Source organism: Bizionia myxarmorum (genome assembly GCF_008086205.1).
Classification (GTDB): domain Bacteria; phylum Bacteroidota; class Bacteroidia; order Flavobacteriales; family Flavobacteriaceae; genus Algorimicrobium; species Algorimicrobium myxarmorum.
Genome location: NZ_VSKK01000001.1, coordinates 230,687 through 461,372, shown reverse-complemented (window position 1 = coordinate 461,372; position 230,686 = coordinate 230,687). Strand labels below are relative to the sequence as shown.

The following is a 230,686-nucleotide window of genomic DNA, read 5'->3' as shown; positions in this document are numbered from 1 at the left end:
TAATTGCTGCTTTTTAGTATAAGAAGCACAACTAACAACCAACAGAAGACAACTAATTATTAAATAACGCATCAGAAATCTGATTATTTAAAACTTTATTACTGAAAACAATTTTAGTGTAATCGCCTGAAGGCTCTATCATTTTTACTATTTCAACTTCACCTTTTGCATTAAATGTTAAATGGAATGCTTCAATAAATGCTGCCGATTTTTTCTCTTTAGGTTTAAAATATACCAAGCTATTTCCACCCATTTTGAAATATTCTATGGTGAATTCTTCGGCGTCAAACATATCACCTTTCACACTATTAATAATTAGGCCATTTAATTGTTTAAAAAGCTTGCTTGAACTCATATCAATATTGCTTTTCTTGCCTTCATCATTAATATAAAGTTGGTCGTTTTTGAAGATAACTGAATATACGAAAGGTTCTAAATAGGCCCATTTTACAAGGTTTGGCGCTTTAAAATGTAAATTTCCTTTCGTTACAATATCATTAGATAAAAAATCCATGTGTTTGTATTGTACAAAATCACTTGTAATAGTTTTGGTGGTTTTAGCTTGTTGCTTCACCAAATTTTTTAAGGCATTTGCTTCATCAGTACTCATGGGTTTTTGAGCCTGTAAATTCAGGACGAAAAAGAAACAAAGTATTGTAACACTACGCATAAGCTTGAATTTTAAATAAGGTATCAATCGTTACAGATTTCATGTTATTATTACGTAAAATTAGCAATAACTGTTCCAAAACCCTAACCGATTTTTCGCTAGTATCATGTAACAGAATAACATCACCCGTTTTTATATTTTTTGTAACCCGTTTTAAAATGGTTTTTTCTGTTTTATTCGTGGTATCCAATGATCGCTTATTCCAACCAATAGTGGTTAAATTCAAATTTTGAACAGCCCGGCGAATTCTTGGGTTAGTAACGCCAAAAGCAGGACGATAGAGTTTAGAAGTTAATCCACTCACTTTTTTAATGATGTTTCGGGTTTGTTCTAATTCTGATTGCACTTTCTTGGTAGTTAAAAACCCGAAATTATTAGGGTGCGAATAGGTATGATTTCCAATGGTATGGCCATCTGCAATTATTTTATTGAATAATTCAGGATGATTTTCAATATGTTTTCCAATGCAGAAAAATGTAGCTTTGGCCTGATGTAGCTTCAGTAATTTTAAAACTTGCGGTGTAAAATCGGGATTTGGACCATCATCAAAAGTAAGAGCAATTTGATTTTTGGTGGCGTTTTCAGTCGAATTTAAAATAGGAATATGATAACGCCAACCAACAAATGCGGAACCTAAAGCCGTTAACGAAAACCAAATTGAAAAGAGTAAAACAAACCACCAAATACTTATGGCATGCATTATAAAGAGAATTAATAATGCCGTAAAAAGAATAAGTGCTATTAGGTTTACTGTTTTAAAATTTAGCATTGCCGAAGTAAGGTAAAACTATGATTTTCGCCACGATACTGATTGTATAAAAGTATGGTTTTAAAATGTGAAGAAACAATAGAATTTAGCTGAAACTCCCTAGGTGCTTTCTGGGTTTTTAAAATAATCGCCGCCAAAACTAATCCAAATGCTGAAGCGGTATGAAATTCGCCAACCCACGGTTTATAAACTAATTGTTGCGCATTTTTAAAATCGCCAGAAGCTAATTCATCATAATAGATATCAAATTCAACATCGCCATTATTACCTAAAATTAATGCATCTACGTCTGCTGTATTTAAATTATTAGCCTTTAAAAATTGTCGGGCTCGTTGGGCAACGGATTGGATAGGTAAGGTATTATATAATTCTAAAGCTTCAATACGTGCCAAAGATGCATGATTGCTTTCATTGGAAACAACAAAAAAATTAGCGCCTTCTCCAAAAACAGCACCTTTGGTTTGCGAATTTATTATTTCAGAACTTTTTACAGGCTCCTTTTTAATGTGATTAATGGTTTTGTTCAATAAAATGGTATAATCGCCAATTTCATCAACCCCACCAATTAAAATATTTTGAGCTTCACTTAATTCTAATTGTAATTTAGCGTCTAGTAAAGCAGATTCAAAAGAATTGCTACCATGAACATAGGTGAAATTATAACCTGTACATTGAATTTCCAATGCAATCTGTCCGCCCACAGTATTGTGCGTAGATTGAATAAAAGGTGTAGGCGTTAAATATGCTTCGTCATTATCAATAATGCTGCTTAAAAACTTTTCAGAATCACGCAGGCAACCCATCCCAGTTCCCGTTATAATGGCATCTACATTATTCAATCCTGCTTTTTCCAATGCCAATTTGGATGCTACAATACTCATTTTAATTCCTTTTGCCATGCGTCTGGCTGCAGCAGGCGGAATAAAATCTTTATAAACCGGATCTATGGCCGGAATAACGGTTTCATTATAAGAAATAATATCCGTTAAAAAATCGGTAGCATGCGTTGTTTTTTGAGCTGAAACGGAACCAACACTATTTATATAGACGTTTTTCATTAGGCTTCTTTTGAAAAAATAACGGTTGAACAATTGCCACCAAATCCAAAGGAATTAGACATGACCGTTTTTAGAGGTTTTTCTTGAAGCGTTAATTGAGGCGTGATAGAAAATTCGGCCATTTGAGTTTTAAAGTTCAAATTGGGGAAAATAACATTGTGTTGCAATGCTAAAATAGAATACACAGCTTCAATAGCGCCTGCAGCCGCTAAAGTATGTCCGGTATAGGCTTTTGTGGAGCTGAATTCTGGAACATTTTCTCCAAATACGCGCATAATGGCGCGACCTTCAGATAAATCATTGTTGCCAGTTGCGGTTCCATGCGCGTTGATATAATCAATATCTTCTGGTTTGTAATTAGCTATTTGTAGTGCTTTTTCCATAGCCAAAGTGGCACCATCACCATTTTCGGATGAGGCTGTTTGGTGGAAGGCATCATTCGCATTTCCATAGCCTTTTACATAAGCCAAAACCGTTTTATTTTCTGCTCTTACAATATCATCGGATTCCAAAACTAAATACGCAGCCGCTTCACCTAAATTTAAACCTTTACGGTCGTTGTCAAAAGGTGTGTTATAGGTATCCGATAAAATCATGAGCGTTTTAAAACCGTTGATGGTAAATTTGGACATACAATCTGCACCACCAACAATAACCCGATCTAATTTTCCTGCTTTAATCAATCGTGCGCCAAGCATAATAGCGTTAGCAGCCGATGAACAAGCCGTACTGATGGTAGTAACTAAACTTTCTTCTATACCTAATTGCTCGGCTATTTTCTGGGTAGAATCGCCAGCATGATGGCCTTCGATATATTTTTGAGTGCTTTTATCTTCTAAATACTGATAGAAATATTTTTCAGTCATATCCATTCCACCCACGCTAGTAGCCGAAATTAAACCTGTTTTGTAATCTTTTATATCTGTAACTCCCGCATTTCTAATAGCTTCTTTGGCAGCAATGGCGCCCAATAAAGCCGTTCGAGAATAGTTGTTTTCTGGAGGTAAATTTAAAATTGCTTCTATTTCCTGATTGGTGTATGCAATTTCACCAACCATAATATCATTTTTATGAATAGTAGCAGTTTTAGAAACGCGTGAAATACCTTTCTTTTCAGAAATAAGGGCGTTATAATTTTCAGCAACATTGTTTCCAATAGCCGAAATTATTCCCATTCCTGTAATTGCAATACCTTGACTCATAAAATATGTGTAATCTGCTTAAGTAGCAATTTTTTATTTAGAGCGATTCTCCGTTATGTAAGTTGCCATAGTGTTAACAGACTCGAAAATATGACGTCCTTCTTTAGGGTCCGTTAATTTAATCCCATAGTTTTTATCGAGCATGACAATCAACTCCAAAGCATCAATAGAATCCAATCCTAGTCCGTCACCAAAAAGCATATCGTCATCGCCAATATCAGCAATGGTCATATCTTCAAGGTTTAATTGCTCAATTATATTTTCTTTTAACTCAAGTTTTAGTGCCTCCATGTTATGTATTGTATAAGGTTGTTATATGTTCTTTAGTATGTGCTGCCGTTCCATTTTTTGATACCAAATATAAAAATGCTTCATACTGGTTGTTATCAAAATTCACCCAACCGCATAATACCTGATTTGCTTTGTCAGAATCCAACAAGCTTGTTGCGTAAGTGACTAAATGCTCGGCATTAAAGCGTTCAAATATAAAAAAACTATTTTCGGAAAACAGTTTATATCGGATACTTATCTCGCCAATGCAAATGTTTGGTAATGTGTAAACAAAAACGGCTGGACTGGGGAAATAATTGCTTTTATCTTGAATGGCTTCTTGATGCATGCGATCTGTATCTAAGCTGGCTGCATTATTAGAAAAAACAACTGCTATATTGTTTTGTATTTCAGTATCTAAATTTTCGTTTTTAAGAAGAATATCAGCCGCTAAAAAAGCTAACTTACTCAAATTATCCATTTTGAAAAACTTTGGATACTTGGTTTCTTCAGCCTTGTAAGCATTTTTTATAAAATCTGAAAAGACTTCCGATTCATCTTGAAACACCACATTTCCATTCAACGAAATCTGTTGATTTTTAATTTGGCAATAAGACGTTATGTAATAATTAGAGGTCATAATTATTTTTTCTTGCAGGCAAAAATGGTATGATATTCGCCAACAGCCCGATCTTCTATCAATTTTAATCCAGCTTTATCTATAATTTTCATTAAAACGGTAGAAGGATACATTTTACTATTTCCATTGGCCATAACCGTAAAGTAAAGTGATGTGGCTTCTAAAATAAATTTAGCATTGTCAAAACGCTGTCTATCTGTAAATGTTTCCATGATGAGAACTTCGCCATCATCTTCTAATGCTGCCGTACACGCTTTTAAAATAACTAGAATTTCATCTTCGGAAAAGCAATCTAAAAACTGACTCATCCAAATGGCATTAGCTCCAACTGGTAATTGCGGATTTTCTGAAAGCCAATCTATTTCATAATGTGAAACCCGTTCTTTAAATCCTGCTTCCGCCACATTATTTTTTGCAATTTGTAATTGCCCAGGTAAATCAACCATTTTAATGGAAACGGAATCGCTATATTTACTACCGCTAATTGCGAATTTTCCCGTATTGGCGCCCACATCATAGATGGTTTTAGGGTTGTTTCTAAAAACAAATTCTAATGCTTCTTGAAACACCTCATCTGAATAGTGATGATCAAACTCAAACCACGCTTTTTGAATATCCGGTGGTAAAACCGAAAGCCCTTCATAAATGGTTTTCCAATTTCCAAGTTCTTTTAATCCTGCGGGTTTTCCAGTTTCAATAGCTTCCGTTAAATGAAATAAACCTTTGTAGCAAACCTCTTGCGTGAAATTAATATTCACATCTACGGTTCTGTCAAAAGCTAAAAAGTATCCAGTTGTAGTAAGTTCAAAGTGATTGTTTTCATCTTTGTCCACAATATTATAACTTTCAGCAATTTCTAGTAGAACGCCAACGCCGTAAGCACTTAATTTTAATTCTTTCGAAATATTCTCTAATGAAATTCCACCTCTTTTTCGTTGCTGAAAAATAAGATCAAAAATGCCTAATTTTCGCATCGCTACGACGGCTTGAAAAACAAATGGCGCAAATGCGATTTTTTCCGCTTCTTGAACCGCATCAATGGCTCTGATAGACTTTTTCGACATAATTAATTGGATAATTTTTTAAAGATGACGGCGGTATTACAGCCGCCAAAACCAGATGCCGTTTTCAGGAACCTGTGTAATGATTTATTTTTTTTGGTACTTTTTATGATATTTAAAGGTAGTGATACACCAAGTGTTTCAAATCCTTTGGAAGCGTATAAGGTATTATTGTGCAAACTATGCATGCCAACTATGGTTTCTAATAATCCGGAAGCACCAAGTGTATGTCCTAAATATCCTTTTAAACTATTAAGAGGAACATGTTCTAATCCAGATCTGTTGAATGCTATAGCTTCCATTTCATCATTAAATGGTGTCGCTGTTCCATGGGCTGAAATATAATCAATTTCCGAAGGTTTTACTTTTGCTTGTTTTAAAGCGGATTCGATACTCCGGTATAAGCCTTCGCCTGTTCGGGAAGGTCCAGAAATATGATTGGCATCATTGCAAGAGCTTTCGCCTAAAATTTCAACGGATTCCGAAGCCAAATAATTCACGTCTTTGGTAACTAAAACGGCTGCTGCAACTTCACCAATATTAATACCTGTTCTGTTAGCATCATAAGGTTTGCAAGGTTCATCACTTAAAGCTTGAAACGAATTAAAGCCCGAAAGAATAAACTGACTAATAACATCACCGCCAACAACAAAGACATGGTCGTAGATGTTTTGTGAAATATAACGTTTGGCAATAGCAACGGCTAAAATCCCAGAAACGCAGGCATTGGATACAATGATAGCATCATTTTTAAAATTGAAGAAATCACGAATGGTATTTCCTAAAGCGTGTAAATAAGAACGTTCTGCTGGAAATGGATTTCCAGAATCTAATGCGTCAATATTCCCTTTTGTGGTTGAAATAATAAGACCAACACGTTCATTTATGTCGATTTTAGATTCAGAAATAACTAAATTCAGAGACGTCAACATCATTTTTTCCAACCGAGTAAATGCTAGTTTTGGTTGTAATTTTTGAAATTCTTTTTCTAAAATTTCAGAATCTATTAATGCCGAATAAAAAGGATCTGGTAAAACCGAGGTGTCGTGAATACGTTCTAATCCTGATTTTTCATTTTGAATATTTTGCACAACAGTTTGGCTGGTAAAACCCAAAGCAGACACAATATTGTTATATGAAACGAACACGTTACTCATCTAATAAACCTACGTTTTGTTTCCATGCTTTAAAGAAAGGTGGAATGTTGAGTGATAAGTCGCCTTCGCCAATTTTGTCTACAAAAACTTGTGTGGTTTCGCCTGTGCAAACTAGATCATTATTTTGGTTATAAATTTCATAGCGAAAAACCATTTTCGCAGCTGGACTATCCATATAAATAGTTTTTACGGTAGCTATATCGCCATATCGTAAAGGTAATTTATGATCTGTACTGGATTTTACAATAGGTGTGGCAAAACCGAATTCTTTTTGATCCAAATAAGAAATGCCATGTTCGCGGCCAAAGGCTTCGCGGCCATCTTCAAAATACTGAATATAATTGCCATGCCATACAATTCCCAACGGATCTGTTTCAACAAAACGCACCCGAACTTCGCTAGTATGAACTATTTCTTTATGTTTAGACGGCATTCTTTTTCTCATTATAAATAATGGCTATTAAAGTTGTTGTTATAAAAAAGGCAAACAACAAACTGATTTCTGGTAAAATATCGGTGAAAGACCCATTTCGTAAAAATACATCGTAGAAAGCATTTAAGCCCCAATTCATTGGTGAAATATGGGATAGGGCTTGCATGACTTTAGGCATAACAAAAACAGGAACCCATACGCCACCAAGGGCGGCCAAAATAACTACAAAAGTGGCACCAAAAGGAGCTGACTGTTCTTGGGTTTTGGCAATGGTTCCTAATAATAGTCCCAAGCCAATAGCTGCTAATCCAGCAAACGTAGCAACGACGAATAATAAAGGCATTCTTCCTGAAACATCTAAAGTTGGTAAACCAATAGCTGGAAATAGGAAAACACCAATGGATAACATCAGTACAAACTGAATGAGGCAAACCACTAAATAAACAAGTGTTTTTCCACCTAAAACCGTGGCATAAGAAACAGGATTGGTGCGTAAACGAACAAATGTACCTTGACTTTTTTCTTTAACAATATTAATAGATAAAGGCACTATGATAAAAAAGATGGCGAAAAGTGTCCAAGCTGGTACATTGTGTTGCACCGAATTCGGAATCATTTCTTTATCATTATCTGTTGGTAAAACTTCTTTGAATGTGATAAACGTATCCGTTTCAAAAATGATTTCGCTTGGATCGTCTGAAATTTGCGCTTGAAATGCCTTATAAATAGACTGGGTTTCAATTTTAGAAATCATTTTATCTATTCCATTCTTGACCGCACTTTTAAAAGTCAGTTGCGTGGCTGGATCAAAATATAAGGTAACTTCTTTACCTAATACTTCTGGTTTTACAAGTGGATCTTCAGTTTCCTCTAAACCAAATTTCGCAATGATGCCATCTACATTTTGATTTACTTTTTGCTCCAAGCTTGATGTTAAATTTTCAGGAATAATAATGGCTAGTTGGTATTTTCCTTTGAAAACTAAATCGCGAGCAGCAATTTCATCTGTTTTTGTAATTACTTCAAAAGTTCCAGATTCCTTCAAGCCTTCTAAAATTATTTTAGATACATCACCTTGGTCTTTATCCACTACTAAAATAGGGATTTGGCTATCCGTAATCGTTTTAAAAGTACTGTCTTGAATTAGCGTAATGGTAACAATTAATACCAAAGGCATCACAAAAAGTATAGCAATACCACCAACATCTCTAGTGAGTAATAAAAATTCCTTATATGTGGAAGCCCAAAGTTTATGCATGATCACGTAAGGCTTTTCCGGTTATATTTATAAATACATCTTCCAAATTATGGGCACCTAGATGTTGTTCAATTAATTCTTGAGGTTTTCCCTCTACCACCAATTTTCCATGATCAATAATGGCCACACGACTACAAAAGTTTTCCGCTTCATTTAAATGATGAGACGTGTAAATAATAGTCGTTCCATTTTGGTTCAGATCGTTTAAATACTCAATGATAACGTTTTTAGATTGTATATCCACACCAACAGTAGGTTCATCTAAAAACAGAACATTGGGATTGTGCAAAACACTAGCAATTAAATTAATTCGACGTTTCATACCTCCAGAAAAGGTGTCTATTTTTTTGTGGGAGAAAGCTAATAAACCCAAATGTTCTAAAGCCGTATTAATTTTTGTATCCAATGATTTGCCGTTCAAACCATACATACTACCAAAATACTTAAGGTTTTCAAAAGCAGTTAAAGTTGGATACAAAGCATATTCTTGTGGCACAATACCAATTAATTGTTTGAGCTCATTTTTGTTTTTTTGATAGGTTAATCCGGCAATGGAAAAACTACCCGAAGTTGGTTTAATTAATGAGCATAAAATAGAAATTATGGTGGTTTTTCCAGCGCCATTTGGACCTAGTAAACCGAAAATTTCTTGATCAGCAATAGTCAGGTTGAAGTTGGACACCGAAAAATTATCGGCACCTTTATACTTTTTTGATATTTGCTGAATATCTATCATTTATTTGATGGCATTTTTTAATTTTTTGAAGAAAGCTTCTTCTTCATCCGCAATAATTTCTAATTGACTAGCTACTTTATTATAAGCATCTTCTTGAGCACTTCTGTTTTTATAAATACGAGACGCTTCCAAAGCAAAATCACGCCATAAATCGCCAATAACGGTCATTTCTTTAGATAACTCGGCCAATTTTGGATTTTTAAGAATGCCACTTGATTCTTGCAAGAACGCTGCGAAAATGTAGCGGAATCCGCCGCCACCTGTTCCAATTTCTTCTTGCATTCTAACCACTTGTCCCAGATAATGATTGGCTTTTTTAACGCCATTTTTTTTAGGCCATTTTCTAATTAATTTGGCCACATAACGAATTCCTTTTACGCCTAAAACAGGCATTGGTGCTAGCATATCCCGACAGGTATGTTTAATGCCTTTAATTATAGCTTTTTCCAGGTCTAAGTTTTCAGGAAAAGAAACAGGATAATAAACATGACCTTTAGGTGCAAACGGACCTTTGGCGAAACGCACTTTTTCTAAATCTTTAGCTGTTAACGTCGTTACGGTTTCCATAACGGGATCACTAATTAAATAGGTGCCATTTTGTTTCCCGTAAACGATAAGATTATGTGCGTTAAAATGAAAGCGATATTCATCTGGAAAATACGTTAAATTATAAACGCCAACTTGCAAACCTACTGGATTATTGTTTTCCAAATTAGCATCTAAACGTGCTTTGGCATCTTCCGGATTTTTAAACTTTTCTCGTTTAATTTGAATTCCAACGCGTTTGGCGAATCGTTTAAATATAAAACCAGGCATGGCTCTGTAAGTTAAGGCGGGTGCGTGGTTTACTTTTAAAAACGGAATATAGCAGAATAGCAAACCAGAACCAATACCAAAAGCCATAGGTTCGCTAATTTCAAAGCCATGATGCTTCATTAAATTGGAAATTACACCGTTTTCACAATGTGCGGTTTGATGATGCGTAAAATTAATTTCCATGTTTGGTAATATCTTTTAATTGGTCTAAAGTCACGTCAAATATATCGGCGTAATTTTGAAGTTTTCTTTCTGAAAGTTTTTTGAATATTTGTGGCTTAAAATGGCGTTTAACAAGCCAAGTCCACATACCAACATAGGAAGCTAGAATAGAAAGATCCATTTTATGGAATTCCATATAATATTCAATAGGGCTTGTTTCATTATTTAAAACCCTACTTTTCGCTTCTGCCACACGTTCGTTAATTTCTTCAATAGCTTGGCTTAAAGCAATCGTTTTTGGATCCCAGCCAGAACTATTTACGGTTATGTAATTCCCGTCTTCATCAACCGCATAGCACAACTCTTTGAGTTTAGCAGTTTCTAAATTGCTTTTATCTTGTGGAACCTCCTCTTTTTTCATGCTGATTATTTCAGTTCTTGGATCACTAAATTTAGTTCACAAGATAGTAATTCTATATGTTGAAACGTGGTTGTGCAACTTAAGGTGCAAACGCTATAATCATCCGTATCAAAACGGGTTTTTAAAACAGCATTTGTAACTATTTTACTTCCAACTTTAGGACATTCTTTAATGATTACTTTTTTTATACCACTAATAAAACCAATGAGTTTGGTGCCTTGGCCTTCTAAATCATTTTCATTGAAAAAACTTTTGCCAACAATTGAAGAACAGGTTTGGGCGGCATTTTCAACAAGTCCAGCTTCATTAAAGAAACCATTTTCATTAAAAATACAATCCGGTTTTATGGTAAAGGCTGTTGATACATGCGAATTCCCAATATCTAGTACTTCATCTACCATTAAAAATGGTGGCCGATGTGGTAAAAATTTAGCGATATCGAGGTAACTAAAATCCATTAGCTAGCAATAACAGTTTTCATTTCACCTTTGGCAATTTCTTCTTGTGCTTCATTAAAAACTTGGATTTCTACCATAGTAATTCCCATGAATTCATGAAGGATTTGAACTTTGGTTGAAATGTTTTCATTTAATTTTGGCAATTTTTCAATGGTAATAGATTTTATAGCACCTATATATCCTGTAGGTGCAGGTTCGTTTTTTAAATGATAAACGTAACCGGTATGTAATGCTACAGATTGTGCCATATTTTCAATAAGTCCAGGCTCGGATAATTGGCCATTTTCAACAAAAATATTGGTAGCAGCAATTGTGAAATTAGATACCAAATGTTGTTCAGAAAATTCCAATAAAGAATCTACCATAACAAAGGGCGTTTTCTGCGGAATTAAATGTCTGATATCCCATATAGGTAGTACTGATGCGGTCATTTTTTAGCAAACAGTTAAAAGTGAATATGCGTATGAAAAACGCGCGCTTTCTGGAACTGATAATAATATTTTATCACCTTTTTTTAATTTTCCAGATTTGGCTAATTCTTCAACCATTAAGTAAATAGATGCTGAACCAACGTTTCCGACATGACTTAAATTCATAAACCATTTTTCCCAAGGAATTTCAAAATCGTTTTCTACCATTTCTTGATAGAGTCTGTCTTTAAAATAGTCCGAAGAAATATGAGGTAAATAATAATCTACATCACTTGGTTTTAAACCGTTCTTGTTCATGGCTTTCATTAAACTGTCTACTCCTTTTTTAAGAATGTTAGCACTTAATAATTTAACATCTTGTTTTAAAGCGAAGAGCGATTTCTCACTCCATTCGTTGGTTGTATATTCACTCCATGGTTTTAAAAAACCATCTTCTAACTTGTCAGCACCAGCATACATGCAGGTTTCTAATTCGTGAGCATAGGAGAAGCCTTCCATCCATTCAATACGTAGTGGTAAATCACCATTTGGTTTATCTTCTAAAAGAAAAGCACCAGCGCCATCTGAAAGCATCCAACGTAAAAAGTCCTTATTAAAAGCCAAGATTGGACTTTCTTCTAGAGCTTTAAGTGATTTCACTTCATCTTCAAAAATATGGCCTTTCATCCAAGATGATAAACGTTCAGATCCTGTAGTTACGGCATTTTTAGTTTGCCCTGATTTTATGGACATATAGCCATATTTTAAGGCATTCATTCCAGAGCAACAAGCACCAGAAGCGGTGTTTATTTCTAAATTATCACCCTCTAAAAGACCATGAACCATGGCCGCATGAGATGGTAATATTTGGTCTGGGCTGGTAGTTCCACAGGATAACAGCTCAATATCTGAAGCCGTAAAGTTGTCGTCCAATAAATTTACAACAGCCTCTTTAGTTAACTGGGCATTGTTGTGTGTTACATTTCCTTCTTCATCTAAAGCATAATAACGTGTTGTAATTTTATTATTACGCAAAACGATGCCGCGTCCTTTAGACGCTTTGCCGTTAATAACGCCTAATTTCGCTTCCATTTCGTCATTACTAATAGGACGATTTGGTAAAAACTTTGATATTTTTGTAATATAAACTTCCTTCATTTTAAATTTCCTTCTGTTTTAATAAAACGGACTTGTAATATACTTTTTCTTTTTTTATTCGACCATAAAATGGCAAATAAGTCACTAAAAATAAGATAAATACTATAGGTGACAGTACCCAAATGGCCGTAACTAAATAATAGTTGAACATTTTTATTAAGCTGCGTCTCTTGGCTGTGTTTTTCTCACTTTTATTGGTGATAAACGTAGACCATTTGGTAAATAGCAAGTTGGCCCGCTTATCAACGGTGACTAAAAATGATTTCACCATAACAGCGTTTGCAGCCACTAAATCGGCCTGTAAGGTTTTGAAATCATTTTGAATCAGATGTTTTGAAATGACGGTTCCAAATTTGGAAGCTTCATCTATATCTTCTTGTGATACACCTGGTTTTGGGAAAATTCCTAAAAAGCGTGCTTTCAAACCCGTGAACATCCAATGAACAATTGTTATAACACTAACATGATTGATGTTTCTGTCTACCAAAACAATGTTTCCCACTAAATTCGCATTCAGATTTTTAAGTTTGTGCTTTAGTTTTTCTTGGGCCATTATCCACATATTTCTGCAACCAATAATAGTAATAACTGGCGTATTTTCTAGAAGCTTTTTTGCTTCGGGTGTTGCCAAAAATGACGTGGTTGGTAAGGATGCTGTTAAATACCAAACCGAATATCCAAAAAGTATTAAATCGTATTTTTTATTTAAAATTTCATCAGAAATGGCTTTGATTTTTCGTGGCTCTTGACGAAACGTTTCAGGAAACACGCCAAAAAATTCTTCCTTATTTTTCCATGGAAAAGGAAAAGGCTCCTCCATTTCTATGTTTAAATATGTGATAGCGATTTGATCGTTTATCAGAGTAGAAACAACATTGTTTAAAATCTCTGTTAATTGGCCAGATTGCGAATAATATATAACTAATACCTGTTTCATTTTATCCGTTTTTTGAATCCCAAAAATTGAAATAGTTAAACCATTGTAGTGGATATAATTGAAGCATCCACGTAACACTTTCAGTAAACTCCTTTAAAATACCTTGTGCATCACGATGTTTAGATTGCGACCGTCTGGCATATAGATGATAATGTTTTTTAGTTTCTTTCATCACATAAACAAATAAAACCGGCACATCCAATCGGGAAGCCAGCATAAAAGGACCTGCTGGAAATTTAGCCGTTTCACCTAATAAGGTTTCTGTTAAGAATTTGGTGTCTTTGGTATACCTATCACCTGTTATACAAACAATTTCATTTCGTGCTAAAGCCGAATTTACTTCAAAAATATGCGAAAAATCTTCTCGAATAATAATCAGCTTAACATTGGATTTTTTCCGAACAGTCTCTAAATAATTCTTGATGGCTGTATGTTCAACATCCGTTGTTAATAAGCTAATGGAAGCTCTATCTGTAAGTTGATTAAAGAAATATTCTGAAATTTCAAAATTGCCAACATGACCACTAATTAAAATACCACCTTTCTTTTCATTAAGTGTTTCTGTAATGGTTTCGCCACCATCAAATTCATAGGTGAATTTATCACTTAAATTAGAAGAGATGGCAATTTTATCTAGAAGGGTTTGTCCAAAAACATAATAGCTTTTGTATATGCTTAGATAACTTTTGAACGAAGAGTAGTTTAAACGCTTATTGAAATAATAATAAATGGCTTTGGAACTGTCTTTGGCAAAGATACAGAAATAAGCAGCCACAAAGTATAAAACGAAATAGGCAGCGCTCATTCCTAAATGCTTCATGGAGAAGACAAATATTTTATATCCAAGAACGGTTCCTCTTGATTTCCCATGCCATTCTGTAGCCATAAAAATGCGGTCTGTTTAACTTAACTTTCGCTCAATAAGATTATAGAAATCTTGAAGTGTTAAGACGTTTACAAAGTCTTCACCTAATAATTTAACACCAAAATTAGATTCAACAGCAACTACTAGATCTACAAAATCTAGGCTGTCAAGCTCCAACGTGTTCTTAAGGTTTGCTTCTGGAGAAATATCATCACTTTCTACTTCAAACTCATCAATAAGAAAGTCGTTTATTTTTTCAATAATAACCTCTTTCGTCATTTCTACAACGTTATTTTTTTTATAATTAAAGCTGAATTTGTTCCGCCAAATCCAAACGAATTGGACAAAAATACATCAAATTTTTTAGTTAACGTTTTGTTAACTAAATTTAATTTACTTGCGGCTTCATCGGGTTCTTCTAGATTAATATTAGGTGCAATAAAATCATTTTGCATCATTAAAATAGAATACAAAACTTCACTAGCTCCAGCCATCCAACATTCGTGACCCGTCATGGATTTAGTAGAACTAACATAAGGTCCTTTTTCACCAAAAACTTCTAAAATAGCTAATGCTTCATTGGTGTCGCCAACAGGAGTTGATGTAGCATGGGCATTAACATATTCAATATCGGATGCTTTAATTTTAGCTTGTTTAATAGCCATTTTCATAGCACGTGCTGGACCATCCACATTAGGCGTTGAAATATGATCACCGTTAGAGGAAAATCCATAACCAATTACTTCACCATAAATTTTTGCGCCGCGTTTAATAGCCGATTCGTAGGTTTCTAAAAACAAGGTTGCTGCACCGCCACTTGGTACCAGACCATCCCGGTTTTTATCGAATGGTCGCGATGCTTGTTTTGGATTCTCATTCACAGAAAAAACGCCTAAACCATCAAAACTTCCCATGGCTATTGCATTTATTTCTTGAGCACCACCACAAATAATATAATCTTGAAGACCACTTTTAATAAGTTGGTAGGCCATTCCAATAGAATGAGAGCCACTTGCACAAGCGGCACTAACCGTGAAATTAATACCTCTTAATTTAAAAATAGTCGATAGATTCATGGTAACCGATGAATTCATAGCTTGGAAAATAGCGCCAGAACCCACTAAAGTGGTATCTTTTTTTTCACGAATTTTATCAACAGAATCTACAATAGACTTGGCTGTACTATCATTTCCGTATAAAATACCCACTTCATGATCATCAAAAAAATCGGGATTTATTTTAGCGCTTTCTAAAGCTTCAAGCGTTGCTACATAAGCATATTCGCCTTCTTCACCCAAACTTATACGTTGTCTGCGTGATAATAGATTTTTTAAATTAGGATGTTTTACCATTCCTGTTAATGGCGAACGGTAACCAAAAGCTTTACGTTCTTCATCTACTATAATGCCAGAATCGCCATTGTATAATGATTGTTTTACAGTCTCTAAATTTTCTCCTATGCACGAATAGATACCCATTCCCGTAATCACCACTCTCCTCATTTTATAAAACGTTTATGAGTAAATTCCCCCATTTATATTTATGACTTCGCCAGTAATATATGATGCTTTTTTTGAAGCTAAAAATGATACGGCATAAGCAACTTCTTCTGGCTCACCGAAACGGTTTACCGGAATCATATTTTTTAATTCTTTTTCATCCAAGTTGGCTGTCATATCCGATTTTATAAAACCAGGAGCAACAGCGTTGACTGTTATATTTCGTTTGGCAACTTCTTGAGCCAAAGCTTTTGTAGCAGCTACCAAAGCACCTTTTGCAGCAGAATAATTAGTCTGTCCGGCAGTACCTTTAACACCTGAAACCGATGCCACATTTATAATGCGGCCATAACGATTGCGCAGCATTTTTTGAATAAGATGGTTGGTCACGTTGTAAAAACCATGCAAAGATGTATTTATAACATCTTGCCAATCTTTGGCAGGCATCCACATAAATAATCCATCTTTGGTTATGCCAGCATTATTAACAATTACCTCAATAAGAGCCTCTTTATTTTGCTCTTGCCAAGCATCTAAAGTCGATTTTACTTGATGCGCATCCGCTACATCAAATTGAATTATTTCTGCTGTTTTTCCAAAAGCCTCTACGTCCTTTTTGGTTTCTAAAGCCGCAGCTTCATTACTATTGTAATTTATTAAAATATGGTAGTCAAAATCTTGAGCTAATTGTTTGCAAATTGCTTTGCCTATTCCTCTAGATCCACCGGTTACTAAAGCACATTTCATGTAAGTGTATGTTTTTGGATATTACAATTAGCGTGTTTTTACTAATTGAATAATTCTAAATTTTCAAACCACAAATTATTAAGTGGTTCACCTTTTGCGGTAATATAAGTCCAAGACTTTTTCTTTTTAACACGAGCAAGCCCGTCAATAAAGCCTTTTGGATTGTTTTTTTGAAATATTGAAAAACCACCTGCCGTAATTTCATATTGATCTTCAATAACTAATTCGCCTTTGGTATTTATAAAACCCCATTCTTTTGAAAGCTTTACAGGTGCTAATCCACCGTTACTAAAAGTTTCAGCATCTCTATATTGAAATGGAATAACAACCTCACCAGAGGTATTAATATAACCCCATTGTTTATCTTTATATACGGGTGCTAAACCATTATTAAAAGCACGCGCTTTATCATAAGTTGGTTCAATAATCCACTCACCTTTTGTGTTTATAAATCCTAGTTTACCATCTTTTTTAGCGTAGGTATTTTCAGAATTTTCCGAGAAATCCCAAATTTTTTCAGCACCTACAACTTCTTTAAACTCGCCATTAATTATAAGTCCATGACGATCTCCAATATTAGCTATAATATGACCATTATAATCATTACTAACACCATCATATTCTGTTTTTACTAAATAATTTCCTTTGGCATCAACAAGACCCCATTTTTCATTTTCCAATACTTTAGCCGAACCGTTTTCAAAAGCAAAAACTTTTGTGAATTTTGGTTCTACAACAACTTCACCTTTAGTATTTATAAAACCAACACCCGAATCTTTTCTGAAGATAGCATAGCCATTTTCAAAATCGTACATTTTATCTGTAATAAGATCTTTTAAAACCTGTTCGCCTTTCTTGTTGATATAAATCCAATTTTTATCTTTTAAAACCACGGCAATACCCGAGTTGAACGCTTTTGTTTTTTCAAATTGAGGCTCGATAACCCATTCTCCTTTTCGGTTTATAAATCCCCAATTTTTATTGTCGATGCTTGCTTCAGCCACATCATCTGAAAAACTTTTAGCCACTTTAAATTGAGGCTTAATTTGCCATTTACCGGTTTTTGTAATATATCCAAATTCGCCTTTTGCATTAGCTAAAGCCAATTCTTGCGCGGACATATTGATACTGAAAAAGACGAGGATAAAGAAGATTGCTGCTGTTTTCATGTGTTTATTTTTAATGATTTTTAAATGTCACATGCTGTTCGCTATTTATCTTTAATATTAGATAATAACGCGTCTAACATGCTCGATTCATAATAAAAGATTGTTTCTATGTTTTATTATTAATGATATAATCTTTAACAAGGTTAACATAAGGATACATAATAACGTCTTCTTTAAATATAGGAACTAATTTACGAATAGCCTCATACATCTTTTTAGTTTTTGAAGAAATTTGGTCCTGAACTTCCAAATACTCAATGGCTTGTATAATAGTAATCATTTCAATTGCCACCACCTCAAACGAATTTTCAATAACTTTTTTGGCTATTAAAGCGGAATTCGTTCCCATACTAACAATATCCTGATTGTCGTTATTATTTGGGATGCTATGAACGTACATAGGGTTAGACAGCATCTGATTTTCGGCAGTAGTTGAGGTTGCTGTAAATTGGACACCTTGCATCCCAAAATTTAATCCCAGCTTTCCTAAATTAACAAAAGGCGGAAGCATTTCGTTAAGTCGCGCGTTTAAAAGGTAATTTAATTGGCGCTCAGATAGCATGCTCATTTTTGCGACTACAATTTTTAACTTATCCATTTCTAAAGACACATAATCACCATGAAAATTTCCACCGTGGTAAACATGTTTGTTGGCAACGTCAACAATAGGATTGTCGTTTGCAGAATTTACTTCTTCAATTAAAATATTTTCTACCGAATTTAGCGTGTCTAAAACGGGACCTAAAATTTGCGGCACACAGCGTAAGGAATAATATTCTTGTACTTTTTCTTTAAAAACAGAAACATCTTCATTTTTACTATATAAATGATGCTCTCTTTTTCGCGTTAGTTTGCTGTCTTCTAAATGATCGCGCATGCTTTCCGCAATTTGGCGTTGACCAATGTGTTTTTTTGAATGATTTAATTCATAAGATAAATGATCATCATATGCTTTTACTATTTCGTTTATAGCGGCAGAGCAACTTGTCATCCAACCTAATAACTGGCGGGAATATAAGGTGTTTACAATGCCAATACCGGTCATTACAGAGGTGCCATTCATGAGGGCTAAACCTTCGCGCAATTCTACAGAAATAGGTTTTAATTTTTCAATTTTAAATACGTCTTCCGTCTTTTTACGTTCACCTTTATAAAATACTTCACCTTCACCAATTAATACCAAAGCTAAATGTGCTAATTGCACTAAATCGCCACTAGCACCAACCCCGCCGTGTTCATAAATTAAAGGTGTAATGTTTCGGTTAATAAGCTCTGTCATTAAATGAATTACGGAAACATGAACGCCAGAATGTCCTAATGACAAAGTATTCAAACGCGCCAGCATGGCTGCTTTTACGTACATTGGGGCAAGCGGTTGTCCGGTTCCAGAAGCATGACTTCTTATTAAATTATATTGTAATTGAATGCGTTCTGAATCTTCAATTTTGTATTGCGCCATAGGTCCAAAGCCTGTATTGACGCCATAGATGACTTTGTTTTCAGAAAACTCTTTTAAAAAATTAAAACTATTTTCTACGGTTTCCAAAACGGCGTTCTCTATTTGAATAGGTTCATTTTTAAAAATCACTTTATAAAAATCGTCTATTCCTAATTCTCCGTTAAATTTAAGCATCTATGATTTTATGTTTATTTTCAATAAATTTGTGTGAATAACTCATACTAAAGTAGTTATTTTGGATTGCAAATTTAAAATAATAAATGAATTTATACTACTATGGAAACAACTGATATAAAAGTAGATGTTTTAGTTATAGGGGCTGGGCCATCGGGTTGTGTCGCTTCCGCTTATTTACATCAGCAAGGTTTGCAAGTTAAAGTAGTTGAGAAAAATACGTTTCCAAGATTTGTAATAGGTGAAAGCCTCTTGCCAAGATGTATGCAACATTTTGAAGAAGTAGGTTTATTAGACGCTTTAAAGGCTGCTAATTTTGAAGTAAAAAATGGCGCCCGATTTTTGCGGGATGATGTGGTTTGTAATTTTGATTTTAGCGATAAACATACCAAAGGTTGGGATTGGACTTGGCAAGTGCCACGTGCCGACTTTGATACTATTTTAGCAAAGGAAATTCAAAAAATGGGTGTCGATCTTTCTTTTGAACACGAAGTTATTGATGTACAATTTGACGATGCTGGAATTTCTACCACAACTATTAATGATGCCCAAGGTAATCCCTATAAAGTGGAAGCTAAATTTATAATCGATTCTAGTGGTTATGGCCGTGTTTTACCACGTTTATTAAATTTAGATAAACCATCAACCATTCCTGAACATTCATCAATTTTTGGTCATGTTGAAGACATTCACAGACCTACAGGCGAAGAAGGCACGATGATTACTTTTGATGTTTTAGATAAAGATACCTGGTTTTGGGTAATTCCTTTTTCAAACGGTAATACCAGTTTAGGTTTTGTAGGAAAAAATGAATTTATAGATTCTTTTGAAGGTGAAACGTCCGAGCGTTTAAAAAACATGCTTAAACATTCGGATTATTATTACGAGCGTTTTAAAGATGCACCTTTGTTATTTGAACCAAAAAGTATTCGGAATTACTCTAAAGCCGTGACCAAATTTTATGGAAAAGGCTTTGCCTTAACCGGTAATAGTGCGGAATTTCTGGATCCTGTTTTTTCATCAGGTGTCACTTTTGCAACAGAATCTGCTTTGATATCGGCGAAGTTAATTACCAAAGAATTACAGGGCGAAACTGTAGATTGGGAAGAAGATTATTCCAATTATATAAAAGCAGGTGTTGATGTTTTTGCTACGTATGTAAAAGAATGGTACACCGGAAATTTACAAACTTTGTTTTTTCACAGACCCGAAAACCCTGAAGTAAAACGCCAAATTTGTGCTGTTTTAGCGGGTTATGTTTGGGATGAAACCAATCCGTTTGTTACTAAACACAAACGTATTGTGAAAACGTTGGCGCATTTGATTAATATGGAAAAAGAAAAAAGCGCTTCAGTTTAGAAGCGCTTTTTCTACCGATAATAATTTCTAATTATTCTATTTCTTTGTTAATGTCCTTTAAGTCACCACTTTTAATGTTGTAGCCTTTGTTCTCAACCAAATAAATGATTTCACCAGTAACGCTGTCAATTATGGATAGCAATTTGTATTCATTAAATTGACTATGCATCAAATAGTAGAACTTTTCACCACTTAATATTTTATCATTCAAAGCTTGGTGCGAAATCATTTCGTAAGGAAATTCATATTTTTCAAATAACTCTTCCGGTTCCTGAATCTTGCTTAAAGCGCCGGTAAAAGCATTTGTTGATTTTAACGTCCAGTCTGGAATAAATAAGGTTTGCTCCTTTAATGTTTTTAATTTCTTAGTGTTTACAATGCCATCACGAACGTTCAACATTTCTTTTTTATTTAATTTGTCGTTTAGAGTTTGAAAATAATTTTTGATATATCCGTAATCGAAATTATAATAGTCAGGTTCATCACTAATCTCTTTAGCTTTTTTCTCTCTATAATGCGGACTATTTTGAAACCTATTTAGAATACTTTGTGTGAAAAATACATCAGCAAACTCATAAATTTCTAGATTTTTTTCCCCTTTTTTATTGATTTTCACACTTGGATAAGATATTAATTCAAACTTTTTTACAAACCACATTCCTACGGTTTTGTCATTTTTGCCTAATTGCCTTTTAACTAAAGCATAATTTTCATCATGTATTCTTATAATTGTGTTATTTTCTAAAACATAGTCATCTTCAATATAATTTTCTTGCGCTACAAATTCAATATCGTTGAATGTCCAGATGTCTGAAATTAGATTTTTAGTTTTCTCAAAATCCAATTCATTTGGGACTATAAAATAAGTTTTCGTGGTTTTTAAATAATCAAATTCAGCTTCCTTAATTTTTGAAACATATAAGTTGGTTGGTGACACGCTGCTGCCAATACTTACTTGGGCAGAAGATAGGTTTGATAATAAAAGTCCGATAAATAATAGAAAGCTAGTTTTCAAAAGTAGGTTTTTTAAAGTTATTAATGCAAATATATATATTCAGCTTACTTTTTATAGAGTATCAGCAGATAAACTCCGAAACGTTCTTGTATTCGATTGGTAATTAGGTAAATAAAAAAAGAGTAGGTTCAAATGGAACTTACTCTTTTGTATTAAAATATATCTTAATAATGTAAAAAGCTAAAACTGACTATTTAGCAGCTTTCTCTTTCAAATTCGTTAGCATATCTTTTGTAATATCATCTAGAGAATAGGTATGTTTCCAGTTCCAATCTTTACGCGCATCGCTATCGTCAATACTGCTTGGCCAAGAATCGGCAATTTCCTGACGGAAATCTGGATTGTATTCTATAGTGAAATCTTTTAAATGCTTTTTAATAGACGTTACCACATCTTTAGGTGTAAAGCTTATGGCGGATAGATTATAAGAAGAGCGAATTTTTATAGATTCTGCTGGTGCTTCCATAATTTGAACGGTTGCATTAATAGCATCTTCCATATACATCATGGGTAGGGCGGTTTCTTCAGACAGGAAACAATCGTAATGATTATCAGCAAGTGCTTTATGGTAAATATCTACAGCATAATCTGTAGTTCCACCACCAGGCAAAGTTTTCCAGCTAATAATACCTGGATAACGGATACTTCTTACATCAACACCGTATTTATTAAAATAATATTCGCACCAACGTTCACCAACTTGTTTGGTAATTCCGTAAACCGTTGATGGTTCCATGATGGTGTATTGTGGTGTATCTTCTTTCGGCGTCGTAGGTCCAAAAACGGCAATACTAGAAGGCCAAAATATTTTTTTAATTTGTCCGTTTTTAGCTAAATCTAAAACATTGAAAAGCGTGCTCATGTTTAAATCCCAAGCTTTCATTGGGAATTTTTCACCTGTAGCACTTAACATGGCTGCCATAAGGTAAACCGTGTTTATTTTGTATTTTTCAATGCACACTTTAACGCTCGTAGAATCTTGAGCATCTAAAATCTCAAAAATACCTGAATTAACAATATCTAAATTTCCGTAGCTAATATCACTGGCAATAACTTGATCATCACCGTGAATTTCACGTAATTTATAGGTTAATTCGGAACCAATTTGTCCACAGGCGCCAATGATTAAAATTTTAGATTTCATGTTCGGGTATTTTAAAAATCATTCAAAAATAACAAGAATTTACAGATGAAATGGTAAATTTAACTTAAAATAATGTGCAGAAAATAAAGTATTATTATAATTGAAAGCTAAAACCCACGAATACAATATATTTGTAATTCCAGTTAGAAAAAATATGAAATACATTTGCTTACTATTCGTTTTATGTCTGTTTTCTTGCAAAGACACCGAAAGTGAAATTCAGACTTTACCCGCAGACAATGCCATCAGCGAGTTAATAACTAAAGAGGATTTGGCTTCTATTAAGTACGCCGATTTTATTGCCGACCCCAAAGTGGAAAACATGATTACAGGTTGGGCGAAATACAATGAATTGCAATCTGTGATTTTAGATATTAAAGCAGGAAATTTATCCTTTTTTAAGGACAATAAACAAATTGTATCTACTTTAAATTTCGAGTTGAAATCCACCATTCCAGAAACGCTAAAAACGCCTTTAATAATAGCCCGTGTTGTGGCCGTGGAAACGAAAGTTTTTAAATTAGAAAGTGCTGTAAATTTATCAAATCCAGAAAAGGAGGTTGTTTTAGAATCCGTTAAAGAGCTGTTAGTGGCTTTTTCAAATTTAAACCTTCAAATGAATAAACAAGTAGAAAAGGAATCTCAACAAATTATAAAGCCCTAATATTGTGGGTTTTTTCTTAATATTTTGTTAATATATCTTCGTTTCAATTAACAAAAATCAAATAGTGGTAAATTGTACCATTAAAATAAACACAAAACTTATGAATTCAAACTTTAAAAAAGCAACATTACTTAGTGCAGCCGCCTTTATGGGCTTAATGGCTTGTAAGAATGAGGCTAAAGAAGAAATTGCGCTTGTGGAAGATCCAGGCGTTCCAGGAATTAATTTGGAGTATATGGACACCGAAGTAAATCCGAATGATGATTTCTTTAATTATGTTAATGGTACTTGGTTAAAAACAACGGATATTCCTGATGACCAATCTGTTTGGGGAAGTTTCAATGAGCTTCGTAAAAAAACAGATGCGGATGCCTTGAGTATTTTAGAAGCAGCTATGTCTGATAACAAGGATATGGAGAAAATTCAAGTTTTACCAGGTTCAGACCAGGAGAAAGCAGTTTTTCTATACCAAACTATCATGGATACAGTTGGTAGAAACAAGCAAGGTTTAGAGCCATTGAAACCGTATTTAGCTAAAATTGAAGCGATTAAAAACATCAATGATTTACAAGCTTACATGATAGAAATGGAGCCACTTGGAGGTGGAGGTCTTTATGGTTTTGGTGTTAGTTCAGATCCTAAAGATAGCAACAAGAATGTAGGTTATTTAGGTGGTGGTAGCACAGGTTTACCAGATCGTGATTACTATGTTAAAAACGATGCAGATTCTAAAGAAAAACGTGAAAAGTATGTGGCTCATATTACTAAAATGCTACAATTTTTAGGTGAAACTGAAGCAGATGCAAGTGCAGAAGCAAAACAAATTTTAGCTTTTGAAACCCGTTTAGCTGAAGCTAAAATGGATAAAGTGGATAGGCGTGATGCTAGAAAACGTTACAATCCAAGATCAATAGAGCAGGTTCAAAAAATGGTTCCAGCTGTTAATTGGAAAAACTTCTTAAACGGAATTGGTGTTAAAGAAATCGATACGGTTATTATTGGCGATTTAAATTACTTTAATCGTTTACAAGAGGTTTTATCTAAAAATAATGTGGACGATTGGAAAGCGTATTTACGTTGGAATGCCTTTAACGGTTCTGCAAGCAAATTAAGCACAGAATTAGAAGACGCTAGCTGGGAGTTTTACGGTCGTGAATTAAACGGCGCTAAAAAGCAACGTCCTCGTAACGAAAATGCGTTAGGAACCTTAAATGGGACTGTTGGTGAAGCTTTAGGGAAATTATATGTAGATAAAATGTTCCCACCAGAAGCAAAAGCGAAAGCTGAAAAAATGATTAAGAATGTTATTTTAGCTTTTGAACAGCGTATTTCTAATTTAGAATGGATGAGTCCAGAAACGAAGCAGAAAGCGATTGAAAAATTGAAAGCAACTAATATCAAAATTGCTTATCCAGATACTTGGAAAGACTATGGAACATTAGAAATTGCAAGTGTTGAAAACGGCGGATCATATTTACAGAATTCATTCAATGCACGTGCATGGAATTTCCGAAAGGATATTGATAAATTAGGAAAACCAGTTGATAAGAGCGAATGGTATATGGCACCACAAATTGTGAATGCTTATTTTAATCCTTCTTTTAACGAAATCGTATTTCCAGCGGCTATTTTACAGCCACCATTTTATAACTACAAAGCGGATGACGCTGTAAATTACGGTGGAATTGGCGCTGTAATTGGTCATGAAATTTCTCATAGTTTTGATGATTCAGGATCACGTTATGATAAAGATGGTAACTTAAATAACTGGTGGACAGATGAAGATTTGTCGCAATTTGAAACATTAGGAACTCAATTAGCTGATCAGTATAGCGCTCTTGAAGTTTTACCTGAAGTTTTTATTAATGGTAAATTTACTCTAGGTGAAAATATTGGTGATTTAGGTGGTGTTTTAGCTGCTTATGATGCTTTGCAAATTAGCTTTAAAGAAGATGGAAGACCAGAAAATATTGATGGTTTTACAGCTGAACAACGTTTCTTTATGAGTTGGGCAACTGTTTGGAGAACTAAAATGCGTGATGATGCTTTAAAAACACGTATCAAAACAGATCCACATTCTCCAGGAATGAATCGTGCGGTTCAACCTTTATTAAATATTGATGCTTTTTATGAAGCATTCAACATCAAAGAAGGTGATAGCATGTACATTGCTCCAGAAAATCGTGTGAGAATCTGGTAAGATTATTAGTATCTTAATATGAATTATAGAAAAGCAGCTAAAATTTTTAGCTGCTTTTTCATTTTAAAGATTCACGATTTTTTGTAAAATTCGCGATCACTATATTTAATTTGAAATATTACTGTTCATGCTATAAGTAGAATTAAACATTATAGGAAGGTTAAATTACTTCTCGTAATTCTAGAGCGCTAAACGATATTTAGTTTATTAAAAGACACAAAAAAACACCAATTTCAATTACTGAAATTGGTGTTTTTTTTCAATCTAAATTATAATACAAGCAAACTACTCTTTTGCTTTCGGTTCTTTTTTCTGGTTCAATAAGGCATCTTTACTAATAATGGCCAAATTAAAGTTTGAAGATATCTTTATCGCTTCATCTAAAATCGCGACTGCTTTATCAATATTGGTGGCTTTATTTTCATTGTAAGTAGATAAAGCTTTCAAATATAAAAAGGCTGATTTTAAAGAAACTTGATATGGTTGTTGACTTTCATAATAGGCTTTTCCCATATTATCTTCTGCATTTTTTAAACCGTATTCAATATAAGTATTGCAATTTTCCAATTGATTGGTTTGTAAATATAATTCCGCCAATTCATAAGCTATGGAAGGATCTGGTGTACGTCTAAACAGTTCTTCAAATTGAATAAGTGCACGATCAGATTCGTTTAATGCTTTTAAAGAAACAGCTTTTACTTCAACAGCAACATCAGAATCTTTAGCATTTGCATCTATACCAATAGTATTCAAAGCTTGAACATGATTTCCTTCACTCATATAAACCATGGCCAATGTGTCTTTATGCGCTTGTGATTCTTTAGGTGATAAGATAATTAAATGGGTTAAACCATTGATAATTCCTTGTGTATCACCTTGAATTTTCATTTGCGTATAATAAGCACGAAAATGCTCCAATAATTGTGTGTCTGTTTGTGCTTGTGCCTGAAATCCTAAAAAGCATAAGGCTACAATAACTAATTTTTTCATAAAAAATATTGTTTAATAGGCGTCAAAGCTAAAAAAAATAGTGACTCATTATCTTAAAACATTGCTAATTATTTAATTTCAAAGCTGCTTTTAATAATAACAGCGTCGTTTAGTACAAACGGTTTTGGTATCATAGCTTTAGTTCTACCCGGAATTGAAAACTCTGGATTGGTTAAGATATCATAAGTTGCTTCATAAAATGTTAAGATTGTTTTTTGATTTTCAGGAATGGTTAAAACCATTTCCAGAGGTTCATTGTCTGAAACAAAATAGCTAAACAGGCGGTTGTTGAAGCGTTCTGTAAACACATTTTCCATTGCCGTATTTTTCTTTGCTGAAACACCATTAATTATGGCCTCTTTAAACACATTTGTACTATCGGCAAAAACTTCTATACGTTCAGCTTTGCGGTTAGATTTAAATTGAATGTGAACTTGACGGAAATTATTGATAATGGTGTCAGATACAATGGTGATTTCTGGTTTTACCAATGATTTCAATGGCGCGTTTTTAGTATATGTAAAACCTGATTTGTATTTACTACCAATGGTATTTTTGTTCAAAATGGATGCATCATCAGGCTTCTCTGTTAAAAAAGGTTTGGTATAACTATCTAAAATAGCATCATAAGTTGCCCAAACGGCGGTATTTTTATCACTATCTAAAACGTAATTTAAACTGTTTGGTTTGGGCCTTTCTTCTGAAAAATTAGATTGTATATGTGCTACTACCAAACTCGTAATTGTAATAATTAAAAACAGTCGCGCTAATAGTTTTTGATTTTTATAAAATCCAAATACAGAAACCAACATGCCAAAAATTAAAACCACTAAAATACAGGTCACAAATAAAATTTTCAAACCCAATCCTACGGGAAACATTTTAATAAACGGCGACATGATGGTTATAACTGGGAAACCTAAAAGCGCTAATAAAATAAGATTTGGTTTTTTCTGTCTTATTAGAATAAACAGACTTAATAATCCGAAAAACACAGGAATAATAAAAAAGCTAGCACCTGGAAGATTCATGGCAACAAGTGTACAGATAACTAACCAGAAAAATAAAGGCGCTACTAATAAGCTAGCTGTATTATTGGATTTATAGAGGCGATGATAAATGCCAAAACAGATCGTTAGAGCCAATGAGGCAAAAGCTACAATATAAACGTGGCCGTTATAAGTGAAACCGTGTAGTATGTCATTGTATTGTGGATACAGCTGTTTTATAAGCAGCAATAACCCCAAGCCAATTCCTCCAGCTGAAATAAGGGTTAATAAGAAAGCAGCAAATCCACGACCGATTTCAGAAAAGAAAAACGCTTCTTTTTTAATGCCATGAAAAATTAGACCTATAAACACCAAAATCGCTAAAATAAGCATCGGAAAAATCCAAGCAAATGGATAAATGACGGTTTTAAATAGTGGCACATTAAAATAAATGTAGTCTTCAGTGCTTTTTACTGAATTCAAATCGGCTTCCGAAAAATAATGGAGTAGTGGCATCAAATAATTGCCTTGATGCTCCAGCGTATTCCGGTCTAATCTTTCGTAGGTATCTAGAGCGGTGTGGTAATCAAAATGATCATCAATAAAGGCGAAATTAAAACCATCAATATTTCCATCTTCACGAAAACGGGTTAAATCCGTATCATTGGGCAGCATTTTATAAATGCTATAAGCAAGCGAATTGGCAACAGGAAATTCTGGATTTGCAGCAACAAAATGCTTCATCAATTCGGCGTTGCCTTGATTGGTTTCAATGAGCATGTAACTTGGGCCGCCAGAACCGCGTGCTTCAAAATTTAAAACCAGACCAACATTTTTTGCCCATGGATGTTTATTTACAAAGGTATCTGCACCGTTTAATCCTAATTCTTCGCCGTCTGTAATGACGATTATAATATCATTTTTAGGTGTTTTATTGTCGCTTATAAAAGCACGGATTCCTTCTAAAATTGTAACCACACCAGAACCTGCATCACTAGCACCAAATGACGAATGCGGGTGACTATCATAATGCGTTAATAAAAGTAAAGCCTTGCCATTTTCTTTGCCTTTTAGTTTGGCAACAATATTTTTAGGCTTGGAAACATTTCCCCATTGACTGATGGAAACCTGTTCTTGAACTTCAGTTTCCAAACCCAAAGTTTCCAATTGCTGAATAATATAATTCCGTACAACTTCATGCTCGGCATTACCTAGATAATGTGGTGCTTTAGAAATTTCCTTTAAATGAACCAAAGCGCGTTCTGTAGAAAATGTGTTTTCTGGCGCATCTAATTTTGAAATATCACTTGGTAGTAATACAAAAAAGCTCCAGTATACGGCCAAAACGATTAGTATAAAAGCAATTATTTTTTTAAGCATGAGAAGAGCAGTTAGTTTTGAAAATTAAAAGTACATAATTTAAGAGGAATCGTAAACTTGTCATAAGTCTTTTGGAAAACAGCACAAAATTATCTATATTCAAGGTTCTAAACATCTATATTTATGGGGATTAAAAGTTTTCAAGGCGCGCGAAAGCAGCAAAATAATATCAATGAAAATGTGCAATTAAAAGTTTGCGATTATATGACGCGGGATTTAATTACGTTTAAACCCGAGCAAACCGTAGATGAAGTTATCCATGCATTAATTGCTAATAGAATATCGGGTGGACCAGTTGTAAATGCAAATAATGAATTAATCGGGATTATTTCTGAAGGCGATTGCTTAAAACAAATTACGGAGAGTCATTATTACAACATGCCTGTAGAACAAGATATTGTTGAAAATCGCATGGTAAAAAATGTAGAAACTATTGATGGTAATATGGATGTTTTTGAAGCTGCCAGAAAATTTCTAGATTCTAAAATTAGACGTTTTCCTATAGTTATAGATGGTAAATTAATGGGACAAATTAGTCAGAAAGATATTTTAAAAGCCGCCATGCAACTCAAAGGACATAATTGGAAATAATTAATTTTCACGTTTAACCAATGCGTAGTAATCACCTTCTAGTGGTAAATAACCTTGGTCATAAACAAAATAATAAATGGTGCCAGCTTTGGTGGTGTAGATGCTGGTAATGTAATTAAAATCGAAACCTTTTTCTATGAGTTTGGCTCTTGATGATTTGGTTTTTTGCTCCGGATTTAATTCTTCTAAAATTCGGTAGTTTTTCCGTAAACGGTTATTGGTATTCCGAATCAGGTTTTTATGGTCCTTATTAATGTTATTATTAAAGGCATTCCGACAGGCGTCACTACAGAATTTTTTATCAATTCTTCCAACAATTTTATCACCACATTCTGGACATTGTTTTTGCATCGTATTGTTTTTTAATGTGACCCATTAATTCATAACGAACCATTCGTTAAAACACGTAATCTCGTCAAGATTATTTATGCTTTCAATTTTATTAGAAGCTGTGTTTGCCATCCAAACTTTATGAATGTTTTCAATGATTAAACTATCTGTTTTATCAACAATAGCAATTAGATTTTCGTTCATGTCCTGATTAATTTGGCAATAACCAATTGTTACAAGTTTAGATTTATTACTATTTGGAATGACTAAAGTGTCTAAAATTGTAAATAATCTTTTATCATTACTGGTGTCACTAGAAATACTATTAAATATGACTAAATTATTCAAGTCATTTTTTAAATGAAGTATACTATGTTTGGGTTCTTCGTTATTTCCGTAAATGACAGTATCACTAATTTTAGTGTAATTTGAGAGCTCGTCAATTTCATTATATCTATGGAATTTCATATCAACTAAAGAACTTGTGTTTTTGGCTTCATTACCTCCACAGTTAACTAGAAGTGATGAAATTAAAATAAAAAGTATATTTTTCATTTTTGAAATTTGATTCGAATTATAAAGAAGTTGTACTTAAATTATTGCAACTCGATATAAATATATTAATTATTCGTTAACTATTATCTATCTAAAGTGATTTCCCAATCACAAGCGTATTAGTTTGATTCACTTTTTTATAAACAACCACTTGATAAATATGCGATTTTAAATAACCGATAATGGTTTCTAGTTTGTGCGAAAGTTCTTTTTTCAAAGAACCATTAAAAAGAATAGCACCACTGGCTGATTTGCATTTAAGAATGTTTTCCCAAAAAGATAGCTCTAAAAATGATTCTGGTACACTTAAATCTATAAATAAATCAATGATGATGAGGTCGAAGGTTTCAGATGTGTTTTCTACAAATTTCAGCGCATCGTCACAAATAATATTTAGACTTTCAGAAGATTCTATTTGAAATTCCTCTTTGGCAATGGTAATAATCTGCGGATCAATTTCCACAGCGGTTATATGATTTTTAAAGTTAAAATCGGTGCGAAGGGTTTGTATAACGCTGCCACCACCCAGACCTAAAACAAGAATAGAGTTGACATTTTTAAGATTTAATTTTTCCAATCCAAATTTTAAAATCCGTTGTAAGGAACCATAGGAATAGTTGGCGTTTTTAGAGTTTAAATGCTTTTTTCCGTTGTACCAAGTAATTTCCAGCGTTCCGTTGATATCCGAATTCACTTTCTTGGTAATAGGGTATAAATAGCTTAAAAGCTTTGCCATATGAATAACGTTAGTTGTTTTAATTTTTTAAAAATTAGCAATTTCAGAAATTTAAAACCGAATAACTTCCATATATGCCATGATGCGTTAATGAAAATGAGACATCTAATTCTTTGTCTTTATAGAGCAATTTAGGTACGCCAACGTCTGTTTTTCTAATTACTAAATCACCGAAATTCAAATCATTATGGATTGAAAAGTCTGCAATAAATTGTTGTTTTAAAAAAGCACTTTGTTTTTTTATATCTCTTTCAGGTAAGTTATAAACGAAACTTTTAGAATCAGCATCATCCATTCTGGCAGTACTTAAAATATAATCATGGTTACAAATCGTTTCGGTTTGAAATTTCATGAACTCAATAGAAACCTGATCAAACCCATCTTCAAATTGACATGCAATTTTCTTCGGATTATAAAAGCGTTTCCCACCAGCTTGAATAAAAACTTTATAAGCACTTTCTTTCATGCTCCACAATTTCCAAACGGTTTTAAAAGGATCATTAGCGTCAGATATCATTTTTTGCTCGTTATCTGTGAAGATTTTATCTAAAAAACCACGTCTTTCCCAGTTTGTGGTAAGCTTGGTTTCTTTCAAATCCACGATATCGTTTCCAATCATTATTTTTCGGAAACTTTTTGGTTTATTATTTCTAAAGCGGCTTCTACATTCAGCATTTTATCCATAGAATCATTGTCAAAAATAATATCATATTTATCTTCAATGTCTAAAATAACATCCACCAAATTCGCTGAATTTATCTTTAAATCATTGATAAAATCTGTTCCTTCATGCATGTCTTCAAAACCTTTTTCGTCTTGAATATAAGGTTTTACTATTAATTTTAATTCGGCAATCATTTTATCTTTATCACTCATTGTTTTCTAAATTTTTTAAATATTATACAGCCATTGACATCTCCAAATCCGAAACTTGCCTTGGCCACGATATTAATTTCTTTTTCTATTAATTTTTGAGGTATTTTTTCTTTCGAAATTAATGCCGTAATCTCTTCATTTAAATCCTCGCAATTAATATTTGGGAAAATGAAGTTATGATGAATTTGCAAAACGCTTGCCACACTTTCAATAGCGCCAGAAGCGGATAAACAATGTCCAACCATAGATTTTAAAGAATTGATATATGGGAAATCTTCGTGTTTTAAGTTTAAGGCGATACTCCAGTTTTCAATTTCCGTAAAATCTTTTATTGTTGCAGTTAAATGGCCATTTATAGCATCGATTTCTGAAGCTTTTATGTTGGAGTTTTCTACCGCTTTTTTAATGCAACGTTGTACTGCTTTGGAGTTTGGAGCTGTCATAGAACCGCCATTTCTTTGCCCGCCAGAATTAACATCTCCACCTAAAATTTCAGCATAAATGGTGGCGTTGCGCTCCAAGGCGCTTTCCAAAGATTCAATGACCATGGCGCCAGCGCCACTTCCTGGAACTAAGCCAGAAGCTGATGCACTCATAGGGCGCGAGCCTGATTCTGGATTGTTATTATGTTTGTAATTTAGAACCCGCATGGCATCAAAGCCTCCCCAAATATAAGGTCCTTCATCGCTTGTTCCACCAACTATCATGCGTTTGGCAAGGCCAGCTTTTATACGATCAAATCCCATTAAAATGGCTTCTGTTCCTGTTGTGCAGGCCGAAGAATTGGTGGTGACTTGATTTCCCAATCCTAAAATACCGCCTAAATAGGCGCTGACGCCACTTGTCATGGTTTGCGCCACAACGGTGCTTCCTAAACGCCTGACTTGTTTATCGTCTAATTTATATATGGCTTCTCTAAATTTTTCAATTCCAGAAGTTCCTGCTCCAAAAATAATTCCACTGTCATAATCTGTAGTATCAGAAATGGAGAAACCCGCATCTTTCCAAGCATCTATTCCCGCCATGCAGCCATATAAAATGCCTGAACTATTAAAATCACGTAGCTGTAGTTCTGTTAAATACTCACGTTTTAAGGCTTCTGAAATTTTTGGTTTTCCTCCAATGCAACATGAAAACCCCAATTCTTTTAAATCTGGATAGAATTCAATTCCGGACCTGCCATTTTTTATGGCTTTGGTAAAATCAGCGAGGCCAACTCCATTAGGAGAAACCACACCGAGACCAGTTATAACGACTCTATTTTTCATAATTCTCTTTTGAAATGTGTACTTTATTTCAAGCTTTTTGTCGCTATCATTCCAGCTATTTTTCCGCGACAAACCAATTCCTCTTTTTCATTAAACATTTCTACGTTACATTTTAATTTGTTGAATCTAAAATAATCCTTTTCACTTTTTACAAGCACTTTCTCATTGGGAAAAACAGGTTTAAAAAAATCTATTTCTGTTGAGGTTAAAGCAATCTGAATGTCATCAATAGATTCTCCAGATTCATTCATAAGATAAATCCCAAATGAAACCAATCCAATTTGCGCCATAGTTTCGGTTAAAATCACACCTGGCGTAACCGGATTAGTTTTGAAATGTCCTTTGTAAAAATCATGATTCTCATGAAACGTATAGGTTCCTGAAATGCCATTTTCAGTGACTTCTATAAGATCATCAACAAAAAGAAATGGCTTTTTATAAGGCAATTTTGATATTATTTCTTTGAGATTCATAATTGACATTCTTTTAACTTAAATGTTCACCACCATTTACTTGAAGCGTGGTGCCATTAATCCATTTAGACTCTTCCTTGGTTAATAAATATACCACATTCGCCACATCTTCTGGTGTGGTGAGTCGTTTAAATGGATTGCGTTTTATGCTGTGTTCTGCTAGCTTTTCACTGCCAGGAATCATTCTGAAAGATGCCGTATTTGTCACGCCAGCTTCAATACAATTAGCCTTAATTCCATGTTCCGCAAATTCCAAAGCTATGTTTCTTGAAATGGCTTCTAAAGCCGCTTTAGCTGCAGAAACAGCTGCGTAATTTTTCCATGCTTTTTTATTGCCTTCACTGGTAAAACTGATGATTCTAGCATCGTCTGCAAATAGATTTTTACTAAAAACAAGCTTTGTCCAATCGTATAAACTAAAAGCCATATTCTCTAGTGTAATATGAAAATCATCATTTTGAAGCTCTCTATTTCCATCAGAAACCATGGGTTTTAAATTCCCTTTGGCAATGCTGTGAACCAAGCATTTTACCTTTCCGGAATCGCCTATTTTTTCTGCTAACTCGGTAAGAATTGCTTCTCTATTTTCTGGCTTTACCACATCTTTATTGAAGTGAATTAATTTCACCTTACTCGTTGAAACGATAGCTTCAAATTCGGCTTCAATAGCTTCTATTTCATTTCTTAACGCACGATAAACCAAACATAAATTCAGTCCTTCTTTAGCGAGCTTTTTTGCCGTTGCTAAGCCCATGCCACTAGAAGCGCCCAATATGATGGCCCATTCGTTTTTATTTTCAAATTCTCTTACCATTTTAATAATAATCTTTGTGCGGTGAATCCGGGACCGAAACTCAACATTAATCCAATATCACCTTTTTGAGGATTTTGTTCCATAAACCGCTCAAGAACGTAAAGTACGGTTGCGCTAGACATGTTTCCGTAGTCTTTTAACACTGCTTTTGTGTGATCAATATTCTTACCTAAAGCGCCGAATAGTTCTTCAATAGTTTGAACAATTTTCTTTCCGCCAGGATGAAAAATAAGATGATCAACATCTTTAATATTTAAACCATTTCTCTCTAAAAATGGATGAACAATCAGGGGAAAGTGTTCTGCAATTTTTTCAGGAACTTCTTTGTCTAAAACCATTTGAAGTCCGGTGTTTTTTAGTTCAAATCCCATCATATGTTCCGAATTATAAAAGTGATACATGGCATCATCTATTATTTCTGGCCCTTCTTCATTTTCGTATGAAGATAAAATAGTACAGGCACATCCATCACCAAAAATGGCGGCACTAACAATGTTGGTCATGGAATAATCTTCAATTTGAAAGGTGGAAGTAGGAGATTCTACAGCAATTACAACAGCACGCTTATTTGGATCAGCTTTCAGGAAATTATTGGCATAAATCATTCCAGAAATTCCAGCCACGCAACCCATTTCTGTAACAGGAAGGCGCACAATATCCTGTTTCATATTCAATTTATTAATCAGATATGCATCTACCGATGGAATCATAATTCCTGTACAACTTACCGTAATGATATAATCAATATCAATAGGTTCTAGTTGGGCTTTGTCTAGTGCTTTGGTTAGGGCACCTTCTGCTAATTTTATGGTTTCACGTTTGTAAATATCATTTTTTTCCTCAAAAGAGGTTTTTAAAAACACCGCTTCCGCATCCATGATTGAATAGCGCCTATCAACTCCAGCGTTTTCAAAGAGTTTAATTACTTTGCGCTGATAACGTTCGTCTTGACCGTTTAACCAAACGTTCAGGAATGGAATTATCTCTTCAGTTGTTCGTGTATAAGGTGGTAACTGGGTGGCTACAGATGTTATTTTTACGCTCATAATTTTTTTATTATCCATTGGTATCTAAATGCCCAATGCCACGTTATGGTGCTTTTGAATGCTATTTCCTTTGAATACCTTTCAAAATCTCTCCTTTTAAATGCTCTTAAAATTGATATTAAACCATCGTTTTTTGTCATGTCGTTTTTGATGCCTAATGTGACTATTTTGAAAAGATAATATGCCAATCTGTGCCGATGTAAATCATTAACTAAAACACCTATTTTGGCGTTTTTTAGTAAGGTTTGAATGACGTTCATAGCAACATTATCGTCAAAATGATGCAAAAACAAGGTACACATAGCAATTTCATAGGTATGTGTTTTGAAATCTTCAGATAAAACATCTTCTTTTTTATAGCTTAATTCGGGAAAATCTGCTGATAATTTATTGGCATAATCTACGGTTGCTTGATTGGCATCGATACCTAATAATTTGAATTTGTAACCGTTTTTAATGCCATATTTAGCAACCTTCCGCAGCATGTCTCCACTTCCACACCCTAAATCTATAATACGAATTGTTTTTTCTTTGGATTGGCCTTCTAAAAGCTTTTTTAATCCATCAAGCGTTACTTGGGTACCACCCAATAATTTATTTATGGTTGCTAATTGGTCTAGAGCATCAATTAATATGTCGCCAGTCATCTCTAGGTCATCCATAATTTCAATGGTGTGGCTTCTATGTTTTGTGTCTACAAGCATTATAATTCTGGTTTCATAGGTTTTCCGTGTGTACTTTTTATAACGTGTGGCAAAATAAACGGGAAGGCCTTTAAAAATACCATAATTAATTCAGAAAATAAGCCGAGTCGGAATAACCTTGCTATAATATGTCCAGATTTTAATCTACTACTAAATTCCTGATTCCAAATTTGGGTGTATTGTTTTTCTAATTCGGCTCGCGATTTTATTTCTTTAGATTTGAATTTCAGAACTTTCATAGAAGCCATTTGCGCAGCTCGAATGGCCATACTCATGCCATTTCCAGCTAATGGATGAATCATTCCAGCACTGTCACCGCACATTAAAACATGATTTTCTACGGGTTGTTTTGATGAGAATGATACTTGACTAATAGTTAAAGGATTCTCAAATGTCATCTCAAAACTCTCAAATATTTCTTTTAAATGGCTGTTTTTTGAAAGCACATTTTTTTGAAAATCTTCAATGTTTTTATGCTTTTTAAACGCTTTATAATCGGTAAGATAGCAAACGTTTACGAGATTAGTTTCTACTTTAGAAATCCCACAATAGCCACCGTCAAAATTATGGAGAGCAACAGCATCATCGGGAAAATTACCTTTATAATGCGCTTTTATGCCTAAAAAGGGTGTTGGTTTTTGAATGAATTCGCGATCCATTTGAATATCCAAATTAGATCGTTTACCAAAAGATCCAATGACTATTTCTGACGAGAATTGCTTATCTTCATTAGTAAAAACAGTAAACTGATTGTTTTCAAATTGAATATCAATAACCTTTTCTTGAAATATTTCAGCACCATTTTGTATGGCGAGTTTGGCTAGTTCCCAGTCCATGCAATAGCGACTAATTCCAAATCCGCCAAAGGGTAATTTGGTGCTTATGGATTTACTTTTAGCCGTACTTAATGTGAAGTAATCAATTTTTTTCGCGCCAAAATCAAAGGGGTTAAAACCGAGAGCGTCTAGATAGGGTAGAACTTCGTTAGAAATATATTCACCACAAACTTTATGTTTCGGATAGTCATTTTTCTCTATTAAAAGAACCGAAAGGCCTTTTTTAGAAAGGTGTATAGCACTTGTTAATCCGGCTAGTCCACCGCCAACTATAATTACATCGTAAGTCATTATGAGTTGTTTGTTTTTGTGCTTTTTAAAATATTATGTTATGACGGTTAATAGAATTTTTTGCAGTTAATCATTCCCATAAATAAGATTTAAAAAATCTGATTTTTCTAAAGTTCCAAAAAAGTCTTCAATAGCTGTATTTTGTAAACTTTTAATGATTTCGTCCTTATCATAAGGTACGCCTATTAACAAGTTTTCAAGTTCTGCAATGGGCTTTCTACCAAAGAAATCGCCAAATACTTTAAATTCTGAAATATGTCCTTTTTCAACAAAAATACGCAGATCAATTTCTCCTACTGGAAAACGTTTATTCCGCTGAATGTTGAATTTAGGCGACTTACCGAAATTCCAATCCCATAAATCGTATTTCTCTGCTTTTAATTTATGGACAGCTTGCCATTCAGCTTCCGTTAATTTATAGGTTTCAAAAGGTTCGCTGGCTTCGTATAAACCGACTAATAATTGATTTTTGAAAGCTTCCATGGTAATCGGTGTTTTCAGAAATTCACTAATATTTGCCACGCGACTTCTAACGGATTTATGTCCTTTAGATTGGATTTTGCTCATCTTTACTTGAAGCGCTTTAACCACTTCACCCATATCTGTATCTAATAAAAGCGTACCATGACTAATCATGCGTTTTCCAGTAGAAAACTGTGCAGTTCCAGAGATCTTCTTGTCGTTTACCTCAATATCATTTCGACCTTTTAATTCAGCAGAAATGCCCATGTCGTTCAATACACGAATTACTGGTGCTGTAAATTTTTTAAAGTTGCTAATACTTTTGCCATCGTGATTGGTAATAAAACTAAAGTTTAAGTTACCTAAATCATGATAAACGGCGCCACCACCAGAAATACGACGTACTACATGAATATTGTTTTCATCTATATATTCTTGGTTAATTTCTTCCAAGGTATTTTGGTTTCTTCCAATGATTATAGAGGGTTCGTTAATGTAAAACAGGAGGTAATCGGTAGAACCGTCAAAATTTCTTAAGGCATATTCTTCTAAAGCGAGGTTTAATTTCGGATTGTTGTGGCCTTCATTATCAATGAAAATCATAAATTGGGTGCTATTTGGTGTTTAACAAAGATAGAGAAATTGAAATGGCTCTTATTAGTTTGCTCTGAAAAGACTTGCTTATAACATACATTAATTGGTAGCTATTTTCTCTAAAAATCTTCCGTATTTTTTTGATTTACCGTAATCTGGCACAAAATTTTCATTTTCAAAAATTCTTTTTCCACCAACCATAACTAAAGAAACCACACCTTCATTTCTGTTTACTAATCTGTCGTAATTATCAAATTCTTGAATAGGTGCAATTTCAACGTTTTCAGTAATATTTTTAAATTTTTCAGGATCTATCAATACTAAATCGGCTAGTTTACCTTTGGCTAAATGTCCACAATCCAGATTAAACCAATCACCTTGCTCTTTTGTAAGTCGCCAGATACATTTTTCCATCGTCATTATCGGATTTCCGTTGTCTATAGATTCCTGAACAATTTTCATCATTTTTAAAGGGAAATTATAAAAAGCCATATTGTTTAAATGCGCTCCAGCATCGGAAAAACTAATTAAATTATATGGAAAATTGTATAGGCTTTTATACTTCTCTTTCCGGTCGTTTGCAATGGTCGTAGTCCATCGTATTTTCTTGTCGTATTTAATAATAGTATCTAAAAACACATCTACTGGATGACTATTTTTTTCTTCAGCTATTTCATAAAAATTTTTACCAATTAAGCTTTCATCAGGACAATCAATTATAACGGCTTTACTTAAATCTTTGTGCCACACTTTGGGTGCGAATTTTTTCTTGATTTCTTTTTTAAAATTATCTCTAAAATTGGTGTCTGTAATCAGTTCGTTGCGCTGATCTAGTTCTTTAGCTAAATGACGGAGCGCTTCACCGCTAGGAAATTCCTCAAACATAACCGAATCTACACCATCATAATAAACCGTGAATGGGCAAGGCGGTGATTGCATTCTGAAATTGGCATTTCCTAAATCATTTATACTGCGTGACGCTATGGCAATTAGTGGATAAATATACCGATCGCCAATTAAATCCATCATAGCAATCATGGTTGTTTTTAATGGTTTTCTGAAAATTCCAGAACTAGATAACATATAATTAAGCGTATTTACTCTAGTCACCAAATTCGGCGCACCTTGTAAAACAGCATCTCTTTTACGAAGGAGTTCTATTAAAGATTTCCGCTCTTTCCAAGACGAGTAAAAGGAGGGCGTTTTATGAGACCAATAGCGATCGCCATCCATTTTATCCCAAGGATTATCCATGGTAGATAAGCCAATAAATCCAGCGTCTAAAGCCTCATTTAACATGTTAAGCATAGCGTCCTCTTCCGCTTTTGTGGCAGATACGTTATCAGTTAAAGAACGCTTTATACCCAAGGCTTTCATACGAATATCAGAATGACCAATAAATGAGGCTACATTTATTCCTAAAGGCAATTTATTAATATAAGCTTTCCATTCTTTAGGGCTATTCCATGTTTTTTCATTCTCTAATAAAGGCAACATGATTTCTCTTGGAATGGCTTCCACTCTGGTGAACGAATCCGCTGTGTCTTCAGGCGAATTAAATATTGCAGAAACAGAACAACTCCCTAAAATTATAGAGGTAACGCCATGTCTTGCCGATTCTTTAAGTCCTGGAGAAGCTAAAATCTCCGCATCATAGTGTGTATGAGAATCTACAAATCCAGGAACAATCCATTTGCCTTCAACATCAATAATTTCTGCATCAACATCTGAAAATGAATTACTATCACCAATTTCTTGAATGCGCCCCGAATCATCAATTAATATATCTTGTTTAATTGCTTTTTCATCAGGCATTCCTGAAAAAAAGAGTCCGTTTTTGATAAGTGTACTCATGGTTTTATGACGTGCATTTGCGATAGAATGTAATTGATTGTGATATTCTGTACCTGAACTAAAAATACAAAACTTCAATGAAAGGTAAGCCAAGCAAAATGGCTAAATGTTAAAGCTTATATATCCATTTTTTATTGCCAGGAAAATAACCTGTAAACAATCATGTTTTTACCTTGAAATTCTATGAAAATTGACCTTCTAAACACGAGTTTATGGCTATATTTGCAAAAAGTAAAAACCAATTTTTCTGAATATTATGTTCCAAGTGCTTTTTAATCCTTTTAGAGATTTAATTTTTGACGAACATTTCTGTTTCCTTTCCGGAGATTTAACGAATGAAACCATGACCGTTTTTCCAGAGTGGCTAATGGATCACTTTAAATTCGGAAATGAGCGTATTGAAATGATGGATAAAGCCAAATCTTATAATTATGAAGATCTTAAATTACCGTGTTCTACGCGCGTAAAAGATGCTTTTGATGACTTGGATTTGAAAATCCAAGCTGCTTATAAAGATGGTTTTGAAGGCATGGCTGCATTGGATGACGAACTACTTTTTCAATGGACAGGTAGAATGGTTTATGGCCTACTTTATTATGAAATGCTTTATGAAAGAGATAGACTATTGAAACAAGGCGAAGAATTTGTGCTTTCTGCAAACCTCAAGGAACGCTTTAGTCACTTTCACCTGATGTTGCAATCGGTAATAGAGCCCATTTCTTTTATTGGAAAGAAACCGTGGAGCATTGTTGTGTTTCCACTTAAATATTCTGCTGATATTTTTAGCTATCGTGATGATGCTATTAATTTAATGTTCTCTTTTGGTGTTAATGGTTTTGGGTTTGTGGCGTGCTTACAGGATAATGGCGTAATTGAAGAAAAGCAACAGGTAATTCTTGAAAAAATGAAAGGTCATATTATGCATCCTGTTCAGTTTGAAGAGTTGTATGCTAGATTTCATTATTCCGACTATATATTACAATACAAACCAGAGTATAAAATTGAAAATCACGATAACGGTATTACCATAGAGGTGGAAGCAAATGGCAAACAGCCCGTTTTTGGTTTTTGGGATGAAGATATTTACGCGCAATTACTTTCCAATTACTGGTCGGTTTACGGAATTGAAAGAGAGGAAATTTTGAAACCACAAAAGCCCTTATTAAGTTTCTTGGAAAACCCCTATACCAAAGACTTTGTGGATCCTGAATCTATTAGTTTACCGTTTTAGGTTTATGTGAGTTATGTAGATTTTTTATCCACTTTAATTTCTCCATATAGGGATAGTATAATAGCTTGATTATATTGGTTATGGCGGGAGTTTTCACTTATATTTAGCCATTTACAAACGACTACAAACATTTACAAACGAATTTAAATAGGTAACTACCGACTAATATTTGGATGGCGTTGCATCTTTGCCCTGTTGATTTGACCTAATGATTTTCAACATAATTAAAACCTTATCTTATGAATACGTTAAGAAACAAAGTACAGTTAATTGGTAGACTTGGACAAGATCCTGAAATTATCAGTTTTGAAGATGGCAATAAAATGGCCAAATTCTCACTAGCTACAGACGATAGCTACAAAGACAAGAACGGCGAAAAAGTGGAGCGCGCTTACTGGCATAATATAGTGGTAAAAGGAGGCTTGGTTAAAGTGGTTGAAAACTATATAACCAAAGGTCAGGAAATTGCTATAGAAGGCAAACTAACTAACCGCTCTTGGGATGATAAGGATGGCGCCAAGCATTATATTACTGAAATTTTATGCAGCGAATTGCTGATGTTTGGAAAATAAAAAATTGATCCTAAATAAAAAGCCGCGAAATTTATTCGCGGCTTTTTTTATGCAACTTCTTGAAGCAAATCGAAACACGGGCATCTGCTGCAGCGCTTCTTCTCGCTTTTTTTATATTTTTCACAGCATTTACTTTTTAGCGGTTTTTCGGTTTGTTTCACACTCGATTCTGCTAAAATTTTTAATGCTTTTTTCTGTTTTTTCTTCTCTTTTTTCTTTCCCAAAGTATGGTAACTTAAAGGTAACTGTACAAAATTAATTATTTTGAATTATTCTAAATAAAATAAATTGTTAAATTTAGTCCTTTAAAAGCTGTTGTTGTAATTGGCTGGATTCAATATCAAGTAAATAAGAACTATAGGAAAATCCCATTTTAAAACATTTAATTGGCAACAAACTTTAATCCAATAATAGAAGCAATTAAAGTTGTAATGAAGAAAAGTCGCCAGAAATCGGCAGGTTCTTTAAAAATAAATATTCCTACTAAAACGGTTCCTACAGCACCAATACCGGTCCAAACAGCATAAGCTGTTCCTATAGGTAAACTTTGTGTGGCTTTCACTAAAAGCACCATGCTTATGGTTAAGCAAACTAAAAAACCAATAAACCAATAGGTTGCTACATTACCGGACGTTTCTTTAAATTTACCTAAACAGGCAGCAAAGGCCACTTCAAACAATCCAGCAATAATAAGTAGAATCCAATTCATAAATTTATTCGAGTCAAAAAATAAAGAGCTCTAAAGTACTTATTTTTTATCAAGTTTTAATGCTGTTACAGCTCCACGTTTCTTGAATAAACTTTTATGAAGTTGTTTTTCGTAAAAGGTAATCCGAATACCAAAAAGTAGAACCAATCCACCTAGTACCATTTGAAAACTTATGTTTTCATCCAGAAATAGCCATGCTAAAATAGAAGCTAAAATTCCTTGCGCTAGCAAACTGACTGAAATTCGCGTGGCACGCATTTCTTTAGTAGCAAAACTGATTAGTATCCAGGCTAAAAGCTGACAGATTACTGCTTGTAACACGAGCACGAACCATCCTGTATTTGAGAATCCTGAAAATGGTTCATCCAAGGCATAACTTAAACCCGCTAAATATATAGATGAAGCCCCCAAACTAATGGTCATAAACGTGATAACGTTTAATTGTTTTAAAGCTTCCTTACTAATGAGCATATAAAAGGCGTAAAAAACACCTGAAAGGATTCCGAAACTAAAACCTAAATCGAAATCTAAATTTCTAAAAATGGAAAAACCAACCAACATCATCATTCCAAAAACGGCTACTAAAGTACCAATCCAGAAATTGCCTCGCGGTTTATCCTTCATAAAAAACAAGGCTAAAATGCCAACCCAAACTGGAGATAGATTGGTAAGTAAAGAGGCTTGTGTTGCCGTAGATTCTTGTATGGCAATATTCCAAACAGCCACATCACTTCCAAAAATAACACCACAAAGAACCGCTAAAAGACCCATCTTTAAATTCGGAATTTTAATTTGTTTTGTAATCAATGCGTAGGGTAAAATGAGCACGAATGAAAACGCCATGCGATAAAACGCCGAAATGACTCCAGGCGTTAAATTTAACTTCACCAAAATAGGGAATACAGAAATACAGATAATGCCGATGGCAAGTGCTAATCTAGCTTTTTTCATAACCTTCAAAAATTACGATTTAACAAGCTGCAAAAGTAACACCTAATGCGGCATCTTATTGGTAGTAAATTGGTAATTTCTTCTTAAATATTATCCGTTCTATATAAATGGAGAATAATTAGGCATATTTTGTACTAGAAAAAGAATAATTATCAGCTAGAAGAAAATGTGTTGTGCCAATCTGAATGTATTGGCGTGCGCTTCAATAATAGTTTTAATGTCAGGCGAATAACCGCCGCCCATACTGCACATAACCGGAATTTCTAGGTCTTTACATGTTTGCAAAACAAAGCGATCTCGTTCTTTACAACCTTGAAGCGTTAAGGCTAATTTCCCCAATTTATCTGTAGCAATAACATCTACACCGCATAAATAATAGATGAAGTCTGGTTTTTCTGAAGCTATTAATTTTGGAAGTGTCTCTTTTAAAATAGTCAGATATTCCGCATCTGTTGTATTCGTTTCTAGAGCAATATCTAAATCGCTTACTTCTTTTTTAAAGGGATAATTGCTTTTTCCATGCATGGAAAAAGTAAAAACAGAAGGATCATTTTGGAAAATTTCTGCGGTTCCATTGCCTTGATGCACATCTAAATCTACAATCAGGATTTTATGGACTAATTTTTTATCCTGAAGATAGCGCGCGCCAACAGCCTGATCATTGAGTAAGCAAAACGCCTCTCCACGATTGCTGTATGCATGATGTGTACCACCAGCAATATTCATGGCAATACCATTTTTTATAGCATATTCGCTCGCTTTTATAGTTCCATCAATTATAATAACTTCACGTTCTACTAATAACTTACTCAAGGGAAAACCTATTTTCCTGGCAGCTTTGGCGTCTAGATTTAAATTTAATAAATCTTGGTAATAGGCTAGCGTATGTACTTTTAAAATATGCTTATCATCTAGAATTGTTGGTTCAAAAAAATTAGCTTCCGTGCAGGTTCCTTCATGTAGTAATTGTTTTGGAAGCAGTTCATATTTCAACATGGGAAACCGATGCTTTTCTGGTAGTGGGAGTTTATAAATAGGGTGAAATGCTATTTTTAACATACTATTTATGAAGTTTCAGTTGAATCCTTTTTCTAGGCACATCCACATCCAATACTTTAACAATGACTTGTTGGTGTAAACTAACGTGTGCATTGACATCACTTACAAAACTATCCGATAAATTTGACACATGGATTAGGCCACTTTCTTTGATACCAATATCTACAAAAGCCCCAAAATTAGTGACATTATTTACAATTCCTGGAAGTAATTGACCAGTTTCTAAATCGTTAATTGATTTAATATTTTGGTTAAATGTAAACACTTTAGCTTGCTCCCTAATATCTAAACCTGGTTTTTCGAGTTCTTTAATTATATCTTGAAGCGTTGGTAAACCGACAGAATTCGTACAGTATTTTTTTAAATCTATTTTTTGAAGTGCTGTTGCATTTCCTATTAAATCGGAAATAGGCTTACTTAAATCTTTTGCCATTTGCTCCACCAATGCATAACTTTCTGGGTGTACAGCCGAATCGTCTAACGGGTTTTTAGATTCTTTAATTCTTAAAAAGGCAGCGCCTTGTTCAAAAGCTTTATCACCCAATCGCGGTACTTTTTTAATGGCATTTCTAGATTTAAAAACTCCTTTTTCACTTCTATAATTTACAATGTTTTCGGCTAATTTAGGTCCAATTCCTGAAACGTAACTTAATAAAGACATACTGGCCGTATTGATATTCACACCAACGGCGTTTACGCAACTTTCCACAACGGTGTCTAATTCATTTTTTAGTTTGGACTGATCTACATCATGTTGATATTGGCCAACACCAATAGATTTGGCATCAATTTTAACCAATTCTGCCAAGGGATCTTGTAATCGTCTTCCAATAGAAACGGAACCCCGAACGGTAACATCGTAATTAGGGAATTCGTCGCGTGCAATTTTGGAAGCTGAATAAATACTTGCGCCAGCCTCACTTACCACAAAAACTTGAAGGTCGTTTTTAAAATGAATTTTTCTGATGACAGCTTCCGTTTCTCTAGAGGCTGTTCCGTTACCAATGGCAATAGCTTCAATTTTATACGCTTCCGCTAATGAACTTATCTTTTTCATGGCACCAATTGTATCATTTTTAGGTGCATGCGGATAAATGGTTTCGTTATGTTTTAAATTTCCTTGAGCGTCTAAACAGACTATTTTACAGCCACTTCTAAATCCTGGGTCTATGGCTAAAATGCGTTTCTCTCCCAAAGGGGAACCTAGTAAAAGTTGCTTTAAATTTTTGGCAAAAACGCTAATAGCTTCCGCATCTGCTTTCTCTTTTACTTTTTGAAGCGATTCATTGGATAAAGACGGAAATAATAAGCGCTTGTAAGCATCCTGAATAGCTAATTCTATTTGTTCTGAACATACATTATTAGATTTAATGATGCGATTTTCAATATCTGCCAAGGCTTTATCATCATCAATAGCAATTTTTAATTTTATAAAACCCTCTTTTTCGGCGCGTAAAATAGCGAGTAATCTATGTGAAGGAATGCGACTTAAAGATTCTTCCCATTCAAAATAATCTCTAAATTTTTGAGCGTTTTCGTCCTCTTTTTTTGATTTTACGACTTTGGTGGAAATTAAAGCAAAACGATCTAATTGCTTACGGATGGTATTTCTAACATCGCTGCGTTCATTTACCCATTCAGAAATTATATGGCGAGCACCCTCTAAAGCGTCTTCAACAGATAAAATTTCACCTTTAATATATTTATGAGAAATAGCTTCTAAATCTGAAGCATTTTGACTCATGATTATTTTAGCCAAGGGTTCCAAACCGTTTTTTCGAGCCGTTTCTGCTTTTGTTTTTCTACTTTTTTTGAAAGGAAGATAGAGATCTTCAAGTGTTGTTAAATCTCGCGTCGCTTCAATTTTTTGTTGTAATTCTGTAGTTAACACATCTTGATCGGCCAAAGCTTTTAAAATGGTTGCTTTGCGTTTCTCTAATGCTTCAAATTGATCTTTGTATTTAACAATATCCCCAATTTGAACTTCATCTAAATTACCCGTGCGTTCTTTACGGTATCGAGAAATAAACGGAATGGTGCAGGCTTCGTTTAATAGGGCAACCGTATTTTTAACAGATGTTTCTGGTAGTTGCGTATGAGAAATAATATAGGATAATAACTGCATTATAGTCTTTTAAAAAGTGTGTAAATATAAGGGCGTTCGCCACCGAAAGGATTTATAAAAGTATGATGGAAACTGGATACTAATTCAAATTCGGAACCTAATTTAGCTTCTAACATAGACGCATTATAGCGTTGAACATCGAGTCCGCAGCATTTTTCAGCGCCATCTGTGGCGAAAACGGCAATCAGTACAAAACCGTTTTTTGCGACTATTTTCTTAACCAGATTAAAATAGGCTTGTTGCTCTTCTTCCTTTAAAAAGAAGTGCAAAACCGCACGATCTATCCATAAATCAATAGGTTCTAAAGATTCCAATTCTTTTGGCTGTGTTAAATCATCAACTACAATAGGCAATTTATAATCATGTGAATATTTAATACGCGCTTGAAGTTTTTCCAGCGCCATATCACTTAAATCATTGGCAATAATATTTCTATAACCCGCATCTAAAAGTGCGTCTATAAGTTTAGTTGTACCAGCACCAACATTGAGAATTTTTGCTGTTTTAGGAAGTTGCGTTTTTAAAATTAAAGTCATGGTTTCCTGCGGATCTTCTTCAAACCAACCTAATTGATTATCATCTTTAATATAAGCGGTATTCCAATGTGATTTTATTGGGAGCGTCATAATTTTCTACTTAAATTTCTTTGAATTGAAAGTTAATTTTCAGTACCGAAAAGTACTAAAAAAACCTCGCAGTACATAGTCTGCGAGGTTTTTCATTTATAGTAATGTAATGGACTTATTCTACAGCTTCAAAAACTGCTAAAGGCGCCATCTTTGCCTTATTAAGTGTCATGTTTTTCCCATTTAAAGAGAAATTATCAGTCGTATTTAATACGTCCATAAGTTGATCTTCAACCGTCATATCTGGACAAGCCATCATAGTAACGGATACTTTATCTAAAGAAAGTTGACTTCCATTTTCTACTTTATAGGTTCCATTAAATGTATTACATCCTGCATGTCCAAAAACTTTATTTTCTTCGGTAGCGAAGGAAACAAATGCTTCAGAATCTTTAATGTCTTTACCCATTAAGGTTACAAGCTTCCATTTGGTATCTGTAAATTTCACATCACCATTAGCAGCCATATCTTTCTTTTTTAAGATATACATTTCTGCTAATTCTCCAGTAACCATATTTCCAGAGGAATCCAATTGGGTTAATTTATTTTCACCGACCATATAGGTAGTTTCGTTATCATCAGACAACAAAATATGCTGTCCATCATCTTTCCATTTATAATATCCCCGAGTTTGAAAGGTTCCTTCTTTTTTGCCTAAATACTCTGCTATGGCTTCATAAGACATATCGTCATTTAGTTTAATGGTCGTTTTAATACCTTCACAATCTGCACATGGTAACGTTCCTGAATAGGTTCCTTTCCATTCTAAAGACGTTTGACTTGTATTCATATCTGGTTTTGCTTCTGGATCAGTCATTTCATTAGACATGGATTCAGAATCTTCCTTTTTATTGGAATTACAGCTCACCGTAAAAATAAGTGCAAAAACGGCTAATACTAATATATATTTTTTCATAAAAAATTAAATTTTTATTAGTTTCCTGACTGCTGTTGTGCATCGTTTACCATTTCTTCATTAGGTACGATGGCAATATTAACACGTCTGTTTTTAGCACGACCCGCATCAGTTGAGTTATCAGCAACAGGCTTTTCTTCTCCAAACCAATGTGTGGTTAAACGTGATGAACTAATACCTTTATTATTTTTTAAATAATTTGTAACCGCGTTTGCTCTGTTTTTTGACAAGGTCATATTATAAGCATCATTACCATTACTATCCGTATGTCCAACAACTAATAAATTGGTGTTTGGATATTCTTTAAAAATACCAGCAAGTTTATCTAAATTCTCTTGAGATTTAGCGTTGATGTTATATTTTTCGGTATCAAAATGCACACCACTATTTTCATCAAACGTTACTACAATACCTTGATCTACACGTTCTACTGTAGCGCCAGGTACTTCTTCTTCAATTCTTTGAGCTTGTTTGTCCATTTGGTTACCAATAATTACACCGGCACCACCACCAACAACACCACCAATTACGGCGCCTAATTCAGAATTTCCGCCACCTCCAACGTTGTTACCTATAATAGCACCTAAAATGGCACCTCCGGCAACGCCAATGGCTGCTCCTTTTTGTCTATTATTTGCATTGTCAACTGCCTTACAGTTGGTAAAACTAACTACCATTACAATGGCAAGTGCTGCTATACTAATTCTATTAATTGATTTTCTCATCATATTATTGTTTTGTAAAATTCATAAAAATTGTAAATGGATTACCATCTAAAGTTACTGTTTGACGCCATTGCATAGTATTTGCTGTAATACCTGCAAGTTTTAAACGATACCCTTGGTTGATTTCAGATTTTCCTTTAGCAGATGTTGGTTTTAATAAGAAATCATACAAGCCGGTTGCTTGGTCAATTTCTTGAATGCTAAATTTGAAATTTCTTGGCCCTGAAGCACAATCACTTTTTGTAATGTCATAGGTTCCTGAATTGTTGTTTGGAACAAATGCCCAAGTACTACCTTCAAAACAGGCTGTGGATGCATCGTTAAATAAATCTACTTTAAAGGAGCCCGTTTTACTATAGTTAAAGGAGGTTAAAGTCCAATTACCTTTCAAGTCTTTTTCGGAGTCACGAACCACTTTGGAGCTACCACATGCTAGTAGACTCATGGTTAATACTAATACTATTAAATGTTTCATAAGTGTTAAATTTTAAGTATTCAAAACTACGTCTTAAATAGTTGATAAATTGATGCAATTGATTAAAAACCTAATGCTAAAAGCACAAATTTGTTATAATATTTACGTAAATAAACCGAGTTTGGACGTATTCAATTAGTTTTTGTCTGAAGGAAAGGTGTAAAGTCTGTAATAACCAGAATTCCTATTATAGGAGCCCCAAACATAGTCCTCTTTAAATTTAAAAACGGATTGATTTTGAAGGTGTTTTAGGTTGTTTGAGTTAATGAAGTCTTTTATAATATCAAAACCATTTTTAGGAACTTCGCCTTCTAAATGATTAAAGTTTAAATCGAATAAACTTTGTATTCTGGTAGATTTTGTCTCTGAATACGTTTCAAAAGCAGAAAATATAGCAGCGCCTACAATTCCACCCACTAAATAGCCCACTAAAATCATGTTACCAGATGCAACAGGTTCACTAGATCCTAAAGTTACAATGTATTTATTATCTGCTTCAAATAAAGAAATGGCAACATTAGAATACGCCACTTTGCGCACAAATTTACCTGATTTTTCAACCTCTCTAATTTTTCTTAAATCACCATTTTCAATATAAATAGGACCATTTTTAAAAGTTATAGGTTCATCTTTAGAAATGGTAAATGTTTTAACCAGCTCCAAGGGATTTTCTGTGAAAACATTTAAATAAACTTGGTTGCCATTAGCGTAAGCTGTTAAAATATGATTTTTAAATATAAACGAATTGGCAGATACTAATTTGTCATCTTTAGTAAACTGCGCATTTTCAATTTTCTGAAAGGTGTAATTTTCTTTTTGTATATCTAGCGTTATCTTGTAGGTGAATTTCGTGTATAAATTATTAGTCAAAATTATTTGTCCATCTTGATAGTATATTTTGGTAATAGCCGAAGTGGTTTCTAAAGCGTTTGGCACCGATTCATCCACAAATTCAATGGCTTTATTATTTGCATTATTATGATAAATAAGCGTGCTTAAATTATAGGTTAAGCCATTATCATTTTCAATTACTTCATGAGATAAATCGTATTTTATAGCCCTTACATGTCCATCCATATCAAAGGTGTACAGTTTTAAAGTGGACGAATTTTTTTCTAAAGTAAGCAGATATAATCTGTCTTCTAGACTGATATATTTTACAAATTTTTCATTCGAAATTTTAAATTTCAAATCTTCATTTATAGCGTAAGTTGCAATGTCAAAATTTAATTTAACCATGCTAAATTGAGAATCAGATTTATTGCTGTAGAATAATCGATAATCATTTCCAATATTGGCGCTACCTACTAAAACATCTGATTTTAATGGCAGTTTTTCAATACTAATATGATTAATCCGTTCTTTATTGGCGTTATATAAATAACTTTCTAATCCTTTTTTAGTTTTAAGAAGTAAAGCAATATTTTCATTTTTGTTATCCGTTATTGGGATGACTTCTTTTAATTTTTCATTTGGAAAATCTTTAGCTGTTTCAATTAATATGAAATGTTCTTGAGCTAAACCTATTTCCACAAAAAAGAATACGAAAACAAAAGTGCTTATAATTCTGAATGCAAAAAGCCGTGATAGCATCATATAATTTAAAAGTTTCAAATTAAAATGGCACCAAATTATAAGTAGCTTTCTTTAAATCAAAAGACCCAAAATAGAGTTGATCATTATGAAAAAACACATTTTCGGCTGTAATATATTTTAGTTTACTGCTGTATTTCTTTATTTTTTCGAATACGTTTTCTGAAATTTTACCTTTGATATGATTAAAATCTTTATCAAATTTAGAAACAAAATAGGTTGATTTGGACGATGTATAGGAGTTATAACTATAAAAAGTAGGATTCATAACAACCGCATGGCTAGGACCGACTGTTCCAACACCGCCTGGAGCACCCATCATCATGCCACCACCTGAAGCAACTTCTTTATAACCGCCAAGCGTCATATAAAATTGATTGTCCTGAAATAAAACGGCAATACCCAAATCACCAGATGTAATTTTACGTAAATATTTAGAGCTTTCTTCCATTTCACGACGGTTTACAAAAGGAAGAGCTGTAGCACCTTCTTGAATTATAGGTGTATTTTTAAATGAAATAGAAGCATCTTTTTTAATATAAAATTCTTTAATAAGTGCTCCAGAAAGATCATTAATTAAAAAGCGCATTTCATCTTTAGAACTCGCAATCTGATAAAAATACTCCGGACTGATATAGGAGTTGTAGCGTTTTAAATCGTCTAATTTGCCTTTCGGATAATCATAGGTTTTTATGCTGTGTGTTAAATCTTCGAAATTAATAGTGTAAACCAACGTTCCTGAATCTTCCACTTCAAACGTTAAGTAGACTAAATTATCATATTGATAGAGTTTATTGGTAGTAGACGTTTGTTCCAGTGCATTGGGAACACGCGGATCAATTTTCTGAATATTAGTTTTTAAACTTCCAAATAATGAAAAAGTGCTGAAGTTTTTGCGTTCACGCAAATTAACATCCTCTTGATTAATTTTCATGCGCGTCACCATTATAAAATCAAGTCCATCGGTTAATTCGCGAATTATAATTTCCTGATCTTTGGTGCTAGAAAGCACATAAAGTTTGTTTTTGTAATTTACTGCTTCAATAAAAAGCTCGTCTCCAAAATCGAAGTCCAGTTCTGTTGCCTGGCTGTTTTTTGCTGAAAAATCTAAAGTTAAAACGGCAAATTTCGTTTTCTTGGTATTTGAAAATAAAATATGTTGCTTTTCGCCTGATAATTTAAACCCTAAAGCTTCATCATATTTGCTTTTTACAACTTCTGTTTTAAATTGAGATTGTAATTCGAAAGCTGAATTAAACAAATAAGCGTAAACATCTTTGCGCTCAACCATTAAAAAGGTTAAATCGTTGGTTACGGTATTGGAAAGTGTAAAAGCTTCCTTGCTTGCTTTTCTGGATGCATCTTCATTTTTGAACAACATGTTGGCTTTTTGGCTGAACATGCTGATAGAAATCAATAAAATGAAAATGAACATGGTAATTTTCTGCATAGGTTTGGTTTAAGTTATTTGTAATCCATTTGTCGCTGAAGTGTCATCAGGATTTATAAAAATTAATTGACCCTCTGAAGTTTCTGTCATTAAAATCATGCCTTGGCTTTCTACACCACGTAATTTTCTTGGTGCTAAATTGACTAAAACCGTTACACGTTTACCAATAATATCTTCTGGTTTAAAACTTTCGGCAATACCAGAAACAATGGTTCTCACATCAATTCCAGTATCTACTTTCAGGATTAAAAGTTTATTAGCTTTAGGCATTTTTTCAGCTTCTAAAATAGTGCCGACACGTAAATCGAGTTTGGAGAAATCTTCAAACGTTATGGTTTCTTTTTCAGGCTCTACTTTCTTATTGGCTGCGGCATTCGCTTTTTTGCTGGCTTCCAATTTGTCCAATTGTACTTGAATCTCTTCATCTTCAATTTTCGAAAATAATAATTCGCCAGGCCCAATTTGATGTCCTGCAGGAAGTATCGTCTCTATTATGGCAATATCGTCCCAAGAGTTTACGATACTATTCTCATCGGTCGAATCGCTCGAACCTATATTTAAAATCTTCTTAAGTTTTGCAGAAGTAAATGGTAAAAAAGGCTCACTTAAAGTTGCTAAAGCTGATGCTATTTGCAAGGCAACAAACATGATTGTTTTCGTGCGAACTTCGTCTGTTTTTATAAGTTTCCAAGGTTCTTCATCTGCCAAATATTTATTTCCTAATCGCGCTAAATTCATCATTTCTTGTGAAGCTTCACGGAATCTATAACGTTCTATAGAACTTGAAATAACGGATGGATAGGCTTTAATGGCGGCTAAAGCTTCTTCGTCTATTTGTGAAAAATCAGAAGCTTCTGGCACAAAACCGTCATAATATTTATGCGTTAAAACTACCACACGATTAATGAAGTTTCCAAAAATGGCGACTAACTCATTATTGTTTCTGGCTTGAAAATCTTTCCAAGTAAAATCATTATCCTTGCTTTCTGGTGCGTTTGCTGTTAAAGCATACCGCAAAACATCTTGTTGATTCGGGAAATCTTCTAAATAATCCGGTAACCAAACAGCCCAGTTTTTAGAAGTTGATAATTTCTGACCTTCTAAATTTAAAAATTCGTTAGCAGGCACATTGTCTGGTAAAATATATGAACCTTCAGCCTTTAGCATACTCGGGAAAATAATACAGTGAAACACAATATTATCTTTCCCTATAAAATGAACGAGTTTGGTATCATTACTTTTCCAATACGGTTCCCAATCTTTTCCTACACGTTCCGCCCATTCTTTAGTGGCAGAAATGTAGCCAATAGGCGCATCAAACCAAACGTAAAGTACTTTTCCTTCGGCACCTTCAACAGGAACAGGAATTCCCCAATCCAAATCTCTAGTAACGGCGCGCGGACGCAAACCGTCGTCAATCCAAGATTTTACTTGACCGTAAACATTGGGTTTCCAATCTTTTTTATGACCTTCCAAAATCCATTCTTTCAAAAAAGCCTCATGCTTATCTAAAGGTAAAAACCAGTGTTTGGTTTCTTTTAAAGTTGGTACATTTCCCGTTATAGCCGATTTCGGATTAATTAGATCCGTTGCGTTTAAACTGCTACCACATTTTTCACACTGATCGCCATAAGCTTCTTCATTTCCACATTTTGGGCAGGTTCCCGTTACAAAACGATCTGCTAAAAACTGATTCGCTTCTTCGTCATATAATTGTTCAGTAACTTCTTCAAGAAATTCACCTTTATTATTTAAAGTTGTGAAAAATTCTTGAGCCGTATCATGATGAATTTTAGCAGACGTTCGCGAGTAATTGTCAAAAGTAATTCCGAAGTCCTCAAACGATTTTTTAATGATAGCGTGATATTTATCAACGATATCTTGAGGCGAAACACCTTCTTTTTTCGCTTTAATAGTAATAGGAACGCCATGTTCATCACTACCACAAATAAAGGCCACATCATTGTTAGTTAAGCGTAAATAACGGGCGTAAATATCAGCAGGAACATAAACACCAGCCAAATGGCCGATGTGAATAGGGCCGTTTGTATAGGGTAAAGCAGCGGTAATGGTATATCGTTTTGGTTTAATCATGGTGTTAAAAATCTTATATGAAATAGGTCAGGCATATGCGTGCCGTCCTAATTTTAATTATTGTTTTAAAGCCACAAAAGTACGCTTTTTAAGGTCGATTTAGAAAAAAAATGTACTTTTACAGTATGTCGAAAATCTCATTATTAGTTGTGCTGTGTTGTTCGTTTCTGTTCCTCGGAACTCAAAGCGGACCACAGGCAGAAATAGCCACTATAAAAACTGAAAAATTGATACAACCACCATATTTAAAAGCAGGGGACACGGTTGCTATTGTAGCACCTTCGGGAATTTTAAGAAACCGTCAGGCTGAAGTGCAACGCGCCGTTAAATTGCTAGAAAGTTGGGGTTTACATGCTATAGTTGGGAAACATGTTTTTAGTCAGGATAATCATTTTGCAGGAACTGATGCCCAACGTTGTGAGGATTTTCAGAAAGCTATGGATAATCCAAGTGTTAGTGCTATTTGGGCAGCACGAGGTGGTTATGGAACGGTTCGGATTTTAGATAAATTGGATTATACCAAGCTTAAAAAGAATCCGAAATGGTTAATTGGTTACAGTGATATTACGGCGCTGCATAACGATTTTCATAATGAAGGATTTGAAACCATTCATGCCCTGATGTGCACTAGCTTAACCGCAGATGGTAAAGGTATCGAGGAAGCTATTGCCACGTTTAAAAAATCCCTTTTTGGCGAGCCGCTTTCATATACTTTAAAAGGTTCGGATTACAATAAAACTGGTAATGTAAATGCACCAATTGTAGGTGGGAATTTAACCATGCTTCACACTATGTTGGGATCTAAAAGTAGTTTGGATACCAAAGGAAAAATTTTATTTATTGAGGAAATAGGTGAGTATAAATATCATGTGGACCGTATGTTACAAAGTTTGAAACGTGCTGGTTATTTTGAAAATTGTGCTGGTGTTTTAGTAGGTGATATGACTAAAATGAGAAAAAACACAACTAGTTGGGGAAGTTCTATAGAGCAATTAATTTTAGACGCCTTGTCTGAATATGATTTTCCGATTGCTTTTAACATGCCGGCTGGGCATGAAGATGATAATCGTGCTATGATTTTAGGTCAAAAAGTTGCATTGGTAGTTGGTAAGGAGCAAACCACTTTAAAATTTTCAAAATAAGCGTTTCTGTAAACTGAAAAACAAGAATCCGCCTACAAAATATAATGCTACATCTATAACATCTGCTGTGTAACGTGCGTTAACTTGTGGCATAAACCATTCAAAATAAATAGCAAAGTAAGTTGTTAATCCTAAAGCCACAGCCAAAGGCACATAAAGATTTTCTGTTTTTTTGATGCATCTTAAAATGGCCAAACTCAAGCTTAAAACTATGGGCATACATAAAAAATCATTGACGTAAAAGTAAATCCAATCAGGTAGGGGCAATTGCAGTCTTTGCGCACTATAAATCACAGATGCTATTAAAACACTCAAATAAAAGAAGGGGTGTTTTAAAATTTTCATGCTATAATTGCTGAAATGAGCCAAGCTATAAACATACCGATTGCCATAAACGCCATCCAAATAGAATGAATGGTTTTTGCAAAAATACGAACTATTAAAAACTTATGGTTTTTGTATGTTTCATAAAAGCCAGGTGATTTTTCTTTTTGAATGCGCTCGCGTTCCTTTCGGTCTATTTCGTTTTGAGCAAAGGCCAATTCGCGTCTTTTTTTATGAGATAAAAGCGTACCACAGCTGGTGCAATAATCTTCATTTGTGTTATAGATGCCACAGTTTGGGCATTTAATTTGACTAGCCATTGCGCAATTTTAAAGTAAGCACAAAGGTACGAATAATTGATAGAGTTGAAAAGATAGAAATCGGTGGAGGAAACTTGTGAAATATTGAATTGGCTAATCTCCTAAAATGTGTTTGGAATTCAATTATAATTGTATTTTGTTTCTTCTAATTACCTATATTGTAGATTGTTAGAGTGGGATAAAGATGTTTTTAAAGATTCCTGCTTTCGCAGGAATTATGGCAGATCACAACGAACTTGGTGAATTAGGTGAGCAATTGGCTGCCGAATACTTATTTGCAAAAGGCTATCTTATTTTAGAGCGTAATTATTACTTTCAAAAAGCAGAAGTAGATATTATTGCCGAATATAAAGGAGAACTCATTTGCGTAGAAGTTAAAACACGCAACTCTGACTTTTTCGGCGATCCACAAGAATTTGTAACCGCCGGAAAAGTGAAATTACTTGTAAAAGCCATGGATGCTTATATAACTGAAAATGATATTGAATTAGACTGTCGCTTTGATATTATTGCGGTTTTAAAAAATAAAAACACCGAAAACATTACGCATTATGAAAATGCGTTTTATCATTTTTAGGTGCTCAATTTTAATTACTTCTAAACAGAATTATTTACTAAAATAGGCTTCTAAATCAGCTATGTGTTCAGGTTTTGCCAAAATTGTTTTATCAGTGTCTAAAATAAAATAGGACGGCGTTGCTGAAATTCCATAGGTTTGAATAACGGGGCTATCCCATTTTTTTAAATCGTAGGTATGTATAAAATTTGGAAACTGGGTAATGGTTTGATTCCAATTTCTTACGCCATCTTCTAATCCATAAGCTAAAACCGTCATATCTGGATGCTTTTCCATAAGCGTTTTTACTTTAGGTAATTCATCTAAACAATGACTGCAACCGCTGCTCCAAAAAATAAGTAATGTTTTTTTATAGGTATTAAACTCGTAAAGATTCGTTTTTATAGGCTTATTGTTTTCTAAATAAGTAAAGTCGAAATTATTGGCTTTTTTGCCAATAGCCGATTTGTTATAATCTTCTAAAACCTTAATTAAATAGTTGATATTATATGTTTTTGCAAGTGGCAATAAATAGGTGTCACTAATATAATTGGCAACGTCAGGATGTTGATTTTTCAGCATACTTTGCCATAAGCTTTCAAGTTGTAAAATCTGTGCTTCCTCGTGATTTCCAATGGCGTTTACAACATCATCAACAGCTTGAATATAGTAACTTGTTTCTTCAGGCATGGCCATAACATAAGCAATTACCCGTTCGTTTAAAAAAGCTGAACTTTGTAGTAAGGGATTGCCAAATTCCATATAGTCAAAATAGTGTTTTTTGAGGTTTAAAGAGTAGGTATTTACATCTTCAAAACCATCTGGGATATAAGTTTTATTAGATTTTACGAAAGGCGCAATCATCTTATCAACTGTTACTTTTTCAAAATGATTTTGAGTGCTTTTTTGAGCTTCGAAAATCGCGATAATTTCAGAGGTATCGCTTTTTTCATTTCTATAATAATTGCTAATTAAGCCGTTAATTTTCGAAATACTATCTGTATATGTTTGCCAAAGCATATTTTCTTCTGAAGCGGTAAAAGTTAACCCGTCTTCTAAATCGAAAACCAAGGAAATATCTTCTTTACCGTTGTAAAATACATCAAAATTATTCTCTTCAACAGGAACGGCATACACTACCTTATAAATTCCTGTTTCGGCATTTTCATCTAATTTAAATGTCCAGTTTCCGTCAATACTTGTTTCAGCTTGATTAATGTAATTTGTGGCTGTTGGTGTTACGTGATATAATAACGCAAACGTGTAAGATTCTGCGGGTGTAAAAGCACCTTTAATAGTATGTTGCGCAGCGCCTAAAAAGGGTAATAAGAAGCTTAAAAAGACTAATTTTTTCATAATAAGTAATTTCATATATACCTACAAGGGCTATGCCAAAGCAGGGTTAATTCAATTTAATAATGGGCTCTAAGGCTTGCAGCGCTTTAGCCACACTTTTAATGTTTTCGAATGTTAATAATAAACGTAGTCCATTGCGGGTTTGTTTTTCTTTCATTTTACAAGCTTGAGGATGGGATTGTACAAATTGTAAAACGCGAGTAAAATTATTACTCTGATAAAACCCACTTTTCTGGTCGGTAATAAAATAACCAATAAGTTTACCTTGTTTCATCACCACTTTTTCCAGTCCCATTTTGGTAGCAATCCATTTTATGCGGACACTGTTGAATAAATCCACAACTTGAGTTGGTAATTCGCCAAATCGATCGCGAACATCACTTTCAAATTTTTCGAGTTCAACTTCTGTTTTAATATCGTTAAGCTTAGTGTATAAATTCAGTCGTTCGGCAATGTTATTGACGTAATCATCTGGGAAAAGTAATTCAAAATCACTATCTATAGTAATATCTTTTACATAATCTTTTTCCTTACCATCATCTTCATACAAATCTGCAAATTCAGTTTCTTTCAATTCATCAATGGCTTCATTCAAAATTTTTTGATAGGTTTCAAAACCAATATCGTTAATAAAACCGCTTTGTTCACCACCTAATAAATCGCCAGCACCACGGATTTCTAAATCTTTCATGGCAATATTAAAACCACTTCCTAGTTCGCTAAATTGTTCTAATGCAGTGATTCTTTTTCTGGCATCGTCTGTCATGGCTGAATATTCCGGTGTAATAAAATAACAGAAGGCTTTTTTGTTACTTCGTCCCACACGACCACGCATTTGGTGCAGATCACTTAATCCAAAATTATTCGCATTATTAATAAAAATGGTGTTTGCATTTGGTACATCCAAGCCACTTTCTACAATGGTTGTGCTGACTAAAACATCAAATTCCCCATTAATAAAAGCGAGCATGAGTTGTTCCAATTTCTTGCCTTCCATTTGTCCGTGACCAATACCAATTTTGGCATCAGGAACCAAACGCTGAATCATTCCAGCTACTTCTTTGATATTTTCAATACGGTTATGAATGAAAAATATTTGTCCACCTCGTTGAATTTCATAGGTTACCGCATCACGAATTGTTTCTTCGCTAAAACGAACTACATGACTTTCTATTGGATACCGGTTTGGCGGTGCTGTGGTAATAACTGATAAATCGCGCGCTGCCATAAGGCTAAACTGTAAAGTTCGCGGAATTGGTGTAGCTGTTAAGGTAAGTACATCCACGTTGTCTTTTAAAGTCTTTAATTTCTCTTTTACAGCAACTCCAAATTTCTGTTCTTCATCAACAATCAATAAACCTAAATCTTTAAATATGACATTTTTGTTTACCAATTGATGAGTTCCTATAATAATATCTACAGAACCAGATTCCAAATTGGCTAATGTTTCGCGCTTTTCTTTAGCGGTTCTAAAACGGTTTAAGTAATCTACGGTTACAGGAAATTCCTTTAATCGCTCTTTAAAAGTTCGTGAATGCTGGTATGCCAAAATAGTGGTTGGTACTAAAATGGCCACTTGTTTGCCATTATCCACTGCTTTAAATGCTGCACGAATAGCAACTTCCGTTTTACCAAAACCTACATCGCCACAAACTAAACGATCCATTGGACGTTCACTTTCCATATCCGCTTTAACATCGGCTGTTGCAGAACTTTGATCGGGCGTGTCTTCATAAATAAAAGACGCTTCCAACTCATGTTGCATATGGCTATCTGGGTGGTATTGATACCCTTTTTCTAATTTTCGTTTGGCATAAACCTGAATCAAATTAAAGGCTATTTCCTTAACGCGCGACTTCGTTTTTTGCTTAAGTATTTTCCAAGCTTTACTTCCTAATTTATAAACTTTAGGCGGTTTGCCATCTTTACCGTTAAACTTGGTGATTTTATGTAGCGAATGAATACTTAAATATAAAATATCGCGTTCGCCATAAATTAATTTAATCGCTTCCTGTTTTTTACCTTCAACATCTATTTTTTGAAGCCCACCAAAGCGGCCAATACCATGATCAATATGGGTAACATAATCGCCAACATCTAAATTGGTCAATTCTTTTAAAGTGATGGCTTGCTTTTTAGCGTAACCATTTTTTAAATGAAATTTATGATAGCGCTCAAATATTTGATGATCCGTATAACAGGTTATTTTATTTTCGTGATCTACAAAACCTTGATATAAGGTAAGTACAATGGTTTTATAATGAACAGTTTCCTGGGCATCATCAAAAATATCATGAAAACGTTTGGCTTGCTGCTCACTTACACAAGCAATATAATTGGTGTAACCGCGATCGTGATGCAGGTTTAAATCATCAATTAATAAATTGAATTGCTTGTTAAAAGAGGGTTGAGGTGTGGTGTTATAGTTTATAACTTGACCCGTTTTTGCGGCATCTGCAAACACCGCTTTACTTCCAAATTCCACTAAATTAAAGTCTAAAAACTGCTTTTTTAATAGCGAAGCATCACAGAATAATTCTTCGGGTTTGGCATGCTTTAATTCTGAAGATAAGTTTTTAAAAGCGTCTTCGGCTTTGTTATAAAAATCGTCAATTCTATCAAATATGAGCTGGGTATTTTTGGTGAAAATAACCGTCTTTTGAGCAATATATTTTAAGAAACTTTGGCGACTTTCATCTAAAAATTTATTCGCTACGTTAGGAATAATGCTTATTTTCTTTATTTGATCTGTGGAAAGTTGCGTTTCCACATCAAAGGTTCGGATGCTATCCACATCATCACCAAAAAATTCAATTCTGTAGGGTTCATCATTTGAAAATGAAAAAACATCCACGATTCCACCACGCACGGAAAACTCGCCTGGTTCTGTCACAAAATCGACGCGTTTAAATTTGTATTCAAATAGTACTTCGTTTACAAAATCGATAGATAAATTATCATTGAGCGCTATTTTAAGGGTGTTTTTTTCAAGCTCTCTTCTGGTAACCACTTTTTCAAAAAGCGCATCCGGATAGGTGATAATAATAGCCGGTTTTTTCTGCGAGTTAATTCTATTTAAAACTTCTGAACGCAATAAAACATTCGCATTATCAGTTTCTTCAATTTGATATGGCCTGCGGTAACTGCCTGGATAAAAGAGAACGTCTTTATCATTCAGCATGGCTTCCAAATCATTGAGGTAAAAAGCGGCTTCTTCTTTATCGTTAAAAACAAGTAGAAAAGGTTTGTCTGCTTGTTTAAAAGCTTCACTAATAACTAGCGAAAATGCAGAGCCAACAAGCCCTTTTAAATGCGTGCGACAGTCAGTTTGGGCAATAGCAGTTTGCAGATTTTGCGTTTGCAAAGCCTGTGCATATGTTTGCGAGAGGATAGATTTACTCAAAAGCAATTTTATTTTATGCAAATATACTACTTACAGTTTTATACTTGTTATTTTAAAATTGGGTTAAATTAATTTTAAAAAGACATTTAGACTTTTATTTTTCGAAATAATAAGCATTGAAAACTGCTTTCAAAAAAGAAATATTTATATTTTTAAAGGCGGTAACTTTATTTATATTTGCACTCTCGACACATCGAGAATAAAAAGAAAAAATTATGTCATTTTCAGATTTATTTGATAGCGGATTTAAAAAACGCAACGAAGATCATTTTGCATCCATTGTTAGAGTCGCTATGGATGATGGTATTATTTCCGATGAGGAAAAAGCATTTTTAGACCGTTTAGCCAGAAACTTGGATATTAGTGAAGGCGAGTACAAAATAATCTTAAAGGATTACCAGTCGCATCCTATTAATCCACCAACATCTTATGACAAACGTTTGGAGCGTTTATTTGATTTGGCGCGTATGGTTTCTGTGGATTATATAATAGGTAATCATGAAGAAGTGGTTATGTGTAAAATAGCCATCGGACTTGGATTTACATCTGAAAACGTTAAGTATATTGTTGATAAAGCGTTAACACTTGTAAGCAATGGTGTTGATATTGATACCTTTACTGAAGAAATGAAAAATATGAATCGTTAAGATTTCGATTTAAAATATATAGGAAAGCCACTTTTTAAAGTGGCTTTTTTATGCGTTTAAACGCATGAACTCTTCCGCTTTTTCTACCATGTTTTTGCTACCACAAATAAAAGGGACACGTTGGTGAAGTTCGGTTGGTTCCACATCTAGAATTCGCATAAAACCATCACTGGCTTTACCTTGTGCTTGTTCCGCTAAAAATGCCATAGGATTACATTCATATAATAAACGTAATTTTCCATTAGAGGTTTTTGAGCTTTTTGGATACATATAAATGCCACCTTTTATCATATTTCTGTGAAAGTCGGAAACTAAAGAACCTATATAACGCGATGTATAGGGTCTGTCACCTTCTTCCATTTGACAATATTTAATGTAGTCTTTAATGCCTTGTGGAAAGTGAATATAATTACCTTCATTTACCGAGTATATTTTACCATCTTCGGGAAAGGTCATATTTGGATGTGATAAGTAAAATGTTCCAATTGCTGGATTTAAAGTAAAACCGTTTACGCCATGTCCTGTGGTATAAACCAACATAGTTGATGTTCCATAAACAACGTATCCTGCCGCAACTTGTTGATTTCCTTTTTGAAGAAAATCTTCCAACTGAACTGGCGTTCCTACAGGTGTAACACGTCTATAAACCGAAAAAATAGTTCCAACCGAAACATTTACATCAATATTTGATGAACCATCTAGAGGATCCATTAAAACAACATATTTATTATTGTTGTTTTCGTCTTGACTGTTAATAGTGATAAAATCGTCCTCTTCTTCACTGGCAATCCCGCAAACAATATTTCTGTTGGTTAAGGTTTGGATGAATTTTTCATTAGCATACACATCTAATTTCTGCTGCTCTTCGCCTTGAACATTTGTTTCGCCAAAAGCACCTAAAATATCTACCAAACCTGCTTTGTTCACTTCGTGATTGACCACTTTTGCCGCCAATCGGATGGAATTTATCAAACGGGACAATTCGCCAGATGTATATTTGAAGGAAGATTGATTCTCAATTATAAATTCACCGAGCGTTTGGTTTTTTCTTGACATGGAAACGTATGTATAATGTTTTTGCAAATATCGTACTTTTTAGCACATTAACACCTTTTCACCAAACATATATATGGGTAAATACGCAAGTTTAAACTATATTTACGACAAATTTTTCCTATGAGTATAATAGTTCGAGACGCCCGAAAAGAAGATATGAAATCGGTTTTAGATTTAATAAACCAATTAGCAGTTTATGAAAAAGAACCCGATGCCGTTGAGGTTACGGTTGCCGATTTAGAACTGCACGGTTATGGTGAGAACCCCGTTTTTCATTGTTTTGTGGCCGAATCTAATCAGGAAGTTTTAGGAATTGCTTTAGTTTATATGCGCTTTTCTACTTGGAAAGGTCCAGTATTACATTTGGAAGATTTAGTGGTTAATCAATCACAACGCGGACTTGGAATTGGTACGATGCTTTTGGATGAAGTGGTAAAATATGGAAGCAAATTAAACGTGAAACGTATTTGTTGGGAGGTCTTAGATTGGAATGAACCGGCCATACAATTTTACGAACAAAAAGGTGCTGATGTTAAGCGCGATTGGGACGTTGTACATTTGGATGAAGCAGGCATAAAAAATTATATTTCAAATATATAATATGCAGGTATTTAAATTTGGTGGCGCATCCATTAAAGATGCAGAAGGCGTAAAAAATTTAGTAACCGTTTTGAAAGAAACAGGTTATGATGATACCTTGATTGTTATTTCTGCTATGGGAAAAATGACCAATGCAATAGAAATTGTCATTGGTAATTATTTTGATAATCAACCCGAATTACAAAGTTCCCTTCAAGATGTTCGCAAGTTTCACAATGAAATTTTAATGGATTTATTTCCAGATGAAAACCATCCTATTTTTAAGAAAGTATCTCATTTATTCGATGAGTTGATGGCTTTTTTTAATCGAAATAAATCGCCGGATTATAACTTTGTGTACGATCAAGCCATTGGATATGGTGAATTGGCTTCATCGGCCATTGTAAGTGCCTATTTAAATCAAGTTGGTTTTGAAAACAACTGGATGGATGTGCGTGAATTTATTAAAACCGATAGTTATTACAGACGTGCTAATGTGAATTGGTTAGACACGCAAACTCAAATTTCTACCAATTTCAACAAGAGCAAACTTCACGTTACTCAAGGATTTTTAGGTAGTGATGCTCATAATTTCACCACCACATTAGGACGAGAAGGAAGTGATTATACAGCCGCCATTTTAGCTTATTGTTTAAATGCGGAAAGTGTTACCATTTGGAAGGATGTTCCCGGCGTATTAAATGCCGATCCCCGTTATTTTGAAAACGCGCAATTACTTAATAATATATCCTATAGAGAAGCAATTGAGTTGGCTTTTTATGGTGCTTCGGTAATTCACCCAAAAACTTTGCAGCCTTTACAAAGAAAAGAGATTCCGTTGTTTGTAAAATCATTTTTAAACCCCAAAAATGCTGGAACACGTGTAGGAAAAGGGATTGGTATAGAACCAAAAGTACCTTGTTTTATTTTGAAGCGTAATCAGGTGTTAATTTCATTATCATCTTTAGATTTCTCTTATATTGTTGAAGAAAACATCAGTGATATTTTCAATTTATTGCATTTATATAAAATGAAAGTAGATGTGATTCAAAATTCAGCCATCAGTTTTTCAGTATGTGTGGAAGATATTTATAAAAATTTAGACAAATTACTCCAACATTTGAAGGCGAAATTTAAGGTAACTTGTCATGAAAATGTATCTTTATACACAATCAGACATTATAATGACGAGGCAGTTGCTAAATTAGAACTAGGTAAAACGGTTTTAATGAAGCAGTTAGCTCAAGAAACTATGCAAATGATTACCGCATAAACCAAATAATTACAGTTTTGTAAATGAGTAAAGAATCAGATAAAGGTTTAGTAACAGCCAAAGAAGTAGCACATGCCATTAAACTGGACAAATTTGGAGTTATGGGCACATTTGTGGGCTGGAGTATGATGAAGTTGTTGAAAATAACCAATGTAAACGACGTCTATAATCGACATAAACATTTATCTGAAGTAGCGTTTTTGAATGCCATTTTAGATGAATATGAAATAAAATTCGAAATTCCCGAAGAAGATTTAAAGCGCTTGCCAAAAGAAGGTCCATTTATTACCATTTCCAATCATCCGTTGGGCGGTATTGATGGTATTTTACTTTTAAAATTGATGTTAGAGCAACGGAAAGATTATAAAATTATTGCCAATTTCTTGCTCAATAGAGTTGAGCCTTTAAAGCCTTATATCATGCCCGTAAATCCTTTCGAGAATAGAAAGGATATCAAATCTAGTCTTGCAGGATTTAAAAATTCGATTTTACATTTACGTGACGGCCATCCTTTGGGTATTTTTCCAGCGGGTGAAGTATCTACACATCGCGATGGTAAATTAGTTATTGATAAACCATGGGAGCGTACTGCTATTAAGCTAATTCAAAAGGCACAAGTACCAGTAGTTCCTATTTATTTTCATGCTAAAAACAGTTCGCTTTTTTATAGATTGTCCAAATTAGGAGATACGTTTAGAACTGCTAAATTACCGAGTGAAGTGATTTCGCAAAAACGTCGGGTTATAAAAGTGCGTATTGGAAGAACCATTTCGGTAGTGGACCAAAATGAACATAGCACTTTGGAAGGTCTTTCAGAATTTTTAAGACGACGAACGTACATGTTATCTAATTCTTTTGATGAAAAGGGTAATTTATTAAGTAATATTTCTACCAATTTAAAATTACCAAAACCGTCAAAACCGCCTAAACGTATTGTGGGCGAAATTGATAAAAAATTGATGATTCAGGAAGTTGAAGTACTTCGCGAAGGCGATTCTAGATTACTTCAAAGTAAAAATTATGAGGTGTTTTTAGCATCTTCTTTGGAAATTCCTAATATCTTACAGGAAATTGGACGACTACGTGAAATAACGTTTCGTGAAGTTGGAGAAGGTACCAATGAAGCTATTGATTTAGATACTTTTGATACCTATTACCACCATATGTTTTTATGGGATTCCGATGAGAACATATTAGTGGGTTCTTACAGAATGGGATTGGGATCGGAAATTTTTAAACGCTATGGTATTGATGGCTTTTATTTACAAGATTTGTTCCGTTTTGAACCGGAACTTTATACCATGATGAGCCAATCCATTGAAATGGGTCGTGCATTTATTATAAAAAGCTATCAACAAAGACCAATGCCTTTGTTTTTATTATGGAAAGGTATTGTGCACACAACGTTGCGTTATCCAGAACATAAATATTTAATTGGTGGTGTAAGTATTAGTAACCAGTTTACCAACTTCTCTAAATCGTTGATGATTGAGTTTATGAAATCGCATTATTATGATCCTTATGTGGCGCAATATGTGCATCCTAAAAAGGAGTTTAAGGTGAAACTTAAAGACGCAGATAAGGATTTCGTTTTTGATGAAGCCGAAGCTGATTTAAATAAATTTGATAAAATTATTGATGAGGTAGAACCAGGAGCTCTAAGACTTCCGGTATTACTTAAAAAATACATAAAGCAAAATGCCAGACTTGTGGCTTTTAATGTGGATCCGTTATTTAATAACTCTGTAGATGGCTTAATGTATATTAAAATTGCCGACTTACCAGAAAGCACCGTGAAACCTGTTATGGAAGAATTTCAGGCAGAATTGGAGCGTAAATTAGCGGAGCAGAATGAAAGCTAAATATCTGCTATTTATTGCTTTATGTGGTGTTTTACAGACATATTCTCAAGAAATTTCTGGTGTTATATTTGATTCCAGCACAAATCAGCCTATTGAGGGTGCTTCCGTTTATTTTGATAACACCACAGTTGGAACTATTTCAAATGAACAAGGTTTATTTAGTGTTAAAAAACCGGCTGCTGTTAGCAGTCCGCTAGTAATTTCTTTTTTAGGTTATAAAGAACAAGTTTTTTCTGATTATTCTGCTGATAGAAAACTATCCGTTCGTTTAGTAGAAGATATTAATGCGTTAAATGAAGTGTTTTTAGTTAACAGCGATTCTTGGGCGCGAGAAAAGAAAATGAAGTATTTTAAAGCGCATTTCTTGGGAACGACTAGTAATGGCTTATCCTGCAAAATCTTAAATGAAGATGTTATCAGTTTGCGTTTTTTAGAAACTGAAAATAAATTGGTGGCATCGGCCTCCGCACCTTTGGTTATAATTAATGAGAATTTGAACTATCAGATTCGGTATGATCTGCAAGATTTTGAACTTGAATTTGATTATTATGAAGAAGTAGATCAATATTTTCCTTCTTCATTTTACTATGCAGGAACACTATTTTATCAGTCTTTATCAGAAAACAGGCGAATTATTAAACGCCGATTAAAAACCTATAATGGTTCAGTTTTACACTTTATGCGCTCTGTAATAGATGGAAAACTGGTTGATAATAATTTTGAATTGATATATAATGGTGCCGTAGTATCACCAGAAAATGTTGTTTTCGTTACTGATACCGAAGATGAATCCGTTTTTAAAGTACGATTACTCACACCTTTAGTTGTTACTTATGATAAGGATTGGGAGAAGAAATCTGCGATTAACAGCGATAAAACCTACTTCTTTTTAGATGAAAATGGCAACCATTCGCCTGAAAATTCACTCATGTTTTCGGGGTATTTTAGCAGTCGTCGTATTGGTGATGCGCTTCCCTTAGATTATCAACCAACCACTGACTAATTTCTCTAAATCGCTGATGATAGAGTTTATGAAATCTCATTATTATGATCCTTATGTGGCGCAATATGTGCATCCGAAAAAGAAATTTAAGGTGAAACTTAAAGACGCAGATAAAGATTACGTTTTTGATGAAGCCGAAGCCGATTTAAACAAATTTGATAAAATTATAGATGAGGTGGAACCAGGTGCTTTAGGACTCCCGGTGTTACTTAAAAAATACATTAAGCAAAACGCCCGACTTGTGGCTTTTAATGTGGATCCGCTATTTAATTACTCGGTAGATGGCTTGATGTATATTAAAATTGCCGACTTACCAGAAAGCACTGTGAAGCCTGTTATGGAAGAATTTCAAACGGAGTTAGAACGTAAATTATCAGAACAAAATGAGAGTTAAATACCTGCTTTTTATTGCCTTATTTAGTATTTTACAGACCTATTCTCAAGAGATTTCAGGTGTTATATTCGATTCTAACACAAATCAGCCTATTGAAGGTGCTTCCGTTTATTTTGATAATACCACAGTCGGAACAATTTCAAATGAAGAAGGTTTGTTTAATATCCAAAAACCGACTGCCGTTAGCAGCCCGCTGGTAATTTCTTTTTTAGGCTATAAAAAACAAGTAATTTCTGACTATTCTGGTAATGAAAAACTATCCATTCTTTTAGTTGAGGATATTAGTGCTTTAAATGAAGTTTATTTAGTTTCTAAAGATTCTTGGTCGCGAGAGCGAAAAATGAAGGATTTTAAAGCCTATTTTTTAGGCTCAACTCGGAATGCCTTATCGTGTAAAATTTTGAATGAAGACGCAATTCGATTACATTTTATAGAGTCTCAAAATAAATTAGTAGCAACTGCCTCGGTACCCTTAATTATAATGAATGAGAATTTAAAGTATCAGATTCAATATGATTTGCAAGATTTTGAAATTGATTATAATTATCAAATGGAACTAGATTATTATTATGCATCTTCAGTTTATTATGCTGGAACTATGTTCTATACGTCTCAGTCAAATTCTAGAAAGTATATTAGGCACCGAATAAAAGCGTACAAAGGATCGGTATTACATTTTATGCGGTCATTATTAAAAGAGGAACTAAAGGCGAATAAATTTATATTGTTGTTTAACGGTCAGGAAGTTCAAGCTGAAAATTTTATTAGTGTTTCCAATACTGATAATCCGTCCATGTTTCAGGTGCAATTACATGAACCATTAACGGTTGTTTCTGAAAATGATATAGAAAAGAATTCAGTTGTAACCAGTAATGAAACCTATTTTTATTTAGATAGAAATGGGAATCATATGCCTGCTGATGCGTTAATTTTTAAAGGGTATTTTGGTGATAATCGGGTTGGTGATGCGTTGCCTTTGGACTATTGGCCGGAGGAAAAGTAATTAGTGATTTAACATTATAGTATGACTTTGTAATTAGCTCTTTTTAAATTCGGACTCATAAACAGTTATCCATTCTGCAGCGGTTAGTTTTTTGCAGAGTTGAGCAATAAGCTCCAAGGGGATATGCTCTATTTTTTTAAAGCGTACACAACTTTTTCCCATATCCAGTTTGTATTTGCTATATTTTGGATATTCAGAAACAAACCAATCGTGAATTTCCGGCATGGCATACATACCCATATGGTATAAATTTATAGAATTTTTTTGTGAAGCGAAACTCATAAATGGCAGTGGTTCTTTCGGATTACAATGATAGCCATCTGGATATATACTATGCGGTACAAAATAACTAATCATACCATATTGCATGCCTTCTTCAAAAACTTTTGATAAACTGGTTCCAATAGTTTTACGCAATTGATTTAAAATTTCGTGACGTTCTTCTGGAGTTTTACTTATATATTCTTCTGGTGATTTACAGTTATTTGCCATGACTTTTAGAATTTATTATTAAGCGAGAAATACTGTTTTTAAAACTATCGGTTTTGAAAGTATACTAACAAAATTTGGCTTGTATTTTATCCACAATAGTTTGAGCTAATTTTTCTTTACTTTCAATGGTCCAACCTGCAATATGAGGCGTTAATAATACGTTTTCGGCTTTTATTAAATATTGAAAAGCGTCTGGCATTTCGTTAGAAAATAAGGTTTCAAAAGACGCTTTTTCATATTCTAAAACGTCCAATCCAGCACCTAAAATTTTCTCTGATTTTAAAGCAGTTACCAAGTCTTTAGTCACGACGCTTTTTCCGCGAGCTGTATTAATTAACCAAAATGATTTTTTGAAAGCATTTATAAAATTAGCATCCACCATGTTTAACGTTAACGGTGTTTGTGGCGTGTGCAAACTCAATACATCCGCTTGGGATTGAAGTGTTTTTAAATCCACTTGTGTGGCGTTTTCATCACCCATATTGGATTTAATATCATAACATAATACGGTGACATCAAAGCCACGTAATTTTTTAGCAAAGGCTTTTCCCATGTGGCCATATCCAATAAGTCCTACAGTTTTTCCATCCAGTTCTAAACCACGGTTTTCTTCACGTAACCAAATGCCATTTCTAACTTCCTGATCTGCTTTATTTAGTTTATTAAACAAAGACAGTAGCATGGCTAAAGCATGTTCGCCAACCGCATTCCTGTTTCCTTCAGGAGCTGAAATAAGGTGAACGCCTTTTTGCGCGGCATAATCACCATCAATATTTTCAAGGCCTGCGCCAACACGACCTATAAATTTGAGGTTGGTTGCGGCATCCAGAAATTGTTTATCTATGGTAAATCGACTACGGATAATAACACCGTCATAGTTCTGAATTTTGGATTCAATTTCTGTTTTAGATGCCGTATAGTCTTCATCATTTTGAAATCCTAAAGCCGCTAATTGCTCGAGTATTAATGGATGGTTGGTGTCTAGATGTAGTATTTTCATTTTTAGAAGATAAACGAATTGCTTTATAACAAATATACTAAAACTGGGATGTTTTTACCGGTTTTAAATACCTTCAATAATTTGCGCTAACGGTAGAAACGGCATCCTTTTCTTGTTTTTTAAAAACAAGAAAAGATATAGTGGATAACGCGACCTTTATGGTAGCGCCCAAAAACTCTAAAAGCCTAATATGAATTTAGCAATCAGAAAGTAAATTAAAATACCAAATAAATCGTTACTCGTAGTTATAAAAGGTCCGGTTGCAACGGCAGGATCAATGCCGCGTTTGTCCAAGAAAATAGGAATAAAGGTTCCAATTATAGCTGCCATAATTATCACGGCAATAAGTGCAATACTAATGGTTATAGACACGATATACGGTGTATTAAAAACAAAATGTGTGATGAGTAAACCAATACAAGCTATGGCAAAACCGTTTACCAAACCGAGTAACGCTTCTTTTAAAAGCCTTTTTACAATATTACCATCAATGCTGTCATTTGCGAGACCTTGCACCACAATTGCTGACGATTGTACACCAACATTTCCGGCAGTTGCTTGGATAAGCGGCACAAAACTTAACAGCACCACAAAAGCACCCATGTGATCGTTAAATTGCTCTATAATTCCAGCGGCACCTAAACCGCCAAACATACCAATTAATAACCATGGTAAGCGTGCTTTGGTAAGTTTCCAAATGCTATCATCTGCTTCAACATCTTGAGAAATACCAGCGGCTAACTGGTAATCTTTATCCGCTTCTTCACGAATAACATCAACGATATCATCTATAGTAATTCGGCCTAGAAGGGTGTAATTTTTATCGACTACAGGAATGGCTTCCAAATCGTATTTTTGCATGACTTTAGCCACATCTTCTACATCTTCGTCTACAAAAACGTAGTCCACACTTGTTATGTAAATGTCTGCAATTTTCTGATCGCTGCGTGCTACAATTAAATCTTTTAAGGACAGTCTTCCTATTAATTTGTTTTGACGATCTACCACATAAATGGAATGTACACGTCTAACATCTTGCGCTTGTGTTCGAATGCGGCGTAAACAACCTGCAACGGTCCAAGTTTCATACACTTTTACCAATTCTTTTGCCATGAGACCTCCAGCAGAATCCTCATCATAGGTTAAAAGTTCGGTAATTTCGTCTCGGTGATCTGTATCTTCAATATGCGAAATTACTTCGGCCTGTCGGGCTTCTGAAAGTTCAGCAATTATATCGGCAGCATCATCGGTGTCTAATTCTTCAATTTCTTCGGCAATTTCTTTAGCCGACATGTTTTTAAGAATTTTCTCCCGCGTGTCTTCGTCCAACTCTATCAGAATGTCGGATGTGGTTTCCGAATCTAATAATTTGATGATAAAAACGGCATCGTCTAAATTAAGTTCATCTAAAATTTCAGCAATATCGGCATGGTGAAAATCTAGAAATAATGTTTTTAATGCGTCATTATCTCCAATTTCTATCAGATTTTCTACCTGCTCAATTATTTCGTCGGTAAGCTGAAATTGTATGTTCTCTTTTTCGTCGGCCATGCGGTTTTTTTGTTTTTTATGATATTATGCTTTTTCGTCGGATACATCATTTTCGATGAGCTGTGTTAGTTCCAGAAAGGCCGAAACGGACAACTGTTCTGGTCGTTTGTCAAATATACTATTTGCTCTTAAATTATCAGACAGGTTAAAGGTTTTTAAACTGTTACGCAAAGTTTTTCGGCGTTGTTGAAATGCTTGTTTTACCACTTGAAAAAATAGTTTTTCATTACACGGTAATTCATAATTGGCTTTTCTTGTTAAATGCAGCACGCCAGATTCTACTTTAGGTGCCGGGATAAATACCGTTGGTGGTACGGTAAATAAGTATTCGGCATCATAAAATGCTTGGGTTAAAACCGATAGAATACCATACACTTTGCTGCCTTCTTTGGAGCAAATACGTTGGGCGACTTCTTTTTGAAACATCCCTGAAAATTCAGGAATCTGATCGCGCATTTCTAAAGCTTTAAAGAGAATCTGCGATGAAATATTATAGGGGAAATTTCCAATGATGGCGAAGGGTTCTTGATTGAAAATTTCGTTTAAATCGTATTTTAAAAAATCTTTTTGAATAATCCGATCGGCAAGATTCAGATAGTTGTTTTTTAAATAATCAACGGATTCTGGATCAATTTCAATAACATGTGTTATAATATCTTTTTGAAGAAGATACTTGGTTAACACACCCATTCCTGGACCTATTTCCAAAACATGTTTATAGCCTTTAAAAGACAGGGAATCGGCAATTTTTTCTGCGATGGTTTCATCGGTTAGAAAATGTTGGCCTAAATGTTTTTTTGCTTTTACAGACATGTTTGATTTTTATTTTTTTAAACTATTTCTAGTTTATTTGACCTTAGCCGTAAATTCTTCAATAACCTCTAATTCGGTACGAAATGCTAATATTTTATCAGCAAATTTTTTCAAAACCTCTAATCGCAACGTATCGGCGTGGTTTTGATAATAACTATCTAATCCTTCTCGAGAATGCGCACGATATTGTACAGAATACGTAACACCACCCATTTCTTCTTCAATGATAACGCGGGTTAGTTTGGCCTCTTTAAAATGTCCAGTTGCCAACATCTTTGGAATATGTTCCGTTTTCATCCATGATAACCATTCGTTATGAATCCCGTTATCAACATTTGTGGTAACATTATATATAATCATATAGCTGGATTATTATGCTTAACTGCTGTTATTTATCTGTTCTGTGCAAAATTACAGGAGTTCGCGGTCATCATCAAAAGGTTTGTGCCTTTTTTTTAATGCAATAGATGATTTTACGTGCTATTAATTAACGGCGTCACCCCGCAACTCCCGAAATCGTTTGCGAGCCTCTACAAAGAATATACTGTCTTGATGGTTAAAGATTATTTGTTCGTAAAATTCTTTAGCCTTTTGGGGGTTTTGGAGGTGCTTTTCATATAATTCAGCTAGCGCAAAATAAGCGTCGTCAGCTAGAATCCCATCTTTAAAATTAACAACTATCATTTGGTAGTTGGTTTCAGCTTTCTCGTATTGTTTGTTGGCTTCAAACAATTGACCTTGTTTATAAAGTGCTTGAGCTTCTATAGATTGACCTTTGTAATTTTCTAAAACGGTGTTTAAAATGCTAATCGCTTCATTGGGTTTATTTTGAAAAGCCATTAGATCCGCTTTCGCATAAAGCGTTAAACCGGCTTGGGTGGAATCTTCAAATTTATTATCTGTAATGAGCAGCATTAAATCCAAGGCATCATTGGCAATAAGTTGAGATGTGGACGATTTTAAAATTTTAAGTTGGGATTCTGCCCACTTAAAATCACCTTTATAATAACTAGTTTGGGCTACTTTAAAACGTGCTTCTTGAGCCAACGTACTGTTTTTTAGGTTGCGTTGAATCTGTGTGAAATAGATTAAAGCTTCATTAAATTTTTCTTGTAAAACCAGAATAGCGCCTAATTCTAATTTCACTTGCCCTTCTTCCAAATCCGAAATAGGAAGTTTTAAACTTTCTTTTAAAAATAAATCAGCAGCTAACGGATCATGTTTATAAAATGCTAAAAAATGCGCATAAGCAATTTGTAATTTAATGGTTTGCCTAGTGGTTCCAAAGGTTCTAAAAAGCTCTAAATAGGTGCTTTCTATTGCTTTTATATCCGTTTGCGTTTTTAAATCAATTTGAAGCAAATTATAATGCGCACCAATTTGAACATCCGGATTCTGTGCGGTTTCTGCCAAATAGTTGAAAATATTTTTCGCGACATCAAAAGCGTCATCATTCATAGCAATAAAAGCGAGTTCTTCAATGCGGCTTAAGCTTTCGGGCTGTCTATTAAAAATAGCCTTTTCTTGAGCAAAAGCTTTATTATAATCTTTTTGTTGAATGAATAACCAACTTAATAACTCATTCCATAGTAAATTAGGTTCTTCTTGAACTTTTTTAAGAAGAACTCGGCGTAGTAAAATGTTGTTTTCATTCTCTGGGTTTTCCGTTATAAAATCGCTCATGGCGCGTTTTATAGTGTTTAAATATGAGCTATTGGAACCTATGAATTCCAGATAACTAAAAAACATTTTTTCCACATTTCCTTGTTCACCATAAATTCGAGCCAGTTGGATATTAAAATTCAGCTCTGGTTTTATGGCCATTGCTTTTTCATAGGTCGTGACAGCTTGATCTAAAAGTGAGCGATTTTCAAAAAACTTTCCAACGGAAAAAGCATAGTTGGGGTTTTCATCTATATACGTGATGGCCTTGTTGTAATTAAGATTAGCAGTTTCTAAATTATCTTTTAATTGATAATTATAACCCAATTCTACATAAAGCGCTGGATAGATGATACGCTCCATTTGCTTTATTAATAAAGTTTCCGCTTGATCTAGTTGCTCGAGTTGTTGATGCGTTTTTATGAGTTCTAGAAAATACGCATTGTTATTTGAAGATTTTCTATATAAATCTTGATAAGCGCTTAAAGCTTTTTCAAATTCCCCATTTTTATAATATTCTTTAGCGAGCAAGTCTTCTTGTGAAAACATACTGACAGATGATAGCAAAAAGCATAGAATAAAAAATCGCATGGCATTACTTTATGTAAATATAACAAAGTGAACAGTAGATGTTGTGAATGTTTTTATAAAAAAAAATGCCTGAAAAGATTTCAGGCATTTTGCCAACCAAAATAAATGTGCTATTAACCACTGTATACTACAAAATGATTCAATTACCTGATTGGGTAATACTAAAATGCGTTACGAATCTGCAGCTATTGAAGCCATTACAGATACTTGTTTTTTTGGGTTTAAATCGAAATCTGAAAAGATGAGATTGCCGGCAATTACGGCTAGAATAATAAGAAGAAAAAGCCTAGCAAGATTTTTCATTGTTAACAGTATTAGATTTAGGGTAAACGAATCTCTATATTATTTTCCAATTGACAAAATAAAACAGCAAAAAATCGTTAAACAACAGGTGAAATTTGCGTTTTAACGATTTTTTGATAAATATCACTTAAATTCTAGCAGGTAAAAGCTACAAATTTAATCAATTATTGAAAATCCTGTGTACGGAATTAGTGCATCTGGAATAACAATGCCTTCCAGTGTTTGGTAGTTTTCCAAAATTCCTGCCAATACACGAGGTAAAGCTAATGAGCTTCCGTTAAGCGTGTGTGCCAATTCATTTTTGCCTTCACTATTTCTGAAACGTAATTTTAAGCGGTTAGCTTGAAAGGTTTCAAAATTAGATACAGATGAAATTTCTAACCAACGGTCTTGTGCTGTGGAAAATACTTCAAAATCATAAGTCATAGCAGACGTAAATCCTAAATCGCCACCACAAAGACGTAAAATACGATAAGGCAATTTCAGATCTCGTAAAATTTCTCTTACATGATCTACCATCGTATCCAAAGCTTTATAAGAATTATCTGGATGTTCTACGCGTAAAATTTCGACTTTATCAAACTGATGCAAACGGTTTAAACCACGAACATGAGCGCCATAACTTCCAGCTTCACGACGAAAACAAGGTGTGTAGCCAGTTATGCCAATAGGAAGTTCGCTTTCATTTAAAATAACGTCACGAAAAATATTAGTTCCAGGAACCTCGGCTGTAGGAATTAAGTATAAATTATCTTCGGTTACATGATACATTTGGCCTTCTTTGTCGGGTAATTGTCCCGTTCCAAAACCAGATGCTTCATTCACCAAAAGTGGTAATTGGTATTCCGTATAACCAGCAGCTGTGTTTTTATCCAAGAAATAGGCGATAAGTGCACGCTGTAATCGGGCGCCTTTACCTTTATAAACAGGAAAACCAGCACCGGTAATTTTGTTTCCTAATTCAAAATCAATGATATCATATTTTTTAGCTAACTCCCAATGTGGTAGCGCGCCTTCATGAAGTTTAGGAATGCTTCCTTCTTTAAAAATCTCTTCGTTTTCTTCTTCAGAATTTCCTGCAGGAACCAATTCATTCGGAACATTAGGGATTTTATATAATAACTGATTTAAGGCCTCTGCCGTTTCATTTAGTTTGTCGTTTAATTCTTTAGTTTCAATTTTTAAATCTGCAGTACGGGCTTTGAGCGTGTTGGCTTGTTCGGCCTGACCGGATTTATATAGAATACCAATTTCTTTAGAAAGCGCATTGGATTCCGCTAACATATTATCAAGATTTGTTTGTTCTTGACGTCTTTGCTCGTCTAATGCAATGACTTCATTGATCATTTGGGCAGCATCAATTTGGCGTTTTTTTAAACGTTCAATAACCAAATCTTTATGCTCTCTAATAAATGGTATTTGTAACATAGAATTAAAAATTTAAGCGGCAAATTTACGGAATTAGCGCGTGAAATAGTCTTGTTTTGGTGGTAAAATCCATTCGCTATGTTTAAAGGCAGACCATTTGGCCGCAGCCATATTTACTTCTGGATCTATAAAGGGAATAAAGGGGCGTCCGTTAATACTTACTTTACTATCTACAAACACCGAAACGTCTTGTCCTTTTTTAGCGAAATCTTCTTTTAAAACTTGAGAGAATTGCCAAATAACATCAGGCTTCGCACTAACTAAACGCTGTTGTTTTAGAGTTAAATAATGGCTTAAATTAACGGTAGTTTTTAAATTGGTTTTTTTATCTACCACATAATAAATAGTATGTCCACTTCTAGAACGTAACATCATACGCCAAGACATTCTATGACCTTCTTCTGTCCATAAAACCGATTGTGGAAATAAATAATGACGAAGTGGTAATAGAATTTGTATCGAAAAATAGATGGCAAAAACAACCAGCATGGGTTTTTTATAAGATGGAACAATAACCTCTTCACCAGTATAAAAAGGTTTTCTTTTTAAAAATAAATTATGAATGGTTTTCGGTTCAAAGAAGAATAAGGCAAAAGCCAAAGATAAATAAGGGAAAATACCCACTTGAAACACGAAGGAATTAAATAGATGAAAAAATATCGATATTAAAAACGCAAATTTCCGTGTTGGTTTGTATAACAATAAAGGTATAATTAAACCGTCGAAAAGAATGCCGCCATAGGCTAAAAAATAATGCATCCATTCATATTGTAAAAATGAACCTATTACATAATAATGCTCTTTGCTTTTCATTAAAATGGCCATAATGGATCCGTCCAACCAATCTGGGTACAATTTAGCAATCGCTCCGTAGGTATAAACGATAAACATTTGTAAAACAAAAACATAGCGACACCAATTAGGCATGGCAATTTCTTTAATACTAGGATTGCGTTTTGCGTCTATAGAGATGTTATTATGGGCAGGTAAAATAATCATGATGGCGCTTAATAGCACCAATAAATAGTAGTGGTTATTATAAGACGCTTTTTGCATGAGGTAAGTTCCTGTCCACATTATGGTAAACATAAAGGCGCTTAAACGGTACTTATAACCAAGCATAATAAATAGTCCGAAAACACCCATAATGACGTAATAAACGTACATGCTATTACCAGGTAAAGGTTGGAGCCATTCAAAACCAATAAAAGAAAAAGTGAATTGAGGTTGTACTAAAGTGCGTTCCAGCCAGCCTGTGAAAATAGCGCCAATAGATTCTAAAAAGCATAGCAATCCAAAAATAATTCGGAAAATTATTAAAGATGAATTATCAACTTGCTTAAATAGAAAATTAGTGAGTTTCATGATTTTTTATATACTGCAAAGCAGCTAGTTTATCTTGATTTAATTGGGCTTTTAAAGCGTCTACCGAATCAAACTTTTGTTCATTTCTGATACGGTCTAACATGTCAATTTGTAATTCTGAACCGTATAAGGATTCATTCAAATTAAAGAAATTAATTTCAATAGATTGTTTATTATCAGCACTAACAGTTGGGTTTATGCCAATATTCATCATACCATAATAAATATGTTTTGATATTTCAGCTTTTACCACATAAACACCTTCGCTTGGAATAAGTTTATAGGTTTCTTCTATATGTAAATTTGCCGTGGGGAAACCTATGTTTTTTCCGAGGCCTTTTCCGCGAACAACCGTTCCATTTAACATGTAATTATAGCCTAAATAGCTGTTTGCGGTTTTAATGTCGCCTTCTAAAAGTGCTGTTCTAATTTTAGTAGAACTTACGGAAACATCATTAATATCTTGTGCTGAAATTTCTTCGACTTTAAACCCCTGTTTTTCACCAAATTTGCGCAAATCATCAATATTAGCGGTTCTATTTCTGCCGAAGTGATGATCATATCCAATAATTACTTTTTTGGCGTGTAAATGTTTTACCAAAACATCGGAAACAAAATCCTTGGCGGTGATACGTGAAAACTCCGTAGTAAACTTTTTAATCACTAAATAATCCAATCCCAAAGCCTCCATAATTTTCGCTTTCTCATCAATGGTATTAAGCATTTTTATTTTGGTATCTTTTTGTAATACCATACGTGGATGAGGAAAGAAGGTTAAAATAGCAGATTTTAATCCGTTATTTTTTGCCGAAGTAACGAGTCTTTCAATTATTTTTTGATGTCCAATATGAACACCATCAAAAGTGCCAATGGTTACAACGGTATCATTTTCAAAGTCGCTATGGAGCGTTTGTATTATTTTCAATTTAACAAGGTATTTGCACAAAAATAGAAAAGCGGATTGATATAAATACCAATCCGCTTTTAAGTTTTAAAATAAACGTTTTTATTTCTTAATAAATGGTAAAGAAATTTGACCAGACTGCTGATTTAGTCTAATGAAATACATACCATTACTTAAATCAGATGTGTTTATTAATAAATCTGATTCGTTATTAACCTCTTTGCTAAAAACAACTTGACCAAGCATATTGTAAACAACATAGCTGTCAGGCAATACGTTGTTTGCAGCTTTAATAGTTAATTGGTTTGTAACAGGGTTTGGATACATACTAAAGTTGTTTAGCATGTTGTCATTTACGCTTAACGAAGCGCTTAAAGGTCCGAAATAAAACGTACCGTTAAGTCCATTAAGATTAGCTTCCACTGTAACATTGCTACCAAAACTACCAACAGTTGCAGCTACAATTTCTTGAAGCGTACCATTTACTTCTCTTAAAATGTAAAGGTCTGCTCTTGAATTACCACTTGCAGCTTCCCATCCAGCGATCTCAGCTTCTGTAAAATAGAAAGTGCCCGTAACATTTCCAGATGCGTTTGGAGTATCTGTAGTAATATTAAAAGATTTAGCCATTACAAAGTCTTCAGGAGTTGGACTTTCATATAGTTGAGATCCTTGACCTGCACGTACTACAGAAATATTTGAACAACCATAGTTGAAACTATCGTTGTTTTGTAATCTAGCCATAATGTTACCTGAAGCACTATCATAAGCATAAGCATCACCAGTCCCTGTAACTTGCATATTAGCAGCTGTTGCTGAATTTACAGCAGTTTGAACCGCGTTTTCAACTAATGTCACCGCGCTAAAGTCATCTACCATAAATAAGTAAACATCTGAAGATATGTTGTGGATACCAATTCTGATATCTTGATTGCTGTAAGCTGAAAGATTGTAACTTACTTCGGTCCAAGTTCCATAAGGAGCTGTTTCTACCGCAGAAGATATTAATGTAAAGTTGCTACTTGCAGTTGGAACACCTGAACCCACATAAACACCAACATTATAATTTTCCAATCCATAGGAGTTTGATAAAGATTTTACATAAAACTTAACTGAACTTCCTGAAGCTCCTAAAGATAAAACTGGAGAAATTAACCAATCATCGTTGGCAGTAATACCGCCTTCTGGACTTCCAGCCCATGATCCAGCATATTTAGAACCTGTACGTGGGTTAAAGTTACGCGTTTCAGTATCGGCACCAGTTCCATCAGAATTTGAAGACGGTGCAGGTGTAGTTGTAGATGGATTGTAAATCTGAAATGCCATTTCAGCAAAAGCATTTGGATATGTTGGAGAATCAACAGAAGCGTATGTACCTAATCCGTCTAAATCTAACGTAAGCCAATCGCCAATATTATCGATAGCGAAATCGGTATAAGTTTCAAAACTATCATCTATCAAAGTCGTTATTGTACCAGAAGTAGGCGCAAAATCATCATCAAGAATTGTAAAGGTTAATGTTTGAGAACCGTTGGTTGCTAATTCAGCATCACCTGTTGTTGCTAATGTCATATTCACAATAATAGTTTCATCTGTTTCAACAAAACCATCTTCAAAAATGCGTAATGTTAAGTTTTGTGGTGCATTAGAACCCGCTGCAAACGTAACGCTTGGCGTAAGTAGTTCATAATCCATCATGTTTGTTGCCGTACCGCTTAAAGAAAAAGTTACTGTAGCCGTTGCTGATGCACCAATACCTATTGAAACAGGAATATTGATGTCTCTAGAAATACAATCTGTATCTTCCATTTCACTTAAAGTAGGATTGCTAAAAGCAATAACAGGATCAGCATTACCAGTTGTAGAGTTCGGTAAATTTGAAATTCCCGTGGCGTTTTCAAGAACAGTTATTATTCTATTAACTTGATCGAATGTAAAAATATTCATACAACCATCATCTGAATAATCCATGTAGTTTTCAACCATGTCTCTAATACCATCACAAGTCGTTTGGTTATTTGTAACACAACCAAAGTTTGCTCCTGTACTTTGTGGCGTATCTGCACAAAAGTCGTTTCCACAAGTAGAATCTCCCCAAATGTGTCTTAAACCAATCCAGTGACCCATTTCATGCGTTAATGTACGTCCCTTATTATATGGAGCTGCAGTTCCTGGGTTAGCTACAGAGCCAACACTTCCAGAAAGAATTACAACACCATCTGTAAGAGCAGAACCACCGTTTGCATCCATTCCTGGAAGCGTAGAGTTTGATGGAAATTGAGCGTAACCTAATAAACCGCCTCCTAAATTGGCAGTCCAAACATTAGCATATAAAGAACGATCCCAGATTGTAGCTGGTTTAATTGTACCGTTTAATTGTCCTGTAGTCAGGGCGCCAGTATAACCATAATTTCTGTCAATTCCAGGTTCGGCCAATACATTACCATCTGGATCTACAACAGCTGGAATAAAGTTTATTTCTGCGCTTTCTGCTGCAGTATTTGTGCTACCAGAAAGGTTATTGAAATCTAAATTTAATTGATCTATTTGCGCTTGAATACGAGCTGCAGATAAATCATGAACATCACCTGCAGATCCTGCAAGTACGTGAAAAATAATAGGAATATTAACTACCGCATTTCTGTAAGTTCCATTTGCTTTTTCGGCAGCCACACGCTGTAAACGTGCTTCAACTAAAGGCGCTAACCAATTTTCGAATTCTTCCGTTGTTTGAATATTCGGATTGTTTTGTTTGCGTAATGCTTCCACTTCTACAGTGGCACATCTTACAAAACCAGTTTCATCAAAATGTCTCTGATTTTCCATAGTTAACTGCAGTGGCTGCTCCGAAACCGACGAGAATGTCGATTTTTTTTGCTGTGCATACAGGCTGGATACACCCATAAGGACTAGAAGTAACCAGACTAGTTTAAAGTTGTTTTGTTTCATAGTAAACATTTTAAAAGGAATTAAATTGAATAATTGTTTGCAGTAAAAATAACTAAAATATTAGCAAATAATAACTGCTTGGAACTATTTGTTGCGAAATAGCATTTTGTTTTATGATTTTTGTTAGGAAATTAAAAAATAATATAGCAAATACGGGCTGCTCCAGATACTTGAGGACACTCGAATTTTACCGAAAAACAGCCTAAATATAGTATTAAAAATAAATAAATCTGCGTGATTTTACGGAAATTCAGAATAATGAAATATAAACACTAAAAAGCTATTAAAACTGTCGTTTTTAGAATGAAATTCAAAATAATTAATAAATATTAAATCAAAAATCATGTCAATGCCGTAATAATGGTTAAATTAACCATTATTAAAAAAAACTTAATTATATGAAAAAGACTACATCTAACTATTTCAAAAATAGCAAACTACTGCTTCTAACAGTAGCTTTAATGTTTGGTCCGATGGCATTTGCACAAAAAAACGCCAAATATTGGAGTAAAGCATCAGAAGAAACTTTAAGAACTGCGCCTAAAGTAAATCGTGCTTCAAATCCTTCGGAATTTAAAGTTTTTAATTTAGACGTTGAAGCCTTTAAATCGGCAATGCAAAATGCACCCTTACGAAGTGAAACGTCAAGAGTTTCAAATGTTGTTATCGAATTTCCAACACCAGAAGGCGATTTTGAGAAATTTATGGTTTCCGAATCACCAATGATGGAACAAGCTTTGGCGGATAAATATCCTATGATTAAAACCTATAAAGCAGTGGGTATTGATGATCCAACGGCTACTATGCGTTTTAGTATTACGCAATTTGGATTCCATGGTATGATATTATCTGGAAAAAGAAGCTCCATTTATATAGACCCATACACCGAAAATAGAAATTCCTATATGGTTTATAGTAGAAGTTCTTTAGGTCAAGACTTACAAGGTTTTGAATGTTTGGTAGATGAAAATATCGATTTAGGATCTTTATCAAACGAGCGTTCTACTAGTCGCGCGGACATAGACGATAGAAAATTAAGAACCTACAGATTAGCGCAATCTTGTAATGGGGAATATGGACAAATTTTTGCTGGAACGGGAAGTATTGCACAGCAGAAGGCAAATGTTCAAGCGCAAATGACTTTAACAATTAACCGTGTTAACGAAATTTATGAGCGCGATTTAGCTATAACACTTATTTTTGTAGCTAATAATGATGAAGTTATATATTTAAATCCAGCAACAGATCCTTGGACTGGTGAATTTAATACGAAAACAGCGCAAACACTAGATGCTGTTATTGGCGTTAATAATTATGATATTGGCCATAATTTTAATACATCAGGTGGTGGAAGCGCTGGCTGTTTAGGTTGTGTTTGTTCTAGTCAAAGTCAAAATAATTTTCATAAAGGAAGAGGGTACACGGGAAGAGCAAATCCAACAGGTGATGCATTTGATATTGATTATGTGGCACATGAAATGGGACACCAATTTAATGGATACCACACTATGAATACGTGCAGCAGATCTGGGAACGGTATTTCTGAGGTGGAACCAGCTTCAGGAAGTTCAATCATGGGATATGCTGGTATTTGCGCCACCAATGTTCAAAATAATAGTGATGCGCATTTTAATTATGTGAATATTCGTGATATTTCAGGAAATATTCAAACAGGTGTTAGTAGCACATGTGATGTTGAAACAGCTTTAGCAAATCAGCCACCTGTTGCAAATGCAGGAGCAGATTACATCATTCCAAAAAGCACGGCTTACGTATTAAAAGGTGTAGCTACGGACCCGGATGGCTTAACGTCATTAACATATAACTGGAGTCAAAACGATCCAGAAATGGCACCTGGAAGTGGGTCGCCACAATCTACTTGGACTCAAGGTCCGTTATACCGTTCTATTTTGCCAACGATTTCTCCAAATCGTTATATGCCAAAATTGAGTGATGTTGTAGCGGGTAATTTAACGCCAACTTGGGAAGTGACACCTTCTGTAGCGCGTAATATGGAATTCGCATTTATGGTTAGAGATAACGGTAGTGGTTTTCCTGCAGGAATTGGCCAAACAGACGCTGATTTAATGTCTGTTACCGTTAATGGTACAGCAGGTCCTTTTGTGGTTACATCACAAAGCGCAACAGGTATTATTTGGGTAGATGGTGAAACAGAAACCGTAACTTGGAATGTTGCTGGTACAGATGCTAATGGTATTAACACGAGTAATGTAAATATCTTATTATCTACTAACAACGGCGTGAGCTTTGATACTGTTTTGGCGGCCAACGTTCCAAATAATGGTTCTTATGATGTTGTTGTTCCCAGTTTTATTTCTTCAACAGCTAGAATTATGGTAGAAGCTGTAGGCAATATTTACTACGCTGTTTCTAGCACAAACTTTTCATTAATAAGTGATTCACCTACCTTTATATACAGCAATACAAATGGAAATCAAGGTACATGTGGAAGCACGACGGTAACTTATGAATTTAATTATACAGCAATAGGTGGTTTTTCTGAAACTACTAACTTTTCAGCTAGTGGAAATCCAGCAGGAAGTGTTGTAGTATTTTCGCCATCAAGTATGACTACAAGTGGAACTTTTAATATGGTAGTTTCAAATTTAGGTGGTGTTGCGGAAGGACAATATGTAATTACTGTTACAGGAGCTGCTCAATCATCCTTTAAAGAAGTAATGGTTAATTTAACGGTTAATAATGGTGTTTGTGCATCTGTTGCTGATACAACTTATGGAACTAGCACACAAGGCGTTATTTTCAATACCATTAGTAATTTAAATACTGGAAAGCCTTCTGGTTATAGCGATTATACGGCGATTTCTACAGATGTGAATAGAGATAGTAATTACAATCTATCTGTTTATTATAATCCAGATGGTAATTACCAAACTATAACGTACGTATGGATTGACTGGAATCAAAACTGTAGTTTTGATGATCCAGGAGAGCAATATAATTTAGGTACCAATCCTGGAAGCCCATCCAATTCGAATATGCTTTCAGCCAATTCACCGCTAGCAGTGGTTGTGCCTACAAACGCAACTTTAGGAAATACCATAATGCGTGTTACTACCAAGTATACGAATCCAGGTGCAAATCAATTTCCATTAGCTTGCGAAAATGGACATGATGCGGAAGTAGAAGATTATACAGTAAATGTAATGGCTTCATTATCTGTTGGTGAGTTTACGGCTTCAGAATTTAGCGTGTATCCAAACCCAAACAACGGAACATTTAATATTAAAATACCTGGTGCAACTCAAAATGTTTCTGTAGCTGTTTTTGATATTAGAGGACGAAGCGTTTACGCCAATGATTATACAAACGTTTCAGGCTTTAATGAAGTTATCAATTTAGGTAACGTAGAAGCTGGAATGTATTTATTACAAGTTTCAGATGGTTTTAAAACCACAACCAAGAAAATACTTGTTAAGTAAGATTCTTATTTTATAGAATTATAATAAAAAGGAAGTCGTTTAGACTTCCTTTTTTATTTCCCATTAAAACTATTCATGGTATTATTCATGCCAGCTGTTCCAAATGATTTTATGAGTTCCATAGCTTTTTCCAAGCGTTCAGGTAAGAGTTTGTTTTCGTCTTCTGTCCAGTCACCAAGTACGTAGTCTACTTGTCGGCCTTGGCTAAATTCGTCGCTTATACCAAACCGAAATCTGTTGTAAGTGGATGTGTTCAGCTTATCTTGAATATCTTTGAGTCCGTTGTGGCCGCCATCGCTACCTTTTGTTTTAACGCGAATGCTTCCAAAGGGTAAATTTAAATCGTCTGTAATAACCAATAGGTTTTCCAAAGGAATTTTCTCTTTGGTTAGCCAATATAAAACGGATTTCCCGCTTAAATTCATAAAAGTACTTGGCTTCAGGAATATAAAGGTGCGTCCTTTAAATTTATAGGTAGTCACATCGCCTAATTTATCGGTTGTGAAGGTTAGGCTTTCTTTGTCGGCAAAAAAATCTAATACTTTAAAACCTATATTATGTCGGGTGTGGTGATATTGTGCGCCAATATTTCCTAAACCTACAATCAGAAATTTTTTCATACTATCAGTTTCGTCTATTTTAAACGTTTCCCGTTTCTTAAAGATATTGAAGAATCTAATCATACTTCAAATGTAAATAAAAATAAAAAAAGCATCCTGAATAATCAGAATGCTTTTATATAAGTTCTCTAAAAGAAAAGGTTTATTCTTGACCTTCTGCTTCTGGAGCGTCTGTTCCTTCAGTTGCTTCAGCACCTTCTTCAAGATCTTCTTCGTCTTCATCAATAGCAACGGCCATAGCAGCTCTTGCACGTTTAATTTGACAAACAACTGTGTTATCAGTATGCATAATTTTGTAAGCTTCGTTTTCTAAAGCTGTAACATATAATTTAGCACCAATTTTTAAATCTGTAATATCGATTTCAATAAAATCAGGTAAATCACTTGGTAAAGCTTTCACACGTAATTTACGTGCGTTTTTACGTAAAACACCACCAGCTTTAACACCTTTAGAATTTCCTACAAAACGTACAGGAATTTCCATTGAAATTGCCTTGTCTTCAAATAATTGGTAGAAATCGATATGTAAGATTCTATCCGTAACTGGGTGAAGTTGAATATCTTGTAATATGGCATTAAATTCTACACCATTGTCTAAAGAAATCATTACTGTATGCGCATTAGGCGTATAAACCAGTTTTGAAAATGCGATTTCTTCTGCATTAAAATGTACTGGTTTGTCACCTCCGTATAATACGCAAGGTACCTGGCCAGCATTACGTAAGGCTTTTGTTGCTTTTTTGCCCACGCTTTCTCTTTGAGATCCGTTGATTGTAATTGACTTCATTGTTTAAATATATAGTTATTATTAATATTCTAATTTTGGTAGTATTAAACTTAAAATACTACATGACAAATTTTGAACTAATAGATTTGTTGTAGTGAACATTCTGCATCACTTCAGCAAATAAATTAGCACAGGTTAATACGCGAATTTTAGAACTTTCTTGTTTTAAAGGAATTGAATCGGTTACAATTAATTCTTCTAATTTAGAATTTTCTAAACGCTCATAAGCATTCCCAGATAAAATAGGATGCGTACAAATGGCACGAACACTTAAGGCACCACGCTCCATCATTAAATCGGCAGCTTTAGTTAATGTTCCGGCGGTATCCACCATATCATCAACTAATACAACGTTTTTACCTTTTACATCACCAATTAATTCCATATAGGAAATAACATTCGCTTTGGCACGCTGCTTATAACAGATAACTACATCACTTTCTAATGCTTTAGAATAGGCATAGGCTCTTTTTGAACCACCCATATCTGGTGAAGCAATGGTTAGATTATCAAGTTTTAAACTTTTTAAATACGGAAGAAAAATAGTCGATGCAAATAAGTGATCTACTGGTTTTTCAAAAAAACCTTGAATTTGATCCGCGTGCAAATCCATGGTTATAATACGTGTTGCGCCTGCAGCTTCTAGCATTTTTGCAACTAGTTTTGCAGCAATTGGCACACGAGGTTTGTCTTTTCTATCTTGTCTTGCCCAACCAAAATATGGTAAAACAGCTGTAATATGTCTGGCTGATGCACGTTTAGCAGCATCAATCATTAGTAACATTTCCATTAAATTTTCAGCACCAGGATTTGTAGATCCGATAATGAAAACACGCGTACCGCGAATAGACTCTTCATATGATGGTTGAAATTCCCCATCGCTATAGGTTGAGGTTATAACGTTACCCATAGGAATACCAAAAGCATCAGCAATTTTCTGCGATAATACTTTACTTTGCGTACAGGTAAAAATCTTGGCTTCTGTGTGAACGTTTGGCATATCTAATTGGTTGTATGGTAACGATTTATAATATCGCTACTTTAACGAGGTGCAAATTTAGGAATTTATTTCAACTCCAAAAGCATAAAAGGTAGTATTTTTAATTGTTAGAAGCATTTTATTTTCTAATTTTGCGGTCTACTTAAAATAAGTATGCTCAAGTGGTGGAATTGGTAGACACGTTGGATTCAAAATCCAATGTCGCAAGACGTGCGGGTTCGATTCCCGCCTTGAGTACAAAAAGCCTTAACAAATTTGTTAAGGCTTTTTTATTGCTTTATATTTAAGTTCAGGAAGGATGGCTTTTATTTTTATTAAAAACTTATCTCCTAACACGTACATGTTCGGTTTTGTTTTTATTCTGAAGTATCTTATAGGCTAAATATCCAAATTGTAAACCTACTAAAACAATTTTCGCTTTTCTGCCGGGCATTAAAATGGACGCGGCACCTAATAACAATGTCTTTACCATAATTATATTTTTAAGAATTAAACTGAATCATTAATACGTTTTCATTTTTTCCTTAACCTTCTGTAATTGACGTTCTAAATCTTTTACTGATTCTGAAATTGAATCTCTAAAGTTACCGTGACTCGCTTCTGCGAACAATCTTGGTCCTGGAAGACTTAATCTAATATTACATATTTTTCCAGTCTCATCGGATGTTGTGTTCTCTGTTTTAAAGAAAACGTCCGCCCGAATAACCATATCATATTTTGTGCCCAATTGTTCTAACTTTTCTTGAGCTATATTTTCTAAATCTTGACTAGATGCCACATCGTGGTATTCAAAAATTATTTGCATAGTTTTATTTTTATTTATTAGTACTATTGATTAATTATCGCAATTAACCATCCAATTAATACCGAATTGATCCGTACATCTGCCAAAATATCCCCATTTGCGCGCTTTAAAGTTATGATGTATTTTCCCACTTTTAGAAAGTTGATTGAATATATTTTCAGCTTCGCCTTTATCTGCAATATCGACACTCATGTGAATTTGGTTGCCATGATTTATGGGCGTGTCTGGAGAGGCATCATAAGCCATAAAGTGTATGCCTTTTCCTTTTAGTTCGGCATGCTGTAGTTTTTCCCTGTACGAGGATGGAATATCTATTTCTCTATCTTGATAGGTTTGACGATTTTTAATTTCGGCATTAAATAATTTGCCATAAAAATTAAGTGCTTCTTGACAATTGCCATTAAAGGCTAAATATGCTTGTACATTCATAATTATTGGTTTTCTCTAAAGATAAGTCGCATTTGTCGCGTCTTTTAATTCAAATACTATAATTATTGATTCTAATGAAATTCAACTACTCAAAAATTATGGAGAAATTACTATTTCATAAAATTAAGTACGTTCATCCTTAATTTAATTCGTTTTTTTATAATTAGAATGAAACAGTTCTGTTTTATTAAGTTCTCGAAATATTTCTTTGTTCTTTCGTCTTATAAAAGGAGTGCAGGTCAAGGAGGTTTCACAATTAGTTTAGAATGCACAACTTTGTCTATATACTAGTACTGATATGTTACGAAGACAAATTTTTAATAATAAATTATCTGTAAATGATAACAAAGTTGCTGTTTCAGTAAATGACGCTTTAAAGTCTAATTTGTATTTAGTAACTCTAAAACATTCGGGCAAACAACATTCGTTCCGCTTAATTAAAAACTGATTTTAGTGAGAAATTAAATAGAAAACATTGATTTTTCTTTGGAAACATCTAAACCGTCTCAATTTGAGGCGGTTTTTTATGCTAAACCTAATTTTAATTTGGTAGCTTCAAAAAGTTATGTTAATTTCAAATTCGCAATTTGGGATACAAAATAATGTATCACTTTTAGAATCACTTGAAGGAGTTGATGGATAAAGCCAAATTCGGTTTGAAAATTACCAAGCTTTTAATTTAATCAATTTAAAATTAATGTATTATGAAGAAAATTACTATGTTATTTATTGCAACCCTAGGTGCCACGCTATTTTGGACCTCAAGTATTGCGCAAACGCAGTCATGCTCCCAAGAGACTTTGGCAACCGCAGTGGCCGAGAATGGTTATGGTAACCTTAAAACCCTAATATTTGCAAATGATTTGGCCTTGAGTGGCGTTGACTCCTTCACATTGAACAGTGTTCAATTAAATGTGATGGTAAATACAGGTGTTACTTTAGACGGGGTTACACTGCGTTTTTATGAGGATTCCGCTTCTGGTAACGGACCTGGAGCAGAAATAGGATCAACTCCTTTGCTTGCACCAACTACAATTAATAATTTAGGTTTAGTTTTTGGCTCTTTCGATCGTCTTGAAGTAGACGTTGATTTAATAACGCCATTTACTTTTACCGGTAATGGTAGTGCAAGCGTATTTTGGGTTGGTGTAACAGTTAATCATGTAGGAGCCGATGCTTTTATGGAAATTACCACAGACACTAATACGCCAAATGAAATTTATTACTTAAATGGGACAACTTGGGTTGGTAGTTCAGACCCCATTGATGGATATGACGAAGTATCTGATGGAATTATTTCTTTTTTCGGAGATTGTATAGCCTCTAGTGATTGTAGTGGTATGCCTAATGCGGGAGTTACAATAGTTAATCCAGCAACTGGAAATGCGGGTTCTAACTATACTGTAACGGCTCAAGGAATTTCTGGAGCACCAGGGATTTCTTTTCAATGGCAATCCAATACTAACGGCGCAGGCTGGATAGATGAAGGAACTGCTTCAAATTCATATATGGCGTACACTGCAACAGCTCCTGCCCAGATTGGGGATGAAGTTTCATGGAGATTGATTTCTACCTGTGTATCTACAGGAGATGTAGCTACTTCTGATATAGCCACATTTACTGTAGCAATTACATATTGTGATGTTCAATTCCCTTCTGCGGTAGAGCCAATTACGTATGTAAATTTTGCCGATATAGACAATACTACTAGTGCTGCGGTTGGTGGAAGTCCAGCTTTAGAGAATTTCACCTCTCAAATAGCTTCTGTAGATCAAGGATCAAGCTATCCTATAGAAATTAAAGGAAATACAGATGGCAGTTTCACATCAAAAATTATGGTTTATGTGGACTGGAATCAAGATGGCGTTTTTGATAATGCCGTTGGTTCTAATGAAATGTATGCGCTTCCTGATATTTATGGATCTACTGGTGAAGATGCAATTTCATCTACAGGTTCTATTGCGGTTCCAACATCTGCAATGTTAGGAAATACCACTATGCGTGTTATGAAGAGGTTTAGTACTGCGGCTGCTCCATGTAATGTGTCAGGTTATGGTCAAGCTGAAGATTATACCGTGGAAGTTGTAGATCCAGCTATGAGTGTTGATGACAACTTTAAACTATCAGGAACACGTTTATATCCTAATCCAATAAATGATGGCGCATTCTACATTCACGCACCAACATTAAATGGGGAGCAAGTAGAAGTAAATATTACTGATATGGCAGGAAGACAAGTTTTTAACAATAAACTATCCGTAAACAATAGCAAAGTAACAGTTTCTGTCAATAATGCTTTAACGTCAGGTCTTTATTTGGTAACGCTTAAACATGCTGGCCAACAACATACATTTAGAGTTGTTAAGAATTAATTTTAGTAAATAGAAGAAATTATTGTTCTTCTTAAATATCATAACCGTCTCAATTTGAGACGGTTTTTTTATGCTAACTCTAAATATGTTTTTGGTAGCTTCAAAAAGATTCACTAATTTCATGTGCTAGTTTCAAATGCGCAATTTTATATCCACTCCAAATGGATAGCTTTATAGGCACCTTCGAAAGGCTTGATTATTAACATAATTTCGAATTTGAAAAATAGTAAGCTATTAATTTAATCAATTTAAAATGAATGTATTATGAAAAAAATTACAATGCTATTTTTAGCTACCGTGGTTTCCACACTCATGTGGGTTCCAAGTAATGCTCAAATCGATTTACAACTTTCGTCTAAACAAACAACGATTCGTGGTACTCAAAACTTAAGTCACAATTCAGGAAACTTTTACCGTGGAGCTGGTGACAATAACACTGTTATTTTCGAACAAGTAGAAGGTGGTGGAAACGGAATTGTCTCGGATTATTATATACCCATAGATTCTGGAGCTTATTCTGCTGATGATTTCGCTTTAACTGCAGAAACCGATGTGCATCTGATGCAATTCCAGGGTTTTGGAAATGATACAGCGGGACTAGAATCAGTTTTAGGCGGTTTTCAACTTTATGTATATGCAGATACTGGCGGAGCGCCAGCGGGTTATCCAAGTGGTCCCAATCCTGCTATACTTGAATTAGATCTTAACTGGGATGCTGTTAATGGTCCTGATGCTGGCCTATCCTATGAGAAAATTGAAGAAGACGGGTTCTTTCCAGTTTACATTGTTACTTTTGATATTGAAGAAGCTCTAGGAAACGTTCTTACCTTGGCGGCAGGAAACTACTGGGTAGTTATAGCGGCTAAAATTAATGGACCTACTAGTTCAGCACGATTTAATTGGATCACATCTAATGATATAAACGGTGCTTTACCTAAATTGTCTGATCCGCAAGCTCTATTTGGCTCGGACGCAAGCTGGTTGGATTTAAATGTTCTGACTGCTGGTACCGATTTTAATGCCTTAGCGTTTACTGTTTATGGCCCACTTCTACCAGATTGTAATGGGATTCCTGACGCTGGAATTACCATAGTCAATCCAGCAAGTGGTAATGAAGGTTCTACATATACTGTATCAGCGCAAGGAACTTCAGGAGCACCTGGGATTTCTTTTCAATGGCAATCCAATACTAACAGTGCAGGCTGGATAGATGAAGGAGCTGCTACAACTGGATACGCGGCTTACACTGCAACAGCTCCTACCCAACTTGGGGATGTTGTGGAGTGGAGATTGGCTTCGACTTGCGTAGCTACAACAGATACAGCTTATTCGGATGTAGCCACTTTTACTGTTGCAATTTCGTATTGTGAAGCGGCAGGTGGTAGTACAACTTTTGAAAATATAGCTAATGTTACATATGCAGGTATTAACAATACCACAACTGCCCATGCTGGATATAATAATTTTACGGCACAAATTGGAAGCGTGATGCAAGGTTCTCCTAATCAAATTTCGGTAACAATTACAGCTGATAGCGATGATTTCGTTTATGCGTTTATCGACTGGAACCAAAATGGTACTTTAGATGATGCAGGAGAGGTTTATACAATTGCTCCTGGTACCTCTAGTGTTGGACCACACACCATGGATATTACGGTTCCAACGGACGCAGTTCTTGGAAATACGCGTATGCGAGTTAAGGTTGGTTGGAATGAATCTACGCCTAACCCTTGTGGAACTTTTAGTTATGGAGAAATTGAAGATTATACCGTTTTAGTAGGAGCCTCACAAGATTGTTCAGGAACTCCTGATGCAGGTATAGCGTCTGTAAGTCCTTCCGTTGGGAATATTAATAGTACATATACCGTTTCTGCCTCGGGATTAACTTTAGGAAATGGATTGACGTATCAGTGGCAATCAAATACCGATGGAGCCGGTTGGGTTGATGAAGGCGTTCTTTTAACACAATATGCTGCATTTACTGCAACTGCACCTGCTATGATTGAAATAGATGTAGAGTGGAGGTTGATTACTACCTGTACAATTTCATCTGAGTCTGCAACTTCTAGTGTGGCAACTTTTACTACCGCAGTTACCTATTGTAATGTTAATTTTCCTTCTGCCGTTGAGCCCATTACTTATGTGAATTTTGGTGGCATAGATAATACGACTAGCGCGGTAGTTGGTGGAAGTCCAGCTTTAGAGGATTTTACCTCGCTAATGGCTTCTGTCTTTCAAGGGGAAATGTATCCAATTGAAATCAAAGGAAATACAGATGGTGGATTTACATCAAAAATTGTAGTTTATATTGACTGGAATCAGGATGGCGTTTTTGATAATGCTGTAGGTTCTGAAGAAATGTACACGCTTCCAGATATTGTTGGATCTACTGGTGAAGATGCAATTTCATCTGTTGGTTCCATTGCTGTTCCAGCATCCGCAATGTTAGGAAATACCACAATGCGTGTTATGAAGAAATTTAATTCTGTAGCTGCTCCATGTAATGCAGCAGGTTTTGGTCAGGCAGAGGATTATACTATTTTAGTAGAAGTAGCTTCAGATTGTTCAGGTACGCCAGATGGAGGTATAGCAATTGTGAACCCTGTAACAGGTAATGCTGGGTCTAGCTATACCGTTACCGCTACAGGCTATACTACTGGAAATGGATTAACCTATCAGTGGCAATCCAATACAAATAGCGCAGGATGGGTAAATGAAGGAGGTCTTGAGACTAGTTATGCTGCTTTTACCGCAACAGCTTCTTCTGTACGTGGAATTGATATTGAGTGGAGATTAGAAGTAACTTGCACTATTTCAGTTGAGACTAGCTATTCGGCGATTGCGACCTTTACAACTTCGGCTGTGACGCTTTATTGTACGCCAACGTTAGATTGTAGTGATGGAGATAATATATTAAATGTTACCTTCCAAGAGATTGACAATACCACAACTTGTAGTCCTAATGGATATGGAGACTTTACAGGTATGGTTGCCGGAGTTCTTTCTGGTGATACATATCCTATATCAGTAACCGTAGGAGACGGATTCGCGAATGAATCAGTTTCTGTTTGGATTGATTTTAACGATAATGGATCTTTTGATCAAGATGAATTCTTTTATATTGGAACAGGAAGTGCTCAAGTTTTAACCGAAGATATTGCTATTCCTGTAGGTTTAGCTATTGGAGAATACAGAATGAGAGTTCGTGTAGCAGCAGTATCGGTCGCTACCGCTACTTGGGATATGGCTTGTGATGAAAGTCAAGTCTACGGTGAAACTGAAGATTATACGATTGAAGTTACAGGTGCCATGAGTGTTGATGATAACTTTAAGTTAGCTGAAGCACGTTTGTATCCAAACCCAATAAACGATGGAACATTCTATATTCACGCACCTTCATTAAATGGAGAGCAAGTTGAGGTGAATATTTCGGATATGGCAGGAAGACAAGTTTTTAATAATACATTGTCTGTAAATAACAGTAAAGTATCGGTTTCAGTAAATCATGCTTTAACGTCTGGTCTGTATTTGGTAACACTTAAACACGCTGGCGAATCACATACATTTAGAGTCGTTAAGAACTAATTGTAGTAAATAGAAGAAATTATTGTTCTTCATAAATACCAAAACCGCCTCAATTCGAGGCGGTTTTTTTTTACGTAAAATCAATTTAGTTTTTGAATGGTTTTTTATCTGTATAACTTCAATAATAACTGTCAAATAATTTGGAATTCAACGACTATCTAAAAAATAACAAAAATTTACCACCGTTTAGTTCGTAATGTTGTGAACTAAACATACTTTTGTTTGGTATGACATTTAATACAGAAAAAAATAAGCTTATTGAAGAAATTGGAATCCGCATGGAAGCGCGACTTCATATATCACCTTTAGCTTCGAGAATTTACGCCTTACTTACCTTATCGTCTTATGAAGGATTAACCTTTGAAGCCATACGGGAAGCTATAGTTGCTAGTAAAAGTTCGACTTCTGTAAATTTGAATTTGCTTACGCAATTAGGTTATTTAGCCTATTACACAAAACCAGGCGATAGAAAGCGCTATTTTAAAGTGTCCAAATATTATCAAATGGAATCTTTAGAAATTTATCATCAATCGCTTCAACGCGAAATTGAGATGGTAGAAAAAATTAATGATTTTAATAAAACATATCTTCCGGAGAAATTTTCACTTGAAAAATCTGTCGGAAATATTACACAAGATTATTTAAGAAGAACCCAAACTTTGGTTAATGAAGCTATTCAGGCTCTGGCCAATTTTCGTAAAACGGAAAAGTAAATTCTTTTAAGCGCCTAATTTCCCGACATTTAAACTTTAACAATACTTTAGCCTTATATAGTTCGTAATGTTACGAACTAAAACTATATTTGTTTTGCTAGAACAAAAAACATGAAAACAAAAAACATGAAAACAAAAATAGCAACATTAGCCTTAATTGCTGTAACTATTATGAGTTGCAATAATGGCAAGAAAACTGAAAGCACGGATAAGATGGAAACATCAGAACCAACTATAGAAATGTAAGCCAACACTACCATGGAAGAAGAGGTATTCATTGAAAACACCAAATGGGTAATTTCTAGATTAGAAGTTCAAGACATGACGAATGCCGGTGAAAGCGATCAAGATATTCACTTTATGTTAAATTCTAAAACCATGCGTGTAAGTGGTTTTTCAGGATGTAATACCTTTATGGGTACCTATAAATTAGAGGATGGAAATAGAATTTCATTTTCAGAATTAGGTTCTACAAGAATGGCTTGCCCAGATTCAAAAATTGACGAAGCAGCTATTTTAAGCGTTTTTGAAACGGCAGATAATTTTAGAATTACCAATAATACTTTAGAATTAAACAAAGCGAAAATGACACCATTAGCAATCTTTAAAAAGTCAGAAATGCATGATAATCCAATAACTGAAAAGTATTGGAAGCTTAAAATATTAGGAGGTAAAGAGGTTAAAATGGCGGACAATCAAGAACGTGAAATTTATTTCATGTTGAAAACAAATGAAAGTCAAGTAACTGGTTTTGCAGGTTGTAATCAAATTACAGGTGCTTATACTTTAGAAGATGGAAATAGGATTCGTTTTTCAAATATGGGAATAACACTTAAGGCTTGTCCTGATGTAGTTGTTGACGAATCTCAATTTTTAAAAGTCTTTGAATTAGCAGATAATTACACGATAACTGATGATGTATTGTCATTAAATGTGGCCAAACGCGCACCTTTAGCCGTTTTTGAGGCTATTTATTTCGACTAATCCATATTAGTAAAAATTTTTAAGGCCTTAATGAATTGCTTCACATTTTATAAAGGTCTTCTTTAAATATAATAAACATTAATCGCTTAAACTTAAACACATGAACACAACACTAAAAAAACTAAAAAACATTCATTCTGAAAATTGCATTACCATCATAATGAATTCACACAGAACAAATCCGGATGCTTTAAAAGATGCCATCACTTTAAAAAATCATATTAAAGAAGTGGAAACGAGATTGCTTGCTGATACTACAAAGCGCAATGCCACTGGATTATTAGAAAAATTGAACGCTTTGGTAGAGCAAATAGATCATAGTCATAATTTAGATAGCTTGTTGCTTTTTGTAAATGATGATGTGGCAGAATATACGCGCTTACCTATAAAAGTAACGGACCGTGTGGTAATAGATGACTCCTTTGCAACCCGCGATTTGGTTAGAGCTATGCATGCGGAAGCACATTATTATGTACTCGTTTTAAGTCAGGAAAATTCACGCTTAATTGAAGCTTTAAATGATAAAGTGGTTCAAGAATTTAAAGCGCCGTTTCCAATGGAAAACAAGCAGTTTTTCACCAGAAACAAAGCGGAATCTGCGGTTGCTTCACGTGAATCTAGCTTGATTGCTGAATATTTTAACCAAGTGGATAAGGCCGTAAATACCATTAGAAAAGAGAATCCACTTCCCGTTTTAATCTGTTCTTTAGAAGAAAATTATGCGGAGTATTTAAAAATTGCAGATGAAAAACACAGCATTTTAAACACCTATTTGAATAAAAATAGAATTTCAGAAAAAGATCACGCTATTGTAACAGAAGCTTGGAAATTAGTGAAATCACATAATTCAGAATTAAATTCCAACAGAAAAACTGAATTATTAAAAGCAGTTTCTGATAACAAGTTTTTAAGTGATACCAACGAGATTTGGAAAGCAATTAAAGATGGTAAAATTCAAACGCTTTTCATTGAACAAGGCCTTTTTCAACCTGCTATTATGGACGATGATGAGATTAGCTACGTAACTGAAGATCACAGAACAGATAAAAATGTGATAGATGATATTTTTGACGAAATGATTGAATTAAATATGAATTTTGGAGGTGATGTTGTTTTTCTTCCAAAAGGAGAATTAAGTAAATTCAATGGTTTCGGTGCTATTACGCGTTACTAAAGAGTCCTATTGAAATTTTAAAAACTCTAGTTGTAACATTATGTTTGGCTAGAGTTTTTTTTTGAATATAGCAAATCAAAAATGCTAGTGTTAACCTTTAAACCCTATAAAAATGAAAACCCAAAATAAATTAATTGTTATAACTGGTGGCGCCGGTGGAATTGGTCAAGCTTGTGCTAGAACCTTTAAAAATCAGCCTATAATTATTACGGATTATTCGCAAGAAATGGTGGATGAATCGATAAAAACACTTCAAAATGAAGGTTTAGACGCTTCTGGAATTGCCTGCGATATTACGAATAAAAACGATATTGAAAATCTGGTAAAATTTGTTTCAAATCGTGGCTCCTTAAAAGCCTTTATCCATACAGCTGGCGTGAGTGGTACAGTAAAGGATTTAAAAAAAGTTTTTACTATAGATTTGTTGGCAACCGATTATTTATTGGATGCTTTTTATACCATTGCTGAACAGGATTCTGTAGCCATTCTTTTGGCTTCCATGATGGCGCATACGGTTCCTGAAAATGCTGTATATGATGAGGCTTTAAAAAATCCACAAGATCCAAAAGCATTTGAAACCATAAGTCCATATTTAAACAATGATTCCGATTTAATGTACAATTTTGCCAAGCGCGGAGTACATTTACTAACGCATAAAAATGTTGGAAAATGGGGTGAAAAAGGCGCTAGAATTGTCAGTGTTTCTCCAGGTGTTATAGAAACGCCAATGGCTTTAAAAGCGGCTCAAGAACACCCAGAACGCATGGAACTTATTAAAAAAGCGACACCGTTAAAACGTCATGGACAACCGGAAGACATTGCTGATGTGGTCTTTTTTTTAGCAAGTGATGCGGCTCGTTTTATTACAGGAACAGATATTCTAGTGGATGGTGGCGTTATTCGAAATATTATGAAAATGTCTTAAACCTAAATAAGTCTATAAACGTTTTTTTAATAAAGTTTTGCCAAAAAAAAGGAATCACAAAGTTTTGGAATAGCGTTTGCTTTATTCATTACGAACCACGTAACCAATTTATGAAAAAAATAAACGTTTTACTTACTGGAGCTTCAGGGACTGTCGGTTTTGAAGCTTTAAAACAGTTACTTGAAAAAGGCTGTTATAATGTGACCGTTTTTGATAAAAAATCGAAGTTATCGGTTAAAAAATTGGCGCCTTTTGAAAATCAAATTGACCTTATTTATGGTGACATTAGTAATGCTTCCCATTTAGAGAAAATCACCAATATGGATGCTGTAATCCATTTAGCGGCCATTATTCCGCCTTTAGCTGATGATTTGCCGGAATTAGCTCATAACGTAAATACCATAGGTACACAGAATTTAATTAAGCAGTTGGAACGCCATTCGCCAAATGCCTTTTTTATGTATAGCTCGAGTATTTCGGTGTATGGCGACCGTATTAAAAATCCGTATATAAAAGTAGGTGATCCACTAATTCCAAGTGAAGGCGATGCTTATGCGGAAACCAAAATTGCAGCAGAAAAAGCCTTGCAAAATAGCAATTTAGACTGGACTATTTTTAGATTAGCTGCTATTATGGGCAATCATAAAATGTCTAAATTAATGTTCCATCAACCTTTAAATACAGCTTTAGAAATTGCTACACCGCGAGATACAGCGCGTGCTTTTGTCAATGCTATTCCCAAGCAAACGGAATTATTTAAACAAATTTTCAATTTGGGTGGAGGAGAAAGCTGCAGAATTATCTACGAACATTTTTTAGAGCGCTCTTTTGCCATTTTCGGACTGGGCAAACTGGATTTTCCTAAAAATGCCTTTGCCGATAAAAATTTTCATTGTGGTTATTATGATGATGGTGATGTTTTAGAAAAAATACTTAACTTTAGAGATGATTCACTTGAAGATTATTTTAAAATGGAAGCTGATAAAGTTTCATCTTTAACTAAAATAGCGGCAAGCGTATTTAAGAAACTAGTAAAATGGTATCTTTTAAAACAATCTGAACCGTTGGAGGCTTTAAAAACGAACGATAAAGAACGCATACAGCATTATTTTAATTAGTCTTATAAAACAACCTGAATGAAGGGATATATTACCATATTATTTATAGTTATAATTCAATTGAATATGAATGCTCAAAGCTGGAAAACACCAACTATTGAAGGTTATGGTAGAATTGTAGAGTATGACAATGTTGCCATTAAACCAGATTCTACAGCCCACTATAAATTGTTTTTTAATATTACTACAGACAAAGAGCGGGAAGGCGTTAATGTTTCCCTTTGGAAAATGGCACGTATTATTAACTTATTGGAAAATGGCGGCGTTCCAAAAAATAACATTCATATTGGAGGTGTAGTTAGTGGTCCCGCCGCGCTTATTGTTTTATCAAAAGATGCGTATTTTAAAAAAACCGGCGAAGCCAATCCCAATCTAGATTTGATTGAGAAACTAGCAACTTACGGCACAACGCTTCATTTCTGCGGACAAGCAGCTGCCGAAAAAAATATAGATCCTGAAAAGGATTTAAATTCACATTTCACACTTACATTATCAGCATTAGTGGATATTCCCACCTATGAAATGCAAGGCTATAGTATTATTTATTAATTTTTAAAATCACTACCATGAACTCACTATTTATATACCTGTCCGTTTTACTGGGATTATTATCAAATGAAAATCCGACATTGACTATTAATATTCATAATATAGATGCGCTTCAAGGCAATATTATTATTGGTATATATAGTTCAGAACATGGTTGGCTTGAAAAAGATTCGGAAATTAAACATTATCGCATACCCGTAAATAGCACTATTGAAAGTCTCGTAATTACTGATTTGCCAAAAGGGGATTATGCTGTGTCTATGTATCATGATGCGAATTCTGATGGTATTTGTAATCTTAATTTTGTGGGAATTCCGAAAGAAGCTTATGGTTTCTCAAATAACTTTAAACCGAAATTTTCAGCTCCTAAATTTAAAGACTGTAAATTTTCATTCGCAAATGACCATATTATGGATATTAAATTGGTGGATTAATGAAGATCACCTTTATTATTAGAATGTGATAAGAAATAGAACAAAAACGCTCACATTATGAAACACATATTTTCACAATAATGTATTATGGATACATCCAAATTATTTGACTTAAAAGGAAAAACCGCCATAGTCACAGGTGGCGCTGCAGGAATAGGTAAAGCATGTTGCGAAATATTAGCAGCTTATGGCGCCAAAGTAGTTGTTTCAGATTATAATTTAGAAGCTGCAGAAAAAACGGCCAAAGAAATAAATGCGGATGGCGGCAAAGCGATAGCAATAGATTGTGATGTTACTAAAGATGATGCTTTAGTAAACCTAGTTGATAAAACGGTTAAGGAATTTGGGAGTATCGAAATCCTAGTTAACAATGTTGGCGGCGGTGGCGCTGGTAAAGAAAGTCCTTACGATATTAGCGTAGAACAATTTAAAAAAGTCTTTGATATGAACGTGTTTAGCATGTGGCGTTTATGCCAATTAGTGGCGCCACACATGAAAAAAGCGGGTTATGGAAGCATCATTAATATGTCGTCTATGGCGTCTATAAATAAAAGTCCAGCCATTAGTGCTTATGCTTCTTCCAAAGCAGCTATTAACCATATGACGCGCAATTTAGCATTCGACTATGGACCAGATAATATTAGAATGAACGCTATTGGACCTGGAGCCACACGAACACATGCTTTGAGTACGGTTTTAACGCCAGAGTTAGAAAAAGCCATGCTGAAACATACACCCATAAAAAGATTAGGTGAAGCAGAAGATATTGCTGGAGCCGTACTTTATTTTGCAGCTCCAATTTCAAGTTGGACAAGCGGACAAGTTATCTTTATTAATGGAGGTGGTGAGCAAACTTTAGATATGTAGGAAAATCTGATTTTTTAAATAGAATCATACAATTGTGAAAAAAGGCGATTATTTAAGAGATAATCGTCTTTTTTACATAAATCACGATATATCCAGTGAATTCCGAAGTAAAAACATTGCTTTTTAGCTGTTTTTCGAGTATTATCATTTTGAATTTTAGGCTTAAAGCCGTATCTTATCGACTTCGTTAAAAGACCTACAATCTTCTAACAGATTTACGGCTCTCTCACTGCATCGCGCAGTCCATTACTAAAAACATTATTAATATTAATCTGCCTAGTTAAACTATGTGGATGGAAAAATTTATATATCTACAATATGAAAAAAACACGCATAGGAATTATTGGCGCAGGACCCAGCGGATTAGCACAATTACGAGCATTTGAAGCTGCAAAAAAGGAAGGGCATGATGTTCCTGAAATAGTTTGTATTGAAAAACAAAGCAATTGGGGTGGCATGTGGAATTACTCGTGGCGAACTGGCGTTGGTAAATACGGTGAGCCCATACATGGTAGTATGTACAAATATCTTTGGTCCAACGGCCCGAAAGAGTGTTTAGAGTTTTCTGATTATTCCTTTGATGAGCATTTTAAGAAACCAATTTCTTCCTATCCACCAAGGCCGGTGTTGTTTGATTATATTCAAGGTCGTATTAAAAAGAATAATGTGCGCGATTACATTCGTTTTGATACCACCGCCCGTTGGGTGAGTTTTGATGATGAAAGCCAAAAATTCACGGTAGTATTAGACGATTTGAAAATTGATAAAACCTATTCTGAAGAATTTGATTATTTAATTGTGGCTTCTGGGCATTTTTCAACGCCCAATATGCCCTATTTTAAAGGAATTGAAGAGTTCCCAGGTTCGGTAATGCATGCGCACGATTTCCGTGGCGCCGACCCCTTTAAAGATCTGAATTTGTTAATTATTGGAAGTAGTTATTCTGCTGAAGATATAGGCGTACAATGTTATAAGCACGGTGCCAAATCCGTAACATTAAGTTATAGAAGTAATCCTATTGGTGTGAATTGGCCAGAAGGTATTAAAGAAGTGCCTTTATTAACCCATTTTGATAATGATATGGCGCATTTCAAAGATGGCACATCAGAGAAGTTTGATGCCGTAATTATGTGTACAGGTTATCAACATAAATTCCCATTTCTTCCCGATGAAATGCGTCTAAAAACAAAAAATAATCTCTATCCAGATAATTTGTATAAAGGCATTATTTTTAATGATTTGCCAAGATTAATTTATTTAGGAATGCAAGATCAATACTACACATTTAATATGTTTGATACGCAGGCTTGGGTTGCAAGAGATTATATGATGGGGAATTTTAAAATTCCATCTAAAGCAGAACGCAGGTTAGATATGGATAAATGGTTAAAAGAAAATGATACATTAGAAAATGGTAATGACCATATAGATTTTCAAACCGCCTACATTAAAGATTTATTAGCATTATCTGATTACCCAGATTTTAATGTAGATAAAGTAGCTGTTATGTTTAAAGAATGGCTAGAAGATAAAGAAGAAGATATTTTAACCTATCGTGATAAAACCTACCAAAGCGTGGTAACTGGAACTATGGCGGAAGTCCACCATACAGACTGGATGGATGAATTGGATGATAGTAAAGAACGCTATTTGTATCAAAATGAAAGTGAAGATGATCTGTCTGAAAAGTTAGAAATTAATGCTATGTAGAACTTATACGCCATAAAGTACCAAGTTTATTGTACATTAATACTTTATTAAATCTTTTAAAAAAGCAATTGTATTCAGCAATTGCTTTTTAACTTTGTGCCCATGATAAAATTGTTTAAAAATAGGTGGTTTTTGGTTACAATTCTGGCCTTAACTTGGGGCAGTAGTTTTATACTAATAAAGAAAACATTAGTTGCATTTTCACCTTATGAAATTGGAGCCATTCGCGTTGCTGTTTCTGGACTTATTTTAGCTTATTTAGGAATTCCAGCACTCAAAAAAATGCCATTAAAAACACTATTTTGGGTGGCCATTGCTGGGTTTTTTGGTAATTTTCTACCCATGTTTCTATTTCCCATTGCCCAACAAAAAGTAAGTAGTTCTTTAGCGGGAATTCTAGATTCTCTAGTGCCCATATTTGTGTTGATTTTCGGATTTTTTTTCTTTGGAATACGTAGCAGACTGTCTCAAGTTTTGGGCGCTATTATCGGTTTTGTTGGTGCCGCCAGTCTTATTTATTTTTCGGAGGCCAATACGGAAGGTTCACAATTTTGGTATGCTATGCTTATTGTTCTGGCAGGCGGCTCTTATGCTATGAATGCCTTGGTTATTAAAGAGAAAATACCGGGTTTAACGTCTATTGATTTAACGGCCGCCGTATTTACATTCTGGGCAGTTCCTTCATTGGTTATTTTGTATTTTACAGGCATTTTTGAAAATTTTGAAATGACACCAGAACGATCTGAAGCTCTTGGTTATTTAAGTTTTTTAACTATTTTCGGGACAGCTATTGCTATGCTTTTATATTATAAATTGATTCAAAATACCACGCCAGTTTTTGCGAGTTCTGTTAGTTACTTATTACCAGTTGTAGCCGTTATTTGGGGTGTTTTGGATGGTGAGAAATTTACAGTTTGGTATATTTTTGGCGCGGTGTTAATTTTAATAGGTATTTATTTAATTCGAGAGAAGAAAATAAACCCCAAGTTAGTGCAAAGATAAAACGCGATATATGACTTGGTTTATAGCAGTTCAAATTGTTTACGCAATATTCATAATCTTTGTTATTATGCGCGTGCTCTATGATACACGAAGTAGTACAAAAGCTTTAGCGTATATTCTTTTCATCATTTTTGTGCCTATTATTGGCGTGCTTTTTTATTTTTCCTTCGGAATAAACTATAGAAAGCGAAAGCTATATTCTAAAAAATTAATATTAGACGAACCACTCCGAAAGCGTATTCAGCAAAAAATGAATACCTATTCGGAATCCATCAGCAACTCCGGATTAATAGCCGAAAAACATCATACTTTATCAGAATTTGTTCGTCGTGCTGGAAGTAGTCCACTAACGGCAAACAACCAAGTGAAATTACTACTTAATGGAGAAGAGAAATTTCCAGAATTACTAAAAGCGCTTTCTCAAGCAAAATTTCATATTCATCTAGAATATTATATTTACGAAAATGATGTAACGGGCAATGCCGTGGCAGAAATACTTATTCAAAAAGCTCAAGAAGGTGTTGAGGTCCGTTTTATGTATGATGATTTTGGAAGCCATGGATTGGGGAAAGATTTTATAAAAAAACTTCAAGATGCTGGCGTTCAAACAGCGCCTTTTTTTAAGATAAAATGGTACGCTTTAGCTAACAGATTGAATTATAGAAATCATCGGAAAATTATTATTATTGATGGCATCGTAAGTTTTGTTGGTGGTATTAATATGAGTGATAGGTACCGAAATGATTTTGAAAGTAGCAATCATTTATTTTGGAGGGACACCCATATTATGATTACAGGTCAAGCTTCCGCTTATTTACAGAATCTATTTATTTGCGACTGGAATTTTTGTAGCGCCAATAAACTAGATTATGATAGCTCCTATTTTCTAGATGATACTCAAAATTCCGTTTTAGAAAATGATGTGGTTCAATTTGCCGCGTCTGGTCCAGACAGTATTCAACCAGTAATTTTTTATTCACTTTTAGAGGCTATCGGTTCTGCTAAAAAAAGCATTTATATTACCAGTCCGTATTTTATTCCAGGCGAAAGTTTGATGGACTCCCTAATAATTGCTATTCAAGCTGGCTTGGATGTGAAACTTCTAATACCGGGAGAATCGGATTCTGTAATGGTTAATGCTGCGGCAAGTGCTTATTATACGGAATTATTGAATTATGGTGCAAAAATTTATAAATATAATAAAGGCTTTGTTCACGCAAAAACTATGGTAGTGGATGATGATTTAGCTGTGGTTGGTTCCGCAAATATGGATTATCGTAGTTTCGATTTAAATTTTGAAGTCAATGCGCTCATTTACAGCAAAAAAATTGCCAATCAATTAAAAGATGCCTTTGAAGAAGATTTAAAAGAATCTTCTGAAATCCATGCTGCTAATTGGTTAAACCGACCAAAATATATACACATCTGGGAGAAATTTGTGCGATTACTTTCGCCTTTCCTGTAATTCCATGTAGAACTAAATTTTCACTTAAAATTTTATTTACCATTTACTTCAAGCTTGCATTCATAAATTATTCAATTGGTCTCAAATTTCGCTTGTAAAACCGTAATTTTAAGTGAAATTTTATATTCAAAAGAAATATGGTGGAATCATTACAACTTATTGAAGAATCAGTAAAAGCCTATTGGGTAACTTTTTTGGGGCGCGTTCCCAAAATTATTTTAGCTATTTTAATGATAGTCATTGGGTTTTTGTTGGCTAATGTTATTTCCCGTTTCTTCAAAAAAACCATTCTTTTAAGAGCGCAAGATCCGTTAATGATTAATTTTTTGTCTAAAACGGTTAAATTAGGTGTTATAATCCTAGTTATTATGATGGCCTTAAAAGTCGCTGGTTTAGGTGGAATTGCCACAGGATTGCTAACCGCAGCGGGAGCATCAGCCGTAATAATTGGTTTTGCTTTCAAAGATGTTGGTGAAAACTTTATTTCTGGAATCATTCTGTCTTTTAATCGTCCGTTTGATGTGGATGATACCGTGATGGTTGATAATATCTTCGGAAAAATTAAATCTCTAGAATTTCGTTACACAAAATTAAAAACCTTTGATGGTCGGGATGTGTATATTCCTAATAGTGATATTATCAAAAAAGCGGTTTATAATTATACCGAAGATGGTTTTTTTAGATTGGATTTTATGGTTGGTATTGATTATGATGATGATATTGAAACCGCTAAAACCGTTATCATGAATACGGTTAGAAATACCGAAGGCGTATTTGAAGATGAAGAACATGAATGCTTTGTGGTTGTGGAATCCTTGGGTGTGAGTTCTGTAAATTTAAAAATTCTATTTTGGACTAAAACTAAAGAATACCGAAAACGCGCGTTAGAAGTAAAAAGTAGCGTTATCAAAAATGTGAAGCAAGTAATCATTGAAAATGGATTGAACATGCCAGCGGATATTACAGAAATCAAACTATACGGATCACAAACTAGTATTCCGGTGAGTGTTGAATATAAAAATCCCGAAAAGAAATAAAAAGACCTTCCTAATTTTCGGCTTGTTTTCTGTCAATTCATTTTAAATTGTATCTTTGAAAACACCCAAAAAACCGCATAAAAAATGCTTGAAAATTTCTGGTTTAACGTTGAATATGGTATCAATCACGTTTTAGATATCAATGCCTACGACCACGTGTTATTTCTAATTGTTTTAACCGTTGCTTATTTATTCAAAGATTGGAAACGCGTACTTCTTTTAGTCTCTGTTTTTACATTAGGCCATACCATTTCTTTATTATTAGCTGTTTATGGCGTAGTTAGCGTAAACGCAGCCTTGGTGGAATTTTTAATTCCCATTTCAATATTAGTAGTGGCACTTTTCAATGTATTTACGGCAGGAAAGGGTGCTCAGAAAGAGAAAGTGGGTGTGCTCTTTTTTTCAACTTTATTTTTCGGACTCATTCATGGATTAGGTTTTGCGCGGGAGTTTCAAATGATGGTTGGAAAATCTAGCAATAAATTTTTAACTTTATTGGAGTTTGCTTTGGGTATTGAATTAGCTCAAATTATCATTGTTTTTGTGGTGCTTTTCCTAGGCTATATTATGCAAACTATTTTCCGTTTTTCAAAACGCGATTGGGTTATGGTAATTTCAGCCGTGGTAATTGGTTTGGTAATTCCAATGATTATAGAAAGCGACTTTTTATCGTAAAAACGCCTGTTGCCTAAAGTTTTCATAAATCTTTAATCGTCAGGTTGTAATTAAAATAGGAAGCCGTTATCTTCGCTATAAGTAAGCATGTTTATGAAAGAAAAAAAACAACTTAAGTACGATAAAGCGTATTTAAGAATGGCTTCAGAATGGGGCAAACTATCTTATTGCAAACGCAAACAAGTTGGCGCTATTATTGTAAAAGATAGAATGATTATTTCCGACGGTTACAACGGAACACCAACCGGATTTGAGAATTTTTGCGAAGATGAGGCTGGCTATACCAAATGGTACGTATTACATGCCGAAGCCAATGCTATTTTAAAAGTCGCCGCATCCACACAATCCTGCATGGGCGCAACCCTATATATTACATTATCACCTTGCAAAGAATGTAGTAAATTAATTCACCAAGCCGGAATAACGCGCGTGGTTTACAAGGATGCTTATAAAGATGACTCCGGTTTACAATTCTTAGAAAAAGCAGGGATTCACCTAAAATTAATCAACGACTTAACAGCTGAATGACCTTTAAAAAGAAATATGCACCATTATTATTAGGCATCGGACTCGCAGCCGGTATTTTTATTGGTGGAAAGTTGAATTTTTCTGATACTTCTGATCGGTTATTTACCTCCAATAGTAAAAAGGAAAAATTAAATCGCCTTATAGATTATATCGACTACGAATATGTAGACGATGTTAATACCGATAGCATTGTAGATGTTACGGTTAATGGTATTTTAGAAAATTTAGATCCACATTCTGTTTATATTCCAAAAGCTGATATGCAGCGCGTTACCGAAAACATGAAAGGTGACTTTGTAGGGATTGGAATTAGTTTCTACACTTATAATGATACAATTACCGTTATACGTACCATTGAAGGCAGCCCAAGTGATAAAGTAGGTATTCAAGGTGGCGATCGTATTATAACCGCTAATGGCGATTCTATTTTTGGACGGGATTTAAGTAATTCGGATATTATTAATAAACTTAAAGGTCCGATTGATACGAAGGTTAAACTGGAAGTTTACCGAAAAGGCGAACCGAAACTCCTGAAATTTACTGTAAAACGTGACCATATTCCAATTCGAAGTGTGGATGCCGCTTATATGCTGACAGAAACTTTGGGTTACGTAAAAATTAACCGTTTTGCAGAATCCACGTTTAAAGAATTTAAAGCCGAACTAAATAACTTGAAAAAGTTAGGCGTTCAAGATTTGGTATTGGATTTACGAGGTAATCCCGGTGGTTTTTTAGGAATTGCTGAACAAATTGTAGATGAGTTTTTAGAAAATGACAAACTTATTTTATTCACTAAAAACAAACGTGGTACTATTCAAGAAAGTTATGCAACTAAAAAAGGCGATTTTGAAAATAGTGATGTATATGTTTTAATTGATGAAAACTCGGCTTCCGCCAGTGAAATAGTTGCTGGTGCTTTACAGGATAACGATAGAGGAACTATTATAGGTCGCCGATCTTACGGAAAAGGATTAGTACAACGCGAAATGAATTTAGGTGATGGTAGCGCCGTGCGTTTAACCGTATCACGCTATTATACGCCAACAGGACGTTCTATTCAACGTAATTATAGTAATGGCAACAAAGATTATTATGATGATTATTTTGAGCGCTTAAGCAGTGGCGAATTTCTAGATCCTGAGATGATTATAGTGGCAGATTCTCTGAAATTTACGACACCAAAAGGTAAAGTCGTATATGGCGGTGGCGGGATTATTCCAGATGTTTTTGTAGCATTGGATTTAAGTATGCAGAATGAAACCTTAACTTTTTTACAGCGTCGTGGCTTTGTAAGTAATTTTGTTTTTGAAGAATTAGAGAAAAACCGTCATGCTTATGATGATATTGCTCGGCAAGACTTTATAGATAATTTTGAAGTGCCTGACGAATTTGTAATTGCATTCCAAGATTACTTAAATTCAAAAACCAACGCTAATATTACTTTCGTTGCTTATAAAGAAGAAGTGAAACAATATATTAAAGCCACCTTAGCCTCTCAACTTTATAGCAAAGGTGCCTTTGAAGAAGTGATAAATAAAAGTGATATGATGATTGAACAAGTATTAAAACTAGACGCGAAAGATTAGTGTTTAGGCTTTAAATTTTGTCATGAACTTTAACGTGTTGTCCATTATTCCACAAAGTTAAAATATCAGTAGCAACGTGGGCGCCACTTCCTGCAGCAATAGCATATTGACTGCGCCATCCGGCAAGTGTTCCGGCAACATACATACCTTCTTCTATAAGATGATCATCATTTTTGAGCCAAATACGAGCTTTTTCAATTTTAGCGCGCGGATGCAATTCAATATAAGTGTCTAAACCAGAAATGGTAATTAAATCAGAATAACCAACGGCGATAACTACAATTTTTGCACTGTATTCTTTTTTGTTAGTTGCAACTAAAAAACCATTATCTGTTTTTGAAAGGGATTTCACTTTCTCATTTTCAATGCAAGTCACATGTGGATATACACTTTTTAATTGCGCTCTTCCTGAATCCATAATAGATTGTCCAGTAGTTCCAGGATGAAATCCTAATACATTATTGAATAAGGCGGTTTGTAAATGAGACGTTTTTTGATGAAGAATAATACCCATATTTTTGTCTGCAGCAAACGCTTGTTTTTTGGCAGAACCTAAAACCAAGGCGCAAGACATTCCAGCTGCACCACCACCAATTACGAGAACATCAAACATTAAGAACGGCTTTTAGATTTTTTTTCTATTTTTTTTGAAACAGCTAAAATTTGCAATAAAACAATAGCACATAAAGAAGCCATAATAGTTATAATGGCAACTGTACTCGAATCTTCAAAAGGATCGTTAAAGTTAATTTTCGTTACATTAAACCCAATTAAAACAACGGCTATAAGCGATAGGATAAGGGTGAGTATTTTCATAAGAACCTGAAATTTTAAAGGATTTTAAACGCCATTCTCAATTAGAAAAAGTCTGAAAATTCAAACAAATAAGGACGTTAATTTTTAATATTACAAAATTAGACCATTATTACTAAAGTTACATCATTAAACTATTCGAAAGTTTGTCTATTTTTGCAACATGTTTCAATTAGGAAAAACCATAGTTTCAGAAGACATTATTGAAAAAGATTTTGTCTGTAACCTATCCGCTTGCAAAGGCGCATGTTGTATAGATGGTGATGCCGGTGCACCACTTGAAAAAGCTGAATCCCAGATTTTAGAAGATATTTACCCAAAAGTAAAGCCGTTTTTACGCCAAATTGGTATTGATGCCATTGAAGCGCAAGGAAAGTTTATTACCACCGAAAATGGCGAACTAGAAACGCCACTTATTGATGGTGCAGACTGTGCTTACGTAACTTTTGATAAAAAAGGGACGGCCTTATGTGGTATAGAGCAAGCTTATAACGCTGGCGCAATTGATTGGAAAAAACCAGTTTCTTGCCATTTATATCCTATTCGTGTTCAAGAATATACCGAGTTTTCTGCGGTAAATTATAACCGTTGGTACATATGTGATGATGCCTGCATTTTAGGTAAGGAATTGCAAGTGCCTATTTATAAATTTGTAAAAGAAGGCTTGATTCGGAAATTCGGTGAAGATTGGTACAAGGAACTTGAAAAGGTTGCTGAAAAACAGACTTAAACTCTTGTAGACGAGAAGCAGTCTAAAATAATTCTTGATTTTTCATTTTAGGTTTTCTGTATTCTGATCTTGGATAATCAGACATCCTAATATGGTCTTTTTGCAGTTCTGCTAATGCGTTTTTTGCAATCCATTTTGCTGATTTATGCTCCTGTTCTAAAATTTCGTAGGCAACATCTATTGCTTTTCTATTCAAATCAACATTGCGTTTTCCTATATTTCTTAAAGCCCAATTAACCACTTTTTTCACATAAATGCGGTCATCATGTGCTTCGCATTTAATAATGGTAAAAAACTGTTCGAATAGTTCATTTTTTGAAGTTTTATCAGCCATGCAATAAGAAGCCAAGGTTGCAAAAGCTGCTCGTTTTTCAAATTCGTATTCACGTGTGCTCCATGCCAATATTTTAGGAATTGCAAATTGGCTTTTTGAGAAAAGTCCCATGCAGAAACTATCACATATTTCCCAGTTTTCAAAGGTGCTAACCCATGTTTCCATCAAAGGGTCAGTAATATCTTTGGGTTTGAATATTTTGCTGCACAATAATCGCGCTTCATATATTCCGCTGTCAAAAAGTTGTAAAGCAAGGTCAGTATCAGAACCGATTTTTTTGGCAATTATTTTTAAATCTTGATGATAAATACCTAAAGAATTGTTTGAGATTATTCCGAATTTCTTCGCTTTAAAAATTACTTTTTCAGGATCTTTTAAGTCATAAAGACAATCTATGATTTCGTTATAAGTCATTTATTTTACTTTAATTAATCTCAATTCGGAGATATCTATACTTGAAAACCTGTTTTTAGGAGCCGAATATTATTCATTTAATGCCTCAACCTTTTCCTTATTGATATGATTATGATATTTCAAATATAATAAACAAAAAAAAGGATCACATGTTAACCTATTTATAATTCTAGCATTAATGGTTATGTACTGCTTTCACAGGTTATCATATTTGAAATTTCAAATTGGAGTTAACATAAAGTTTCAGACATACAATTTAATTATTAACCAAAACTTAATTTATTATGAAAAAATTTATCATTATTACATGCTGTTTAATCCTTGCAGTGGGATTTACGCAAGCACAAACCTATCAAAACAACACGGTTACAGCTCCTGCGGTAGCAGAAAATAGGCTAGGAGGTTGTGGGTTTAAAACACAACCTGGAGTTCAAATGTCTGAAATTACGGTTCCTATTTCAGGTACCATTCTCGACCCATCAAAAATTACAATTAACATGGGTTTAACAGCTGACTGGTTGGGTGATGTGGTTGTGGATCTTGTTAGTCCTTCAGGAGAAGCTATTACACTTATTCGTAGAATAGGAGCGGGTACGGCCGCATCTTGCGGTGATTCTTCAAAATTTGCACCTACTAATATACTGGGGTTTAATTCTGAAAACATTGATTTAATTGATGCGGCGTCTATCCCAGCTACCGCTGATATACCGTCAGGAAATTATTTACCAACTTTAAGTTCAGCGAATTATCCTAGTCATAGCCCGATAGATATGACTACGTATTTTAATGGGAAAGAACTGAATGGTAAATGGACACTTGTTTTGTATGATTATGGAGTAGGAGAACTTGCTATTCTTAATTTTTGGCAAATTATAGTGGCAGCTGGTGCTACTTTAACTACAGATGATGGTGGTGTTTATGGAAATGAAGCTTCTTTAAAACAAAATCCGGTTCAAGATTATATACTACTTGATGTTCCAGGGAGTTTTAATACATTAAATTTTGACATCTACGATGTTACTGGGAAACTGGTTCAAAAAGCATCTTTTTCTAGTTATACTAATGATATTAGAATACATGCCAGCAATTTAAGCTCTGGAATGTACATTCTTCGTCCGACAAAAGATGGTGAACCAAGACAACCTATAAAATTTATTAAGAAATAATAAAAAAACCCAAAATTATTGAGTTTTTTACTATTTAATAAAAAACCACCAAGAGTTTTTCTTTTGCAGATATAGAGGATAAAGCTTCTGGTGGTTTTAAATAAATAGAATGCCTAACAAAAGCTAACATTTTATTTTATAGGAATATTCAAAATAACTTGAGTTCCAGCGGCTACATTATCGGAGTCGTATAAATCGCGGATGCTAATGTGGTAATCTTCCTTGAAGTTTTTAGAGAAATTTTCAAGTCGCGCTTTCGTAATATGGATACCAATAGAATGTTGTTTTATTTTCTTCTGATTCTTTATAATATCTGCAGCGGCACGACCAATGCCATTATCTGAAATAGTAATAGTTAAATGGGTTGGAGAATTTTTCTGGGCAACCAATTCAATTTTCTTGTTTTGCGTTTTCGCTGATAATCCATGCCAGATGGCGTTTTCTAAAAAAGGTTGCAAAATTAAGGATGGCACTTTTATAGAAGACATGTTCAAGTCTTTATCAATTTCAACATGATAATCTATCTCATTTGAAAACCGAATGTTTTCAATATTCATATAGAGAGACATAGTTTCAATTTCATCTTCTAATGAAATTTCTTTTTCCGTGGAAGCAATCAGAATTTTCCGTATTAATTTCGAAAATTTATTGAGATAATAAACCGCATTTTCCTTCTCATTATTAATAATATACAGTTTTATAGAATTCAGAGAATTGAAAATAAAATGCGGATTCATCTGATTGCGAAGCATTTCTTGTTCTAAGGTTAGAATTTTCTTTTCGTTTTTCAGCTGGCGTTGTCTGTAAAGTACATACAAGGTTATAAATACTAAACCAGCACCTAATAAGCTTAATAAAAGTGTGCGTTTATTTTTCTCTAGTCGAAGTTTTACAATCTCATTTTCACTAGCAAGTTCCTTGATTTGATTGTTCTTCTTTTCGGTTTCATATTTAATAATCAAATCATTTACGTACTGAATATTACGTTCACCAGTTAAAATTTCATCTAGTGAAACATGCTTTCTATAATTGTTTAAAGCAATATCAAATTCACCCTTTTTTTCATGAACTTCCGCTAAATATTTATAGGCTTCAATTTCCGAAGATTTCAAATTGAATTTTTTTGCTATCTCCAATCCTTGAATCAAATTAGTTTCGGCCTGCTCCAAGTTGTTTAAACGCAATTGGGTTAAACCATAATTTATATATGAAATAGCAATATAAAATTGATCATTGGCTTTAATGGAACGGCTTAAACCATCTTGAATAACATGGTTGGCTTCGTAATATTTCTCTTGGAAAATATACACTTTACCAATGCTGTTAAAGCAAATTACTATGCCAATTTCAGAATCTATTTCATAATTAAAGAGCAATGATTTATTGTAATATTCCATGGCTTCATCATAAAACCCCAGCTTTTCTTTAGCATAACCAATGTTGTGATTATTAATGGCAAGGCCCAATTTGTTATTTAATTCTTCTTCTACAGCTAAAGATTTATAAAACTGAATGAGCGCTAAATCATATTGTTTTAATGCCGTATAAATATTACCCATGCTATTTTGAGAAACGGCGATGCTTCGGCGAAGTTCTAAGGTTTTTACAGGCGCATTTTCGGCTAAATCTAGCGCTTGCTTATGGTAATCCAAAGCCGAACGAATGGCGTCCATACGCCGGTAAACAACACCTAACATGTTTAGGCTAATCACTTCCATCTCTAAATTTTTACTCTCAATGGCAACGGATAAAGCTCGAGAATATAAATTAATGGCTTGATCATAATTAGAGATGTTTCTAAAGTAGGTACCTAAAGAATTTAAAGCAAAACATTCGCCTTCCAGATATGAACTGTGGTGACTTTTATGAACTAAATAGGAAAGTTTAATGGTGTCTTGCTTAATGCCTATAAAAACGGAATCCAGAATGGATTGGCTCCGCGGTTTTAGTTTGATAACACTATCCACAGTTTTATAAAAGCCTTGAATATTCTGCTGCTGCGAAAAACTGAAGTTGCTTAACAGACATAAAGTGACTAACACTAAAGCGTTTTTTGAAATTTTAAAGTTTAAAACCGTTTTCATAAAAGTTAAACTTTATCTAGAAAATCAGATTTTCGTTGTCTGGCAACAGGTATTTTCTCATTGGTTTGCATCACCACATAACCATCGTTTTTTATATATTCCTTAATTTTATTCAAATTTATAATATAGGAATTGTGGATTCTGAAAAAATAATTTTCAGGTAAAATGGCATTCACTTCTTTCAATTTCTTTGTTACCAAAATACGCTGATTGTCTGCCATGATAAAGGTGCTATAATTACCGTCGGATTCTATATAAATAATGTTATCAGTTTCTAGAAAAATTAATTTTCCATCCGTATTTATGGTGATTTTTTTCTGGTTGAAGTTTTTATTAAAATTAATTAAAACCTCTTCAATTTTGGCAATAGGAAATGCTGCAGCTTGATGTTTTTTTATTTTCCGAAAAGTTTCCTTTAAATCATCCGAATCTATAGGCTTCAACAAATAATCTATGGCCTCATGCTTGAGGGCTTTTAGAGCATATTCATTATAAGCCGTAGTAATTACAACCGAAAAATCTTGATTAGATAGTTTATCTAGAAACTGAAAACCATCCATGGTTGGCATGTTAATATCAAGAAATAAGCAGTCTGGCGTGTGCGAGTTCAGATACTCCAAAGCAGCTTCTGGTTTGGTAAAAGTAGCAATGATTTCAACCTCCTCGCTAAAATTAGTAAGTTCCCAAGATAAACTCTCAATGGCTTTTTGCTCATCGTCTACTATTACTGCTCGTATCATGGTTTCAAATATAATAATATATTACGTTTCCTTCGTTTTTTCTTGTTGAAAACGTCATGAATAAAATTTCAGATATGAGATAAAAGCAAGTTTTTGTTTAATAGGACTCGCATATTTACCAAATACACATAATTTATTACCAATCATACAATAATTAGAGGTTGATGTCTATTTAATTCAGACATTAGCATTGCTATTAAATTATTATACGATTTAGCATTTATTAAAGGGTATGTGCTATTAATCAACAGAAGGCTAGATTTATCTAGCCTTTTTTGTTTTCCATTAGTATCAGAAACTGGAAACACTTTGAAACCAAAAAAGCATCTCAATTGAGATGCTTTTTGTTTATAAATATAATTCCAATTATTCTTCAGGATCTGGAACCGTTGCGGGTTCTACAGAACTATCATGTGCATTATGATATTCTTCTAAAAGATTCATTGTGGCATTTAACAAATCTTTCGTTTCTAAAAGAATACTGAAATATAGCGTTGTGTTTTTCGGACTAGATTCTTCTGTTCTAGTGCGTTCCACTTGCTTATGGATTTTTTGTGTTACCATATCTGTAATCTCTTTCTTTCTACTTAAAATCTCGCCGATTTCTTCAAAAGAACGCGAGTCGAAAGCCGCTTTCGTGTTTTGGAATAAACGTTCAAAACGGGCATCAACCTCTTTCAGCTCTTTAATTTGACTGAACTTTAATTTCTTATGGTTGTTATTAACGTGTTTATGGCTGACCTTCGAGATGTATTCTAACGATTGTATTATATCTTGAAGATAACCTAATACATTAATGTAGAAGTTACTTGCAGCTACACTAGATTCATCTAAATTCTTGATAAAATAGAATATGTTATCTCGCAATTCATCAATTTCATTTCCAAGTTTTACAACTTGTTTTTTATTCTTCTTAAGTAATGATAAATCTTGTTTGGCTAAACCATTAATAGCATTGGTGTAAATACGATTTCCACGTTTAATAACATTAGCAATGTTATTGGTGCTTTCATGAATAACACCTTGAATAGAGCTGCTTTCAGCACGTGTTAAACTATCTTCTGCTTTTAATTCTTTAGATTTCTTATTGTGAGAAATATAGTTTCTTACTAATAAAACCCCTGCGAATAATAATAAAACAGGAACCATTACATTCACATTCCAATTTAATAGATAGGCAATTATAGCAGCTGCAACAAAGGCTATGAAAGCGGTTACAAACCAACCACCAATAACATTTAATACACCAGCTACGCGATAAACGGCGCTTTCTGCTCCCCAAGCACGATCTGCTAATGATGAACCCATGGCCACCATAAAGGTTACGTAAGTTGTAGATAATGGTAACTTCATGGATGTTGCAACGGAAATTAATACAGCTGCAACCATTAAGTTTACGGCAGCACGAACTAAATCGAAAGCTGGTAATTCATAAGTTTTATCCTTATTTAAATTATAAACAGGTATTTCAAACTGTTTGTCAATTTTAGCTTGCCAAGAAGTTGGTAAAACATAAGCAGACATTTGAGAACCTAAAACGGCAAAACGGACAAAACTACGTGACAAAAAGTTAGGTTGAAAACGCTCTTTGGTTTCACCTTGACTGGATAAATCTAAGGATGTTTTTACAACTGCTTTGGCTTTACTTGAAAACCATAAGGTTGCTACCATAATTAATCCAGCGCCTACTAAAAGATAGGTTGGAGTTGCTACTTTGTCTGCAAGGAAACCCATGCTGAAGGTTTCTGCAGGAAGACCCGAAGCCGCCCAAGTTGTATAGGATAACCAACCAGCAATAGGAACACCTATGAAGTTTACTAAATCGTTTCCTGCAAATGCTAATGCTAAAGCGAAGGTTCCTACTAAAATAACTAATTTATAAATATTTGCTTTTACAACGGTAATTAATAAATAGGAAAACAGGGTCCATAAAACTAAACTGCTTAAAAGAATTAGGATGACTTGATTATCAAGAAATTCGTTGGTGGTAGCACCATTCAGCATAGCGATAGGATCATCGGCAAATGCCATGCCTTTTAAGCCTTTAATAAAAATGAAGTACGTAATGGATGTTAAAGCCATCCCGCCAAAAAGTGCACCTACCCAATTCGCTTTTTTTTCAAAATTATAGGATAACATTAATCGAGCAACCCATTGTACTGCAGCACCAATGGAAAATGCGACGACGACCGAGAGCAGAATTCCGAAAATGATTTCGGCTGCTTTGGAGGTGTTAATGTAATTGACAAGATCCGTAAAACTACCGCCATCATGTCCTATTTTTATTAATGACATAGCCACGGAAGCTCCTAACAATTCAAACACAATAGAAACGGTGGTTGATGTTGGCATACCTACCGAGTTGAAAAAATCCAGTAATAAAATGTCTGTTATCATCACGGCCATAAAAATGATCATGATTTCACTAAACATAAATTCGTGAGGATTAAAAATACCTTTGCGGGCTACTTCCATCATACCGCTGGAAAATACGGCTCCAACTGCTACACCAACACTGGCAACAATCATAATCGTTTTAAAGGAAACGGCTTTAGATCCGATGGCTGAATTCAAGAAGTTTACAGCATCATTACTAACACCTACAACCAAATCAGCTACTGCTAAAACGGCCAAGGCAATAATCATTAATAAGTATATATTATCCATATGTTACTTTAAAATAGTTTGCAAATATCCGTAGTGTTTGGAATAGTAATGTTACCTAATTGTTAATTTTTCAGTTATTATAAATTTGTTTTCACCGTTAATAACAAAAAAAAAGATATTCCCGAAAGAATGCCTTTTTAACTTTAGACTAATTCTATACTTTACTCAATAGTCCATCCTGCACCCCAAGTTGTATAATCTGTTCCCGTTCCATTTCCAACTCCTGAAATAAAATCGGCTTCTGTAAAAATTACTTCCGTATCATTTTTCATAGTAAGCGTTACATCTACAAATGTGATATTAGAAACCTTTAAATCGCCATTTACCACACCGTTTCCAGTAGGGTTATCTCCTAAATCACCATCTAAATCGAAACCTTCACCATAACCTTGAATCAACACATTATTGAAAATGCCTTGCGTTCCAGCTCTTAAACGAATAGCTTCACTTCCAGGATCGGTTGCGGTTCCTAAACCAATAATAGTTAAATTATTTACAGTTGGTTTTGAATAATAACCGCCAGCATTACTGAAATCGGTGTTAAAACCATCGGCTTCAATGCCTTTATCATGTTCGTTACCATGTAAAACATAAGCGTTTGTAATGGTTCCTGTGTAACCTTCTGTCCAGTCAATTGAATCATCTTGTGCATTAATTACTGACACATAATTAACGTTAACGGTTCCGCCAAAAAATTCGACGCCATCATCTTTGCCTTCAAAGGCTTGGATATATTCTACTACGGTTCCACTTCCTACACCGTAAAAAGAAAAACCATTGTTTTCCGATTGCCCATCGGCAGCACCACCAGAATATTCTACACGCATATACCGAATAGTTCCAGATGAATCATTGCTGATATTTCCACCGTAAGGTAAGCTCGCAATTTCAGAAGTAGAGGTTGCAGTTCCCGTTACGGAGTTAATAGGCGCTTTTCCTAAAATAATTAAGCCTCCCCAATCGCCAGCCGAAGGTGAAGCCGCATTAGACGTTAAAACAATTGGATTATTTAATGTTCCATTTGCACGTATTTTTGCGCCTTGAGAAATAGCAATATAAACATCGGCGCCAGTAGCTTCTGCATAAATAGTTACACCTTCATGGATGATTAAGTTTGTGCCAGCCGCCATAATTACTGGGCCATTAATAACATAACATGTGTTGGCCTCTAGTTCTAAATCTGTGGTGTATTGAGCAGCAGTAATAGTTGTGCAAGAATTGTCTGGGTTGTTATTGCCGTTGTTGTTATCTAAAATAATGTCCGAAGTATCATCAGACGAGCATGAGAAAAGCATCGATACGATTGCTAATCCTAGAATTACATTGTTTTTCATAATTTTTAGTTTAATTGTTTATTATTTAAATTTTTATTAAAATGAATATTTAAGTTGTAAGCCCACGTCCATACCGCGTTTGTAATCTGTTACGCCTTTCCCGTTTGATGAATTCACAACGATATCGCCCAACGTTGTTTCTCGAATATATTTTACGGTTGGATTTAGTAAGTTCATGACACTTAAGTTGACTTCAAAATTATTTTTGAAACTGTTTTTCCAAATGAAATCTAAAGTGGGTAGACCTTTTTCAATGACGTTTCCTAATTGACCAGAACCTAAAGCATCTATTCTATCCGAGAAGTAGGAGAATACTAAATTGGCTACTGGTTTGTAATTTTTAAATGTTGGGGAATAACTGATATCGGCATTCAATAAAAAGGGTGAAGCACCTTGCAAATTTTCTTTGGTTTTATTGAAACTGACGTCGTAAAATTCTCCATCAATTCTTGAATATAAATCTTGCGACGTGTGCATATATGTGGCATTTAATCCGACGGATAAATTGGTGTTATCATTTTCATCCGTTATAATATTTTTTCTAACTTCCACTTCAAAACCATAAACGGTGGCTTTGTCTCCAGTTCTAAAATAACGTTGCGTTCCGGTGGCATCGGCTCCAACGACGAGATTAATGGGGTTTTTAATGATCTTTGCGAAAGTTCCTAGCGATAAAATTTCACTATTACTAAAAAACCAGTCGTATTTAAAATCGACGTTGTAAATTTTAGAAAAGCCTTTTTCTAGTAAATCGGGATTTCCACCGACCCGAGTTGAAATATCTTCATAAACAAAAGGAGCTACTTCTTTAAATTCAGGTAAGGAAGCTGTTTGACTGGCGGAAAAACGTAAATTTTGGTCTTCATTAATACTGTACTTAACATTTAAACTTGGTAGAAATAAGTTGTCTTTAGTTATAATGTTATCAATGCCTTTTAAACCTAAATTGATAACATCAAATGCTATGTATTGCTCAAAAGACTCGAAGCGCACGCCGGGCACAAACAACCAATTATCGCCAACTTTTAGCTCTGCATTTATATAGCCAGCGTAAACGTCCAACCGACCTTGGTAAGTGTTTTCCGAAAGTCCAGAACTATTCGTGTTGGAATATCCAGGAGTAGGTTTGATAACCTTAATCTCATAAATACCATCCGTGTTTTGATTTGTTTGAAGGTTGCTTAATGAGAAAATAGAGTTGAAATTATGAACATCGGTAACTGGTGTATTACCTTGAAGAATATCATAACCATAGCGAATATTATTAAAATCGCGCGTTTTGCTTTTTCCGTTATAGCCTATGTTTAGCTTTGCTTTTTCGGAAACGTCATAAGCAAAGTTGATATTTCCATTATATTCGTCATCTGTAATTTTCTGAAAGTAGCGTTGATTATCATAATCCACGTTAGAGTAAAAAATAGGATTGGTAGCTGGATTATTGTCCAAAGCGAAATGGTAATTTTCCAAACTAATCCGTTTACGGTCTGGTTGGTCGGCATTCACATAATTATAACCAAATCCCCAATCCACTTCAATTTTTCCGGATTTATGAGTTCCCAATAATTGGTTGACAAACATTTTAGTTTGATCAAATTGGACGTTCATCTGGTAAAAACCTTCGTCTGTATTTTGGATAGCGTCTCTGTTTCTTCCATTGCCATTGGTTCCAAAATAGCCCACCACATCGGAACTATTATTTATGAAAACCGAATTGTATTTTATAGTATTACTGTTGTCTATTTTATAATTTATGCTTGCCATGGCGGTTGTTGTGGTGCCGTATTCATATTCTTCCGCACTATCAACAAAGGCTTTTTTTTCTGTAAGTGTGAAATCTCTAGTAGTACCTTGGCGGTATTCAAAACCGTTTTCAAAAGCCGCTGTTGCAAAAAAGCTTATGCGTGAACCATCTTTAAAGTGAATCGATTTCCCAGCAGAGGCACCATAGCTAACATTTATTGGGGTTCCAGCAGAAACGGGATCGATACCATGTGATAATACTACCGCAAACGGATTATGATCATTCCGCCCATAATAGCCAAAATAGCCAGTGCCTTCACTTCTTACAAAGTCTTGGCTAATGGCGTTGGTGTTAAATCCGGTTCCCGTAAATACATCCAAAAATCCGTTGCCGGTGTAGTCTTTAGAATTGATATTGACATTTCCCGCAGAAAAATCGCCGTAAAACTTCGTGGAATAGGCTTTACTAATAGAAATGTTTTCTATAATATCTGAAGAGAATAAATCTAAATTTATATTCTTTTTATTCACGTCATTAGAGGGTAAAGACAAACCATTTAGGGTGGTATTTAAATACCTATCGCCTAAACCGCGCACATATACATTGCTAGAGCCTTCTTGCTTGGAAACGCCTGATATTTTAGCAACCGCACCGGCTGCATTACTTACACCTTTTCGGGAAAGTTCTTCGGCACCAATACTTTGTTTAATTTCAACGGCCTTTTTTTGATCTAGTAATAAAGCAATTTCACTTTCGCGTTTTATTGTCGTGGTAATAATCACTTCATCTAATGACGCCGCACTAATAGCCATAGGTAAATTGATTTCTGTAACCTTTCCGGCAATAATATTTGCTTCAATTTCTTGTGTTTGGTAACCTACAAAACTAAAAACGATGGTATATGTGCCAGGTTCTAGATTGTCTATGCTATATAAACCATCCATATCGGTAGTGGTTCCTTTGGTGGATCCTTTTATAATGACATTCGCATACGGAAGTGGTTCATTGTTATATTCCTTATCGGTAAGTTTTCCTACTAGTGAACCTGGATTATTAGCATGAGCTAAAAAAGAGGTGAATATTATTAAATTAAGCAGTAAATATTTCATGTGTTTTTTACAAAATTTCTTGGTACAAAGAAACTCTAGAGATGTAAAGTCAGCGTTAACTAGCCATTAAACCTATATCACAAAATCATTACCTAAAGGTTATGAGATTTTCTAAATAATCTAATTTGGAAAAGATTTCTTAACATTGAAAAAATAGTATCTTGCCATTCTATAAAGAAGTAGCATGAACTGGGAACAACTATTATCATTAAAGCGTTTTGGCGATAACCATAAACGTTTACGAAAAGAGCAAGATGAAACACGTTTAGGTTTTGAAGTGGATTATGATCGCATCATTTTTTCTGCAGAATTTAGAAGCTTACAAGATAAAACCCAGGTTATTCCTTTATCTCAAACCGATTTTGTTCACACCCGATTAACCCACAGTTTGGAAGTTAGCGTGGTAGGAAGAACACTCGGACGTTTAGCAGGAAAACAGTTAATTGAGAAATATCCACATTTACAAAATATTCATGGCTACCAAGCAAATGATTTTGGCGCCATAGTAGCCGCAGCCGCTTTAGCACATGATATTGGAAATCCACCTTTTGGCCATTCGGGTGAAAAAGCTATCGGAGAGTACTTTAAAACCGGAGCTGGAAAACAGTATAAATCGGAATTAACCGACAAAGAATATCAGGATTTATGTGATTTTGAAGGAAATGCCAATGGCTTTAAAATTTTAACTGAAAGTCGCGTTGGTCGAGAAGGCGGCATCCGATTAAGTTATGCTACGCTTGGTGCTTTTACTAAATACCCGAAAGAATCTTTACCTAAAAAACCTACAAAACATATTACTGATAAAAAATACGGTTTTTTTCAAGGAGATAAAGAAGCTTTTCAAGATGTAGCCGATGAGTTGGGCTTAATTAATCGGAGTAAGGATGGTAATATTAGCTACGCCAGACATCCATTGACGTTTTTAGTGGAAGCCGCTGATGATATTTGTTACACTATTATCGATTTTGAAGATGGCATTAATTTAGGCCTCATTCAAGAGGAATTTGCGCTAGAATATTTAATAAAGTTGGTGCGTAATAGTATTCAAACTAAAAAATACCATCAATTATCCAATACGCAAGACCGAATTAGTTATTTACGCGCATTGGCTATTAATACCTTAATTAACGAAGCCGTTTCTGTGTTTATTGAAAACGAAGAAGCTATTTTAAATGATACGTTTCAAACGGGATTGTTAGATAAAAGTAAATACGAAGCTCAGATTAAAGACATTATCAATATTAGCGTGAATAATGTGTACCAATCTAAAGAGGTGGTTGAAAAGGAAATTATGGGCTATAGGGTGTTAAATACCTTGTTAGGAACCTATATAGCCGCTATAAATAATGATTATAATGGAACGGCTTCCAACTACGATAAGTTGATTTTAAATACGCTTTCAGGGACCATTAATACTAATGAAGATCTCATTTATAAACGTCTTTTAAGTGTCTGTAATTATGTGGCTTCCTTGTCCGATAGTCGCGCTATTTTAATTTATAAGAAAATTAAAGGAATTGCCTTTTAGTAGGATAATTCTTCTGTAACGTGTTTTTAGTCGAAAATATTTGTATATAATCGACGTTATTTCTATATTTAGCTTTCAAAATCTATTGAATATTTTCAAAAATGAAAAACAACATTTTAGGCGCTATCGTTATTTTCTTTGTAACCTTTGCTAGTTTATTGGCTATTAGTGAATTATCAACTTCAAGTGAGACCGTTATAGATTCACATGCTTTTTACGCCAAAGATTTTTAAATATTAATTCAAATACGATTGGACAACCTCTTTAATTTGAGTTACGCCGATTCCGGTTAGCTCTTCCAATTCTTCAATTGTTCCCTGTTCCACAAACGTATCCGGAATACCTATTATTTTTAAGATGTTATTGTAATTATGCTGCACTTTAAATTCAGCAATAGCACTTCCAAAACCGCCAATTATAGTGCCGTTTTCTGCCGTTATTATTGTTTCATAGGTTTGGAAAATTGAATGCAATAGCGTTTCATCTAAAGGTTTTATAAAATGCATATCAAAGTGTGACACTTCTAAACCTGCAATTGCCTCTGAAACATTTTTTGCCATGGTACCAATACTTAAAATAGCAATTTTTTCACCCTGCTTAAGTTGCTCACCTTTCCCGATGCTTACCTCTTTAAAAGGAATTTGCCAGTTTATTATTTCTCCACGACCTCGTGGGTATCTTATAGCTAAAGGGTTTTTAAGTTTTCCAAGTTGAGCCGTATATAACATATTCCGCAATTCGATTTCATTTCGAGGTGCTGAAATAATCATATTAGGAATGCAACGTAAATAGGCTATATCAAAAACGCCGTGATGGGTGGCGCCGTCTTGGCCCACTAAACCAGCGCGATCTAAACAAAAAATTACAGGTAAATTTTGTAGCGCCACGTCGTGAATAATCTGGTCATAAGCGCGCTGTAAAAACGTAGAATAAATGTTACAAAACGGAATCATGCCTTGTGTTGCCATTCCAGCAGCCAAGGTTACCGCATGTTGTTCGGCAATACCTACATCAAAAGCGCGTTCGGGGAATTCGTCCATCATAAATTTTAGAGAACTTCCCGTTGGCATGGCCGGTGTAATACCAACAATTTTTTCATTCTTTCTAGCTAATTCTACTAATGTGCATCCAAACACATCTTGATATTTTGGAGCTTGTAATTTGGTTGATTTTGGCAGAAGATCGCCTGTTACGGCATCAAATTTACCCGGAGCGTGATACACAACTTGGTTTTCTTCGGCTTGTTTTAAGCCTTTACCTTTAGTTGTTATAATATGTAAAAATTTAGGGCCTTTTACGGTTTTTAAACGTTCTAATTCGGCTATAACTTTAAATATATCATGGCCATCAATAGGTCCAGAATAATTGAAATTTAGAGCTTCAAAAATATTGTCCTGCTTTTCAGTTCCCTTTTTCACATTAGTCAAATATTGCTTTAAAGCGCCAACACTAGGATCAATTCCAATAGCGTTGTCATTTAAAATAACCAGTAAATTGGCGGTGGTTACGCCTGCATGGTTTAAACCTTCAAATGCCATTCCACTTGCTATAGAGGCATCTCCAATTACAGCAATATGATGTTTATTGAAATCACCTTTTATTTGTGAAGCAAGCGCCATTCCTAAAGCAGCGGAAATAGAGGTAGAGGAATGTCCGGTTCCAAACGTGTCATACTCACTTTCTGCACGTTTCGGAAAACCACTAATACCATTTAACTGGCGATTTGAATGAAAATTAGACTTCCTGTTTGTAAGCAATTTATGCACATAAGCTTGATGGCCAACATCCCAAATTAACAAATCGTTTGGTGTATTAAATACATAGTGAAGTGCTATAGTTAATTCTACAACACCTAAACTAGCTCCTAAATGCCCTTCTTTTGTAGCAACTATGTCTATAATAAACTGTCGTAATTGTTTAGCGAGATCTGGTAATTGCTTTAAATTCAGTTTACGTAAATCTGATGGTGAATTTATAGTATCAAGAATATTGGAAGTCATGTAAGTATAATATGCTATAAAATTATTAAAATAAGATGTAAATCCTCAAATATTGCGGTTAAACTGAATAAATAAAACAATAAATGAATCTAACTTGTTTATATTTGTGAAATAGTAAAAAAAAATTCTAATTTTTAATTTTGAAAAATGAAAAATAACTACTTAAAGCAGTTACTTGTTTTAGCTATTTTGGTATTCACCAACATGGGCTATTCGCAAAGTAACTTACCGGATTCAAAAAATGTATCCATTATTCAAAATTACCTAAATCAAAACAAAGAAACTTACAATTTAACAGTAAGTGATATTTCAGACTTGGTAATTGACAGAGAAGTGTTTTCAAAAAACACGAAAATAACGCATGTTTATATCAATCAGCGTTACCAAGGTATTCCCGTTTTTAATGCTATTTCAAGTGTCGCAATTAAAGATAATGCGGTATTTTATTTTGCCAATAGTTTTACTGGTGCAATAAATGAGCGTATTAATACACTATCTCCACAGTTAACAGCACAACAAGCTATTGAAAGCGCTGTTTATAAATTGAAATTAGGTGCCATTCAGAATTTAGATCTTCTAGAAACAAATTATAAAGCCTATGTTTTTTCATCCGGAAATGTTTCACAAACAACTATTCCTGTAAAATTAGTATACTTTAAAACTAATGAAGGCAATTTGGTTTTGTCATGGGATTTAAGCATTCATACTTTAAACGGTGCCAATTGGTACAGTGTTCGTGTTGATGCAATTTCAGGTGAATTAATAAATCAGAATGATTGGATTCTAGCTTGTAACTTTGATGATGCTAATCATGAGAGTCATGGTCATGGACCTGCAGTTTCTGTGAAAAATGAAGCTAATTTTACACTTTTTAAAGATGTTTCTTATTTAGCTGATGGATCACAATACAATGTTTTTGCATTACCAACAGAAAGCCCTAATCATGGTCCAAGAACATTATTAAGCCAACCCGCAAACTTAAATGCATCTCCTTACGGATGGCATGATAATAATGGTGTTGCAGGTGCTGAATTTTTAAGCACACGTGGTAATAACGTTTGGGCAATGGAAGATAGAAATGGAAATGATGGCTTCGGGTACTCACCAAGTGGTACAGCAAGTCTAAATTTCAATTTTCCTTTAGATTTAAATCAACAACCAGCATTATATCAAGATGCATCAATAACCAACTTATTCTACATAAATAATATCATGCATGATATTTGGTACCAATACGGTTTTGATGAGGTAAGTGGAAATTTTCAAACCAACAACTACGGAAATGGTGGTCTTGGTAGCGATCACGTTCGTGCAGATGGTCAAGATGGAAACGGTTCAGCAGGTTCTATAAATAACGCATTATTTGGTACACCTCCAGATGGGTCAAATCCAACTATGACTATGTTTTTATGGTCAGCTCCAGCTAATGGTGTGCAAGATTTAATAACTGTTAATAATGGTTCTCTAGCAGGTAGTTATACCGCCGTGAATCCAGCTACTGCTGCACCAAATAATTTGCCAGGAATAGGACCAACTCCTGTAACAGCCGATTTAGCTATAGTAAACGACGGTACAACAACACCAACATTGGGTTGTAATGCTCTTACAAGTCTTACAGGTAAAATTGCTGTTGTGAGAAGAGGAACTTGCGCTTTTAGCGATAAAATTCAGAATGCACAAAATGCTGGAGCGGTTGCAGTTATTGTTGTTAATCATAATAATCCGGATAACGATCCTGCTTATGCACAATATGTAACAATGGCGGGAGAAGTTAATCCACCAATAAACATTCCTTCTGTTTTTATGAATTATGCAGACGGTGAAACTTTAATTGCAGCTATGCAAACACAAACGATAAATGTAACGCTGCAAGGTCCAAGTCCATTTATGTTAGATGGAAGTTTAGATAATATGATTGTGGCTCATGAATACGGTCACGGTATTTCTAACCGTTTAACTGGTGGTCCAAGTCAAGCAGGTTGTTTAACCAATGAAACCCAAATGGGTGAAGGTTGGTCTGATTGGTTTGCCTTGATGATTACTTTACGTGCTACTGAAAACTATGCAGTAGGACGAGGTATGGTTACCTATGCTCCAGGTCAAAGTGTTGATGGGAATGGTATTAGAAATTTCAAATATTCAACTGATTTTTCAGTAAACCCTTTTACCTATGGAATTACTAATAATTTACAACTCTCGCAGCCACACGGAATTGGATCTGTTTGGGCAACTATGTTATATGATTTAACAGAAGCTTATGTAAACAAATATGGTTTTGATGCTGATATTTATAACGGTATTGGTGGGAATAATAAAATTATGCAATTAGTGCTAGACGGTATTAAATTACAGCCATGTGGACCTGATTTCGTTGAGGCACGTGATGCCATTTTAGCTGCTGATAGAGCTAGTACAGGTGGTGCAGATCAATGCATGATTTGGCAAGTTTTTGCTAATAGAGGTTTAGGTTTTGCAGCATCTGCTGGTAGCAAAAATAGTAGAACGGATCAAGTTGAAGATTTTACGACTCCTCCAGATACAGATCCAACTTTAGCAAACTGTACGAGCTTAAGTGTTGACGAGTTTAAACAAAGCGACATTAAAGTATATCCAAACCCAACTAACAACAATTTATTTATTAAAACAAATAAGAGTTTTGGTCAGGTAATGATGACGGTTACAGATATGAATGGACGTCAGGTTTATGCTAAACAAGCAGTTTTATTTGGTACAGTTGAAGTACCAATGAATAACCTACAAACGGGTATTTATATTTTAAATATTAAAGGTCAGAATATGGATTCAAACCATAAGATTATTAAGAACTAATAATTTTTGAATGATATTTTTAAAAGGCAACTATTTATTTAGTTGCCTTTTTTATTTTTGCACCATGGAAAACATTTTTGATGATAACTATTTTATGAAAAAAGCCTTAATGGAAGCTGAAATAGCTTTTGATAAAGGCGAAATTCCCGTTGGCGCTGTCATAGTTATAGATAACAAAGTTATTGCCCGTGGTCACAATTTAACTGAAATGCTAACCGATGTTACGGCTCACGCAGAAATGCAAGCTATTACCGCTGCATCTAACTTTATTGGCGGAAAATATTTACACAATTGTACCTTATACGTCACGCTAGAGCCTTGCCAAATGTGTGCTGGCGCTTTGTATTGGAGCCAAATAAATACTATTGTTTATGGTGCAAGAGATGAGGAACGCGGCTGTATAAACTTACAAACCAAGTTACACCCCAAAACTATTTTAAAAGGTGGGATAATGGCAGACGAATCTGCTTTACTTTTAAAACGTTTTTTTATTGAAAGACGAAATTTAAATTAATCCTTTTTGCGTTTTTGACTCTCACGCATTTTATCTAAATTCTCTTTATTTAGAAGATAATCACTCATTTTTTTATCCTTCCATCTGTACCATGAAAATAACGGAAATACGATAAAGAATAAAATTACAACACCACCTCCAACTAGTTTGGGTGCATATTCCAATTCAAGTGTTAAACCGCAAACTAAAGATGTCGCAGATATAATAAGAAATATTAAAATAAGATACTTCATAGTTAATTTGTGATATTAATAAGTTTTCTGCGGTAGGCTGTTAAAAGCTTTGATTTCGAAATAAAACCAATATACTCATCATTTTTTACTACCGGTAAATTCCACGCATTACTGTCTTGGAATTTTCGCATTATGGTGGTCATTTTGTCTTTTTCCATATCAATAATAGCCGGTGGATCTTGCATGATTTCTTTGGCTAAAACTTCGCTATAAAGAGATTGATCAAACATGATAGGTCTAATATCATCTAATAAAACGATACCGACAAGCATTTTTGATTCGTCATCAATTACGGGGAAAATATTCCGGTTGGATTTTACTACCGCATTATGCACAATATCGCCCAAAGTCATTTCGGGAGATATGCTGATGAAATTTGTTTCAATAACCGTATTAATATCCATTAAGGTTAAAACAGCGTGATCTTTATCATGGGTAATTAAATCGCCTTTGCGTCCTAATTCCATCGTATAAACCGAATGCGGATAAAAATATTTTGTAAGTAAAAATGAAATGGTAGCGGTAAGCATTAGCGGAATAAACAAATCATAACCACCGGTTACTTCGGCAATCAAGAAAATAGCCGTTAAAGGGGCATGTAAAACGCCAGACAGGACACCAGCCATGCCAACAAGTGTGAAATTACTTTCAGAAACTGAAAATCCTAAACCACAGTTATTTATCACTTTTGCAAGGCAATTTCCCATAATACTTCCCATAAATAGTGTAGGAGCAAAAATTCCACCCACACCACCAGCGCCAAAGGTTATAGCACTTGCAATAATTTTAAAAAATACCAATCCTGCTAGTAAAGCAATTACAACCCAAATATTGTTGAGGTCTAAATCCAGAAAATTATTTACAAGAGCTTTCTCTGGATTTCCAGCAATTAAATTGTTCATCACATCAAAACCTTCACCATATAAGGGCGGAATGAAATAAATAAGAATTCCTATTGAAATCCCACCGACTAAAATGCGCTTCCAAGCCGATTTTATTTTATCAAAAAATTCCTGAATCCGATCATAAATTTCGGTAAAATACATTGATGTTAAGCCGGCAAATAGCCCTAAAATAATATAGAACGGAACGTCAGAAATAGAAAATTCATCTTGAATATTAAAGGGTAGTAATACATCATTTCCAAAGAAAAAATGAGACGTTAAAATAGCAGATAAAGATGCTAATAATAACGGAAGCATGGACGCAATGGTTAAATCCAAACTAAATACTTCAATAGCAAATACAATGGCTGCTACTGGGGCTTTAAAAATAGACGACATAGCTCCAGCTGCTGCACAACCAATTAACAAGGTTTTGGTTTGCTGATTTACATGAAATAATTTAGAAATATTGGAACTAATAGCGGCACCCGTTGCTACAGTTGGACCTTCCAAACCTACAGAACCTCCAAAACCAACGGTTAAAGGTGCGGTTAAAAATGACCCAAACATTTGATACCTTTTAATGATACCTTTTCGTTTGGCTATGGCATAAAGCGTGGAAGGAATGCCATGACTTACCTTATTACGAATAACGTATTTCATAATTAAATAAACCAATGCGAAACCAATAATAGGAAACACAAAATAAAAGGCATTGTGGTAATAGCGCACCAAATTCCCTTCTAATAAATGTTGAATAAAATGTGTTAAGTTTTTAAGAATAACGGCAGCAACACCAGATGTAAAACCCACTAATATACTTAAAATGTATACGAATTGCTTGTTAGAAATATGCTTGGCACGCCAAATTAGAAATCGTTTGAAATAGGTCCTGTTAGGCATTTTCCGGATTTAATTCTAGTTTTAGCTTTTGCAGGTCTTCTATATAAATTTGGCGCAACGTTTCTACGTATGGTCGGTTGTTGAAATAGCCTTGTTTGAAGTCTTCAGTAGCGCCATCTACTAATGCTTCAGCTAATTCTAAATCGCCTGCTTTTTGTGCTATGAGGGCTTTGTAATATTTGGCATCAGCACTAACATCTCGGCCGTGTTCTAAACGCTTATCAAAATTATAAAGTGCTTTGTCCATATCACCAGATTCGTAATAAGCAATCCCACGATATAGAAAAGCGGTTAATTCAACCCAGTCTTCACCTGATTCTTCAATTTCTTGATTGATATATTTATCAAAATAAGCAATAGAATAATCGTAATTTTTCAAACCTAAATAAGCAATGCCACGCCAATAATCAACACTATGACCTTGTGGCTGATTTACAAAATTAGGTGTTAAGTCATCAGATGCATCAAAATCGGCAATCGCTTTATTATAATCTCTGTAAAACCATAAGTATAAATAACCACGCCATGGAATACGCGTTACAGAATCTAATGGGATGGCTTTGTCGTACTGTTCTTTCCATTTATGAGGCAAACCACGTTTTAAATAAGCTACAGATAATTCATAAACGGCTTGCTCATAAGTAGAATCTAATTCTATGGCACGTGCAATACCATTAATGCTACCTGCAGAACCTTGAGCGAAATTGTTAACGCCAAAACTGTAAGATGCTTCTGCTTTTTCCCGATCTGATTTACATGAGAAAAGACAAAAAACTACACAGATATTAAGGGATAATTTCAGTAATCTTGCCATTTTCTATTCTATAAGATATATACATATAGGAATCCCGATAATCATCATACAGATAATTTGGGTTCCAAGTTTTAAGCTCTGTTGTTAGTTGAAATAACTGATCCACTAAATCTTTATTGAAAGCTTTAGGTTTTAAATCCAAATCGTTTTCATGAATCACATATCGACCCGCTTCCCCTTTGCAATTAATTACAAAACGTATATTTAAATACCCGGAGTCTTTGTAGTTATTGTTCTTATAATTTGAAAGAATAAAGTCTCGCAAACCATTTTTACCTTTACTATAAGTGGCGCGTTCAGGATTGTAGTATTGAAGAATATAATTTTCATCGCATACTTTAAAACCCTCGTTTAATAAGGCTGTTTCCGGATCTATATATTCAACGGAACGCGTGTATTTTTCTTCTGGCACAAACTTGTAGTAAAATACATAATAGGCATAACCATATAGTGCGAACAGAACAACTGTTAACCCTAAAATGATATATAGAAAAATTTTAAAAAACCGTTTCCACTTCATTATCTAAAGCTACTAAAAATTTTGTCCCAATAACAATTGGGACAAATTTTAAATTTTTATGATTTTAAATTAAGCTTTAAACTTAATTCTTGGAGTTGTTTATCGTCTAATGGTGCTGGTGCATCTATCATTACATCGCGACCTGAATTGTTTTTAGGGAAGGCAATAAAATCGCGAATTGTTTCCTTACCATGCAAAATAGCAACTAATCTGTCTAACCCAAAAGCTAAACCGCCGTGTGGTGGTGCACCATATTGGAAGGCATCCATTAAGAAACCGAATTGTGCTTTTGCTTCTTCTTCCGTAAAACCTAAATAATCAAACATTAAAGCTTGGGTATTTTTATCGTGAATACGAATAGATCCACCGCCAATTTCGTTTCCGTTTAAAACTAAATCGTAAGCATTGGCTTTTACTTCTGCTGGATTGGTTTTTAATAATTCCAACTGGCCTGGTTTAGGTGATGTAAATGGATGGTGCATGGCGTGGAAACGTTCTGTCTCTTCGTCCCATTCTAAAAGCGGGAAATCCATAACCCAAAGCGGTGCAAACTCGTCTGGTTTTCGTAAACCTAAACGTTCTGCTAATTCCATACGCAAAGCACTTAATTGTGCACGCACTTTATTTGTAGGCCCCGAAAGTACACAAACTAAATCGCCGGCTTTGGCGCCCGTTTTTTCCGCCCATTTGGCTAAATCGTCTTGGTCGTAGAATTTATCTACAGAAGATTTGTAGGTTCCGTCGTCATTACAACGCGAATAAATCATGCCTAAAGCACCAACTTGTGGACGTTTAACCCAATCAATTAATTGGTCAATTTCTTTTCTAGTATAAGCGTTTCCGCCAGGAACTGCGAAACCAATAACTAGTTCAGCATCATTAAATACGCCGAAATCTTTATGTTGTGCTACATCATTCAACTCGCCAAATTTCATCCCAAAACGAATATCTGGTTTGTCGTTTCCGTATAAACGCATGGCGTCATCATAGAGCATTCTTGGGAATTCTGAAATTTCAACACCATTTACTTCTTTTAAAAGATGTCTGGTTAAACCTTCAAAAGCGTTTAAAATATCTTCTTGTTCAACAAATGCCATTTCGCAGTCAATTTGCGTGAATTCTGGCTGTCTGTCTGCGCGTAAATCTTCATCTCTAAAGCATTTTGCAATTTGAAAATACTTGTCCATGCCACCAACCATCAGCAATTGCTTAAAAGTTTGAGGAGACTGTGGAAGCGCGTAAAATTGACCTTCATTCATTCTAGAAGGCACCACAAAATCCCTTGCGCCTTCAGGAGTCGATTTGATTAAATAAGGCGTTTCAACTTCTATAAAACCTTCTTTTGATAAGTAGTTTCTAACTTCCTGTGTAACTTTATGACGGAAAATTAAATTATTTTTTACCGGATTACGTCTAATATCCAAATAGCGATATTTCATACGGATATCTTCGCCACCATCCGTTTTATCTTCAATAGTAAAGGGTGGTAATAAAGATTCATTTAAAATATCCAGTTTGGAAACTAATATTTCAATATCACCTGTTTGAAGATTCATGTTTTTAGAAGCGCGTTCAATAACGGTTCCAGTCACCTGAATTACAAATTCACGACCCAATTTTTGAGCTTTTTCCATCATGTCCTTCGGTGTGCGCTCTTCATCAAAAACAAGTTGCGTAATACCATAACGGTCGCGTAAATCTACCCAAACAATAAAACCTTTATCGCGTGATTTTTGTACCCAACCAGAAAGGGTAATTTCAGTATTGATGTGTGATGCTCGTAATTCACCACAGGTGTGACTTCTGTACATAATTTTGTGTTTTTATAACTAAACGTTATATGCGGGTGCAAATTTAAGGAAGTTAACCGATTATTAAATAAAAAAGCCTCAACATTTGTTGAGGCTTCTCGCTATTAGCCAATCTTTTATCTTGAGGGTATAAGAATTGGCTTTAAATACTTTCTGTTTTTGATGTTTTTCTTCTAAACCACATTTTTAATTGCATGGATAAAAAGAATAGTACGGGCACAACAATAAGCGTTAAAAAGGTTGCTACTAAAAGTCCGTAAATAACGGTCCATGCTAAAGGTCCCCAGAAAACAACGTTGTCTCCACCCATGTAAATATTTGGATTCAATTCACTAAATAACGTGAAAAAATTAATATTTAAACCAATAGCCAACGGAATCAATCCTAAAATAGTGGTAATGGCGGTCAATAAAACAGGGCGTAAACGTGCTTTTCCAGCTCTTACAATACTTTCAAATAAATCCTCTTGTGTTAAATAATCGCGTTCCTCTAAATCTAAATCATTCTTTTTCCTATCTATAAGTAATTGGGCATAATCCAGTAAAACCACACCATTATTTACCACAATTCCAGCCAGCGAAATAATACCGACCATAGTCATCATAATAACGAATGAACTTCCCGTTATAACAATACCGCCAAATACACCAATGAAACTTAAAAGAATAGCCAACATGATAATGGTAGGCTTGGAAACCGAATTAAATTGAAATATTAAGATGAAAAATATTAAACCTAAACCAGTTAATAAAGCACCATTTAAAAAATCTTGTTGCTTTTTTTGTTCTTCAATTTGACCAGTATAATCCACTGTAATCATATCTGGGATACCTTTATAGCTTTTCATTTCATTTTGAATTTGAGCTATAATAGCACCAGCATCAATAAATCCAGGTGATAAAGCTGAATATACCGTAACAACACGACGTGTGTTTTTGTGCTTAATAGCGCTAAAACCAGAGTTGTTTTCGTGTTTGGCAACTGCGGAAACAGGGACACTTTTCATCTGTCCTGTGTTATCTCTGAATGTAATATTTTGATTAAATAAAGCGCTGGTATTATAGCGATTTTCTTCATTGAAACGAACGTAAATATCAAAATCGTCACCATCTTCCTTATAAATTCCAGCTTTGGCACCAAAAATAGAATTTCGTAATTGCTGACCAATTTGAGAAGTAGTAATTCCTAATTCACCTGCTTTCTCGCGGTCAATAATGACGCGCATAGATGGCTTATCTTTGTTTACATCAATTTTCAATTCATCAATCCCGGCAATGTTTTTAGTGTTGATATATTCCCGCATATTTTCGGCAGTGTTAATCAACTCATCATAATTGTCTCCTTCAATTTCAATGTTGATTGGCGACCCTGTTGGTGGTCCATTTGCATCTTTTTCAACGGAAATAAGAACACCTGGATAAATGCCCACTAATGCTTCTTGAACTTTTTGACGTAATAATTCACTATCGGCACCACGACGGAATTTATATTCCCGCATGGAAGCTGTAATTTTAGCTTTATGGGGCATTTCAGCTGATGAGCCACTATCTGCTCTTGGATTTCCAGCACCTTCACCAACTTGAGAAACGGCACTTTCTACCAAGAAATTATAATCGCCATCTTTATATTGTTCATCATTAACAACCGAGTAAACACGTTTTTCAATTTCTTGGGTAATGGCATTTGTTTTCTCAATAGCGGTTCCTTGCGGATATTCGATATACACAATAATTTGGTTCGGGTCGTTATCTGGGAAAAATTCAATTTCCGTTCGTTGCGTAGATAATGATATCCCAAACGCTACAAACGCTAGAACTAAAAGTAGAAATGTTCCTATTGTAATTATATAAGGTTTCCATCCAGCTAAAGCCCAACGCAACTGATTTTCATACCAACGCTCCAACCTTACTAACGTTTTAGTTTGAAAACTGTTTGCCCACTTACGCAAGAATAAGCGATAAACCCATTGCATTATAGCTGTAAAAATCATTAAGGTTCCTAAAGCACGATAGTCTCCACCAAAAATAACAATCAGAATACCAATGCCAGCTATAATGGCTGTGTTGCGAATAATATTTTTAAGGGGCATGTCCTTGTCTTCTGTGCTCATAAACTGCGATACTAAAACCGAGTTAAAAAGAACAGCAACAAATAAAGACGAACCTAAAACAATGGAGAGCGTAATGGGTAAAATCATCATGAATTCTCCCATTATTCCTGGCCATAAACCTAAAGGAATAAATGCGGCAACTGTGGTTGCAGTTGAAATGATAATAGGAAAAGCAATTTCACCAATACCTTTTTTAGCGGCTTCAATGCGACTCATGCCTTCTTCATCCATAAGACGATACACGTTCTCTACCACCACAATACCATTGTCTACCAGCATTCCCAGACCCATAATAAGTCCGAAAAGAACCATGGTATTTAAACTATGTCCTAATAAGTTTAATATCATCAAGGACATAAACATGGACATTGGAATGGCAAAACCTACGAAAATGGCGTTTTTGAATCCTAAAAAGAACATGAGAACTACAACTACTAAAATAACACCAAAAATAATGTTGTTTACCAAATCGTCCACTTGACCAATGGTTACCGAAGACTGATCATTAGCGATAGTTACTTTTAAATCTTGTGGAAATTCAGTATCAATGGCCTTTTGAACAATGACTCGAATTTGTTCCGCAGCGTCCACCATGTTTTTTCCTGCACGTTTTTTAACGTCTAACATGACAACGGGTTCACCAAATTCTCTAGCAAAAGTGGTTTTGTCTTCCTCGTGAAATGTTACGGTTGCCACATCTTTAAGATATATGGCGTTGCCTTTTTCTGCTTTAACCACAAAATTCTCGAGTTCTTTAGGCGATTCAATTTCTCCTAAAATTCGAATTGTTCTACGCTGACCACTTGCTTTTAAGTTCCCAGCAGACATGGTAATGTTGCCATTATTTATGGCGCTAATAATGTCATTAAAGGTTACATCAGCCGCCATCATTTTATAGATGTCTACAGCAACTTCGACCTCTTTATCTTGAGCGCCACGAATATCAACTTTTTTAATTTCAATTAAATCTTCAATTTCATCTTGAAGGTATTCGGCGTATTCTTTCAGTTTTTCTACAGTGTAATCACCAGAAATATTAATGTTTAAAATGGGCATTTCTTCAGAAAGGCTCAATTCAAAAACATCCGGTTTTACCTTTGCACCATTGGACATTGGCCAATCTTCGCCTGCCGTTTTAGTGTCTATTTCGTCTTTTACTTTTTGTTTGGCTTGTTCGACGGTGATATGTTCGTCAAATTCCACAATAATCATGGAAAAATCCTCTTGTGATGTGGAGGTAATTTCAACCACATTACTTACCGTTTTTAGCTCATCTTCCAAAGGATCGGTGATGAGTTTTTCAACATCTTCAGCCGTGTTTCCTGGGTAAATAGAACTTATATATATCTTGGTTTCGTTTACTTCAGGGAAGCTTTCTCGGGGCATTTCAAAAAATGCCGCAACACCCAAATAAAATATCACCAAGATTAAGACATACATCGTGGTTTTATTATTAATAGCCCAAGATGATAAACCAAATTCTTTATCGACTTGCTTTTTCTTTTTAGTCATGATGTATTTGTTTATTCGTTGGTGCTGGTGGTTTCAGTTTGCATGCTAATGACTTTAACGGTTTGACCGTCTTTAACGCTTCTGGCGCCTTCTTCTATAATTTCAGCACCATCTTCAAGACCTTCTAAAACTTCAATCACGTCACCTTGCGTTTTTCCAGTTTTTATAATAACACGTTTCGCTTCGCCTTCATTATTGGATTTTTTGTTGGTGATAACATAAATATATTGTTCACCTTCCGCATTTTCTGAAATAATACTTTGTGGAATTAACAGTGCTTTTTCATTGGTATAATCGTTGATTTTAAGTCGCGCTGTTAAGTTTGGTTTAATGCTTTTCTCTTTATTCGGAATACTTACTTCCACTTTAAAAGTTCGGTTTGCTGGATTAATCACATCGCCGGCTTGACGCACTTCTGTTTCTATGGTTTTACCTAGCACAGGAAAATCTACCGTTACTTTTTTACCACGAATTACATTGGCTATGTAGCGTTCTGGAACATCGGTTTCAATATACATATTGTCTAAATTTACAATACGCATTAACTGACTTTGTCCTGCCATAACCACCGTTCCTTGCTCCGTCATAACATCATCAATAGTTCCTGAAAATGGCGCCGTAACACTTGTTTTTGAAATTTGCTGTCTGATTTGATTTACAGACTCTGCTTGACTTTCATAAGCGGATTTAGCTTGCAAAAATTGAATTTCACTACCAATATTTTCATCCCACAAACGCTTTTGACGTTCAAAAGTTGTTTTAGCTAAATTGGCTTGAATTTCGGCTTGTGCAAATTGTTGACTTAAGCCACCATCATCAATTTTAGCTAAAAGCTGTCCTTTTTTAACTTTTTGGCCTTCCGTAACGTAAACCTTTGTTAAAATACCATTGTATTCCGGCGTGATAACTAATAAATCTTTAGTAGTTACGTTTCCTTGAATTTCCAATTGGTGGTTAAAAACTTCTTGTTTAGCCGTAAAAGTTGTAATTAATGGTACTTTTCTTACCGTATCTAATTTCGAAATTTTTTCGTTAAGCAACTTAATCTTTTCATTCAATGCTTGTTGCTTGCTGTCTATTTCGTTGCGCTTTTCTTTTAAATCGCTTAAATTTCCAGATGCCAAAACAGCATCAAACGATTTTTCATCTTTGTTGCCACAAGACGAAATAATAAGGGCAAGAATAAAAAGGATTTTTAAATTTTTCATGAGATTATAATGATGGATTGGCTTAATACTTTACGGTATTTAATATGGTTTCTAATTCTGATTTTTTCGTGATAACATTAAACATGGATTGTAAATATTCCTGTTGTGCCGAGTAAAGTTGCGTTTGTGCTTGTCTTAAATCGAAACTAGTTGCGATACCTTCAAAAAATTTAGTTTGATTTTTTTGCTCAATGCGTTCTGATAAATTTAAATTCTCACGCTTGTTTTCATATTCTTCAATAGCGAATAAATAATCACTTTTTGCAGCTGAAATTTGAAACTTTAATTGTTGTTCTGTTTCGGTTAATTCTACTTGGGCGATTTCTAAATTTATTTGTGCACGCTGTGTAGCAGCACTTCGCATTCCTGAACTAAAAATAGGAATGGTTAAATTGGCACCAAATAATGAGGATCCGTACCATTTTTGATTTTCATTAGCAAATGAAAAAGTTTCACTGTAACCACTATAACCTGCATTTATAAAAGCGCTTAAAGTGGGTAAAAATTTACTTTTCTCTAGTTTTAAAAGTAATTCTTGCGCTTCTTCTTGGTTTTTTGCTATTTGATAATCAATACTATTTTCAACATTATCATCAGTCCCTAAAATTTCTAAAGACATGTTTTTTAGCGTTAGAGCTTCTAGGTTTTCTGTTAAACTAACCGTTTGGTTTAAATCAATTCCTAACGTAATATTGAACATTTTATGAGCAATATCATTTAGGCGTTCTACATTACTCAAATAGTTTTTTAAACCCGTTAATGTAATTTGTAATTGGTCAACACTCTCTTCTTCACCTAAACCATTTTCATAAATTTTGGTTGTTTCGTTGAGGTTTTTTTCTAGAACATCAATGTTTTTAACTACAATTTCATAATTTTCTTCTGAAAGCAAAACGTTTCCATAAGCGTTAATAACAGCATTTCTAATTTCTAAATCAGTTTTTACCTTGGCATTTTGAGAGATTTCTAAATATACTTTAGCCGATTGAAGTCCTACTAAATAAGACCCATCAAATATTAGCTGACTTAAAGTTGCAGTGGCATTCATATTTTGTTTTGGACTAAATTTAACCGGAACAAAAGTTCCTGGTGTGCCACCTGCCAATTCAGCTGGTAAAAGGGACACTTGTTGCTTAATCCAATTGGTATAATCTGCATCAGCATTTAATTGAGGTAATCCCGTAGCGGTAGTTTCCCATTTTTGCTTTTTAGCAGCTTCTATATCCATAAGCGCAATTTTTGCCGATCGATTATTGGCCAAAGCATAATCTATAGCTTCTTGTAAGGTGAAAGAACTTGGTGTTTCTTGGGCAAATAGCCAAGAAGAGAATAATAAGCTCAATATTAAAAGTGATGTATTTTTCATGGTTTGTATGCGTCTCATTTTTATTTTTCAGCGGTCAATAAAATGGTGTTTAATTTGGCAATGCCTTTATCGGTACTAATGCCACGTATATGGTATTCTAAATAACTGTCCATTAAGGTTTGCATGGAGAAATCATCAGCAGGGAACAATTCGGCGTCTTTTAAACTCATCATGGTGTTAAAATATAAGCGCGAAACAAATTCAATGTCTATAGAATTTCGATATAAACCTTCTGAAACACCACGCTTCAAGTTATTAGTAACACAATCCTGCATAATATGGAATTGGTTATTTTTTAAAGATTCAAAAATCTTCGGATAATATTTTTTAAGTTGGTATTGAGGTGATGATTTTTCGTCCTTTAAATGGGTCATGGTGAATTTTTTAATTTCAAAAATTTCATCAATCGGATTTTTGTTTAAGGCACAAATACCGTCAATACCTTCCGAAATAAACGTAAACATATACATGGTAGCCGCTTGAACCAATTTGGTTTTGGTGGCAAAATGTTGGTATATGGTTTTTTTTGAAACGCCTATTTCATTGGCAATATCGTCCATGGTTACGCTTTTAAAGCCGTAACTTAAAAACAGATCTGCTGCGTTATTAAGTATTTTGTCTTTCATAATCGGGTGCAAATGTACATTAGGAAACTTTAAAAACCTAAAAAGTTTCCATAGTTTTAATCTTTTTTTATTATTGCCCACAGGTTGTTGTAAATATTAATCCAATTCCCTTATTTTTGCCAGATGCAAAACATACCATTTTATCAACAAGCCTTTGTGGATTACTTAGATGGTTACATCCAAGACAAAGAGCCGCAATCTTTATATCAACCTATTAATTATATTCTACAATTAGGCGGAAAACGCTTACGTCCCGTTTTAACCTTGATGGCGGCCGATATTTTTGATTGTGATCACAAAAAGGCTTTAAATGCGGCCTTAAGTATTGAGGTGTTTCATAACTTTTCCTTGGTTCATGATGATATTATGGATGATGCACCTTTGCGTCGTGGACAAGAAACAGTTCATGAAAAATGGGATATAAACACCGGAATTCTTTCTGGTGACGCTATGCTCATTATGGCATACCAATTATTTGAAAACTATGATGCTACCACCTTTCAAGCTTTAGCTCAATTATTTAGCAAAACAGCTTTGCAGGTTTGTGAAGGCCAACAATACGATGTGGATTTTGAAAGTAGAGATGATGTTTCTATTTCAGAATATTTAAAAATGATTGAGTATAAAACAGCAGTTCTAGTTGGTGCAGCTATGGAAATGGGAGCTATTGTGGCCAAAGCGTCTCAAGATGATATTTTAAATATTTATGAATTTGGTAAAAATTTAGGTATTGCATTTCAGTTACAAGATGATTATTTAGATGCTTTTGGCGATCCTGAAACCTTTGGAAAACAAGTGGGAGGCGATATTATAGAAAATAAAAAAACCTATTTGTATTTAAAAGCATTGGAGTTTTCAAATGCTGAAGAAAAGCAACAACTTTTACATTTATATAGTTTAAAACCTTCAGACCAGACGGGAAAAATTGAGACCATAAAAGAGGTTTTTGATGCTTCCGGAGCTAGTTTAGCTACAAGAAAAGTTATAGAAGAATACACGCTTAAAGCCTTTGATATTTTGGAAGGCTTACACGTTTCCGAAGAAAAAAAGTTACTTCTTAAAACTTTTGGGCAACAATTAATGAATAGAAATGTATAATGGAATTACCTGCTACTTTTAATGATTTAATTGAAGAAGCCAATAATTTGGATCTGTATCAAAAACTTATTCAACAATTAAATAAAGACTTGGCTTTGGCTAATGTGGACTTTGAATTTGAGCTGGAAGTTTTGCCTTCCAGTTTAAAACTCATGTTGCATGAAACGGTTTATAAATTAGTTCAAGAAAAATTTATGGACTATTTAAATCTGCTGTACATTATTGATGTTTCCGAAGATAAAGTCAAACAATTGGATGGTTCAGATACGGTAGTCATGTCAGAACACGTGGCGTTTTTCATATTACAGCGCGAATGGCAAAAGGTTTGGTTTAAAAATGTCTATCAATAAAGTAAGAGTTTTAAAAATAAATTCTAAAAAACGGCATCCACGAACTTCCGTAAATACTTTTATTTCTATCATATAAAACATCATACCGAACACCGATAGCCGTGGAAACACGTCCTGTACTTATGGTATATCCAGCGCCTACAAATAAAGCGGGATACCAATAATCGTCGTTTTGCAAAAGCAATCTGTTATCAAATTTTCTGCTTACGTGAAGTTCTTCAAATTCTACCGACAGTTGTAATTCCGGTATTGGATTAAACAAACCAAGCACGCTTCCGCCTAAAATGGTAGCTTTATAATAGTTTTTTCGGGTGGAATAGGTTCCGTTTAAGGAAACACCTGCAGCAAACTGCGGATTAAATCTGTAAATGGCACTTGGTGCTAATGTTCCACTGAAGTAATCACCTGAAAAACCCAATCCGATGCCGCCACCAAAACGCACATAACTCCAAAAATCATTTGTGGTAGTTTGAGCCGAAATTGTGGTAAAAAAAAGACAAATGAAGCCAAATAAAATGCTATTTATTTTTGGGAATTTGGAATCCTGTTTCATTTTCTAAATTTTAGTTAATTACATGTTATAAATGTAAGAAAAGCATATCTAATTTTACTAAAAGTTGTACTTTTGTATAAATTAAGTCAGAACGATTCAGTTTTAATTCATTTATGGATAAATATTCTTTTTTAAACGCAGCACATTCGGCATACTTTGCTGATTTATACGACCAATACTTAAAAAATCCGGATTCTGTCGAGCCAAGTTGGAGAGCTTTCTTTCAAGGTTTCGATTTTGGTAGCGAAAGCTATGGCATAAAGGATGAATCTGTTCAAGCAGCCCAAGTGGAAACAGAACAGGTTATAGGAACAGATGATTCCTGTGAACATGTATCCATTAGTGTCACGAAAGAATTTCAGGTTTTACAATTAATAGATGGCTATCGTACCAGAGGGCATTTGTTTACTAAAACAAACCCTGTACGAGACAGAAGAACGTATGAGCCAACTCTAGCGTTGGAAAATTTCGGTTTGTCACAATCAGATTTAGACACATCTTTTAGTGCTGGAAACACTTTAGGTTTAGGTTCTGATACGTTGCGAAACATCATCAAACATTTAGAAAACATCTATTGCCTTTCCATAGGTGTGGAATACATGTACATTAGAAAACCTGAAGAAATTAAATGGATTCAGGAAAAATTGAATGTGAATGATAATTTACCTGATTTTTCAAAGGATGAAAAAAAGCACATTCTTAAAAAGTTAAACGAAGCCGTTTCTTTTGAAACATTTTTACATACCAAATATGTAGGTCAAAAACGTTTCTCTTTAGAAGGTGGCGAATCCTTAATTCCTGCTTTAGATGCTTTAATTGAAAAAGCATCAGAATACGACGTAAAAGAATTTGTAATGGGAATGGCTCACCGTGGTCGTTTAAGTACCTTAACAAATATTTTCGGTAAATCAGCGAAAGACATCTTTAGTGAATTTGATGGAAAAGATTACGAACAAGAAGTTTTTGATGGCGACGTGAAATACCATTTAGGTTGGACGAGTGATCGTGTTACTGAAAACGGTAAAAAAATAAACCTAAATATTGCACCTAACCCTTCGCATTTAGAAACTGTTGGTGCTGTAGTAGAAGGTATAACTAGAGCCAAACAAGACGATAAATATTCTGATAACCCATCACAAGTACTTCCAATTATTGTACATGGAGATGCAGCCATTGCAGCTCAAGGTTTGGTTTATGAAATTGTGCAAATGGCGCAATTAGATGGTTATAAAACAAGTGGAACCATTCATATTGTAGTAAATAACCAAATCGGTTTTACTACCAACTATTTGGATGCGCGTTCTAGCACCTATTGTACGGATATTGCAAAAGTAACCTTGTCGCCAGTATTACATGTTAATGCGGATGACGCGGAAGCAGTTGTGCACGCTATGTTATTTGCGCTTCATTTTAGGATGAAATTTAAGCGCGACGTCTTTATTGATTTATTGGGTTATAGAAAATATGGACATAACGAAGGTGATGAGCCACGTTTTACACAGCCAAAATTATATAAAGCTATTGCAAAACATCAAAACCCTAGAGATATTTATGCTGCCAAGCTTATTTCTGAAGGTATCATTGATGAAAAACATGTTCAAAAATTAGAAGAAGATTACAAAAATAAGCTAGAAGAAAATTTAGAGGATTCTAGAAAAGAAGATAAAACAGAAATTACACCATTTATGCAAAATGAATGGGTAGATTTTATTTCTGTTGAAGAAGATAAAATGCTGAAACCGATTGATACTACATGTAGCAAGTCGGATTTAGAAAAAGTAACGAAAGTTATTTCTACGCTTCCAAAAGATAAAAAGTTCATTCGTAAAATTGAGCGTTTAATAGAATCTAGACAAACTATGTTTGATGAAGATAAATTAGACTGGTCAATGGCAGAACATTTAGCCTACGGAACTTTACTTTTAGATGGTAATGATGTTAGAATTTCAGGTCAGGATGTGGAGCGTGGAACGTTTTCGCATAGACATGCGGTTGTAAAAGTTGAAGATAGTGAGGAAGAAATTATCTTACACAACCAATTGAGCGATACCCAAGGAAATTTCTTTATTTATAACTCCTTATTATCTGAATATGGTGTAGTTGGTTTTGATTATGGTTACGCCATGGCAAGTCCGAAAACATTAACTATTTGGGAAGCACAGTTTGGAGATTTTGGTAATGGTGCCCAAATTATGGTGGATCAATACATTTCTGCAGCAGAAGATAAATGGAAACTACAAAACGGATTGGTTATGTTATTACCTCACGGCTATGAAGGTCAAGGTGCTGAACATTCATCAGGGCGTATGGAGCGTTTTTTACAATTATGTGCGAAAGATAATATGTTTGTGGCAGACTGTACAACGCCAGCCAACATGTTCCATATATTACGTCGTCAAGTAAAAGCGAAATACCGTAAACCGTTAATTATATTTACACCAAAGAGTTTGTTGCGTAATCCTAAAGTGGTTTCAACCGTTGAGGAGTTTGCAAATGGTGGATTCCAAGAGTTAATAGACGATGTGGAAATTAAAACAGCTGATGTGAAATCATTAGTGTTTGTAACCGGTAAGTTTTATTATGATTTACATGAAGAACGCGATAAACTAGAACGTAAAGATGTTGCTTTAGTAAGAATAGAGCAATTATTTCCATTACCAATCGAACAAATTGAAGCGGTTATGGAGAAATATAAGCATGCTGAAGAAATTGTTTGGGCTCAAGAAGAACCTAGAAACATGGGTGCTTACAGTCACATGCTAATGCATTTAGACCAAGCCAAAACATTCAGAGCCGTTTCTCGTAGACCTTATGGAGCACCAGCAGCTGGAAGCTCGGTAAGATCTAAAAAACGTCATAAAGAAGTTATAGACTATGTTTTTGACAAAACGAAAAACAACCAACACAAAAAATAAAATAAAAACTAAAACAGTATCACGATGATTTTAGAAATGAAAGTTCCTTCGCCAGGAGAATCTATTACAGAAGTAGAAATTGCAACATGGTTAGTTGCCGATGGTGATTACGTAGAAAAAGACCAAGCTATTGCGGAAGTAGATAGCGATAAAGCCACTTTAGAACTGCCTGCAGAAGCAAGTGGAACTATAACGCTTAAAGCTGAAGAAGGTGATGCCGTTGCGGTTGGAGCTGTTGTTTGCTTAATTGATACATCTGCTGAAAAACCAGGAGGTGGCTCTGAAAGTTCTGAAAAGAAAGAAGCAGTTAAATCTGAATCTAAAGAAGAAGCTAAAGAAACCAAAGAAGCGCCGGCTGAAGCTAAAAAGCAAGCACCAAAACCAGAAGCTAAAGCGGAAACTAAAACATATGCTACTGGAACAGCAAGTCCTGCTGCTAAAAAGATTTTAGCTGAAAAAAATATGGATGCTTCAGGAATCTTTGGAAGTGGAAAGGATGGTCGTATCACTAAAGATGATGCTGTAAATGCAGTACCTTCTATGGGAACACCAACAGGTGGAAACCGTTCATCATCTAGAAGTAGAATGTCTATGTTAAGACGTAAGGTAGCAGAACGTTTAGTGGAAGCTAAAAATACAACTGCCATGCTTACTACGTTTAATGAAGTAGATATGTCGCCAATTTTTGCATTGAGAAATGAATACAAAGAAACCTTTAAAAGCAAGCATGGTGTAGGATTAGGATTTATGTCCTTCTTTACTTTAGCTGTAGTTAGAGCTTTGAAAATGTACCCAGATGTGAACTCCATGATAGATGGAAACGAAATGATAACTTATGATTTTGTTGATATTTCTATTGCGGTTTCTGGACCTAAAGGTTTAATGGTTCCTGTTATTAGAAATGCTGAAAACTTAAGCTTTAGAGGTGTTGAAGATGAGGTGAAACGTTTAGCATTGCGTGCACGTGATGGTAAAATTACAGTGGATGAAATGACAGGCGGAACATTTACTATTTCTAATGGTGGTGTTTTTGGAAGTATGCTTTCAACCCCTATTATTAACCCGCCTCAAAGTGGTATTTTAGGAATGCATAATATTGTTGAACGACCAGTTGCTATTGATGGGCACGTGGAAATTCGTCCAATTATGTATGTAGCATTATCTTATGACCATAGAATTATTGATGGAAAAGAATCTGTTGGTTTCTTGGTGGCTATTAAAGAAGCATTAGAAAATCCTACGGAATTGTTAATGGATAATGATGTGAAAAGAGCTTTGGAGTTATAATTTCAAAAAATATTTTTAAAAATAAAAAGGGCTATTTCATGAGAAATAGCCCTTTTGCTTTTTAAAAATTAATTGTTGCATTAAAAAAAGCACACAACAATATTCATTGAGATTACAATGACGACTAATAAAATTATTCCGAAAACGAAAAATTTGTTTGTGTTAGAATCCTGCATGATTTCTAAATTCTTTAACAGATGAGATTGTTCTGACATGTTGATTTGGTTTGTACGTAGAAATGATCTTGAAAGACAACTCCAACCGTGATTAATAGCATTGTAAAGATAATGCTAACCTTTTGATTTTGAAATACGTAGTTATACGTATTTTTCGAATTTATCAACTTTTTTAAAATTATAGTGCTAATAATCAGTGTAATACAGTAAAATCTTACAGATTAATTCATAATGGTTAATGAATTCCAGGTGACTTTTAAATATGATTTGAAAAAGATGTTTAGGGTTAAATTCGGAATTGACCTTATTATTTTATTAAAATAAAAAAGCTTTTTATCCTTACAAATAAAAAGCTTCTATAATATTCCCTCAATAACTAACTAATAGCAAAGCAAAGATATAAGCAATCTTCATCATTTGAAATACGTATAACTACGTATTTTTCAATTAAAACCTATATTGACACCAAAAAAAAGCTTTTCATCTTTGCAGATAAAAAGCCCTTTCAGAATTTCCCTCAAATAACTAACTAATAGCAATGTAAATATAAGGTAGATTGTCTAGCTGTGAAATACGTATTTCTACGTATATTTTCTGCATTTTATTATAGGGCATAAAAAAAGGCTTTGCACGATAAACGTCCAAAGCCTTTTGATTTTCAACCTGTTAAAAACAAGGTCTCCGATTAATAGCACTGTAAAGATACAACATATTAACTTGGCTTGAAATACGTAGAAATACGTAATTTATATTCAGTTTAGAAATTGTTCATTTTCTTTCGCATACAAGGAAAGGCTGTTATGCTTGGATTCTAAATTCAATTTTTTAATAATATTACTTTTATGTTTTTCAATAGTTCTGCTAGAAACGCATAGTGCATTTCCAATTTCAATTGCGGTTTGGTTTTGCGCTATTAATGCCAATACTTTTAATTCTGTTTTCGTTAAATTATTTAAAGTTTGCGGCTTATGAGTATTTGAAGTAGAATTAAGATATAAGGCTATTTCTTCACTAAAATGGGGTTTGTTATTGATAACATTGGCTATACATAGTTCAATTTCTTCAATGGCAAACTCTTTAAGAATGTATCCAAAAATGTTTAATTCTTTCGCTTTGTCATAAAGTTCTTCACCCTTATCAAATGTAATGAGGATAATTTTGGTGGGAATTTCATTTTTTAAACATTCTTCAGCAACTTCTAATCCAGTTAAATACGGCATCCGAATATCTAGAATAGCTATTTCTGGTTTGTGCTTAACAATTAAATTGTAAGCTTCCTTGCCATCTTTGGCGCTTCCTAAAATATTGTAACCTTTAGACTTTAAAAAGTCGTGAAGACCGCGTAACATTAATGGATGATCATCCGCTATAATAATAGAAGGTTGCATGGCTGTGGTTGGTTAGTATAACGTGATAAAGATAAGTATTTTTAAGAAAGGTATAGTTTTTCTTACATTTTTAAGTATAAATATTTTGTTTCGTAATCAATAATACCTTTTCCTTTTTTTAAAATATCAGCGCCAATAATACCATCAACAGGTTGTGAATTATGACTTATTAAAGCTGTGTTCACATGGGTTAAATCGAATAAAATTAAGGGAACTTTATCTTGTTTCCATTTGCCGATTTTAACCTGATTTATTTTTGAAATCTGCGTTAGCATATCAATGGCGCCAGCACCGGCAGCTTTCATTTCAGAATCTATGACTTTCAGCTTAAAGGTTTCAATAGCTTCAAAACCTACACAAGAACTGGATGCACCAGTATCTAGAATAAACAACCCTTTAATGCCGTTTATAGTAGCTTTTATTTCAAAATGATTGGTTCTTGTTAACTTTAATTTGGTCCTAGTATACCCTTTTTCCAAAAGAAAATCTTTCAGACTTTTAGCTGCTTTTTCGCTCATTAATTATGCGTTTTCTTAATATCAAAAATACAATAAATATCAGCGTTAAAAATCCTAATACGTAATAAAGCGTGAGGTTTGTATCTTTTGGAGCATCTAATTTTCCATAGTAAACAAAGGCGCTCCAATAGTAAGGAGATTTTTTTACAGCACTAATTTCAGGGTCTTGTAAATAATTTAATTTTGATTGTCTATTAGCCGTAAAAGCTGATTCCGTTTTTTGAAATGATTTATAAAATAGGGTCATTAACTGCGCGGTGGAAGCATCATTTATTTGCCATAAGGAATATAAAACGTTTTTAGCGCCCGCATATTGAAAACCACGGGCAATACTCAAAGCACCTTCGCCTTTCTGAAGTTTGCCAATACCGGTTTCGCAAGCGCTTAAAACCACCAAATCTGGATTAATAGACATGCTATACAATTCGTTTAGCATCATGGGTTCATCTGAAAAAGCAAGACTTGCCGGATTGGTGAAATCGCCGCCAGTAGCATGAGTGGAAAGATGTAAAATAGTATAATTTGAAGCGGTTTCTATAAAGCTTTGTTTGGTTGCGCTATTGTGCATTAATATAGTGCCTCCCGTTGCACTTTTGATGGATTCAGCTTCTTTAATAGAATAGGTGAGTGGCTGATTACTGGATTCAAAAACAGGGAAAATACCCAATAATTTTTTCGTTTTGGACGTTTTCTGCGGATCTAAATACAGCTCTATATTAGAATTGTATACAACTGCTTGCTGTATCACCACAAAAGGCATATTTGAAAAGTTATTAGATTCCGTAGCTTTGGTCAGCAGCGCTTCAAAGGGTAAAAAGTTGAGCAACCCATCTGGAATAATGAGAACATTCTTGGCAGAAGAAATTTCACCCACATGAAGTTGCTGATATAAAGAAAAAGCTTGGCTGGTAAATGCCTTAATATTATTGTTAATGGCTGCTGGATTATCAAATAAGTGAATGAAATCCGTAACACTATTTTTAAATTTTTCGTTTATTGCGATTTTATTGAAAATCGTGTTTTCTTGTGAAATAATAAATTGATACAAGCTTCTTTGCCCATAATAATAAACCACCATTTCTGCTTGATCGGTTAATAATTGCGATCTGATTTTTGAAATTGAAATATGGGTTTCTGCTTGCGGATACTTCAGCGCAATTTTATTCTGAAGCGTTTTAAGCTGAATGCTAATATCCAAAAGCTGTTTGTTCAGGCTGTCATTTTTTGAAATTTCATAACCCAATTGTGTTTTAATTAATACATCGGTCAACCGTTCTTGTTGCATTAAAAGCTGCTGTTCTTTTATTAAAAATGAATCTTTTGGATGTTGGTCTAACAACGTTTTTTTTTCAAAAACGGCTTTTAAAACAGAAGCTTTCTGATTTTCAGAATAATTTAAAGCACGTTCAAAAATGTCTAAACCTCCCGTTTTTTGATACATCTCAAATAGTAAGTCTAGGCAATATTCGCTTCGTTTTCTATTCGCGCTTTGGTTCGCTATTTTAGATTCTTGCGAGGTAACCGAAATTGTCAATAAATTCGATACATAAAAGCTTAAACTATAATACTGCAGTGCTTTTTCCGGATTACTTTGAAGCCTCGCCAGCAAATCAAAGATATCTATAAACGTATTTTCGGCATACAAGCTGGTTCTTTCAGGAATGGCGTATGGTTCCAAATTAGGAAGTAAAGTTTGCAACGAAATCTCCAAATTCTGATTCGCTTTTTTATAATCAGTCAATAAATAGTGTAATTGTGCTTTTTCTAAATGTGTTTTGGCTATTTCTCTTGCAGTAAAGGAGTCCTTTTTTTGAAATGAAATTGCTAAATTATGATATTTTAAAGCTGCTTCATAATCACCCTGATTTAGTGCCAACTCATACTGTAATTGATGTTCATTATAAGTGGTGCCTGACTTTGAGTAATCTACATTACTGTTTGTAGAATTAGATCTATTTAAAGCAATTAAACTAGAAGTTTTCAGTGTGTGAAGTTTTTCTTTTTGCCGCTTCGGAATACTTGATATTTTCTCTGTTTGTTTAATTAAATCTAAAACCGATTCATGCATCCCGCGCGTTTGGTACAAAACGGCTAGGTTAATAATTCCAGAAATATAATGTGAAGTATTATTGCTTTTATCAGCTAGATTAATATAATACTTGATGGTATTTTCGGCGTTGGTATAATTATTTGTTTTCGTGTATAAATTACCAAGTGGTTTTAAGCAGTATTCCGTAATATCAAAATCAGACATATTGGAAAGTTTATGGGCGTTATAACGCTTTTGAGCATTTTCATAATTGGAAATGGCCTCTGGAAGTTGGTTGTTTTCCATCAAATAGTAAGCTTTATTACAAAGTAGAAACACATAAGCTAATTGCTCGTCTTTTGATGAGATGTCATCTTTAAAAGCTGACTCTTGTTTAATTAAAACATCATAGGATTTAGGATTTTTATTGGCAATAAAAGTTTCTGTTTTAGAATAAATAGTTTCCTCTAAATTTTGAGAAAATAGTGAATTTTGAACAAAAACAAGGATGGCTAATAGGCAAAACTTAAGATGTATATCCTTGGTCATGTTCCAGAATACTTTCAAATGCTTGAAAGGTTTTTTAAGAGTTGTAATGGTCAGGTGAAAGTTAGAATTTCCAAATAGCATACAACTGCCAATAATTAAAATTGTCTTTAAAATTTAAAACATATCGTGCGCCTAAACTTGGGCCAATTCTAGAGAAACCAGCGGTAACATCTAATAATAATCCAGCCTTAAAATTGGTAAATCTATCAGAATATTCAGTAGAAGATGTGCTACTGTTTAGGAAAAAATCGTCATTGAATCCTTCAAATTGTTCTACTAAAACAGATCTATTCTCTTTTTCGCTAATGGTTAGCATGCCTTGTAATCCGGCGCCAACTCCAATAAAATTATTAATATTATAACGCATTAATACTGGAATTTCCCAATCTACGTTATGATAACTTGATCTCTTGGTTGTGCGTTCTAGATACTGGATACCTTGAGCTCTGTCTATAAGTTCTTCGGAAATGCTAAACGCACCCTCATACTTATGAAAACTGTTTAGCAACTCCACTTGCCAATACCAACGATAAGATTTATAAGGTGAAATAGTAGCGCCTAGAAAATAGCTCTCGGAGTTTTTTAAATTTGAAAAGGCATTATAACCTACTTTTGCACCAATTGAAATGCCTGGAACGAATCGGGTAGTTGAGTAATTGGTGATAATGGGATCGTTTTTATCAAAAATAATGGCTGTTCTACTTTTTGTTTTTTGCTTATGAAAATCTTTTGAAAATTTAATATTATACTTTACAAAGCCTTTGGTAGAATCGTATTCCTTCACATTTTTTTGCTCGCTTCCCGGTAAATAGATGTTCTTAAAGGTGAAGATAGCTTGTGTGTCTGTAAAGGTTGTATCCAAGCAACTGTAGCGAACCTCCTGATCTTTCGGACAAATAACACATTGTGGATACATATCTGTAACGACTATTGTTGATTTATCTAACATTTCTGGAATATCGGTTTCCAAGCGGATGGTGTTGGCTGGACCTTCGCCATTATTCTGAAATTTGATTTTATATTTTAATGTTTTAAATCGGACTAAGCGGTAATTCATAAACGTACCATTACTCGCCATTTTGTTAGGGTCGTGAGACGTTACAATCTCCATTTCCATATCTTTCACTTTATGATTATCATAATTAGAATCTGGAACATAAACGCCACGAATGGAAATAATAGCGCTGGTATCTTTCAACATTTCAGGTGGCGTTCGTAGCGTGAAAAATAAATTACGTTCTTCATTCGGTGCCATATTATTAAATTCAAATTGTTCTGAATTTCTATAATAAGCTTTAGATTCTTCCAGTGTTAATGGTAAATTGGTTTTAACTGTAGAGTCTTGTGGTTTTGCTTTAAGTGCAAGTAAACCGTTTTCTGCTGATGCTAAAAAAGTGCGATCCAATTCATCAATAGATTTAGTTACTGCAAAATCTGGAGACGTGATTTGTTTTTCATCATGATAAGAACGGATATCTTCAATATTGAAATTATCAGCTTTGTACTTTTGTTCATTGTAAAACAAGTACAATTTTCCGTTGGTGGTATGATTCAAATAATTTTTATAACGCAAAATCAGCACGATGTTTTCTTCAGGCATAGGTTCTCTATTGCGTTCTAAAATGAAATCTTCACTCATGGAAGCTTGATCCTGAAATGATTTTTCCGAATTGGTAATGCTCATTTTCATTGGCCGCGTACTTGGTGGCTTTCCGGTGTCATAATGATTAGTTGCCCAAAGTTTCACCTCATAATCACCTGGTTTTTTATACGTATGTTTCGGGTTTTCAATTTTACTATATGTTCCGTCGTCAAATTCCCAATAATAGGAATAGAACGCTTTTGGCGCTCCAGCAATTTGCTCTAAAGGGGGCGCTTCAGGTGAAAACTGAATGGCAGTTCCTTCCACATTATGCTTAATGTTAGCCATGCGAACAATACTGTCTGGAGATTGAGTATCCTGTGCAGAAAGCCATTGTAAACAACAACTAAAGACTAAAAATGTAAAACAAATTCTCATAGTGATTCGGTTAGATACGTGCTAAAATACAAAAAGCGACGGTTATTACAACCATCGCCTCTTGTCAGGTTAAATCAAGGCAAACTATTAACTGTAAATTTTAATTGTGTTTCGTTTTTTATTTCTAATAGAAAAACGTGTTTCTTCATCCTTACATCAAGAACAGCACTATTTTGTTACCCTATTTTTTGATTTTTTTTAACTGAATTAACGGGAAAAGTGTATTCTTATTAAAAAAGCCTTTCAAATTAATGAAAGGCTTTTTTGTCACCGAGTGGAGAGCTCGGTTCCTTCAAAATAGCATCTTAAATGTCTTTAGCGGAATGCTTTGTTTTTTTATGGTAATGCGTTAACTATAGAAACTAATTCGGCAGTTGTTGCGATAGCTGTTTCTTCCATTGAAAACGTTAACATTTGATTTTCGGCTAATGTGGCCGATTTTACACTATATCTCCAATTTCCATCTACTACGGTTGTAAAAATAAAATGGTAATCTAATCCAATAGGCAATTCGCCATAATACTCTGAAAACACACCGTTTTCAAATTCAGTTAAAATTGACAATCCAAAATCTTCGTTAGCATAGGCTAAATAAATGGCACTATTATTATAATTATAACCTGCGGGAGCTTGTACATGGATGGTTGTTTTAGGTCTAGGATCTAAATAAAATTTATCAATATTGGTCCAACCAAAATTTTGGAAAAAAGCAGAGTAATTACTGCCGCTAACAAAAACGCCATGTCCGTTAAGATCTTGGGGATCCCAAGTTAAATCGCCATTGCTATCAATGTTGCCTGTTCATAAAATCATATCTGGATCTGGACCGCCGGTTAATGCTGTCGGTACCTCTATTTGTATAGCGCAACTCGTATCTAAAACGTCTCCGTTTTGTGTGGCTTCCAAGAAAAATTCACCACCGGTTATAATCATTACTTTATTTCCATTAGAATTTATTCCCATGGTAGTTTTGTTGGTGGTTAGCATTATCCCCTTTGGCAAAAACTTCCACATATTCTAAATCCACTAATCCAGTTACGGGATTTCCGTTTTTGGTTAGAAAATTAGCATCTAAAGAAATATCTACACCATTAGTTGATGTTAAAAATATCATGCCATCGTCTGCATTAAATTGATAGTGTTGTGTTATGTTATTCAACGCCTAGCTTCTAATATTGGCGAAATCCTGGGCTGAAGGTACATCAGCTTGAGGTGAAACTGCTGCAATACTATTATCATTGGAGCTGCAACCCGTTAAGGAAATAACTGCTACAGTTAGTAGACTAAAAAATATTTTGAAGTTACTACGTATTTCAGCTGAAACATGTTTTTGCTTGTGAAATTTTATACTAGTTTTCATAATTATTTAGAATTTTAAAAGGTTATTCATTCTTATATCAAAAGCACCGGTGTTCTGTTACCCTGTTTTTAAAGAAAAATCAAAAAGTTTTAGAATGGTTTAGATATTTTAAAAATTAAAAGCGCCTTTCAAATTAATGAAAGGCGCTTTTTTCACCGAGTTTAGTGCTCGGTTCCCTCAAAATAGCGTCTTATATATGTTTAAGTTGGATTTACGGTAAATTATTCACCATGTCAATCAAGTCAGCTTCACTAGCAATAGCGGTTTCCATCATTGTAAACGTAATAATTTGGTTGGCCACGATTGTATAGGGTTTAATAGCATATCTCCAAACGCCTTCTACTTCTGATGTGAAAATCAGGTGACATTCTAATCCAACAGGAATTTCGCCATAATGTTCGCTAAATAATCCGTTTGCATAGGTGTCTAAAGTTGCAAGGCCTGATGCTTCGCCATCAAATGATACGTAAATAGCACTATTAGTGTAGTTATAGCCTACTGGCGCTTGTGCATAAATAGTAGTTTTTGGTCTAGGGTCGTTGTAAAAACGATCAATGTTTGTCCAGCCAAAATTTTGTATAAAGGCTAAATAATCATTATTGTTATCTGGGAAAACGCCACCTTGTCCTGTAGGATTAGCTTGTTCTTCCCAAGTTAAATCGCCATCAGCATCAATAACACCCGTCCATAAAATCATATCTGGATCAAATCCGCCAGTTAAAGCGCTAGGTGCTACAATTTGCAAAGCACAATTGGTTTCTAAAATAACATCACCTTGTGTGGCTTCAAAAAAGAATTCGCCTCCAGTAATAATTAGTTTTTTACCGCCATTAGCCATTAATCCCATAGTTGGTTTATTGGTAGTTAGCATATTTCCTCTTTCAAATATTTCTACATATTCTAAATCTACCATTCCAGTAACAGGATTGCCGTTTTTAGTTAAACATCCGGCGTTAATAGTAATTGCAACACCATTATCTGATGTTAATGAAATCATACCGTCGTCTGCATTAAATTGAAAATTTTGGGTGATGTTGTTTAAAGCTTGGCTTCTAACATTAGCAAAATCTTGAGCGGACGGGATATCAAATCCTGGACCGTGGTTTAAATCATTAGAGTCATCGTTGGCGCTACAGCTTGTTAAAGCTATTAAGCCTAAAGCGGCTATTCCAAATCCTATTTTCGCATAATTGCTCACGGTATTTAAAGGCCTTAAATAAGCGTGAAATTGATTTATTGTTTTCATAATAGTATATGTTTTATAATTGTTATTCATCCTTATATAAAAAACAGGTGTCTTTTTGTTACCCAGTTTTGGATTATTTTTCATTATTAGCTATAATTTTACATCAAGAACTCCATTCGCAGTAATTTGTTACTTTAGTTTAATCTGAAACCTACTGGAATATAAGGCTGGCCAATATTTGGAACTGGACCACCAGCACCATAGAAATTAGAACTTAAAAATTCTACATTTCCTTGAACTATTGGATAGGGAACATCTGTATAATCTGATTTTCTTAATATTCTGCCCACTGTTTCAGAAATTGATGTATAACCGAATATGGTTCTTTCCACACTAACGATGTCGCCCGAATTTACAACCAAAGGTGTTATGCTTTTGTATTCCAATTGTGCTTGTGAAAAAGAACGTATCGCAGAAGTTTGCAGACTTGTAGTTTCATTTTTTATAACTATTAGATAACTACCAGTCCAAGTACTTGGATTTTGATAACCAACACTGCATATTTCACCATTTGCATTTATTTTCATGCGGTATTGATGTGTTTCTAAATCCATATATTCCGGTAAATCATCATAGCCATTTGCTGTAGAAAATAAATCGGTGATGGGCGTACTTACATAACTAACATCACAAATGTTATTTACAAGGATAATTTCATCATCATTAGAACTACAGCTTGTTAAGGCCAATAATCCTATAGCGGCTATTCCAAAACCTATTCTTGCATAATTGCTCACGTTATTAAAACTTTGTAAATAAGCGTGAAATTGATTTGCTGTTTTCATAATACTTGTTTTTAAATTGTTATTCATCCTTATATAAAGACAGGGTTCTTTTTGTTACCCTATTTTTTGAAATTTTTTAAAACAATGTGCATTTTATAAGATTTCTTAAAAATAAAAGAGTCTTTCAAATTAATGAAAGACTCTTCGTGTCACTGAGTTGAAGTTCTCAGTTCCCTCTAAATAGCATCTTACTGTTTTTTTATTTTATAATTCCACTAATAATAATTTTAGAGGATATGATATCGCCAGATGCAACTAACTTTATCATATGGTTTGCATCATATTCTGTGGATGAGAATCCTTTAGCATAACCTTTGCTGCTAGTAACTTCCCAAAAATAAAGTCTGTTATTATTATCTGTAGCTTCATTTTGCATCATATAATAGCTTTCTACTTTTTTGTCTAAAATAATCTCACCTGAACTAACCAAGGCAATCATCCTATTAGCGTGCTCTATATCTAGAGATGTTCCAGAATAGGAATTTTTAGTGGTTGTTACGTTCCAATCATAAACTTGAACGATTTTTTGGGCTGATACATTTTCAGCAGAAATTGTTGAGTCTAACATAGTTTTGTTTTCAGTAGCTTGTACTTGTAAAAAAGATAATGCTACAACGGCGATACTTAATATTGAATTTTTCATGACTTAAAATTTTATGGATTAATATGTGTAATTTTTTGTTTGCGAGAATTTTACGCTTACAACCTTATATCAAAAGCATTTTAAAATTGTTACCGGTATTAGGTGAAGTTTTTTTAAATTCGTTAAAATTTAAGGGTTCATGAGCCAAAAAAACATTCACGAAGATCAGAAGTATATTGAAGGGTTGATTCAAAATAACGCCTTCGTGATTCAATCTATATATGATAAGTTTGCGCCAAAAGTTATTAACTACATTAAAATGAATAGCGGCGATGAAACACAGGCTAAAGATGTGATTCAGGAAACCATTATCACCATATATAATCAAGCCACCGAAAAAAAATTACAACTGACTTGCCCATTCGATGCGTATTTTTTCTTGCTCTGCAAACGCAAATGGCTTAACCAATTAAAAAAAACAGGAAATAAAGAGGTAACAATTAACGAAGAGGTGTTATCTAAAGATGACGACGTACAAGAGCTCGCTTTTGAAACCACGTTATTTGAAGAGCAACATGAATTATTTACAGAAATGTTTGAAAAATTAGGACAAGCCTGTAAAGATTTATTAAAAGCTACTTTTAAAATAAACACTATGGAAGAGGTCGCCGAAAGTTTAGGGATTAGTTATGCTTATGCAAGAAAAAAGAAATCCTTATGTATCGGTAGTCTTACCAAAATGGTTCAGAAGTCGCCACGTTATAACAATCTAAAATCGTAACCATGCAAGATCAAGATTATAATGCATTCGAAGATTATCTTTCTGGAAACTTGGATCAGGAAGCTGTTAAAATCTTTGAAACCCGACTCGGAACTGACCCAGATTATTTGGAGGCTTTTCAAACCTATCAAAACGTTTCTCAATTTGTTGAAAATCATTTTAACAATGCTGAAAAAAGCGAGGCCTTTAAAAGTCAATTAGAAAAAGTGTCTTCTAATTATTTTCAAGATGCTTCTTCTACGAAAACCAAGAAGAAACGAATCAACCCTTGGTTTTATTCCATTGCAGCCGCGGCTATTTTAGTCATTGGCTTATTTATTGAGCAACAATTTTCAAACCCTGTTTATAATGATTTCGCTAATTATGGAACCATAAGTTTAACCGTTAGAGGTTCTCAAGACGAAACATTGCAAAAAGCTGAAACGGCTTTTAATAATCATAATTATAAGGATGCAGAAACCTATTTTTCGGAATTATTAATTACAGATGCAAACAATATGGAATACCAACTGTATAAAGCAGTCTCTTTAGTTGAGCTTAATAAATACGAGAAAGCAGATGCGCTTTTTAATGACATTATGAAAACACCATCGGTTTATAAAAATAAAGCCACCTGGTACTTGGCCTTAAGTAAGCTGAAACAAAAAGATGAAGCTGCTTGTGTAGATATCTTGAAAACCATTCCTGAAGATGCGGAAGATTATCCAAAATCACAGAAACTCTTGAATAAATTAGATTAAATGGCGTTGAGGTTTTAAGAACATATCACTTGAAATAAAAATTATAAAGTAGAAAGTAATCACATTGGTGGTTACTTTTTTATTTTTGCAAAATGATAGTTACCGATACACATACCCATTTATATAGTGACGCTTTTGATGAAGACAGAAAAGACATGATGCAGCGCGCTATAGATGCTGGCGTTTCAAGATTTTTTATTCCCGCAATAGATTCTACATACACCAAAGCCATGATGCAATTGGAATCTGATTTTCCAGATCAGGTTTTTTTAATGACGGGTTTGCATCCCACATCGGTAAAAGAAAATTATAAAGCCGAATTAGCTCATGTTGAAGAGTTGTTATCCAAAAGAAGCTTCTATGCTATTGGCGAAATTGGTATCGATTTGTATTGGGATACGTCTACATTAGAAATTCAGAAAAATGCTTTTATACATCAAATTCAATTAGCTAAAAAATATAAATTGCCTATCGTGATTCATTGTCGCGATGCTTTTAATGAAATTTTTGAAGTTTTAGAAGAAGAGAAGTCCGATGATTTATTCGGAATTTTCCATTGCTTCACTGGTACTTTGGAGCAAGCCAAACAAGCTATATCCTATAATATGAAACTTGGAATAGGCGGCGTTGTGACTTTCAAAAACGGAAAAATAGATCAGTTTTTGAATCAAATCGATTTAAAACACATTGTTTTGGAAACCGATTCGCCTTATCTTGCTCCCAAACCATTCCGTGGTAAACGCAATGAAAGTGCTCATATAATTAAGGTATTGGAGAAATTATCAGAATTATATGAAAAGCCAGAAGCAGAAATAGCTGACATCACTACGGAAAATTCAAAAGCCATTTTTAAAATATAAATATGGAGAACACAAGTCCAAAAATCCTTTTAATCTATACTGGTGGAACAATTGGGATGATTAAAAACCCCAATACGGGAGCTTTAAAGGCATTCGACTTTAATAATTTATTAAAACGAATTCCTGAATTGAAGCTTTTAGCCTGTGATATTGAAACGATTTCCTTTGACGAGCCTATAGATTCTTCCAATATGAGCCCGGAATACTGGGTGCAAATGGCGGAAATAATTGAGACTAATTATGATGATTTTGATGGGTTTGTGCTGTTGCACGGCAGCGATACCATGAGTTATACGGCATCGGCCTTGAGTTTCATGTTAGAAAATTTAGCAAAACCCGTAATTCTAACAGGATCGCAATTACCAATTGGTGATTTACGAACCGACGCCAAAGAAAATTTAATTACGTCTATACAAATGGCGTCCTTGCAAGTGCGAAACAGACCAGTTATAAGAGAAGTTGGTTTATATTTTGAATACAAATTATATAGAGGGAACAGAACAACTAAAATTAACGCAGAACATTTTGAAGCCTTTGAAAGTTTAAATTATCCTTATTTAGCGGAGTCTGGAGTGCATCTTACGGTAAATACCGAAGCTTTGTTTGTGCCAAATGCAAGAAAAAAACTGTTAGTACATAAATTGTTTGACACCAATATTGCGCTTATAAAGCTGTTTCCAGGAATTTCTAAAACTATTTTAGAGAGTGTTTTACAAAATCCCAATGTAAAAGGTGTGGTATTGGAAACTTACGGTGCTGGAAATGCTTCTACTGAAGATTGGTTTATAAGTTTAATAAAGGACAGTATTAAAAGAGGCGTTCAAATTATTAATATTACGCAATGTTCAGGCGGAAGCGTTAATATGGGCCAGTATGAAACGAGTTCACAATTAAAGACTATTGGCGTAATTTCTGGAAAAGACATTACAACGGAGGCGGCAATTACCAAACTCATGTACCTTTTAGGAGAGAAAATATCCAATAAAACCTTTAAAACGGTATTCGAAACTGCTTTAAGAGGAGAAATGGCATAAAATTAACTCGCAAAATTTTCGCCTTATAAAGATTTTTCGTTATTTGGCTGACTGTAAGAAAAAACAAATTTAGAGAGGTGGCCGAGCGGTCGAAGGCGCACGCCTGGAAAGCGTGTATACCTCAAAAGGGTATCGAGGGTTCGAATCCCTTCCTCTCTGCAAAAGTGTTTTTTAGTATGAGTTTGTTAATCACGATGTTATTAAATTATTAATGTAATAATTTCTAAATTAACGGATCAATACCATTAGATGCTTTTGTTATAGTAGCCGGTTTTGAATGAAGTACACAAGTAATTCTCAAATAAGTCTGCTGTAATTTTTATTTTTTAATTACATTTTTTTTATATCTTTAACACTTTAACTAATAAAATTAAGAACAAGAACAAATGAAAAGATTATTTTCTATCCTAGCCATCATGTGTTTTGTGGCATTCGGAACAGCTAACGCAACGACAAGTGCAATTTCAAGTGCTAACGCAGTTGTTACTTCAATTCAAGACGAGGTCGCAGATGATACTGCCGCTGAAGAGTCATTAGGATTTCACCAAGAACTGAAAAAACGGTTTATTGAAGGTGGTCCAGGTTTTATGGGGATTGTATTATTATGTTTAATTCTTGGTTTAGCAATTGCTATTGAAAGAATTATCTTTTTAAACCTGTCTTCAACAAACACTAAAAAGTTAACACAAGACGTAGAAGATGCATTACAATCAGGTGGTGTTGAAGCTGCAAAAGAAGTTTGTAGAAATACAAAAGGGCCTGTTGCCTCTATTTTCTATCAAGGATTAGATAGAACGGATGAAGGTATTGATGCTGCTGAAAAAGCTGTTATTGCTTACGGTGGTGTTCAAATGGGACAATTAGAAAAAAATGTATCTTGGATTTCATTATTTATCGCATTGGCTCCTATGTTAGGATTCATGGGTACAGTAATTGGTATGATTCAAGCGTTTGATAAAATTCAAGCTGCAGGTGATATGCAACCGTCTTTAGTTGCGGGTGGTATTAAAGTAGCACTTTTAACAACCGTATTCGGTTTAATTGTTGCAATTATTCTTCAAATTTTTTACAATTACATTATCGCTAAAATTGACAGTATTGTTAATGATATGGAAGAGGCGTCCATTACACTAATGGATTTATTGATAAGATACAAGAAGTAATAATTAACAGCAATAATTTTTTAAATTATGAATTTACACAAAATATTAAAAATCTTTGCAGGAATACTCGGCCTTCTGGGTATTGTGTTTCTAGCAAGAATAATTGCGGCAGGTGATGAAGCAGTTAAATCTTCAGCATTAGATGGTGATACAGCCATTGTTGATCCTTTAGCTTACGTAGCCTACGTTATTATGTTTATAGCAGTATTGTTTGTTGTTATTTTTGTTTTAAAGAACCTATTTACAAACACAGCAACCATTAAAAACACGCTTATTAGTGTAGGGGTCTTTGCAGCCGTTTTAGTGGTAGCGTATGTAGTTTCTGGTGGTGACACAACAAATTATTTCTATAATGGTATGGAGGTTACATCAGGCGAATCGCAATTGGTTGGTGCAGGAATATTTGCATTCTATATATTAATAGCTGCTGCAGCGATAATTATGTTATTATCGGGCGTCAAAAAACTAACGGATAAATAATTATGGCAAAAAGAGCAGCACCAGAAGTCAATGCAGGCTCAATGGCCGACATTGCTTTCCTACTATTAATTTTCTTCTTGGTAACAACTACCATCGAAATAGATTCAGGTCTTAACCGAAAGTTGCCACCAATTGAGGAAACGGAACCGCCAATTATTAAAGAAAAAAATATTTTTCAATTAACCGTTAACGGAAATAACGAGTTGTTTCTAAAAGCAGCTGGAAGTGACGGAGATTTGATTAAGCTTAAAGATTTACGTAAAGCTGCTGTTGCCTTTTTGGACAATGGTGGTGGAACGGGAGATGATGCTTGTAAATCCTGTAAAGGTAAGCGTAATCCTAAATCGTCTGATAATTTTCAGAAAGCAATTATTTCTTTACAAAATGATAGAGGCACAAGTTATGAAACCTATATAGCCGTTCAAAACGAAATTATTGCAGCCTATAATGTGTTGCGTAATCGCGAGTTTGAACAGAAATATCCAAATATGGGTGTTAACTTTGTAGAAGGAGATATTGAGTATAACGATGCGAGAACATCTCCAGAAAGAAAAGCACAATTAAAGGATAAGCTTGAAGATATTAAACTTTTAATTCCACAGAAGTTTTCTGAAGCAGAACCAAAAAAGTCTAATTAGATAAACCGTAACATTTATGTCTAAATTTAAAAAGAAAAAAGGAGGCGAAATGCCAGCAGTTAATACAGCATCATTACCTGATATTGTATTTATGTTGTTATTCTTCTTTATGGTTGCTACGGTTATGCGTAAGGATACATTAAAGATTAAAAATAGCTTACCAGCAGCTGATCAAGTTGAAAAGTTAGCGAAGCGTAATTTATTAATGTACATCTATGCAGGAAAGCCTAGTGAATCTTATAAGCAATTTGGTTCTGAAGCGCGTATTCAGTTAAACGATAAGTTTGCTGATGTTTCAGAAATTCCAGCATTTATTGCTGCAGAACGTGCTGATAAACGTGAAGAAGAAGTACCTTTCTTAACAACTGTATTAAGTGTTGATAAAGATACCAATATGGGACTTGTATCTGATGTTAAGCAAAAATTACGTGAAGTAAATGCGCTTAAAATCAACTATAAAACGCGTAAAGGAAATCTTATTGACAGTCCAAAATAATAAGTATTCTTAATTTTATAATTATAGGCGTTTTGAGAAATCATAACGCCTTTTTTTTGTAATTTACTCTGTAGTTTATTTACATCCTAAATTTTAATTGAGTGAAATTTACAATTGTACTTTCGAATATTTGGCTTTCCTCTCCAAAATATTTTTCGGGAGTGTTTCAACTAAAAAGTTATAAAAATGAATATTATAACTACACATGATTTAATTTGAAGTGTTTTAAATTCTTTATTTGATTTCTTATCAACTCATTATATTCTGTTATATACAACATGAAAAACATATTTCTATTTTTATTTCTATTTGTAACCTTACATACTGTTTTAGCTCAAGTTGAGGAAGTGAAGGATTCTATTGTAAAAGAAGTTGATACCAAGTACCGAGAAGATCAGTTTTACTTCGCTATTACTTATAATTTATTAGGAAATAAACCTGATGGAATTTCTCAAAGTGGCTTTTCTAGTGGTTTTCATTTAGGCTTTATTCGCGACTTCCCAGTTAACAAACGTCGTAATGTCGCACTTGGTGTTGGTTTGGGATTGTCATCCAATTCCTTTAATCATAATTTCCTGATTGCTAAAGATGCTATGGGAGAATTAGAATATTCCATATTGGATAAAAACGATATTAGCTACACAAAAAATAAGTTTACAACCTATATGGTGGAAATTCCATTGCAATTGCGTTGGAGAACTTCAACCGCAGATGAGCATAAGTTTTGGCGTATTTATACTGGTGTAAATATTGGATACGTTCTTTATAATTCCTCTAAATTTAGAGGCGATTTAGGTACCATTAAAAACAGTAAAATTGATTCTTTTAATGATTTTCAATATGGCTTAACCATGAGTGCTGGTTATAATACCTGGAATATCTATGTGTATTATGGCCTGAACCCTATTTTTAGCGGCGCTAGTTTAAATAACGAATCGGTGGATATGAATGCACTTAAAATTGGTTTAATATTCTATATCCTTTAAGCACTTCTTTATTTAAAAGATTTCTCGAATCTAATGCTTTTCCCTATGTTGATGTAATGAAGGATTTTTCATTTTTAACATTGGGCTTTACGATTTATAGTTTAGTCTATATTCTTAATTCTAATCTCCAATATCTGGGTATCTATAGCCAGTAGTTCACCAAAAATAACTGCGGAATTAACCCTGTAAAAAATCCAATTATAAGTTCTGGATAGGTATGCGCTTTTAAGTGTAAGCGTGAGGTGGCTATGGCACCCATTAAAACAGCCATTATAGCTAAACTACCATTAATGTTAATGCTGAAGTGAATACTTAAAGCCAGGAAAAACATGAAAACGCCTGAAACAGCCATCATGTGAATACTTGCCTTAAACTTTAATATAGCCAACACCAAACAACTTAAAGTGGAAATTAAAATACCAATAAAAAAATAGTACAATTCTATTATCTCATCATTTGGCAGCACTCTGTAAACTACTAAAAGAATTATAATGGCGTTTAATATAAGCGGTAAAATACGCTCATTAGTAGATTTTAAATAGATAGTAGATGTTCTACCTAAAGATTTCAATAGAAAGTAGAGTAGTATAGGCAATAAAATAGTGAGGATAAATAGGGATACTACCTTTGCCTGAATAATTTCCATGGGCAGATAACGCGGTGATTTCGAAAAATAAAAAATCACACCCAAAAGCGGCATTATAACCGGATGAAAAATAAACGAAATACTCTTTAAAATAAACTTCATTAGATTTTCTTGCGTAAACGTGCCACAGGAATATCCAATTGCTCACGATATTTAGCCACAGTTCGTCTAGCAATCGGATAGCCTTTTTCTTTAAGAATTTTTGCTAAAGCATCATCCGTCATCGGTTTGCGTTTGTTCTCATCCTCAATAACCGTTTCTAATATTTTTTTAATTTCACGTGTCGAAACTTCTTCACCTTGATCATTAGTCATGGATTCTGAAAAGAACTCTTTAATTAATTTAGTACCGTAAGGTGTATCTACATATTTACTATTGGCCACACGTGAAACGGTTGAAACGTCCATTTCAATTTCATCGGCAATATCTTTTAATATCATAGGGCGTAATTTACGCTCATCGCCTGTTAAGAAGAATTCTTTCTGGTAATGCATAATAGAACTCATAGTTACAAATAAAGTCTGCTGACGCTGTCTAATAGCTTCAATAAACCATTTGGCAGCATCCAGTTTTTGTTTGATAAACTGAACCGCATCTTTTTGTGATTTAGATTTCTCCTTACTTTCCTTATAACCTTGCATCATGTTGCTGTATTCACGCGATACATGTAGCTCTGGAGCATTTCGGCCGTTAAGCGTTAACTCTAATTCCCCATCAACAATGCGAATAGCAAAATCGGGTACCACATGTTCTACAATTCGGTTATTCCCGGCGTATGATCCGCCTGGCTTCGGATTTAAATGTTCAATAACATGAATGGCGTCTTTTAGTTGCATTTCAGTTATATCAAATTTCTGAATTAATTTTTTATAATGCTTTTTGGTAAACTGTTCAAAGGCATTATCAATGATTTCGATTGCCAATTCCACATCTGGATTTTTTGACTTTCTATGTAATTGAATGCTTAAACATTCCTGTAAATTGCGCGCCCCAACACCTGCAGGGTCTAGCTCGTGAATGGTTCTTAATACTTTTTCAATTTTTTCTACAGTGGTATAGACGTTTTGAGTAAAGGCTAAATCGTCTGTAATATCTATTAATTCGCGTCTTATATATCCGCTTTCGTCAACGCTTCCTACCAAGAATTCGGCAATTTCACGTTCTTCTTCATCCAGACGAAAGGTATTCAACTGACTTTTTAAATGTTGTGTAAAAGAGGTTCCAGCTGCGTATGGCATAGTTTTTTCCTCGTCGTCGGCACTGTAATTATTGGCTTGTGTGCGATAATCTGGAACTTCATCATCACTTAAATACTCATCTACATTAATATCTTCCGAGTTGATGGTTTCGCTATCGTCATAATCATCTTGACTATTGTCAAAATCATCATCATAATCATCCTCTGAAGATTCTTTGCCACTTTCAAGCGCTGGATTTTCTTCCAATTCTTGTTTTAAACGTTGTTCAAAAGCTTGCGTAGGCAATTGTATCAATTTCATTAATTGAATTTGCTGCGGTGATAGCTTTTGTGAGAGCTTAAATTGTAAAAACTGCTTGAGCATGATTATAGTTTCGGTTTTTATAAAAATAAAAAAAACAATCTACATTTAATGATTAACGCAGATTGTTTTGTGAATTTAGTGTCTTTTTCTAGAGCTTTCCCATTTTAAAATGAAAATCAGTAGAAATTACTTGAATTGTTTCTTTAAGAATTAAAAAATAAAGTTAGAATTCAGCATTTTGAGGTGTTCTTGGAAACGGAATTACATCGCGAATGTTACCCATTCCCGTTGCAAACATAACCAAACGCTCAAAACCTAAACCAAATCCTGAATGTACAGCTGTTCCATATTTACGTAAATCTAAATACCACCATAATTCTTCCTCATCAATATTTAAGGCTTTCATTTTTTCTTTTAAAACTTCTAAACGTTCTTCACGCTGCGATCCACCAACCATTTCGCCAATGCCTGGAAACAAAATATCCATAGCGCGAACTGTTTTGCCATCTTCATTTAAACGCATGTAAAAAGCTTTAATGTTTGCTGGATAATCAAATAAAATGACCGGACATTTAAAGTGTTTTTCAACCAAAAAGCGTTCGTGCTCACTTTGTAAATCGGCACCCCATTCTTCAATAATATAGTTGAATTTCTTTTTCTTATTAGGTTTGGAATCTCTTAAAATATCAATAGCTTCGGTATAACTTACCCGTTTGAAATTATTTTCTACCACAAAGCTAATTTTCTCAATAAGAGACATATCAGAACGGTCTGCTTGTGGCTTTGTTTTTTCCTCGTCTAGTAAACGCTGGTTTAAAAACTGTAAATCTTCTTGATTATGCTTTAAAATATAACTTAAAACCGATTTCATAAAGTCTTCAGCTAAATCCATATTTCCCGCTAAATCCATAAAAGCAACTTCAGGTTCTATCATCCAAAACTCTGCTAAATGACGTGATGTATTGGAGTTTTCAGCTCTAAATGTTGGTCCAAACGTATAAACTTTACCAAGAGACATAGCATAAGCTTCTGCCTCTAATTGTCCAGAAACGGTAAGATTGGTTTCTTTTCCGAAGAAATCTTCAGAATAATCAACTTTCCCATCTTCCGTTAACGGTGGATTTTTTGGGTCTAATCCTGTTACACGAAACATTTCCCCTGCACCTTCGGCATCACTTCCCGTAATAATAGGCGTGTGCATATAGTAAAAGCCATTTTCATTGAAATATTTATGAATAGCAAAAGATAAGGATGAACGCAAACGCATAACCGCACTGAATGTGTTGGTTCTAGTACGTAAATGGGCGTTTTCTCTTAAAAATTCAAAAGAATGCTTTTTAGGTTGAATTGGATATGTTTCCGGATCGGAATCGCCTAAAATTTCAATGCTTTTCACTTGAATTTCTAAACTTTGACCTTGTCCTTGACTTTCGGTTAATTCACCTGTAACAGAAACCGCGGCACCCGTAGTAATACGTTTTAAAAGGGCTTCATCCGTTTGTTCGAAATTAACAACACATTGGATATTATTTAGAGTTGAGCCATCATTTAAAGCTATAAAACGGTTAGAGCGAAAGCTTCGCACCCAGCCTTTAATAGTTACCTCGTGGAGTGTGTTTTCTTTTTTTAATAATTCAGCAACAGTATGCATTTTCATTGTTATAAAAAATTAGAGAGTACAAAGATAATGGTTTCAGGAATCAAAAGTCAAGTACAATTTTTGAAAAGATTCGTCTATTTATTTTGAGTCAATGACATCTATTTCAATATCATCATCGTCATCATCTTCTGGAATAATATTGATACTTGGTTCTTTTAAATCTTCTTTATTGGCAATACTGCGTTCCAGTGATAATAAAAGGGACGGCAATAAAAGTAAATTGGATAGCATGGCGAATAATAAGGTTGCGGAAACTAAAGCACCTAAAGCTACGGTGCCACCAAAACTGGACACGGTAAATACGGAAAACCCGAAAAACAGTACTATGGATGTATAAAACATACTTACGCCAGCTTCCCGCAATGCGGCATAAACAGATTTTTTAATTTTCCAGTTATTAGCTTGAAGTTCTTGCCTGTATTTTGCCAAAAAGTGAATGGTATCATCCACTGAAATACCAAAAGCAATACTAAACACCAAAATCGTAGATGGTTTTATTGGAACGCCTAAATAACCCATTAATCCCGCCGTAATCACTAATGGTAATAGGTTTGGAATTAAGGAAACAACAATCATCTTAAAAGAACGAAACATATAAGCCATTAAAAGGGCAATCAATAAAATGGCTAATGATAAGGAGATGGCTAAATTTTTAACCAAATATTTGGTTCCTTTCAGGAATACTAGTGCTTTTCCGGTGATAGTTACATCATATTGTTCTTTAGGAAATGTTTTGGCTATTTCGTTTTCAAGATTTTCTTCAATACGTTCCATTTTATCCGTACCAATATCTTTCATAAAGGTAGTAATTCGCGCATATTGTCCCGTACTGTCCACAAAACTCTTTAATAAGTCTACGTTGGATGACGAGTTTTTTATATAAGAAGAAATAAACAGATTTTCCTGACTGGTTGGTAACTGATAATATTTCGGGTTTCCGTTTGTGTACGCTTGTTTAGCATATTTTGCTAATCCAACAATGGAAATTGGTTTTGATAATTCTGGCGTTTCAACAATCAGCTCTTCCAATTGATCCATGCGCTTTAGCGTGGCTAATTTGGTTGCGCCTTTTTTGCGTTTGGTGTCAATTAAAATTTCCAAAGGCATAATTCCGTTAAATTCTTTTTCAAAAAAACGAATGTCTTCAAAGAATTCGGCCTCTTTAGACATATCTTCAATTAGACTTCCGGAAATTTTAATTTGAAAAATCCCAATAATACTTGTTACTAATACCGTAATAGCTACAATATAAATGGTGATGCGTCTTTCTCTCACCATCTTCTCCATCCAGTTTACAAAACCACCAATCCACTTTTTATTTAGATGTTCTAAATGACGATCTTTTGGATGTGGTAAATACGTGTAAATAATGGGAATGATGAGTACACATAAAATAAAAATGGATAAAATACTTAATGAGGCAACAACACCAAATTCTACTAATAAGGAGCTTTGAGTTAAAATAAACGTTCCAAAACCAGCAGCAGTGGTTAAATTAGTTAATAAAGTAGCATTACCAACCTTGGTAATAACACGTTGTAAAGACCTTACTTTATTACCATGCAGTTTAACTTCCAGCTGGTATTTATTAATTAAGAAAATACAGTTTGGAATACCGATTACAATAATTAATGGTGGAATTAAAGCAGTTAATACTGTGATTTCGTAGTTTAGAAGACCAATAATTCCAAAAGTCCACATAACGCCTAAACATACAACCAGCATGGATATAAGTGTGGCTCTTATGGATCTGAAAAAGAGGAAGAATATAAACGAGGTTACTAAAAGTGCGCCGGCGATAAAAATACCGATTTCATCAACAATATTTTGGGCGTTTAAGGTTCGCACATAAGGCATTCCAGAAACACGAACGTCCATTTTGGTGGCTTGCTCAAATTCTTCAATGATGGGAATTAATTCATCAAAAACAAAATCCTTACGTGCAGCCGTATTTACAATGGATTTCTTCATGTAAATAGCCGTACGAATTGTTTTCGATTCCTTATTGAACAAAACATTATCGTAAAAAGGATATTGATTAAAGAGCTCGTCTTGAAGTTTGTCCAATTCCGCAATGGAATGAATAGAATCCTTAATAAAAGGCTCTAAAACGAAACGCTCATTGTCTGTGTCTTTTACTAGCTTTTGTAAATCTTTTAAGGAGATAACGGCTTCAACAGCATCAAAATCTTTGAATCGATCAGATAGCGTATTCCAAGCATTCATATTTTCTACCGTAAATAATGTAGAATCTTTAATACCTAAAACAATTAAGTTGCCTTCTTCACCAAAAATATCTAGGAAATTTTGGTAAACAACATTCACCTCATGATCATCTGGAAGTAAGTTGGCTTCGGTATATGTAAAACGCATATTTTTCCATTGCAAGCTGAAAAATATGGTAATAGCCAGAATACCTAGGAGTATGACAATTTTGTTCCGCAATATGAGTCGCGCAACAATATCCCAAAAACTTTTTGAAAATAATTTAGACATAGAATAATTAAAACAGGGGCAAAGGTAAGGAAAAGCAAAGTATTACTCGAGATTATGGTCTATAATGTCACGTTAAAACTGAACTTTAAAACAATATGGTCCTCAAAATTAAGGTAATGGTAACTACCGTCACTATAATACTCACTCCATCCAAAAACAGTAAGTAGCGTTCTGATTTCAACACGAGATTCCGTGAAACCTTTATCTAGTATTCCGAAAGTGATTTCTTGATGTTTTTCAATACGGTTGATATTTCTGATAGAAAAAACGAGAAATACCTATGAATTGCAATAAAAAGGGTTAGCAATTCGAAAACACCTGAAGTATGGTGGGAATTGAAGCCGTGTAAATTCTAAAAAAGTTTCTTTAATAACATCATCTCAAAACAAACTGAACATGCTATTGATAAGAACTACAATACGTTTCCAAATGAATAAATAGCAGTCAAGTAAAAATGAAAAAAGCGACATTTTAGTGTCGCTTTTATATATTAAATTGTCATTATTTCTTTTTCTTTCACATCAAAGATGCCATCAATTTTGGTGACGAACGTATCCGTCATTTTTTGAATGACTATTTCCGCATTTTTTTGTTCATCTTCGGATGCGTCCTCTAATTTTTTGATGTCATTATTGGCATCTTTTCTGGCACTTCTAATACTTACTTTAGCATCTTCAGTTTCAGATTTCGCTTGCTTGGCAAGGTTAATACGACGTTCTTCCGTTAAAGGCGGAACGTTTATTATAATAAGATCCCCATTATTCATTGGGTTAAAACCTAAATTGGCGTGCATAATACCACGTTCAATTTCTTGAAGCATATTTTTTTCCCAAGGCTGAACTGTAATCGTTCTACCATCTGGCGTGTTTACATTGGCAATTTGGCTTAACGGCGTTTGAGATCCGTAATAATCTACCATAACGCTACCAAGCATAGCTGGACTTGCTTTTCCAGCTCTAATGTTTACCAACTGTTTTTCTAAATGCCTAATTCCGGCGTTCATAGATTCCTTAGCCGAATCTAATATAAATTGAATGTCTTCGTTCATTTTGAAAGAATTTTATGTGTTTTACGCGTGTTTCAAAAAACAAGCCAAAACGGTGAATGTACTATTATAAATTAACTTTAGTTCCAATGTTTTCGCCTGAAACCACCTTTAAAAGATTGCCTTTTTTGTTCATATCAAAAACAATAATAGGCAATTCGTTTTCTTGACTTAACGTAAAAGCGGTTGTATCCATAACTTTTAAGCCTTTTCGCAAGACATCATCAAAAGAAATATGATCGAATTTAATAGCGGTTGCATCTTTTTCAGGGTCGGCGGTATAAATACCATCCACGCGCGTACCTTTTAAAATAACATCAGCTTCAATTTCAATAGCTCTTAAAACGGCTGCTGAATCTGTGGTAAAATACGGGTTTCCAGTACCACCGCCAAAAATGACGACACGTCCTTTTTCTAAATGACGCATGGCTTTACGGCGAATAAAAGGCTCTGCAACTTCTTCAATATGAATAGCTGTTTGCAAACGCGTTTGAACACCAGCGTTTTCTAAAGCACTTTGTAGTGCTAAACCATTAATAACGGTTGCTAACATACCCATGTTATCGCCTTGAACGCGATCCATCCCGTTGCTGGCGCCTGCAACACCTCTAAAAATGTTACCACCACCAATAACTACGGCAACTTCAATACCTTTTTCCGTAATTTCTTTTATTTCTGAAGCGTATTCAGCTAAACGAACAGGATCAATTCCATATTGTCTGCTACCCATTAATGCTTCGCCTGATAGTTTTAAAAGAATTCGTTTATACTTCATGATTGCTTTAGATGTTTGAGCTTCCAATTAATTTGGGAATTAAGGTTTTGCAAAGCTACATAATTTTTTTATTTTTTGAATTGTGAAATTTTAAGGGAAATTATAAAAAAGCCTCTCCGAATTCGGAGAGGTTTTGTGGATTTGATATTGTTTATGTATTTATTGAATTGTGGTTTTATTGTTTTACCAAAACGTAATCTCCATATGGCACTCTTGGTTCAGTTGGTGATCCTTCTAGTGTTGCTGTTGTACCAATACTAACCAACTTTGCTTCTATTTTTTCCAAACCGTTAACGTCAACATATCTAATTGCTAAATAACTACTTAAATGTTTTCTTTGAGGGTCTGAATCATCAAAAAACATTAAAATTCGCCTTTCTGTTGGAGTACATTCTGAACAACTTGGCCTATCGTTTTTAAATATTATTTCATTTCCTGCTATACTATGGTAATTTGGGTCTGCAATATTTAAATCTAGAAAAGTGTTTACAATTTCTCTCCCATTCACTGTGTAACGATATTCGCCTATTAGTAAATCTTCATACCATTCATCGTTATAAACTTGTAATTTTTTTTCAAAAATAACAGTTAATGAAGTATTACCATTAGTATTTATCCATGTGCCTACAAATTTATCTAACTCATTTTCAGTATCTTTATAATAAGCGCCATTTATAATTTCATTCTGATTATATAAAGGAAGAACTGGACTTTGAGCATTACAAGATACTATTGAGAAAATAAATAAGAGTATAATATATATTGGTGTTTTCATGGATAGAATATGTAGACTTGGGTTTCAGTGTAAGATAATAGTAATTTTTGAAATTAAATAAACCTCTCAAATTAATGAGAGGCTTAATTATATCTTTATAATTTAAAAATTAGATTACGCGTTGGAGTTTTTTGTTTTTTATTGCTTATATAAGATTAATTCTCTCATTAATGGCAGTCTATCATCTGTTGGTTCACCTTCTGGATACAAGCCCATATCAGACATTTTAATAAATACCTTTATATGTTCTGCTTGCCCAAATTGCTGTTCTGGAACATGCCTAATTATCATATTATAATCAAAATAATCCCGCTCTGGATCTTCAATGGATACTTCTACACGACGCTCGTCTGGCAAGCAATCACTACAAACAGGTACATGTGTAGCTTCCATAATATAATTACCGTAAATTAAATGCTCTGAAACATCCGTGTAGGCAAATATATTATTTAAAGTATTTACCACTTGAATATTGTTTGTATTAACATATTGGTATTCGCCGTAGAGTACATCTTGATGATAAGAGATATTTCGCCAAGAAGAAGTAACGAGCCTATGATTTTTTTTTTCAAGTATTAATTTAAATATTTCGTCTCCATTATTAAATTGCCAAATACCTTGTAATTTACCTAAATCATTGTTTGTATCTTGATAATAAGTTCCATTTGTAATATTTCCATATTTTTCGATTAAAGGTACTTGTGCCTTACAGGATAATATACTTACAGTTGTTAATAATATAAATAGTATATGTTTCATAGCTATAACGCCACGGCTAATAATTAGCCTTGGCGTAATTTGTTTTTATTGCTTATATAAGATTAATTCTCGGTACGTGGGTAATCTAGCACCTTCAGGTTGCCCTTGTGGTACAATTGCCATGTCTGTTCGTTTTATAGTTAGGATAATATGCTCTGGTGTTCCAGATTGTTGTGCGGGAACATGCCTGATTATCATGTTATAATCAAAGTAAGAACGTTCTGGATCTTCAATATATACTTCCACACGGCGTTCGTCTGGCAAACAATCACTACAAACGGGTATATGTGTGGCTTCCATTATATAATTGCCATACATGGAATGTTCATAAGGGTTTTCAGAATTTAAATCTATTTGTGCTAAAGTGTTAATAATTTGAAAACCATTTTCATTAATGTATTGATATTCACCAAAAAGAATATCTTCATAATAATATGTATCATAAACTGATGATGTCATTAAAAAGTGTTCTTTCAAATTAAATTTTATGATAAAAATTTCATCTCCTTCATTAAATGACCATGTTCCAGTAAGAGTACCTAAATCATTATTTAAATCTTTATAATATTCACCATTAATAGTGTTACTATACATTTCTGTAAGAGCCAATTGAGCATGACAAGAAAGTATGCTCATTGATAATAATAAAATAATAGTTATATGTTTCATCGTTTTTTTTTTAGTTACAATCTTCCGTTATATAATCTGTTCCTGAATTATCTAAAACCAGTTTTTGCCATTGGGCATCGCGTTCATTTGGTGGTGTGTTTGGATCAAAATTTAGATTGTTATGTGATGTTTTGTACAAAGAAACACCTAAATCCTTATCTTTTAAAAAATTTAGGAATGTCGTGGTTAGCTCATCTTGATTAGGTGTTGTATTATTACTCGCACCATTAAATGCACTTTGAAGTTCCTTTTCGAACTTCACTTTATCAATATCATTCCCAAAAATAGCACCAATAGTTTGCAATTTAACAGGATCATTAATTTTAATGGCATAATGATTATTTGCTACGGTCATGTATATTGCAAATAGAGACTCATCATGTGGATAATCAAAATCTGGATTGAAGTTTTGCGAATAATTAAATAGTGAATTTAAATCTCCTGGACCGAACATGGGGTGCGTACCATTATCACAACCTGTAGGATGAGTATGCATAAAAGCATAGACAACAGAACTAAAAGGCATATTAATTTCTTTACAATTACCATTAGAGTTTACTGGTTGTGGCCCAAAATAAGGAAAAAAAGGAACTGCAGTAATAGCATAGCCTTTTTCTATTTCTGCATCTATCTCCATTTCTAAATTATTAAACTCATCTTGGGCGTAGGAATTTGTGCTAAACTTATTAAGTTCCTCACAATTTTTTTCGTCGGGATTATTATTATCTCCACCATCATTATCAATCGGAGGCTCTAATTCAGGACATTTTTTACAAGTAACAGGCGTTGTTGAACCAAATGGATTACCACCTCCATGATTGGGATTACCATTTGGGTTTGTTGGGTTATAATCTGGAGGATTTCCGCCATTACTTGGATCACTCGGATTACCACCTCCACCATCACACGGAACTAAAGTCGTGGAAAGGACGTAGCCGCCATTTGTGGCCATATCACTTGTTCCCCAACCGCGACAGCCATTGGGGTTAGATGAGCTGTAAGCGCCATCAGAATAAGTATGATTTCCATTTGCCGTACAAATACTTCCAGGCTGATATACCCAATTGTCTTCATAACAACTGCCATTATAATAGTATTTACCAAATATATCACCCATTAATTCGTCGGCATTTAGTTCAATATACGTTATCTTATTTTCAACGTTTATTTGCTGTCTGAAATTAAGGGCTGTAATATCTTCAGTGGTGAATTCGTATTGTACTAAATAGGCCGTATAGGTACTATCTGCTTCCTCAATTAACCAAAGGTTTTCTAAAAGGTCATTATCTTCATCTCTGTAAATAGGAAATGTATAGGTGTAAGTTGTGCCATCAAAAACTTCTTTACAGTAGTCCGTATTGATGGTAAATCCATTTTCCTCGCTATAAACCTCACGGCCATTAATAGATGTTGTTTTGGTTGAGACTTTTAGTTTTGTTTTAATTTTATCTAGTTTGGTAAGTAAACTCCTCTTTTTTAAAATTTTATCCGTTCGTAAAGTGGTTATTTTAAAATTAGACTCTGTTAAAGCGTCTTTGTTTTCTTGATTGCTAAAATCATCTTTCTGACAATTAACTAGAAATAATGAAATGCCAAATAATAATATAAAGCATTTTAAATGAACTTTTAGTTTGTATTTTTTCATTCGTACAAAATTATTTTAAATTAGTAAAATTGATTTTGTCTTGGCACAAAATGATCTTGGTATTGTATAAATACAAATCATTTTTTACCAAAACCTAGAAGTTTTACCTTTAGAAGTTTTGTAGAAGTTTTATTTTAGAAGTTTTGCTATGGTATTTCGCATCCGAAATTTATAAAAAACTGACGCCAGTTTTAGTGATATATCTTGTTTAAAATAACCGATTCAGACTTCTAAAACTTTATCAAATTATTTTTAACAAGTGGAATTTATAAAAAAAAAAAACGTTCCGAACAAACTTTTTTTATGAAATTTGTGCCGTTCATCGAAAATTCAAAAAACCGTTACGGTTTTCCCGTAAAATGGTCCAGTTTCAGCACTTTGGGTTTTTGGTACTATTAGTTTTTACCAAAAAAGAGCATAAAAAAAGCCTCTCAAATTAATGAGAGGCTTTGTTATATTCTGGTAACTGAAGATTAACCTAAAGCTACACGTTTAAAATCTGTAATACTAACATTGTCAAAAGACTCAACATATTGTGCTACTGATTGTTTTTCATCTTTAATAAAACGTTGATCCAATAAACACTGTTCTTGGTCTAAAGTTGTATTATCTGAAATAAAACGCTCCATTTTACCTGGAAGAATTTTATCCCAAATTTGTTCTGGCTTACCTTCCGCTTTTAATTCAGCTTTCGCATCTTCTTCAGCTTGTGCTAAAACTTCTGGCGTTAATTGCGCCATAGAAATATATTGAGGTACATTTTTTTGTGTTTTACCTAAACGACCTAATTCAATATTATCTTTTTCAATAACAGCAATACGTGCTTCTGTTTCATTTGCAACATAAGCCGAATCGAAATTCTTATAAGATAATGAAGTTGCTCCCATAGACGCTACTTGCATAGAAAGATCTTTAGCTAAAGTATCTGAATTTTTAACGTTTTCAGATAAACCTACTAAAGCAGCAATTTTGTTGATGTGAACATATTGTCCAACAAAAGGTGCTTCTAATTTTTCAAAAGCAGTGATTTCTAATTTTTCACCAACAACACCTGTTTGCTCAATTAGTTTTTCCGCAACGGTCATACCTTTAAAATCGGCAGCTAAAAATTCTTCTTTTGTATTGCAGTTAAGCGCTACATCAGCTAACTCATTAGCCAAAGCTAAAAAAGTTTCATTTTTACCTACGAAATCAGTTTCGCAACCTAAAACGATAGCAACACCAACTGTGTTATCGTCGTTAATTTTGGCTACAGCAGCACCTTCAGAAGAATCTCTATCGGCTCTTTTTTCTGCTACTTTCTGACCTTTTTTACGTAATACGTCAATTGCTTTATCAAAATCGCCTTCAGCTTCTACTAAAGCTTTTTTGCAGTCCATCATACCTGCACCTGTGGCTTGTCTTAATTTATTTACTTCTGCGGCTGTTACTTTTACCATAGCTTGAAAATGTATTTTAAATTTAAAAAAGTCGTTTAACGTGTTTTCAAAAAGGAAACGGTATTAAACGACTTATTAAGTATTGTTATAATTAAGTTTTATTCCTCTTCGTCTTTTACAACTTCCTTTTTAGCCTCTTTTGTCGCTTTTGGCGCATCTTTGTCTACTTTTGGAGTGTCTTTTTCTGTCTTTGGAGCATCTTCGTCAGTTTTTGGAACATCTTTTTCTGCTTTGCGTTCAGCTAAACCACCAGAGATAGCGGCTGTAACGTGAGATAATACTTTGTCAATTGATTTAGAAGCATCGTCATTTGCTGGGATAACATAATCAACTTGACGTGGGTCAGAGTTGGTATCTACCATAGCGAAAATAGGAATGTTTAATTTTTGAGCTTCTGCAATTGCAATGTGTTCACGTTTGATATCTACTATAAATAAGGCTGCTGGTAAGCGTGTCATATCTGTAATAGAACCTAAGTTCTTTTCTAATTTAGCACGTTGACGATCTACTTGTAAACGTTCTTTTTTAGATAATGAATTGAAGGTACCATCTTTCTTCATTCTATCAATAGTAGCCATTTTTTTAACGGCTTTTCTAATAGTAATAAAGTTAGTTAGCATTCCACCAGGCCATCTTTCTGTAATATAAGGCATGTTGATGGAAGCTGCTTTTTCAGCAACAATATCTTTAGCTTGTTTTTTAGTAGCTACAAATAAGATCTTACGACCAGATGCTGCGATTTTGCTTAACGCTTCGCCTGCTTCTTCTATTTTAGCTGCTGTTTTGTAAAGGTTGATAATATGGATGCCATTACGCTCCATATATACATAAGGGGCCATGTTTGGATCCCACTTACGTGTTAGGTGACCAAAGTGTACACCTGCTTCAAGTAATTCTTTTACTTCTACTGCCATTTTGTAATAGTTTACGTTCTGTTGAATTAGCAATGATTTAGTGGTCTTTTTATTGAAAAAATCGCCTGAACCATTTAGATGCTAAACTAAATCCTGACTTATAAGTCATGGACAACACTAACTGAGTTAATTTTTTATTTTTGAATTAACATGCCATTTTCAGGATGCAATTCGGGATACTATTAACGTTTCGAGAATTGGAATTTCTTACGCGCTTTCTTCTGTCCGAATTTCTTACGCTCCACCATTCTAGGATCTCTAGTTAATAAACCTTCTGGTTTTAATGTTAATCTGTTTTCAGGATCAATTTCGCACATAATACGAGAAATTCCTAAACGGATTGCTTCAGCTTGACCTGTTACGCCACCTCCATATACATTTACTGTAATATCAAAGTTGCCATCATTGTTAGTCATAACTAAAGGTTGGTTTACCTTGTACTGCAAAGTGGCAGTAGGGAAATAAACCGCTATGTCTTTTTTATTAATTGTAATCTTGCCAGTTCCCTGACCAAGATATACACGAGCAACAGCCGTCTTTCTACGGCCGATTTTGTGAATTACTTCCATTAATTGAATTCGTTTAAATTAATTGTTTTTGGCTTTTGAGCAGCATGAGTGTGCTCTGAACCAACAACAGCGTTAAGGTTACGGAATAAATTGGCACCTAATTTGTTTTTAGGTAACATTCCTTTTACTGATTTTTCTATCAATCTTGCTGGATCTTTTCCAAACAATTCAATAGCAGTTAAACTTCTTTGTCCACCTGGATAACCTGTGTGACGGATGTATGTTTTATCCGACCATTTGTTACCTGACAAGTTGATTTTTTCTGAATTGATAACAATTACGTTATCACCACAATCAACATGAGGTGTGAAGTTAGGCTTATGTTTTCCTCTTAAAAGTTTTGCAACTTTAGAAGCTAAACGGCCCAATGTTTGACCTTCAGCGTCAACTAAAACCCACTCTTTATTAACAGTAGCTTTGTTGGCTGAAATCGTTTTGTAGCTTATTGTGTCCACACTTATTAAATTTTCTAATTAAACATTCCTCTCTTTAAAAGAGTTTGCAAATTTACGATTATATATTTGATTACCAAACAGTGTGCTGAGTTATTTTTGATAACTTTGTTTATATCTTTTTACTTTTTTCTAGATTGAGTGAAATGAGTGATTTATATAATTGTAATACTCCTTCCATTTCAGCTCTTTCATATATAGGTGTGAAATAGCGATTTTTAAGCAATTTCATAGTTTACTATTATAAAGCACAAAAAAACGCAAGCTATAACAACCTGCGTTTTGTTTGATAATTCTATATACTGTAGAAGTGATACAGATGTATTTTATGTAAACTGAAAACATACCTGTTTCACACTTTAATCCTCATGATTTAAATAATTTACAACAAAGTAAATTAGCAGCAACCACTTGTTGGTGAACAACTATCAGAATTTGATAGTTCTGAAAGTTCCACATGTTGCTTTGCTGGTTTTTCTCCTTGTTTTTCCGCGTAAACAGTAATACTAAAAATCCCGGTTGCACTGGTATTAAAGTTCTCTATTTCTACTGCTGAAAGATATTTTGAAAGTATATCATTAGGAATAACAATAGGTTTTTCTTTTTGAATAACTATTTTTTGAAATCCGGAATCTTTTATTAATTGTAAATATTCCGATTTTTGAATAGCTCCTGCTACGCAGCCGGCGTACATTTCGGCATCTTCCTTTAAGGCATCTGGTAAATTACCTACCAAAACAATATCTGAAATACTAAAGTGACCACCAGGTTTTAAGACTCTATAAATTTCCTGAACCACTTTTTGTTTATTAGGCACCAAATTTAAAACGCAGTTACTAACAACTACATCCGCAACGGCATCGTTTATAGGCATAGCATCAATATCACCTTCACGAAATTCCACATTATTGTAACCTAATTTTTCGGCATTAATCCGTGCTTTTTCAATCATAATTGGGGTAAAATCTATTCCAATTATTTTGCCTTCAGCACCCGTTTCGTGTCTAGCTACAAAGCAATCATTTCCAGCGCCAGAGCCTAAATCTATTACGGTATCTCCTTTTTTTATGTTGGCGAATGCCGTTGGAAGTCCACAACCCAAACCTAAATCGGCATCTTCCATATAACCTTTGGTTTCTGAATAATCGTCCATCATAATATGATACACTTTATTTGAAGTTGTGGTTGCGCCACAGCAAGAGGCCGCATTATCAACTTTATCTTGTTCCGCTATACGTGTGTAACGCTCTTTTACTATATCTTTTAATTCTTGTTCTTTTTTCATTGTTGTGTGTTTTTATCAGATTATAAAATTCTGGATTTAAAGTTCTATTAGCAACAACGGTCTTCCACTGAAATATCTAAATTCAAAAATGGCTTCATAACGGTTTTCATTTTAGACCAATTTTCAACATCAATACAATAGCAAACGCTCGTGCCTTCAATATTACCTTTTATAAGTCCTAATTGCTTTAACTCTTTTAAATGTTGAGAAATGGTGGATTGAGCCAAGCCAATTTCTTCCACTAAATCGCCACAAACGCAAGTATTAATTTCAAATAAATGCTGCAAAATGGCTACCCGAGCAGGGTGCCCGAAAGCTTTAGCAAATAATGAAATTTCGTTTTGAAGGTCGGTAAACATTTCTGTTTTAGTCAAGCCCATGTCAAATGTATTTGTTTATTGCAATATTACGATTAATGAATTAAAAGACAATTATTTTTTTAAATTAATTTGAAAAAATTATGAAAAACCTACTTCCTAAAATACGTTTGTATCAAGTTAATTAACCGGTCTTTATTAATCGGTTTTAAAATATAATCGTTGCAACCTGCATCCATAGTTTTTCCTTTTTCATGAGATAATGCAGAAGCTGTTTGCGCTATAATCACCACCTCTTTATTGAATTCTCGAATTTTAATGGTTGCTTCATATCCATTCATTTCAGGCATTTGAATATCCATTAAAATTAAATCTATGTCAACGTTCTCTTTTAAAATTTCAACAGCTTCTAAACCCGTTTTTGCATGAAATAGTACAGAGCTATAATCTTTTACTAATGAGGAAATGAGCAGTTTGGATATTTCATCATCTTCTGCAATGAGTATTTTTAGTGCTAAAGGTTTAGAATGAGTTTTTTTATCATCTTTCCCAACAATGTTGTCATTTTTATAAACCGATTTTTCTGGTTGTTTTGTTTGGCAGGGTAAGGTGAAATAAAATATAGAACCCTTACCTTCTTCACTTTCTAGCCGTATTTTGCCACCAAGCATTTCAACATACGCTTTAGAAATAGAAAGTCCCAAACCAGATCCTTGAAATGATCTTTCATCTGAAATATCAGCTTGAATAAAGCGTTCAAAAATGGCTTTCTGTCTGTGTTTTGGAATGCCATTTCCCGTATCCTTTACATAAAATTCTAAAACCGAATGCTCATTTTTGATTTGCATAGAACATCCCAATTCTATGCTGCCTATTTCCGTATGTTTAATGGCATTTTTAATGAGATTGGTTAAAATAGAAAATATCTTTTCACTGTCCGATTTTATGATGGAATCGTTTTCTGAAACTGTATTTTCAATTAAGAATTTTAGCCCTTTTTTATCAATTTCTGGCTTGAAGAAATGATGCATAAAATCTATTTTTTCATTAATATCAATTTCTTGAATATTAGCTTCCATCTTTCCAGATTCTATCTTTGAAATATTGACAATATTATTAATGATTTTAAGCATTCTCACGCCACTTTTTTTAATAATATCAATATAATCCTGTTGCATTTTACCCGTCAATTTGGGCTCTTTTAGTAAATCAGCAAAACCTAAAATACCGTTCATCGGTGTGCGAATTTCATGACTCATATTGGCTAGAAATGCTGATTTTAAGCGGTCTGTTTCTTCTGCCTTTTCCTTTGCTAAAGTTAATTGAATTTCTATTTTTTCTTTTTCTTCTATTTGAAAAAGCAGCTCTTTATTTATAATGATTAATTCGGCTGCATGTTTAGCTTTTTCTTCATTTTGATAGATTAGTTCAATATTTGCTATAACCAACTCTGCTGCACGCTCTGCTTTTTCTTGATTTAAAAATGTAATCTCTAAATCGGCAATTATTAATTGAGCAGCAAGTTTGCCACTTTCTTCGTTTTCAGCAGCAATAATACGATGCGCTATTGCTAATTCTTTGTTGAGTTGAATACGTTTTACGTGATCTATCTGTTTTACTGAATTTAAAAATTTGTACTGTAATTTCTTTAGCTCTGGATGAATTTCTATATTTTGGTTGTCTATATTCCTCATGATAAATTCTAATAAGTAAGATTATTACGGCTGGATTTTCAATTTAATTATTACCTCTACAATAAAATTTCACAAGTCAGAGGTAGTGCCGTAATTCATTTAATATGTCCATTCATTTTTAAGAAAAACATATATTAAAAAAGGCAAACATGATTAATGTGTGCCATTCCAAAAGAAGTTTTTTAAAAAGCTTCTTCTAATTTAAAGAAGCGTATTTCCCTAAATTAATTAATGAAATAAAAATATAGAAAGTGGTTTGAATTAATTAATCACATTGATATTTTAGTTAACTCAATTAATAAAAGTTCAAGCATTATGCCCTATTCGATGTTATTTAGGAAACACTAGAATAGATAGGAGTGAAGTAAGTTGTGCGATTTTTTGAATTATAATATGAGTACGTTTAACACATACAAATGATTTAAGTGAAAATTGCCGAATTAGAAAATCAAAAATTTTAGAAAAAATACAATTTGAAGGTTTATTGAGCTAAATCTTCTTCAGCATAAAAAACTTTATGGTTTTTTACCTTTGCTGGTGCGGTATATTTATGGTCTTGGGCTTTTCCTACTCCCATAATGTGAAGAACCTCCCAACCTTTTGCTTTTAAATAATCGGACACCATAGACCGATGACATCGCCACCAAACGGCCTCGGAGCACATATAAACCGTGGTACCCTGCAAAGCAATTTCCTCCAATTCCTGAACCGCATTTTCAAAGTCTTCAGTTTCCATATAATCCGCATAACCTCTAAAAGAAACATGTTTCCAAATGGTATTTTTTGAATCTTTTTTGGCTTTTCTGCGACCTCCTAAATCAACGAGATGTTTATAAGTAATTCCCGCTTCATGCAAGGCCAATTTTAAGCTTTCTTGATTGTATTGTGGGAATTTTTTTGAACTTGGAAATCCTCTTACATCGGCAACCGTTGTAATATGGAAAGAATGTAACATGCTCAAAAATTCATCCAAACTCCGTGTTGAATGTCCTATGGTATAAATAGTGGCCGTTTTCATAATAAATTCATGAAATTATGTGTTTTGGGGAACACATGTACTAAAATTAATCACACTCATTAAAATACTAATTTAATAAATTTGAAGGAAAATGGCTTATTCGAATTCGAAAAATAATTAACTTTTGCGGCAATGGTATAGGTATGCAAAAAATAATATTGTAAACAGGCCTTTGCAATTGGAAAACTAGGATTTATATATAAAGATTTTAACAGAAGTACTTTGGTGAAATTTAATGTATTTTGACGTGTTCGTTCCACGAGCTTATTCACTATTCAAACCTTATTAAGCCAGGCGGCATTTACTAAAACGTTTTCTATAAATTCAGTTTCAACTCGTTGTTTTAATTCCTTAAGCTTTTCGTAAAGTTGCTCGCCATCAATATAGTCAATAGGCAATACTACATTGAGTGTAGCTTCTCTTTTAAAATATCTTATATGATACGAACCAACTAAACATTTATATATTTTTAATTGAAAAAAGACGTAAAAACTTAAAAATCCGTTCAGGCAAAATTTCTAATATAAAATTAGACTGAATAATTTTGGTTTCGTTTTAAAAGGCGAACGGATCTAGTAAGGACCTGGCAAATAGCGGTTAGAAATATTTTTTTTAGATATATAAGCTTTTTGTCTAGGCTCTATTGGTTTAAATGGCTACTTGTTTATTAATACAATTCTTTAATTTGTTATCTTATTTATGGAATGGTATTAATATCTTTACATTTAAGGGTTGTTGATGCAATTAAAATGGTTTTTGTTTCGGTTTGGAAGTCTTTCTAGAAGCTTAATAAAATTTCCGGTTTAATAGTTATTGTTTGTTTGCATAAATTTATTTTCAGGCAAAAGAGACAACTAATTCTATAACTATAAAAAGCATGTAAATAAATTAATTTTTAAGTCCTTTTTAATTGGGTTTTATTCTAAAATTTGTCTCTTTGAAAAAAATTATGGATCAATCAAAATTGTTACAAGCTATAAGCCAGCAAAAGCAGGAAATTAAGGTTTCTATTACGTTGAAGCAGGAATCTCAACGTTTTACCCTATTGCTTTTTAATGCCTTGTTTGATCATGGCACAGATGCAAAAAAAACACTTGTTGAGCTTGAAACCTTATTTTTAAAAATTAGAAATATAGTTTGTCCAGAAATTGAAGGTAAACCATGTAAAACTTGGGAAGACTTCACGCAAACAATTCCAGATTTATTTTGCAGTTTAAAAAGAGATGCAACGGCTATTTATACAAACGATCCGGCTGCTGAATCTATTGAAGAGGTTTATTTAGCCTATCCTGGTTTTTTTGCCATTTCCATTTATAGAATGGCCAGAGAGTTTTTTAAGTTGGGATTACCTCTCATACCAAGATTAATGACGGAATATGCCCATCAGCTTACAGGAATTGATATTCATCCAGGTGCACAAATTGGGAATTCGTTTTTTATAGATCACGGAACAGGCGTGGTAATTGGAGAAACTGCTGAAATACATGATAATGTTAAAATTTATCAAGGTGTTACTTTGGGTGCTCTAAAGGTTGAAAAACAACTCAAGAATATAAAAAGGCATCCTACCATTGAAAAAAATGTGGTTATTTATGCCAATGCCTCTATTCTAGGGGGAAATACCATTATAGGTGAAAACAGTATCATTGGTGGTAATACTTGGTTAACGAAATCTGTTCCAAAAAACTCTACAGTTTTACATACTCCCGAAGTACAAATAGTAACAAAATCTCTTTAATAGAATGAATAAAACGCTGATTGAACAAATTGGAAACACGCCATTAGTAAAATCGATGGTTTTAAATACAAATCCTAATGTGAGTTTGTATTTTAAACTGGAGGGCAACAATCCGGGAGGAAGTGTAAAAGATAGGGCCGCATATAGTATGATTAAAAATGCGTTGGATTCGGGTAAAATAAACCATAAATCAAAACTCATAGAAGCAACAAGTGGAAATACCGGGATTGCGTTGGCTATGATTGCTGGAATATTTAAGTTAGATATAGAACTTGTTATGCCAGATTCGGCTACTAAAGAACGTGTGCAAACAATGAAAGCTTACGGTGCTAAAGTTACTTTGCATTCCGAAGGTATTGAAGGTTCGCGTGACTACGCTATTGCAAAGGTTAAGAATGAAGGGTTCTATTCGTTTGATCAATTTGCAAATGAGGATAACTGGAAAGCACATTATAATACCACAGGACCTGAAATATGGAGAGATACCCGTGGCGAAGTGACACACTTTGTTTCTTCTATGGGAACTACAGGAACGATTATGGGAACTTCTAGCTTTTTAAAAGAACAAAATAAGAACATTCAAATTGTAGGAGTACAGCCTACGGATGGCTCTAGTATACCCGGCATACGCAAATGGCCAAAAGAATATTTGCCTAAAATATTTAACGCTTCAAAAGTTGATAGAATTTTAGAAGTAAGCCAGGACGAAGCCATATCCATGACTAGAAGATTAGCAAAGGAAGAAGGTATATTTGCAGGTATGAGTAGTGGAGGTGCCACCACAGCAGCATTAAAACTCGCAAGCGAATTAAAAAGTGGTGTAATTGTGAGTATTATTTGCGATCGTGGCGACCGCTATTTATCCTCAAATCTTTTTGAATAGACTTATTTTTCAATCTCCGACTGCTTAAAGCAACAAATTAAGTGTTTGTATTGTCGTCTTTTAAGCTCCTACTAAAACAGGAAGCCTACAAAGTTATTTTTGCAATAATTCATACTAAAAGCAGGCGTTCCAATTAATTCTGTTTCACGTGCTTTTTTAACAGGTCCTGAAAACAATTTTTTGGTTTGAAAGAGGCGCCTATTTCCGGATTTTCAAGATCATTTTTATAATTTAAAAGTGTTAATATTTTGTATTAAATTATATACTAATAACTTTATTAATTATGTTGATTGGCATGGTTGTTATTAGAATCTCTGGAAGTATAAGTAATAGAGGCTCTTTCTGAAATATACCAAATCAATAGGAACGTTAAGCGCTATATATTGTAAAAATGAAATATTAAGCGTGGAAAAATTGGTTATAAAAAAGGAATGGAATAAGCTCCACATAATCTATGGTGGACTATGGAAGAAGTATCACTTGGCTACATGTCATTGTGAAACAATCGAGGAGCCTGAAGATATTTGTTGTTTTTGAAATGGTTTTAACAGGCTTTAATTCGGTGCTAGAAGAATTTTTAATGATTTATTTTACTCTGAATTGCTCTGGTTAGTATATGTTTTACATTTTATTTTGTGAAGAATATTGGAGATTTATAGTCCAATTTTGGGCATAATAAATGGAACAACAACTGGTATTTATAGATTAGAAAACCCTTAAAACGAAACAGGTTGAATCTAGAATATTCAGATGTACAATTTTAAGGGTATAGTGCAATTATAAAAAAAAAAGCGTATTATTTTGTGAAACGTTATTATTAAAAATTAATGGGCTTCTAACCAATTATCACCAATATCCATTTCCACATCTAAAGGAACCGACAAAATAAAGGCACCTTCCATTTCAGTTTTCACCAAGGTTTTTATAGCTTCTAATTCAGGTTTATAAACATCAAAAACCAATTCATCATGTACTTGTAAAAGCATTTTGGTTTTATATTGATTTTCATTGAGCTTGTTAAAAATTCGAATCATGGCAATTTTTATAATATCGGCAGCGCTTCCTTGAATAGGGGCATTTACAGCATTTCGTTCTGCGGCTCCACGCACAACGCCGTTACGGGAATTGATGTCCTGTAAATAACGACGACGTCCTAAAACGGTTTGCACATAACCATGATCGCGAGCAAAATCAACCTGTTTGCCAATATAGCTTTTCAGTTTTGGGTAGGTTTCGTAATAGGTATCAATTAATTCTTTGGCTTCGCTTCGGCTTAAATCTGTTTGGTTACTTAATCCGAAAGCTGAAACACCATATATAATTCCGAAGTTCACCGTTTTGGCATTGCTTCTTTGTTCTCGAGTAACGTCCTCTAAAGAGACATTGAAAACTTTAGAAGCGGTAGAAGCATGAATATCTTCGCCATTTTTAAAGGCTTGAATCATAGTTTCTTCTTCACTTAAAGCCGCAATAATGCGCAATTCTATTTGACTATAATCCGCTGCTAGTAGCGTGTAATCATCATTTCTTGGAACAAACGCTTTACGTACTTGGCGTCCGCGTTCTGTACGAATAGGTATGTTTTGTAAATTTGGGTTGTTACTACTCAAACGGCCCGTTGCAGCAACCGTTTGCATATAATCTGTATGAACTCTTCCTGTTAGCGGTTCCACTTGCAATGGCAAAGCATCTACATAAGTGCTTTTTAGTTTGGCTAAACCACGATATTCTAAAATATCCCTGATAATTTCATTGTCTTTGGCCAAATAACTTAAAATATCTTCACCAGTTGCATATTGGCCCGTTTTGGTTTTTTTAGGCTTGTCAACAAGCTTCAGTTTTTCAAAAAGAATAATACCTAATTGTTTGGGTGAGGCGATATTGAATTCTTCGCCGGCGCCTTCGTAAATGCTTTTTTCAAGGGTTGAAATATCATTATTTAAAGCTTCCGAAAGGGAATTCAAGAATTTTTCATCTAAATTAATACCTTCCAATTCCATAGCGGCTAAAACGCGAAGCAATGGCACTTCAATGTCATCAAATAATTTCTGCGTATTGGCAGCGCCAAGTTCCTTTTCAAAATGGGCTTTTAATTGCCAAGTAATATCAGCATCTTCAACAGCGTATTCCGTTTGAGTTTCCAAAGAAACATCGCGCATGCTTTTCTGATTCTTTCCTTTTTTACCAATTAAAGTTTCTATGGAAATAGGCGAATAATTTAAATACGTTTCGGCTAAAACATCCATATTATGGCGCATATCTGGATTAATAAGATAATGCGCTAACATGGTGTCAAACAATTTACCTTGTACCGTAATGTTGTATTTGGCAAGGACTTTTAAATCATATTTTAAATTCTGACCGACTTTTTCAATGGTTTCACTTTCAAAAAATGGTCGTAAGGTTTCAATTAATTCTTGAGCTTCCTCTTTATTTTCGGGGAATGGTAAATAAAACCCTTTCCCAGTTTCCCAAGAAAAAGCAATACCAACCAATTCCGCAGTTAGCGGATTCAAGCCTGTAGTTTCGGTATCAAAACAAACCGAAGTCTGCTTCATTAAATTGGAAATAAACAGTTTAGTAGCCATTCCAGGCGCCACACTTTGATAAAAATGGGAGGTGGATTGCAGTGTTTGTCTTGAAAATTCACTTGGGTTTGGCAGCGTTGCACTAACCTCTTCTGAACTACCAAATAACGAAAATTGTCCTGCTCCAGCTGAAGAAGTTGATTCCGTTTGATTTACTGATTTTGCTACTTCTGCATTTGTAGCGGCAGTTTCAGGTGCAAATGTTTTTATGAAATTATCAATAAGGCGTCTGAATTCTAACTCTTGAAAAATTTCTGTAACCTTTGGAATATCGGGTTGGTCTAGTTCAAAATCTTTCGCATTAAAAACCACAGGAACATCTAACATGATAGTGGCCAATTTTTTAGAAAGTATGCCTAATTCTTTAGCTTCTTCCACTTTTTCCTTCATCTTGCCTTTTAATTCATGGGTATTGGCAAGCAAACCTTCCATGCTACCATAAGCTTTAATGAATTTCTTGGCGGTTTTTTCACCCACACCTGGTAAACCAGGAATATTATCAGAGGCATCACCCATCATCCCTAAAAAGTCAATCACTTGTTCTGGACGCTCCACTTCAAATTTCTTTTGAACTTCAGGAATACCCCAAACTTCATAGCCGCCACCAAAAGATTTAGGGCGGTACATAAATATATTTTCAGATACCAATTGGGCAAAATCCTTATCGGGCGTTACCATAAAAGTTTGATAACCTTCTTTTTCAGCTTGCTTGGAAAGTGTTCCAATAACATCATCGGCTTCATAACCTTCTTTAACCATAATGGGAATATGCATGGCTTTTAAAATCTCTTGAATATAAGGCACGGCAATTTTTATAGCTTCTGGCGTCGCATCGCGATTAGCTTTGTAGGCCTCATACATTTCCACACGATCTGCGCTGCCACCTTTATCAAAACAAACGGCTAAATGATCGGGTCTTTCGCGCTTAATAACATCTAATAAAGAATTCATAAAACCCATTATGGCCGATGTGTCGGTGCCTTTGGAATTAATACGCGGGTTTTTTATAAAAGCATAATAGCCACGGAAAATTAATGCGTAGGCATCAACTAAAAATAGACGTTTCTGATCGGACATGTGTAAAATATATTTTTGAAATTAGGATGTTGCCTTGAGCGCAGTCGAGAGGGTTTAATAGTATGCAATTTTCAAAAAAAAGTTCTCGACTGCGCACGAAAATACAAGCGCATCAAATCTACAAAAACTTATGCTTTTTTGTATGGCATTTGATTTTCTATTTGTAATTTTCCAACCTATTTGTAGTGCAAATTATAAGCTTAAAATAATAAAGATGAATACATTTTCAATTGCTATACATGGTGGTGCTGGAACCTTGGTAAAAGGTATGATGACGCCTGAATTAGAATCGGAATATAGGTTGGCATTAAAAGCCGCTTTAAATGCTGGTTATGGTATTCTAGAATCTGGTGGAACAGCTGTTAATGCAGTGGAAAAAGCTGTTATGACTTTGGAAAATTCACATTTATTTAATGCCGGAAAAGGCAGCGTTTTCACAGCTGAAGAAACGCATGAAATGGATGCCTGTATCATGGATGGAAAGACCTTGAATGCTGGAGCAGTTAGTTTAATTACTGGCATTAAAAACCCCATTCGTTTGGCAAAAGATGTCATGGAAAAAAGTGATCATGTGTTTTTGGCGGGTGAAGGTGCCATGCGTTTCGCTAAAGAATTGGATTATAAGTTAGAAAATCCGACTTATTTTTATGATGAATTTCGTCATAAACAATGGTTAGAAATAAAAGACACGGACAGTTTTCAATTGGATCATGCCAAAAAGAAAGATTCTAAATTCGGAACGGTTGGAGCAGTAGCCTGTGATCAAGACGGAAATATTGCCGCCGCAACCTCAACGGGTGGAATGACCAATAAAAAATGGGGACGCGTTGGCGATTCCCCTATGGTTGGCGCTGGGAATTATGCCAATAATAAAACCTGTGCTATTTCCTGTACCGGAAGTGGCGAATTTTTTATTCGTGGCGTGGTGGCTTATGATGTGGCCTGTTTAATGGAACATAAAAGTATGAGTTTACAGGATGCTTCCAGTGAAGTAATCCATAAACGAATTCTAGAATTGGGTGGTGATGGTGGACTAATAGCTGTTGATGCGAAAGGAAATATCGCCATGCCATTTAACACGGAAGGCATGTATAGGGGACAAAAGTCATCTGCGGGTATTGAAGAAATTTCTATTTATAAGTGATAATAGATCCCTTTGAAAAAAGGGTTTTGTAAATATGAATATTATTATAATTATTTCGGCGTTAACTAAAGGTCGCGCTTTCCGCTGTATCTTTTTTTAAGCTTCGTTTAGGTATCTTCAATCTAAATATATTTAGATTTCAATAATCTCTAAAAAGAATGTCGCTGCAATCGCTAACGCAAAGGGTTAGAAAAAACCTATAAATTCTATTTATTGAAAATTGAGATTCCTGCCTGCCTACACAGGAATTTAATTAAATAAACGGTGCCTCAATAGGTAATACCAATACATGATGTGCATCAATATCATATTGGTCGCCGTTGGCTAAAATATGTAGCGTCAAATTGGCCATTGTCATGGGCGTGCCTTCATCCAAAACTTTTTGGTTGTTATGGGTTAAGTTTTTACTATCAAAAACAATTACCATTCCCGATCCAATTACGGTACAATCATTTCCGTTTTTGATAATCATACCGGTGTCTTCAGCAAAACCAAAACCAGTAACATCTGGAAATTTAGCAATGGCTTCTGTAATACGTCCAAAACGGCCACGTTGAATAAAATGGGTGTCAATAACTAATTTTGGTATAAAACTTAAACCTTTTCGCATCTTTACAGCGCCTTTCACAAAAGATTTGGCACTACTACCACCGGCAATCATTTCATTAGACATTGCCATGGCACCTGCACTGGTTCCTGCTATAACAAAGCCTATATCGTTTTTATAACGATCCAATAGCAACTTATGAATCGTAGAGTCGCCAATATATTTCGAAATTTTAGACTGATCACCACCAGAAAACATCACACAATCCGCCGCTTTAATATGGTTGATATAATCTGCTTTCTCTGAATCTTCTTGAGTTCGGATATCTAATACTGTCACATTTGTACATCCTAAAGTAGCAAATGCTGCCAAATAATTTTCGCCTACTTCTACAGGAATACTTGATGCAGTAGGAATAATAATTATTTTAGCGTTTTTGCCGCCCGCTTCGCGAACAACGTGCGCTAAAATACCTTCCTCAACATAGTCTAATCGGTGAATTTCATCCTCTTCAAATCCCTTATCTTCATTCCCACCAATAGGAATTAGTGTACCTTTTATTTGTAATATACTCATTATCTGTTGTTAAAATATGATTGTTAAAAATCAGATTACAAAAATAAACTTATTTAGTTTAAAAATTCTATATTTATGACTATTCATTTTTCAATCAAATAAACACCTTACATGAAAATAAGAGAAATTAATGCCATGAGAGGGCCAAATTACTGGTCTATACGTCGTCATAAACTAATTGTAATGGTTTTAGATCTTCAAGAGATGGAGGAAAAACCATCTAATAAAATTGAAGGTTTTTATGAACGATTAATAGCAATGTTTCCCACCATGTACGAACATCGTTGTTCGGTTGGGGAAGCTGGTGGCTTTTTTCAACGTGTAAAAGAAGGTACCTGGATGGGCCATATTATTGAGCATATAGCCTTAGAAGTTCAAACTTTAGCCGGCATGGACGTCGGTTTCGGACGTACGCGTGGCTACGGCGAAGAGGGCGTATACTCTGTAGTTTTTGCCTACATGGAAGAATCCGTTGGACGTTATGCAGCGCAAATTTCAGTAGATATTTGTGAAGCTTTAATTACTGGTCAGGATTATGACATGACCAACGACATTCAGCACATGCGTGAATTACGGGAAAGTGAACGTTTAGGGCCAAGTACAGGTTCTATTGTCGAAGAAGCAGAAGCGCGCGGCATTCCGTGGATTCGTTTAAATAAGTATTCTTTATGCCAATTAGGCTATGGTGCGAATCAAAAACGTATTCAAGCAACCGTAACATCAGAAACTAGTAGTATTGGTGTGGAATTGGCTTGTGATAAAGAAGACACCAAGTTTTTATTGGAAAATGCGCAAGTGGAAGTACCAAGAGGCGATATTATTCGTCGTGAGAGCAGTTTAGAAGAAGCTTGTAATTACGTAGGTTATCCATTAGTAATAAAACCAGTTGATGGAAATCACGGTCGTGGTATTTCCGTAGATATTAAAAATTATGATGATGCACTGGTTGCTTTTCATCATGCAAAAGAAAGCTCTAGAAATGGTGCCATTATTGTTGAAAAATTCGTTCAAGGCGAAGATTATCGCTTGTTAGTAATCAATAATAAATTAGTAGCTGCTGCAAAACGAACGCCGGCGCATGTTATTGGCGACGGAAAGTCTACAGTTCAAGAATTGGTAGATATTGTGAATAAAGATCCAAGGCGTGGTTATGGCCATGAAAATGTTTTGACGCAAATTACAATCAATGATTTATCTAAAACCATTATAAAAGATGCGGGCTATACTTTAGAATCTGTGATTCCTAAAGATGAAATGCTCATTTTAAAAGATACAGCTAACTTAAGTACGGGTGGAACAGCAGAAGATGTTACTGACATTGTGCATCCTGCAAACGTTAGTATGGTAGAGCGTATTTCAAAAATTATCGATTTAGATATTTGTGGTATTGATGTGATGACCACAGATATTACCCAACCACTTTCTGAAACTGGCGGAGCCGTTTTAGAAGTGAATGCCGGGCCAGGATTTAGAATGCATTTGGCGCCAACTAAAGGTTTGCCGCGCAACGTAGCTGGACATGTTATAGATAAATTATTTCCAAATCAAGGTGATACAGGACGTATTCCAATTGTAGCTATTACAGGTACAAACGGAAAAACAACGACTACACGATTAATGGCGCATATTGCTAAAATGAAAGGTTATCGTGTAGGTTACACCACCAGTGACGGTGTTTATATTCAAAACCGATTACTCATGACGGGTGACTGTACAGGTCCAGCAAGTGCGGAGTTTGTACTAAAAGATCCAACCGTAAACTTTGCCGTTTTAGAATGTGCTAGAGGTGGATTACTGCGTGCTGGTCTTGGCTTTAAAAAATGTAATGTCGGTATTGTTACTAACGTCGCAGCTGATCATTTGGGTTTAAAAGGAATTCATACTATTGAACAATTAGCCAAAGCCAAAGGAGTTATTCCAGAAACGGTTTTACCAGATGGTTACGCTATTTTAAATGCCGATGATGATTTGGTTTATGAAATGCGCCGATCCGTGCAATGTCATGTGGCACTTTTTTCCATGGATGAAAATAATCCACGTATAAAAGCCATGCAACGCCTTAATGGTATTACAGCAATTTATGAAGAAGGTTACGTAACTATTTGCCGAGGTGAATGGAAAATGCGCATCATGAAAGCTGAAAATATTCCACTTACTTATGGCGGAAAAGCCACTTTTATGATTCAGAATGTGCTGGCAGCTATATTGGGTGCGCATGTTCAAGGCATTAGTATTGAAGATATGAAAGCGGGTCTGGAAACGTTTATTCCATCACCAACACAAACGCCTGGTCGTTTAAATTTATTCGAATTTAAAAACTTTACGGTTCTTTTAGATTATGCGCATAACCCAGCAGGAATGTTGGCTTTAAAAGAATTTACGGATAAGATTGAATGTTCTGTGAAAGTGGGAATAATTGCAGGCGTTGGCGATAGACGCGATGAAGATACACGAGAAATAGGAAGTATTTCGGCAGATATGTTTGACGAAATTATCATTCGTCAAGATAAACGTTTACGTGGCAGAACTGAAGAAGAGTTAATTAGCTTATTAAATGAAGGAATAAAAGCTAAAGATCCGAATAAGAAAATAACGATTATTCCTTCAGAAAAAGAAGCGATTACATTTGCGGTTAATAATGCTGTAAAAGATTCACTTATTGTTTTGAGTAGCGATGTTATTCCCGACGCTTTGGAACTCGTTCAGAAATTTAAAGAGCAGGATTCCAAAGGCGAACCTTTTAATGCCGATTAATAATTATTATGAGTACAGAAAACCCGTATTTCGAATTATTTCAAAAACAAAAAGCGCATCAATTTCAAATTGGCAATACAACTTACAAGGAACGTATTGCCAAACTGAAACGCTTGCAAGAAGCGCTTGAAAAAACATACAGACAAGCTATTTGTGAAGCACTTTTCGCCGATTTCAAAAAACCGTTTTTAGAAACGGATTTAACCGAAATTTACCCGGTTGTTGATGAAATTAAATTCACGATTTCTAATTTAAAAACCTGGTTAAAACATGAAAAAGTTGCGACACCTGTTTCCATGCTTGGAAGTAGCTCGTTTATTGTAAATGAACCCAAAGGTGTTTGTTTAATTATTTCACCTTGGAATTACCCCATAAACTTAACATTTGGACCATTAGTTTCGGCAATAGCTGGTGGAAATACAGTAATTTTAAAGCCTTCGGAAATGACTCCGAACACGTCCAAATTAATGGCGAAAATTGTATTAGAGTTATTTGATGAAAATGAAATTGCCTTGGTTGAAGGTGAAGTCGAAACATCTTCGGCTTTGTTAGAATTGCCTTTTAATCATATTTTCTTTACGGGTTCACCTGCTGTTGGGAAAATTGTGATGAAAGCTGCCTCCAAACATTTAACTTCGGTGACGTTGGAATTAGGTGGGAAATCGCCAACTATTATTGACGATTCTTCTAATTTAGAAAAAGCCGTTAAGAAAATAGTTTATGGAAAATGTACCAATGCGGGGCAAACTTGTATTGCACCAGATTATGTGCTACTTCAAGAATCTTTAAAACCTGAATTTGTAAAGTTATTCAAACAAGAAGTAAAAACATTTTATTCTGAAAACCCTGAAAGTTCGGAATCTTACAGTCGCATTGTAAATAGCAAGCATTTTGAACGCCTAACAAAGGCTTTGGAAGATGCAAAATCTAAAGGAAGTTTAGTAGAAGCTGGAGGCAGAAGTAAGGCTGCTGATTGCTATATAGAACCAACTTTGGTTAGTGGGATTCCTGAAAACGCCACCTTAATGGAAGACGAGATTTTCGGACCAATTTTACCACTTAAAACCTATAGAGCCATTGAAGACGCAGTTGGTTATGTCAACGCCAACGAAAAGCCGTTAGCACTTTATATTTTTAGTAAAAATAAAAAAACAATCGATTATGTTATTGGAAATACTCGCGCAGGAAGTACTTGTGTCAATCATAATCTATTACAATTCTTGAATCATAATTTACCTTTCGGTGGATCAAACAATAGTGGAATTGGAAAGTCTCACGGTGTATTCGGGTTTCACGAATTTACTAATCAGCGTTCGGTTTTAAAACAACATACTATAGGAGCAGTCGATTTGCTGATGCCTCCCTACACAGGCTGGAAACAAAAATTGGTTGACTTAACCATTAAGTGGTTTTAGAAAGGCTTAATTAGATAAACTACCTTAACTGTAGTTTAGAGTATTCGACGACGCTCAGAATGACAATGACTACTTGTATGAATGTATGACCATGTCACATTGAGTGCAGTTGAAGTGCTTAAAACGTTAGAATTTGAAAGAAACGTAAACCTACTTATCTCGCAAATAATAATCCGATTGAATCCGCTCATTCACACCATCCTGAAACTTGGTCATACTAAACCATTCATGAATGGAATAACTGCCAGTTTCGCCTTGTTTATTGACCGCAATATAGCCGACTTGAAAATTTTTATAATCGCTGTTGGGTTTATTCACAATACGACCTATTGCTTCTTCACACGCTTCTTGAGGAGATTTTCCTTGACGCATCAATTCCACAACCAAAAAACTACCAACCGTTTTTACGACTTCTTCGCCTAAACCAGTAGCCACGCAGCCGCCAATTTCATTATCTATAAATAAACCAGAACCAATAATTGGACTATCTCCAATGCGTCCAGCCATTTTATAGGACAAACCGCTCGTGGTACAAGCGCCAGAAATATCACCATTTTTATCAATGGCTAGCATGCCAATGGTATCGTGGTTTTCGATATTAATAATCGGTTTGTATTTGGATTCTTTTTTCCATTCCTCCCAAGCTTTTTTGGAAGATTCGGTCAGCAAATTCTCTTTCTTATAGCCTAATTCAATAGCATATTGTTCCGCGCCTTTTCCAGCTAACATAATGTGTGGCGTATCTTCCATCACTTTTCTGGCAATGGAAACAGCATGCGTGATGTTTTGTAAATATACAACGGATCCGCAATCGCCATCTTTGTTCATAATACAGGCATCCAAAGTCACGTTTCCTTCACGATCCGGAAGACCTCCTTTTCCAACGGATTGGTTATTAACATCAGCCTCTTCAACCATACAACCTTGCTCAACAGCGTCTAAAGCCGTTCCGCCAGCCAGCAATATTTCCATGGATTTGGCTGTCGCATTTTCAACATGCCACGTAGCTATTACCATAGGTAAAACCGGTTTTTTGTTTGAAATGTTATCTAAATCAAATTCCGAATTTATTTCAGCGTAACTAACTAACGTGCTGCCAACGGCTAATCCGACACCAGTAAGCGAGGCATTTCTTAAAAAATTTCTACGTTTCATAAGCAATCGATTTAATACTTTTATTTTTTCTAAAGAAAACTAATTTGCTGTTAGGCGATTTGTTCTACATTATTTTTTGAATTCTTAAAACCATACCATAAAATATAACCATAGCAAATTACAATAAATAATAAAGCCGATTTGAAACCAACATTATCTGTTAGGAACCCGAAAAGTGGCGGAATAATGGCGCCACCAACAATGGCCATGCAAAGTAAACCCGATGCTTTTGGTTTTAAATCGCCAATACCAGCAATCGCTAATGCGAAAATAGTAGGGAACATGATGGAGTTAAATAATCCGACGGCTAGAATACTCCACATACTTATTAATCCAGTCGAGCTAATCGAAATTACTATTAACAAAATGGCAATGGTTGCAAAAATGCCCAAGACGTTTCCTGGTTTCATAATTTTGGTTAAATAGGCACCAGCAAAACGACCTATCATAGCGCCAGACCAATAGAAAGTAACGAAGACACCAACAATAGCTTTATTATCGTTTTCCGTGATTCCAGAATTCAGAATGCCTTCTGCAATGGATTTCATGAATCCTGTTTCTTTAATGACTTCAGTTAAATTCATGTCCATAAAATAGTTGACTAGATAACTTCCAATAGCCACTTCAGCACCAACGTAGAAGAAGATTCCTAAAACACCCAACATTAAATTTTTGTTTTTTAAAGCTGCTGAATAGGTTCCAGTATCATCTTCACTAATCATTTTAGGAAGCTTCGCAAATAGAAAAATAACGGCAATAAGAACTATAAAAAGTGCCAATCCTAAAAAGGGTGTTTGTACAGCCGAAGCTTCGGAAACTAAATACGTTTCTTTCGCAACACCTGTTAATTCAGCAATTTCGTCTTTAGTTTTAATGGTATCGCTTAAAATAAACCAAGCACCAACAATAGGAGCAATAGCTGTTCCTAAAGAATTGAAGGCTTGTGATAAATTCAATCGGCTAGAAGCACCATCTTCCGAACCTAAAACCGCCACAAACGGATTGGCTGCGACTTGTAAAACCGTGATTCCAGCAGCTAATATAAAATAGGCTAACATAAAAATGCCAAACATGCGGTAAGATGCAGCAGGATAAAAAAGCAAGCAGGCCAAAGCCATGGTTAGTAAGCCTAATATAATGCCTTTTTTATAACCGATTTTCGATAGAATATAACTGGCAGGAATGGACAATACAAAGTACGCACCAAAAAATGCAAATTGCACCAAACCAGCTTGAAAATAGGTGAGTGTAAATAATTCACGTAATCTTGGTATTAATGAATCTACTAAAACCGTTATAAATCCCCAAAGGAAAAATAATATGGTTAGTAATATGAATGAGGAACGATAGGATTTTTGGTGATTCATATATTTACTAATCCTGTGAAAGCAGGAATCTGTATTTAGTTAATTTTATTTATTAGATTCCTGTTTCCGCAGGAATTCATTATTTAATCTGAATTTCATCAATAAATAACCAACTTCTACCATCATCTGGATAACCCAAATGCCATTCTGGAAGGACACCTAATTTCTTGGCGATGATTTTCACATAACGATAATTGGTGTTAGTTTTATTGAATGTAACGCTTTTCATATCCACATCTTCAGTTGGTGTAATATCTTCAAAAGTATAATTGCCAATCGTGTCATAATTCTGACCGTCTTTAGATGCTAAACAAATGACTTCCGTAGGATAAAAAATCCATGAGCGTTGGTCTCTTAAATAATTGGTGGTAACGGAATTTATAGGTTTTTCACTACCTAAATCAACAATAGCAACCACATCTTTATCTTGATAACCTTGCCAAGTTCCTGTTCTAAAATCTCTGGCACCAACAATTCCATCAATTAACGCAATGGGTCCACCACCATTATATTGATTGGCATATTCGGATTCCAATGTTAATGAGATGTTCGGGTCAATTTCATAAAACAGCGTAGTTATTTCAGGGCTTTTTGTCTTATTTTTTTCTGAATAAACTGTTAATATGGATGGTTTAGAAATGGTAAAAGATGCGTCATATAATTTAAATTCAGCATCATCTAATTTATAAAAAATAGCAGCTTCTGGATCGGCATTTTCTAATACGACTTCTGTTTTTTCTTTAAAAGCCACGTCACCTTTTGCAATAAATGGCGAAGCAACAATAAGGTGCTCCTCAATACTCGTTTTTGGTTCTTGTCCAACTTTAGTTCCCCATTCCGCAGGATTATTCGTCATCGTAAAAACGAGTGTGCCTCCATTTATAATTTCATCATGCGTGATGTAGGTTCTATTTAAATCAACACTATTTAATGATACATTTTCAACATAGATATTGGAATCGCTTAAATTATTCGCAACAATGGTAAATTGCTTTCCGCTTTCCAAATTAATCGACGCTTTCTCAAACAAAGGTGTTCCTATAATATATTCACTGCTTCCTGGTGTAACTGGATAGAATCCCATGGATGAGAAAATATACCAAGCACTCATTTGTCCGCAGTCTTCATTTCCTGAAATACCATCTGGAGTATTGGTGTATAATTCGGTTAGAATTTTATCAATTTTCTCTTGTGTTTTATGAGGTTTGTTAACGAAATTATACAAATAAGCCATATGGTGACTCGGTTCGTTTCCATGTGCATATTGACCAATTAATCCCGAAATATCCGCTTGCTGACGACCCGAAGTTTCTGATTCTGCCGTAAATAACGCATCCAAACGGGCTTCCAACTGTTCTTTTCCGCCAAGTAATTTCATTAAACCTGTAATATCTTGTGGTACATAAAAACTGTATTGCCAAGAGTTGGCTTCGGTATAATTAAAATTCACTTCATACGGGTCAAAAGGTGCAAACCAGGTATTTCTGAAACGACCACGCATAAATTGCGATTCTGGATCAAATACATTTTTATAATATTGAGCGCGTTCCGTATAGGTTTTGTAATCAGCGTCTTTTCCTAAAGATTTTGCCATTTGTGCAATGGTCCAATCATCATAAGCATATTCCAGCGTTTTGGAAACCGATTCGCTTTCTTCTTCCACAGGAATAAAGCCAAATTCTTTATAACTTTTTAATCCTAATTTATCTCGCGTCGCGGAATGTTTCATAGCCGTAAAAGCTTTTTCAACATCATAATCTTTAATGCCTTTTAAATAAGCGTCGGCAATAACAGGAACTGCGTGATAACCAATCATACAGCCTGTGTAATTTCCAGATAAATCCCAAATGGGAATTATACCACCTTCATCATATTTGGCTAAAAAGGTTTTGATAAAATCGTTGGTTCTGTCTTGCTCAATAATCGTGTAAAGTGGGTGAGTAGCGCGATACGTATCCCAAAGTGAAAACACCGTATAATAATCGAAATCCGTTGTTTGGTGAATTTCTAAATCCATGCCGCGGTAACGGCCGTCCACATCTTGATAGATGTTTGGCGCTATCATGGTGTGATACATGGCGGTATAAAAATTCGTTTTATAATCTATATTATCACTTTCTACTTCAATTTTATTCAATTGCAATTCCCATACTTTTTGAGCTTCTGTTTTAACGGCTTCAAACGTTTTATTGCCAATTTCTGCTTGTAAATTTGCTTTGGCACCGGCTTCATCAACAGCTGAAATTCCAATTTTCACATCCAGAGTTTGACTATCATTCTCTTCAAATTCAAAAGCTGCCATTACTTTTTTGCCTTCAGCGGTGTCATTTAAAAATACCATGTTTTTAAAAGGACGCGAAAACTGAATATTATAAAATAACATTTGGTTGGTTGCCCACGCTTTTGAATTTCTAAAACCACCAACCTCCGTATTGGAATATACGGTTGCATTGGACCCTAAAACTTCGTCACGATGTTCTAAATCTAAAATCACAATCTGTTTAGAATTTTTTGGAAAATGATATTTATGGATTCCGCTACGCTGAGAAACGGTTAATTCTACGTCAATATTTGTGGAATCTAATTTCACCTTATAGTAACCCGGTTCCGCCAATTCATTGTCATGAGAAAAATGCGCGCGATAGCCTTTTTTGCCATCAGCACCATTATTAAAAACAACTTCGTTGGTTGGCATCAGTAAAATATCACCATAATCAGAAACGCCCGTTCCGCTTAAATGGGTGTGCGAAAATCCGTAGATGTATTCATCAGAATAATGATAGCCTGAACAGCCATCCCAACCATCTAATCGGGTGTCGGGTGATAATTGCATCATTCCAAACGGCATGGTGGCGCCGGGATACGTATGACCATGACCGCCAGTTCCAATAAAAGGATTAACGTAGCTAGTTAGATTACTGTAGTTTTTGGCTGACTTGATCGGTTTTTCTTCAATTTTATTGCAAGCGAAAAGTAAAAGAAGAAAGGATACTGATAAAATAATATTTTGATGAATTCGGGAGTGTCTCATTATGGTTTTTACGCTTAAATCATGTTTAATTAACAAGTCCTTTAAATTATTATCAACTTAAAGTGATTTTTCATTAAATAGATTAGTAGTTTTAAGACTTCTAATATACTAAAAATGCAATTTAAGACATCCCTCATTAGTGTAGTTTTTATGACTGTTTTTTTCAGTTGTTCTAAAAAATTAGTAGAACCGATAACGCCGCATATAATTCCAATTCCATTAAGTCAGACAATTCAGAACGGTTATTTCCAAATTACAAATGAAACGACTTTAAGTTTTGAGGATGAATTTTCTATTGCAGGAAATTTCCTAAAAAATTATGTAGAATCAGGAACTTCTTTTGAATTGAAATCAGGAGAGGATATTGTTTTCAGGAAAGATGAAACTATTAGCAATAAGGAAGGTTATAAATTGCAGGTCTCAGATAACGGGATTATTATTCTAGCAAATACGGGCCAAGGTGCTTTTCTGGCTGTTCAAAGTTTACGCCAGTTATTACCTGTAGAACTTGAAAATAAATCTTTTTCTGGTCAAGGTATAGCGGTTCAAAATGTTAAGATTGAAGATGAACCAAAATTTGAGTATCGTGGGATGCATTTAGATGTATCGCGACATATGTTTCCAGTGGAATTTATTAAGAAATATATTGATGCCATAGCCATGCTGAAAATGAATACATTTCATTGGCATTTAACAGATGATCAAGGATGGCGCATTGAAATTAAAAAATATCCAAAACTGCAAGAAATTGCGGCATATAGAAATGAAACATTAATTGGTCATTATAATACCCAACCTCAAGAATTTGATGGCAAACGTTACGGTGGTTATTATACCCAAGAAGAAATTAAAGACATTGTTGCTTATGCTGGCGCGCGCTATATAACCGTTATTCCAGAAATTGAATTACCAGGACATTCCCAAGCTGCCATTTCTGCATATCCTGAATTGGGCTGTACAGGCAATCAAGTGGAAGTAGCTACAAAAGGTGGTGTTTTTGAGGATATTTATTGTCCTAAAGAGGAAACCTTCGCTTTTTTAGAAGATGTTTTTGATGAGGTTCTAGAATTATTTCCAAGCACCTATATTCATATTGGTGGTGATGAAGCACCTAAAACCAGATGGAAAAATTGTGAACATTGTCAAGCGTTAATTGATAAAGAAGATTTAATTGATGAAAACGGATTGCAAAGTTATTTTATTACTAGAATTGAGAAATACATAAATAGTAAAGGCAGGCAAATTATAGGCTGGGATGAAATTTTGGAAGGTGGACTTGCGCCAAATGCTACTGTTATGTCATGGCGTGGATTTGAGGGCGCTATTGAAGCCGCCAAACTAGGTCATAACGTTATTTTAACGCCGGGTTCTCATGCGTATTTTGATCACTATCAGTCTGAAAATAAAGATGAACCTCTAGCCATTGGAGGCTTTCTACCTTTAGAAAAAGTGTATAGTTTCAATCCTATTCCTAAAGAATTAACATCAGAACAATCTAAATATGTATTGGGAGCGCAGGGCAATGTTTGGACGGAATATATGCCGAATTCAAAGCAAGTAGAATATATGGTTTTTCCAAGAATACTAGCTTTAAGTGAGGCCGTTTGGTCTATGTCTGACCGTAAGGATTATAAAGATTTTGTGTTACGAGTGGAGAATTTTCATAAAAGAATGGATGCTTTAGATATTAATTACGCCAATCATTTATATGAAATAGAAGGCAAATTAGTTACCAATCGAGATCAAGTTTTTTACGAAATGGGAACAGCCATTGCAGGGAAAAATATACATTATACTTTGGATGGTTCGGAACCTACCATCACATCGAAAATTTACAAAACTGGGATTCCTATTTCTAAAAGTGAAACGATAAAAGCAGCTGTTTTTAAAGATGATAAAATACTAGGTGAAACCTTCTCGCAGACTATTAATTGGCATAAAGCAATTGGTCATAAAATTACTTTAAATGTGCAGCCGCATCACGCTTATATGGGAAGCGGAAGTAATGGTTTGATTAATGGAATGTCTGGAAGCGATTACCGCTACGGCGATAAAGAATGGTTGGGATTTTGGGGTGAAGATGTAGAAATTACTATAGATTTAGGTGTGGAAACCGAAATCACATCTATTTCTACGCGTTTTCATAATGGAAATGGTCAGTGGATTTATGCGCCAAAAATGATTGAAATTGAATTTGATAATGATGAAATTATAGAGGTTTTTATTCCTGAAACGGAAGGCTTATTAGCATCTGTTGCTTTAGAAAAAAATGTTAAAACGCGTTTTATAATATTGCGAATTTCAGAACGAGGTATTATTCCAGATGGAAAACAGGGTGCTGGGAATGCTGCTTGGACTTTTATTGATGAAATAGTAATACAGTAATATGCGATTAGAAATTTGTGCCAACTCTTACCAATCGGCTATAAATGCCGAAAAAGCAGGTGCGCATCGTATTGAGCTTTGTAGTGAATTAGCAGTGGGTGGCATTACGCCCAGTTATGGACTGATTAAACAGGTTATTGAACACCTATCAATCCCAGTTTTTGTATTAATAAGACCACGATCTGGAAATTTTACGTATACCCAAGCGCAATTTGAAATTATAAAACACGACATTGAAATCTGTAAAAATTTAGGTGTTGCAGGAATTGTTTCGGGTGTTTTAAATGCCGACAATACCATCGATTTAAAACGAACACAGGAATTAATAGCTTTAGCTAATCCATTGCCGTTTACGTTTCATCGCGCTTTTGATTGTGTATCAAATCCATTTGAGGCTTTTCAACAACTAATAAATTTAGGTGTGAAAAGAATTCTGACTTCTGGTCTAGAATCTTCTGCAGAAAAAGGTTTGGATCTGCTAATCAAGCTACAAGAAAAAGCGGGCGATAGTTTAACAATTCTCGCCGGTTCAGGTATTAATCCAAAAAATGCTTCAAAGTTTAAAGCTGCAGGATTAAAAGAAATTCACGCTTCCGCTTCCAAAGTGGTTTCAATAAAAAATAACCACGTATATTTTGGCAATACGCCTCAAACTGTTTCTTGTGAAGAAACGATTAAACAGATCTTAAACCAAATTCAAAAATGAAACTAGTCTACACTTTTTTAGTTTTTCTATTAGTTGCAGCGTGTAAAGAGCCTGTAAAACCAATTGGTGATAAGCAAATTACTATATTTAAAGATACCAATTTGTATTTTGATATGGGTTTTAAAAATGATAGTATTCAGTTAAATGATTCTATTATTCGTTTGGATGCTGGTCGCGTTTTATTGAAAAAAGTCATGTTGCCGATTTATAAAAATCAACCAAAAGTAACTATAAAAATGACCTTGACATCTAATGGGGATCCTTGGGATAAATCGGGTTCTTTATTTGTTATTCCAGCAACTGCAGATTTAAATCTATTAGATTTTGAAAGTGAAAATTTAAAAAAAGAACAATTTGAAAACGGTTTTCCTGGAATAGTTTCACAAGAAATCGACAATCAAATTTACCAACCGAATATTGAATTATTACGTTTTATGACCCCTTTTGGTGTTGGTTTTTTTAATGATAACGAACGTGTAGCCAGTTTAAAACCGGTTTATATTCCGAAGTGGGAAGAAAATATTCAGTGGGAACAGGATATTACGCAACTATTACCTGTTTTAGAAAATGAGGTTTACATTGGTGTTTTTATAGACACATGGACCAAAGAAGGCTATACTATTTCTGTTAGTTTAGAATTTGATGAAAGTGAAATTCCCAAGCATATCAAAAAAGAACAAGGTGTAATTTCCATTGTAAACACTAGTAAATATGCTGGAGCACAGCAATTTTATGATGCTTTCCATAAAGGCGATTTACAAGTAGAACTTCCAGTGGAAGAAACATTAAAAAACGCGAAACTTTACTACATCACAACTGGTCACGGTGGCCATTCTGAAGGTGATGAGTTTACAGAAAAGGAGAATATTATTTCATTAGATAAGAAGATTATAAAACAATTTGTGCCATGGCGAGATGACTGCGCGAGTTTTAGACGTTTTAATCCAACGTCCGGTGTTTGGATGGAAAAGGCAACTTGGAAAGGTGAAGAAATTGAGGAGCGCATTGCGTCTTCCGATTATTCAAGATCTAATTGGTGTCCCGGAAGTGATGTAATTCCTGAAATTATAGAGCTTGGTGATATTGCTGCTGGTAATCATATCTTCACATTTTCCATTCCTGAAGCGCAAGCTATTGAAACCGATAAAATTAATTATTGGATGGTTTCGGCCTATTTGGTTTATGATAAATAATGAAACATGTTTTCTACATAGCGGTTTGTTTACTTTTTTTGGGATGCCAAAAAGAATCAGATGTACCACAAACATTCCTGATACATGATTATTGGGAATTTAAAGCAAGTGACTCCTTAAACTGGTTTTCAGCTAAAGTTCCAGGAAATGTGTTTTCAGATTTATTAGATCATCAGCAAATTCCAAATCCATTTATTGGTGATAATGAAAAAGACGTTCAATGGGTTTCTAAAACGGATTGGGACTATCAAACCACTTTTAATCTGACTTCGGAAACTTTAAAGAAAAATCATATTGAACTCAATTTTGAAGGTTTGGATACTTATGCATCGGTTTACTTAAATGATTCCTTAATTTTAAATTCGAATAATGCTTTTAGAGAATTTACAGTTGAGGTTAAATCTCTATTAAAATCGGAAAACATCCTAAAGATTCTTTTTGAAAACACCACAAAATACGAAGAAGAAGCCAAGTCCAATTTGAACTACTCACTCCCCGAAGGAAATCGCATTTTTACTAGAAAGGGCCAATTTCAATATGGTTGGGATTGGGGACCAAAATTAAATACATCAGGTATTTGGCGACCTATTAAATTAATAGCTTGGAATACTTTGAAAATTCAGGATATCTATATTAAACAGTTGAGTTTAGAGGATTCCTTATCCAAACTGGAAGTAAATTTGGATATTCAAGGAAATGACACTTTAGATTTAGACTATCATATTTTTGTAAATAACGAATTAAATTCCATTGTTTCAAATAATAGTAAATCGGCAATTCAATTCAATATTAAAAATCCGAAGCGTTGGTGGCCACATAATTTGGGCGACCCGTATTTGTACACTATTAAAGTGCTTGTAAAAAAGGGAGCAACAATTTTAGATTCTGTTTCCGTTAAAAAAGGATTACGCACTATTGACTTAATTACAGAGAAGGATAGTTTAGGTGAATCTTTCTATTTTAAAGTAAATGGCAAACCCGTTTATGCAAAAGGCGCTAATTATATTCCGCAAAATAGTTTGCAAAATCAGGTAACGGATTCACATTATAATAAGTTGCTAAATGATGTTGTTAACGCCAATATGAATATGCTCCGCGTTTGGGGCGGCGGCATTTACGAAAATGAGATTTTTTATGATTTATGCGATGAAAAAGGCATTCTAGTTTGGCAAGATTTTATGTTTGCTTGTGCTATGTATCCTGGCGATTCGAAATTTTTAGAGAACATTCAACAAGAAGCCATAGACAATGTAAAGCGTTTACGAAATCATGCATCCATAGCTTTATGGTGCGGAAATAATGAAAATTCGGAAGGTTGGCATCGTTGGGGTTGGCAAGATGGCAGACCAGAATCTGAAAAAACAGAGATTTGGAATAATTATCTTAAGGTTTTCGACACTATGTTGCCAGAAACCGTTGCCAGTTTAACCGACACGGACTATTGGGAAACCTCTCCAAAATTTGGTCGTGGGAATTCGGAATTCGAATTTCAAGGTGATGCACATGATTGGTGGGTTTGGCATGATGGTTTTCCTTTTGAACATTTTGATGAGCAAGTACCGCGTTTTATGAGTGAATTTGGCTTTCAAGGTTTTCCGAGTTATGAGGTGATTAACTTTATTAATCAGAATGATTCGCTGGATATTTCTTCTGAAGGCTTTAAAAATCATCAAAAACATGTTAGAGGATTTGAGTTAATTGACGCGTATATGGCACGCGATTTCCCTGTTCCAAATACTCCAGAAGCATATGTTTATATGAGTCAGTTGCTGCAAGCTTATGGAATTACCAAAGGCATTGAAGCCCAGCGTCGTGCTAAACCGTATAATATGGGAACGCTTTTTTGGCAATTAAATGATTGTTGGCCGTCGGTTTCCTGGTCAAGTATTGATTTCTTCGGAAATAGGAAAGCGCTACATTATAAAGCAAAGCGAAGTTTGGAAAACGTCCTTATTTCTTCGGAAGTAAAAAATGATTCTTTAAAAATACATCTGATTAATGATGCCTTTGAAAGCTATTCGGATATGCTTTCCATAAAAATTATGGATTTTTCAGGAAAACTGATTTGGGAACACTCTGAAACCATAAAAGTGGAGCCCAATTCAAGTACCATTAAATTTTCAGTTGATTTAAACCGAATTTCAATAGACAGAAATAAAGTCGTAATCGTTTCAAAATTTCAAAACTCTGAAGCACTTTTCTATTTGGCCAAACCGAAAGATTTAAAATTGCCTTGCAAAGGTATTCAACAAAGTATTACAAAAACTGAAGATGGTTTTATAATCACGTTAGCATCAAAAACGCTTCAAAAAGATGTGTTCTTATTTTGTAATGAAAGCGGACACTTTTCCGACAATTACATGGATTTGCTACCGAATGAATCCAAACAGATTGAATTCAAAACTTCAGCTGAAAATTTAAATAGTTTGAAAATCATTAGTTTAAATGATTTTCAACTTTAACATCACCTTAAAAATTGCCTGATATTTTTAGCAGTATCTTTGCAAGCGCTTGAAAAAAGAAACATTATGTCTCGTTGGATTATTGCCTTAATTATATTTTCAGTCATTATTTTTGCGGTGGAATTTTATGCCTTTCAGGCTTTAAAAGCGCTTACGAAAAGTAAGGTTATTCGAGCCGTTTGGATACTTGTAGCTGCAGTTATTTATGCCTATTTCCTATATATTCTTTACGTAACACCGCGAAGTGCTGGACAAACCAATGCATTTCAGTTAGCAACTGGTTTTATGCTCACCATTTTAATTCCGAAGTTATTTTTGGTAGCATTTATGTTTGGTGAAGATGTTTTTCGCCTATTTAGAAAAGGTTATTCTTGGGTTTCTCCAGGCGAAACAGCCGTTTTTGAAAGTCGCAGGACCTTTGTTGCTAAAATTGCTTTAGGTCTGGCTGCCATTCCGTTTGCATCTTTTATTTATGGCATAGTTCAGGGTCGTTATAATTTTAAAGTGCTAAAATATCAACTCACTTTTGATGATTTACCGGAAGCTTTTGATGGATTTAAAATCACTCAAATTTCTGATATTCATTCAGGCAGTTTTACTAATAAAGAAAAAGTTCAATATGGTGTTGATTTAATAAACGAACAAAAAACAGATTTGATGTTGTTTACTGGCGACTTGGTAAACAATAAAGCGGATGAAATGGACGGTTGGATTGATATATTCAAAACCTTGTATGCGCCTTATGGCAAGTTTTCGGTTTTAGGAAATCATGATTATGGTGATTATGTGGATTGGGACACGCCAGAAGATAAAGTAAAAAACTTTCAAGCGGTTAAAGACGTTCATCCAAAAATTGGCTTCGATTTGCTATTAGATGAGCATCGCTATATTGAAAAAGATGGACAGAAAATAGCTTTAATTGGTATTGAAAATTGGGGTAAAGGTTTTAATCAAACTGGTGATTTGCAAAAAGCATCCGAAAAGGTTTCTAAAGAAGATTTCAAAATATTACTGTCTCATGATCCATCACATTGGGAATTTCAAGTAAAAGAAGACGATTTTAATTATCAATTAACTTTAAGCGGCCATACACATGGTTTACAAATGGGTATTGAAATTCCAGGGTTCTTTAAATGGAGTCCATCACAATATATCTACAAGCAATGGGCAGGGTTGTATCAGGAATTTGGTCGTACTATAAATGTAAATCGTGGCTTTGGTTATCACGCTTTTCCAGGGCGCGTGGGGATTTGGCCGGAAATAACAGTTATCGAGCTTAAAAAGGGCGTTAAAAGCGTTTAAAATAAGTATATGATGCATCTGACTTATCCGATTGTTAGTCAAAATAAAAAAAATTACGTAGGTTTGTTATAGCACATGTGACCAAAACTGAAATTGTATGTCAAAATTCGGGGAACTTATAGATGTTAACATTCCTGTATTACTAGATTTTTTCACGGATATTAACGATCAGTCGGCAGCTATGCATGCTGTTTTGCGAGATGTGGCAGCAGCACTTGGCGACAAAGCTAAAGTTATAAAAATTGATGTTGATAAAAACAAAGAATTAGCTGAAGCACTTCGGGTTAAAGGTTTGCCAACATTATTTATCTACAAAAATGGCGAAATGAAATGGCGTCATAGTGGCGAACAAGATGCCACCACACTCATTGGAATTATTCAAGAATACGTTTAAAGTGGTAGCGTTTTAAATTCATACCCTTTTTCAGTAAAATACGCGAGCACTTTGGGAAGCGCATGTTTTAAGTTTTTTGAAGCTTTAACGCTGTCGTGAAAAACAATGATGTTTCCAGGTTTTGAATTTTTAATGACATTTAAATAGCAGGTTTCTCCAGAAATGTCTTTATCCCAATCAAAAGACAGAATACTCCAAGTAATAACCGTGTAGCCCATAGCTTTCAAGGCTTTTCCTTGACTTGGCTTTATTTGTCCGTAAGGTGGACGAAATATAGGTGAAGCATTCAATTTTTGAGCGGATGTTTCAGCCTTTAAAATTTCAGAATTTATAATTTCTTGTGCTGAATTTACATTCAACACATAGTCTTTTACAGATGTTTTCCAGCCTTTTAAATGGGTGTTGGAATGATTGCCAATTCTGTGGCCATCTTTTAGAATACTTTGAAAAATATGCGGATGCTTTTGAATATTAGTGCCGATACAGAAAAATGTGGCTTTGGCATTAAACTGTTTTAAAGTATCTAAAGTACATTGTGTGATTTCGGGTGTTGGACCATCATCAAAGGTTAAAAACAAAACCTTTTCAGAAGTAAAAAACTCCCAAACAAAGTCTGGGAGTAATTTTTTTATAATACTGGGTGTTTTAACAGGAACAATTCCCATGTTATTTATTTTTCTGGAATGAAGTTAATGGTATCCATTTTAGGCATATCATTATCAACAGGTTCGCGTGATTCTTCAATTGCTGGTTGCACTGGAGGCTTTTCATCACCACCATAAAAATGACTAAACAAATTCAAGAAATTCGAGAAGGTTTTAGTTTCCGTTTTGGCAAATTCCTTGTCATAGGTTATTACCACATCTACTAAACCTTTATAGCGTTCAATATCCGTATATATTTGCTCGAATACCTGGCGCTGTTTTTCTTCATCTAATTTGCTGTAATACGTCAAGTTTTCTTGGTATTTTCTAGCCACTTCCATAAAGAGTTTTTGTGCTTTTTCATCGGCGCCAACCTCGTAATAGGCACTAATATATGGTTCTAAAAGTGTGTAATAACCAAAATACTCCACAGGCATATTTTCCATAGCTATATCAGCAATTTCTTCCGCTTTTTCTGGTTGCTCCTCATTGATTAATTGCTCTATTAATCGGGCTAAATTTCCACGATAGGTAATGGCGTTTTTACGCGTTTCTACATCGTGGTAAATATCTGGACTTCCACTATTTCCCCAATCCCAATTTTTAACTTTATTGTACATAAAATCAGAGTCAACACGACCCATATCAAAAGGGTTTGCTTTATTAACAGCCGTTTTAATAGGAACTAACTTGTAGACCATACCATCTAATTGCAGATAATCTTTCATCCAAATATAATCGTCATTTCCAAAAGCTCCTCCTGTAAAGTAAATTGGGCGTTTCCAATCGTTTGTTGAAATAATATCAAGCATTAGTAGGCGGTTTTTATAAATGGCACCATCTGTAATTTTCATATATAAGAAATCCTCTATTTTATCGGCGTCTTTTTCCTTAACAATGCCATATTTAAGTGCATTTGCTTTGTTTACGGGAACTCGAATATTTTCAACAGGAAAATAATTGGATTTTTGCAACTGTAAAGGATAGTAGCTTGGATCTTGACCTTCCATTTCCAAAATGTATTTAAATTTGGTTTTAGGATTATCACTACTTACAAATTCCATAAAATCTTTAATATCCAAGGTGTCTTTGCTTAATAAGCGTTGAGGTCTGCCCTGGCTATCTGTATACTCGGTTTTCTTCATGATATAATCACGAGTGCCAGAACGGTATTGGTCATGTGTTAAATTAGAAGGAATTGGGTCACTATCATACGCTTTCCGCTTCATTTGGTCTATGTACCAATCCGTTTGGAATAAACTGGTATTTACAACCCGAACGTCTGTTCTGTAACCTTCAATTTCCTGCATATACCATAAAGCAAAGGTGTCATTGTCTCCAATGGAGAATAAAATACCATTTTCCGCACAGGAATCTAAATACATTTTCGCCATGGCACGAGCTGTATATTTATCTGAACGGTCGTGATCATCCCAGTTGTTAGCAGCCAAAATCCCTGGAACTAAAACTAGACAAAGAATACTGACAGCAGGTGCTAATAGTGTTGATTTTACTTTTGTGCCTAACATTTCTATTAAAGCATATACGCCGAAACCAATCCATATAGCAAATACATAGAATGAACCCACTACGGAATAATCCCGTTCTCGCGGTTCAAATGGTCGCACGTTCGTGTATACTTGAATTGCTACACCCGTAAACAGGAAGAACACGAGCATAACCCAAAATAATTTCTTGTCTTTATTATAGAGGAAAAATAGGCCTATTAAACCCAGAATAAGTGGTAAGAAAAAATAGGTGTTTCGCGCTTTGTTTTCTGAAACATCACTCGGTAAATCCGTTTGGGGTAAACCTAAATGCCATTCGTCAATAAAACCCATACCACTTAACCAGTTTCCGTTGAAATTATCCAGCTTACCTTGAACGTCATTTTGTTTTCCAACAAAATTCCACATAAAATAGCGCCAATACATATAGCCCAATTGGTATTCAAACATATAGGCAATATTGCTGCCCAATGATGGTTTTTGAACATCGATAATTTGGCCATTTTGTTTTAAGAATTTATGATAATCCTCAAAATCAACCATACCATTAGCTACTTCATTTTTAAAATTATTAACAGCTGCGCGCAGTTCATTTTCCATTTGGTATTCTGGTTTCAATTGAAAATCCAAATACCCGGAAAAAATCATATAATTTTCGGCGTTTTCGCCACTCCACATTCGTGGTAAAATAGAAGCATGTGTACTATTATAGTTCTGACGTGCTTTTTCCCAATCGTTTATAATAATGTACTTGCCCGTCTTCTCATCTTTTTCATAGTTAGGCTTGTCATCTATATAAGGCTCATTTTCGTCTAAACCAGAATATTGATCTGTAAATTGTGGTCCATAAAACAAATGTGTTTCAGGATATTGCTCCAAATTATAGTATGCTAAAAGTTCACGTGCATCACTAGGATCATTTTCGTTAATAACTACATTGGCATTGGCACGAATAGGCAACATAAGCCATGAAGAAAATCCAACAATAACAAAAGTTACACAAAGAAGCGCTGTGTTAAGGTGCTTGTAGTTTTTGTTGTGCGTGTATTTTAAACCAAAATAAATAAGAGCTACCAATACGATACCAGCAAAAATAGTCCCCGAATTAAATGGTAATCCTATAGAATTGACAAAGAAAATTTCCGTAGCACTAAAAATACGTAGAATGTTTGGTGCTAATAATTTGAAAATAAATAATAGAATAGCAACCGAAACCACATTGGCGATGATGAAATTGGCTACTGTAATTTGTTTATAATGTTTGAAATAGTAAATAAGTCCAATGGCAGGAATAGTTAATAAACCCATAAAATGCACTCCAAAGGATAATCCTATAATAAAAGCGATAAGAATTAGCCATCTGTTGCCTCGTGGCAAATACATTTCGCGTTCCCAACGTAAACCAAGCCAAAATAAAACGGACATAATTAAAGTTGCCATGGCATAAACTTCCGTTTCCACAGCGTTAAACCAAAACGAATCAGTGAAGGTAAACGCTAAACTTCCTACTAAAGCACTACCTAAAATCGCGATTTTTTGCGTTTTATTTAGAGTTTCAGGTTCACCAATTAACTTTTGTAATAAAAGTGTGATGGTAAAAAACATAAATAAAATAGTAAAAGCACTTGCAACGGCACTCATCATATTTAACATAAAACCAATGTGTGAAGGCTCCAAAGCAAACATGGAAAAGAAGGCTCCAAACATTTGAAAAAGTGGCGCTCCTGGTGGATGGCCAACTTGTAACTTGGCAGACGTTAAAATGTATTCACCTGCATCCCAAAAGCTTACGGTTGGTTCAACGGTTAGTCCGAATGTGATGAAGGCGACTAAAAAAGCGAACCATCCTAGTATGGTGTTCCACTTTTTAAAACTCAAATTTGTCATGTAATGCAATTTTTAGATAGGGCGAATTTAACAATAATTATCAAATTCGTCATGCTTTTAAGGAAACGTTAAGTATTTAAATATATTTTTTTTCAGAAAATGTTTGCCCACATTAATAATTGTATTAAATTTGCATCCTCAATACGAGATTGGCCCATGGTGTAACTGGCAACACGTCGGTTTTTGGTACCGAAGAGTCTAGGTTCGAGCCCTAGTGGGCCAACAAGTAAGTAGAAATCCTAATCATTAATATGGTTGGGGTTTTTTATTTTCAATAGTTTTTCAGTTTAAAAATTGGGCGTTTAATTAATTGAAAAAACAAAAGCCTCCGTTTTGCGGAGGCTTTTTATTTATGTAATCTGAATATATCTTTAAATTTTAAAAGTAATTACTGGCCGTTTAGCATGATTTACTAAATCTTCACTAATACTACCATTAAAGAAATGTGCAATTCCTTGTCTGCCATGTGTGCTGATGCCTATTAAATCCGCGCCAACAATATGAGAGAAGTTCAAAATTCCTTTTTCTACCGTTTCATCATTGTAAATGGAAATGGTATAATTTTCAAAGGTACTTCCTTTAATAAAATCTAAAATACGCGCTTTGGCAGTAGCCGTTGTTACAAAATTATTAGCGGTATTAACAAATAGTAAATGAATTTTAGCTTCTAAAGCTTCCGCTAATTCAATGGCTTGAAGATAGGTGCCTTTGTTGTCTTTATTGAAATCGGATGCAAATACAAAGTGGTTTATATCAAAATTCACATGATCATTTTTTATAACCAATACGGGAACTTCAGCCGTACGGACTACTTTCTCCGTGTTGGATCCAATAAACATTTCCTTAAAACCATTAGCGCCATGGGATCCCATGACAATTAAATCAATACCATTTTCCTTACAGGTATTTGTGATGCCGGTAAAAGTTTGATTAAAATCTACAGTTTCATGAATCGTAACGCCTTTTAAGTAATCTTGACTCATGGCTTTGGCGAATTTCTGATGCGCTAATTTCATAAAAAACATGGCTTCGGGTAATTCGCTATACTGACTGAAAGCATCAACCTTGTCCAGCGGTAACTCTAGCATATGTAATAGGTAAATTTCACTACCGTGTTTTTTTGCTAATTGTGCGGCTACTTTTAAAGCCTGTTCTGCTTCATTTGAGAAGTCTGTTGGAACAAGAATTTTTTTCATGGATGGTTTTTTTATCAGGTTAGGTTTCAATCTTCAATTTAAGAATAAAAATTGATATTTCATTCATTATGGTTTTCAATTATTTTTTTGTATCTTTGCAGCGTAGTAAGAAAAAGAATAAATGAGGGGACCTGACGTCCCCTCTTTTTATACCAATTTTTCGAATCGTATGTTAAGAAAAACAGTAGAAACATTATTGCATGAAGCGCTTGAGGAACGAGAGGATTTATTTCTGATCGATTTTACCATGGGGGCTGATAATTCCATTTCAATAATTATAGACGGTGATAGTGGTGTAACAGTAGATGATTGCGTATTTATTAGTCGCGCTATCGAGCATAATATTGATAGAGAGGAGCATGATTATTCTTTGGAAGTGGCTTCAGGAGGTGCAACAGCGCCTTTAGTTCATGCCAGACAATACAAAAAAAATATTGGTAGGGATTTAGATATTCGTACTAAAGAGGATCAGGTAAAGGGACAACTTATAAATGCCACCGATACACATATTACCGTACAGTGGAAAGCTAGAGAGCCTAAGCCAGTTGGTAAAGGAAAAGTAACTGTGGACAAAGAGGCAGAAATAGCCTACCATGATATTATAGAAGCAAAAGTTATGATAAAATTTTAATTCAAAAGAGATATGGAGAATCTTGCGTTAATTGACTCATTTTCGGAGTTTAAAGACGATAAATTAATCGATCGTGTAACGTTAATGGCGATTTTAGAAGACGTTTTTAGAAACGCTCTTAAAAAGAAGTTTGGTGATGATGATAATTTTGATATTATTATAAACCCTGATAAAGGGGATTTAGAAATATGGAGAAATAGAATTGTTGTTGCAGATGGTGAAGTAGAAGAGCCAAACCAAGAAATTTCATTATCGGCTGCTCGTAAAATTGAGCCGGATTTTGAGGTTGGTGAAGATGTATCGGAAGAAGTAAAATTAATCGATTTAGGACGTCGTTCTATATTAGCGTTAAGACAAAACTTAATTTCAAAAATACACGAACACGATAACACGAATATATACAAGCAATTTAAAGATTTAATAGGCGAAATTTATACAGCTGAAGTTCATCATATCCGTCACAGAGCAGTCATTTTATTAGATGATGAAGGGAATGAAATTATTCTTCCAAAAGAAAAACAAATTCCTTCAGATTTCTTTAGAAAAGGTGATAATGTACGTGGTATCATTGAAAGCGTTGAGCTTAAAGGTAATAAGCCAGCCATTATCATGTCTAGAACTGCACCTGTATTTTTAGAGAAATTGTTTGAACAAGAAATACCAGAAGTTTTTGATGGTTTAATTACCATTAAAAAAGTTGTACGTATTCCAGGTGAAAAAGCAAAAGTAGCTGTTGATTCTTATGATGATAGAATTGATCCAGTAGGTGCTTGTGTAGGTATGAAAGGTTCAAGAATTCACGGTATTGTTCGTGAATTAGGAAATGAAAACATTGACGTTATTAATTATACTAGTAACTTACAATTATATATTACAAGAGCATTAAGTCCAGCGCGTGTTACATCTATTAAAATTGATGAAGAAAACAAACGTGCAGAGGCTATTTTAAAACCAGAAGAAGTTAGTAAAGCAATTGGACGTGGTGGTCACAACATCCGTTTAGCTGGTCAATTAACTGGTTATGAAATTGATGTATTTAGAGAAGGTGCAGAAGAAGATGTGGAATTATCAGAATTCCGTGATGAAATTGAACCTTGGATTATTAAAGAATTTAGTAAAGTTGGTTTGGATACTGCGAAGAGCATCTTAGAACAAGACGTTCAAGACTTGGTAAAAAGAACTGATTTAGAGGAAGAAACAATTAATGAAGTAATTAGAATTCTTAGAGAAGAATTCGAAGAATAACATATATTAGGTTATATTAAAGGCGATTTATGGCTGAAACAATTAGATTAAATAAAGTATTACGCGAGCTAAACATTTCTTTAGATCGAGCTGTAGAATATCTAGATTCTAAAGGCATCGAAATAGAGAAGCGTCCAACTACGAAAATTTCTCAAGAAACATTTGATGTGCTTTCCAATGAGTTTCAAACAGATGCCAATAAAAAAATGGCATCTCAAGAAGTTAATGAGGCTAAACAAAAAGAGAAAGAGGCGATAAGGTTGCAGCGTGAGCGTGAAATTGAGGCAAAGGAACAAGAGAAGGCAGACCGCGAAGCCAAAGCTAAAGCTAAAGAGGCTGAAGTTGTTAAGGCGAAGTCAACCCTAGCAGGACCTAAGCAAGTTGGTAAAATCGACTTGGATGCTGATAAGAAAAAAGTTGAAAAACCTAAAGAGGAAGCGGCTGTGCCAACTCCAGAGGTGAAAGTTGAAGCAGCACCAAAATCTTCTGAAACGCCAACAGCTAAAGAGGGTAAAAAACCAGAAGTTAAAGCGAAGCAAGAAGACACGCCATCTTCTAAACCAGCCGATAAACCAAAAGTCGAAACTCCTAAAGCGGAAACACCTAAAGCTGATACTCCTAAAGTTGATGCGCCGAAATCTGAAGCTCCAAAAGCTGACGATGATAAAAAAGAAACATCTAAAGGTGAAGAATCTAAAGTTCAAGCGCCTAAAGGTGAAGATTTAAAGGTTTCGGATGCGCCAGTTGAAGAACTGGTAAAAACGCAATACCAAAAACTTACGGGTCCAAAAATTGCTGGTGAAAAAATTGACTTATCTCAATTTAAAAAGCCGAAGAAGAAAGTTGTTGAAAAAGCGTCAGATCCTAAAAAGAAGCGTCGTCGTATTAGTAAAGTTGGTGCGCCAGGAACTACTACAACAACTCCAGGAACAGCTGCTAGAGGTGGCAACGAACGCTTTAAAGGTAAACCTGCCGTCGGAAAAGGACGTCGTACTTTAGTAAAAGAAGAACCTAGTGAAGAAGATGTACAAAAACAAGTACGTGAAACTTTAGAGAAACTTCAAGGGAAATCAAGTAAAGGGAAAGGTGCTAAATACCGTCGTGATAAAAGAGATCAGCATCGTGATCAAACCGAGAAGGATTTACAAGCTGCAGCTGCAGATAGTAAAATTCTAAAAGTAACGGAATTTGTTACCGTTAGTGAGGTGGCAACTATGATGGATGTTCAAGTAACCCAAATTATTTCTACATGTATGTCATTGGGTTTAATGGTTACCATGAATCAGCGTCTAGATGCAGAAACCTTAACTATTGTTGCAGATGAGTTTGGCTTTGAAGTTGAATTTATTACTGCTGGTATTGAAGAAGCTATAGAGGTTATAGAAGACAAACCAGAAGATTTAGTAGAGCGTGCGCCAATTGTTACCGTAATGGGACATGTGGATCACGGTAAAACATCTTTATTAGATAATATTCGTAAAGAAAATGTTATTGCTGGTGAATCAGGTGGAATTACACAACATATTGGCGCCTACGGTGTTCAATTAGATAATGGTCAAAAAATTGCATTTTTGGATACGCCTGGTCACGAGGCCTTTACAGCCATGCGTGCTCGTGGAGCCCAAGTAACGGATATCGCTATTATTGTAATTGCAGCGGATGATGATATTATGCCACAAACTAAAGAAGCTATTTCCCATGCGCAAGCAGCGGGTGTGCCAATTATTTTTGCCATTAACAAAATAGATAGACCAACAGCAAATCCTGAAAAGATTAAAGAAAGACTTGCTAGTATGAACCTTTTAGTTGAAGATTGGGGTGGGAAAATTCAGTCTCAAGATATTTCAGCAAAACAAGGAACAGGTGTTAAAGAATTATTAGAAAAAGTATTGCTTGAAGCTGAATTATTAGAGCTAAAAGCGAATCCAAATAAACGTGCTGCTGGAACCGTTGTTGAGGCATTCCTTGACAAAGGTCGTGGTTATGTATCAACTATTTTAGTCCAATCAGGAACTCTGAAAATAGGAGATTATGTATTAGCTGGTAGAAATAGCGGTAAAATTAAAGCCATGCAAGATGAGCGTGGACAGGAGGTTAAAGTAGCCGGTCCATCAACGCCAGTATCTATATTAGGTTTAGATGGAGCACCACAAGCGGGTGACAAATTTAATGTCTTCGATGATGAGCGTGAAGCACGACAAATTGCTACAAAACGTACACAGTTACAACGTGAACAGTCGGTTAGAACACAACGTCATATTACTTTAGATGAAATTGGTCGTCGTATTGCATTAGGTGATTTCCAAGAATTAAACATAATCCTTAAAGGGGATGTGGATGGTTCTGTAGAAGCCTTAACGGATTCGTTCCAGAAATTATCAACTGAAGAAATTCAAGTTAATATTATACATAAAGGTGTTGGACCAATTACGGAAAGTGATGTGTTGCTTGCCTCGGCATCTGATGCTATTATTATAGGATTTAACGTTCGTCCAATGGGTAATGCTAGAAGCATTGCAGATAAGGAAGAAATTGATATCCGTATGTATTCTATTATATATGATGCTATAAACGATCTTAAAGATGCTATGGAAGGTATGTTATCTCCAGAACTTAAAGAAGAGATTACTGGTACTGCTGAAATTAGAGAAATCTTTAAAGTTTCTAAAATTGGAAGTATTGCTGGTTGTATGGTATTAACAGGTAAAATATTCAGAAACTCTAGTATTCGTTTAATTCGTGAAAACGTGGTGATTTACACAGGTGAATTATCATCATTAAAACGATTTAAAGATGATGCTAAAGAAGTTGCTAAAGGTTACGATTGTGGTATGCAAATTAAAAACTACAACGACCTTAAAGAAGGCGATATTATAGAAGCTTACCATGAAGTAGAAGTTAAGAAGAAATTAAAATAAATTTCATAGTATATCAAAAAAAAGCGACCAATTGGTCGCTTTTTTTGTTTTAAAAATCTTTTCATATGCTTATTATCATATATTTGAAGGTATTAACAATTTTTAAAAATTAAATCATGAAAAAAACAATTACCATTTTATCTTTATTGCTATGCTTAAGTTTTAGTAAAACGGCAAATTCACAAGAAGCATATTTGGGAGATATAAAAATTACCGCAATCAATTTTGAACAACGTTATTGGATGGAATGCGATGGACGTCTTTTGCAAATTAATCTGCACAATGCATTGTTTTCTTTATTAGGGACTCAATATGGTGGCGATGGAATGACAACATTTAGATTACCAGATTTAAGAGGGCGAGTGCCAATTGGTCAAGGAAATGGGCCAGGATTACCAAGCTATATCCAAGGAAGTAGTGCAGGTTATCCAATCACTACTTTAGAGGTTGCTAATTTACCAGCTCACAATCATACAGTAAACGCAGTGACTGAAGATGGTGATAGTTCTTCACCTACAAATAACTTTCCTGCAGGAACCAAATTACTGGATCAAGAATATGCTACGACAGGCACAACAACTACAATGAATCCTGCAATGGTAGGTAATACAGGAAATGGTACTGCTGTAAATAACATGCAACCTTATGTTACACTTAGATATGTTATCTGCGTTAGTGGTCTCTTTCCACAAAGAAACTAGATTTATTATGAAAAATATAAATCTTGTTTTAATAATAGGTTTTATTTTTGTTGGCACTAACTTATTAGCACAAACAATAACGCTTAATGCATGCCATCCATTAATAGAAAACCAAAACTATACATTTAATCAAAAAGCATTAGATGCAACAGGAAGGAACACTTTTGAAACAAATCCTGTAGACGAAAATTCGCCATGTGGTGGAATTGGGAATTGTGAATTTCATATTGCTTGGAATCAGATTAGCAGTCGTTGGGAAATTTTAGCAGATGATGGAGATGGTACTTTTTTAAATACCTACGTTTTGTATTATAATACAGAAGCTTCCTCTCCAAATCCACCAAGTTTAATTTTAGGTACATGGGTTGAAGAAATTTTAGTTACGCAATCTCTGTGTGGTGCAATTACTAGTTTAACAGGAGATGTTCAAGACACAACTTTAGGAATAAGTAATTTTCAAATAGGGAATCAAATTAGTATATATCCTAATCCAGTAAAAAACAAGCTACATATTACCCATCCCAATATCCATATAAACAATGTGGTACTGTACGATGTTCTTGGTAAATTAGTGCTTAATACAAGTAATAGTACTGAAATAGATGTTTCAAATATTAATGCAGGACTCTACTTTGTTAAATTTGAAATTGAAAACCGGGAAGTAATAAAAAAAATAATTATTGAATAAAAAAGAGCGCCAAAGGGCGCTCTTTTATTATTTGAATGATTGGGTATTTAACCTATTTTCTTTCTTTTCTTTTTGGTTTAAATCGGAAGGAATCACTAAACTCTTTTTTTATTTTTAGCAATGCTCTATCGGCTTCTAAACGACTTCTAAAGTTTCCGGCCCATACTTTATAGTTTGGCGTTTCATAAACTAATAGAGAAGGAATCTTTTCATAACTCGCATCAAAACTAGCTTTGGCACGTTCTGCACCTGAACGATCGCCCGAGTAAATTTGAATTTTATAACGATCAGAATCGCTATCAGAAACATTCATTTCTTTTTTAATGGCTAATAAAGCCTTCAATTCTGGTGCTTGATTAATAGTAACAACACCTTGTTGTCCATAAAAGAAATTAATACTAAAAGAGAGGCTCAACGTTAGTATGGCTTTGGAATATGTGTTCAATAATGTCATTTTTAATAGTATTTGATGCAAAAGTAAAAGATTATAAATTAAAGTACTTTGTTTTTTAATATAGATTGGTACTTAAGGATCATGTGAAAGCTATTTTCATGCCAGTTTAAAAAAATAAGGGTAAATAGCTTTACTTTAAGAGATGTAGTATTTTATTTTAGTTCTTTCTTTTAGGTTTTAATCTAAAAGCGTTAGGAAAGTCTTTCTTAACGTGTACAAGTGCTCTATCAACTTCCAAGCGACTTCTGAAACTGCCTAACCATACTTTATAATTGGGCGGTTCATAAACGTCAATTATATTCCATGTATATGGAGATTGGTTATATTTAGCCATAGTGGCGTTCGCTCCAGAGCGATCACCCGAGTAAATTTGAATTTTATACCGATCAGAATCACTACCAGAAACGTTCATTTCCTTCTTAATAGTTAGTAATTTATTCAATTCTGATGGTTGATTAATGCTAACATTACCTTGTTGCGCATAAATTAAAGTGAAGCTAAACACTAGGCTTAATGTTAATAAGGGTTTGGAAGAATGGTTCAATAAATTCATTTTCAATAGTATTTGGTCAAATGTAAATCATTATAACTCAAAGGTACTTTGTTTTATTATTTAGAATATCTCTAAATTAGCAATTAACAGTTCTGTAACATTTCTAAAATCGACTTTATATGTTACTTTTGCGAGAGATTTTATTATTGTATTTTTTTCTTTTGTTAATTGAAAAAATCATACCAAAGTTTAGAAGTTAATTCAACCAATAATATGAAACAGGTGAATCACCGAAAATTAGGCAAAAACATTTTACGTTTAAGTTTAGTTATTTTATTAGCATTTTCAACGTCACTTTCAGCTCAAGAAGGTGATTCAGCAAACGGTAAATCTTTATTTAATGCCAACTGTGCTGCTTGTCATAAATTAGATAAGAAGATGACGGGACCAGCGCTTCGCAATGTGGAAAGTCGTCTTGCAGAAACGGAAGGTCTCGATAGAGAGTGGCTAAATGCCTGGATACGTAATAGTTCAGGTTTAATTAAGGCTGGCGATGCGTATGCTAATAAAGTATTCAACGAGTATGGCGGTGCAGCCATGACGGCGTACCCACAATTATCTGATCAAGACATTAGCGATATATTAGCCTATACGGCTGAAGAAGCTCCTGCTGCTCCAGCTGGCGATGCAGTTGTGGCTGTTGCTCAAGGTGGTGAATCAGACGGCGGAAACATGTCCAATAAAGTTATTTTAGGCGCGCTTGCGGTCCTATTTGCTTTATTAGCAATGGCGCTTATTTTAGTAAGACAAACATTAAAGCGTTTTGCAGAAGCTAAAGGTGTTGATATTTCTGAAACTAAAGGAACGCCAATTTGGAAAGCCTTTATTCAAAACCAATTTTTAGTATTGGTTTCTGTAATCATTTTGCTACTAGCTAGTGCATTCTTCGTTTACGGTTACTTTATGCAAGTAGGTGTTGACCAAGGTTACCAACCAGTTCAGCCAATTCATTATTCTCATAAAATTCATGCTGGTGATAACGGTATCGATTGTAAATACTGTCACTCATCTGCACGAGTAAGTAAAGCATCAGGAATTCCTTCCTTGAATGTTTGTATGAACTGTCATAAATCAATTTACGAAGTTTCTCCGGAAACAGCAACAGCAGAATATAGCAAAGAATTTTACGATGGTGAAATTAAGAAGCTTTATGCCGCTGCAGGTTGGGATGATGAGGAACAAAAATATACAGGTGAAACGCAACCAGTAAAATGGGTTCGTATTCACAATTTGCCAGATTTCGCATACTTTAATCACTCGCAACACGTATCTGTTGCAGGTATAGAATGTCAAACATGTCACGGTCCAGTGGAAGAAATGGAGATTATGTATCAACATGCGCCACTTACAATGGGGTGGTGTATTAACTGTCACCGCGAGACCAATGTTAAAGTGGAAGATAACGCCTACTACACGAAAATTCACGAAGAATTATCTAAAAAGTATGGTGTAGATAAGCTAACTGCTGCTCAAATGGGTGGATTAGAATGCGGTAAGTGTCATTACTAAAACAAATTTTAGTAATTTCAACCAAAGCAGAAATCTTTTAAAGGGATTTAAAACTATAAAATAATTAATAAGAAGTAATTCAATTATATAATATGTCATCAAACAAGAAATACTGGAAAAGTGTTGAAGAGCTAAACGAGAATAGCTCAATTGTTGAGACGCTAAAACAAAAAGAATTTGTTGAAGAGATTCCTACAGATGATTTTTTAGGTAATAAAGAATCGTTAGAAAACTCTAAAACAACACGTCGTGATTTCTTAAAATATGTTGGTTTTAGTACAGCTGCAGCATCTTTAGCTGCTTGTGAAGGACCAGTAATTAAGTCTATCCCTTACGTAGTGCAGCCGGAAGAAATTATTCCAGGTGTTGCAAACTACTATGCAACAACGGTTGCCGATGGATATGACTATGCGTCTATTTTAGTAAAAACTCGTGAAGGTCGTCCAATTAAAATTGAAAATAACGCTTTAGCAACTACCAATGGGCATGCAAATGCTAGGGTTAATGCTTCTGTTTTGGGCTTATACGATAGTATGAGAATTCAAGGCCCAATGAGAGCAGGCGAGCCCATTTCTTGGAGTGAATTGGATGCTGAAGTCGGACAGAAATTAGCTGAAGTTAAAGCTTCGGGTAAAGCTATTGTTTTGTTAACGCAAACATATGCAAGTCCAACAACAACTAAAGCAATTGCAGAATTTACAGCGAAGTTCGGAAATGTACGTCATGTTCAATATGATGCGATTTCGGAATCTGCTGCATTAGATGCTTTTGAAGCGAATTACGGAGAACGTGGTTTAGTGAATTACGATTTCTCGAAAGCTATGACTATTGTTTCTGTTGGTGCCGACTTTTTAGGAGATTGGCAAGGTGGCGGATTTGATGTTGGTTATTCTAAAAATAAAGTTCCTACTAACGGAAAAATGTCGCGCCATATTCAGTTTGAATCTAATATGTCATTAACTGGAGCAAATGCTGATAAGCGTGTTTCTTTAACACCAAGTCAACAAAAAATAGCTTTAGCTAAATTATATAGTTATGTAGTTGGTGGCGCCGTTTCTGGTGAATTACCAAAATATATTGATGATGCCGTTCAAAATGCTGCTTCTGAATTGAAGAGAGCTGGAAGTAAAGGTGTTGTTGTAACGGGTATTCAAGATGTGAATGCTCAAACGGTGGTTTTATCAATTAATGCGCACTTAAATAGTCAAGCATTTGATACAAAAACACCTATTAAAATAAGACAAGGAAATGATAAAGCCGTAACCACTTTAATTGCTGATATGAATGCAGGTAAAGTAGGTGCTATCATTATGAGTGGTGTTAATCCACTTTATACATTACCAAATGCTGGAGAATTTTCTGAAGGTTTAAAACAAACTAATGTATCAGTTGCATTTACCTTGAAAGCAGATGAAACAGCATTAGAAACCGAATATCAAGCTGCGGTACCACATTATTTAGAATCATGGGGTGATGTAGAGTTTAAAAAAGGTCATTTCGCCTTAATGCAACCTACAATCCGTCCATTATTTGATACACGTCAGTTTCAAGAGTCTTTATTAAAATGGTCTGATAACGATATGTCGTACCATGATTACGTAAAAGAAACTTGGAATTCAGGTATTTTAGGTGGATCATCTTTCAGCCAAGCTTTACATGATGGTGTATTTGTTTCGGGTGCTTCTTCCATGGGAATGGCATCAACAACGACAACAACTACAACAACCATTGAAAAAGACAAGAAAACTTGGGTAGGCGGTATTATTGAAGACGTTGCGGAAGGTGTTGGATTAAAAGAAAAAGATAATAATGCTACGCAAACGACTACAACTACAATGGCAACTGAAATGTCAGTACCTGTTGCAGTTTCTGGTGGTGATGCAGCTAGACTATTAGGAGCAACTTCTGGATCTAACGGTTTCGAACTAGCTTTATATTCAAAAGTATCAATGGGAGATGGGCAACATGCTAACAACCCTTGGTTACAAGAATTACCAGATCCTATTACTAGAACTACTTGGGATAACTACCTTACCGTTGCTCAAGCAGATGCTAAAGAATTAGGTATTAAAAACTGGCATGAATCTGATGGTGGCTTAAATGGTAGTATTGTTGAAATTACTGTAAACGGTGTTACTATGTCTGCTCCGGTAATTATTCAACCAGGTCAAGCAAAAGGATCTGTTGGTTTAGCCTTTGGATTTGGTCGTAGAGCTGGATTAAAAGAAGAAATGCGTACAGGTGTTAATGCCTATCCTTTATATGCAGATTTTAACACAGCACAAAGTAATGTGTCAATTACAGTTGTGGGTGGTGAACATGAGTTTGCTTCCGTACAACTTCATAATACATTAATGGGTCGTGGAGATATTATTAAAGAAACGACTTTAGAAATATTCAATACTACAGACAAAAAGTATTGGAATATTATGCCTATGGTTTCTTTAAACCACAAGGCAACACCTGTTACCTCACCAGAAGTAGATTTATGGGACAGTTTTGATCGTTCAATCGGTCATCATTTCAACTTGTCTGTTGATTTAAATTCATGTACAGGTTGTGGTGCTTGTGTAATAGCTTGTCACGCAGAAAACAACGTACCTGTTGTTGGTAAAGAAGAAATACGTAAGAGTCGTGATATGCACTGGTTGCGTATTGATAGATATTATTCTTCTGAAGATACCTTCAAAGGTGATATTGATAAAAAAGAAGGCACTACAGGATTAGCAATTATTGATGCATTGGATGAAATGGAAACAGCAGCGGCAAACCCGCAAGTTGCTTTTCAACCAGTAATGTGTCAGCATTGTAATCACGCACCTTGTGAAACTGTTTGCCCAGTTGCAGCAACTTCTCATGGTCGACAAGGACAAAACCACATGGCTTATAACCGTTGTGTTGGAACACGTTATTGCGCCAATAACTGTCCTTATAAAGTACGTCGTTTCAACTGGTTCTTATATAATAAGAATGATGAGTTTGATTACTATATGAATGATGATTTAGGTCGTATGGTATTAAACCCTGATGTTACAGTACGTTCACGTGGTGTTATGGAGAAATGTTCTATGTGTATCCAAAAAACACAGAAAACAATTTTAGATGCCAAACGCGATGGTCGTGTTATTAAAGACGGTGAATTCCAAACCGCTTGTTCTGCCGCATGTGGAACCGGTGCTATGGTTTTCGGAGACATCAACGATAAAGAAAGTCAAGTTGCAAAACTTAAAGAAGATAATCGTATGTATCACTTGTTAGAGCATATTGGGACAAAACCTAATGTGATGTATCATACAAAAGTGAGAAATACAACCGAAGCATA

At 34.5% G+C, this 230,686-nt stretch carries 202 protein-coding genes, 3 tRNA genes and 1 pseudogene (2 of these 206 cut by a window edge); 73 read left to right on the top strand and 133 right to left on the bottom strand.

Features of this window, described 5'->3' with window-relative positions; genetic code table 11:
• From ES674_RS02105 to ES674_RS01990, 24 genes are all read right to left on the bottom strand, one after another.
• Window positions 1-72, bottom strand: the 5' portion of a protein-coding gene (locus tag ES674_RS02105; protein ID WP_148402333.1) for a hypothetical protein. Its footprint begins 534 nt before the window's first position; the window shows 72 of its 606 coding nt (coding positions 1-72); it begins with the start codon at window positions 70-72; the stop codon falls past the left edge of the window.
• Complete coding sequence (locus ES674_RS02100; RefSeq protein WP_148402332.1) at window positions 53-610, bottom strand: LolA family protein; 558 nt, start codon at window positions 608-610, stop codon at window positions 53-55. The genes ES674_RS02105 and ES674_RS02100 overlap by 20 nt, the downstream gene beginning before the upstream one ends.
• Before the next feature lie 52 nt (window positions 611-662).
• Window positions 663-1,370, bottom strand: coding sequence for a polysaccharide deacetylase family protein (locus ES674_RS02095; protein ID WP_246125954.1), 708 nt, complete (start codon window positions 1,368-1,370; stop codon window positions 663-665).
• A 62-nt stretch (window positions 1,371-1,432) separates the two neighbouring features.
• Entirely contained in the window at window positions 1,433-2,497 is a 1,065-nt protein-coding gene (locus ES674_RS02090; RefSeq protein WP_148402330.1) for a beta-ketoacyl synthase N-terminal-like domain-containing protein, read from the bottom strand.
• Window positions 2,497-3,699, bottom strand: coding sequence for a beta-ketoacyl-[acyl-carrier-protein] synthase family protein (locus ES674_RS02085; RefSeq protein ID WP_148402329.1), 1,203 nt, complete (start codon window positions 3,697-3,699; stop codon window positions 2,497-2,499). Before ES674_RS02085 ends, ES674_RS02090 begins: the two co-directional genes overlap by 1 nt.
• A gap of 33 nt (window positions 3,700-3,732) precedes the next feature.
• A complete protein-coding gene (locus ES674_RS02080) occupies window positions 3,733-3,990 on the bottom strand; it encodes a phosphopantetheine-binding protein (RefSeq protein WP_148402328.1) in 258 nt (85 codons plus the stop codon).
• Between the two features lies 1 nt (window position 3,991).
• Window positions 3,992-4,609 carry a 3-oxoacyl-ACP synthase gene (locus ES674_RS02075; protein ID WP_148402327.1) on the bottom strand — a complete coding sequence of 206 codons (618 nt, stop codon included), beginning with the start codon at window positions 4,607-4,609 and terminating at the stop codon, window positions 3,992-3,994.
• A 2-nt stretch (window positions 4,610-4,611) separates the two neighbouring features.
• Complete coding sequence (locus ES674_RS02070; protein ID WP_148402326.1) at window positions 4,612-5,673, bottom strand: methyltransferase; 1,062 nt, start codon at window positions 5,671-5,673, stop codon at window positions 4,612-4,614.
• A gap of 2 nt (window positions 5,674-5,675) precedes the next feature.
• Window positions 5,676-6,827 (bottom strand): beta-ketoacyl-[acyl-carrier-protein] synthase family protein, encoded by a 1,152-nt coding sequence (locus tag ES674_RS02065; protein ID WP_148402325.1) that lies wholly within the window; start codon window positions 6,825-6,827, stop codon window positions 5,676-5,678.
• Window positions 6,820-7,272 carry an acyl-CoA thioesterase gene (locus ES674_RS02060; RefSeq protein WP_148402324.1) on the bottom strand — a complete coding sequence of 151 codons (453 nt, stop codon included), beginning with the start codon at window positions 7,270-7,272 and terminating at the stop codon, window positions 6,820-6,822. The genes ES674_RS02065 and ES674_RS02060 overlap by 8 nt, the downstream gene beginning before the upstream one ends.
• On the bottom strand, window positions 7,250-8,518 hold the full coding sequence (locus ES674_RS02055; protein ID WP_148402323.1) for an ABC transporter permease: 1,269 nt from the start codon (window positions 8,516-8,518) through the stop codon (window positions 7,250-7,252). Before ES674_RS02055 ends, ES674_RS02060 begins: the two co-directional genes overlap by 23 nt.
• A complete protein-coding gene (locus ES674_RS02050) occupies window positions 8,511-9,254 on the bottom strand; it encodes an ABC transporter ATP-binding protein (protein ID WP_148402322.1) in 744 nt (247 codons plus the stop codon). The genes ES674_RS02055 and ES674_RS02050 overlap by 8 nt, the downstream gene beginning before the upstream one ends.
• A complete protein-coding gene (locus tag ES674_RS02045) occupies window positions 9,255-10,253 on the bottom strand; it encodes a BtrH N-terminal domain-containing protein (protein ID WP_148402321.1) in 999 nt (332 codons plus the stop codon).
• Entirely contained in the window at window positions 10,243-10,653 is a 411-nt protein-coding gene (locus ES674_RS02040; RefSeq protein WP_148402320.1) for a hypothetical protein, read from the bottom strand. Before ES674_RS02040 ends, ES674_RS02045 begins: the two co-directional genes overlap by 11 nt.
• Window positions 10,654-10,658: 5 nt before the next feature.
• A complete protein-coding gene (locus tag ES674_RS02035; RefSeq protein WP_148402319.1) occupies window positions 10,659-11,111 on the bottom strand; it encodes an ABC transporter permease in 453 nt (150 codons plus the stop codon).
• Window positions 11,111-11,542 (bottom strand): hypothetical protein, encoded by a 432-nt coding sequence (locus tag ES674_RS02030; protein WP_170233946.1) that lies wholly within the window; start codon window positions 11,540-11,542, stop codon window positions 11,111-11,113. Before ES674_RS02030 ends, ES674_RS02035 begins: the two co-directional genes overlap by 1 nt.
• A gap of 3 nt (window positions 11,543-11,545) precedes the next feature.
• Entirely contained in the window at window positions 11,546-12,679 is a 1,134-nt protein-coding gene (locus ES674_RS02025) for a beta-ketoacyl-ACP synthase III (protein ID WP_148402318.1), read from the bottom strand.
• Between the two features lies 1 nt (window position 12,680).
• Window positions 12,681-13,616 carry a dialkylrecorsinol condensing enzyme DarA gene (locus ES674_RS02020; RefSeq protein ID WP_148402317.1) on the bottom strand — a complete coding sequence of 312 codons (936 nt, stop codon included), beginning with the start codon at window positions 13,614-13,616 and terminating at the stop codon, window positions 12,681-12,683.
• Between the two features lies 1 nt (window position 13,617).
• Window positions 13,618-14,502 (bottom strand): LpxL/LpxP family acyltransferase, encoded by an 885-nt coding sequence (locus tag ES674_RS02015; protein ID WP_148402316.1) that lies wholly within the window; start codon window positions 14,500-14,502, stop codon window positions 13,618-13,620.
• Window positions 14,503-14,517: 15 nt separating this feature from the next.
• Entirely contained in the window at window positions 14,518-14,760 is a 243-nt protein-coding gene (locus ES674_RS02010; RefSeq protein ID WP_148402315.1) for an acyl carrier protein, read from the bottom strand.
• Window positions 14,761-14,762: 2 nt separating this feature from the next.
• Complete coding sequence (locus ES674_RS02005) at window positions 14,763-15,983, bottom strand: beta-ketoacyl-[acyl-carrier-protein] synthase family protein (protein WP_148402314.1); 1,221 nt, start codon at window positions 15,981-15,983, stop codon at window positions 14,763-14,765.
• 12 nt (window positions 15,984-15,995) lie between these two features.
• Window positions 15,996-16,727: a 3-oxoacyl-ACP reductase FabG gene (gene fabG, locus ES674_RS02000; protein WP_148402313.1), complete on the bottom strand. Its 732-nt coding sequence runs from the start codon at window positions 16,725-16,727 to the stop codon at window positions 15,996-15,998.
• A 41-nt stretch (window positions 16,728-16,768) separates the two neighbouring features.
• Complete coding sequence (locus tag ES674_RS01995) at window positions 16,769-17,896, bottom strand: WG repeat-containing protein (protein WP_148402312.1); 1,128 nt, start codon at window positions 17,894-17,896, stop codon at window positions 16,769-16,771.
• Between the two features lie 106 nt (window positions 17,897-18,002).
• Window positions 18,003-19,529, bottom strand: a complete 1,527-nt coding sequence (locus ES674_RS01990) for an HAL/PAL/TAL family ammonia-lyase (RefSeq protein ID WP_148402311.1) — start codon at window positions 19,527-19,529, stop codon at window positions 18,003-18,005.
• Between the two features lie 102 nt (window positions 19,530-19,631).
• Between ES674_RS01990 and ES674_RS01985 the strand changes: the two genes are divergently transcribed.
• On the top strand, window positions 19,632-20,888 hold the full coding sequence (locus ES674_RS01985) for an NAD(P)/FAD-dependent oxidoreductase (protein WP_148402310.1): 1,257 nt from the start codon (window positions 19,632-19,634) through the stop codon (window positions 20,886-20,888).
• Between the two features lie 31 nt (window positions 20,889-20,919).
• Here ES674_RS01985 and ES674_RS01980 read toward each other — a convergent pair whose 3' ends face one another.
• Together ES674_RS01980 and ES674_RS01975 are read right to left on the bottom strand one after the other, a co-directional pair.
• Window positions 20,920-21,903: a hypothetical protein gene (locus tag ES674_RS01980; protein WP_148402309.1), complete on the bottom strand. Its 984-nt coding sequence runs from the start codon at window positions 21,901-21,903 to the stop codon at window positions 20,920-20,922.
• A gap of 190 nt (window positions 21,904-22,093) precedes the next feature.
• The gene (locus tag ES674_RS01975) at window positions 22,094-23,047 is read right to left on the bottom strand and encodes an NAD-dependent epimerase/dehydratase family protein (protein ID WP_148402308.1); all 954 of its coding nucleotides are present in this window, start codon (window positions 23,045-23,047) and stop codon (window positions 22,094-22,096) included.
• A gap of 154 nt (window positions 23,048-23,201) precedes the next feature.
• Here ES674_RS01975 and ES674_RS01970 point away from each other — a divergent pair, with 154 nt between their 5' ends.
• Both ES674_RS01970 and ES674_RS01965 read left to right on the top strand, forming a co-directional pair.
• Window positions 23,202-23,711, top strand: coding sequence for a hypothetical protein (locus tag ES674_RS01970; protein WP_148402307.1), 510 nt, complete (start codon window positions 23,202-23,204; stop codon window positions 23,709-23,711).
• Between the two features lie 100 nt (window positions 23,712-23,811).
• Complete coding sequence (locus tag ES674_RS01965; RefSeq protein WP_148402306.1) at window positions 23,812-25,911, top strand: M13 family metallopeptidase; 2,100 nt, start codon at window positions 23,812-23,814, stop codon at window positions 25,909-25,911.
• A 285-nt stretch (window positions 25,912-26,196) separates the two neighbouring features.
• Here the strand turns inward: ES674_RS01965 and ES674_RS01960 are convergent, their stop codons facing one another.
• Both ES674_RS01960 and ES674_RS01955 read right to left on the bottom strand, forming a co-directional pair.
• A complete protein-coding gene (locus tag ES674_RS01960) occupies window positions 26,197-26,901 on the bottom strand; it encodes a hypothetical protein (RefSeq protein WP_148402305.1) in 705 nt (234 codons plus the stop codon).
• 68 nt (window positions 26,902-26,969) lie between these two features.
• Window positions 26,970-29,270: a M28 family peptidase gene (locus ES674_RS01955; RefSeq protein WP_148402304.1), complete on the bottom strand. Its 2,301-nt coding sequence runs from the start codon at window positions 29,268-29,270 to the stop codon at window positions 26,970-26,972.
• Between the two features lie 123 nt (window positions 29,271-29,393).
• On the opposite strand from ES674_RS01955, the gene ES674_RS01950 reads away from it, so the two are divergent.
• On the top strand, window positions 29,394-29,861 hold the full coding sequence (locus ES674_RS01950; RefSeq protein WP_148402303.1) for a CBS domain-containing protein: 468 nt from the start codon (window positions 29,394-29,396) through the stop codon (window positions 29,859-29,861).
• Here ES674_RS01950 and ES674_RS01945 read toward each other — a convergent pair whose 3' ends face one another.
• From ES674_RS01945 to ES674_RS01885, 13 genes are all read right to left on the bottom strand, one after another.
• Entirely contained in the window at window positions 29,862-30,212 is a 351-nt protein-coding gene (locus ES674_RS01945) for a hypothetical protein (protein ID WP_148402302.1), read from the bottom strand. It abuts the gene before it with no gap.
• A 24-nt stretch (window positions 30,213-30,236) separates the two neighbouring features.
• Window positions 30,237-30,746 carry a hypothetical protein gene (locus ES674_RS01940; RefSeq protein ID WP_148402301.1) on the bottom strand — a complete coding sequence of 170 codons (510 nt, stop codon included), beginning with the start codon at window positions 30,744-30,746 and terminating at the stop codon, window positions 30,237-30,239.
• A gap of 91 nt (window positions 30,747-30,837) precedes the next feature.
• Window positions 30,838-31,482, bottom strand: a complete 645-nt coding sequence (locus ES674_RS01935; protein WP_148402300.1) for a spermidine synthase — start codon at window positions 31,480-31,482, stop codon at window positions 30,838-30,840.
• A 43-nt stretch (window positions 31,483-31,525) separates the two neighbouring features.
• On the bottom strand, window positions 31,526-32,101 hold the full coding sequence (locus ES674_RS01930; RefSeq protein ID WP_148402299.1) for a 4'-phosphopantetheinyl transferase family protein: 576 nt from the start codon (window positions 32,099-32,101) through the stop codon (window positions 31,526-31,528).
• Window positions 32,101-32,358 (bottom strand): acyl carrier protein, encoded by a 258-nt coding sequence (locus ES674_RS01925; protein ID WP_148402298.1) that lies wholly within the window; start codon window positions 32,356-32,358, stop codon window positions 32,101-32,103. Before ES674_RS01925 ends, ES674_RS01930 begins: the two co-directional genes overlap by 1 nt.
• The gene (locus tag ES674_RS01920; protein WP_148402297.1) at window positions 32,355-33,626 is read right to left on the bottom strand and encodes a beta-ketoacyl-[acyl-carrier-protein] synthase family protein; all 1,272 of its coding nucleotides are present in this window, start codon (window positions 33,624-33,626) and stop codon (window positions 32,355-32,357) included. The genes ES674_RS01925 and ES674_RS01920 overlap by 4 nt, the downstream gene beginning before the upstream one ends.
• A 23-nt stretch (window positions 33,627-33,649) precedes the next feature.
• Window positions 33,650-34,099 carry a 3-hydroxyacyl-ACP dehydratase FabZ family protein gene (locus ES674_RS01915; protein WP_148402296.1) on the bottom strand — a complete coding sequence of 150 codons (450 nt, stop codon included), beginning with the start codon at window positions 34,097-34,099 and terminating at the stop codon, window positions 33,650-33,652.
• Window positions 34,100-34,112: 13 nt separating this feature from the next.
• On the bottom strand, window positions 34,113-34,913 hold the full coding sequence (locus ES674_RS01910; RefSeq protein ID WP_148402295.1) for an SDR family oxidoreductase: 801 nt from the start codon (window positions 34,911-34,913) through the stop codon (window positions 34,113-34,115).
• The gene (locus ES674_RS01905) at window positions 34,907-35,959 is read right to left on the bottom strand and encodes a type III polyketide synthase (RefSeq protein WP_148402294.1); all 1,053 of its coding nucleotides are present in this window, start codon (window positions 35,957-35,959) and stop codon (window positions 34,907-34,909) included. Before ES674_RS01905 ends, ES674_RS01910 begins: the two co-directional genes overlap by 7 nt.
• A complete protein-coding gene (locus ES674_RS01900; protein ID WP_148402293.1) occupies window positions 35,956-36,663 on the bottom strand; it encodes a methyltransferase domain-containing protein in 708 nt (235 codons plus the stop codon). The genes ES674_RS01905 and ES674_RS01900 overlap by 4 nt, the downstream gene beginning before the upstream one ends.
• On the bottom strand, window positions 36,663-37,790 hold the full coding sequence (locus tag ES674_RS01895) for an NAD(P)/FAD-dependent oxidoreductase (RefSeq protein WP_148402292.1): 1,128 nt from the start codon (window positions 37,788-37,790) through the stop codon (window positions 36,663-36,665). The genes ES674_RS01900 and ES674_RS01895 overlap by 1 nt, the downstream gene beginning before the upstream one ends.
• 66 nt (window positions 37,791-37,856) lie before the next feature.
• The gene (locus ES674_RS01890; RefSeq protein WP_148402291.1) at window positions 37,857-38,855 is read right to left on the bottom strand and encodes a lipoate--protein ligase; all 999 of its coding nucleotides are present in this window, start codon (window positions 38,853-38,855) and stop codon (window positions 37,857-37,859) included.
• Between the two features lie 90 nt (window positions 38,856-38,945).
• Window positions 38,946-40,700, bottom strand: a complete 1,755-nt coding sequence (locus ES674_RS01885; protein ID WP_148402290.1) for an N-acyl-D-amino-acid deacylase family protein — start codon at window positions 40,698-40,700, stop codon at window positions 38,946-38,948.
• A gap of 256 nt (window positions 40,701-40,956) precedes the next feature.
• Here ES674_RS01885 and ES674_RS01880 point away from each other — a divergent pair, with 256 nt between their 5' ends.
• Together ES674_RS01880 and ES674_RS01875 are read left to right on the top strand one after the other, a co-directional pair.
• On the top strand, window positions 40,957-41,931 hold the full coding sequence (locus ES674_RS01880; RefSeq protein ID WP_148402289.1) for a hypothetical protein: 975 nt from the start codon (window positions 40,957-40,959) through the stop codon (window positions 41,929-41,931).
• A 239-nt stretch (window positions 41,932-42,170) separates the two neighbouring features.
• Window positions 42,171-42,503 (top strand): single-stranded DNA-binding protein, encoded by a 333-nt coding sequence (locus ES674_RS01875; RefSeq protein ID WP_148402288.1) that lies wholly within the window; start codon window positions 42,171-42,173, stop codon window positions 42,501-42,503.
• Between the two features lie 47 nt (window positions 42,504-42,550).
• On the opposite strand, the gene ES674_RS15355 is transcribed toward ES674_RS01875, so the two are convergent.
• The 12 genes from ES674_RS15355 to metG all read right to left on the bottom strand — a co-directional run bounded on the left by ES674_RS15355 (window position 42,551) and on the right by metG (window position 55,226).
• Window positions 42,551-42,727, bottom strand: a complete 177-nt coding sequence (locus ES674_RS15355; RefSeq protein ID WP_170233945.1) for a hypothetical protein — start codon at window positions 42,725-42,727, stop codon at window positions 42,551-42,553.
• Between the two features lie 158 nt (window positions 42,728-42,885).
• Window positions 42,886-43,212, bottom strand: a complete 327-nt coding sequence (locus ES674_RS01870; RefSeq protein WP_148402287.1) for a DMT family transporter — start codon at window positions 43,210-43,212, stop codon at window positions 42,886-42,888.
• 39 nt (window positions 43,213-43,251) lie between these two features.
• Window positions 43,252-44,163 carry a DMT family transporter gene (locus ES674_RS01865; protein ID WP_148402286.1) on the bottom strand — a complete coding sequence of 304 codons (912 nt, stop codon included), beginning with the start codon at window positions 44,161-44,163 and terminating at the stop codon, window positions 43,252-43,254.
• 156 nt (window positions 44,164-44,319) lie between these two features.
• Window positions 44,320-45,222, bottom strand: a complete 903-nt coding sequence (locus ES674_RS01860; RefSeq protein WP_148402285.1) for a histone deacetylase family protein — start codon at window positions 45,220-45,222, stop codon at window positions 44,320-44,322.
• A 1-nt stretch (window position 45,223) separates the two neighbouring features.
• The gene (locus tag ES674_RS01855; protein WP_148402284.1) at window positions 45,224-47,347 is read right to left on the bottom strand and encodes a Tex family protein; all 2,124 of its coding nucleotides are present in this window, start codon (window positions 47,345-47,347) and stop codon (window positions 45,224-45,226) included.
• Window positions 47,347-47,973, bottom strand: coding sequence for a class I SAM-dependent methyltransferase (locus ES674_RS01850; RefSeq protein WP_148402283.1), 627 nt, complete (start codon window positions 47,971-47,973; stop codon window positions 47,347-47,349). The genes ES674_RS01855 and ES674_RS01850 overlap by 1 nt, the downstream gene beginning before the upstream one ends.
• A gap of 115 nt (window positions 47,974-48,088) precedes the next feature.
• Window positions 48,089-48,889, bottom strand: coding sequence for a copper resistance protein NlpE N-terminal domain-containing protein (locus ES674_RS01845; RefSeq protein WP_148402282.1), 801 nt, complete (start codon window positions 48,887-48,889; stop codon window positions 48,089-48,091).
• Between the two features lie 17 nt (window positions 48,890-48,906).
• Window positions 48,907-49,614: an OmpA family protein gene (locus ES674_RS01840; RefSeq protein ID WP_148403610.1), complete on the bottom strand. Its 708-nt coding sequence runs from the start codon at window positions 49,612-49,614 to the stop codon at window positions 48,907-48,909.
• A 4-nt stretch (window positions 49,615-49,618) separates the two neighbouring features.
• Window positions 49,619-50,089, bottom strand: a complete 471-nt coding sequence (locus tag ES674_RS01835) for a lipocalin family protein (RefSeq protein WP_148402281.1) — start codon at window positions 50,087-50,089, stop codon at window positions 49,619-49,621.
• A 135-nt stretch (window positions 50,090-50,224) separates the two neighbouring features.
• Window positions 50,225-51,685: a hypothetical protein gene (locus tag ES674_RS01830; RefSeq protein WP_148402280.1), complete on the bottom strand. Its 1,461-nt coding sequence runs from the start codon at window positions 51,683-51,685 to the stop codon at window positions 50,225-50,227.
• Window positions 51,686-51,704: 19 nt separating this feature from the next.
• Complete coding sequence (locus ES674_RS01825; protein ID WP_148402279.1) at window positions 51,705-53,132, bottom strand: hypothetical protein; 1,428 nt, start codon at window positions 53,130-53,132, stop codon at window positions 51,705-51,707.
• Between the two features lie 9 nt (window positions 53,133-53,141).
• Window positions 53,142-55,226, bottom strand: a complete 2,085-nt coding sequence (gene metG, locus ES674_RS01820; RefSeq protein WP_148402278.1) for a methionine--tRNA ligase — start codon at window positions 55,224-55,226, stop codon at window positions 53,142-53,144.
• A gap of 125 nt (window positions 55,227-55,351) precedes the next feature.
• Here metG and ES674_RS01815 point away from each other — a divergent pair, with 125 nt between their 5' ends.
• Window positions 55,352-56,368 (top strand): S66 peptidase family protein, encoded by a 1,017-nt coding sequence (locus ES674_RS01815; RefSeq protein ID WP_170233944.1) that lies wholly within the window; start codon window positions 55,352-55,354, stop codon window positions 56,366-56,368.
• On the opposite strand, the gene ES674_RS01810 is transcribed toward ES674_RS01815, so the two are convergent.
• Together ES674_RS01810 and ES674_RS01805 are read right to left on the bottom strand one after the other, a co-directional pair.
• The gene (locus ES674_RS01810; RefSeq protein WP_246125953.1) at window positions 56,360-56,683 is read right to left on the bottom strand and encodes a hypothetical protein; all 324 of its coding nucleotides are present in this window, start codon (window positions 56,681-56,683) and stop codon (window positions 56,360-56,362) included. The genes ES674_RS01815 and ES674_RS01810 overlap by 9 nt on opposite strands.
• 26 nt (window positions 56,684-56,709) lie before the next feature.
• Window positions 56,710-57,012 carry a TFIIB-type zinc ribbon-containing protein gene (locus tag ES674_RS01805; RefSeq protein ID WP_148402275.1) on the bottom strand — a complete coding sequence of 101 codons (303 nt, stop codon included), beginning with the start codon at window positions 57,010-57,012 and terminating at the stop codon, window positions 56,710-56,712.
• A gap of 217 nt (window positions 57,013-57,229) precedes the next feature.
• Between ES674_RS01805 and ES674_RS01800 the strand changes: the two genes are divergently transcribed.
• Window positions 57,230-57,589: a YraN family protein gene (locus tag ES674_RS01800; protein ID WP_148403609.1), complete on the top strand. Its 360-nt coding sequence runs from the start codon at window positions 57,230-57,232 to the stop codon at window positions 57,587-57,589.
• A 30-nt stretch (window positions 57,590-57,619) separates the two neighbouring features.
• Here ES674_RS01800 and ES674_RS01795 read toward each other — a convergent pair whose 3' ends face one another.
• Window positions 57,620-58,924, bottom strand: coding sequence for a TlpA family protein disulfide reductase (locus tag ES674_RS01795; protein ID WP_170233943.1), 1,305 nt, complete (start codon window positions 58,922-58,924; stop codon window positions 57,620-57,622).
• A 46-nt stretch (window positions 58,925-58,970) separates the two neighbouring features.
• A complete protein-coding gene (gene mfd, locus ES674_RS01790; RefSeq protein WP_148402273.1) occupies window positions 58,971-62,327 on the bottom strand; it encodes a transcription-repair coupling factor in 3,357 nt (1,118 codons plus the stop codon).
• Between the two features lie 215 nt (window positions 62,328-62,542).
• Here mfd and ES674_RS01785 point away from each other — a divergent pair, with 215 nt between their 5' ends.
• Entirely contained in the window at window positions 62,543-62,974 is a 432-nt protein-coding gene (locus ES674_RS01785) for a tellurite resistance TerB family protein (protein ID WP_148402272.1), read from the top strand.
• 48 nt (window positions 62,975-63,022) lie between these two features.
• On the opposite strand, the gene fbp is transcribed toward ES674_RS01785, so the two are convergent.
• Window positions 63,023-64,030 (bottom strand): class 1 fructose-bisphosphatase, encoded by a 1,008-nt coding sequence (gene fbp / locus ES674_RS01780; RefSeq protein WP_148402271.1) that lies wholly within the window; start codon window positions 64,028-64,030, stop codon window positions 63,023-63,025.
• Window positions 64,031-64,150: 120 nt separating this feature from the next.
• Between fbp and ES674_RS01775 the strand changes: the two genes are divergently transcribed.
• The 6 genes and pseudogenes from ES674_RS01775 (at window position 64,151) to ES674_RS01750 (ending at window position 70,144) form a co-directional block, all read left to right on the top strand.
• Window positions 64,151-64,630: a GNAT family N-acetyltransferase gene (locus ES674_RS01775; protein WP_148402270.1), complete on the top strand. Its 480-nt coding sequence runs from the start codon at window positions 64,151-64,153 to the stop codon at window positions 64,628-64,630.
• Between the two features lies 1 nt (window position 64,631).
• The gene (locus ES674_RS01770) at window positions 64,632-65,882 is read left to right on the top strand and encodes an aspartate kinase (RefSeq protein ID WP_148402269.1); all 1,251 of its coding nucleotides are present in this window, start codon (window positions 64,632-64,634) and stop codon (window positions 65,880-65,882) included.
• 23 nt (window positions 65,883-65,905) lie between these two features.
• Window positions 65,906-67,744, top strand: a complete 1,839-nt coding sequence (locus ES674_RS01765) for a GNAT family N-acyltransferase (RefSeq protein WP_148402268.1) — start codon at window positions 65,906-65,908, stop codon at window positions 67,742-67,744.
• Complete coding sequence (locus ES674_RS01760; protein WP_148402267.1) at window positions 67,734-68,747, top strand: carboxypeptidase-like regulatory domain-containing protein; 1,014 nt, start codon at window positions 67,734-67,736, stop codon at window positions 68,745-68,747. The genes ES674_RS01765 and ES674_RS01760 overlap by 11 nt, the downstream gene beginning before the upstream one ends.
• A pseudogene (locus ES674_RS01755) lies at window positions 68,743-69,141 on the top strand (glycerol acyltransferase); the annotation flags it as partial. The gene ES674_RS01760 and the pseudogene ES674_RS01755, both read left to right, overlap by 5 nt.
• A complete protein-coding gene (locus tag ES674_RS01750) occupies window positions 69,131-70,144 on the top strand; it encodes a carboxypeptidase-like regulatory domain-containing protein (RefSeq protein ID WP_148402266.1) in 1,014 nt (337 codons plus the stop codon). The pseudogene ES674_RS01755 and the gene ES674_RS01750, both read left to right, overlap by 11 nt.
• A gap of 33 nt (window positions 70,145-70,177) precedes the next feature.
• Here ES674_RS01750 and ES674_RS01745 read toward each other — a convergent pair whose 3' ends face one another.
• The 11 genes from ES674_RS01745 to ES674_RS01700 form a co-directional block, all read right to left on the bottom strand.
• Complete coding sequence (locus tag ES674_RS01745; protein WP_148402265.1) at window positions 70,178-70,636, bottom strand: DUF1801 domain-containing protein; 459 nt, start codon at window positions 70,634-70,636, stop codon at window positions 70,178-70,180.
• Between the two features lie 64 nt (window positions 70,637-70,700).
• Complete coding sequence (locus tag ES674_RS01740) at window positions 70,701-71,636, bottom strand: 2-hydroxyacid dehydrogenase (protein WP_148402264.1); 936 nt, start codon at window positions 71,634-71,636, stop codon at window positions 70,701-70,703.
• 177 nt (window positions 71,637-71,813) lie between these two features.
• Window positions 71,814-73,187, bottom strand: coding sequence for a magnesium transporter (gene mgtE / locus ES674_RS01735; RefSeq protein ID WP_148402263.1), 1,374 nt, complete (start codon window positions 73,185-73,187; stop codon window positions 71,814-71,816).
• 24 nt (window positions 73,188-73,211) lie between these two features.
• Window positions 73,212-74,000, bottom strand: a complete 789-nt coding sequence (gene rsmA / locus ES674_RS01730; protein ID WP_148402262.1) for a 16S rRNA (adenine(1518)-N(6)/adenine(1519)-N(6))-dimethyltransferase RsmA — start codon at window positions 73,998-74,000, stop codon at window positions 73,212-73,214.
• 33 nt (window positions 74,001-74,033) lie between these two features.
• Entirely contained in the window at window positions 74,034-74,360 is a 327-nt protein-coding gene (locus tag ES674_RS01725; protein ID WP_148402261.1) for a DUF4286 family protein, read from the bottom strand.
• A 123-nt stretch (window positions 74,361-74,483) separates the two neighbouring features.
• Window positions 74,484-76,253 carry a tetratricopeptide repeat protein gene (locus ES674_RS01720; protein WP_170233942.1) on the bottom strand — a complete coding sequence of 590 codons (1,770 nt, stop codon included), beginning with the start codon at window positions 76,251-76,253 and terminating at the stop codon, window positions 74,484-74,486.
• A 171-nt stretch (window positions 76,254-76,424) separates the two neighbouring features.
• Entirely contained in the window at window positions 76,425-76,556 is a 132-nt protein-coding gene (locus ES674_RS15690) for a hypothetical protein (RefSeq protein WP_262712255.1), read from the bottom strand.
• Window positions 76,557-76,712: 156 nt separating this feature from the next.
• Window positions 76,713-77,984 carry a serine--tRNA ligase gene (serS, locus tag ES674_RS01715; protein WP_148402260.1) on the bottom strand — a complete coding sequence of 424 codons (1,272 nt, stop codon included), beginning with the start codon at window positions 77,982-77,984 and terminating at the stop codon, window positions 76,713-76,715.
• Between the two features lie 33 nt (window positions 77,985-78,017).
• A complete protein-coding gene (locus ES674_RS01710) occupies window positions 78,018-79,349 on the bottom strand; it encodes an HTTM domain-containing protein (protein WP_148402259.1) in 1,332 nt (443 codons plus the stop codon).
• Window positions 79,336-80,274: a bifunctional riboflavin kinase/FAD synthetase gene (locus ES674_RS01705; protein WP_148402258.1), complete on the bottom strand. Its 939-nt coding sequence runs from the start codon at window positions 80,272-80,274 to the stop codon at window positions 79,336-79,338. The genes ES674_RS01710 and ES674_RS01705 overlap by 14 nt, the downstream gene beginning before the upstream one ends.
• A gap of 81 nt (window positions 80,275-80,355) precedes the next feature.
• The gene (locus tag ES674_RS01700) at window positions 80,356-83,202 is read right to left on the bottom strand and encodes a M43 family zinc metalloprotease (protein ID WP_170233941.1); all 2,847 of its coding nucleotides are present in this window, start codon (window positions 83,200-83,202) and stop codon (window positions 80,356-80,358) included.
• A gap of 398 nt (window positions 83,203-83,600) precedes the next feature.
• Between ES674_RS01700 and ES674_RS01695 the strand changes: the two genes are divergently transcribed.
• Window positions 83,601-86,663: a reprolysin-like metallopeptidase gene (locus ES674_RS01695; protein ID WP_148402256.1), complete on the top strand. Its 3,063-nt coding sequence runs from the start codon at window positions 83,601-83,603 to the stop codon at window positions 86,661-86,663.
• Between the two features lie 53 nt (window positions 86,664-86,716).
• Here ES674_RS01695 and pth read toward each other — a convergent pair whose 3' ends face one another.
• From pth to ES674_RS01680, 3 genes are all read right to left on the bottom strand, one after another.
• Window positions 86,717-87,346, bottom strand: coding sequence for an aminoacyl-tRNA hydrolase (gene pth / locus ES674_RS01690; RefSeq protein WP_148402255.1), 630 nt, complete (start codon window positions 87,344-87,346; stop codon window positions 86,717-86,719).
• Between the two features lie 79 nt (window positions 87,347-87,425).
• Window positions 87,426-88,070, bottom strand: a complete 645-nt coding sequence (locus ES674_RS01685) for a 50S ribosomal protein L25/general stress protein Ctc (RefSeq protein WP_148402254.1) — start codon at window positions 88,068-88,070, stop codon at window positions 87,426-87,428.
• A 58-nt stretch (window positions 88,071-88,128) separates the two neighbouring features.
• On the bottom strand, window positions 88,129-89,070 hold the full coding sequence (locus tag ES674_RS01680) for a ribose-phosphate pyrophosphokinase (protein ID WP_148402253.1): 942 nt from the start codon (window positions 89,068-89,070) through the stop codon (window positions 88,129-88,131).
• A gap of 155 nt (window positions 89,071-89,225) precedes the next feature.
• Here ES674_RS01680 and ES674_RS01675 point away from each other — a divergent pair.
• Window positions 89,226-89,307: transfer RNA gene (locus ES674_RS01675), tRNA-Leu, on the top strand.
• A gap of 85 nt (window positions 89,308-89,392) precedes the next feature.
• Here ES674_RS01675 and ES674_RS15350 read toward each other — a convergent pair.
• From ES674_RS15350 to ES674_RS01665, 3 genes are read right to left on the bottom strand one after another with little or no spacing between them, the layout of a single operon-like run.
• The gene (locus tag ES674_RS15350) at window positions 89,393-89,542 is read right to left on the bottom strand and encodes a hypothetical protein (RefSeq protein ID WP_170233940.1); all 150 of its coding nucleotides are present in this window, start codon (window positions 89,540-89,542) and stop codon (window positions 89,393-89,395) included.
• 30 nt (window positions 89,543-89,572) lie between these two features.
• Window positions 89,573-89,875: a ribosome hibernation-promoting factor, HPF/YfiA family gene (gene hpf / locus ES674_RS01670; RefSeq protein WP_148402252.1), complete on the bottom strand. Its 303-nt coding sequence runs from the start codon at window positions 89,873-89,875 to the stop codon at window positions 89,573-89,575.
• Window positions 89,876-89,905: 30 nt separating this feature from the next.
• Window positions 89,906-90,304, bottom strand: a complete 399-nt coding sequence (locus ES674_RS01665; RefSeq protein WP_148402251.1) for a VOC family protein — start codon at window positions 90,302-90,304, stop codon at window positions 89,906-89,908.
• Window positions 90,305-91,008: 704 nt separating this feature from the next.
• On the opposite strand from ES674_RS01665, the gene ES674_RS01660 reads away from it, so the two are divergent.
• The 17 genes from ES674_RS01660 (at window position 91,009) to ES674_RS01580 (ending at window position 111,028) form a co-directional block, all read left to right on the top strand.
• Entirely contained in the window at window positions 91,009-92,676 is a 1,668-nt protein-coding gene (locus tag ES674_RS01660) for a GEVED domain-containing protein (RefSeq protein WP_148402250.1), read from the top strand.
• Window positions 92,677-92,940: 264 nt separating this feature from the next.
• Window positions 92,941-96,261: a GEVED domain-containing protein gene (locus tag ES674_RS01655; protein WP_148402249.1), complete on the top strand. Its 3,321-nt coding sequence runs from the start codon at window positions 92,941-92,943 to the stop codon at window positions 96,259-96,261.
• A 227-nt stretch (window positions 96,262-96,488) separates the two neighbouring features.
• The gene (locus tag ES674_RS01650; RefSeq protein WP_148402248.1) at window positions 96,489-96,974 is read left to right on the top strand and encodes a GbsR/MarR family transcriptional regulator; all 486 of its coding nucleotides are present in this window, start codon (window positions 96,489-96,491) and stop codon (window positions 96,972-96,974) included.
• Between the two features lie 258 nt (window positions 96,975-97,232).
• Window positions 97,233-97,958 (top strand): META domain-containing protein, encoded by a 726-nt coding sequence (locus tag ES674_RS01645; protein WP_246125952.1) that lies wholly within the window; start codon window positions 97,233-97,235, stop codon window positions 97,956-97,958.
• 100 nt (window positions 97,959-98,058) lie between these two features.
• Window positions 98,059-99,132, top strand: a complete 1,074-nt coding sequence (locus tag ES674_RS01640; RefSeq protein ID WP_246125951.1) for an AOC03_06830 family ribosome hibernation factor — start codon at window positions 98,059-98,061, stop codon at window positions 99,130-99,132.
• Between the two features lie 112 nt (window positions 99,133-99,244).
• A complete protein-coding gene (locus tag ES674_RS01635; RefSeq protein ID WP_148402247.1) occupies window positions 99,245-100,057 on the top strand; it encodes an SDR family oxidoreductase in 813 nt (270 codons plus the stop codon).
• Between the two features lie 110 nt (window positions 100,058-100,167).
• Window positions 100,168-101,175, top strand: coding sequence for an NAD-dependent epimerase/dehydratase family protein (locus tag ES674_RS01630; protein ID WP_148402246.1), 1,008 nt, complete (start codon window positions 100,168-100,170; stop codon window positions 101,173-101,175).
• Window positions 101,176-101,193: 18 nt separating this feature from the next.
• The gene (locus ES674_RS01625) at window positions 101,194-101,724 is read left to right on the top strand and encodes a DsrE family protein (RefSeq protein ID WP_148402245.1); all 531 of its coding nucleotides are present in this window, start codon (window positions 101,194-101,196) and stop codon (window positions 101,722-101,724) included.
• Window positions 101,725-101,741: 17 nt separating this feature from the next.
• The gene (locus tag ES674_RS01620; protein ID WP_148402244.1) at window positions 101,742-102,158 is read left to right on the top strand and encodes a DUF2141 domain-containing protein; all 417 of its coding nucleotides are present in this window, start codon (window positions 101,742-101,744) and stop codon (window positions 102,156-102,158) included.
• An 87-nt stretch (window positions 102,159-102,245) separates the two neighbouring features.
• The gene (locus tag ES674_RS01615; RefSeq protein ID WP_148402243.1) at window positions 102,246-103,025 is read left to right on the top strand and encodes a glucose 1-dehydrogenase; all 780 of its coding nucleotides are present in this window, start codon (window positions 102,246-102,248) and stop codon (window positions 103,023-103,025) included.
• Window positions 103,026-103,343: 318 nt separating this feature from the next.
• Complete coding sequence (locus tag ES674_RS01610; RefSeq protein ID WP_148402242.1) at window positions 103,344-104,735, top strand: NAD(P)-binding domain-containing protein; 1,392 nt, start codon at window positions 103,344-103,346, stop codon at window positions 104,733-104,735.
• A 102-nt stretch (window positions 104,736-104,837) separates the two neighbouring features.
• Window positions 104,838-105,737, top strand: a complete 900-nt coding sequence (locus ES674_RS01605) for a DMT family transporter (RefSeq protein ID WP_148402241.1) — start codon at window positions 104,838-104,840, stop codon at window positions 105,735-105,737.
• Between the two features lie 10 nt (window positions 105,738-105,747).
• Entirely contained in the window at window positions 105,748-107,202 is a 1,455-nt protein-coding gene (cls, locus tag ES674_RS01600; protein WP_148402240.1) for a cardiolipin synthase, read from the top strand.
• A gap of 137 nt (window positions 107,203-107,339) precedes the next feature.
• Entirely contained in the window at window positions 107,340-108,239 is a 900-nt protein-coding gene (locus tag ES674_RS01595) for a mechanosensitive ion channel family protein (RefSeq protein WP_148402239.1), read from the top strand.
• An 84-nt stretch (window positions 108,240-108,323) separates the two neighbouring features.
• Window positions 108,324-108,914: a HupE/UreJ family protein gene (locus ES674_RS01590; protein WP_148402238.1), complete on the top strand. Its 591-nt coding sequence runs from the start codon at window positions 108,324-108,326 to the stop codon at window positions 108,912-108,914.
• Between the two features lie 93 nt (window positions 108,915-109,007).
• Window positions 109,008-109,442, top strand: coding sequence for a deoxycytidylate deaminase (locus tag ES674_RS01585; RefSeq protein WP_148402237.1), 435 nt, complete (start codon window positions 109,008-109,010; stop codon window positions 109,440-109,442).
• On the top strand, window positions 109,439-111,028 hold the full coding sequence (locus ES674_RS01580) for a S41 family peptidase (protein ID WP_148402236.1): 1,590 nt from the start codon (window positions 109,439-109,441) through the stop codon (window positions 111,026-111,028). Before ES674_RS01585 ends, ES674_RS01580 begins: the two co-directional genes overlap by 4 nt.
• A gap of 10 nt (window positions 111,029-111,038) precedes the next feature.
• On the opposite strand, the gene ES674_RS01575 is transcribed toward ES674_RS01580, so the two are convergent.
• Together ES674_RS01575 and ES674_RS01570 are read right to left on the bottom strand one after the other, a co-directional pair.
• Window positions 111,039-111,641 (bottom strand): FAD-dependent oxidoreductase, encoded by a 603-nt coding sequence (locus tag ES674_RS01575; protein WP_148402235.1) that lies wholly within the window; start codon window positions 111,639-111,641, stop codon window positions 111,039-111,041.
• Entirely contained in the window at window positions 111,641-111,844 is a 204-nt protein-coding gene (locus ES674_RS01570) for a hypothetical protein (protein WP_148402234.1), read from the bottom strand. Before ES674_RS01570 ends, ES674_RS01575 begins: the two co-directional genes overlap by 1 nt.
• Before the next feature lie 160 nt (window positions 111,845-112,004).
• On the opposite strand from ES674_RS01570, the gene ES674_RS01565 reads away from it, so the two are divergent.
• Window positions 112,005-112,571: a DUF3109 family protein gene (locus tag ES674_RS01565; RefSeq protein WP_148402233.1), complete on the top strand. Its 567-nt coding sequence runs from the start codon at window positions 112,005-112,007 to the stop codon at window positions 112,569-112,571.
• Window positions 112,572-112,593: 22 nt separating this feature from the next.
• Here ES674_RS01565 and ES674_RS01560 read toward each other — a convergent pair whose 3' ends face one another.
• Entirely contained in the window at window positions 112,594-113,319 is a 726-nt protein-coding gene (locus ES674_RS01560; protein ID WP_148402232.1) for a DNA alkylation repair protein, read from the bottom strand.
• A gap of 284 nt (window positions 113,320-113,603) precedes the next feature.
• On the opposite strand from ES674_RS01560, the gene ES674_RS01555 reads away from it, so the two are divergent.
• Complete coding sequence (locus tag ES674_RS01555) at window positions 113,604-114,485, top strand: T9SS type A sorting domain-containing protein (protein WP_148402231.1); 882 nt, start codon at window positions 113,604-113,606, stop codon at window positions 114,483-114,485.
• Window positions 114,486-114,616: 131 nt separating this feature from the next.
• Here ES674_RS01555 and ES674_RS01550 read toward each other — a convergent pair whose 3' ends face one another.
• From ES674_RS01550 to ES674_RS01530, 5 genes are all read right to left on the bottom strand, one after another.
• Window positions 114,617-116,569, bottom strand: coding sequence for a tetratricopeptide repeat-containing sensor histidine kinase (locus ES674_RS01550; protein WP_148402230.1), 1,953 nt, complete (start codon window positions 116,567-116,569; stop codon window positions 114,617-114,619).
• 5 nt (window positions 116,570-116,574) lie between these two features.
• On the bottom strand, window positions 116,575-117,309 hold the full coding sequence (locus ES674_RS01545) for a LytR/AlgR family response regulator transcription factor (protein ID WP_148402229.1): 735 nt from the start codon (window positions 117,307-117,309) through the stop codon (window positions 116,575-116,577).
• 366 nt (window positions 117,310-117,675) lie between these two features.
• The gene (locus tag ES674_RS01540) at window positions 117,676-119,976 is read right to left on the bottom strand and encodes an inorganic phosphate transporter (RefSeq protein ID WP_148402228.1); all 2,301 of its coding nucleotides are present in this window, start codon (window positions 119,974-119,976) and stop codon (window positions 117,676-117,678) included.
• Between the two features lie 161 nt (window positions 119,977-120,137).
• A complete protein-coding gene (locus ES674_RS01535) occupies window positions 120,138-121,310 on the bottom strand; it encodes a multidrug transporter (RefSeq protein WP_148402227.1) in 1,173 nt (390 codons plus the stop codon).
• 36 nt (window positions 121,311-121,346) lie between these two features.
• Entirely contained in the window at window positions 121,347-124,160 is a 2,814-nt protein-coding gene (locus ES674_RS01530; protein ID WP_148402226.1) for a TonB-dependent receptor, read from the bottom strand.
• Between the two features lie 184 nt (window positions 124,161-124,344).
• Here ES674_RS01530 and ES674_RS01525 point away from each other — a divergent pair, with 184 nt between their 5' ends.
• On the top strand, window positions 124,345-125,688 hold the full coding sequence (locus ES674_RS01525; RefSeq protein ID WP_148402225.1) for a deoxyguanosinetriphosphate triphosphohydrolase: 1,344 nt from the start codon (window positions 124,345-124,347) through the stop codon (window positions 125,686-125,688).
• A 101-nt stretch (window positions 125,689-125,789) separates the two neighbouring features.
• On the top strand, window positions 125,790-125,921 hold the full coding sequence (locus ES674_RS15685) for a hypothetical protein (RefSeq protein WP_262712254.1): 132 nt from the start codon (window positions 125,790-125,792) through the stop codon (window positions 125,919-125,921).
• 3 nt (window positions 125,922-125,924) lie between these two features.
• On the opposite strand, the gene dxs is transcribed toward ES674_RS15685, so the two are convergent.
• A complete protein-coding gene (gene dxs / locus ES674_RS01520) occupies window positions 125,925-127,688 on the bottom strand; it encodes a 1-deoxy-D-xylulose-5-phosphate synthase (protein ID WP_148402224.1) in 1,764 nt (587 codons plus the stop codon).
• A 147-nt stretch (window positions 127,689-127,835) separates the two neighbouring features.
• On the opposite strand from dxs, the gene ES674_RS01515 reads away from it, so the two are divergent.
• On the top strand, window positions 127,836-130,517 hold the full coding sequence (locus ES674_RS01515) for a T9SS-dependent M36 family metallopeptidase (RefSeq protein WP_148402223.1): 2,682 nt from the start codon (window positions 127,836-127,838) through the stop codon (window positions 130,515-130,517).
• Between the two features lie 64 nt (window positions 130,518-130,581).
• Entirely contained in the window at window positions 130,582-131,031 is a 450-nt protein-coding gene (locus ES674_RS01510; protein ID WP_148402222.1) for a nucleoside deaminase, read from the top strand.
• On the opposite strand, the gene ES674_RS01505 is transcribed toward ES674_RS01510, so the two are convergent.
• The 9 genes from ES674_RS01505 to ES674_RS01465 all read right to left on the bottom strand — a co-directional run bounded on the left by ES674_RS01505 (window position 131,028) and on the right by ES674_RS01465 (window position 143,018).
• On the bottom strand, window positions 131,028-131,264 hold the full coding sequence (locus tag ES674_RS01505; RefSeq protein WP_148402221.1) for a hypothetical protein: 237 nt from the start codon (window positions 131,262-131,264) through the stop codon (window positions 131,028-131,030). The genes ES674_RS01510 and ES674_RS01505 overlap by 4 nt on opposite strands.
• A gap of 2 nt (window positions 131,265-131,266) precedes the next feature.
• Window positions 131,267-133,051 (bottom strand): chloride channel protein, encoded by a 1,785-nt coding sequence (locus ES674_RS01500; RefSeq protein ID WP_148402220.1) that lies wholly within the window; start codon window positions 133,049-133,051, stop codon window positions 131,267-131,269.
• On the bottom strand, window positions 133,044-133,865 hold the full coding sequence (locus ES674_RS01495; RefSeq protein WP_148402219.1) for a tetratricopeptide repeat protein: 822 nt from the start codon (window positions 133,863-133,865) through the stop codon (window positions 133,044-133,046). The genes ES674_RS01500 and ES674_RS01495 overlap by 8 nt, the downstream gene beginning before the upstream one ends.
• The gene (locus ES674_RS01490; RefSeq protein ID WP_148402218.1) at window positions 133,837-134,385 is read right to left on the bottom strand and encodes a hypothetical protein; all 549 of its coding nucleotides are present in this window, start codon (window positions 134,383-134,385) and stop codon (window positions 133,837-133,839) included. Before ES674_RS01490 ends, ES674_RS01495 begins: the two co-directional genes overlap by 29 nt.
• Before the next feature lie 56 nt (window positions 134,386-134,441).
• On the bottom strand, window positions 134,442-136,196 hold the full coding sequence (gene aspS, locus ES674_RS01485) for an aspartate--tRNA ligase (protein WP_148402217.1): 1,755 nt from the start codon (window positions 136,194-136,196) through the stop codon (window positions 134,442-134,444).
• Between the two features lie 142 nt (window positions 136,197-136,338).
• Window positions 136,339-139,818 (bottom strand): efflux RND transporter permease subunit, encoded by a 3,480-nt coding sequence (locus tag ES674_RS01480; RefSeq protein ID WP_148402216.1) that lies wholly within the window; start codon window positions 139,816-139,818, stop codon window positions 136,339-136,341.
• Between the two features lie 11 nt (window positions 139,819-139,829).
• Window positions 139,830-141,026, bottom strand: a complete 1,197-nt coding sequence (locus ES674_RS01475) for an efflux RND transporter periplasmic adaptor subunit (protein WP_148402215.1) — start codon at window positions 141,024-141,026, stop codon at window positions 139,830-139,832.
• A 22-nt stretch (window positions 141,027-141,048) separates the two neighbouring features.
• A complete protein-coding gene (locus ES674_RS01470; RefSeq protein ID WP_148403606.1) occupies window positions 141,049-142,392 on the bottom strand; it encodes a TolC family protein in 1,344 nt (447 codons plus the stop codon).
• A gap of 20 nt (window positions 142,393-142,412) precedes the next feature.
• Window positions 142,413-143,018: a TetR/AcrR family transcriptional regulator gene (locus ES674_RS01465; RefSeq protein ID WP_148402214.1), complete on the bottom strand. Its 606-nt coding sequence runs from the start codon at window positions 143,016-143,018 to the stop codon at window positions 142,413-142,415.
• 123 nt (window positions 143,019-143,141) lie between these two features.
• On the opposite strand from ES674_RS01465, the gene ES674_RS01460 reads away from it, so the two are divergent.
• Together ES674_RS01460 and ES674_RS01455 are read left to right on the top strand one after the other, a co-directional pair.
• The gene (locus tag ES674_RS01460; RefSeq protein WP_148402213.1) at window positions 143,142-144,116 is read left to right on the top strand and encodes a polyprenyl synthetase family protein; all 975 of its coding nucleotides are present in this window, start codon (window positions 143,142-143,144) and stop codon (window positions 144,114-144,116) included.
• Window positions 144,116-144,466: a hypothetical protein gene (locus ES674_RS01455; protein ID WP_148402212.1), complete on the top strand. Its 351-nt coding sequence runs from the start codon at window positions 144,116-144,118 to the stop codon at window positions 144,464-144,466. The genes ES674_RS01460 and ES674_RS01455 overlap by 1 nt, the downstream gene beginning before the upstream one ends.
• Window positions 144,467-144,476: 10 nt before the next feature.
• Here ES674_RS01455 and ES674_RS01450 read toward each other — a convergent pair whose 3' ends face one another.
• Window positions 144,477-145,019 carry an alpha-ketoglutarate decarboxylase gene (locus ES674_RS01450; RefSeq protein WP_148402211.1) on the bottom strand — a complete coding sequence of 181 codons (543 nt, stop codon included), beginning with the start codon at window positions 145,017-145,019 and terminating at the stop codon, window positions 144,477-144,479.
• A 113-nt stretch (window positions 145,020-145,132) separates the two neighbouring features.
• On the opposite strand from ES674_RS01450, the gene ES674_RS01445 reads away from it, so the two are divergent.
• Both ES674_RS01445 and odhB read left to right on the top strand, forming a co-directional pair.
• Entirely contained in the window at window positions 145,133-147,934 is a 2,802-nt protein-coding gene (locus ES674_RS01445; RefSeq protein ID WP_148402210.1) for a 2-oxoglutarate dehydrogenase E1 component, read from the top strand.
• Window positions 147,935-147,958: 24 nt separating this feature from the next.
• On the top strand, window positions 147,959-149,221 hold the full coding sequence (gene odhB, locus ES674_RS01440; protein WP_148402209.1) for a 2-oxoglutarate dehydrogenase complex dihydrolipoyllysine-residue succinyltransferase: 1,263 nt from the start codon (window positions 147,959-147,961) through the stop codon (window positions 149,219-149,221).
• Between the two features lie 928 nt (window positions 149,222-150,149).
• Here odhB and ES674_RS01435 read toward each other — a convergent pair.
• The 11 genes from ES674_RS01435 to ES674_RS01400 all read right to left on the bottom strand — a co-directional run bounded on the left by ES674_RS01435 (window position 150,150) and on the right by ES674_RS01400 (window position 159,935).
• Window positions 150,150-150,785 (bottom strand): DNA-binding response regulator, encoded by a 636-nt coding sequence (locus ES674_RS01435; protein WP_148402208.1) that lies wholly within the window; start codon window positions 150,783-150,785, stop codon window positions 150,150-150,152.
• 62 nt (window positions 150,786-150,847) lie between these two features.
• Complete coding sequence (locus ES674_RS01430; protein WP_148402207.1) at window positions 150,848-151,303, bottom strand: retropepsin-like aspartic protease; 456 nt, start codon at window positions 151,301-151,303, stop codon at window positions 150,848-150,850.
• Window positions 151,284-153,881, bottom strand: a complete 2,598-nt coding sequence (locus ES674_RS01425) for a CHAT domain-containing protein (RefSeq protein ID WP_246125950.1) — start codon at window positions 153,879-153,881, stop codon at window positions 151,284-151,286. Before ES674_RS01425 ends, ES674_RS01430 begins: the two co-directional genes overlap by 20 nt.
• A gap of 61 nt (window positions 153,882-153,942) precedes the next feature.
• Window positions 153,943-155,901, bottom strand: coding sequence for a DUF7849 domain-containing protein (locus tag ES674_RS01420; protein ID WP_148402205.1), 1,959 nt, complete (start codon window positions 155,899-155,901; stop codon window positions 153,943-153,945).
• 336 nt (window positions 155,902-156,237) lie between these two features.
• Window positions 156,238-156,465 carry a hypothetical protein gene (locus ES674_RS15535; protein WP_246125949.1) on the bottom strand — a complete coding sequence of 76 codons (228 nt, stop codon included), beginning with the start codon at window positions 156,463-156,465 and terminating at the stop codon, window positions 156,238-156,240.
• 237 nt (window positions 156,466-156,702) lie between these two features.
• Window positions 156,703-156,864: a hypothetical protein gene (locus tag ES674_RS15530; protein WP_246125948.1), complete on the bottom strand. Its 162-nt coding sequence runs from the start codon at window positions 156,862-156,864 to the stop codon at window positions 156,703-156,705.
• A complete protein-coding gene (locus ES674_RS15525; RefSeq protein ID WP_246125947.1) occupies window positions 156,848-157,060 on the bottom strand; it encodes a hypothetical protein in 213 nt (70 codons plus the stop codon). The genes ES674_RS15530 and ES674_RS15525 overlap by 17 nt, the downstream gene beginning before the upstream one ends.
• A gap of 3 nt (window positions 157,061-157,063) precedes the next feature.
• Window positions 157,064-157,261, bottom strand: coding sequence for a hypothetical protein (locus ES674_RS15520; protein WP_246125946.1), 198 nt, complete (start codon window positions 157,259-157,261; stop codon window positions 157,064-157,066).
• 211 nt (window positions 157,262-157,472) lie between these two features.
• On the bottom strand, window positions 157,473-158,507 hold the full coding sequence (locus tag ES674_RS01410) for a hypothetical protein (protein ID WP_148402204.1): 1,035 nt from the start codon (window positions 158,505-158,507) through the stop codon (window positions 157,473-157,475).
• Between the two features lie 134 nt (window positions 158,508-158,641).
• Window positions 158,642-159,292 carry a hypothetical protein gene (locus ES674_RS01405; RefSeq protein ID WP_246125945.1) on the bottom strand — a complete coding sequence of 217 codons (651 nt, stop codon included), beginning with the start codon at window positions 159,290-159,292 and terminating at the stop codon, window positions 158,642-158,644.
• A 199-nt stretch (window positions 159,293-159,491) separates the two neighbouring features.
• Window positions 159,492-159,935 carry a hypothetical protein gene (locus ES674_RS01400; protein WP_148402203.1) on the bottom strand — a complete coding sequence of 148 codons (444 nt, stop codon included), beginning with the start codon at window positions 159,933-159,935 and terminating at the stop codon, window positions 159,492-159,494.
• A gap of 139 nt (window positions 159,936-160,074) precedes the next feature.
• Here ES674_RS01400 and ES674_RS01395 point away from each other — a divergent pair, with 139 nt between their 5' ends.
• The 10 genes from ES674_RS01395 to ES674_RS01350 all read left to right on the top strand — a co-directional run bounded on the left by ES674_RS01395 (window position 160,075) and on the right by ES674_RS01350 (window position 167,053).
• Window positions 160,075-160,656: an RNA polymerase sigma factor gene (locus ES674_RS01395; protein ID WP_148402202.1), complete on the top strand. Its 582-nt coding sequence runs from the start codon at window positions 160,075-160,077 to the stop codon at window positions 160,654-160,656.
• Between the two features lie 2 nt (window positions 160,657-160,658).
• Window positions 160,659-161,396, top strand: coding sequence for a tetratricopeptide repeat protein (locus tag ES674_RS01390; protein WP_148402201.1), 738 nt, complete (start codon window positions 160,659-160,661; stop codon window positions 161,394-161,396).
• A gap of 92 nt (window positions 161,397-161,488) precedes the next feature.
• Window positions 161,489-162,256, top strand: a complete 768-nt coding sequence (locus tag ES674_RS01385; RefSeq protein ID WP_148402200.1) for a TatD family hydrolase — start codon at window positions 161,489-161,491, stop codon at window positions 162,254-162,256.
• A gap of 2 nt (window positions 162,257-162,258) precedes the next feature.
• Window positions 162,259-163,290 (top strand): asparaginase, encoded by a 1,032-nt coding sequence (locus tag ES674_RS01380; RefSeq protein ID WP_148402199.1) that lies wholly within the window; start codon window positions 162,259-162,261, stop codon window positions 163,288-163,290.
• 71 nt (window positions 163,291-163,361) lie between these two features.
• Window positions 163,362-163,449, top strand: a tRNA-Ser gene (locus ES674_RS01375).
• A 227-nt stretch (window positions 163,450-163,676) separates the two neighbouring features.
• Window positions 163,677-164,453: a MotA/TolQ/ExbB proton channel family protein gene (locus tag ES674_RS01370; RefSeq protein WP_148402198.1), complete on the top strand. Its 777-nt coding sequence runs from the start codon at window positions 163,677-163,679 to the stop codon at window positions 164,451-164,453.
• A gap of 27 nt (window positions 164,454-164,480) precedes the next feature.
• Window positions 164,481-164,933 (top strand): hypothetical protein, encoded by a 453-nt coding sequence (locus ES674_RS01365; protein WP_148402197.1) that lies wholly within the window; start codon window positions 164,481-164,483, stop codon window positions 164,931-164,933.
• A 2-nt stretch (window positions 164,934-164,935) separates the two neighbouring features.
• Window positions 164,936-165,571: an ExbD/TolR family protein gene (locus ES674_RS01360; RefSeq protein WP_148402196.1), complete on the top strand. Its 636-nt coding sequence runs from the start codon at window positions 164,936-164,938 to the stop codon at window positions 165,569-165,571.
• Between the two features lie 16 nt (window positions 165,572-165,587).
• Complete coding sequence (locus tag ES674_RS01355) at window positions 165,588-166,067, top strand: ExbD/TolR family protein (RefSeq protein ID WP_148402195.1); 480 nt, start codon at window positions 165,588-165,590, stop codon at window positions 166,065-166,067.
• Window positions 166,068-166,345: 278 nt separating this feature from the next.
• A complete protein-coding gene (locus ES674_RS01350; protein ID WP_148402194.1) occupies window positions 166,346-167,053 on the top strand; it encodes a porin family protein in 708 nt (235 codons plus the stop codon).
• 142 nt (window positions 167,054-167,195) lie between these two features.
• Here the strand turns inward: ES674_RS01350 and ES674_RS01345 are convergent, their stop codons facing one another.
• From ES674_RS01345 to ES674_RS01260, 18 genes are all read right to left on the bottom strand, one after another.
• Complete coding sequence (locus ES674_RS01345) at window positions 167,196-167,801, bottom strand: hypothetical protein (protein ID WP_148402193.1); 606 nt, start codon at window positions 167,799-167,801, stop codon at window positions 167,196-167,198.
• On the bottom strand, window positions 167,801-169,261 hold the full coding sequence (gene rpoN / locus ES674_RS01340; RefSeq protein ID WP_148402192.1) for an RNA polymerase factor sigma-54: 1,461 nt from the start codon (window positions 169,259-169,261) through the stop codon (window positions 167,801-167,803). Before rpoN ends, ES674_RS01345 begins: the two co-directional genes overlap by 1 nt.
• Window positions 169,262-169,424: 163 nt before the next feature.
• Window positions 169,425-170,858: an asparagine--tRNA ligase gene (gene asnS / locus ES674_RS01335; protein WP_148402191.1), complete on the bottom strand. Its 1,434-nt coding sequence runs from the start codon at window positions 170,856-170,858 to the stop codon at window positions 169,425-169,427.
• Window positions 170,859-170,939: 81 nt separating this feature from the next.
• On the bottom strand, window positions 170,940-173,357 hold the full coding sequence (locus ES674_RS01330) for an efflux RND transporter permease subunit (RefSeq protein ID WP_148402190.1): 2,418 nt from the start codon (window positions 173,355-173,357) through the stop codon (window positions 170,940-170,942).
• Window positions 173,358-173,847: 490 nt separating this feature from the next.
• Entirely contained in the window at window positions 173,848-174,405 is a 558-nt protein-coding gene (gene frr, locus ES674_RS01325) for a ribosome recycling factor (protein WP_148402189.1), read from the bottom strand.
• Between the two features lie 64 nt (window positions 174,406-174,469).
• Window positions 174,470-175,177 (bottom strand): UMP kinase, encoded by a 708-nt coding sequence (gene pyrH, locus ES674_RS01320; protein ID WP_148402188.1) that lies wholly within the window; start codon window positions 175,175-175,177, stop codon window positions 174,470-174,472.
• A gap of 175 nt (window positions 175,178-175,352) precedes the next feature.
• Complete coding sequence (locus tag ES674_RS01315) at window positions 175,353-175,952, bottom strand: DUF6705 family protein (RefSeq protein ID WP_148402187.1); 600 nt, start codon at window positions 175,950-175,952, stop codon at window positions 175,353-175,355.
• 138 nt (window positions 175,953-176,090) lie between these two features.
• Window positions 176,091-176,711 (bottom strand): DUF6705 family protein, encoded by a 621-nt coding sequence (locus ES674_RS01310; protein ID WP_148402186.1) that lies wholly within the window; start codon window positions 176,709-176,711, stop codon window positions 176,091-176,093.
• Between the two features lie 45 nt (window positions 176,712-176,756).
• A complete protein-coding gene (locus ES674_RS01305) occupies window positions 176,757-177,380 on the bottom strand; it encodes a DUF6705 family protein (protein ID WP_148402185.1) in 624 nt (207 codons plus the stop codon).
• A gap of 10 nt (window positions 177,381-177,390) precedes the next feature.
• On the bottom strand, window positions 177,391-179,025 hold the full coding sequence (locus ES674_RS01300; RefSeq protein WP_148402184.1) for a hypothetical protein: 1,635 nt from the start codon (window positions 179,023-179,025) through the stop codon (window positions 177,391-177,393).
• Between the two features lie 473 nt (window positions 179,026-179,498).
• Window positions 179,499-180,464: a translation elongation factor Ts gene (gene tsf, locus ES674_RS01295; RefSeq protein WP_148402183.1), complete on the bottom strand. Its 966-nt coding sequence runs from the start codon at window positions 180,462-180,464 to the stop codon at window positions 179,499-179,501.
• Window positions 180,465-180,562: 98 nt separating this feature from the next.
• Complete coding sequence (rpsB, locus tag ES674_RS01290; RefSeq protein WP_148402182.1) at window positions 180,563-181,378, bottom strand: 30S ribosomal protein S2; 816 nt, start codon at window positions 181,376-181,378, stop codon at window positions 180,563-180,565.
• A gap of 182 nt (window positions 181,379-181,560) precedes the next feature.
• Window positions 181,561-181,947 carry a 30S ribosomal protein S9 gene (gene rpsI / locus ES674_RS01285; RefSeq protein WP_148402181.1) on the bottom strand — a complete coding sequence of 129 codons (387 nt, stop codon included), beginning with the start codon at window positions 181,945-181,947 and terminating at the stop codon, window positions 181,561-181,563.
• Complete coding sequence (rplM, locus tag ES674_RS01280) at window positions 181,947-182,402, bottom strand: 50S ribosomal protein L13 (protein WP_148402180.1); 456 nt, start codon at window positions 182,400-182,402, stop codon at window positions 181,947-181,949. Before rplM ends, rpsI begins: the two co-directional genes overlap by 1 nt.
• Before the next feature lie 394 nt (window positions 182,403-182,796).
• On the bottom strand, window positions 182,797-183,684 hold the full coding sequence (locus ES674_RS01275; RefSeq protein ID WP_148402179.1) for an arsenite methyltransferase: 888 nt from the start codon (window positions 183,682-183,684) through the stop codon (window positions 182,797-182,799).
• 47 nt (window positions 183,685-183,731) lie between these two features.
• Entirely contained in the window at window positions 183,732-184,064 is a 333-nt protein-coding gene (locus tag ES674_RS01270; RefSeq protein WP_148402178.1) for an ArsR/SmtB family transcription factor, read from the bottom strand.
• 89 nt (window positions 184,065-184,153) lie between these two features.
• Window positions 184,154-185,695, bottom strand: coding sequence for a hybrid sensor histidine kinase/response regulator (locus ES674_RS01265; protein ID WP_148402177.1), 1,542 nt, complete (start codon window positions 185,693-185,695; stop codon window positions 184,154-184,156).
• A gap of 481 nt (window positions 185,696-186,176) precedes the next feature.
• Entirely contained in the window at window positions 186,177-186,713 is a 537-nt protein-coding gene (locus ES674_RS01260) for a DUF488 domain-containing protein (protein ID WP_148402176.1), read from the bottom strand.
• 949 nt (window positions 186,714-187,662) lie between these two features.
• Here ES674_RS01260 and epsC point away from each other — a divergent pair.
• Both epsC and cysM read left to right on the top strand, forming a co-directional pair.
• A complete protein-coding gene (epsC, locus tag ES674_RS01255) occupies window positions 187,663-188,451 on the top strand; it encodes a serine O-acetyltransferase EpsC (RefSeq protein ID WP_148402175.1) in 789 nt (262 codons plus the stop codon).
• 4 nt (window positions 188,452-188,455) lie between these two features.
• Entirely contained in the window at window positions 188,456-189,334 is an 879-nt protein-coding gene (gene cysM / locus ES674_RS01250; protein ID WP_148402174.1) for a cysteine synthase CysM, read from the top strand.
• 824 nt (window positions 189,335-190,158) lie between these two features.
• Here cysM and polA read toward each other — a convergent pair.
• Window positions 190,159-192,999, bottom strand: coding sequence for a DNA polymerase I (gene polA, locus ES674_RS01245; RefSeq protein ID WP_148402173.1), 2,841 nt, complete (start codon window positions 192,997-192,999; stop codon window positions 190,159-190,161).
• Window positions 193,000-193,213: 214 nt separating this feature from the next.
• Between polA and ES674_RS01240 the strand changes: the two genes are divergently transcribed.
• The gene (locus tag ES674_RS01240; protein ID WP_148402172.1) at window positions 193,214-194,143 is read left to right on the top strand and encodes an isoaspartyl peptidase/L-asparaginase family protein; all 930 of its coding nucleotides are present in this window, start codon (window positions 193,214-193,216) and stop codon (window positions 194,141-194,143) included.
• A 253-nt stretch (window positions 194,144-194,396) separates the two neighbouring features.
• On the opposite strand, the gene ES674_RS01235 is transcribed toward ES674_RS01240, so the two are convergent.
• Complete coding sequence (locus ES674_RS01235; RefSeq protein ID WP_148402171.1) at window positions 194,397-195,266, bottom strand: cyanophycinase; 870 nt, start codon at window positions 195,264-195,266, stop codon at window positions 194,397-194,399.
• A gap of 111 nt (window positions 195,267-195,377) precedes the next feature.
• Between ES674_RS01235 and cphA the strand changes: the two genes are divergently transcribed.
• Both cphA and ES674_RS01225 read left to right on the top strand, forming a co-directional pair.
• Complete coding sequence (cphA, locus tag ES674_RS01230; protein WP_148402170.1) at window positions 195,378-198,020, top strand: cyanophycin synthetase; 2,643 nt, start codon at window positions 195,378-195,380, stop codon at window positions 198,018-198,020.
• Between the two features lie 8 nt (window positions 198,021-198,028).
• A complete protein-coding gene (locus ES674_RS01225) occupies window positions 198,029-199,435 on the top strand; it encodes an aldehyde dehydrogenase family protein (protein ID WP_148402169.1) in 1,407 nt (468 codons plus the stop codon).
• A gap of 150 nt (window positions 199,436-199,585) precedes the next feature.
• Here the strand turns inward: ES674_RS01225 and ES674_RS01220 are convergent, their stop codons facing one another.
• The 3 genes from ES674_RS01220 to ES674_RS01210 all read right to left on the bottom strand — a co-directional run bounded on the left by ES674_RS01220 (window position 199,586) and on the right by ES674_RS01210 (window position 204,988).
• The gene (locus tag ES674_RS01220) at window positions 199,586-200,590 is read right to left on the bottom strand and encodes an isoaspartyl peptidase/L-asparaginase family protein (RefSeq protein ID WP_148402168.1); all 1,005 of its coding nucleotides are present in this window, start codon (window positions 200,588-200,590) and stop codon (window positions 199,586-199,588) included.
• A 50-nt stretch (window positions 200,591-200,640) separates the two neighbouring features.
• Window positions 200,641-201,957, bottom strand: a complete 1,317-nt coding sequence (locus ES674_RS01215) for a sugar MFS transporter (protein WP_148402167.1) — start codon at window positions 201,955-201,957, stop codon at window positions 200,641-200,643.
• A 79-nt stretch (window positions 201,958-202,036) separates the two neighbouring features.
• Complete coding sequence (locus ES674_RS01210) at window positions 202,037-204,988, bottom strand: GH92 family glycosyl hydrolase (protein WP_148402166.1); 2,952 nt, start codon at window positions 204,986-204,988, stop codon at window positions 202,037-202,039.
• A gap of 114 nt (window positions 204,989-205,102) precedes the next feature.
• Between ES674_RS01210 and ES674_RS01205 the strand changes: the two genes are divergently transcribed.
• The 6 genes from ES674_RS01205 (at window position 205,103) to ES674_RS01180 (ending at window position 213,430) form a co-directional block, all read left to right on the top strand.
• Window positions 205,103-207,373 (top strand): family 20 glycosylhydrolase, encoded by a 2,271-nt coding sequence (locus ES674_RS01205; protein ID WP_148402165.1) that lies wholly within the window; start codon window positions 205,103-205,105, stop codon window positions 207,371-207,373.
• 1 nt (window position 207,374) lies between these two features.
• A complete protein-coding gene (locus ES674_RS01200) occupies window positions 207,375-208,079 on the top strand; it encodes a copper homeostasis protein CutC (RefSeq protein ID WP_148402164.1) in 705 nt (234 codons plus the stop codon).
• Window positions 208,076-209,272 carry a PNGase F N-terminal domain-containing protein gene (locus ES674_RS01195; protein ID WP_148402163.1) on the top strand — a complete coding sequence of 399 codons (1,197 nt, stop codon included), beginning with the start codon at window positions 208,076-208,078 and terminating at the stop codon, window positions 209,270-209,272. The genes ES674_RS01200 and ES674_RS01195 overlap by 4 nt, the downstream gene beginning before the upstream one ends.
• Window positions 209,272-211,734: a beta-mannosidase gene (locus ES674_RS01190; RefSeq protein WP_148402162.1), complete on the top strand. Its 2,463-nt coding sequence runs from the start codon at window positions 209,272-209,274 to the stop codon at window positions 211,732-211,734. The genes ES674_RS01195 and ES674_RS01190 overlap by 1 nt, the downstream gene beginning before the upstream one ends.
• Before the next feature lie 66 nt (window positions 211,735-211,800).
• Window positions 211,801-213,036, top strand: a complete 1,236-nt coding sequence (locus ES674_RS01185) for a metallophosphoesterase (protein ID WP_148402161.1) — start codon at window positions 211,801-211,803, stop codon at window positions 213,034-213,036.
• A 97-nt stretch (window positions 213,037-213,133) separates the two neighbouring features.
• Complete coding sequence (locus tag ES674_RS01180) at window positions 213,134-213,430, top strand: thioredoxin family protein (protein ID WP_148402160.1); 297 nt, start codon at window positions 213,134-213,136, stop codon at window positions 213,428-213,430.
• On the opposite strand, the gene ES674_RS01175 is transcribed toward ES674_RS01180, so the two are convergent.
• Both ES674_RS01175 and ES674_RS01170 read right to left on the bottom strand, forming a co-directional pair.
• Window positions 213,427-214,095, bottom strand: a complete 669-nt coding sequence (locus tag ES674_RS01175) for a polysaccharide deacetylase family protein (RefSeq protein WP_148402159.1) — start codon at window positions 214,093-214,095, stop codon at window positions 213,427-213,429. The genes ES674_RS01180 and ES674_RS01175 overlap by 4 nt on opposite strands.
• A gap of 5 nt (window positions 214,096-214,100) precedes the next feature.
• A complete protein-coding gene (locus ES674_RS01170) occupies window positions 214,101-217,469 on the bottom strand; it encodes a protein O-mannosyl-transferase family (RefSeq protein WP_148402158.1) in 3,369 nt (1,122 codons plus the stop codon).
• Window positions 217,470-217,619: 150 nt separating this feature from the next.
• Between ES674_RS01170 and ES674_RS01165 the strand changes: the two genes are divergently transcribed.
• Window positions 217,620-217,692: transfer RNA gene (locus tag ES674_RS01165), tRNA-Gln, on the top strand.
• Between the two features lie 148 nt (window positions 217,693-217,840).
• On the opposite strand, the gene ES674_RS01160 is transcribed toward ES674_RS01165, so the two are convergent.
• Window positions 217,841-218,665, bottom strand: a complete 825-nt coding sequence (locus tag ES674_RS01160) for a universal stress protein (RefSeq protein WP_148402157.1) — start codon at window positions 218,663-218,665, stop codon at window positions 217,841-217,843.
• Window positions 218,666-218,834: 169 nt separating this feature from the next.
• Between ES674_RS01160 and rimP the strand changes: the two genes are divergently transcribed.
• The 5 genes from rimP (at window position 218,835) to ES674_RS01135 (ending at window position 224,848) form a co-directional block, all read left to right on the top strand.
• Window positions 218,835-219,296, top strand: a complete 462-nt coding sequence (gene rimP / locus ES674_RS01155; RefSeq protein ID WP_148403604.1) for a ribosome assembly cofactor RimP — start codon at window positions 218,835-218,837, stop codon at window positions 219,294-219,296.
• Window positions 219,297-219,308: 12 nt separating this feature from the next.
• Window positions 219,309-220,541 (top strand): transcription termination factor NusA, encoded by a 1,233-nt coding sequence (gene nusA / locus ES674_RS01150; protein ID WP_148402156.1) that lies wholly within the window; start codon window positions 219,309-219,311, stop codon window positions 220,539-220,541.
• Window positions 220,542-220,570: 29 nt separating this feature from the next.
• Window positions 220,571-223,459: a translation initiation factor IF-2 gene (gene infB / locus ES674_RS01145; RefSeq protein WP_148402155.1), complete on the top strand. Its 2,889-nt coding sequence runs from the start codon at window positions 220,571-220,573 to the stop codon at window positions 223,457-223,459.
• Between the two features lie 116 nt (window positions 223,460-223,575).
• A complete protein-coding gene (locus ES674_RS01140; protein ID WP_148402154.1) occupies window positions 223,576-224,160 on the top strand; it encodes a phage tail protein in 585 nt (194 codons plus the stop codon).
• 7 nt (window positions 224,161-224,167) lie between these two features.
• Entirely contained in the window at window positions 224,168-224,848 is a 681-nt protein-coding gene (locus ES674_RS01135) for a T9SS type A sorting domain-containing protein (protein WP_170233939.1), read from the top strand.
• A gap of 52 nt (window positions 224,849-224,900) precedes the next feature.
• On the opposite strand, the gene ES674_RS01130 is transcribed toward ES674_RS01135, so the two are convergent.
• Together ES674_RS01130 and ES674_RS01125 are read right to left on the bottom strand one after the other, a co-directional pair.
• Entirely contained in the window at window positions 224,901-225,302 is a 402-nt protein-coding gene (locus ES674_RS01130) for an SPOR domain-containing protein (RefSeq protein ID WP_170233938.1), read from the bottom strand.
• 157 nt (window positions 225,303-225,459) lie between these two features.
• Window positions 225,460-225,855, bottom strand: a complete 396-nt coding sequence (locus ES674_RS01125; RefSeq protein WP_148402152.1) for an SPOR domain-containing protein — start codon at window positions 225,853-225,855, stop codon at window positions 225,460-225,462.
• Window positions 225,856-226,068: 213 nt separating this feature from the next.
• On the opposite strand from ES674_RS01125, the gene ES674_RS01120 reads away from it, so the two are divergent.
• Together ES674_RS01120 and ES674_RS01115 are read left to right on the top strand one after the other, a co-directional pair.
• Entirely contained in the window at window positions 226,069-227,364 is a 1,296-nt protein-coding gene (locus tag ES674_RS01120; protein ID WP_148402151.1) for a c-type cytochrome, read from the top strand.
• Window positions 227,365-227,456: 92 nt separating this feature from the next.
• Window positions 227,457-230,686: the 5' portion of a TAT-variant-translocated molybdopterin oxidoreductase gene (locus tag ES674_RS01115; RefSeq protein WP_148402150.1), read on the top strand. The gene runs 1 nt beyond the window's last position; the window shows 3,230 of its 3,231 coding nt (coding positions 1-3,230); it begins with the start codon at window positions 227,457-227,459; only part of the stop codon is in view: it crosses the right edge, with 2 bases visible at window positions 230,685-230,686.

What these genes read in the sequence shown, in the direction of transcription:
- ES674_RS01750 (WP_148402266.1), top strand. Translation starts at nt 69,131, where the DNA reads ATGAGAGTTAAATACCTGCTTTTTATTGCCTTATTTAGTATTTTACAG.
- ES674_RS01525 (WP_148402225.1), top strand. Translation starts at nt 124,345, where the DNA reads ATGAACTGGGAACAACTATTATCATTAAAGCGTTTTGGCGATAACCAT.
- rimP (WP_148403604.1), top strand. Translation starts at nt 218,835, where the DNA reads ATGTTAAGAAAAACAGTAGAAACATTATTGCATGAAGCGCTTGAGGAA.
- ES674_RS01505 (WP_148402221.1), bottom strand. Translation starts at nt 131,264, where the DNA reads ATGAAGTATCTTATTTTAATATTTCTTATTATATCTGCGACATCTTTA.
- ES674_RS01315 (WP_148402187.1), bottom strand. Translation starts at nt 175,952, where the DNA reads ATGAAAACACCAATATATATTATACTCTTATTTATTTTCTCAATAGTA.
- ES674_RS01185 (WP_148402161.1), top strand. Translation starts at nt 211,801, where the DNA reads ATGTCTCGTTGGATTATTGCCTTAATTATATTTTCAGTCATTATTTTT.
- ES674_RS01845 (WP_148402282.1), bottom strand. Translation starts at nt 48,889, where the DNA reads ATGAAAAAATATATATTAGTATTAGCCGTTTTTGCACTTATTTTTACG.
- ES674_RS01360 (WP_148402196.1), top strand. Translation starts at nt 164,936, where the DNA reads ATGGCAAAAAGAGCAGCACCAGAAGTCAATGCAGGCTCAATGGCCGAC.
- pth (WP_148402255.1), bottom strand. Translation starts at nt 87,346, where the DNA reads ATGATTAGATTCTTCAATATCTTTAAGAAACGGGAAACGTTTAAAATA.
- ES674_RS01825 (WP_148402279.1), bottom strand. Translation starts at nt 53,132, where the DNA reads ATGCAGAAAATTACCATGTTCATTTTCATTTTATTGATTTCTATCAGC.
- ES674_RS01875 (WP_148402288.1), top strand. Translation starts at nt 42,171, where the DNA reads ATGAATACGTTAAGAAACAAAGTACAGTTAATTGGTAGACTTGGACAA.
- ES674_RS02045 (WP_148402321.1), bottom strand. Translation starts at nt 10,253, where the DNA reads ATGGAAATTAATTTTACGCATCATCAAACCGCACATTGTGAAAACGGT.
- ES674_RS02020 (WP_148402317.1), bottom strand. Translation starts at nt 13,616, where the DNA reads ATGAAACAGGTATTAGTTATATATTATTCGCAATCTGGCCAATTAACA.
- ES674_RS01420 (WP_148402205.1), bottom strand. Translation starts at nt 155,901, where the DNA reads ATGAGAATTTGTTTTACATTTTTAGTCTTTAGTTGTTGTTTACAATGG.
- hpf (WP_148402252.1), bottom strand. Translation starts at nt 89,875, where the DNA reads ATGCAAATAATTTTTGAATACCACGATGTGGCATCTAGTCAAGATTTA.
- ES674_RS01615 (WP_148402243.1), top strand. Translation starts at nt 102,246, where the DNA reads ATGGATACATCCAAATTATTTGACTTAAAAGGAAAAACCGCCATAGTC.
- ES674_RS01860 (WP_148402285.1), bottom strand. Translation starts at nt 45,222, where the DNA reads ATGTTAAAAATAGCATTTCACCCTATTTATAAACTCCCACTACCAGAA.
- ES674_RS02070 (WP_148402326.1), bottom strand. Translation starts at nt 5,673, where the DNA reads ATGTCGAAAAAGTCTATCAGAGCCATTGATGCGGTTCAAGAAGCGGAA.
- ES674_RS01775 (WP_148402270.1), top strand. Translation starts at nt 64,151, where the DNA reads ATGAGTATAATAGTTCGAGACGCCCGAAAAGAAGATATGAAATCGGTT.
- ES674_RS01795 (WP_170233943.1), bottom strand. Translation starts at nt 58,924, where the DNA reads ATGAAAAAATTAGTCTTTTTAAGCTTCTTATTACCCTTTTTAGGCGCT.
- ES674_RS01355 (WP_148402195.1), top strand. Translation starts at nt 165,588, where the DNA reads ATGTCTAAATTTAAAAAGAAAAAAGGAGGCGAAATGCCAGCAGTTAAT.
- ES674_RS01680 (WP_148402253.1), bottom strand. Translation starts at nt 89,070, where the DNA reads ATGCCAAACGTTCACACAGAAGCCAAGATTTTTACCTGTACGCAAAGT.
- ES674_RS01900 (WP_148402293.1), bottom strand. Translation starts at nt 36,663, where the DNA reads ATGCTTGTAGACACAAAACATAGAAGCCACACCATTGAAATTATGGAT.
- ES674_RS01965 (WP_148402306.1), top strand. Translation starts at nt 23,812, where the DNA reads ATGAATTCAAACTTTAAAAAAGCAACATTACTTAGTGCAGCCGCCTTT.
- infB (WP_148402155.1), top strand. Translation starts at nt 220,571, where the DNA reads ATGGCTGAAACAATTAGATTAAATAAAGTATTACGCGAGCTAAACATT.
- ES674_RS01490 (WP_148402218.1), bottom strand. Translation starts at nt 134,385, where the DNA reads ATGAAGTGGAAACGGTTTTTTAAAATTTTTCTATATATCATTTTAGGG.
- ES674_RS01985 (WP_148402310.1), top strand. Translation starts at nt 19,632, where the DNA reads ATGGAAACAACTGATATAAAAGTAGATGTTTTAGTTATAGGGGCTGGG.
- asnS (WP_148402191.1), bottom strand. Translation starts at nt 170,858, where the DNA reads ATGAAAATGCATACTGTTGCTGAATTATTAAAAAAAGAAAACACACTC.
- ES674_RS01970 (WP_148402307.1), top strand. Translation starts at nt 23,202, where the DNA reads ATGAAATACATTTGCTTACTATTCGTTTTATGTCTGTTTTCTTGCAAA.
- ES674_RS01395 (WP_148402202.1), top strand. Translation starts at nt 160,075, where the DNA reads ATGAGCCAAAAAAACATTCACGAAGATCAGAAGTATATTGAAGGGTTG.
- ES674_RS01450 (WP_148402211.1), bottom strand. Translation starts at nt 145,019, where the DNA reads ATGAAACAGGATTCCAAATTCCCAAAAATAAATAGCATTTTATTTGGC.
- ES674_RS01555 (WP_148402231.1), top strand. Translation starts at nt 113,604, where the DNA reads ATGAAAAAATTTATCATTATTACATGCTGTTTAATCCTTGCAGTGGGA.
- metG (WP_148402278.1), bottom strand. Translation starts at nt 55,226, where the DNA reads ATGATTAAACCAAAACGATATACCATTACCGCTGCTTTACCCTATACA.
- ES674_RS01595 (WP_148402239.1), top strand. Translation starts at nt 107,340, where the DNA reads ATGGTGGAATCATTACAACTTATTGAAGAATCAGTAAAAGCCTATTGG.
- ES674_RS01975 (WP_148402308.1), bottom strand. Translation starts at nt 23,047, where the DNA reads ATGAAATCTAAAATTTTAATCATTGGCGCCTGTGGACAAATTGGTTCC.
- ES674_RS01130 (WP_170233938.1), bottom strand. Translation starts at nt 225,302, where the DNA reads ATGACATTATTGAACACATATTCCAAAGCCATACTAACGTTGAGCCTC.
- ES674_RS01400 (WP_148402203.1), bottom strand. Translation starts at nt 159,935, where the DNA reads ATGAAAAATTCAATATTAAGTATCGCCGTTGTAGCATTATCTTTTTTA.
- ES674_RS01390 (WP_148402201.1), top strand. Translation starts at nt 160,659, where the DNA reads ATGCAAGATCAAGATTATAATGCATTCGAAGATTATCTTTCTGGAAAC.
- ES674_RS01685 (WP_148402254.1), bottom strand. Translation starts at nt 88,070, where the DNA reads ATGAAGTCAATTACAATCAACGGATCTCAAAGAGAAAGCGTGGGCAAA.
- ES674_RS01210 (WP_148402166.1), bottom strand. Translation starts at nt 204,988, where the DNA reads ATGAGACACTCCCGAATTCATCAAAATATTATTTTATCAGTATCCTTT.
- ES674_RS01840 (WP_148403610.1), bottom strand. Translation starts at nt 49,614, where the DNA reads ATGAGAAAATCAATTAATAGAATTAGTATAGCAGCACTTGCCATTGTA.
- ES674_RS01205 (WP_148402165.1), top strand. Translation starts at nt 205,103, where the DNA reads ATGCAATTTAAGACATCCCTCATTAGTGTAGTTTTTATGACTGTTTTT.
- ES674_RS02030 (WP_170233946.1), bottom strand. Translation starts at nt 11,542, where the DNA reads ATGACCGCATCAGTACTACCTATATGGGATATCAGACATTTAATTCCG.
- ES674_RS01950 (WP_148402303.1), top strand. Translation starts at nt 29,394, where the DNA reads ATGGGGATTAAAAGTTTTCAAGGCGCGCGAAAGCAGCAAAATAATATC.
- ES674_RS01455 (WP_148402212.1), top strand. Translation starts at nt 144,116, where the DNA reads ATGGAATTACCTGCTACTTTTAATGATTTAATTGAAGAAGCCAATAAT.
- ES674_RS01530 (WP_148402226.1), bottom strand. Translation starts at nt 124,160, where the DNA reads ATGAAATATTTACTGCTTAATTTAATAATATTCACCTCTTTTTTAGCT.
- nusA (WP_148402156.1), top strand. Translation starts at nt 219,309, where the DNA reads ATGGAGAATCTTGCGTTAATTGACTCATTTTCGGAGTTTAAAGACGAT.
- ES674_RS01510 (WP_148402222.1), top strand. Translation starts at nt 130,582, where the DNA reads ATGGAAAACATTTTTGATGATAACTATTTTATGAAAAAAGCCTTAATG.
- ES674_RS15685 (WP_262712254.1), top strand. Translation starts at nt 125,790, where the DNA reads ATGAAAAACAACATTTTAGGCGCTATCGTTATTTTCTTTGTAACCTTT.
- ES674_RS01910 (WP_148402295.1), bottom strand. Translation starts at nt 34,913, where the DNA reads ATGGTAAGAGAATTTGAAAATAAAAACGAATGGGCCATCATATTGGGC.
- ES674_RS02040 (WP_148402320.1), bottom strand. Translation starts at nt 10,653, where the DNA reads ATGAAAAAAGAGGAGGTTCCACAAGATAAAAGCAATTTAGAAACTGCT.
- ES674_RS02050 (WP_148402322.1), bottom strand. Translation starts at nt 9,254, where the DNA reads ATGATAGATATTCAGCAAATATCAAAAAAGTATAAAGGTGCCGATAAT.
- ES674_RS01945 (WP_148402302.1), bottom strand. Translation starts at nt 30,212, where the DNA reads ATGCAAAAACAATGTCCAGAATGTGGTGATAAAATTGTTGGAAGAATT.
- ES674_RS01890 (WP_148402291.1), bottom strand. Translation starts at nt 38,855, where the DNA reads ATGATTTTCATTGATAATGAAGGCCACAACAATCCGAAATTAAACCTC.
- ES674_RS01915 (WP_148402296.1), bottom strand. Translation starts at nt 34,099, where the DNA reads ATGAATCTCAAAGAAATAATATCAAAATTGCCTTATAAAAAGCCATTT.
- ES674_RS01370 (WP_148402198.1), top strand. Translation starts at nt 163,677, where the DNA reads ATGAAAAGATTATTTTCTATCCTAGCCATCATGTGTTTTGTGGCATTC.
- polA (WP_148402173.1), bottom strand. Translation starts at nt 192,999, where the DNA reads ATGTCCGATCAGAAACGTCTATTTTTAGTTGATGCCTACGCATTAATT.
- ES674_RS02060 (WP_148402324.1), bottom strand. Translation starts at nt 7,272, where the DNA reads ATGAGAAAAAGAATGCCGTCTAAACATAAAGAAATAGTTCATACTAGC.
- ES674_RS01430 (WP_148402207.1), bottom strand. Translation starts at nt 151,303, where the DNA reads ATGAGCGAAAAAGCAGCTAAAAGTCTGAAAGATTTTCTTTTGGAAAAA.
- ES674_RS01585 (WP_148402237.1), top strand. Translation starts at nt 109,008, where the DNA reads ATGAAAGAAAAAAAACAACTTAAGTACGATAAAGCGTATTTAAGAATG.
- ES674_RS01765 (WP_148402268.1), top strand. Translation starts at nt 65,906, where the DNA reads ATGAGTAAAGAATCAGATAAAGGTTTAGTAACAGCCAAAGAAGTAGCA.
- ES674_RS01835 (WP_148402281.1), bottom strand. Translation starts at nt 50,089, where the DNA reads ATGAAACATTTAATAGTATTAGTATTAACCATGAGTCTACTAGCATGT.
- ES674_RS01235 (WP_148402171.1), bottom strand. Translation starts at nt 195,266, where the DNA reads ATGAGTATATTACAAATAAAAGGTACACTAATTCCTATTGGTGGGAAT.
- ES674_RS01625 (WP_148402245.1), top strand. Translation starts at nt 101,194, where the DNA reads ATGAAGGGATATATTACCATATTATTTATAGTTATAATTCAATTGAAT.
- ES674_RS01515 (WP_148402223.1), top strand. Translation starts at nt 127,836, where the DNA reads ATGAAAAATAACTACTTAAAGCAGTTACTTGTTTTAGCTATTTTGGTA.
- ES674_RS01960 (WP_148402305.1), bottom strand. Translation starts at nt 26,901, where the DNA reads ATGAAAAAATTAGTTATTGTAGCCTTATGCTTTTTAGGATTTCAGGCA.
- cysM (WP_148402174.1), top strand. Translation starts at nt 188,456, where the DNA reads ATGAATAAAACGCTGATTGAACAAATTGGAAACACGCCATTAGTAAAA.
- ES674_RS01215 (WP_148402167.1), bottom strand. Translation starts at nt 201,957, where the DNA reads ATGAATCACCAAAAATCCTATCGTTCCTCATTCATATTACTAACCATA.
- ES674_RS01655 (WP_148402249.1), top strand. Translation starts at nt 92,941, where the DNA reads ATGAAAAAAATTACAATGCTATTTTTAGCTACCGTGGTTTCCACACTC.
- ES674_RS01725 (WP_148402261.1), bottom strand. Translation starts at nt 74,360, where the DNA reads ATGATTATATATAATGTTACCACAAATGTTGATAACGGGATTCATAAC.
- ES674_RS01995 (WP_148402312.1), bottom strand. Translation starts at nt 17,896, where the DNA reads ATGAAAACAGCAGCAATCTTCTTTATCCTCGTCTTTTTCAGTATCAAT.
- ES674_RS01180 (WP_148402160.1), top strand. Translation starts at nt 213,134, where the DNA reads ATGTCAAAATTCGGGGAACTTATAGATGTTAACATTCCTGTATTACTA.
- ES674_RS01460 (WP_148402213.1), top strand. Translation starts at nt 143,142, where the DNA reads ATGCAAAACATACCATTTTATCAACAAGCCTTTGTGGATTACTTAGAT.
- rpsI (WP_148402181.1), bottom strand. Translation starts at nt 181,947, where the DNA reads ATGGAAGTAATTCACAAAATCGGCCGTAGAAAGACGGCTGTTGCTCGT.
- ES674_RS02075 (WP_148402327.1), bottom strand. Translation starts at nt 4,609, where the DNA reads ATGACCTCTAATTATTACATAACGTCTTATTGCCAAATTAAAAATCAA.
- ES674_RS02025 (WP_148402318.1), bottom strand. Translation starts at nt 12,679, where the DNA reads ATGAAGGAAGTTTATATTACAAAAATATCAAAGTTTTTACCAAATCGT.
- ES674_RS01550 (WP_148402230.1), bottom strand. Translation starts at nt 116,569, where the DNA reads ATGAAAACGGTTTTAAACTTTAAAATTTCAAAAAACGCTTTAGTGTTA.
- ES674_RS15350 (WP_170233940.1), bottom strand. Translation starts at nt 89,542, where the DNA reads ATGGTAAAGACATTGTTATTAGGTGCCGCGTCCATTTTAATGCCCGGC.
- ES674_RS01850 (WP_148402283.1), bottom strand. Translation starts at nt 47,973, where the DNA reads ATGACGCTCCCAATAAAATCACATTGGAATACCGCTTATATTAAAGAT.
- ES674_RS01740 (WP_148402264.1), bottom strand. Translation starts at nt 71,636, where the DNA reads ATGAAAATACTACATCTAGACACCAACCATCCATTAATACTCGAGCAA.
- ES674_RS01745 (WP_148402265.1), bottom strand. Translation starts at nt 70,636, where the DNA reads ATGGCAAATAACTGTAAATCACCAGAAGAATATATAAGTAAAACTCCA.
- ES674_RS01500 (WP_148402220.1), bottom strand. Translation starts at nt 133,051, where the DNA reads ATGCCTAACAGGACCTATTTCAAACGATTTCTAATTTGGCGTGCCAAG.
- ES674_RS01660 (WP_148402250.1), top strand. Translation starts at nt 91,009, where the DNA reads ATGAAGAAAATTACTATGTTATTTATTGCAACCCTAGGTGCCACGCTA.
- ES674_RS01350 (WP_148402194.1), top strand. Translation starts at nt 166,346, where the DNA reads ATGAAAAACATATTTCTATTTTTATTTCTATTTGTAACCTTACATACT.
- ES674_RS01815 (WP_170233944.1), top strand. Translation starts at nt 55,352, where the DNA reads ATGTCGAAAATCTCATTATTAGTTGTGCTGTGTTGTTCGTTTCTGTTC.
- ES674_RS01220 (WP_148402168.1), bottom strand. Translation starts at nt 200,590, where the DNA reads ATGAAACGTAGAAATTTTTTAAGAAATGCCTCGCTTACTGGTGTCGGA.
- ES674_RS01760 (WP_148402267.1), top strand. Translation starts at nt 67,734, where the DNA reads ATGAAAGCTAAATATCTGCTATTTATTGCTTTATGTGGTGTTTTACAG.
- epsC (WP_148402175.1), top strand. Translation starts at nt 187,663, where the DNA reads ATGGATCAATCAAAATTGTTACAAGCTATAAGCCAGCAAAAGCAGGAA.
- ES674_RS01265 (WP_148402177.1), bottom strand. Translation starts at nt 185,695, where the DNA reads ATGAGGAATATAGACAACCAAAATATAGAAATTCATCCAGAGCTAAAG.
- ES674_RS01310 (WP_148402186.1), bottom strand. Translation starts at nt 176,711, where the DNA reads ATGAAACATATACTATTTATATTATTAACAACTGTAAGTATATTATCC.
- ES674_RS01805 (WP_148402275.1), bottom strand. Translation starts at nt 57,012, where the DNA reads ATGGCTAGTCAAATTAAATGCCCAAACTGTGGCATCTATAACACAAAT.
- ES674_RS01435 (WP_148402208.1), bottom strand. Translation starts at nt 150,785, where the DNA reads ATGCAACCTTCTATTATTATAGCGGATGATCATCCATTAATGTTACGC.
- ES674_RS01590 (WP_148402238.1), top strand. Translation starts at nt 108,324, where the DNA reads ATGCTTGAAAATTTCTGGTTTAACGTTGAATATGGTATCAATCACGTT.
- mgtE (WP_148402263.1), bottom strand. Translation starts at nt 73,187, where the DNA reads ATGGCCGACGAAAAAGAGAACATACAATTTCAGCTTACCGACGAAATA.
- ES674_RS01935 (WP_148402300.1), bottom strand. Translation starts at nt 31,482, where the DNA reads ATGGCAAAGCTTTTAAGCTATTTATACCCTATTACCAAGAAAGTGAAT.
- ES674_RS01635 (WP_148402247.1), top strand. Translation starts at nt 99,245, where the DNA reads ATGAAAACCCAAAATAAATTAATTGTTATAACTGGTGGCGCCGGTGGA.
- serS (WP_148402260.1), bottom strand. Translation starts at nt 77,984, where the DNA reads ATGTTACAAATACCATTTATTAGAGAGCATAAAGATTTGGTTATTGAA.
- fabG (WP_148402313.1), bottom strand. Translation starts at nt 16,727, where the DNA reads ATGAAATGTGCTTTAGTAACCGGTGGATCTAGAGGAATAGGCAAAGCA.
- ES674_RS02035 (WP_148402319.1), bottom strand. Translation starts at nt 11,111, where the DNA reads ATGGATTTTAGTTACCTCGATATCGCTAAATTTTTACCACATCGGCCA.
- ES674_RS01275 (WP_148402179.1), bottom strand. Translation starts at nt 183,684, where the DNA reads ATGAAAAAAGAACAAGAATTAAAAGATATAGTAAAAGAGCGTTACACA.
- ES674_RS01895 (WP_148402292.1), bottom strand. Translation starts at nt 37,790, where the DNA reads ATGACTTACGATGTAATTATAGTTGGCGGTGGACTAGCCGGATTAACA.
- ES674_RS01940 (WP_148402301.1), bottom strand. Translation starts at nt 30,746, where the DNA reads ATGAAAAATATACTTTTTATTTTAATTTCATCACTTCTAGTTAACTGT.
- ES674_RS01125 (WP_148402152.1), bottom strand. Translation starts at nt 225,855, where the DNA reads ATGAATTTATTGAACCATTCTTCCAAACCCTTATTAACATTAAGCCTA.
- ES674_RS01700 (WP_170233941.1), bottom strand. Translation starts at nt 83,202, where the DNA reads ATGAAACAAAACAACTTTAAACTAGTCTGGTTACTTCTAGTCCTTATG.
- ES674_RS01365 (WP_148402197.1), top strand. Translation starts at nt 164,481, where the DNA reads ATGAATTTACACAAAATATTAAAAATCTTTGCAGGAATACTCGGCCTT.
- ES674_RS01120 (WP_148402151.1), top strand. Translation starts at nt 226,069, where the DNA reads ATGAAACAGGTGAATCACCGAAAATTAGGCAAAAACATTTTACGTTTA.
- ES674_RS01610 (WP_148402242.1), top strand. Translation starts at nt 103,344, where the DNA reads ATGAAAAAAACACGCATAGGAATTATTGGCGCAGGACCCAGCGGATTA.
- rpsB (WP_148402182.1), bottom strand. Translation starts at nt 181,378, where the DNA reads ATGGCAGTAGAAGTAAAAGAATTACTTGAAGCAGGTGTACACTTTGGT.
- ES674_RS01465 (WP_148402214.1), bottom strand. Translation starts at nt 143,018, where the DNA reads ATGAAAGACAAAATACTTAATAACGCAGCAGATCTGTTTTTAAGTTAC.
- ES674_RS02100 (WP_148402332.1), bottom strand. Translation starts at nt 610, where the DNA reads ATGAGTACTGATGAAGCAAATGCCTTAAAAAATTTGGTGAAGCAACAA.
- ES674_RS01580 (WP_148402236.1), top strand. Translation starts at nt 109,439, where the DNA reads ATGACCTTTAAAAAGAAATATGCACCATTATTATTAGGCATCGGACTC.
- ES674_RS01830 (WP_148402280.1), bottom strand. Translation starts at nt 51,685, where the DNA reads ATGATGCTATCACGGCTTTTTGCATTCAGAATTATAAGCACTTTTGTT.
- ES674_RS01195 (WP_148402163.1), top strand. Translation starts at nt 208,076, where the DNA reads ATGAAACTAGTCTACACTTTTTTAGTTTTTCTATTAGTTGCAGCGTGT.
- ES674_RS01880 (WP_148402289.1), top strand. Translation starts at nt 40,957, where the DNA reads ATGTTCCAAGTGCTTTTTAATCCTTTTAGAGATTTAATTTTTGACGAA.
- ES674_RS01495 (WP_148402219.1), bottom strand. Translation starts at nt 133,865, where the DNA reads ATGGCAAGATTACTGAAATTATCCCTTAATATCTGTGTAGTTTTTTGT.
- ES674_RS01385 (WP_148402200.1), top strand. Translation starts at nt 161,489, where the DNA reads ATGATAGTTACCGATACACATACCCATTTATATAGTGACGCTTTTGAT.
- ES674_RS01665 (WP_148402251.1), bottom strand. Translation starts at nt 90,304, where the DNA reads ATGAATGTACAAGCATATTTAGCCTTTAATGGCAATTGTCAAGAAGCA.
- ES674_RS01925 (WP_148402298.1), bottom strand. Translation starts at nt 32,358, where the DNA reads ATGAGTGATAAAGATAAAATGATTGCCGAATTAAAATTAATAGTAAAA.
- rpoN (WP_148402192.1), bottom strand. Translation starts at nt 169,261, where the DNA reads ATGCTCAAGCAGTTTTTACAATTTAAGCTCTCACAAAAGCTATCACCG.
- ES674_RS02080 (WP_148402328.1), bottom strand. Translation starts at nt 3,990, where the DNA reads ATGGAGGCACTAAAACTTGAGTTAAAAGAAAATATAATTGAGCAATTA.
- ES674_RS02065 (WP_148402325.1), bottom strand. Translation starts at nt 6,827, where the DNA reads ATGAGTAACGTGTTCGTTTCATATAACAATATTGTGTCTGCTTTGGGT.
- ES674_RS01345 (WP_148402193.1), bottom strand. Translation starts at nt 167,801, where the DNA reads ATGAAGTTTATTTTAAAGAGTATTTCGTTTATTTTTCATCCGGTTATA.
- ES674_RS01535 (WP_148402227.1), bottom strand. Translation starts at nt 121,310, where the DNA reads ATGAAAAACAATGTAATTCTAGGATTAGCAATCGTATCGATGCTTTTC.
- ES674_RS01200 (WP_148402164.1), top strand. Translation starts at nt 207,375, where the DNA reads ATGCGATTAGAAATTTGTGCCAACTCTTACCAATCGGCTATAAATGCC.
- ES674_RS01330 (WP_148402190.1), bottom strand. Translation starts at nt 173,357, where the DNA reads ATGTCTAAATTATTTTCAAAAAGTTTTTGGGATATTGTTGCGCGACTC.
- ES674_RS01800 (WP_148403609.1), top strand. Translation starts at nt 57,230, where the DNA reads ATGGCAGATCACAACGAACTTGGTGAATTAGGTGAGCAATTGGCTGCC.
- ES674_RS01470 (WP_148403606.1), bottom strand. Translation starts at nt 142,392, where the DNA reads ATGAAAAATACATCACTTTTAATATTGAGCTTATTATTCTCTTCTTGG.
- ES674_RS01560 (WP_148402232.1), bottom strand. Translation starts at nt 113,319, where the DNA reads ATGACTTATAACGAAATCATAGATTGTCTTTATGACTTAAAAGATCCT.
- ES674_RS02095 (WP_246125954.1), bottom strand. Translation starts at nt 1,370, where the DNA reads ATGCATGCCATAAGTATTTGGTGGTTTGTTTTACTCTTTTCAATTTGG.
- ES674_RS01160 (WP_148402157.1), bottom strand. Translation starts at nt 218,665, where the DNA reads ATGAAAAAAATTCTTGTTCCAACAGACTTCTCAAATGAAGCAGAACAG.
- ES674_RS01140 (WP_148402154.1), top strand. Translation starts at nt 223,576, where the DNA reads ATGAAAAAAACAATTACCATTTTATCTTTATTGCTATGCTTAAGTTTT.
- dxs (WP_148402224.1), bottom strand. Translation starts at nt 127,688, where the DNA reads ATGACTTCCAATATTCTTGATACTATAAATTCACCATCAGATTTACGT.
- ES674_RS01545 (WP_148402229.1), bottom strand. Translation starts at nt 117,309, where the DNA reads ATGATACGAGCAGTAATAGTAGACGATGAGCAAAAAGCCATTGAGAGT.
- rsmA (WP_148402262.1), bottom strand. Translation starts at nt 74,000, where the DNA reads ATGTCTGTAAAAGCAAAAAAACATTTAGGCCAACATTTTCTAACCGAT.
- ES674_RS02090 (WP_148402330.1), bottom strand. Translation starts at nt 2,497, where the DNA reads ATGAAAAACGTCTATATAAATAGTGTTGGTTCCGTTTCAGCTCAAAAA.
- ES674_RS01855 (WP_148402284.1), bottom strand. Translation starts at nt 47,347, where the DNA reads ATGCAGTTATTATCCTATATTATTTCTCATACGCAACTACCAGAAACA.
- ES674_RS01135 (WP_170233939.1), top strand. Translation starts at nt 224,168, where the DNA reads ATGAAAAATATAAATCTTGTTTTAATAATAGGTTTTATTTTTGTTGGC.
- ES674_RS01885 (WP_148402290.1), bottom strand. Translation starts at nt 40,700, where the DNA reads ATGAGTACACTTATCAAAAACGGACTCTTTTTTTCAGGAATGCCTGAT.
- ES674_RS01425 (WP_246125950.1), bottom strand. Translation starts at nt 153,881, where the DNA reads ATGACCAAGGATATACATCTTAAGTTTTGCCTATTAGCCATCCTTGTT.
- ES674_RS01710 (WP_148402259.1), bottom strand. Translation starts at nt 79,349, where the DNA reads ATGAAACTCACTAATTTTCTATTTAAGCAAGTTGATAATTCATCTTTA.
- ES674_RS01565 (WP_148402233.1), top strand. Translation starts at nt 112,005, where the DNA reads ATGTTTCAATTAGGAAAAACCATAGTTTCAGAAGACATTATTGAAAAA.
- ES674_RS01920 (WP_148402297.1), bottom strand. Translation starts at nt 33,626, where the DNA reads ATGAAAAATAGAGTCGTTATAACTGGTCTCGGTGTGGTTTCTCCTAAT.
- ES674_RS01570 (WP_148402234.1), bottom strand. Translation starts at nt 111,844, where the DNA reads ATGAAAATACTCACCCTTATCCTATCGCTTATAGCCGTTGTTTTAATT.
- ES674_RS01865 (WP_148402286.1), bottom strand. Translation starts at nt 44,163, where the DNA reads ATGAAAAAAGCTAGATTAGCACTTGCCATCGGCATTATCTGTATTTCT.
- ES674_RS01630 (WP_148402246.1), top strand. Translation starts at nt 100,168, where the DNA reads ATGAAAAAAATAAACGTTTTACTTACTGGAGCTTCAGGGACTGTCGGT.
- ES674_RS15690 (WP_262712255.1), bottom strand. Translation starts at nt 76,556, where the DNA reads ATGAAAAATCTTGCTAGGCTTTTTCTTCTTATTATTCTAGCCGTAATT.
- ES674_RS01305 (WP_148402185.1), bottom strand. Translation starts at nt 177,380, where the DNA reads ATGAAACATATAACTATTATTTTATTATTATCAATGAGCATACTTTCT.
- ES674_RS01575 (WP_148402235.1), bottom strand. Translation starts at nt 111,641, where the DNA reads ATGTTTGATGTTCTCGTAATTGGTGGTGGTGCAGCTGGAATGTCTTGC.
- tsf (WP_148402183.1), bottom strand. Translation starts at nt 180,464, where the DNA reads ATGGTAAAAGTAACAGCCGCAGAAGTAAATAAATTAAGACAAGCCACA.
- ES674_RS01870 (WP_148402287.1), bottom strand. Translation starts at nt 43,212, where the DNA reads ATGAATTGGATTCTACTTATTATTGCTGGATTGTTTGAAGTGGCCTTT.
- ES674_RS15530 (WP_246125948.1), bottom strand. Translation starts at nt 156,864, where the DNA reads ATGGGAATAAATTCTAATGGAAATAAAGTAATGATTATAACCGGTGGT.
- cphA (WP_148402170.1), top strand. Translation starts at nt 195,378, where the DNA reads ATGAAAATAAGAGAAATTAATGCCATGAGAGGGCCAAATTACTGGTCT.
- ES674_RS01720 (WP_170233942.1), bottom strand. Translation starts at nt 76,253, where the DNA reads ATGCGATTTTTTATTCTATGCTTTTTGCTATCATCTGTCAGTATGTTT.
- ES674_RS01410 (WP_148402204.1), bottom strand. Translation starts at nt 158,507, where the DNA reads ATGAAAACAATAAATCAATTTCACGCTTATTTAAGGCCTTTAAATACC.
- ES674_RS01620 (WP_148402244.1), top strand. Translation starts at nt 101,742, where the DNA reads ATGAACTCACTATTTATATACCTGTCCGTTTTACTGGGATTATTATCA.
- ES674_RS01650 (WP_148402248.1), top strand. Translation starts at nt 96,489, where the DNA reads ATGACATTTAATACAGAAAAAAATAAGCTTATTGAAGAAATTGGAATC.
- cls (WP_148402240.1), top strand. Translation starts at nt 105,748, where the DNA reads ATGACTTGGTTTATAGCAGTTCAAATTGTTTACGCAATATTCATAATC.
- ES674_RS01645 (WP_246125952.1), top strand. Translation starts at nt 97,233, where the DNA reads ATGGAAGAAGAGGTATTCATTGAAAACACCAAATGGGTAATTTCTAGA.
- ES674_RS01770 (WP_148402269.1), top strand. Translation starts at nt 64,632, where the DNA reads ATGCAGGTATTTAAATTTGGTGGCGCATCCATTAAAGATGCAGAAGGC.
- pyrH (WP_148402188.1), bottom strand. Translation starts at nt 175,177, where the DNA reads ATGAAGTATAAACGAATTCTTTTAAAACTATCAGGCGAAGCATTAATG.
- ES674_RS01905 (WP_148402294.1), bottom strand. Translation starts at nt 35,959, where the DNA reads ATGAGCGTAAAAATAACATCTGTAGCCACCCAGTTACCACCTTATACA.
- ES674_RS01785 (WP_148402272.1), top strand. Translation starts at nt 62,543, where the DNA reads ATGTCATTTTCAGATTTATTTGATAGCGGATTTAAAAAACGCAACGAA.
- ES674_RS01170 (WP_148402158.1), bottom strand. Translation starts at nt 217,469, where the DNA reads ATGACAAATTTGAGTTTTAAAAAGTGGAACACCATACTAGGATGGTTC.
- ES674_RS02085 (WP_148402329.1), bottom strand. Translation starts at nt 3,699, where the DNA reads ATGAGTCAAGGTATTGCAATTACAGGAATGGGAATAATTTCGGCTATT.
- ES674_RS01300 (WP_148402184.1), bottom strand. Translation starts at nt 179,025, where the DNA reads ATGAAAAAATACAAACTAAAAGTTCATTTAAAATGCTTTATATTATTA.
- ES674_RS01225 (WP_148402169.1), top strand. Translation starts at nt 198,029, where the DNA reads ATGAGTACAGAAAACCCGTATTTCGAATTATTTCAAAAACAAAAAGCG.
- ES674_RS02015 (WP_148402316.1), bottom strand. Translation starts at nt 14,502, where the DNA reads ATGGCTACAGAATGGCATGGGAAATCAAGAGGAACCGTTCTTGGATAT.
- ES674_RS01990 (WP_148402311.1), bottom strand. Translation starts at nt 19,529, where the DNA reads ATGCTTAAATTTAACGGAGAATTAGGAATAGACGATTTTTATAAAGTG.
- fbp (WP_148402271.1), bottom strand. Translation starts at nt 64,030, where the DNA reads ATGTCAAGAAAAAACCAAACGCTCGGTGAATTTATAATTGAGAATCAA.
- ES674_RS15520 (WP_246125946.1), bottom strand. Translation starts at nt 157,261, where the DNA reads ATGAAAACTAGTATAAAATTTCACAAGCAAAAACATGTTTCAGCTGAA.
- ES674_RS01405 (WP_246125945.1), bottom strand. Translation starts at nt 159,292, where the DNA reads ATGAAAACAGCAAATCAATTTCACGCTTATTTACAAAGTTTTAATAAC.
- ES674_RS01540 (WP_148402228.1), bottom strand. Translation starts at nt 119,976, where the DNA reads ATGGATAATATATACTTATTAATGATTATTGCCTTGGCCGTTTTAGCA.
- ES674_RS01190 (WP_148402162.1), top strand. Translation starts at nt 209,272, where the DNA reads ATGAAACATGTTTTCTACATAGCGGTTTGTTTACTTTTTTTGGGATGC.
- odhB (WP_148402209.1), top strand. Translation starts at nt 147,959, where the DNA reads ATGATTTTAGAAATGAAAGTTCCTTCGCCAGGAGAATCTATTACAGAA.
- ES674_RS01930 (WP_148402299.1), bottom strand. Translation starts at nt 32,101, where the DNA reads ATGATTGGAAACGATATCGTGGATTTGAAAGAAACCAAGCTTACCACA.
- ES674_RS02005 (WP_148402314.1), bottom strand. Translation starts at nt 15,983, where the DNA reads ATGAGGAGAGTGGTGATTACGGGAATGGGTATCTATTCGTGCATAGGA.
- ES674_RS01955 (WP_148402304.1), bottom strand. Translation starts at nt 29,270, where the DNA reads ATGCTTAAAAAAATAATTGCTTTTATACTAATCGTTTTGGCCGTATAC.
- ES674_RS01445 (WP_148402210.1), top strand. Translation starts at nt 145,133, where the DNA reads ATGGATAAATATTCTTTTTTAAACGCAGCACATTCGGCATACTTTGCT.
- ES674_RS01480 (WP_148402216.1), bottom strand. Translation starts at nt 139,818, where the DNA reads ATGACTAAAAAGAAAAAGCAAGTCGATAAAGAATTTGGTTTATCATCT.
- ES674_RS01175 (WP_148402159.1), bottom strand. Translation starts at nt 214,095, where the DNA reads ATGGGAATTGTTCCTGTTAAAACACCCAGTATTATAAAAAAATTACTC.
- ES674_RS01260 (WP_148402176.1), bottom strand. Translation starts at nt 186,713, where the DNA reads ATGAAAACGGCCACTATTTATACCATAGGACATTCAACACGGAGTTTG.
- ES674_RS01640 (WP_246125951.1), top strand. Translation starts at nt 98,059, where the DNA reads ATGAACACAACACTAAAAAAACTAAAAAACATTCATTCTGAAAATTGC.
- ES674_RS01240 (WP_148402172.1), top strand. Translation starts at nt 193,214, where the DNA reads ATGAATACATTTTCAATTGCTATACATGGTGGTGCTGGAACCTTGGTA.
- ES674_RS02055 (WP_148402323.1), bottom strand. Translation starts at nt 8,518, where the DNA reads ATGCATAAACTTTGGGCTTCCACATATAAGGAATTTTTATTACTCACT.
- aspS (WP_148402217.1), bottom strand. Translation starts at nt 136,196, where the DNA reads ATGTACAGAAGTCACACCTGTGGTGAATTACGAGCATCACACATCAAT.
- ES674_RS02010 (WP_148402315.1), bottom strand. Translation starts at nt 14,760, where the DNA reads ATGACGAAAGAGGTTATTATTGAAAAAATAAACGACTTTCTTATTGAT.
- ES674_RS01270 (WP_148402178.1), bottom strand. Translation starts at nt 184,064, where the DNA reads ATGGGCTTGACTAAAACAGAAATGTTTACCGACCTTCAAAACGAAATT.
- ES674_RS01605 (WP_148402241.1), top strand. Translation starts at nt 104,838, where the DNA reads ATGATAAAATTGTTTAAAAATAGGTGGTTTTTGGTTACAATTCTGGCC.
- ES674_RS01475 (WP_148402215.1), bottom strand. Translation starts at nt 141,026, where the DNA reads ATGAAAAATTTAAAAATCCTTTTTATTCTTGCCCTTATTATTTCGTCT.
- ES674_RS01695 (WP_148402256.1), top strand. Translation starts at nt 83,601, where the DNA reads ATGAAAAAGACTACATCTAACTATTTCAAAAATAGCAAACTACTGCTT.
- ES674_RS01380 (WP_148402199.1), top strand. Translation starts at nt 162,259, where the DNA reads ATGGAGAACACAAGTCCAAAAATCCTTTTAATCTATACTGGTGGAACA.
- frr (WP_148402189.1), bottom strand. Translation starts at nt 174,405, where the DNA reads ATGAACGAAGACATTCAATTTATATTAGATTCGGCTAAGGAATCTATG.